Origin of the sequence: Oleiagrimonas sp. C23AA (assembly GCF_011759385.1) — a bacterium.
GTDB lineage: Bacteria > Pseudomonadota > Gammaproteobacteria > Xanthomonadales > Rhodanobacteraceae > Oleiagrimonas.
In genome coordinates this window covers 56,813-248,450 of record NZ_JAARLY010000007.1, presented here as the reverse complement: position 1 = coordinate 248,450, position 191,638 = coordinate 56,813, and the positions used below count along the sequence as shown (strand labels likewise).

The following is a 191,638-nucleotide window of genomic DNA, read 5'->3' as shown; positions in this document are numbered from 1 at the left end:
AAACTGAAAGGGCTGAGTCCTGTGCAGTACAGAACCCAGCCCTTGGTGGCTTAGCCGCTTCAACTGTCCAACTTTATGGGGTCAGTTCACGAAGGCCGCCTTTTTTCAGCACTTTGGCATGATCATCAGCGCGACGGGCATGCCATGACGTGATCGGCGTGCGTGCCAAGGCCCACGTGGGTCAGCGAAAGCACCAACCCCTTGGCGCCATGCATCGCGAACGGCACGGTGACATGCTTCATGTCCACGCCATGCTTGGCCAGGCACTTCAGCGGCACCGCCAGCGTGGTCCACTGCCCCGCCGGCAGGCTGGCCAACACATAGCTCACGTCGAGCGAGGCGCCGCACTGCTCACCGCAGCGCATCGCCAGTTGTGCCGAACCGGCATGATCGACGCGCAACGCCATCAGCAAGCGCTCCTCGCCATTGGCCTCGCGACTCATGTCCACTGGCGCGTCGGCGACGATCGACACAGTGCCGCGGCCATTCCAGGTGAAGCGACGGGCATCTTCCTGCGCAGCCTTGTCGACCGCCTGCATGGTGAGCGCACCATCCGCACTGGTCGCATGCGTGGCCTTGGTGGACACGGCCTTGCCATCGGTACCGGCAAGACGCAGCGTCATGCCGGCTTCGGCGTGCCCGCGGGTCAGGTATTCACCACTCTGGGCTTGCGCGCCATGCAGGCCGGAATCTTCCGACAGCGCTGGCAGCTGGCGATGGCTTTCATAGGTAAGGCCATAGCCATATTTGAACAGCGGATCGTAGTGCGCATCGCCTACGTTAACGTGCGTCTGAGTGGCGGTCCGTGGCCAGGAATAGCCCAACTTGCCGTGAAAATCGAACTGCGGCCTGCCGTCGGGCTTGGCCAGCAGCACATCGGCGATGCCCTCGCCTTCCGAGCCGGGCAACCAGGCGGCAACAAACGCATCGGAGGCATTGATCTCAGGATTCACCCACAACGGACGCCCGGAGAGGAACACCGACACCACCTTGATGCCTTGCGCGCGCAGGCGCTTGAGCAAGGCCAGATCCTGCTCGGCATTGGTGGTGAAATCCACGTTCGGTCGGTCACCGTGGAACTCGGCATAGGGATGCTCGCCATAGACCACGATGGCCACATCCGGCTTGTGCTTGAAGTGGCCATCCGGCGCCAGCTCGGCCGAGCCGCCGGCGGCCGTCACCTGCTGCTGAATGCCTTTCCAGATGGAGGTGGCGCCGGGGAAATTGGCATTGGTCGTGCCGCTGCCCTGCCAGGTCAGCGTCCAGCCACCGTTTTGCATCGGCAGGCTGTTGGCGCCCTCGCCAGCAACCAGAATATGCGCCTTGGGCGACACCGGCAGCACATGGCCATTGTTCTTGAGCAGCACCAGCGATTCACGCACGGCCTGGCGGGCGATGGCGCGATGCGCGGCGCTGCCGACCACGTTGAAATGCCCGCCCAGCGGCTGCTGCGACGGCGACCCTTCATGGAACAGACCCAGGCGCATCTTCGCCTTCAGGATGCGCGTCACCGCATCATCCAGGCGCGACATCGCAATGGTGCCGTCCTGCACTGCCTTGAGCGTGCTCTGGTAGAAACCTTTCCAGCTGTCGGGCGCCATCACCATGTCCATGCCGGCATTGATGACGGCCGGACAATCGGTATTGGTGCAGCCGGGCACCTGCCCCTGCGCGTTCCAGTCACCGACGATGAAGCCGCCAAAATGCATGCGCCCTTTCAGCACATCGGTGAGCAGACCCTTGTTGGCGCTCATCTTCTCGCCGTTCCAGCTGGAGAACGAGGCCATCACCGACTGCACGCCTTCGGCCACGGCACGCGGGTAACCCGGGCCGGCGATGGTGCGCAGCTGTGTTTCGCTGACCTCGGCGTCGCCCTGATCCTTGCCATCCTTGGTAAAGCCATCACCCAGGAAGTGCTTGGCGGTGGCGACCACATGCGAGCCATCCAGGAAGTGTTTGCTGCCCGGCTTTCCCTGCAGGCCTTCGACCATGGCGGCGGCATAGTCGGCAACGATTTTCGGATCTTCCGAATAGCCCTCGTAGGTGCGGCCCCAGCGATCATTACGCGGCACGGCAATGGTTGGCGCATAGGCCCAGTTGATGCCGGTGGCGCGCACTTCGGCGGCGGTAGCCGCGCCAATTTTGCGTATCAGCGCCGGATCGCGCATGGCACCCAGGGCGATGTTCTGCGGGAACAGCGTGGCGCCAACCACGTTGTTGTGACCGTGCACGGCATCGATGCCGATCAACAGCGGAATCGCCGGCCCATTGTCCGGGTGCATGGCGGCGCGGGCGTAGCTGTCGGCAAGCGTCAGCCAGGCCTTGGCATCGGCGAAATTCTTGCCGTTGGGCGCCGAATCGCCGCCGGCGAGAATGGCTCCCAGATGGTAGGTGCGCACATAGGCGGGCGTCACCGAGCCGATATCGGCGACGATCACCTGCCCGACCTTCTGGCGCAGGCTCATCTTGGCCAGCAGCGCTTTTACATGGGCATCAAGCCTGGCGTTGTCGGCCAGCGGCCAGGTCACCGATGGCCACTGCGATGGATGCACCTTGGTGGACAACGCCTGCGGTGCGGCCATGGCGCTGGCCGAAAGGCCGGCCACAAAACTGACGCACAGCATCGAAACGACACCCGCACGGGCTCTGGATACAGACATGGTTCCCTCCCTTGGATCGCACGGGGCACCGACCGCCCTCCCCGGCGATGGATAACCCAACGTTATGACTTGCATGCACTATCGGCAAGCATGACAGCGCTGTCAAGGCACCCAGATGCGAGTCCGACGACGCCAACACCCGCAAGCCCGGTTAGGCGTCGCGCTTGCAGCTGGCCGTCGAATCGCGCAACTGCAGCGTATAGGGGACCTGCACCAGCTCGCCGGGCTCACCGTGGCGGATACGCCGCAGCAGCTGCAGGGCGGCGATGCGGCCCATGTCACGGCTGGGTTGACGCACTGTGCTGACCGCCGGCCAGACCTGGCGTGAGATGGGGGTATCGTCGAAGCCGGCTACGGATAAATCCTGCGGCACACGCCAACCTGCATCGGCGGTGGCCCAGATCACGCCGGCGGCCATGTCGTCGTTGGCGGCAAAAATCGCGGTGGGCGGTGAGTCCAGCGCCATCAACTGGCGCGCAGCCGCCACGCCCGACGCAAACGAGAACGCGCCCGGCACCACCCACTCGCTGCGAACGTCGATACCGGCCTCGGCCATGGCCTTGCGGTAACCGGCCAGGCGCAGCTCGCTGCCGCCATGCGCCGGATGGCCAATGACATGCGCGATGCGCCGGTGGCCCAAACGCACCAGATGCGAGGTGATCTCGGCCGCGGCACGGGTTTCATCCATGGTCACGCCGATGCTGCCCTGGATGCGCGAGGACACCGTGGCATACGGCAAATCCAACTGGTCCAGATGCGCCAGCAGTTCGGGATGGTCGGTAATGGGCGGGGTAAGGATCAGCCCATCCGGGCGCTGCTGCCCGATCAGGCTTTGTACGGTGGCGACAAAATCCGGCGCCTGCGAATCCAGCGGCCGCACCATCATGCTGAACTGGTGCGCATCGCAGGCTTCCAGCACGCCACCCTGGATTTCCATCACGTAGTTGGGTGACGGATTGTCGTACAGCAACGCGATCAGGAACGAGCGGTTGGCGGCCAGGCTGCGCGCCGAAGGGTTGGGCCGATAGTCGAGCTTGCGGACCACTTCCAGCACGCGTTCGCGGGTCTGCTCGCGCACGTTCGGTTCGTGGTTGAGTACGCGCGAGACCGTCTTGGTCGATACGCCCGCCTGGCGTGCCACATCCTCGATTCGCGCCCGCATGCCCCCTCCCCTAGGTGTCCGCACGGTGGCGGCTTAGCAGGCACCGACTGGTCGCAAAACCCTTCATGGCGCCACTGAAAGCGATTTCAAAAAGCGGCGCCAACTATGCGTTGACACGGCGGCGATGGCAAGCGCCGCCGTGCCGGCCATGCATCAGCTGCGCTGATCGAGAATGGCGTTCCACTCGTCCAGGCGCTCGCTCATCTTCTCGAGCAGCGCATCGACATCGCCTTCCAGCGACACCGATTCGATCACATCGCCCTGGGTCACGGCGTTGACCACGTCCATGTCGGCATCATCGACCACAGCGCCGAATACGGCGTGCTTGCCGTCCAGCCACGGCGTGGCGGTGTGGGTGATGAAGAACTGGCTGCCATTGGTGCGCGGACCGGCATTGGCCATCGACAGCACGCCGCCACGATCATGACGCAGGCTCGGCTCGATCTCGTCTTCGAAACGGTAGCCCGGGCCACCGCGACCGCTGCCTTCCGGGCAACCGCCCTGGATCATGAAGTCGGGGATCACGCGATGAAAGCTGACGCCATCGTAGAAACCGCGGCGGGCCAGGTTGACGAAGTTGGCCACCGTCAGCGGCGTCTTGTCATCGGCAAGATCCAGACGGATCGGGCCGCGCTGGGTGTTGAGAGTGGCACGAATGCTCATGGGAATCCTTGTGGACGAATGCAGCTTGTGTGGGCGCCGGCACCAGGTCCGGCGGGACCGCTTAGGATACCCGTTTTGCGCCGCCGACACCTCATGGGGCAAGGTCCAGCATGGCCGCACGCAGCGCACCGGCACCGCGTGGCCTGGGCTGTGGCGTGGGCAGCCGCGCCAGCGTTGCCTTGCCCGTGAGCTCGTCCAGGGTGCGATCCAGCGCAGCATAACCGTAGGGCAGTAGCGGCACGTAGCGATCACCAAAACCCGGCAGTGCCAGGAACGCATCAAAGTGCTGCGCGTGCGGTACTTGCCAGTAGCGCGGCGTGCGCCCGGCCTCTTCCAGCCAGTGGATATAAGGCTGGGAGGTGAAGTCAGGCGGCAGCAGACCGTCTTCATCGCCGTGCAGCACCCAGATTGGCAGGTGCTCACGCGGCAGGCGCACGGCCAACGCCGTCACGCCCTCGTGCAAGGCGTGGGCCTGCGCATCGTCACCGGTCCACAACTGGCGCAAGCCGTGTTCGCCGGAAAAATTGGGATCAAACGAAAAATCGGTGCCGCCGATCAGGCTGACACCCTCGCCTGGCGGAATACCCGAGGCATCGGCCCACCAGGCGGCCGCCGTCGAGGCGTCCAGCGGCCCCGGCACGCCGGCCTGCATGGCCACATAGCGAAAGCCACAGGGCATGCGACCGACGGGTCGCCGCAAATACGCCGAGGCATAGCCGGCCCCGAGCGCGCGCCAGATGTCGAAAGCCGGGGTCGAGGCGGCCGTGGCGATCACCTCGCGGCGCCAACCGCTGGCATGCAGCTGCGCTGCCGCCGACTCTGCCTGCGCCGAAGTCGTCACGCCGTCCAGCAGCCCCGCGCCATGCAGGGAGCGGCCACGCTCCATCCAGGACGGCGGCGTCATGCCTCCGGCTCGCGCCAGCGGCACGCGGGCGAAGGCGGAAGCGGTAAGCGCACTGGGCATGTACAGCGCCGCTTCGGTGACGTAATCGAACAACGCCCGACCACGCCCTGGCATATGCACGTTGGGCTCCAGCGCCACCACCGCGTCCAGCAGCCCCGTGTCATCCAGGCCGGCAGCCTGCAGCACCGCGCCACCACCGTTGGACAGACCGGTCGCGATCACCCGCGTGTTCTGTGGTGTGAATGGCGCCTGCTCCGGAAACGCCCGATCGAGCATGGCCAGGCCAAAGTGCGCCGCCTGCAGCACGTGGCGCCCCCAGTCCGCTTCGGGCTGGTCGGTGGAATGGGCGTGTTTGACGGCCACGCCGGCGTCGCCCGGCACAGAGCCGGGGTCGAACTCCAGCGCCGCGCTGCCGGCCACGGCACGCGTGCCCTCCAGCGTGGTGCCAGTACGCGTGGCGGTGTCGAAATATCCAGTGCCAGCGCCCTTGTCGGTATAGGCCACCGCGCAGCCGTGGGTCAGGCCCCAGGCACCGGCTAGCGCAATGCCACCATAGATGCCGCGCGAGCCGGGAGAGGCGGTCACCACCAAACAGCGTGTGCGCGGATCGAATTCATCCGGCACCTGCGCCATCACGCGATGCGGCTGGCAGGCTCCGGGTATCTTGGCGAAGGCGTGAAATTCCTGTCCCGACACCGAAACCACCTGGCCGTAAATACGGCCAAATCCGCCCAGCAAGCCAAGATCGGCAATACCTTTCCATCCTGACTGGATGGCGCGGCGGCGCAATTCCGCAGGCGTGGGCTGCATCGGCTGGACAAAGGGCACCGGCACGCCACGCAGGCCGGCCAGGCCAAGGCCCGCGCTGAGCAAATCATCACCATGGCGATGCTCGGTATGGCGGATGTCACTGACAAGAAAATCCATGCGCGATTCGTGCCTCCTGTGGACAGAACGACGCTGACGCAACCAACGCGCCGCGCAAGGACAGGCCTCAAGGGCCAGTAAAACCACTTTCTGCGCAAATGCACGCGGATGATCCAGCGATTCATCCCGGCCATCGTACATGCCTGAAGACGAATCTCGGCGCTTGGGTTTAATCTTGGCGGGCACGCCTCGCAACACGCCCTCCTCAAGCCCATGCAGGTTCCACGATGACTACCATTCTCATCACCGGCGCCGGCAGTGGTATCGGCGCTGGTATCGCCGGTGCGCTGGCCAGCGCCGATCGCCATATCCTGGTAACCGATCTGAACGTGGAAGCGGCCGAAGCCGTGGCCGCCCAACTGCGCCAGGCCGGCGCACGCGCCGATGCCATGGCCCTGGACGTGGCCAGTGACGACAGCGTCGAAGCGCTGCGCAAGCAGCTTCCCGGCCATGTGGATGTGCTGATCAACAACGCCGGGCTGCAACACGTGGCGCGGCTGGAAGATTTTCCCATGCCCAAGTGGGAGCAGTTGATCGCGGTGATGCTGACCGGTGCGGCACGACTGACCCGCGCCCTGCTGCCGGGCATGCGCCAGCACGGCCACGGACGCATCATCAACATCGGCTCCATCCACTCACTGGTAGCCTCGCGCTACAAGAGTGCCTACGTCGCCGCCAAACATGGCCTGCTGGGCTTTTCCAAGGTGCTGGCGCTGGAAACGGCCGACACCGACATCACCATCAATACGGTGTGCCCGTCGTATGTAAAGACACCGCTGGTGGAAAACCAGATTTCTGCCCAGGCACGCGAGAACGGCATCAGCGAGCAACAGGTGGTCGATGACATCATGCTAAAGCCGATGCCCAAGGGCGTATTCATCAGCATCGAGGAGCTGGCCGGCATCATCGAATTTCTCATCTCGCCGGCAGCGCGCAACATCACCGGGCAAACCCTGACCGTGGACGGCGGCTGGACCGCGCAGTAAGCGCGCGCCTCAAAACCGGCCAAAAAAAGGCGCGCCAGCAAGGCGCGCCCTTTCAAGGTGCAGTGATCGCTTCGCGGCGATTACTGCATGGTGTGAGCCATGTGCTTGTCCATCGGCTTGATGGTGAACGAGCCAAAACCGACACCGATGTCCCAGCCGTTGCCGGTGCCACCGATCGACAGCGTGGTGTCGCCATTGGTCATCACCGCGCCGCGGGCCGACTTGGCCGCGCCGGCATGGGCATCGGCCATGCCATACGAGCCGTTGACGTCGGAAATCTTGTTGACGCCGGTGAACTGGCCGTGGCCGTCGTTGATCTTGTAGGTGCCGGCGGTCAGGCCGCCGCCCTTGGCGTTGATCTTGACGCGCTCGGTCTGGCCGTTGGAGCACTTGACGGTGCCCTTGCCGCTGGCGGTCTTGTAGATCGCCGACCAGCCCTGCAGCGTGAAGCTCATCTCGCAATCGAGCTGCTTGTGATTGGCCATGTTGGGATCGTGCTTGGCGCCGGCAGCCATCGCCGGCGCGGCGCTCAGCGCCGCCATGCCAACCGCAGAAGCCAGGGCCATAGAAAGAGTCTTGATACGCATGTCGGTGCCTCCTTGGTCTTTCCAAATGATGCCGGACCGCCGTGGGGGCGGCGCCGTCCGACCGTGGGGCGCACTCTGGGCGGCCTGCCGTGAACGATGCGTGGGCGTACCCGCGGCCCGATTCAGCCAGCCAAACACAGCCTGACAATGTCCTTGCCGGCCTTGACCGTGTCTTGACGCGAAGGATGTAAAGGCGCCGGAAGCGGTGTATCATTAGGGACTTGCCTTGACTCTTATAGGCGGCGCGGCCGACAGGCGGTGCCGATTTCGCATGTCCATCGAAAAGCTCCGCAATATCGCCATCGTCGCCCACGTCGACCATGGCAAAACCACTCTCGTCGATCAGCTGCTCAAGCAGTCCGGCACCTTGGCCGAGCGCACTGTGCTGGCTGAGCGTGTGATGGACTCGAACGACCAGGAAAAGGAACGTGGCATCACGATCCTGGCCAAGAACACGGCCATCACCTGGCAGGGCAACCGCATCAACATCGTCGACACCCCAGGCCATGCCGACTTCGGCGGCGAGGTCGAGCGCGTGTTGTCGATGGTCGACACCGTGCTGATCCTGGTCGACGCCATGGACGGTCCGATGCCGCAGACGCGCTTTGTGACCCAGAAGGCGTTCGCCATGGGCTTCAAGCCGATCGTGGTGATCAACAAGATCGACCGCCCGGGCTCGCGCCCGGAATGGGTGGTCGAGCAGGTGTGGGATCTGTTTGACCGTCTGGGTGCCACCGAGGAGCAGATGGACTTCCCCATCGTTTACGCCTCGGCCCTGAATGGCTACGCCTCGCTGGACGAAAGCGCCCGCGAAGGCGACATGACCCCGCTTTACGAAGCGATCATGCAGCATGCACCGAAGCCGGAAGTGGACCCGGAAGGCCCGTTCCAGATGCGCATCAGCCAGCTGGACTACAACAGCTTCGTCGGCGTCATCGGCATCGGCCGCATCCAGCGCGGCACGCTGAAGAAGAACATGCCGGTGGCGGTGATCGACCGCGAAGGCAAGAAGCGTCAGGGCAAGGTGCTGCAGGTACTGGGCTTCCTCGGCCTTGAGCGCATCGAGCAGGACGAGGCCGAAGCCGGCGACATCATCGCCATCTCCGGTATTCCGGACCTGACCATCTCCGACACGGTGACCGCCCTGGAAGCGCCCGAGGCGCTGCCGGCGCTGACCGTCGACGAGCCGACCATCAGCATGACCTTCCAGGTCAACAACTCGCCGTTCGTCGGCAACAAGGATCTTTCCGGCGGCAAGTTCCTGACCAGCCGCCAGATCCGCGAGCGCCTGGACCGCGAGAAGGTGCACAACGTGGCCCTGCGCGTCGAGGACGGCTCCGACGCCGACAAGTTCCTGGTCTCCGGCCGCGGCGAGCTGCACCTGTCGGTGCTGATCGAGAACATGCGCCGCGAAGGCTACGAGCTGGCCGTGTCGCGCCCGGAAGTGATCATCAAGGAAATCGACGGCCAGCTGATGGAGCCGTACGAGCAGCTGGTCATCGATGTCGAAGAACACCACCAGGGCCCGGTAATGGAGCGCCTGGGCACGCGCAAGGGCCAGCTCAAGAACATGGAGCCGGACGGCAAGGGTCGTGTGCGCCTGGAGTACCTGATCCCGGCGCGCGGCCTGATCGGCTTCCAGAACCAGTTCAAGACCCTGACCCAGGGTTCGGGCCTGCTGTTCCACGTGTTTGACCACTACGGTCCGAAGGAAGACGGCCAGATCGCCAAGCGCCAGAACGGCGTGCTGATCGCCAACGCGCCGGGCACCACGCCGGCCTACTCGCTGGGTCCGCTGCAGGAGCGCGGCAAGCTGTTCGCCGCCGAGGGCGACTCGGTGTACGAAGGCCAGCTGATCGGCATCCACGCCAAGGACAACGACCTGACCGTGAATGCGATCAAGCCCAAGCCGCTGACCAATATGCGCGCTTCGGGCAAGGATGACGCCATCCAGCTGACGCCGCCGATCAAGTTCTCGCTGGAGCAGGCACTGGACTTCATCGACGACGACGAGCTGGTCGAGGTGACGCCGAAGGAAATTCGTCTGCGCAAGAAGAACCTCACCGAGAACGAGCGCAAGCAGGCCGCCCGCCGCGCCGGCTGACCGCCCGTTACCCGCTGATGCTGACACGGCCGCCGCAAGGCGGCCGTGTCGTATCTGGACCCGGCCGCTTAAGCCATGCCGGCAGGGCCACGTACAATGGCCGCATGAGTCCATCCATTCCCACCCTGCTTTCCTGGAGCGGCGGCAAAGACTGCCTGATGGCGCTGGCGCGGCTGCGGGCCGACCCCCGCTTTGAGCTGGTCGGTCTGCTCAGCACCGTCACCGCCCGTTTCGACCGCGTGGCCATGCACGGCATCCGCCGCGATGTGCTCAAGGCCCAGGCCGAGGCGCTCGGGTTGCCACTGGTCACCGCCGAGCTGGACTGGCCCAGCGCCAACGACGCTTATGAAGCGGCCATCGCCGACGCCCTGGTCCGTGCCCGCACGCGCTGGTCGGCTCTTGCACACATCGCCTTTGGCGACCTGTTTCTTGAAGACGTGCGCGCCTATCGCGAACAGCAACTGACGCGCCTGGGTTGGCAGGGCGTGTTCCCGATCTGGGGCGAGGACACCGCGAATCTCGCCCGGCGCTTCGTGGAGGAAGGCCATCGCGCGGCGCTGGTCTGCGTCGATACTCAACAGCTGGCTGCCACGTTCTGCGGCCGTGAGTTTGATCACACCCTGCTCGATACACTGCCCGAGGGCGTTGATGCCTGCGGCGAAAACGGTGAATTTCACACGCTGAGCTGGGGTGGCCCGCTGTTTTCTCACGACATCGCCGTGCAGCGCGGAACATCGGTATTGCGCGATGAGCGCTTCCAATACACCGACTTTCTGCTGACGGACGGCGCGGCCGGATGAGCCGGCCGGGCATTCTTCCCGATGTACTGGCCCCCGGCCTTCGCGTGGTGTTCTGCGGCACCGCTGCCAGCGCGCGCTCGGCCGCCGAACGCGCTTACTACGCCCATCCCGGCAACCGCTTCTGGCCCACCCTGCACGCGATTGGCCTGCTGCCCGAGCCCTGGCCTGCGGCGCGTTATGAGGAAGTGCTGACCCTGGGCATCGGCCTGACCGATCTGGCCAAGCACCATTCGGGCAACGATGATCAGCTTCCCGCCGATGCCTTCGATCGCGTCGCCCTGGAGGCCCGCATCCGCGCCCACGCACCGGGCGTGTTGGCCTTCACCAGCAAGAATGCCGCGAAAGGCTTTATGGGGCGCCCGGTCGATTACGGCTGGCAACAAGACACCCTGGGCCCGACGCGCCTGTATGTGCTTTGCTCGCCGTCCGGCCAGGCCCGTCGCGCCTGGCGCATCGAGCTTTGGCAGCAGCTGGCCGAGGCCCTGCCGCCGCTCCCTTCTGACGGAAACGGGCAGGTGTAGATTCGCGGCGTAACGCCTGCCGCACATCCTTACCGCCAGGCTGACGCGCGTATTACGAGAGGAATGAGTCGGCCACGCTCACGCACAAAAAACGGCCCGGAAAACCGGGCCGTTTTTTATCACAACGCCGAGCCGCTTACGGGCCGTCGTTGGAGCGGTACTTGCGCACCGTCTGCGGCGATACCGGCGAGGCCTTGTTGCTCCAGGCCTGGCGGATATAGGTGACCACCGAGGCCACGTCCTTGTCCGACAGGTCCTGAGCAAACGGCGGCATCGAGAACGGACGCGGATAGGTCTGGGTAGTGACCTCGAAGCCGCCCAGCAACACGATGCGGATCGGGTTCACCGGATTCGGCGCCAGCACCGAGGCGTTGCCGTTCAACGGCGGATAGATGTGCTCCACACCGTTGCCGTTGCTCTGATGGCAGCGCGCGCACTTGTGCTCGTAGATGTCCTTGCCGTGATGGACCATCTCGTCGACCAGCGCCTCGGGCGGCTCGACCACGGCGCCACGCTCCTTGGTCGGCTGCGGCGGCAGCGACTTCAGGTACACGGCAATCGCCTTCAGGTCGGCATCGGTCATGTACTGCATGGAGTCCTGCACCACCTCGGCCATCGGGCCGTAGACCGTACCCTTGGACGAACGACCGGTCTTGAGCAGATCGACGATGTCCTTCTCGGTCCAGCCTTCCAGACCACCATGCGGCGCAGTGCTGAGGTTGGGCGCGTACCAGTTCTGGATCGGGATCATGCCGCCAGCCAGCGCCTCGTCCTTCTCGGTGCCGCCCAGCGCGTTGCGCTGCGTATGGCACTCGCCGCAGTGACCCAGGCCTTCGACCAGATACGCACCGCGGTTCCACTCCTTGGATTTCTTCGGGTTCGGCTTGAACTCGCCCTTGTCGAAGAACATCATGCGCCAGCCCAGCAGCGCTTCGCGCTGATTGAACGGGAAGGCCATGCCCAGCGGCGTGTTCTTGCGCTTGACCGGCTTCACCGAACGCAGGTAGGCGTAGATGTCCGAGACATCCTCTTTGCTCACCTTGGTGTACGAGGTGAACGGGAAGGCCGGGTACAGATACTCACCGTGACGGTTGATACCGTTGTGGATGGCATTCCACAGGTCCTTCTCGGTCCACTTGCCGATGCCGGTTTCATCATCCGGGGTGATGTTGGGCGTGTAGATGGTGCCGAACGGCGTCACCATCGGCAGGCCACCGGACAGCGGCTTGCCACCGGCCACCGAGTGACAGGCAATGCAGTCACCGGCGCGCATCAGGTATTCGCCGCGCTTGACCTTGGCCAGCTGCTTGGGATCGGTGATCTTGATCTGCTCGGGCTCGGCGCTGGGACCCAGACGGGTGGGTCGGTCCGGGCCCTGCGAGCTGCCGGCCGGCGCCGGCCACATCGGGCCATCGCCCAGGGCGGCCGGCGTCTTGGCCGCAGCAGCGCCGGTATCGGAAGCGGCGGTCACCGGGTGTTCGGCAGCAACCACCATCCAGGTCACGCCGGTTCCCACCAGCGCCACCGCCAGGCCCACCGCCAGGCGCGAGCCGTAACGTCGAAGGTTTGCGTACATGGCCATCCTCAGTTCTCCTGGCTGCCGCACGTCATGGGCGTATGCACCGAGCCTGCCGGCGCCGGGCGCGCGCTGGCATCCGCGGTTTGCGAAGCCAGCCAGCCGGACACCGCACTGATGTCGGCAGGGCTGAGCTTGGCGGCCACCTTGGCCATGCAATCGGGCTTGTTGGCGGCGCGGGTATCGGTCTGCCAGGCACCGATCTGCGCGCTGATGTATTCATACGGCAGGCCGACCAGACCCGGAATGCCCGGCTCCACTCCATGCAGCTGCTTGCCGTGGCAGGACGAGCAGGCCGGAATGCCCTTGGACGGGTCGCCCTCGCTGACCAGCTGCTTGCCGCGCGCCATGGCCTTGTCCGACAGCTTCGGCGGATGGGTGTCGGGGAAGTCCGGGTGCTTGTTGGCAAAGTACTCGGCAATCTCATGCAGGTACTTGTCCGACAGCGGACGCACCATGTACTCCATGGGCGCATATTCCCGACGGCCATCACGGAAGTTGAGCAACTGGTGATACAGATACTCGGCCGGCTTGCCACCGATGCGCGGGTAGAAGCCGTTGGCTCCGCCCTGGCCCTGCTCGCCGTGGCACATGGCGCAGGACTCGACACGCTGCTTGAGCGTATTGGTGACCGGGTGGGACAGATCGGCGGCATGAACCGGAAGCACGAACAGACAGGCAACCGGCAGCATCCGCCCGATTTGACGGGTTATCTGGCGCAACAAGGTGTTCACTTCTGTCTCCGAGAGACGGGCTGGTGTCTGGGCAGACTGCAACCTGTCCAGACGGGGCAAACCCCAATTGTAACCCGAACTGACGTTGGTAACATGGTGTCGAATTGTCGCGGATGCGCTTTTTTCGCTTCCCTGGGGAAATTTTTCATGTTAAGCACGCGTGCCTTGCTGGCTGCAGGCCTTATGGCTGCGGCGTTTTCTGCCGATGCGAAGACGCCAACACCGGCGCCGGCCCCTTCGTCGACGAGGCCTTATCTGGCCTCGATCGATACGCTCGAATCGAGCATGCGCTCGGGCAAGGTCAGCTCGCTGGAACTGACGCAGGACTTCATCGAGCGCATAGCCACGCTGGACCAGGCCGGTCCCGCCGTCAACTCCGTGATCGAATTGAACCCCGATGCCCTGGAGATTGCCCGCCGTCGCGACAGCGAGCGGGCGGCCGGCAAGTCCGCGCCATTGCTGGGCATTCCGGTGCTGATCAAGGACAACATCGATACCGCCGACCGCATGCAGACCACGGCAGGCTCGCTGGCCATGGTTGGCGCACCGGCGCCGGCCGATGCGACCATCGTCGCCAAGCTGCGCAAGGCCGGCGCGGTACTGCTGGGCAAGACCAACCTTTCTGAATGGGCCAACTTCCGCTCCACCCACTCGAGCAGCGGCTGGAGCGGGCGCGGCGGACAGACACACAACCCCTATGTGCTCAATCGCAATCCCTGCGGCTCGTCCTCGGGCTCCGGCGCCGCCGTGGCGGCCGGCTTTGCCACGGTAGCCATCGGCACCGAGACCGACGGCTCGGTGATCTGCCCGTCGGCGGCCAATGGCATTGTCGGTATCAAGCCGACGCTTGGCCTGGTCAGCCGCGCCGGCATCATCCCTATTTCGCACAGTCAGGACACGGCCGGTGCCATGGCGCGCAACGTCGCCGATGCTGCCGCGCTACTCAGCGTGATGGCCGGCAGCGATCCGCGCGACCCGGCCACCGCCGAGGCCGACCAGCACGCCACCGATTACACGCGCTTTCTGGACAAGCAGGCCCTGAAAGGCAAGCGCATCGGCGTGGTCCGCGCGCTGGCCGGCTACGACCCGAACGTCGACCGCATTCTGGAGCGCAGCATCGCCGCCCTGCGCCAGGCCGGCGCGATCATTGTCGATCCGGTGAAGCTGCCGCATCTGCACGACTTCGGTGCCGCGGAAAACACCGTGCTGCTGTATGAGTTCAAGCATGACCTGAACGCTTATCTGGCCACGCGCCGTGGCCTGCCGGTAAAAACCCTGGCTGACCTTATTGCCTACAACAAGGCGCACGCAGCAGAGGAAATGCCCTGGTTCGGCCAGGAGCTGTTCCTGCAAGCGCAAGCCAAGGGCCCACTCACCGACAAGGCCTACGCCGACGCGTTGGCCGAGGCCAAGCGTCTGTCCGGACCGGAAGGCATCGACGCCGCGCTGAAGGCGAACCAGCTTGATGCCCTGTTGGCGCCAACCCAGGGCCCGGCGTGGGTGACCGATCATGTCGATGGCGACCACGTCGCCGGTGCCGGTTACAGTGCGGCCGCCGTGGCCGGATACCCGTCCATCACGGTGCCGGCCGGATACGTGCACGGCCTGCCGGTCGGCATGCTGTTCTTCGCCGGCAAGTGGAGCGAGCCCAAGCTGATTGGCATGGCGTATGCGTTCGAGCAGGCCACGCACGTCTGGCACGCACCGCGCTTTCTGGCCACCGCTCCAGCGCAGGACACCCAGCCCACAGCCGGCGGCGGCGCACTGGACCATGCCGACGCCGACGATCCGGGTGATGAGGACACCCCGCCCGCCGACGGCAGCTCGCCTGACGACGATGCCGCTGCCGCCTCCGGTGCCTCCGAAGCTGCGAACGGCAACGGAACGCCGTCGAAGACTGCGCCACCGCGCTCCACCAGCTCCAGCTCCAGCTCCAGCTCCAGCTCCAGCTCCAGCTCCAGCTCCAGCAGTCACTGAAGCACGCGCCACGAACAAACACAAACGGCGCCGACACATTCATGCCGGCGCCGTTTGGCTTCTACTGTTAGAGCCCTCGTCGGCGGCCAGACACCGCCAGCTCAGACGCGGATGCGGCCACCGGACTTGCGCACAATCTGCATCGCCAGCTCCAGCGACTGCTCGTAGTTCAGGCGCGGATCGACGCTGGACTTGTAGGCGCGCTCCAGATCCGTCTCGGAAAGATCGCGTGCACCGCCCATGCACTCGGTCACATCCTCGCCGGTCAGCTCCAGATGCACGCCTCCCAGTCGCGTACCGGCAGCGGCGTGGATATCGAAGGCCTGATCCACCTCGCTGCTGATGTTGGCAAAGCGACGCGTCTTGTAGCCATTGGAAGTGGGCTCGGTGTTGCCATGCATCGGATCGGCAATCCACAGCACGCGACGGCCGGAGGCTTTCACCGCCTGCAACAACGGCGGCAACTTCTCGGCGATCTTGTCCGCGCCCATGCGATGGATCAGGGTCAACCGGCCAGGCTCGTCGTCCGGATTCAGCGCCTCGACCACGCGCATCAGCTGATCGGGCGTCACCGTCGGCCCCACCTTCAGCCCGATGGGGTTGCGGATACCGCGGCAATACTCCACGTGCGCGCCATCCAGGGCCGCGGTGCGCATGCCGATCCACGGAAAATGCGTGCCCAGGTTGAACCAGCCCCACTGTCGCGGCACGCGGCGCGTCTGCGCCTGCTCGTAGTGCAGCAGCAACGCCTCGTGCGAGGTGTAGAAATCCACGCGCTGGAAGCTTTCGATCGCGCCGCCGGCCAGCGTCTCCATGAAACGCAGCGACTGGCTGATGCCTTCGACCATGTCGCGGTACTCGCCGGCCAGCGGCGAATGCTCGACCCAGGCCAGATCCCAGTATTCGGGATGATGCAGGTCGGCGAAACCACCGTCGACCAGCGCCCGGGTAAAATTCATGGTCATCGCCGAATGCGCGTGCGCCTCGATCAGGCGGCGCGGGTCAGCGCGGCGCGCCTCGGCCTCGAATGCCGGCTGATTGACGATGTCGCCGCGATAACTGGGTAGCGTGACGCCATCACGGGTCTCGGTGTCGGCCGACCGCGGCTTGGCATATTGGCCGGCAAACCGGCCCACGCGCACCACAGGCAGCTTCATGCCGTGCACCAGCACCAGGCTCATCTGCAGCAGCACTTTCAGGCGGTTGGTGATGATCGCAGACTGGCAATCGGCAAAGCTTTCGGCGCAATCGCCCCCCTGAAGCAGGAAGCAGCGCCCCTCCTGGGCATCGGCCAGGCGCTGCTTGAGCGCCAGGATCTCCCAGGAAGTGACCAGCGGCGGCAGCCCGGAAAGCTGCGTCAGCGCACCTTGCAGTGCCTCGCCATCCTCGTAGCTTGGCTGCTGCACGGCGCGGTAGCGTTGCCAGGAGTCGGGCGCCCAGTTCTGCGGTTCACGCACACTCTTCAAGGCAGGTTCGGGACGCGACATGATCGTGGGGCACTCGGCAACAGAAAGGGAAACGTGGCCATGATACGCCCTGGCCGCCCCGACCCAAATGCCCAAGCGCCATGAGCGAGTCGCCCTATTCGCTCAGCGCCGCGCGCGAGCGGCCGCCCACAGCACCGCCACTCCCAGAATCACAAACCAGATCAGGGCCCACCACGGCATCGACAGGCCGAGAATGGGTTGCACCTTGGCGCACTCGCCGGAACCGGACAGCACCTTCACCAGCACACCGACAAAGCCGCCGTTGGCGCCGCGCGTCTCCAGCATGTAGCCCAGCGGCGCACCGCAGCTGGGCACCTGATCGGGCGGCAGCGACTGGATCCAGAGATGGCGCCAGGAGATGCCCACGCCAATGGCGGCCACCAGGGCAATCAGCCCCGCCCATACCCAGCGGCCCCAGGCGCGAGGACCGTGGGCGCCGGCGACCAAAAACAACAAACCCAGGCCGATGAACACGACACGCTGCAAGATACACAGTGGACATGGGTCCATGCCGAGCTGGTACTGCGCATATAGCGCGAACGCAATCAGCGCGGCGCAGATCACAAAACCGGCAAGGCAAATGGCGCGAAATGAAGTGAGCAGGCGGGTCATGGCAGAGGCGTGGCACCGAGCAAAATGGACACGCCACCATAGCCCGACCCGCGCCGCCTGTCAGCCATCACCGCGTGCGCCTGCACCTTACACACGTCAACGCATTATCGCCGCGCAAAAAAAAGCCCCGGCGCCTTAGGCAGCCGGGGCTCTTCAACACGTTTAACGTGTGTAGCGACGGAACGCTTAGTCCTCGTCGGCTTCAACCGCCTGCGGGCGGTCGACCAGCTCGACGTAGGCCATCGGCGCGTTGTCGCCGTCGCGGAAACCGCACTTGAGAACGCGCAGGTAACCACCCGGACGCTCCTTGTAACGCGGGCCCAGCGCGTTGAACAGGTTGCCCACCGCTTCCTTGTCGCGCAGGCGCGAGAAAGCCAGACGACGGTTGGCGACGCTGTCGGTCTTGGCCAGCGTGATCAGCGGCTCGGCGACGCGGCGCAGTTCCTTGGCCTTGGGCAGCGTGGTCTTGATCAGCTCGTGCTTGAACAGCGACGCGGCCATATTGCGGAACATCGCCTGGCGATGGCTGCTGGTGCGATTGAACTTACGGCCAGATTTCTGGTGACGCATGATGAAAACTCTCTAGTCTGTTGTTATGGGATGCCGGCAACACAAGGCGCGACATCCCGCGGGTTTCCCGCTATGGCCCATCCACTCGTGGTGGACGGTTCTATCAAGAGTGCGGCCGTCAACGACCGTCTATTTCAACGACATGGCGAGAGCATCGAAACGACACTCCCGCCACGTCCAGTGCTGCTTGCAACGGCAATCAAATTCGATCGCCAAGGCTTACAAGGATCAGCCCAGCTGCATGCCGTGCGCGAGGCCCGGCGGCGGCCAGTTCTCCAGCTTGGTACCCAGGGCCAGGCCACGGGAACCGAGCACATCCTTGATTTCGGTGAGCGACTTCTTGCCCAGATTCGGCGTCTTCAGCAGCTCGACCTCGGTCTTCTGCACCAGATCGCCGATGTAGTAGATGCTCTCGGCCTTCAGGCAGTTGGCCGAACGGACGGTGAGCTCCAGGTCGTCGATCGGACGCAGCAGCAGCGGATCGAAACCGGTCTTCTCGGTTTCCTGGGTGGTGGTCTCGCGACGGGTGAAGTCGCCAAACACCGACAGCTGGTCATTGAGGATCTCGGCGGCGGCGCGAACCGCCTCCTCGGCACCAACAGTACCGTTGGTGTCGATATCCAGGATCAGCTTGTCCAGGTTGGTACGCTGCTCGACACGCGCGGCATCGACTTCATAGGACACGCGACGGATCGGCGAGAACGACGCATCCAGCGGCAGACGGCCGATGGGACGCGCCTCGTCGTCCGGACGCTGGCGGGCACTGGCCGGCTCGTAGCCGACGCCGCGCACCACCTTCAGGCGCATGTTCAGCGCAATGTCCTTGGTCAGGTGACAAATCACATGCTCGGGATTGACGATCTCGACCGTGTGATCGACCGTGATGTCGCCGGCCGTGACCACGCCGGTGCCCTGTTTGGACAGGGTCAGCGTGACTTCGTCGCCGCTCAGCTGACGGATCGCGACGTCCTTGAGGTTCAGGAGAATCTCGATGACGTCTTCCTGCAGCCCCTCCAGCGTGGTGTACTCGTGGAGCACACCATCGATCTCGACCTCGACGATTGCCGAACCCGGGATGGAAGAGAGCAGAACGCGACGCAACGCGTTGCCAAGCGTGTGACCGAAACCGCGCTCCAGCGGCTCAACCACCACCTTGGCACGATTGGGCCCAAGCTGCTCGACGCTGAGGCCGCGAGGCCGCAGCACGCTAGTAGAGGAATCTGCCATGTACGGCTCCGGTGATTACTTCGAGTAAAGCTCGATGATCAGGTTCTCGTTGATGTCCGACGGCAGATCGCCGCGATCGGGCAGCGCCTTGAACACACCAGTGAGCTTCTTGCTGTCCACGTCGACCCACATCGGACGCAGATCCATCGAGTCGGCCAGCGTGGCCGCTTCCTGGACGCGCAGCTGGTTACGGGCGCGCTCGGTCAGCGTCACCTCGTCACCCGGCTTGACCTGGTAGGACGGAATGTTGACCTTGGTGCCGTTGACCATCACACCCTTGTGCGCCACCAGCTGGCGGGCCTGGGCACGGGTCACGGCAAAGCCCATACGGAACACAACGTTGTCCAGACGGCCTTCCAGCAGGCGCAGCAGGTTTTCACCCGTATTGCCCTTCTGGGTGGACGCCTTGGCGTAATAATTACGGAACTGACGTTCGAGCACGCCGTAGATGCGCTTGACCTTCTGCTTCTCACGCAACTGCACGGCATAATCGGACATGCGGATGCGCTTGTTCGCACCGTGCTGGCCGGGCTTGTTCTCCAGCTTGCACTTGGAGTCCAGCGCACGCGCCGGGCTCTTCAGACTCAGGTCGGCACCCTCACGGCGCGCCAGCTTACAGGTAGCTCCACGATAACGAGCCATGGTTCGCTCCTCTTAGACGCGACGCTTTTTAGGGGGACGGCAGCCGTTATGCGGAATCGGCGTGACGTCGATGATGTTCAGAACCTTGTAGCCCAGCGCGTTCAGCGAACGAACCGCCGACTCGCGGCCCGGACCGGGGCCCTTGATACGCACTTCCACGGTCTTCACGCCATAGTCCAGCGCAGCACGACCGGCGCGCTCGGCGGCGACCTGGGCGGCGAACGGCGTGGACTTGCGGCTACCACGGAAACCGGCACCGCCAGCGGTTGCCCACGACAAGGCGTTGCCCTGGCGGTCGCTGATGGTGACGATGGTGTTGTTGAAGGAGGCCTGCACGTGAGCAACCGCATCGGTAACGACGCGCTTGACCTTCTTCTTGGTCTTGACCGGCTTTGCCATAGCTAGGTAATCCGTTTACTTCTTGATCGGACGACGCGGACCCTTGCGGGTACGGGCGTTCGTTTTCGTGCGCTGGCCGCGCACCGGCAGGCCGCGACGGTGACGCAGGCCGCGGTAGCAGCCCAGATCCATCAGTCGCTTGATCGACATACCGACCTCACGACGGAGGTCGCCCTCGACCACGTACTTGGCAATCTCAGCGCGAAGCTTTTCCACTTCGCCTTCGCTGAGGGACTTGATAGGCGTGGTCGGCTCCACGCCTGCGTCTGCACAGACCTGATGGGAACGGGTACGCCCGATTCCATAGATGCTCTGCAGGCCGACCCATACATGTTTGTGGACCGGCAGGTTGACACCCGCGATGCGCGCCATGATGAACTATCTCCGATGCGTTACGTGCGCGGTAAACGCGCAATGATAACTTGAATCACTTCAAACAGAAAGCCCTTTGGCACCACCCCGGCACCGGGACCTCCCAACCGTGGAACTTGCACCGCGCTCAGCGGCGGCGCAGGTTCGCTTTCTTGAGCAAGCTTTCGTACTGATGACTGGTCAGATGCGCCTGCACCTGCGCCGTGAAGTCCATCACCACCACCACCACGATGAGCAACGAGGTGCCACCGAAGTAGAACGGCACGTTCCAGGCCTTTTGCAGGAACGTCGGGACCAGACAGACCGCAACCAGATAAAGCGCGCCGACACCGGTCAGGCGCGTCATCACGCCGTCGATGTACTGGCCCGTGGCACGACCCGGACGAATGCCCGGAATCAGTGCGCCGGAACGCTTGAGGTTATCGGCCGTCTCCTGCGAGTTGAACACGATCGCCGTGTAGAAGAAGGCGAAAATGATGATCAACGCCGCATACAGCACATCGTGCAACGCCTCACCGGGCGACAGCGCCTGGGTGATGGTCTGCAACCAGCGCGGCTGATGCGCACCACCACCGAACCAGGTCGCGGCCGTGGCCGGGAACATGATCAGACTGGAGGCGAAGATCGGCGGAATCACACCCGACATGTTGATCTTCAGCGGCAGGTGCGAGGTCTGGTTCTGATACGCGCGCTGCCCACCGGACTTGCGTGCGTAGTTCACCGTGATGCGACGCTGCGCCCGCTCCATGTAGACCACGAACGCGGTCACCACCAGTACCACCGCAATCACCATCAGCACCTTCAGCACCGACAGCTCGCCGTTGTTGGCCATGGTCAGCGTATGCACCACGGCACCTGGCAGACCCGCGACGATGCCGGCGAAGATCAGCAACGAGATGCCGTTGCCGACGCCGCGCTCGGTGATCTGCTCACCCAGCCACATCAGGAACATGGTACCGGCCGTCAGACCCACCACGGACGCCAGCACGAAGCCGGGACCGGGCATGTACACCACGGGCGCGCCGCCAGCCGCGACCTGCTTTTGCAGGGCCATGGCCACGCCGAAGGCCTGAAAGGCCGCCAACGCTACGGTGCCAAACCGTGTGTACATGGTCATCTTGCGCTGACCGGCCTGCCCTTCCTTTTTCATCTGCGCGAAGCTCGGCAACACCGAGCCCATCATCTGCACGACGATCGAGGCGGAGATGTACGGCACCACGCCAAGCGCGAATACCGAGAAACGCGAAAGGGCACCACCGGAGAACATGTTGAACATGTCCAGCAGGCCGCCCTGCGAGTTCAGGAAGTTGCTCATCGCGTCCGGGTTGACACCCGGAACCGGAATGAACGAACCCAGGCGGAACACCACCAGCGCACCAATCACGAAGAAGATGCGCTGACGAAGTTCAGTCAGCTTGCCGAGCGAACCAAGCATGTTGCCCTGTTGCGCGGCCACGCGATTACTCCACGCTTCCGCCGGCGGCCTCGATGGCAGCCTTGGCACCCGCGGTGGCGAGCACGCCGACCAGCTTCACCTTGCGCTCGATCTCGCCCTTGGCGACGATCTTGACCTTCTTGGCACGACCGTCAACCAGCCCGGCTTCCAGCAGCGCAGCCAGATCGATGGTATCGACCTTGACCTGCGCCAGCTGGTACAAGAACACCTGCTGGGTCTGATCCTTCTTCAGCGAGCGGAAGCCCACCTTCGGCAGACGACGCTGCAGCGGCATCTGACCGCCCTCGAAGCCCACCTTGTGGTAGCCACCCGAACGCGCATGCTGACCCTTGTGACCGCGACCTGCGGTTTTGCCCAGGCCCGAGCCGATACCGCGGCCCACTCGCACGCGGGACGGACGCGAGCCCGCTGCCGGCTTGATGTCATTCAAACGCATGATCGTTACTCCTCGACCCGAACCAGGTAGTTGACCTTGTTGATAAGGCCACGCACCTGCGGGCTATCCTTCAGTTCGCGCACATCATTGAGCTTGTTCAGGCCCAGCGCCTTCACGCTCAGGCGATGACGGCCCTGCACGCCGCGCAGGCCCTTCACCAGACGCACCTTCACGGTGCTGCTGTTGCTCTTAGCCATGACCGATCACCTCTTCCACGGTCTTGCCGCGCTTGGCAGCGATCTGCTCCGGCGAAGCCACCGCCTGCAGGCCCTTGATGGTTGCACGCACCAGATTGATCGGGTTACGCGAACCGACCGCCTTGGCCAGCACGTTCTTGACGCCGACCACTTCCAGCACGGCGCGCATGGCACCGCCGGCAATCACGCCGGTACCCTCGGAGGCCGGCTGCATGTAAACGCGAGCCGCGCCGTGGTTGGCCTTGATGGCGTACCACAGAGTGCCATTGTTCAGGTCGATCTTGACCATGTTGCGACGGGCGCGCTCCATGGCCTTGGAGATGGCTACCGGCACTTCACGGGCCTTGCCGTAACCGAAGCCGACACGGCCTTCGCCGTCACCGACCACGGTCAGAGCGGTAAAGGTCATCTGACGGCCACCCTTGACGGTCTTGGCCACGCGGTTGACGGCAATCAGCTTTTCGAGCAGGCCGTCCGAATTTTCGCGATCATTCGAAGACATGTTTATCCCATTTGCCCGGTCGTGCCGGGACGTCTACTTACGGCACCAAGGCCGCTTGGAGTTGTTTTGGGCGAAGCCTTAGAACTTCAGGCCAGCCTCGCGGGCGGCGTCGGCAATTGCCTTGACGCGGCCATGGAAACGGAAACCGGAGCGATCAAACGCCACCGATTCCACGCCCGCGGCCAGCGCGCGCTCGGCCACAGCCTTGCCTACCGCGGCAGCGGCGGCCAGGTTCTTGGTGCCCTTCAGGCCTTCGGCAACCGACTTCTGCACGGTGGCAGCGGAAGCGACGACCTTGCCTTCGGGCGAAAACACCTGCGCGTACAGGTGCTGACCGGTGCGATGCACGCTCAGACGCGCAACGCCCTGCTTGCGAATACGCGAACGCGTCGACTTGGCGCGGCGCAGACGGGCTTGATTCTTGTCCATCATTGTTTCTCCAGAAAGCGGATCGACCTATTAGGCCTTCTTGGCTTCCTTCATGGTGATCTGTTCGCCGGCGTAACGAACGCCCTTGCCCTTGTACGGCTCCGGCGGACGGAAACCGCGGATCTTGGCGGCCACCTGACCGACCACCTGCTTGTCGGCACCCTTGACCAGCACTTCGGTCGCCGACGGGGTCTCGATGTTGATGCCTTCCGGCGCATCGAAGACCACCGGGTGCGAGAAGCCCAGGCTCAGGTTCAGGCTCTTGCCCTGCATGGAGGCACGGTAACCCACGCCAACCAGCTCGAGCTTCTTCTCGTAGCCGTCGGTGACGCCCTTGACCATGTTGGCCAGCAGCGCGCGCATGGTGCCGCCAAAGGCGGTTTCACGCGGATCAGCCAGCTGCACGGCCAGCTTGCCGTCTTCCTGGGCCACGGTCACGCCGGGCAGATGATGGGTCGACAGGGTGCCCTTGGGGCCCTTGACGGTGATGGCTTCATCGCCGATGGACACTTCAACGCCCTTGGCAATGACTACGGGATGTTTGGCAACACGCGACATCGTCAGCCCCCTTACGCCACAGAGCCGATGACTTCGCCACCCAGACCCTGCTTGCGGGCCTGTGCGTCGGTCAACAGACCAGCGGAAGTCGAGATGATGGAGATACCGAGGCCACCCAGCACCTTCGGCAGCTCATCCTTGCCGCGATACACACGCAGGCCCGAACGGCTGACGCGCTGGATACGCTCGATGGCGGGACGGCCTTCGAAGTACTTCAGGCGGATGTTAAGCGACGACTTGTTGCTGTCGCCGGACTCGACGCCGAAGTCCAGGATGTAGCCTTCGTTCTTCAGAAGCTCGGCGAGGGACGCCTTGAGCTTGGAGGCCGGCATGTTCACGCTCGCTTTGCCCATCAGCTGGGCGTTGCGGATACGCGTGAACATATCGGCGATGGGATCAGTCATGCTCATACGAAAAACCTTTGAGAGTGCACCGATATCCGTTACCGGAAATCTAGCTAAGTTTTTTGGCAGCCATAGCGGCTGGTCTGCTTTACGCAGACCGCCGACTATAGCAGCTTGTCGCTGGCGATGCGAGCAGCGATTACCAGCTGGCCTTGCGCAGGCCCGGCACGTCACCACGCATGGTGGCTTCGCGCAGCTTGTTGCGGCCCAGGCCGAACTTGCGGTAGGTGCCACGCGGGCGACCGGAGAGCTCACAGCGCAGCGTCAGGCGGACCGGGCTGGAATCACGCGGCAGCTTCTGCAGCTTGGCCTGCGCGTCCATCTTCTCCTCGTAGGAGGTGTCCGGATTGACGATGATCTTCTTGAGCTCTTCGCGCTTGGCGGCGTACTTCTTGACGAGCTTGGCGCGCTTGAGGTCGCGCTGAACCATGGAGGTCTTGGCCATGCCTATACCTAATTAGTTGCGGAACGGGAAGCCGAAAGCTTCCAGCAGCGACTTGGACTCTTCGTCGGTCTTGGCGGTGGTGGCGATGGAGATATCCATGCCGCGCAGCGCGTCGATCTGATCGTAATCGATCTCCGGGAAGATGATCTGTTCCTTGACGCCCATGTTGTAGTTGCCGCGGCCGTCGAACGAGCGACCGTTGACACCACGGAAGTCGCGGGTACGCGGCAGCGAAACGTTGATCAGACGATCGAGGAATTCGAACATGCGAGCGCGACGCAGGGTCACCTTGCAACCGATCGGCCAGCCGTCACGAATCTTGAACGACGCGACCGAAACGCGAGCATTGGTGGTGATGGGCTTCTGACCGGCGATCTTCGCCATGTCAGCCACGGCGTTCTCGAGCACCTTCTTGTTGCCCACCGCTTCGCCCACGCCCATGTTCAGCGTGATCTTGGAAATGCGCGGCACTTCCATAGGGTTCTTGTAACCGAAGCGTTCAACCAGCTTCGGCACAACCTGTTCTTTGTAAATCTTCTCAAGGCGAGACATGGCACCCGTCCTTATGCGTCAACGACTTCGCCACTGGAAGCGTACACGCGGACCTTGCGCCCATCCTCGAGCGTCTTGAAGCCCACGCGTTCACCCTTGTTCGTAGCGGGGTTGAACAGCATGACATTGGAAATGTGGATCGACGCCTCACGCTCGACGATGCCGCCAGCCTGGTTGGCCTGCGGATTCGGCTTGGTGTGACGCTTGATCAGGTTGACGTTGGAGACGAACACACGCTCGCCGTCCACGCGCAGCACGTCGCCGCGCTGACCCTTGTTCTTGCCGGTGGTCACGACGACGTGATCACCCTTGCGGATACGATTCATTATATCAGCCTCCGCTCAGAGCACTTCGGGCGCCAGCGAGACGATCTTCATGAACTTCTCGCTGCGCAGCTCACGGGTAACCGGCCCAAAGATACGGGTGCCGATCGGCTCGAGCTTGTTGTTGAGGAGCACGGCCGCATTGCCGTCGAAACGGATCAGCGAACCATCGCCACGACGCACGCCCTTGGCGGTACGAACGACGACGGCATTGTACACCTCACCCTTCTTGACCTTGCCGCGCGGAATGGCGTCCTTGACGGTCACCTTGATGACGTCGCCGATGCCGGCGTAACGGCGATGAGAGCCGCCCAGCACCTTGATGCACATCAGGCGACGCGCACCGCTGTTGTCCGCTGCGGAAAGCGTGCTTTGCATCTGGATCATGTCTTAATCCTCGCCTTACTTCTGCGCACGCGTAACGATTTCGACCACGCGATGATGCTTGGTCTTGGACAGCGGACGGCACTCTTCGATGCGTACCCAGTCACCTTCGCGGGCGCCGGACTCGTCATGCGCGTGCAGCTTGGTCGAGCGGCGGATGATTTTGCCCAGCAGCGCGTGCTGGACCTGGCGCTCGATAAGCACGGTTACCGTATCGCTCATCTTGTCGCTGATGACGCGCCCCTCAAGGGTACGCGCCGTCTTCTGGTTCTCGCTCATGTCGGCGGTCCTTACTTCTTCTCGCCCAGCACCATCTTGGTGCGGGCGATGTCGCGCCGTACACGGCGCAGCTCATGCGGCTGATTCAGCTGACCGGAACCCTTCTGCATGCGCAGATTGAACTGCTCCTTACGCAGATCCAACAGGTGGGTCTTCAGCTCTTCGGCCGACTTTTCACGGATTTCTTTGATAGCCATCACATCACCGCCCGGGTCACGAACTGGGTCTGCACGGGGAGCTTGGCAGCGGCCAGGCGGAATGCCTCGCGTGCCGTGTCCTCGTTGACGCCTTCGATTTCATACACCATACGGCCCGGCTGAATCAGGGCGACCCAGAACTCGACGTTGCCCTTACCCGAACCCATACGCACTTCGATGGGCTTGCGGGTGATGGGCTTGTCCGGGAACACACGGATCCAGAGCTTGCCGCCACGCTTGACGTAACGGGTGATGCAACGACGGCCGGCCTCAATCTGGCGCGCAGTCAGCTGACCGTGCGAGGTGGCCTTGAGGCCGTACTCGCCGAAGCTGACCAGGTTCGAATTGTGGCTCAGACCGCTGTTACGGCCCTTGTGTACCTTGCGGTACTTGGTTCGCTTAGGTTGCAACATGGCGTCGCTCCTTACTTGCCAGAGCGGTCGCGACGGCCTTCACCGCCTTCGCGCCGACCCGCGGGCTTCTTGTTGTCTTCGGCGGCCTGCTCTTGAGCGGCGGCCAGATCGAAGATTTCGCCCTTGTAGATCCACACCTTGACGCCGATGACGCCGTAGGTGGTGTGCGCTTCCGCAAAACCGTAGTCGATATCCGCACGCAGGGTGTGCAGCGGCACGCGACCTTCACGGTTCCACTCCGAACGGGCAATCTCGGCACCGTTCAGACGACCGGCAACGTTGATCTTGATGCCCTGGGCACCCAGACGCATGGCGTTGCCGACGGCGCGCTTCATGGCGCGGCGGAACATGATGCGGCGCTCAAGCTGCTGGGCGATCGACTCGGCCACCAGCTGGGCATCGAGCTCGGGCTTGCGCACTTCGCTCACGTTGATGTGGGTGGGAACACCCATCATCTTGGTGACTTCCTTGCGCAGCTTCTCGATGTCCTCGCCCTTCTTGCCGATCACCACACCCGGACGTGCCGTGTAGATGGTGATACGGGCGGTCTTGGCGGGGCGCTCAATCTGGATGCGGGAGACACCGGCCTGAGCCAGCTTCTTCTTCAGCATCTGGCGGACCTTCAGGTCAGCCGTCAGATATTCGGCGTACTCGCCCTTGTTTGCGTACCACTTCGAGTTCCAGTCCTTGGCAATGCCGAGGCGGATACCGGTGGGATGAACTTTATGACCCATCGTCTTCGTCCCCGTATCAGTTGCCGACGACCACAGTGATGTGGCTGTTGCGACGCAGGATGCGCGTACCGCGGCCCTTGGCGCGAGCGTGCATGCGCTTCATGGTCGGACCTTCGTCGACGAAGATCTGCGACACCTTCAGCTCATCCACATCGGCGCCGAGATTGTTCTCGGCGTTGGCGACGGCGGACAGCAGGACCTTGCGGACCAGGTGGGCAGCCTTCTTGTTGGTGTATTCGAGCACGTTGGCGGCCTGGCCCACGGGCATGCCGCGGACAAGATCGGCCACCAGGCGCGCCTTCTGCGCCGAAATGCGGGCGCTACGCAGAATCGCTTTCGCTTCCATCGTGCTATCCATCACTTCGACTTCCGGTCGGCGGCGTGGCCCTTGAACGTACGGGTCACCGCGAACTCGCCGAGCTTGTGCCCGACCATGTTCTCGTTGACCAGCACCGGCACGTGCTGACGACCGTTATGAATGGCAATGGTCATACCGACCATTTCCGGCAGAATCATCGAACGACGCGACCAGGTCTTGATCGGGCGCCGATTGTTGGCCGCCGAAGCGACCTCGATCTTCTTGAGCAGGTGCAGGTCGACGAACGGACCTTTTTTCAAAGAACGCGGCATGATCGTCTCCCGTTACTTGCTGCGACGACGCACGATGAACTGCTGCGTGCGCTTGTTGTTGCGGGTCTTGTAGCCCTTGGTCGGCGTACCCCACGGACTGACCGGATGACGGCCACCGGAGGTGCGGCCTTCACCACCACCGTGCGGATGGTCGACCGGGTTCATGGCCACACCACGCACGGTCGGGCGAATGCCCTTCCAGCGCTTGGCGCCGGCCTTGCCGAGCTTGCGCAAGCTGTGCTCGCTGTTGCCGACTTCGCCGATCGTGGCCGAGCACTCGACCGGAACGCGACGCATCTCGCCGGAGCGAAGACGCAGCGTGGCGTAACCGGACTCGCGCGCCACCAGCTGGGCCGAAGCACCGGCACTGCGGGCGATCTGCGCACCCTTGCCGGGCTTGAGCTCGATGCAGTGCACGGTCGAACCGAGCGGGATGTTGCGCAGCGGCAGGTTGTTGCCCGCCTTGATCGGCGCATCACGACCGGCCACCAGACGGTCACCCACCTGCACGCCCTTGGGCGCGATGATGTAGCGACGCTCGCCATCGGCGTAGCACAGCAACGCGATGTGCGCGGTGCGGTTCGGATCGTACTCCAGGCGCTCGACGCGGGCGGCGATGCCAACCTTGTTGCGCTTGAAATCGATGATGCGATACAGCTGCTTGTGGCCACCGCCGCGATGACGCGTGGTGATGCGGCCGTAGTGATTGCGACCGCCCGTCTTGGACTGCGACTCGGTCAGCGCCGCGTACGGCGCGCCCTTGTGCAGACCCGGCGTGGACACGCTCACCGCGGAGCGGCGTCCCGGGGAGGTCGGCTTGTGGTTAATCAGTGCCATCGGAATTCAACTCCTAAGCTTTAGGCCGATGCCGACACGTCGATGCTCTGGCCTTCAGCGAGGCGAACATACGCCTTACGCTTGCCCTGACGCACGCCCTGGCGGAAACGGAACGACTTGGTCTTGCTCTTGCCGTTGACGATGTTCACGTTGATGACGGAGACATCGAACATGGCTTCCACCGCTGCCTTGACGTCGGCCTTGGTGGCCTCGGGGGCCACGACGAACACATATTGGTTGTGTTCGGCCAGCAGTGCCGACTTTTCGGAAATGTGCGGCGCACGCAGCGTGTTGAGGATACGTTCGTTGCTCATGCCAGCCACTCCTCGATCTTCTTCACCGACTCCACCGTCATGACGACGTGGTCGGCACCCACCAGGCTGACCGGGTTCAGCGCGGCAACGTCCACTACATGCACGTAGGGGATGTTACGCGTGGCCAGGAACAGCTCTTCGGTGCTGCTCTCGGAGACCAGCAGAGCGCGACCGGAGACTTCCAGCTCGGCCAGCTTGCCGACCATTGCCTTGGTCTTGGGCTGATCGACACCAAAGTCCTCGACCACCTTCAGACGACCCTGGCGGTTCAGCTCTGCCAGGATCGAGCGCAGCGCGCCGCGGTACATCTTGCGGTTCACCTTCTGCTCGAAGCTGCGCGGCTTGGCCGCGAAGGTCACGCCACCGCCGATGAAGATCGGCGCGGTCAGCGCGCCGTGACGGGCACCGCCGCCCTTCTGGCGCTTGGACTTCTTGGTGGTACCGTTGACTTCCGAACGGGTCTTCTGCGCCTTGGTACCGGCGCGGCCAGCGGCCTGGTAGGCCACCACGACCTGGTGGATCAGATCCTCGCGGAACTCACCACCGAAAATCGTCTCGGAAACCTCGACCGGCTTGGCGCCAATTACATTCAGTTCCATGCCGTCTCTCCTCAGCCCTTCGCCGTCGGGCGGACAATCACATTGCCGCCGGTAGCGCCGGGCACCGAACCCTTGATCGCGATCAGGTGACGCTCGGCGTCGACCTTCACCACTTCCAGGCCCTGCACAGTGCGGCGCACGGCACCCATATGGCCGGACATCTTCTTGCCAGGGAACACGCGACCCGGGGTCTGGTTCTGACCAATGGAACCCGGAACGCGGTGCGACAGCGAGTTGCCGTGCGTGTTGTCCTGGCCACGGAAGTTGTGGCGCTTGATGGTGCCTGCGAAGCCCTTACCCTTCGACACGCCCGCGACATCGACCTTCTGGCCGGCCTCGAACACGTCGTCGACCTTGATCTCCGCGCCGACCTCGTACTTGCCAGCGTCGTCGGCAGCCAGGCGGAACTCCCACAGGCCGCGACCCGGCTCAACCTTGGCCTTCGCGTAATGGCCCTTGACGGGCTTGGTCAGAAGGGACGCACGGCGAACGCCGGCGGTCACCTGGATGGCGGTGTAGCCATCGTTATCTTCGGTCTTCACCTGGGCCACGCGGTTCGGCGTCGCTTCAATCAGCGTCACCGGCACGGAGCGGCCGTCTTCGGTAAAGATCCGGCTCATGCCGCATTTGCGGCCAACCAGTCCGATACTCATCTTCGTATCCTGTCAGGCGCTGTGATTAACCGAGCTTGATCTGGACGTCCACGCCAGCGGCGAGGTCAAGCTTCATCAGCGCGTCCACGGTCTTGTCATTCGGGTCGACAATGTCCAGCACTCGCTTATGCGTACGGGTTTCGTACTGATCGCGAGCGTCTTTATCGACGTGCGGCGACACCAGGATGGTGTAGCGCTCGATCTTCGTCGGCAGAGGAATCGGACCCAGCACGGTGGCACCCGTGCGCTTGGCCGTCTCAACAATCTCGCTCGCCGAGCGATCGATCAGACGATGATCGAAGGCCTTGAGCCGAATGCGAATCTTCTGGTTCGCCATAACCGTGTCCTGTTATCGAAAGAACGTATGTTTCATCGTGCGTGGTCCGCTTCTCGCGGACCACCGTCGAAGGCAAGACGGGAAGTATACTTCCCGCCTGCCCTTTCCTGCAAAGAATCTTCTTACTCGAAGATCTTGGCGACCACGCCGGCGCCGACGGTGCGGCCACCTTCGCGGATCGCGAAGCGCAGGCCATCGTCCATGGCGATCGGGTGGATCAGCGTGACGACCATCTTAATGTTGTCGCCCGGCATCACCATCTCGACGCCTTCCGGCAGCTCGACCGCACCGGTCACGTCGGTGGTGCGGAAGTAGAACTGCGGACGGTAGCCCTTGAAGAACGGCGTGTGACGACCACCCTCGTCCTTCGACAGCACGTACACCTCGGCCTCGAACTTGGTGTGCGGGGTGATCGAACCGGGCTTGGCCAGCACCTGGCCGCGCTCGACGTCGTCACGCTTGGTGCCGCGCAGCAGCAGACCGACGTTGTCACCGGCCTGACCCTGATCCAGCAGCTTGCGGAACATTTCCACGCCGGTCACGGTGGTCTTGGTGGTCGGACGGATGCCGACGACTTCGACCTCCTCACCCACCTTGATGATGCCGCGCTCGACACGACCGGTCACCACGGTGCCGCGGCCGGAGATCGAGAACACGTCTTCGACCGGCATCAGGAACGCCTTGTCGATGTCACGCTCGGGCTCCGGAATGTAGCTGTCCAGCGCCTCGACCAGCTTGATGATCGACGGCACGCCGATATCGCTGGTGTCGCCTTCCAGCGCCTTCAGCGCCGAACCGGTGATGATCGGGGTGTCGTCGGACGGGAAGTCGTAGTTGGACAGCAGCTCGCGCACTTCCATCTCGACCAGCTCGAGCAGCTCGGCATCGTCGACCATGTCGGCCTTGTTCAGGTACACGACGATGTACGGCACGCCGACCTGACGCGACAGCAGGATGTGCTCGCGGGTCTGCGGCATCGGGCCGTCAGCGGCCGAGCACACCAAGATCGCGCCATCCATCTGGGCGGCACCGGTGATCATGTTCTTGACGTAGTCAGCATGGCCCGGGCAGTCGACGTGGGCGTAGTGACGGGTATCGGACTCATACTCGACGTGTGCGGTCGAGATGGTGATACCACGCGCCTTTTCTTCCGGCGCACCGTCGATCTGATCGTAAGCCTTGACGTCGCCGCCGAACTTCTCGGCGCCAACCTTCGTCAGCGCCGCCGTCAGCGTGGTCTTGCCGTGATCGACGTGACCAATGGTGCCGACGTTCACGTGCGGCTTTTTACGCTCGAACTTTTCCTTGGACATCTTAGAAACCTCGAAAGAACTGAAACTAGTTGGACCTGGAGGAAGAGCGCCTTATCAGGCGTTCTTCATGACCTGCTCGGCGATGTTGTTCGGCGCCTCAGCGTAGTGGTCGAACTCCATCGTGTAAGTGGCGCGACCCTGGGTCGACGAACGCAGCGAGGTGGCATAACCGAACATCTCGCCCAGCGGCACCATCGCGTTGATGACCTTGCCCGACGGGCCGTCATCGGAACCCTGCAGCACGCCGCGACGACGGCTCAGGTCACCCATGACGTCACCCATGTACTCTTCGGGGGTGACCACCTCGACCTTCATGACCGGCTCCAGCAGGGCCGGATTGGCCTTGCCGAAGGCTTCCTTGAACGCCATGGAACCGGCGATCTTGAACGCCATTTCGGACGAATCGACTTCGTGGTAGGACCCGTCGACCAGCTTGATCTTGATGTCCACCACCGGGTAACCGGCCATGATGCCGTTGGACATCGCTTCCTGGATACCCTTGTCGACCGCCGGGATGTATTCCTTCGGAATCACACCACCGACAATGGCGTTCTCGAAGACGTAGCCTTCGCCACGCTCCTGCGGCTCCATCTCGATGACGACGTGACCGAACTGGCCCTTACCACCGGACTGACGGACGAACTTGCCTTCCTGACGCACGCTCTGGCGGATGGACTCGCGGTAAGCCACCTGCGGCTTGCCGACATTGGCCTCGACATTGAACTCGCGACGCAGACGGTCGACGATGATGTCCAGGTGCAGCTCGCCCATGCCCGAGATGATGGTCTGGCCGGACTCTTCGTCGGTACGCACGCGGAAGGACGGATCCTCCTGCGCCAGGCGCGACAGGGCGATGCCCATCTTCTCCTGGTCCGACTTGGTCTTCGGCTCGACCGCCATGGAGATCACCGGATCCGGGAACACCATGCGCTCAAGCGTGATGATGCTGTCGCCGGCACACAGGGTGTCACCCGTGGTCACGTCCTTCAGGCCCACCGCCGAAGCGATGTCACCGGCGCGCACTTCCTTGAGCTCCTTACGCTCGTTGGAATGCATCTGCAGGATACGGCCCACACGCTCCTTCTTGCCCTTGACCGGGTTGAACACCTGATCGCCGGCAGCCAGCACGCCCGAGTAGACGCGGAAGAAGCTCAGCGAGCCGACATACGGGTCGGTCATGATCTTGAAGGCCAGCGCGGAGAACGGCGCATTGTCGTCGGCCGGGCGCGTCGCCTCCTGCTCGTTCTCGTCGATGCCCTGCACCGGCGGACGATCGGCCGGCGACGGCAGCAGCTGAACCACGGCGTCGAGCAGCGCCTGCACGCCCTTGTTCTTGAACGCGGTACCGCAGAACACCGGGATGATCTCGTTGTTCAGGGTCGCTTCGCGCAGCGCACCGACAATCTCGTCTTCGGTCAGCTCGCCTTCCTCGAGGTACTTGTTCATCAAGTCCTCGGAGGTCTCGGCAGCGGCCTCGACCAGGAAGTTGTGCGCCTCGGTCGCCTTGTCGACCAGATCGGCCGGGATATCACGGTAATCGAACGTCATACCGTGGTTTTCCATATCCCAGTAGATGGCCTTCATCTTGACCAGGTCGACCACGCCTTCGAAGTTGTCCTCGGCACCGATCGGCACCTGCATCGGCACCGGGTTGGCACCCAGACGGCTCTTCAGCTGACCGACCACCTTGTCGAAGTTGGCACCGGTACGGTCCATCTTGTTGACGAAGGCCAGACGCGGCACCGAGTACTTGTTGGCCTGACGCCACACCGTCTCGGACTGCGGCTGCACACCACCGACCGCGCACAGCACGAACACCGCGCCATCCAGCACGCGCAGCGAACGCTCCACCTCAATGGTGAAGTCGACGTGGCCCGGGGTGTCGATGATGTTGAAGCGGTGCTGCGGCAACGAGCGGTCCATACCCTGCCAGAAGCAGGTGGTGGCCGCCGACGTGATGGTGATGCCGCGCTCCTGCTCCTGCTCCATCCAGTCCATGACAGCAGCACCGTCATGCACCTCGCCAATCTTGTGCGAGACACCGGTGTAGAACAGGATGCGCTCCGTCGTCGTGGTCTTACCGGCATCGATGTGGGCCATGATGCCGAAGTTGCGGTAGCGCTCGATGGGAGTGGTGCGTGCCACGGTGATTCCTCGAATTGCGTTAAGTGATGCTTACCAGCGGTAATGCGAGAAGGCCTTGTTGGCCTCTGCCATACGGTGCGTCTCTTCGCGCTTCTTGACGGCGCCACCGCGGGACTCGGAAGCCTCCAGCAGCTCGGCAGCCAGCTTGCGCGGCATCGACGTTTCACCGCGCTTGCGCGCCGCATCGATGACCCAGCGCATGGCCAGCGCCATGCGACGACCCGGACGCACCTCGACCGGCACCTGGTAGGTGGCGCCGCCGACTCGACGGGACTTCACCTCGACCACCGGAGCGACATTGCTCAGAGCCTTTTCGACCAGAGCCACCGGCTCGGCGTGCTTTTCACCCAGGTGATCCAGGGCGCCGTAGACGATGCCTTCGGCGACCGACTTCTTGCCACTTTGCATCACCATGTTGATGAAGCGGGCGATCAGCTCGCTGCCGTGCTTGGGATCCGGCAGGATCACGCGAGCGGGATGTGAACCTTTACGCGACATGTTTTAAGTCCTTAACAATTAGCCTTTCGGGCGCTTGGCGCCGTACTTGGAGCGGGCCTGACGGCGCTTGGTGACACCAGCGCAGTCCAGGCTGCCGCGAACGGTGTGATAGCGCACACCCGGCAGGTCTTTCACACGACCACCGCGGATAAGCACCACGGAGTGTTCCTGCAGGTTGTGGCCTTCGCCACCGATATAGCTGATGACTTCATAGCCGTTGGTCAGGCGCACCTTCGCGACTTTGCGCAGCGCGGAGTTCGGCTTTTTCGGCGTAGTCGTGTACACGCGAGTGCAGACACCGCGACGCTGCGGGCTGCTCTGCAGGGCCGGCGAAGCGCTCTTGTAGCTCTTCGGGCGGCGGGACTTACGCACCAATTGATTGATGGTCGCCATGCGGAAGTGATCCTAAGAAACACAAAGGCAGACCGGTGCCCGGCCTGCCAAGAAGCGGAAATGTAACACGCACACTCACCCTCGGGCAAGCGAAGCGCATCCTGCCATCCCTGAGCTCGAACACGAGGCGCGTCCTTGCGCCTCATTTCGTATGTAAGCGAGAAGCCGGGGGTTAAGGGCTTACTCGCCTTGCTCGGCGCTGGAGGTTTCTGCAACCGCCTCCGAAGCACCTGCGGAACCAGACAATGCATCCAGCTCCATGTCAGTAAGGCCACCCTGTCGACGGCGCTGGGCGTGATACGCCAAGCCGGTGCCCGCCGGGATGAGCCGACCAACAATAACATTTTCCTTCAGGCCCCGCAAGGTATCACGGGTGCCGCGGACAGCCGCCTCGGTCAGCACGCGGGTAGTCTCCTGGAAGGAGGCCGCGGAGATGAACGATTCGGTGGCCAGCGACGCCTTGGTGATACCCAGCAGCACCGACTGGAACTCGGCCGGACGCTCGTCGCGCGCCGCCATGCGCTGATTTTCTTCCATCAGACGCTGACGCTCGACCTGCTCACCACGCAGATAGTTGCTCTCGCCGCCATCGGTGATCTCAACCTTGCGCAGCATCTGACGAATGATCGCCTCGATGTGCTTGTCGTTGATCTTCACGCCCTGCAGGCGATAGACGTCCTGGATCTCCTTGACCAGGTAGGCGGCCAGCGGCTCGACACCCAGCAGGCGCAGGATGTCATGCGGGTTGGGCTCGCCGTCGACGACCGTCTCGCCCTTCTCCACGTGCTCGCCTTCGAACACGATGATGTGACGCCACTTGGGAATCAGCTCCTCGTGCTCGTTGCCATCGGTATCCTTGATGATCAGACGCTGCTTGCCCTTGGTGTCCTTGCCGAAGCTGACCACACCCGAACGCTCGGCCAGGATCGCCGGCTCCTTCGGCTTGCGCGCTTCGAACAGATCGGCCACGCGCGGCAGACCACCGGTGATGTCGCGGGTCTTGGACGTTTCCTGCGGGATACGCGCGACCACGTCACCGACATCGACCTCGGCACCGTTCTGAATGGAGACGATGGCGCCGGCGGGCAGGAAGTACTGCGCCGGCACGTCGGTACCCGGCAGCTTCAGCTCCTCGCCGTTGGCATCTTCCAGACGCACCATCGGACGCAGATCCTTGGCCGCGGTACCGCGACGCTTCGGATCGGTGACCACGGCGCTTTCCAGGCCGGTCAACTCGTCGGTCTGGCTCTGCACGGTGACGCCATCGATGAAGTCGATGAAGCGCACCACGCCGGCCACTTCCGAGACGATCGGATGGGTATGCGGATCCCAGTTGGCCACGGTCTGGCCAGCCTTGACCTGCGCACCGTCCTTGACCGAAATGGTGGCGCCGTAAGGCACCTTGTAGCGCTCACGCTCGCGGCCGTTGGTGTCGAGCAGGCTGACTTCGCCCGAACGCGACACCGCCACGAAGTGGCCCTGGTTGTGCTGCACGGTCTTGATGTTGTTGAACTTCAAGGTACCGGTGGTCTTGACCGTGACGTTATCCACGGCGGCGGCACGCGAAGCGGCACCACCGATGTGGAAGGTACGCATGGTCAGCTGCGTGCCCGGCTCACCGATGGACTGGGCGGCGATGACGCCGACCGACTCACCGATGTTGACCAGGTGGCCACGGGCCAGATCGCGACCGTAGCACTGCGCGCACACACCGTGCTCGGCAGTACAGTTGATCGGCGAACGCACCTTCACCGTCTGCACAGAGGCGTCGTCCAGCTTGGCCACCAGCTGCTCGTCGAGCAGCGTGCCGGCCTCGACCAGCGGCGCGTCGTCGTCATGATCGCCCGGCGCGTAGACGTCCTCGGCCACCACGCGACCCAGCACGCGCTCGCGCAACGGCTCGACCACGTCACCGCCTTCCACGATGGCGGTCATGGTCAGACCTTCCTCGGTACCGCAGTCGTGCTCGGTGACGACCACGTCCTGCGCCACGTCGACCAGGCGACGGGTCAGGTAACCGGAGTTGGCGGTCTTCAACGCGGTATCGGCCAGGCCCTTACGAGCACCATGGGTCGAGTTGAAGTACTGCAGCACATTCAGGCCTTCGCGGAAGTTGGCCTTGATGGGCGTCTCGATGATCGAGCCGTCCGGACGTGCCATCAGACCACGCATACCGGCCAGCTGACGAATCTGCGCGGCCGAACCACGGGCGCCGGAGTCGGCCATGATGTACAGCGAGTTCATGGACTTCTGCGCCACGTCCTTGCCTTCGGCATCCTTCACGATATCCGTGCCGATGCCGTCCATCATCGCCTTGGCGACCAGTTCGTTGGTGCGCGACCAGATGTCGACCACCTTGTTGTAGCGCTCGCCGGCGGTGACCAGACCGGACTGGTACTGCTCCTGGATCTCGACGACCTCGACCTCGGCCTCTTCCAGGATGCCCTTCTTGGCGTCCGGAATCTTCATGTCGTCGATGCCGATGGAGATGCCCGCACGCGTGGCGAAGCGGAAACCCATGTACATCAGCTTGTCAGCGAAGATCACCGTGTCCTTCAGGCCCAGCTGACGGTAGCTGGCATTGATCAGACGCGAGATGGCCTTCTTGTTGAGCTCGGTGTTGGCGATCTCGAACGGCAGGCCTTCGGGCAGGATGTCGGCCAGCAGCGCGCGACCCACGGTGGTTTCCACCAGCGAGGTCGATTCACTGCGCTTGCCATCCTCGTCGAAGCTGACCTGCTTCAGGCGCACACGCACCTTGGCATGCAGCTCGGCGACGCCGGCGTCATAGGCACGGCGGGCCTCGGCGATGTTGGCAAAGACCATGCCTTCGCCCTTCACGCCGACCAGCTGACGGGTGATGTAGTAAAGACCCAGCACCACGTCCTGCGTCGGCACGATGATCGGATCACCATTGGCCGGCGACAGGATGTTGTTGGTCGACATCATCAGCGCACGCGCTTCCAGCTGCGCCTCGATGGACAGCGGCACGTGCACGGCCATCTGGTCACCGTCGAAGTCGGCGTTGAACGCCGAGCACACCAGCGGATGCAGCTGGATGGCCTTGCCTTCGATCAGCACCGGCTCGAACGCCTGGATGCCCAGACGATGCAGCGTCGGTGCGCGGTTGAGCATCACCGGATGCTCGCGAATGACCTCTTCCAGGATATCCCAGACTTCCGATTCTTCGCGCTCGACCAGCTTCTTGGCCGCCTTGATGGTGGAGGCCAGGCCGCGGTTCTGCAGCTTGGCGAAGATGAACGGCTTGAACAGCTCCAGCGCCATCTTCTTGGGCAGACCGCACTGGTGCAGGCGCAGGGTCGGACCGACCACGATCACCGAACGACCGGAGTAGTCCACGCGCTTGCCCAGCAGGTTCTGGCGGAAGCGACCCTGCTTGCCCTTGATCATGTCGGCCAGCGACTTGAGCGGGCGCTTGTTGGTGCCGGTGATGGCACGACCGCGACGGCCGTTGTCCAGCAGCGCGTCCACCGACTCCTGCAGCATGCGCTTTTCGTTGCGCACGATGATGTCCGGCGCGGACAGCTCGAGCAGGCGCTTGAGGCGGTTGTTGCGGTTGATGACGCGGCGGTACAGGTCGTTCAGATCGGAGGTCGCAAAGCGACCACCGTCCAGCGGCACCAGCGGACGCAGGTCCGGCGGCAGCACCGGCAGCACGGTCAGGATCATCCACTCGGGCTTGTTGCCCGATTCCAGAAACGCCTCGATCAGCTTGATGCGCTTGGTCAGGCGCTTGAGCTTGGTCTCGGAGTTAGTGGCGGCGATCTCTTCCTTCAGGCGGATGGACTCGCCGTTCAGATCGATATCCTTCAGCAGCTCGTAGACGGCCTCGGCACCCATGCGGGCGTCGAACTCGTCACCGTGCTCCTCGACCGCTTCCAGGTACTGATCCTCGGACAGCAGCTGGCCACGCTCGAGCGCAGTCAGGCCCGGATCGATGACCACGTAGGCCTCGAAGTACAGGATGCGCTCGATGTCGCGCAGGGTCATGTCCAGCATCAGGCCGATGCGCGACGGCAGCGACTTCAGGAACCAGATGTGCGCGGTCGGGCTGGCCAGCTCGATGTGGCCCATGCGCTCGCGACGCACCTTGGCCAAGGTGACCTCGGTGCCGCACTTCTCGCACACCACGCCACGGTGCTTCATGCGCTTGTACTTGCCGCACAGGCACTCGTAGTCCTTCACCGGACCGAAGATGGCGGCACAGAACAGGCCGTCACGCTCGGGCTTGAAGGTGCGGTAGTTGATGGTCTCCGGCTTCTTCACCTCGCCGTAGGACCACGAACGGATCAGCTCCGGTGATGCCAGCGCGATCTTGATCGCGTCGAAATCCTGCGGCTGACGCTGCTGATTGAACAGGTTGAGTAGGTCTTTCATTTCAGTCTCCCGCTCGCGCGTCGATTACTTGGTCTCATCCAGCTCGATGTCGATACCCAACGAGCGGATCTCCTTGACCAGCACGTTGAACGACTCGGGCATGCCGGCCACCATCTCGTGGTTGCCGTCGACGATGTTCTTGTACATCTGGTTGCGGCCCTGCACGTCGTCCGACTTCACCGTCAGCATTTCCTGCAGGGTGTAGGCGGCGCCATAGGCCTCCAGCGCCCAGACCTCCATCTCACCGAAGCGCTGACCACCGAACTGGGCCTTGCCGCCCAGCGGCTGCTGGGTGACCAGGGAGTACGGACCGGTCGAACGCGCGTGCATCTTGTCGTCGACCAGGTGGTTGAGCTTCAGCATGTGCATGTAGCCAACGGTGACCGGGCGATCGAACGCGTTGCCGGTACGGCCGTCGAACAGCGTGGTCTGACCCGATTCGGGCAGGTCGGCCAGCTTCAGCATGTGCTTGATCTCGGCTTCCTCGGCACCATCGAACACCGGGGTGGCCATCGGCACGCCCTTGGTCAGGTTCTTGGCCAGCTCCATGATCTCGGCGTCGCTGAACTCGTCCAGGTTGACCTTGTGCGTCGATTCCTTGTTGTGGTTGTAGACCTGATCAAGGAAGTCGCGCAGCTTGGCCACCGACTCCTGCGCCATCAGCATGTTCTCGATCTTGTGGCCCAGGCCCTTGGCGGCCCAGCCCAGATGCACCTCGAGAATCTGACCGATGTTCATACGCGAGGGCACGCCCAGCGGATTCAGGCAGATGTCGACCGGACGGCCATCGTCGGTGTACGGCATGTCCTCGACCGGAACGATCATCGAGACCACACCCTTGTTGCCGTGGCGGCCGGCCATCTTGTCACCCGGCTGGATGCGACGCTTCACGGCCATGAACACCTTGACCATCTTCAGCACGCCCGGGGCCAGATCATCACCCTGGGTCAGCTTGGCCTGCTTCTCCTTGAAGCGGTCTTCGAACTCGGCCTTGTGAGCCTTGACCTGCTCGGCGGCACGCTCCAGGAATTCGGCGGCGTCCTCGTCCTTGACGTTGATCTTGAACCAGTCGTCCTTCTTCAGGCCGTTCAGGTAGTCGTCGGTGATCTCGGCACCACGCTTCAGGCCGGACGGACCGCTGTTGACGGTCTTGCCGACCAGCTGCGTGCGCAGACGGGCGTAGATGGCGCCTTCCAGGATACGGAACTGATCGTCCAGATCCTTGCGGATGCGCTTGAGCTCCATCTCCTCGATCTGCTTGGCACGCTTGTCCTTCTCGACGCCGTCGCGGGTGAACACCTGCACGTCGATGACAGTGCCGTCCATGCCCGGCGGCACGCGCAGCGAGGAGTCCTTCACGTCGGAGGCCTTCTCACCGAAGATCGCGCGCAACAGCTTCTCTTCCGGCGTCAGCTGGCTTTCGCCCTTGGGCGTGACCTTGCCGACCAGGATGTCACCGGCCTTCACCTCGGCGCCGATGTAGACGATGCCCGACTCGTCCAGACGGGCCAGCGCCTGCTCACCCACGTTCGGGATGTCGGCACTGATCTCCTCGGGACCGAGCTTGGTGTCACGGGCGATGCAGTTGAGCTCCTCGATATGGATCGAGGTGTAGCGGTCTTCCTGCACCACGCGCTCGGAGATGAGGATGGAATCCTCGAAGTTGTAGCCGTTCCACGGCATGAACGCGACCAGCATGTTCTGGCCCAGCGCCAGCTCGCCCATGTCGGTGGAACTGCCGTCGGCGAGCGTATCGCCCTTGGCGACCACGTCACCCACGTTCACCAGCGGACGCTGGTTCAGGTTGGTGTTCTGGTTGGAACGGGTGTACTTGACCAGCGTGTAGATATCCACGCCGGCGTCGTTGGCACCGATCTCTTCCTCGTGCACACGCACCACGATACGCGCGGCATCGACCTGGTCGATGACGCCGCCGCGGCGGGCCGACACGATCACGCCCGAGTCACGCGCCACGGCGCGCTCGATGCCGGTACCGACGACAGGCTTCTCCGAACGCAGCGTCGGCACGGCCTGGCGCTGCATGTTGGCGCCCATCAGTGCACGGTTGGCGTCATCGTGCTCCAGGAACGGCACCAGCGCCGCAGCCACCGACACGGTCTGCATCGGCGAGACGTCCATGTAGCCCACTTCCGCGGCCGGACGCAGTTCCGATTCGCCACGGAAACGGCAGGACACGAAGTCCTCGACAAAGCTGCCGTCGCCATTGAGCGGCGAGTTGGCCTGCGCGATGACGTAGTCGCCTTCCTCGATCGCCGACAGGTAGTCCACCTGGTTGGTGACCTTGCCGTCCACGACCTTGCGGTACGGGGTTTCCAGGAAGCCGAACGCATTGGTGCGCGAGTACACGGCCAGCGAGTTGATCAGGCCGATGTTCGGGCCTTCCGGCGTCTCGATGGTGCAGACGCGGCCGTAATGGGTCGGATGCACGTCGCGCACTTCGAAGCCGGCGCGCTCACGCGTCAGACCGCCCGGGCCAAGTGCCGACACGCGGCGCTTGTGGGTCACTTCCGACAGCGGGTTGTTCTGATCCATGAACTGCGACAGCTGCGAGGAGCCGAAGAACTCCTTCACGGCCGCAGCCACCGGCTTGGCGTTGATCAGTTCCTGCGGGGTCAGACCCTCGGACTCGGCCAGCGACAGACGCTCGCGCACAGCGCGCTCGACACGCACCAGACCGATGCGGAACACGTTCTCGGCCATTTCGCCGACCGAACGCACGCGACGGTTCCCCAGGTGATCGATGTCATCGACCTGGCCCTTGCCGTCACGGATCTCGATCAGCACCTTCAGCACGTCGAGGATGTCCGAGGTTTCGCCCAGCTCCTTGACCAGCTTCTGTGCCTCTTCGCCCTTCTGGTCGCCGAAGTACTTGTGGTCGTACAGCACGCCCGGACCGGTTTCCTTCTCGCGGCCCACGCGGCGGTTGAACTTCATGCGACCGACCGAGGACAGGTCGTAGCGTTCGAAGGTGAAGAACAGGTTGAAGAACAGGTTCTGCGCCGCTTCCTTGGTCGGCGGCTCACCCGGACGCATCATGCGATAGATCTCGACCAGCGCCTCCAGCTGGGTCTTGGTCGAATCGATGCGCAGGGTGTTGGAGATGTACGGACCACGATCCAGGTCGTTCACGTACAGGGTCGGCAACGTGTTGATGCCGGCCTTGCGGAACTGCTCCAGATGCTCGGCGGTGATCTCCTCGTTGCAGCCGGCGATCAGCTCGCCGGTTTCGGCGTCCACCACGTCCTTGGCCAGGATGCGACCTTCGATGTACTCATCGGGCACTTCCAGCTCGCTGACGTCGGACTTGCCCAGCTGTCGCACGTGGCGCGCAGTGATGCGCTTGCCGGCCTCGACCAGCACCTTGCCGTCGGCCACCAGGTCGAAGTTCAGCGTTTCGCCACGCAGACGCTCGGCGACCATCTCCAGAGTGGCGCCGTCCTTCTGGTTCAGATGGAACACGTTGTGCTCGAAGAAGATCTCCAGGATCTCTTCGTCGTTGTAGCCCAGCGCACGCAGCAGCACCGTCACCGGCAACTTGCGGCGACGGTCGATACGGGTGAACAGCGCGTCCTTCGGATCGAACTCGAAGTCCAGCCAGGAGCCACGGTAAGGAATCACGCGGGCCGAGAACAGCAGCTTGCCCGAGCTGTGCGTCTTGCCGCGGTCGTGATCAAAGAACACGCCCGGCGAACGGTGCAGCTGCGAGACGATGACGCGCTCGGTACCGTTGATGATGAAAGTGCCGGTTTCGGTCATGAGCGGCATTTCGCCCATGTACACTTCCTGCTCCTTCACATACTTGACGGCCTTCTTCGAGGCCGGGCTGTCCTTGTCATAGATGACCAGACGCACGGTCACGCGCAGCGGCGCACCGAAGGTCATGCCGCGGTTGCGGCACTCGCGCTCGTCGAACGGCGGCTCGCCCAGGCGATAGTCCACGTACTCCAGCGCGGCGTTGCCCGAATAGCTGGAGATCGGGAACACCGACTTGAGCGCGGCATGCAGGCCCCTCTCGTCACGCTGCTTGGGCGCGACGTGCTCCTGCAGGAAGTTCCGATACGAATCGGTCTGGATCGTCAGCAGGTTGGGCACGTCCAGCACCGGCGGACGCTTGCCGAAATCCTTGCGGATGCGCTTCTTCTCGGTAAACGAGTAGGTCATGGTGGATACCGCCTCGGTTTGCAGTGATGCCGGCACGCACTCGCCGGCGAATTTTGAAATTTGCTTGTCTGACCCGACCGCCCTGCCCCGATGAAGGCGCGTGGCGGACGCTGCGTTGAAGGGGTCAAACCTCAAGCGTCATGGCAAGCATGGCACCTCACGTTTGACACCCTTACCCCACGAAGGGGTTGTGCAACAGGCAAAGCCCGGGGGCTTGCGCCCCCAGGCTTGCTTGACACTCTATCGAGCTGTTGGCGCGCGGGGCGCCAATTACTTCAGCTCGACCTTGGCGCCGGCTTCTTCCAGTTCCTTCTTGAACTTGTCGGCGTCTTCCTTGCTCACGCCTTCCTTCAGGACCTGCGGGGCGCCTTCGACCATGTCCTTGGCTTCCTTCAGGCCCAGGCCGGTGATGGCACGGACAGCCTTAATGGTGGAAACCTTGTTGGAGCCGGCGGCAGCCAGCACCACGTCGAACTCGGTCTTCTCTTCGGCAGCGGCGGCATCACCACCGGCAGCCGGACCTGCGGCCACGGCCACCGGAGCGGCGGCGGACACGCCGAACTTCTCTTCGAAGGCCTTGACCAGTTCCATCACTTCGACGAGCGACTTTTCGGCGATCGCGTCGAGGATCTGTTCGTTGCTGAGGGACATTTGATAACTCCTGGAAAAACGACTTTAACGGTTTAAATCGGTATGCCGATAGACGAAACGACTCAGGCCGCCTTCTGCTCGCCCACCTGACGAAGCACGCGCGCCGTGGAGGCGGCGGGCTCGGCCAGAACGCGGGCCAGCTGGGTGGCCGGCTGGGCCAGCAGGCTGGCAAACATCGCCAGTGCCTGTTCGCGGGTAGGCAGCGAGGCCAGCACTTCAACGTGCGTGCCCGGATACACCTGCCCGCCGATGGCCACGAGCTTGGCCTTCAGCTTGTCGTTGGCCTTGGCGAAATCCTTCACCAGTCGACCGGCGGCACCCGGATCTTCGACCGAAAAGGCAAACAGCAGCGGACCGACCAACTGGTCGGACGTACCTTCATAATCGGTACCTTCCACTGCACGGCGGACCAGCGTGTTCTTCGCAACGCGAAGGAACACACCGGCCTCGCGAGCCTTCTTGCGCAGCTCGGTGAGCTGCTCAACGGTCAGACCCCGGTACTCGGCGGCGACCAGCGAATGCGCCGTGGCGGCCACGTTCGCCAGTTCGGCAACGACCTCTTTCTTCTGCTCGAGATTGAGCGCCATTGCATTCTCCGAACCGGATGGACGCATCATCGTGATGCACCCTTCCATAGCGTTACAGGCTCCAGCTTCCTTGCGGAACCGATCTGGACACATCCGCAAATACGGATAGTCCCGTTGGTGGCCGTTCCAGGAAAAACCTGTTCGGGCGGCACCATCTGCGCAGGCCACACTGGGCAATTAAGATGGTTGATGGAGACCGCCGGGGCTAATGCCTTCGGCATGTCTTGGGACCACGCTCCATCGCCTGCGGTCTTTGACGGCTCATCCAGCTGCATTCACAACCGGACTCGCCCCCAAAAACTTGCCTGCACCGCCAAGGCGGCGCAGGACTTGATACTTACTTGCCGCTGGCGGACACGGTGGACAGGTCCACCGGCACGCCCAGGCCCATGGTGCTGGACACGGCAATCTTCTGCAGGTACTGACCCTTGGCCGTGGCCGGCTTGGCCTTCAGCAGGTCAGCGACCAGCGCATTGAGGTTGTCGGCCAGCTTGTCGGCCTCGAAGTCCACCTTGCCGATGCTGGCGTGGATGATGCCCGCCTTGTCGTTGCGGAACTTCACCTGACCGGCCTTGGCGTTCTTCACCGCGGTCTCGACGTCGGCGGTAACCGAGCCGTCCTTCGGGTTCGGCATCAGGCCACGCGGACCCAGCAGCTGACCCAGGCGGCCGACCACGCGCATGGCGTCCGGCGTGGCGATGACGCGACCGTAGCTCAGGTCGCCGCCCTGCATCTGCTCGGCAAGATCTTCCATGCCGACGGCATCGGCGCCAGCGGCCTTGGCGGCCTCGGCCTTCTCACCGGCCGGGCAGAACACGGCGACCTTGACGGTCTTGCCGGTGCCGTGCGGCAGCAGCGAGGAACCACGCACGCCCTGATCGGACTTGCGCGCATCGATGCCCAGACGCACAGCGACGTCCACGGACTCGACGAACTTCGCCTTGGCGTTGTCCTTGATGATCTTCAGCGCTTCTTCCAGCGCATAGGTCTTGCCCGGCTGAACCAGGTCCTGCATTGCCTTGAAACGCTTCGTGAGCTTAGCCATGTCTTAGTCCTCCACCACCAGGCCCATGGCACGCGCGCTACCAGCAATGGTGCGCACGGCCGCGTCAAGGTCAGCCGCCGTCAGGTCGGGTTCCTTGGTCTTGGCCACTTCTTCCAGCTGGGCACGGGTCACCTTGCCCACCTTGTCGGTATTCGGCTTGGCCGAACCCTTGGCAACGCCCGTGACCTTCTTCAGCAGAATGCTGGCCGGCGGGGTCTTGGTGATGAAGGTAAAGCTGCGATCGGAGTAGGCGGTGATGACCACCGGAATCGGCAGACCCGGCTCCATCTTCTGCGTGGCGGCATTGAACGCCTTGCAGAACTCCATGATATTCAGGCCACGCTGACCCAGCGCCGGACCGACCGGCGGCGACGGGTTGGCCTGACCGGCCTTGACCTGCAGCTTGATATAACCGACGACTTTCTTAGCCATATGTCATTTCCTCGCGAGTGCGATCGCCATGGCGGCTCCTCGCATGTCTCCATCCCTGGGCTTGTGGCAGCCTTCCATCCGGGAAAGCTCGAAACGCGGACACGCCGGGTCAACAAAGACTCCGGCGTGAACCGTGCAGTATAGATACAGCGCCTGGTTTTGGCAATGCCCGAAATCGGGTCAGGACTTCTCGACCTGGCCGAACTCCAGCTCCACCGGAGTGGAACGACCGAAGATCAGCACCGCCACACGCAGGCGACTCTTCTCGTAATTGACTTCCTCGACCACACCATTGAAGTCGTTGAACGGGCCGTCGATGACGCGAACCATCTCGCCGGGCTCGAACAAGACCTTCGGACGCGGCTTTTCGACACCTTCGCGCACGCGGCTGAGAATGGTCTCGGCCTCGCTGTCCTTGATCGGCATGGGGCGATCGGCGGTACCGCCGATGAAGCCCATCACCTTCGGCGTTTCCTTGACCAGATGCCAGCATTCGTCATCGATGCGCGGCGCCTTGCCGTCGGTATCGGTTTCGATCTGCACCAGCACGTAGCCGGGGAAGAACTTGCGCTCGCTGCGACGCTTCTGGCCGCCGCGCATCTCGATCACTTCCTCGGTGGGCACCAGCACCTCACCGAACTTGTCTTGCATTTCGGTGCGGCGGATGCGCTCTTCCAGGGAACGCTTGACCTGATGCTCGAAGCCCGAATAGGCGTGAACAACGTACCAGCGAGTGCTCATGCCTTACCTCACTTGCCCAGATGGAGTAGCCACTGCAGGACTACGGTCTTGAGAATCCAGTCGATGGCGCCCAGCAGCGCAGACAGGATGATCACCACCACAATGATGATCGCCGTGGTCTTGATGGTCTCATCGCGCGTGGGCCATACCACCTTGCGCAGCTCGAACTGCGACTCGGCGATGAAATGGCGCACGTTGCGACCCGTAGCCGTGAACGCAGCCACGGCGAAGGCGGCAACGATCGCAGCCACCAGACCGAGTACGCGTGCCACCTGCGGCGCATTGGCGAACCAGTAGAAACCAAAAAGGCCGGCCACCAGCAGAAGAACTGCCAGGACCAGCTTTGCGACGTCGGCAGCGCTGTTGCCGCCTGCTTGTTCTGCCTTTGAGTTCATCTGCTCTTCTAAGTGGCACGCCAGGAGGGACTCGAACCCCCAACCTGCGGTTTTGGAGACCGCTGCTCTGCCAATTGAGCTACTGGCGTACGTTTTGCACCTTCAGACGCGAGAACGAGCGGATGGTTCCGCTCGTCTCGACTTGCGCGATTCAGTCTCAGCGATTGAAGCGCGCCCCTTGTTGTCTTACTCGAAGATCTTGGCGACCACGCCGGCGCCGACGGTACGGCCACCTTCGCGGATCGCGAAGCGCAGGCCATCGTCCATGGCGATCGGGTGGATCAGCGTGACGACCATCTTAATGTTGTCGCCCGGCATCACCATCTCGACGCCTTCCGGCAGCTCGACCGCACCGGTCACGTCGGTGGTGCGGAAGTAGAACTGCGGACGGTAGCCCTTGAAGAACGGCGTGTGACGACCACCCTCGTCCTTCGACAGCACGTACACCTCGGCCTCGAACTTGGTGTGCGGGGTGATCGAACCGGGCTTGGCCAGCACCTGGCCGCGCTCGACGTCGTCACGCTTGGTACCGCGCAGCAGCAGACCGACGTTGTCACCGGCCTGACCCTGATCCAGCAGCTTGCGGAACATTTCCACGCCGGTCACGGTGGTCTTGGTGGTCGGACGGATGCCGACGATTTCGACTTCCTCACCCACCTTGATGATGCCGCGCTCGACACGACCGGTCACCACGGTGCCGCGGCCGGAGATCGAGAACACGTCTTCGACCGGCATCAGGAACGCCTTGTCGATGTCACGCTCCGGCTCCGGAATGTAGCTGTCCAGCGCCTCGACCAGCTTGATGATCGACGGCACGCCGATATCGCTGGTGTCGCCTTCCAGCGCCTTCAGCGCCGAACCGGTGATGATCGGGGTATCGTCGCCCGGGAAGTCGTAGTTGGACAGCAGCTCGCGCACTTCCATCTCGACCAGCTCGAGCAGCTCGGCATCGTCGACCATGTCGGCCTTGTTCAGGTACACGACGATGTACGGCACGCCGACCTGACGCGACAGCAGGATGTGCTCGCGGGTCTGCGGCATCGGGCCGTCAGCGGCCGAGCACACCAAGATCGCGCCATCCATCTGGGCGGCACCGGTGATCATGTTCTTGACGTAGTCAGCATGGCCCGGGCAGTCGACGTGGGCGTAGTGACGGGTATCGGACTCATACTCGACGTGTGCGGTCGAGATGGTGATACCACGCGCCTTTTCTTCCGGCGCACCGTCGATCTGATCATAAGCCTTGACGTCACCGCCGAACTTCTCGGCGCCAACCTTCGTCAGCGCGGCCGTCAGCGTGGTCTTGCCGTGATCGACGTGACCAATGGTGCCGACGTTCACGTGCGGCTTTTTACGCTCGAACTTTTCCTTGGACATGCTTACCAAACCCCGGTGGATTCAGATAGATGAGATAAGGCGATGCGCCCGCAATGAAATGGTGCTCATGACTGGAATCGAACCAGCGACCTCTTCCTTACCAAGGAAGTGCTCTACCGACTGAGCTACATGAGCACGGCCCGCATTTTCAAGGACCAGGAGTACAATGGAGCGGGAGACGGGAATCGAACCCGCACCATCAGCTTGGAAGGCTGAGGTTCTACCATTGAACTACTCCCGCCCTGCGGGGACCAACTGGTGGAGGGAGGTGGATTCGAACCACCGAAGGCGTAAGCCAGCAGATTTACAGTCTGCCCCCGTTGGCCGCTTGGGTATCCCTCCAACAAAGGAGAGCTATTGTCTCGGGCAAACGCTGGACTGTCAACACCTGAACGCACTCAAGGCGTGGCGGAAAAACAGTCTGGCATTCACGAACCGGTAGCCACCCGATCCCCACCGGGCAAACCCGATGTCCGTGAAGGGCGCGCATTGTTACCCAATCGCCGGCGCTTGCCAACACCTTTGTTCGCACTTTTTCGCAAGTGACTGAGACCAAGCGCAATTTAGTTTCGACAACGCCCGTGATTACCGCTTCGGCTCACGCAATGGCGGTCGCACATCAGCGACCTGCTGCTCCATTTCCTTGGACAGCGCCAGCAGGCGACGCGCGTATTCCTGCAGCTTGATCTCGTTCTCGTCACGCGGCACCCAGGCCTCGACCGGCGTTGGTTTGCCATCGGGCGCGTCCAGCGCCACGAACACAATCACGCAACTGGTCGCCAGGCGCGGATTGCCGCCCTTGAGGTCGGCGGCCAGCACGTCCACCGAAAAGTGCATGGATGACGATCCGGTATGGATCAGCTTGGCCTTCACCGTGACCAGGTCGCCAATCAGAATCGGTTGGACAAACTGGATGCCGCCCACCGCCACGGTGACGCAGTAGGCGCCGCTCCAGCCGACCGCCGCGGCATATCCGGCCTGATCGATCCATTTCATGACCATGCCGCCGTGCACCTTGCCGCCAAAGTTGACGTCGGTGGGCTGAGCCAGGAAACGGAAGGTGACTTCGCTTTGCTGTCCGGACATGGGGCCTGTCGTTCCTGCGTGTGATGGGGCCGGCCATTATGCGCGCCGCACGCAAGACGCGCACAGGCTCGTGATCGGAGCCTTGCACCCGGCGCGCTCAAAGCAGCGAGGCCATCGAGCGGCGTGAAACCTTGAGCGAATCGGTCACCGGACGATTTTTCCGCGCTCGTGGGGGACACTCGCCTTGCGCGACCACCGCCCGACCAGGCGCTCGGCGCGCAAGGCCGACATCGAGCCGATCAACACACCAAGCCAGGTTTCGTCAGCGCGGACACGCCCCCTTTCCACGTGGCCAGATACGAAAAGGCCGGCACAAGGCCGGCCTTCGTTGACCACGCAAGATCCGGCCTGGCCGGATACGCGCGATCAGACGTTGAAGCGAAAATGCAGGATATCGCCTTCCTTGACGATGTAATCCTTGCCCTCCAGGCGCAGGCGCCCGGCCTCCTTGGCACCGGCCTCGCCCTTGTACTGGATGAAGTCGTCGAAACCGACCGTTTCGGCGCGAATGAAGCCCTTCTCGAAATCGGTATGGATGACGCCGGCAGCCTGCGGCGCGGTGGCGCCCTTCTTCACCGTCCAGGCGCGCACTTCCTTCTCGCCGGCGGTGAAATAGGTCTGCAGACCCAGCAGCTGGTAGCCGGCGCGGATCACACGGTCCAGCCCCGGCTCTTCCAGACCCAGGTCGGCCAGGAATTCGTCACGATCGGCGTCATCGAGCTGCGAGAGCTCTTCCTCGATGGCCGCACACACCGGTACCACCTGGGCACCCTCGCCCTCGGCGCGCTGGCGCACAGCATCCAGGTGCGGATTGTTCTCAAAGCCATCCTCGCGCACGTTGGCGATGTACATCAGCGGCTTCATGGTCAGCAGGAACAGGTCACGCACCAGGGCGCGCTCGTCGTCGTCCAGCTCCACCGAACGCGCCGGACGGCCTTCGCCCAGTGCCTCGGACAGCTTCTGCAGCACCGGGCGGCGTGCCAGCGCATCCTTGTCGTTGGCCTTGGCGGCGCGCTCGGCACGGTTCAGCGCCTTGTCCACCGACTCCAGATCGGCCAGCGCCAGCTCGGTGTCGATGGTTTCGATATCGGCAATCGGGTCGACCTTGCCGGCCACGTGCACGATGTCGCCATCCTCGAAGCAGCGCACCACGTGCGTTACCGCATCAACTTCGCGAATGTGCGCCAGGAACTTGTTGCCCAGCCCCTCACCCTTGGAGGCGCCGGCCACCAGCCCGGCGATGTCGACGAACTCGATGGAGGTGGGGATGGTCTTCTGCGGCTTGACGATCTCGGCCAGCTGCTTGAGGCGCAGGTCCGGCACCGGCACCACGCCCACGTTCGGATCAATGGTGCAGAACGGGAAGTTGGCCGAAGCGATACCGGCCTTGGTCAGCGCATTGAACAGTGTCGACTTGCCGACGTTGGGCAGACCGACGATGCCGCATTTGATACCCATGATTGGAACATCCGGAACGGTAAAGGAAAAAAGGTAACACCGACGCGCGGGCGCGCCGCGTCAGGCCTGCGGCGCTTTCTTGTGGCCGTTGGGCGCCATCGCGCCGGGCGCGGTGTGCAACTGGCGCATGGCCTTGTCGAATTGCCCCTGGATCAAATCGGGCAGCACTCGCTCGGCGGCAACCACCGCATCGATGATGGCATCTTCGTCCTTGGCCGAGGGCTTGCCCAGCACCCAGGGCGTCACGCCATCGCGGTGACCGGGATGACCGATGCCGATGCGCAGCCGGTGAAAGCGCCCATGACCCAGGTGCGTCTTGATGTCGCGCAGCCCGTTCTGGCCGCCATGGCCGCCATCGAACTTCAACCGCGCGGTGCCAGGATCAAGGTCCAGGTCGTCATGCACGACCAGGCACTCATCCGGCTCGATCTTGTAATAGCGCAGCGCCGAAACCACGGCGATGCCGCTCTTGTTCATGAACGTGGTGGGCTTGAGCAGCCACACCGACTGGCCGGCCAGATCGACCTTGCAGGCCTCGCCGTGCAACTTGCCGTCGTGGCGAAACACGGCCCCCTGACTCTGCGCCAGGACGTCCACAAACCAGAACCCGGCGTTATGCCGGGTCTTGAGGTATTCGGCGCCGGGGTTGCCCAGGCCGACAATCAGCTTGATACCTGCCATGCGTTACCTGTCATCGGGTGAACGCACACGCCCCGCCGGCAAGGATGCCGACGGGGCGCGCGGAGCGATTACTCTTCCGAGGCGGCCTCGTCGCCCTCGGCCTGGTCGTCGCTGCTGACAGCGCCACGCATGGTCTGGGCGGTCACCACCGGCAGGTCGTGCTCGGGACCGTGCTTGAGCTGCTCGATCTCGACACCGGCCGGCATCTTCAGGTCAGACAGATGCACGATGTGACCCTCGTCCATATCGGACAGGTCCACTTCGATGTACTCGGGCAGATCCTTGGCCAGGCACACCACCTCGATCTCGGTGATGTTGTGCGAGACCACGATACCAGTGGCCTTGCCGGCCGGCGACTTGTCCTGGTTCAGGAAGTGCAGCGGCACGTTCGTGTGGATCTTGGCGTTCTCGTCGATGCGCATGAAGTCCATGTGCATCATCTGCTGCTTGTACGGATGCTTCTGCCAATCGCGCAGCAGCACCTTCTGGCTTTCACCCTCGATCTTCAGATCCAGCACCGAGGAGAAGAACCACTCGTGCTTGGCCAGCGCCAGCACGATGCGGTGCTCGATCTGGATGCTTTCGGGGGCCTTGTTGTTGCCGTAGACGATGGCCGGAACCATGCCCGAATGACGCAGGCGGCGGCTCGCACCCTTGCCCTGGTCTTCGCGGCGCTCGGCCACTACTTCGTGAACTTGAGTCATGACTATATTGCCTTTTCAAAGTGAAGGACCGCCGCGAACGGCGGTGCCAAAAACCCTCCCGCGACCAGGAGGGTCTTGCATCCGGGGCGGCGACGCGTACGCCGTCACCCCAAAACCGATGATCCGGATCAGTCGACGTAAAGCGAACTGACCGACTCGCCATACGCCATGCGGCGGATGGTTTCGGCCAGCAGCTCGGCCACCGTCAACTGACGGATCTTGCTGCAATGGGCCGCCCGCTCGGACAGTGGCAGCGTATCGGTCACCACCAGCTCGTCCAGCTGCGAACCCTCGATGTTGTCCAGCGCGGCCCCGGAGAGTACCGGATGCACGCAGTAGGCCACCACCTTGCGCGCGCCCTTGGCCTTCAGCGCCGCGGCCGCCGCGCAAAGCGTGCCGGCGGTATCGACAATGTCGTCGACCAGCACGCAGGTTTTATCCTCGACCTCGCCGATGATGTTCATCACCGTGGCCACGTTGGCACGCGGCCGGCGCTTGTCGATGATGGCCAGATCGGCATCGTCCAGGCGCTTGGCGATGGCGCGCGCGCGCACCACACCGCCCACGTCCGGACTGACCACGATCAGGTCATCCATGCTGTAGCTGCGCCAGATGTCGGCCAACAGCACCGGCGAGGCGTAGACATTGTCGACCGGAATGTCGAAAAAGCCCTGAATCTGGTCGGCATGCAGGTCCACCGTCAGCACGCGATCCACACCGGCGGTGCCGATCATGCGCGCGGCCAGCTTGGCGGTGATCGGCACGCGCGACGAACGCGGGCGACGATCCTGGCGCGCGTAGCCGAAGTACGGCATCACCGCCGTTACCGTGGCCGCCGAAGCGCGCTTGAGCGCATCGGCCAGCACCAGCAGCTCCATGAAGTTTTCCGCCGAAGGCGCGCCCGTGGGCTGCAGGATGAACACCTCCTGCCGGCGCACATTCTCCTCGATCTCGACCTGCACCTCGCCGTCACTGAAACGCCCCACCAACGCCTTGCCGGGCGGCACGCCCAGGCGGTGCGAGACATCCTCAGCCAGTTTGCGGTGCGCATTGCCGGTGAACAGCATCAAGCCTGCCGTATCCACGGAATTCCTCATTTTGTTTTCGAGCATCGGGTGAATGTCGCGGACCGCACATACGCAAAACGCCGCAAGCATCAAGCTGCGACGTTCATGCGCCATGCCGGCTCCGGGCCAAGCGCTTAACCACGCCGACCAGTAGCGGAGTTACCCGCCCTGCGCCGGGCCTTTCCTGATGGCCCGTCGGCGCGCGCTGCATTCCGGCTTGCAACGGCACATCCAAATGGCTGGGGCGGCAGGATTCGAACCTGCGAATGCCGGGATCAAAACCCGGTGCCTTACCGCTTGGCGACGCCCCAGCATCAAACCTTTTCGGCCGCCGCGAGCAGCGCCGATGCATTCACACCGCGCGCCACGTAGGCCGAGAACTGCTCGGGACAACGCGCCGCCGCAGCCTGGGCTTCGGCACGCGTTGTCAGCTCCACGAACACACAGGCGCCACTGCCCGAAAGCCGTGCCGTGCCGAAACACCCGAGCCAGTCCAGTGCTGCGGACACCACCGGAAAGCGGGCGCGCACCACCGGCTCGAAGGCGTTTTCGGCCATATGTCCGGAGAGGAAGTCAGAGATTGTCGCCTCAGGCGCATTTCGTGTCAATTCAGGCGCTTGGAAAAGCGGCGCTGTAGGCACTGCAACCCTAGGATCAACAATGACATACCAGCATTCGGGCAGCTCCAGCGGCGACAGGATTTCCCCCACGCCCTCGGCCCAGGCGGTGTGCCCGCGCACGAAAACCGGCACGTCGGCACCCAGCGTCACCCCCAGCTCGGCCAGCGCATCGGCTGAAAGACCCGTGCGCCACAGGCGGTTCAAACCGACCAGCACACTGGCGGCGTTGGAACTGCCGCCGCCCAGACCACCGCCCATGGGAATGCGCTTGTCCACGGCGATGTCGGCGCCAAGCGGGCAAGCGCTGTGCGCTTGCAACAGACGCGCGGCGCGCACGGTGAGGTCGTCCTCGACGGCCACGCCCTCGGCACCGGCCACGCGCTCGATACGAGCGTCATCGCGCGGACGCAGATGCACCTGGTCGCCCCAGTCGAGCAGGCGGAATACGGTCTGCAGGCGGTGATAGCCATCTTCGCGCCGGCCGATGATACGCAGGCACAGGTTCAGCTTGGCCGGCGCCGGCCAGGCCGTCCAGGAATGGGTCATCAATGAAACGTCCAGCTCTCGATGGAAAGGCGCACCTTGTACGGCGGCCGCGCCGCGAACACTTTCTTCGGCAGCGCCGGCTGACGATCGGTGAACCAGGCCGGATATTGTACCGTCCAGCCGCCCTGCACGATCTGCGAAGGCAAGCCATTGATGCCGAACGCCAACTTGGCCGGGCGCACCTGGCGGGCGCGCAGGCCCAGCACCCAGGCACGCAGTTGGGCCATCGGCACCTGCCAGCCCAGGGCGCGTGCCATCAGCTGTTGCGCATTGCGCCCATAGCGCGGCCCGCCATCGAGTCCGTCCAGCTCGGCGCCTTGCGGCCCGCCATGCAGACGGAAGCTGCGGCCGGTCACCGGCGCGCGCAGGGTGAAATCGTAGCGCTCGCCGTTCTGCGTCCAGGTCAGGCTGCCGCTACCGCCATGATGGCCATCGGATACGCCCAGGCGCCCCTCGATGGTCCAGTGATCACGCCCGGCCAGCGCCGCCACGCGAGCGCGCTGCGTGGCGCGGGTGTCGGCATTGCCGGCCAGCTTCTTCACCGGCACCGGCACCGGCGCACAGGCGGCCAGCACCAGGCAGGCGATGGCGGCGGTGACGCCCGTCGCACGCGTGACGGCCGTCCTCACGGTGTCATGGTCCGCTGCGCGGCCAGCAACGAAGCATTGTGGGGATCCAGCGCAGTCGCTTGCTTGAGCACCCGCCGGGCCTCGGTTTTTTTGCCGCGCGCCCACAACACCCGTGCCAGATGCGCGCCGACTTCGGCATCGCGTCGCGCGCTCCAGGCGCCGCGAAGTGCCTGCTCGGCCTTGTCCAGGTGACCCAGGCGGTACTGCAGCCAGCCCCAGGAATCGGCGATGGCCGGATCGTGCGGACGCGCCTGGCGCGCGCGATCGAGCAGGCGGGTCGCCTCGGCCAGATGCGTGTTGCTGTCGGCCAGCGTGTAGCCCAGCGCGTTGGCCGCATCGATGTCGTCGGGCTTGAGCTTGAGCACCTGGCGCAGATCCGCCACGGACCTGTCCATCTGCCCCAGCTCGGCGTAGGCCACGCCTCGCCCGTAGAGCACGCCGGTTTCTTTCGGCTTGGCACGCAGTGCCACGCTGTAGGCGGCGATGGCGCGCTTGTAGTCGTGCTCGCTCATGTACAGCTCGGCATCCAGCTGCGCGGCCTTGCTAACGTCGTCCGGTGAATCGGCGTAGTCGGCCTGCATGCGCTCGGCCAGGGCGTGCGCCTGGGCGTGCTCGCCCTGGCCGTACATCAACACTGCGCGCCGCAGATCGGCATCGAACGCATGCGGATCGTCGTCACCGACCTGCGCATACCAGTCCACGGCCTGGCGCGGCTTTTTCAGCAGCTCGGCCAGCTGGCCCATCAGGTAGTAGCTGGAGGCACGCACATCACCATCGGACTTGACCAGCTGTGCGTAGATGGCGCGCAAGCGCGGCAAGTCCTTGGCGTGAGCGGCGTAGGCGGTGCGAGCGGCGTAGGTCTCGGTCGTCTGCGGGCCGTTGGCCAACACAGCTTCGGCGCGCTTCATGCGCTTGTCGCGAGCGAGCATGGCGGCATAGGCCAGGCGCACATGGGCATCCTTGGGCGAGCGCTTGTAGGCCTGCTCGAAGAGCGCGCGCGCCGCCTTGATGTCGCCGGCGCGCAGCTTCAGCTGCGCTTGCCAGGCATAAGTGGCACCGGTGTGGAAGCGTTTGACCGCCGCCTCGGCCACCTCATCGGCGTAATCGTTGCGCCCGAAGCGCACGCCCATCTCGCTCATCGCCAGCCACGCGTCGACATCATCGGGAAGGCGCGCAGGCGTGGCTACCGTGGTCAGCAATTGCGCGGCCTGAGCGTTGTCACGTACATGCAGCAGCACCCGGCCGAAGCGACGCCAGGCGTCATCGTCGCCGCTGGCGGTCATCGCCAGCAATGCCTTTTCAGCCTGCTGCGTATTACCGGTGGAAAGCGCCAGTTGCGCGCGCGCCTGCTCCAGATCCTCCGGTGAGGCGCCCAGTGCCTTCCATCGCGCCAGGGACCGCTGCGCGGCGGCGGGATGATGGGTGGCAATGGCCAGGCCCACGGCACGCTCGGCCACCTTGGGGTCGGTCGACACCTGAGCCGCCTTGTCGTAGGCGTCGGCAGCGGTGGCCAGATCACCCTTGCCCAGCGCGAACTCGCCGCGCAGCAACTGCTCGACACTGTCGCGCTCGGGCGGCGGCGTGGCCACACTCATGCGCGCCAGTGGCTGCTCGGGCACGGATTTGGCCGGAGCATGCGCCGGCGGCGTCAGCGTGGCGCAACCGGCCACGACCATGGTCGCAGCCAGGGCTGCAAAATGCCGCACTTGCTTGAACTTAGCGTGCCCGGTCCGCACAATTCGTCTCCGTATTCTTCAAGATTGCCAGCGCACAGCCGCGTGTCGAGCGGGCGCCGGCCGTTGCCGACAGCATAAGTCTATCGTCGTCTTCGTCACGTCGTCGCCACGTTTCATAGTGCCTGCTCCAAACCATGCCGCTGATTGCCCTCGGGCTTAACCACCTCACCGCGCCGGTCGCCCTGCGAGAACAGGTCGCCTTCGACGCGGATGCCAACGCCGATGCCCTGCGCGAACTGGCGCAGCACCCGGGTGTGGACGAGGCCATGATCCTTTCCACCTGCAATCGCACCGAGCTTTACTGCAGCGTGGACGAAGGCGCCGAGCTGGCGCCGCATCAGTGGTTGCATCGCCACCATAGGCTGACCACCGGCAAGCTGGACGAGTTCCTGTACCGCTACGACGAGAACGACGCCGTGCGGCATATCTTCCGCGTCGCCACTGGCCTGGATTCGATGGTGCTGGGCGAGCCGCAGATCCTGGGGCAGGTGAAAGACGCCTATCAGCTGGCGCGCGACGCGCACAGCCTGCGCGCGCCAATGGACCGCCTGCTTCAGCACACCTTCGCCGTGGCCAAGCGCGTGCGTACCGACACCCAGATTGGTGCGCATACCGTCTCGGTGGCGTTCACCGCCGTGCGTCTGGCCGAGCAGGCCTTCGCCGACTTGAAGCAGGCCTGCGTGCTGCTGATCGGCGCCGGTGACACCATTGAGCTGGCCGCCCGCCACCTGGCCGACAAACAGGTGCGCCGGCTGATCGTGGCCAACCGCACGCTGGAGAACGCGCAAGAGCTGGCCTCGCGCCACGGCGGCTATGCCATCTCGCTGCATGATCTGAACCAGCACCTGGCCGAGGCCGATATCGTCATCGCCTCCACCGCCGCCCGCGAGCCGGTGGTCACCCGCGCCATGGCCGAAAAAGCCATTGCCGCGCGCCGGCGCCGCCCGATGTTCATGGTCGACATCGCGGTGCCGCGTGACATTGCCCCGGACGTGGGCGCGCTGCCGGATGTGTTTCTGTACGGCATTGATGACCTGAAACAGGTCATCGACGAAAACCTGCGCTCGCGCGAAGCCGCCGCGCAGGAAGCCAACGCCATCATCGACCTGCAGGTCGATCGCTACATGGCCTGGCGACGCACGCTGTCGCTGCGCAACCCGGTGATCGACCTGCGTGCGCAGGCCGAAACCCAGCGCGACGAAGTACTTGGCAAGGCCCAGGCCATGCTGGCCCGCGGCAAATCGCCGGAAGAAGCGCTGGCCTTTCTCGCCAACACCCTGACCAATAAGCTGCTGCACGCGCCCAGCGCCAGCCTGCGCGAGGCCACCCTGGCCGGCGACGCGGAGCTGCTCAATGCTGCCGAGCGCCTGTACCGCCTGCCGCCGAGCGAATCCCAAGCATGAGCCCATCCATCCGTCGCAAACTGGAGGCGCTGGCCGAGCGTCACCAGGAAGTGGGCCTGTTGCTGGCCCAGCCCGAAGTCATGGCCGACACCAACCAGTTTCGCGAACTGTCTCGCGAATACGCGCAACTGGAGCCGGTCACGCGCAGCTTGGCCGAGCACGACGCCGCCGAGCGCGAGCTGGCCGATGCCCGCAGCATGCTCGACGATCCGGAGCTTGCCGACATGGCCGCCGATGACATCGATCGCCTGCAGGCGCGGCTGATGGCGCTGGACGATGAGTTGCAGATTCTGCTGCTGCCACGCGACCCGCGCGATGAGGCCAGCCTGTTTCTGGAAGTACGCGCCGGCACCGGTGGCGACGAGGCGGCGCTGTTTGCTGGCGATTTGATGCGCATGTACCTGCGCTATGCCGAACAGCGCGGCTGGCGCACCGAAATCGAATCGGCCAACCCAGGCGAGCACGGCGGCTACAAGGAAGCGGTGGCGCGCATCGAGGGCAAGGGCGCCTACTCGCGCCTGAAATACGAATCGGGCACGCACCGCGTGCAGCGCGTGCCGGAAACCGAGTCGCAGGGCCGCATCCACACCTCGGCGGCCACGGTGGCCATCATTCCCGATGTGGAAGAAGTCGAGGACGTGCAGATCAATCCGGCCGACCTCAAGGTCGACACCTTCCGCTCCTCCGGCGCGGGCGGCCAGCACGTCAACAAGACCGAATCGGCCATCCGCATCACCCACCTGCCCTCCGGTGTGGTGGTCGAATGCCAGACCGAGCGCTCGCAGCATGCCAACCGCGACAAGGCCATGAAGCGCCTGAAGGCGCAGCTGCTGGACGCCGAGCGCGCCAAGCAGGCGGCCGCCGAAGCGGAGTCGCGGCGCATGCAGGTGGGCTCGGGCGACCGCAGCCAGCGCATCCGCACCTACAACTTCCCGCAGGGGCGCATCACCGACCATCGCGTCAACCTGACGCTGTATCGGCTGCCCGAGACCCTGGCCGGCGACTTGGACGAGCTGATCGATACGCTGACCCGCGAGGATCAGGCCGACCAGCTCAAATCGCTGACCGCCAACGCCTGACCGCGGTCAGCGGCGCGCGCCCGCTCACGCGGTAACAAAATCGTCCGGCGCCTCGCCATCGTGAGGGTGACGTGTGACCCGGTCCACGCGCGAGCGCGGCGAGCCTTGTTGCAGGCATTGTTCCAGTTCAGCCAGGGCGGCCGCATCGCCGTGGGCGATCACTTGGACCCGGCCGTCCTCCAGATTGCGTGCCATGCCGGTCAGGCCCAACCGGCACGCATGCTGGCGCGTGTGGGCTCGAAAGAACACGCCCTGCACGTGCCCTTCCACCATAAATCGTGCCGCCGCCATCAGTGACTCCCGATGGCGTGCTTCAAGTCAGCGATCTTGATCGGGCCGACGAACTTCTTGGCGATCGAGCCATCCGGTGCGATCACATAGGTGGTCGGCAACCCACGCGGCTCGGCAAAATCGGCCGGCGGATGTACGACATCGACCTGCGCGATCGGATAGCTGACGGGGTGTTTCTTGAGAAACGTCTTGATGTCCTCGACGCGGGCCGACTCGTAAGCCAGGCCAATGGCATCGACGTTCCTGTGCGTGGCCACAAAGTGCGAAATATCCGGCATTTCCTGGATGCACGGGTGGCACCAGGTGGCCCAGAAATTGACCACCACGTAATGGCCGCGGTGCTTGGCCAGATCAAACGCCTTGCCATCCAGTGTGGTGGTCCTGAGCTCGGGCTTGGCTGCATCGGTGCTGCCGGCAAACGCCGGCGCGCTGGCACCCACGGCCAGCAACAGGGCCAGAACGGCGGTGAAACGCTTCATGTCGATTCCTCGGGAACGTCGCAGTGTTCGGGTGGACCTTGGGGGTCGGTCACGGGCAAAAGTTCGTTCAGTGGTGCCGATAAGGTGCCGGTCAGATGATGGGACAGCGATTGCAGCAGTTCGCGCATCGGCCGAGGCAATGAGGTCAACAGCTCGCGGTGACCGGTGTGGTCCAGTGGCAGACGGTAGCGCCCGGCCTCGTAAAGATCGGCCAGGCGCGAGGTATCCAGGCTGCGCACCAGGAACCAGGCCTCGTCCTCGCTGCGCTGGACCAGCGTGGCTTCCTGCAAATCGTCCAGATACCGCTGCAAAAGGTCGTCGGTCAGGAAAGGCTCGCGCCGGCGCAGCTCGTCCTCATCCAGGCCCTCGCCGCAGCGTTGCGCACTGGCAAAGTGCTTGAGCACATGCAGCAGCCCCACGAACTCGGCGCCGGCCGGCAGCTCGCGCACTTGCGGGCGGTACTCGAAAGCCGACAACGAGGCGGCCACGGATGCGCCCAGCAACACGATCACCCAGGAGAAGAAGATCCACACCAGAAACAGCGGCACCGCGGCCAGCGTGCCGTAGATCTGCTCGTAGGAGGGCACCGCCTGCACATAGGCCCCAAAGGCACGCTTGGCCACCTCGAACAGCGTCGCACCCAGCAGTGCGCCCATGGCGGCATGCCGCCACGGCACGCGCCGGTTGGGAATCAGCCGATACATCGAAAACAGCGCTATCAGCGTGACGATGAAAGGCAAGGTGCCCAACAGGTAGCGCTTGAGCATGGCGCCCTGCGTGGCCGGTCCGAGAAACGGCAGCGCCATCAGGTACGAGGTGATGCCAAGGCCGGCGACCATGAGAATCGGCCCCAGCGTCAGCGCCGCCCAGTACATCAGAAAGCGCGACAGCGGCGAGCGGCGCGCCGACACGCGCCAGATGCGATTGAAGCGCTCCTCGATCGAGGAAATCAGCATCAGCGCACTGACGAACAGGATCAGGCCGCCGATGCCGGTGAGCTTGCTGGCATTGCCGGCGAACTCGAAGATGTAGTGCTGCACCGCCTCGCCGGTGGCCGGCACGAAGTTGCGGAACAGGAAGTCCGATACCTGCGTGGTCCACTGCGTGAACGAGGGCAACGAAGTCAGCATGCCGATGACCACCGCCGTCAGCGGCACCAGCGCGAACAGGGTGGTGTAGGACAGCGCACCGGCGGTCTCGAAGCACTTGTCGTCGACAAAGCGCTGCCATACGAAATGGCCGAAGGCACGGAGGCGCTCGCGATCGTAGCGGATGAACCTGCTCATGGTCTCCCGTGGGCGCTGGATACGCCGCTGTCGGCGTGTGGCGGAAACCGATGCGTGGCGCACCGGTGCTGATAGTGTAACGTTCAGGCATCGCTCCCACACACGCACTGAACGCCACGCATTGATGAGTAACGAGATTCTGGTGCTGTACTACAGCCGACACGGACACACCGCCCAGCTGGCGCGGCTGCTGGCGCGCGGCGTGGAGGAGGTGGACGGCATGCGCGCACGTCTGCGCCAGGTGCCGCCGGTGGCGGCGGTCACCGAAGTGGCGCAGCCGCCCGAGCCGGAAGACGGCGCACCCTACGTCGAGCGCGAGGACCTGGCCGAATGCGCGGGCTTGGCGCTGGGCAGCCCGACGCGCTTTGGCAACATGGCCGCGCCGCTGAAATTTTTCATCGACTCGACCAGCGCCGAATGGGCCTCCGGCACCCTGGCCGGAAAACCGGCTGCCGTATTTACCAGCACCGCGACCATGCACGGCGGCCAGGAAACCACGCTGACCTCGATGATGCTGCCGCTGCTGCATCACGGCATGCTGCTGGTGGGCCTGCCCTATACCGAGCCGGCCCTCAGCGCCACACAGACCGGCGGCTCGCCCTATGGCGCCAGCCACGTCGCCGGCGGCCAGGGCGAACACGCCATCAGCGAGCACGAGCGCGAGCTGACCCGCGCCCTGGGGCGGCGTCTGGCGCTGACCGCCAAACGGCTGTCCGCCGCGCCATGAGCGCCACGCCGCGCCAGCGACGCGCCTTGACCCTCGGCCTTATCGCCTGGGCCGCGCTGGCCGTGCTGCAACCACTTTGGCATGGCTGGCTGGCACCGCCGGACAAGGCCGTGTTCGGCATCGTGGTCTTGGCCACCGTGCCGCTGCTGCTGCCGGCGCTGGCCCTGCGCCAACCGCGCCGCGCGCTGCTGATCGCCGGCATGCTGGCCCTGTTCTATTTCTGCCATGGCATTGCCGATGCCTGGAGCGCGCCGCAAGTGCGCGCCCTGGCGCTGACCGAAGTGCTGCTGTGCCTGGGGCTGATATTCGCATTGGGCGCGGGCGTGCAACGGCGCTCACGCGGCTGAATACGGCCGGCATGCGTCACGGCGCGAGCCGGCTGCGGCACCTATAATCGAGCCCTACCCGACGCCGGAGTCATGCCATGGGTTTTGTACAGGACGCACCGCAACTGCCGCATCCGTACCGCAGTGACCGCCTGCTGCAGAACCTGATGGCGCGCGCTGTGCCGGCCGAGCGCCGCGCCGCGCTGGAAGCCGACCTCACGGCGCTTGGCGACTACGCCCAGGAGGCCTGGCAGCGGCGCCTGGACAGTACCCGTAGCGAGCCGGTGCTGACGCAGTGGGACGCCTGGGGCCAGCGCATCGACCGCATCGAACTGACCCCGGCCTGGCGGGAAGGCCCGCTGCTGACCTGCCGGCATCAGGTGCTGGCCGCCGGCCACGACGCGCGGGCCGGCGCCCACGGCCGACTGGAGCAGTTTCTGCGTGTGTACGTCTATCATGTGGCCAGCCAGTTCTACACCTGCCCGCTGGCGATGACCGACGGCGCCGCCACCGCCATCAAGGCCTCGGGCAACACCGCGCTGATCGAGCGTGCGCTGCCGCACTTTCTTGCCATCGATCCAGGCAGTTTCTGGCTTTCCGGCCAGTGGATGACCGAAACCGCCGGCGGCTCGGATGTCGGTCGCAGCGAAACCCAGGCGCGTCAGGATACCGACGGCCAATGGCGCCTGCATGGGCGCAAGTGGTTCACCTCGGCGGTGGTCGGCGAGGCGGCCCTGGCGCTGGCACGCCCGCAAGGCGCCGGCGATGGCGCCGGGGCGCTGGCGCTGTTCTATGTCGAAACCAAGCACGCAGACGGACGCTGGCGCGAACTGCGCATTGACCGGCTGAAGGACAAGCTGGGCACGCGCGAGCTGCCCACCGCGGAAATTCATCTGGACGGACTGCCGGCCATACCACTGGGCGAGCTGGCCCACGGCGTGCGCCAGGTGGCACCGATGCTCAACGTCACCCGCACCTGGAACGCGGTGTGCGCCTGCGCATCGATGGCAAGCGCCATCGCCCTGGCCAAGGACTACGCGCAGCGCCGCAAGGCCTTCGGCCACCCGCTCATCGAGCAACCGCTCCATGCGCACACCCTGGCCGGCATGCAGGCCGAGTTCGACGGCGCGTTCGCGCTCACCTTCGAAGTGGCCGCCCTGCTCGGCCAGGTCGAGCAAGGTGCCAGCGAGCAAGCGCCGCTGCTGCGCCTGCTGACGCCGCTGGCCAAGCTGTGGACCGGCAAGATGGCGGTTTCGGTGTGCTCCGAAGCGCTGGAGTGTTTTGGCGGCGCCGGCTACATCGAAACCACAGGCCTGCCACAGTTGCTGCGCGACGCTCAGGTGTATTGCATCTGGGAAGGCACCACCAACGTGCTGAGTCTGGATACACTACGCGCCCTGGCGGGCAGCGGTCTGGTGCCCTTGCGCGAAGCCTGCGAGCACTGGCTGGGTGACGTGCGCCACACGGCCACGCGCGAGGCGGTGCATGCGGCGCTGGATCAGGCCGATGCGTTTCTGGCCCATGGCGCCGACGATGCCCAGGGCAGCCAGGCGCTGGCACGCGAGCTGGCCTTTACCCTGGCGCGCACGGCGGCGGCCTGCCTGCTGGCCCGGCAGGCACACTGGATGCACCTGCACGGCACCGGCGAAGCCGCGGGCCGACGCGAACACGCCGCGCTGGAGCGTTTCCTGGCGCACGGCATCAACCGGCTGATGCCCGGCCGCGCCGATGACGCGCAGCTGCTGGCCAGCCCCTGACCCATTCACTTTTGCGGAACTTGTCCACGACCATGCAGCATCTGACCATCGTCACCACCGGCGGCACCATCGACAAAATCTACTTCGACGCCAAGTCCGACTATCAGATTGGCGCGCCGCAGATCGGCGACATCCTCTCGCAACTGGGCGTGGCGTTTCGTTTCGAGACCATCTCGATCCTGCGCAAGGACAGCCTGGACCTGACCGACGAGGACCGCCAGCTGATCCGCCGCACCATCGAGGCGCAGCCGCATCGCCACGTGCTGGTCACGCACGGTACCGACTCGATGGTGGAAACGGCCAAGGTGCTCGAAGGCATCCCCGGCAAGACCATCGTGCTGACCGGCGCGCTCAACCCTGCCCGTTTCCAGGGCTCGGATGCGGTCTTCAACGTTGGCTGCGCAGTCGGCGCGGTGCAGTCCCTGCCCGACGGCGTGTGGATCGCCATGAACGGCCGTGTGTGGGATCCCAAGCAGGTGCGCAAAAACCGCGACGCCAACCGTTTCGAGGCGTTGCCTGCCGACGTCTGAACGCACAAACGGCACGCTATCCCAAAAGAAGGCCCGGTCGCTGACGCGCCCGGGCCTTCTCCTTGCGTGTTCCCCCGCCAGGCGGAGGGAATCTGGCGCCTTAGAAGGTCAGGCTCCAGGAGTCCAGATAGCCGGTGTCACCGGCGTAGACATCGTCCACCTTGAGCTTCCAGGTGCCATTGGCGCTGACCGAGGAGGCATCCACCGTGTAGGTGGTATCCACGTCGCTGGCGCTGTCCGAACCGTCCGGACTCTTAAGCACTGCCGACGCTCCGCTGGGAGCGATCAGCGTGATACGCAGGTCGCCGCGATAGCTGTGCACGATATGCACATGCACCTGCAGGTCCGATGGCGCGTTGCCCGACTCGCCCGACACGGCGATGGAACTGGTGGTGCTGCCCTGGTCGGGAATGTTGAAGTTGGTGTTATTGGTGAACACATTGTTGTTCGAGCCACCGCCGGTACCGCCACCACCGGTGCTGCCGCCACCGCTGGTGTTGCCAATGGCCTGGTCCACCGCCGAGAGGTCGAAGCTGCCGAAACCGGTGGCGTAATCCCAGCCTGACGAGGCCGAGTAGCCACCGTTGGAGCCGCTGGTCACGTCGTGGTAGACCGATGATGGCAACTGATACAGATGCGGACCAGCAAAGCCCAGGCTGTCACCATGCGATGCCAGCAGGCGTGCCCAGGAACCGGAGAACAGCGGCGCCGCCAGGCTGGTGCCGCCAATCTGCTGGGTGGCGCCGTTGACGATGACCTGTGCGCCGCTGTTGGGATCGGCGTCGAAGGCGATGTCCGGCACGCCGCGCATGGAACCGGACACGGTGTCCTGCCAGCTGGGCTTGGACTCGAACGTGCTCGGGCTGCCGCCACCGCCGCTCCAGGTGCTCTCGCTGATGTAGCTGGAACCGGAGTGATTGAGCGTGGTGCCGCCGACGGCCACCACATACGGCGAGCTGGCCGGATAGCTGGGCGTGGTGCCCCCATCGCCGCACTCGTCGGCTCCCGAATCGCCGGAGGACACCGAGAACGTCTGACCCTGCGCGATGGCCTGCTGGAAGATCTGATCGTCTGCTGCCGCCGAGCCATCCTGCTGCGCATAGGTTTCGCATTCGCCCAGCGAGACATTGATGATCTTGGTCTGGTTGTCCGAGACCACGCGGTTGAAGGCGGCCGTCAGATTGGAGTTGGACAGCGTCGGGATGTTGTAGAAGATCAGCCCGCCGATCTGGCCACCGCTCATGCCGACGATGTCCTGACTGTCCAGGTTCCACTCGCCCACACCGCTGGTGTCCGACGAGGAGCCGTTGATGGTCACGGTGCTGGTGGAAACGCTGGGCAGGCCATTGTTGGAGGTGAAGGTGTTCAGATCCTGCTTGGTCTGGCTCAGGCTGCCCTGGGTGATGATGCCCACCTGCACGCCGGCCGCGGTGCTGACGCCGGTGCCACCGTAGATCGAGGAGAACTGGGTCGGGTTGACGCCGCTCACCGAGTTGGTGTGCAGGCCCTGCGAGGCAACCACATTCATGGTGTGTGCGTAATGCACGTTCTGCAAACCGATCACTGAAAGCACGTTGCCGGCGATCGAGGACGGCACATGGGCGGCGGCGCTGTTGGCATAACCGACGCGGCCCTTGGCGGTACGCACCTTCACGAACGAGGTCTGGAACGCCGACTGCGCCACATCGGCGGTGGCATCACCGGATACCAGCATGCGGTTGTCGGAAATATGCACGTTGGTGAAGCCCTGGGCCTTCAGGAACGCGGCCACCGCCTGCGCGCTGTCGAGTGTCGGCGCATACTGGGCGCGGAAACTGGCTGCGCTGATGCTGCGCTTGACCAGCGGCGACATCGGCGCCCGTGCGGTGGCAATGAAGCTGGACAGCGCCGAGCGATTGCGCAGCTTCAGCGCCACTTCCACGTGTACCGGCTGACTGAAGTCGACCTGGCCGACCACCTGGTCGCCGCGCTGCATTTTCATGGCATGCGAAACGGCCACCATCGACTGCGCCCCGGACGCGGCGCTGGCTGCCATCGCCGCCGGCGCGGCGGTGCCGGTCAGCGCCATGGCCAGTGCCACACACAAACCCTTGCTGCGGAAATTCTGCACGTTTTTCACCGATACCTCTCCTTTATCGGGGTGCGCGCGGCCTAGGGCGACCGCGCAGGACCCTTCCAGATAAGCCGACCAGCGGCCTGTGAGTTGGTTGGATATACCTTCCGCGCGTCCCCGACTCGCACGTTGCCCCCCTGTCCCTCCATGGAACAGACCCGCGCACAGGACGACCGAAAATCGAATGGTGTGCGGTGTCCCCGTGACACCGCTTGCGGAAGCTTCACCCGGCCTCCCCCGCCGGGCTTATGCATCTACCGTAGAACCCACCCTGGGGACAAACAAGGAACAGGTTCCGCTTTGCATTTGAACCGGATCACACTTGATGACATCAGGATGAAGCGGCGCGGAAGCGGTTCATACACATGAAAAAAAGCCCGGCCGAAGCGGCCGGGCTTGAACGTTGACCGAGCCGTGAAGGGCCCGCCCCCTGAGGGGTCGTGAAGCTCCACAATTAGAAGGTCAAGCTCCACTCGTCCAGGTAGCCGGTATCGCCCGTGTAGACATCATCCACCTTCAGTTTCCAGGTGCCATTGGCGGCCACCGAGGACGCATCGACGCTATAGGTGGTGTCGACGTTGGCCGCGCCGTCCGAGCCGCTCGGGCTCTTCAGCGTGGCGGTGGCACCGGACGGTGCGATCAGCGTAATGCGAAGGTCGCCGCGATAGCTGTGCACAATCTTCACGTGCACCTGCAGATCCGACGGCGCATTGCCGGACTGGCCGCTGACGGCAATCGAGCTGGTGGCGCTGCCACCGTCGGGAATCGACAAGTTGCTGGTGTTGGTGAACACCCCATTGCCACCACCGCCGCCGCCCCCGGAGGTGCTCCAGCTGGCCTGCAGGCTGACGCCGGAGAAGCTGGAATAACCACGCAGCATCACGTAGTAGGTACCCGCCTGCGGCGAAGCGAACGAGCAGCTTTCGTTGTTGCCGCTCTTGTACGGGCGACAGTCGTAGCTGGAGGTGGTCGGCTGCGAACCGAACTTCACGTACAAGTCGGCATCACCGCTGCCGCCCGACTCGGCAATCACCAGATTGCTGGCGCCAGCCGGTACCTGCACGGTGTAGTAAAGCTGCGTACCCGAGCTTCCCGACAAGCCCGTGGCCGGCACGCCATTTTCCAGCTGCGAGCTTCCACCGCCGCCACCGCCACCACCGCCGCTGCTCGGGCAGGTGACGCCGACCACCGAGAACGCCGCACTGACATCGCTGGAGGCATAGCCCAGATCGTCCGCCGCATCCTCGACACCGCAGGCACCGGAGTTGAAGGTGGCCGTCGAGGTCCAGTAAAGCGCGTTGGCACGCTCAAAAACCTCGAACGCCTTCTTGGTGGTCCAGCCGGACTTCTTGGCGAGCGTGCAGTAGGCCTTGTTGTAGACACCGCTGGAGTAATGCACGTCCAGGCCACTGGTGTAGTCGGCTGCATTGTCGATGGAACCGCCATCCTGGGTCGGGTTGCACATGTAGCGCAGCGCGGTGCCGTTCTTGATGATCTCGGCGCCGACCAGCCAGTCGTTGGAACCGCGGTCGTAGTACTCGGCCGCTTCGCCAGCCATGTCCGAGAAGGCCTCATTCATGCCGCCGGACTGGCCCGAGTACTGCAGGTTGGAATGCTGCTCGGTGAAGCCGTGGCTGATCTCGTGGCTGGTGACATCCAGCGATACCAGCGGATAGAACGTGCTGGCACCGTCGCCAAAGTTCATCGCCGTGCCGTCCCAGAACGCATTCTCGTAGGACGAGCCGTAATGCACGCGCATCAGCAGCACCTGGTTGAGCGGCGGCGCGCCAAACCAGCTGTTGTACATGTCGTGCACCACCTGCCCGAAGTGATGGGCATCGTTGACCGGACCGTAGGCGCCGTTGGTGGCATCGCCCGAGCTGTTGGCGCAGGTGAAGGTCCACAAGGTGCCACTGCCGGAGGTGGCGTGGTTCATGTTGTAGGTCTTCACGTCATTGTTGGACAGCGAGCAGGTGCTGCCCGACTGCGTGGCTACCAGTGCCGGCAGTCCGTTCTGACCCCAGGTGTACTGGCCAGTCTTCTGGTTGCCGCCGGGGCCGGTGGCATCGATGATGCCGGTGGTCAGGCCGTCCCACTGTTTGATGATCTGCCCGGTATTGGCATCGATAAGCGCGGTCGGACGCGCCGGCTGGCTGCCACCGATCACGTACGAGGTCAGATACACCAGCCGCGGTGCCCCAGCCTCGCTGGGATAGACAAACAGCTCGCTTTGCGGATGGCGGGTGGCCGCATTGACCAGCGCCGCACCGTTGTGCGATTTCAGCGTCTGCACCGCGTCATCGCCGCTGAGCTTGGGTGTGACCGACATAAGCGCCAGCGAGCTGTCACTTTGCAGCAGGTTGCCGGTGGCGCGCAGGGCGCGACCGGAGGTGTCCTGGTGCACGGCGATGGAACGCCCATACACCGGTACGCCGCGGAATGTCTGTTGCATGCGCACGGTGCGCGTGCCGTCGGCATTGGGTGCCGACTGGCGGGCGGCAAACCCCATGCCGCTACCCAAACCCAGCTGCGAACTCAGCTGCGCGGTGGAAGCAGCATTCACGCTGTGCGCGTGCAGGTGCTGGCTGGTGGCGGCACCAGCGGTGGACATGGCGGCGATCCCCATCGCAGCCACAAGAGCTTTCAATTGCAACGAGCCTGGCATCACACATCTCCTCGTAATCGATGACGAAGACAAACGCCCCCTGCGCAGCCGCGTCTGCGGCCGCCGTCGTCATGCAGATCCGTCCCCCAAGGACGGTGAAGGTTGTGCCTAGCGACTCCGTCCCGCCGTGGCATTCGCGACCCTGATCAACGCCAGGCCACAGACCGTGCGGAACATACGAACATGCATTCCCCCAAGAATGATGCGCCGGAGTCATCGCCGATTCCCCAATCGACGACGTTCCGAATCTAGGTTGGCCGTAAACTTGGTGCAATTGCATTTCACAGGTTTGGTGACGCAGTTCTCCCTGCGCCACACCGGCTCATCAAAACCTCTCTACCCGGTCACAAAAAAGCCGCCTTCGCTACAACGAAAGCGGCTTCAAGTTGTTTACTTCAAAGGTTTTTCTGGCATCGCCCTGTTTACAGCATGCCGGTTTCCAGCTTCGCTGCATCGGACATCATCGACTGGTTCCAGGGCGGATCGAACACCAGGTCGACATCGGCCTCGGCGATGGTCGGAATCAGCTCCAGCTTGTCGCGCACATCGTCGACCAGAATATCGCCCATGCCGCAGCCGGGCGCGGTCAGCGTCATCTTCACGTAGACCTTGCGGCTGTCGCTCTCGCCGTGCTCGATGCTCACATCGTAGACCAGACCCAGTTCCACCACGTTGATGGGGATTTCCGGGTCGAAGCAGGTACGCAACTGGTCCCAGACCACACGCTCGACGTCATCATCGCCAGCGTCGTCCGGCAACTCGATCGGCGCCGGTGGTTCCTTGCCCAGCGCATCGGCATCACGGCCGGCAATGCGGAACAGATTGCCTTCCACGTACACTGTGAAGCTGCCGCCCAGCGCCTGCGTGATGTAGCCAATCTGCCCGGCTGGCAGGCTTACCTGCTCGCCCACGGGCACCATGATGGCCTCGCAGTCGCGCTGCAGGGTGAAGGGCTCGCTGCTGAGACTGAAACCACTCATGCTCGTGTCACATCCGTGGGCCCGCACCGGGCCTGCCGTAAAACCACCATTATGCCAGCGCCGCCGCTTCGTCTGGGCAGCGCGTCTCTCTGCCCCGCGCACGCTGGCGCGATGCCTGTTTAGGTCAGGGCGCACGGCTGCGCTATCAAGCCCCAGGCCAAGACCGAAGTGCTGCCGCTATCATGGAGCGTTATTGCAAGCGCCCACATGACCGAGGAAACCGATGTCGCACTTTGCCCACTACCCCGTGAAAGGCCACCTTTCATGAGGGTGCTGCACGCCATTTCACAGGGCATCGGCCTGATCTTCGCCATCGTCAGCGCCGCCATGATCGGCCTGGCCGCCGGCGCCATATGGATGCTGCTGAGCGCCTACATGCAGCGCGGCCTACCCTGGCTGATCATATTGATCGGCCTGGTGGTGGGGCTGGTCACACGTGCGGCGATCAGTCGCTCACGCTGGCTCGGCCCGCTGCTGGCGGCACTGGGCACCGCCATGGCCTACGTATACCTGCTGGGCCTTAGCGGAGCCATGTTGCTGGCCGGCACTTTCGGCATGAGCTTTGGCCAGGCGTTGCGCCACGCCGGTTTTGCCATGTTGGCGGATATTGCCTGGTTCCGGCTTGGCGCGCCGCAACTGGTGTTGATGCTGATCGGCATGGCGATAGCCGCTTTCACAGCTCACCAGGTGATCGCCCGTGGCGAGAGCCCGCAGCGCTGAAGCTGCGCGTTCAGGTCAGCTTGTGTTGTCCGGGCTAGTGTCAACGCTTTGCCAGCCGGCGCGTTTAGCGGAGTGATCCTTGAGCACGGAGCACCGCGATGAGCACAATTCAGCCGCTTCCGGATCGGAGTCTGAATCGATGAGCAGCGTGTCGCTGACCATGGATCAAGCCGACACGCGCGCGCCAGCGCAGACGCTGGATGCGTTTCTTGCCGGCATTGAGCGCCGGGCCTGGCGCATGGCACAGATGGCCTTGGGCGACCGTGAGGAAGCTCTCGACGCGGTGCAAGATGCCATGCTTCGGCTGGTGCGCAGCTACCGGCACAAGCCGGCCGAGGAGTGGACGCCATTGTTCTGGGGCATCCTGCGCCGGCGTATCACCGATTTGCAACGCCGGCGCAAAGTGCGCTCGGTGGTGGTGGGCTGGCTGGGAGGCGGCACCGACAACAACGGTGACACGTTGCCGGTGTGGGAGCCGAAAGGTGATGAGCCTGATCCGCTGCACCGCCTGCAGGATGCGCAAAGCTACGCGGCCATGTCCGAGGCGGTGCGCGAGCTGCCGCGGCGCCAGCAGGAGGCGTTCATGCTACGCGTGCTCGAGGGTCTGGATGTCGCTGAGACAGCTTCCGCCATGGGCTGCTCGGATGGCAGTGTGAAAACGCATCTGTCGCGCGCCATGCATGCGCTACGCGACAAACTGGAGGAGTGGCGATGAACCACGCAGATCGCGATTTCCAAGCGCGCGCGCGCCGCCTCTACCGGCAGGCCGCCGCCGATGTCGATACCGCTACCGCGGCCCGGCTGCGCGCCGCTCGCCGCGAAGCACTGGTAGGCGAAAGTGCCACACGCCGCCACGGCTGGATGATGCCGGCCGGTGCGCTGGCGGTCACCGCGCTGGCACTGATCGTGGCCTGGCAGCCGCTGCACCGGGCCACCTCGCCCGGTTCACCCGCAGCCGCAGTGACCTCGGCGCCAGGCACTGCCGACAGTGACCTGCCGCCGGACCCGGATGATGCCGATCCGGCCATGTATCAGGACATGGGCTTTTACGCCTGGCTGGCCCATCAGCCGCCCACCACCACCCGCTGACTGCACGATTGCCCGGAGTCTTGTCGTGATAAGCCGTCTGCCCGCTCTCATTCTCCGCAGCCTGCTGATGCTGGGCGTGGTCAGCGGCGCGGTGTTCATTGCCCCCGCGCAGGCCCGACAGCAGACGCAGGATCAGATCACCTGGCAAAGCCTGAGCCCGGCCGAGCAGGATGTGCTGGCCCCGTTCCAGGGACGCTGGCAGCACCTGTCGCCGCGACACCGCCAGCACCTGCTCAAGCGCGCCCAGCACTGGGTCACTCTGCCGCCGGCCAAGCGCGAGAAGATCAAGCAGCGCATCCGCCACTGGCAGCAGATGACACCAGCCGAGCGAGCCGAGGCGCGTCGCAACCGGCACCGCTTTCGTCATCTCACGCCGCAACAGCGGCGCGACCTGCATGCCGCCTACGAGAGATTCCAGCAATTACCTGAATCGCGGCGCAAGGTCTTGCTGCAACGCTGGAAGGCGCTCTCACCGCAGCAGCGCCAGCGCTGGATCCGTGATGGCGCCACCGGTGACCTGCCCACACCGGACCACTCTGGCCCCAGTCACTGACGCACCGTTCCCTGCAAGCGCTCCTCGTTGTGGCTAAACTGGCCGACCCGCCAGGGTTCGAAGCCGGCCCGCGGGTGTTGATGCTCAAGACGAGGAGCCCCGATGGAAAAGGCTGACCTGGTGCAGCGCGCCCGCGCCGCCCGCGAACGGGCCTACGCGCCCTACTCCCGCTTCAAGGTGGGTGCTGCACTGCTCACGCACGATGGCCGCGTGTTCGATGGCTGCAATGTGGAAAATGCCGCCTATGGCCTTTGCAACTGTGCCGAGCGCACGGCGTTGTTCAGCGCCATCGCCGCCGGCTGCCAGCCCGGCGACTTCACCCACATCGCGGTGATTGCCGATACCGACGCCCCGGTCAGCCCTTGCGGCGCCTGCCGTCAGGTGCTGGCCGAACTGGGCGGCGCCGAACTGACGGTGACATTGGCCAACCTGCATGGCGATGAGCAATCCACCACCGCCGGCGCCCTGTTGCCGGGCGCCTTTGATGCGGCCAGCCTGGACACCGTGGAGTAACCGACCATGTCTCTTTCCCTGGATGCCCTCAACCTGCGCCGCTCGGTACCGTCCAAGCAACTGACCGCACCCGGACCCGATGCCGGCACGCTACGCCAGCTGCTGGAGATGGCCATCCGCGTGCCCGACCACGGCAAACTGACACCCTGGCGCATGCTGCTGCTGGAAGGTGAAGCCAAGCTCGCCTTTGGCGAGCGCCTCGCGCGCATCGCCGTGGCACGCAATCCTGACCTGCCCGACTCCAAACGCGAGAAGGAGCAACGTCGCTACACCTTCGCGCCGCTGGTGATCGCGGTGATCGCCTCGCCCAACGCCGACAGCAAGGTGCCGGCCATCGAGCAGCTGATGAGCGCCGGGGCGGTCTGTACCAACCTGCTCTACGGTGCGCAGGCGCTGGGGTTTGGCGCGCAATGGCTGACCGGTTGGGCCGCTTACGACGACGACGCACACGCATTGATGGGCATGGCGCCGCATGAAAAGCTGATCGGTTTCATCCATATCGGTACACCAAAAATCGACGTACCCGAGCGCGATCGTCCAAAGCTGAACGACCACATCCACACGTGGACGCCGTGAGCACGCCACGCGCCCACCTCGTCGACGGCAGTCTGTATGTGTTTCGCGCCTGGCACTCAATGCCGGACGAGTTCCACGACGTCGATGGCCACCCGACCAATGCCGTGCATGGATTCACCCGGTTCCTGTGCGAGCTACTCGAACGGGTGCGACCCACGTATCTGGCGGTGGCGTTCGACGCCGCGCTCACCACTTCGTTCCGCAACGGTATCTACCCGGCCTACAAGGCCAATCGCGAGCTGCCGCCGATGGAGCTGGAACGCCAGTTCGTGCGCTGCCGCGAAGTGGCCCAGGCGCTGGGCATCCACGTGCTGTCCGATCACACCTACGAGGCCGACGACCTGATCGGCTCCAGCCTGTGGATGCTGCGCGGGCACGGCGTGCCCAGCGTCATCGTCTCGGCGGACAAGGATTTTGGTCAGCTGATCGGACCCGATGACGAACAGTGGGACTATGCGCGCAACCAGCGCTGGGGGCCTGAAGGCGTGCATGCCAAGCTCGGCGTGCATCCGCATCAGGTGGCCGACTACCTGGCGCTGACCGGCGATGCCATCGACAATATCCCCGGTGTGCCGGGTATTGGCGCCAAGACCGCGGCAGCGCTGCTGGCGCATTTCGAAAGCCTGGACGCCTTGCTTGAACGCATCGAGGAAGTAGCTTTTTTGCGCCTGCGCGGCGCGGCGGCATGCGCCAAGCGCCTGCGCGAACATGCCGATACGGCGCGACTGTGCCGGCGCCTGACCCGCATCGCGCTGGATGCACCGGTGCCCGAAAACCCCGACGCCCTGCGCCCGCGACGCACCGATGCCGAACGGCTGGACGCGCTGTGCGAAACGCTGCGCTTTGGCCCGTTGACCCGCAATCGCTTGCACGCACTGGCAGGAGCCTGACCGATGAGCACGCACGATATCCCCGAAGATGCCAACGCCACGGTGGAAACGCTCTACCAGGGGCGCTGGCTGGCGCTGCGCCGCAAGGGCCGCTGGGAATACGCCGAGCGCACCAATCCGGGCGCTGTGATCATTGTCGCGCTGACGCCCGAGAACAAACTGTTGTTCGTCGAACAGTTCCGCGTACCGATCGGCCAGCGCACCATCGAGATGCCGGCCGGTCTGGTCGGCGATCTGGACGATGCCGACGAGAGCCCGCTGAAAGCCGCCGCGCGTGAGTTGGAAGAGGAAACCGGCTACCGCTGTGACAGCGTGCGCTTTCTGCATGAAGGTCCGTCATCGGCGGGCATGAGTACCGAGATGGTGCGCTTCGTGCACGCCATCGGACTGACCCGGGTGGGTGCCGGCGGTGGTGATGCCACCGAGGACATCACCGTGCATGAGGTACCGCTCGAGCAGGCCGGTGCCTGGCTGTTGGAAAAAACCCGCCAGGGCTATTCCATCGACCCGAAGCTGTTTGCCGGCCTGTGGTGTCTGGAACACGCCGACTTGTTCGAGCGCGCCGACCACTGACACCGCACCACGAATACCTTTATCCCAGACGCCGTCCACGGCGCACGATCGCCGCCGCCGCCGCCGCGCACAGCGCAACCACCATCAGCCAGAATGCGCCATAGCGCATCTGCACGCCCAGCCACAGCGCACCGGCGAGCGCTGAGAGCGCCGCACCACCAACAAAAAGTCCGCCCAGCATCGCCGGCCCTGGGCGCGCCCAGCGCAACAGCACCAGCGCACCTCCGACCCAAGCCAGCATCAACGCCAGCAATCGCCACAGCATCGGTGCCCGCGGCGCCGGTGGCAGGTCCGGCAGGATATCGCCCAGCTCGCGATTGCCAATCTGCACCTGATAGCCGACACCGTCATCGGCGCTGTCGGCAGCAACCAAGCTCCGGCCCTGCGTCCGCGCGACCACCGTGATGATCTGCGGCGGCACGCCTTCCCAACTGACGCGCAGGTCACCCAGTCGCGGTGACAGCGGATCGGAACTGGTCACCAAGGTGCCGTCCACCGGCTGGAAACTGGCCGCAAGATTGGGCGGGAGGTGGTCGAAATCCGGCTTCAGCGCGATATAACCACCCAGTGAGGCAACCATGGCCGGCGTCAGCGAGAACCCATTGAGAGTCACTTTCGGTGCAAGGTAGTGCTCGGCGCTGAAGGGGAAGTGCCCGGGGTTGCGATGGCCTTGTGGCTGCTTGAACTTGCTTGAGTCGACCGGATGGTCGACCCAGTCCAGCTCGTAGTGGGTTTGGCCGCCGACGGTCACCTGACGCCACTGGAACATCTCGACCTTGCGGTGCAGCGTGGTGACCTCGGCACTGACGTTGAACTGCGGATCACGCGGCGCCTGCACGATCTGCGGCATGCCGTCGACACGCACCATGCGGCCGTTGCCGGCATCCCCCGGATGTCCGGTGCTGCCAAGGTCATCGACTACCCCGCCGTGATGCGCTGCCGCATTCCGGTAACCCAGCACACGCTGTTCGTTCACCGCCAGCACCGCGCCGGCAATAAACAGCACAATCACGCCCAGCGCCGGCAACATCCATGGCTGCGTCCAGCGCCCATCCCTATCTTGCTTGCCCATACCGTTGGAAACTCTTCCCGCCTAGGCGGCGCCAGTCCTACAGCGCCTCTCCGCGCAGCTGACTGCGCTCGTTCGTGGTCGAAAACCGGCCGCGCTCATCACGCCGCACCCCTGCCGCCGAGCATCCATGATCGTGTGTGAAGAACAGCTGCACGCCCCGCTCAAGCTTATCTTCGAGAAATTCGTGCTTCTCGTCGATGAGTTTTTCCGGCCAGCGGTCGTACCCCATGGTCACCGGCAGGTGCACCCAGGGTCTGCCGGGAATCAGATCGGCGCAGAACACCATAGCACCTTGCTCACCACGGATTTCAGCCAGCATGAGCCCCGGCGTGTGACCGTCCGAATAGGAAAAATGTACCCGCTCACCCAGCGCTATCGAATACTCGCCGCTGACTATCTCCAGGCGTCCGCTGGCTTCCAGCAACGCCGGCAACTGCGGGATGAATGAGGCGCGGTCGCGTGGATGCGGCTGGCGGGCGCGCCGGAAATGGTCCTGGCCCACAATGAACGTGGCATTGGGAAACAGCAGCGTCGGCTCGGCGCCTTCGCGCCAGGCTTCGAGCAGGCCACCGGCGTGATCGAAGTGCAGGTGCGAGAGCACCACCACATCGATGTCTTCGTGCGAAAGACCGGCCGCGGCCAGCGAGTCGAGCAGCACGTGCTCGGATTCGATCACGCCGAAACGATCGCGCAGTTTAGGCTCGAAAAAGGTGCCGATGCCGGTTTCGAACAGCACGTTTCGCCCGTCCATGTCCTTGACCAGCAGGCAACGACAAGCCAACGGGATGCGATGCAGCTCGTCCGGCTCCACCCAGCGCGACCACAGCGCGCGCGGCACATTGCCGAACATCGCGCCCCCATCGAGTTTCTGGGAATTGCCGTTGATCGACCACAGTTGCATGCAAACCGCCTTGAAGCTTTGGCCGGGGGAGACCGGCAGGAAAAGATTTTCCAGCCATCCTAGGAGCGTGAGCGATGGAAGCCAAGCCGGCTGCAACAGCATGTACGCGGTGCATCTTTGCGCCGCCCTCTGGCTTGTTGCGCCCTCACGGCGACGACGATGGCGCAGCGGTGAAGCATCGAAAAGCCTGTCTCGCGCAGCCAGCTTTTCGCTGGTCTTTCTCTAAGGTTCACGCACCAGGCCGCAGTGCGGCGCGACCTCCACTCCAGGCTCGGCGTGAAGGAAATAGGCTTCAAGAGTTGCCCGTCAGCACCTGATATTTACGCCGCAGCAGTTCGCGCGTTTCCACGTGCTCGGGGTCGGTGATGATGCACTCGACCGGACACACTTCCACGCATTGCGGCTCGTCGTGGTGGCCCACGCACTCGGTGCAAAGGTCCGGATGGATGATGTAGTACTCCTCGCCCAGCGAGATGGCCTCGTTCGGGCATACCGGCTCGCAGACGTCGCAATTGACGCAGGTATCGAGGATTTTCAGGGACATGGGTAATTCACCAACAAGAAACGGGGCGCCAGCAGACGCCCCGTTAAGTGTGTGCTGACACGGGCCGGCTCAAGGCCGGCGCGGTATTACATCTGCACGAAGCGGAACTTGGCGCCGGTCGGGTTGATGACGTCGGCCACGCGCTGCTTGTCGGCCTGGTCGCCGATGAACAGCACGATCACGCCCTTGAAGGTGCCCTTACGCGCGCCCTTGAACGACTGCACGATGGCGTCGGCGGTCTTGGTCGAATCGGCGCCGGCAAAGGCAATCAGGTTGCCCGGCGTCACGCCGCGGGCGACCACGTCGCTGATCGAATCGAGCTGGCGCTGACGGGCGGCCTTGTCGGCGTCCGAATCGCCGGCCGGGATCATGTAGGCATACGGACGATCAGCCGTCATGCCCTGCATGTTGTTCTGCAGCAGCGAGCCCAGGTACTTGTTCCAGGCGGCGGTGTCGTTGGGATCGGTCGGCTTCTGCACGGCAGCCTGCTGCTGCGTCTGGGCTTGCTGCTGATCCTTGTCGTGACCGCCGCTGCAGGCGCTCAGGCCGATGGCGCCGGTCAGGGCAACGACTGCGAAGAGAGCCAGTTTACGCATGATGTTCACCTTGGAAGTTGTTCGATCGTGAAGAAGATAAGGATAGGCCGAAGGCCGTGTTGTCAGCTACCACCGCGATGACGGTATCGCTGGCGCAAGGCCTCCTGCACTTTGGGATGCACGAAGCCGGCGACGTCGCCACCAAGACGGGCAATTTCCCGTACCAGCGACGAGGAAATGAAGCTGTACTGCTCGGCCGGGGTCAGAAACAGCGTCTCGGCCTGGCGAATGAGGTGCCGGTTCATGCTGGCCAGCTGGAATTCGTACTCAAAGTCCGAGACCGCGCGCAGACCGCGCAAGATCACGCCGGCGCCAAGATCGGCCACGAACGAGGCCAGCAGCGTGTCGAAGCCGCGCACCTCGACATTGGGCAGATCACCCAGTGCGATACGTGCCAGTTCGATGCGTTCGTCCAGATCGAAGCTGGGACCCTTGCCGGTGCTTTTGGCCACTGCCACCACCACCCGATCAAACAGCGGCGCAGCACGCGCCACCAGATCGGCATGGCCGTTGGTGATGGGATCGAACGTGCCGGGGTAAACGGCTACGCGCGGATTCGACTGAGCGGCGTCGGTCATGGACAGGGCTGACTAAGGCACATTGAAACGGACCTAGCTTAACGGATCACTTGGGCTGCGGCGATAGAGCGCATATCGCACCTGCCCGGCCTCGCCCTGGCGCGCCAGCTGCCAATTGTCCGGCAGCATCGGCACCTCATCGCGCGGGCTCTCCACATAGATCCACGCATGTTCGCTCAACCAGCCGCCCGCCTCCAACTTGGCCGCCACCGGCGTCCAAAGGTCCAGCGCGAATGGCGGATCGAGAAACACTCCGCCAAATGGCTCGGCCGGCGGCGTCGCCAGCAGCGCGCCGGCGTCCACGCAGTGCACACGCGCGTTGGCCTGCTTGAGTCGATCCAGGTTGTCCTTGATGGCACGGGCAGCGCGCGCAGCGCGCTCGACCAGCCAGACCTCGCCCGCGCCACGCGACAACGACTCGATTCCCAGCGCGCCGCTGCCGGCGAATAGATCGAGTACGCGGGTGCCGGCGATATCGGCTTGCAGCCAGTTGAACAGCGTTTCGCGTATGCGCGACGGCGTGGGCCGAAGCCCGGGCAGATCGGGCACGTGCAGCTTCGATCCGCGCAGCTGGCCACCGCTTACGCGAACGTGACCGGGCGCCGGGGGGATGCGCCTTGGCATGCAGGCCTCCAGACAAAGATGGAACAGCTTAAGGTTCGCTCAGCGCCCGTCAGGATTGCGGGTGCTAGCATGTGCGCCCGGATTGTCCCCATTTGCAGCCCGCATGCTCAAGTTCTGGAAAAAGAAAAACGACAAGACGCCGCCGGACGAGGCGGTCGAGAAGCCGCTGGACGACAGCGCCGAGGTTCGCCCTGAGACCGCCAAAGCTGACGATATCGAGCGCGGCGAACGCGACGCCCTGGGCGAACTGGATGCCGCGGCCAGCCCGCTGATCGAGGCGCTGGCCGAAGACCCGAGCGAGGCGGCGACCACCGCCGACGAAACATCCGCTGAAACCGAGCCGGCCCAGGCGCCGAAGCCACGCAAGCGCAGCTGGCGCGAGCGCCTTTCCGGCTCGGGCTTCGCACGCGGACTGGCCGGCGTGTTCAGCCGCCACCCCAAGCTCGACGATGACCTGCTCGATGAGCTGGAAACCGTGCTGTTGACGGCCGATGTCGGCGTCACCGCCGCGATGGAGCTGGTCGAAGACCTGCGCCGGCGCATGAATAAGCGCGAGTTTTCCGATGCCCAGGCACTGCTCGAGGCGCTGCGTGCCGACCTGGTTCACATGCTCGAAGGCGTGGTCGCGCCGCTGGACGTGACTACGCACAAGCCGTTCGTGGTGCTGACCGTCGGCGTCAACGGTGTCGGCAAGACCACCACCATCGGCAAGCTGGCCTACCGCCAGCGGGACGAAGGTCGCCGTGTCATGCTGGCCGCCGGTGATACCTTCCGCGCCGCAGCCGTCGAACAGCTCAAGACCTGGGGCGAACGCAACGGCGTGCCGGTAATCTCCCAGGGCCAGGGCGCCGATTCGGCCAGCGTCATCTTCGATGCGGTACAGGGCGCCAAGGCACGCGGCGCCGACGTACTGATTGCCGATACCGCCGGTCGCCTGCACACGCAGGGCGGACTGATGGATGAGCTGGGCAAGATCGCCCGCGTGCTGCGCAAGATCGACGAAACCGCGCCGCACGAAGTGCTGATGGTGATCGATGGCACCACCGGCCAGAATGCCGTGAACCAAGTGCGCCAGTTTGGTCAGGCCGTGCCGATCACCGGCCTTGTGGTCACCAAGCTGGACGGCACCGCCAAGGGCGGCGTGGTATTTGCCCTGGCGCGCGAATTTGGTCTGCCGATCCGCTACGTCGGCCTGGGCGAACAAATCACCGACCTGCGTGCGTTCGACGCGCAGGCGTTCGTCGACGGACTGCTGCCCGCGCAGCTGGGCGAGTGAAGCGCGTGGTGCCGCGATGGACCACGCCGCACCGGAGCCTCCTGCGATGAGCCGGCGCATGCGCATCGGTCTGATCGTCGCTGGAGTTATTGCCGCCTTGCTGCTGGCGGCGGTGATCGCCCTGCACCTGCTGCTGCAACCGCAGCGTTTTACCAACATGCTGCGCGATGCCGCGGCCAACGCCGGCCTGGAGCTGGAGCTGACCCAGCCAGCGCAGCCGTCGCTGTTTCCGCGCCCGGGACTTGAATTGCATGGGCTGCAGCTGACACCGCGCGGCTCGTCCACGCCGCTGCTGATCGCCATGCGCGGGCGCCTTGTACTGCCCTGGCGCACCCTGCTGGGTGGCGCGCCGGCGATCTCACGCCTGACCCTGGACGCGCCACGTCTGGACCTTGGCGCACTGCAGACCACGTTGGCACAACTTCCCGCGTCTGGTCACGGCGCGCCCACGCTGCCGCGCATCGATGCCGGCGTCCAGATCCACAACGGCGCATTGGTCAGCCACAACCGGGTGATAGCCGACGATATCGAACTGAGTACGGGCAGGCTGGCACCGGGCCAGCCTTTCCAGCTCAAGTATCAAGCCAAGACCGCCAGCGGCGAGCCGTATCACTTCACCCTGACCGCCACGCCGGTCAGCGACGCCAAGGCCGTGGTTCTCAAGCCAATCCAGCTGCACGCCGGATTTGCCAAAACGGGCAGCGCCGAGCTGGAAGGCCAGGCGCGCTGGCTGGGCGGCGCCAACCTGAGCCTGTCACTCCAAGGCCACGTGAACACCACGCAGGACAAGCGCTACACCACCGCCTTGTCGATCACGCCGGCCCAGCCGACGCGGCCACTTGAGGTGAGCACCAAAGTGGACGGCGCCGGTACCCATATCGACCTTGCCCTGCCACCGGCCGCACTGGCGCAGTGGTGGCAGCGCGCCACTGGCGATCTGGATGGCGCACCGGCACCGCTGGGCGCGCCCCCGCTGCGCGGCCACATGAAGATGGATTCGCTCAACGCCGCTGGCGTGCAGGTGAAAGGCCTTACCCTGGATGCCGGACCCGATGTCCCTGCCAGCGCCGCCACCACAGCTCCCAGCCCATGAATGATTTTGCTTCCCGACTGCTCGCCTGGTTCGACCACGCGGGCCGCCACGACCTGCCCTGGCAGCACCCGCGTGACGCCTACCGCGTGTGGGTCTCGGAAATCATGCTGCAGCAGACCCAGGTCAGCACCGTCATCGACTACTTTCAGCGCTTCATGCAGGCGTTGCCGACGCTGCCCGACCTGGCGGCCGCCGATGAGGACACTGTGCTGGCGCTGTGGTCAGGCCTTGGCTACTACCGGCGCGCGCGCTTCCTGCATGCCGCCGCGCAACGCTGTGTGGCCGAATTTGGCGGCCAGTTGCCACGGGACATCGAGCAACTGTCGTCCCTGCCCGGCATCGGCCGCTCCACCGCCGGCGCCATCCTGGCCCAGGCGCATGGCCTCAAGCACCCGATTCTGGATGGCAACGTCAAGCGTGTGCTCACCCGCTTCCACGGTGTGCGCGGCCACCCGGGCAAAAGCGCAGTGGAAAAGCAGCTTTGGGCCTATGCCGACCAACACACGCCCGACACCCGCCTGGCCGACTACACCCAGGCCATCATGGACCTGGGTGCCACGCTGTGCACGCGCAGCCAGCCGCGCTGCGGTGACTGCCCGCTGCACAACGATTGCGTTGCCTTCCGGGACGGGTTGACTGCGCAGCTGCCCGAATCCAAGCCGGCCAAGGCCATTCCCACGCGTACCACACACATGCTGATTCTTCGCGATGGCGATGGTCGCATTCTGCTGCAAAAGCGCGATGAACGCGGTGTCTGGGCTGGTCTTTGGAGCCTGCCAGAAGCGGCCGACGAACACGCGCTGTTGGCACGCTCACAGGGTCTGGCCCATGGTGGAAAGCGCCATGCATTGGCATCGTTCACGCACGTTTTCAGCCATTACCGGCTGGCGGTGACGCCGTGGCTGCTCGACATGGTCACGCCGCAATCGATCATCGCCGATAATGGTCACTGGCGCTGGACCACACGCGACGACCTTGCCGCGCTTGGCCTGCCTGCGCCAGTCCGCCAATTGCTCAATTCGATCTGGGAGACGTCCACGTCATGACCCGTACCGTGCACTGCGCCAAACTCGACCGCGAGGCCGAAGGCCTGGAATTTGCGCCCTGGCCGGGCGAGCTGGGCCAGCGCATCTACGCGTCCATTTCCAAGGAAGCCTGGCAGCAATGGCTGGCCCACCAGACCATGCTGATCAACGAAAACCGCCTCAATCCGCTCGATCCCAAGACGCGCAGCTTCCTGTCAGAAGAAATGGAAAAATTCCTCTTCGCCGGCGATGCCGCTCCTCCGCCGGGCTACACCCCGCCCGAAGACTGAGCGCCGCGCCGAACGGTGGCGATAAAAAGCCCCGCGCCGAGCCATCGACGCGGGGTTTTGGGTTTTCGGCGCGCTGAACCCTGGGGCCAAGCGGATGATCGACGCCGGGTAAGCGCCCCATCAGCAGCCGCTTGAATGAACCGCCATGGCGGCTCCATTCAAGCAAGCTACGGCCGACGCATCAGGGCTTGTCGCCACGCTCGTGCTCATCGCCCGGCTTGCGCGCCGGATCGTTCTGATGCTCGTGCGGATGGCCTTCCTGCGGCCCCTTCGGATGCGGGCGATTGGGCTGTGGCTCATCCTGCGGATAGCCGGACTTGGCCTTGTCATCACTCATGGCAGCACCTCTTCTCAGTGATCTTCGACAACCGAGTGTGCAGCCCGACAGACAACGCCGGATGAAGGTCGGCGCATCGCCACGCGCAGCCATTCAGTGTGCCCGTGGCGCGCCCGCCGAGCAAGCCGTATTCCGCGCAAAGAAAAAGGGCCTGCACTGCTGCAAGCCCTTGAAATCTTTGGTGGCCGGAGACGGAATCGAACCGCCGACACGGGGATTTTCAATCCCTATAAATACGGTTTCATGCGGTTTCTCATGGTTCCGTGATATTTTGTAAGTACATGATTATTATTTGATTGATGTCTCATCTAGTCCCATAGAGTCTCGTCAAACCCCGATACAAACGGCAACCGAACGGCAACCAGAGTCTTCCATTCAGCCGTTGGTTGCCGTTAGGCTATTGGCAACCGAAGGGGATTCAGGACGACCGCAATATGCCCAACCTCACCCACCGAGGACTGAAGGCACTCAAGGCCGGCAAGTACGAGAGCGACGGAGGCGCACGGGGCGCAGGCACGCTGCAAGCGCGCCGCGCTGCTGGCGGGGCGGTGTGGTTCTACTACAGGTATACCCGTAGCAATGGAGAGCGAGACACGCTTCCCATTGGAGGCTGGAAAGACACAGGCGGAACACTCTCGCTAGACGACGCACGTAAGCGAGTACAAGAGCTGGCGAAGCAGCGGCACACCAGCGACCGCGACCTCCGCGAAGTATTGGAAGCAGAGGAGCGCGAGGCAGCGAGGCGGCGGGAAGAGGAACGCAAGGCAGCCGAAGCCGCCGAAGCACGCAAGAACGCCAGCCTTGCAGCCCTTCTCAATGCTTACGTGGAGCACATGCGACGCGAAGGAAAGAGCAGCGCTGACCACGTACAGAGATCGCTTAAACGACACGTTCTGAATGCGTGGCCCGTCCTCGCCGCAAAGCCCGCCGAAGACATTACAGCCGACGACCTTACCGAGGTTGTGGCGAAGGTCCATAACGAAGGGAAGCGCACCGAGGCCCGCAAGCTGCGCGCCTATCTTCAGGCTGCCTATAAAGCAGCGAGGAGCGCCCGCCACGACGCCGCCGCGTCCCCCGCACTACGGCAGCTATGCATCACAACGAACCCCGCAAGGGACACCGCCGCAATCTCCGGGGGAAGCAACGCGCGCCATCGAGCACTGAGCGTTGCGGAGCTGCGTGCTTACTGGAAGCGGATATGTGAGCTACCCGAACCGACAGGCGGCTTACTTCGCTTCCACCTCCTCACGGGCGGGCAGCGTATCGAGCAGCTAGGCCGAGCCACGGTCAACGACATTGACCAGGACATCCGGGCACTACGTCTACTGGACGGCAAAGGACGCCGGCAGAAGCCCCGCGTACACATGGTGCCGCTCACTCAGGCGGCCAGTGAGGCACTGCAAGCCATGCGAGGAGAGGCCGCAGGCCCGTATGTCTTCACCATCACGGCCGGAGTGTCGGGCGCCTCAGCGACCGTCATGCACCACCGCATCAAAGATGTTTCCACGGCCATGGAGGAGGCGGGCGAACTGGAGCAAGGGCCATTCACTCCGGGCGACATCCGCCGCACCGTCGAGACACGCCTAGCGGCCGAAGGTGTGAGTCTTGAGGCCCGAGCACAGCTTCAATCCCACGGCCTCGGGGGTGTCCAACACCGCCACTATGACCGACACGATTACTTAGACGAGAAACGCACAGCGCTAGAGACGCTGTATAGGCTGCTGACAGCCGACAGCGCCACTGTGACACCTATCCGGGGCAGGAAAGCAGAGCGCGCGTGAGCGCCCTTCTGTGCGGCCTGACCTGTTTTTTATTCACCCACCGAGCACAAGGAGAACACTAAGTGTTCCAAGCAGTACACGAGAGCCCCGCCGAATTCATCGACAGCGCACACGCAGCCGTCCACGACCTATTAGACGACGCAGTGAGCAGCGGGCAGGGCCTGACAGCGGCGCGCGCATGGGCGGTACAAACACTGCTCAAGGCAGCAGAAGAGGCGGAAACAGTGAGCGAGGCGACGCCTGCCGCCCCTGCACTGGCAGCCTAAGAGACACCCACGGAAGACACCGCAAGATTCATTAGGAGAAGCCCATGAACAACATGTTTTCTTTTGCCGCCGTGTTCCTGCTGGTCGGCGCCGGCTGGTATCTGCTGGAGACCATGAGGAGCCGCGCGAAAGCTAGCAGGAAAGAGCGCGCGCAGGAGAGCAACAGCGGTAGCAAGAACTAAACGAGTCGCCGCAAGCAACACGAAACCCTCGTCAGTGACCGGCGGGGGCTTTCGTGTCTAGGGATGAACCAATGCTACGTAGCCTGCCAATAAGTGAGACGCCCAAGCGCGTCGCGTCGGGTATGAACCGAGCTGATGACTTCGCGAGAGAAACGCTGAAATACGGATACAACTGCCTCAGTAGGCAGCAGCCAAAGCTCACTGTTCCGCTTGCGGTCGGTTGTGAAGATGTGGCCATGCAACCCCCCTTGAGAAGATTGAACTGGCATGATCCACCACACATGAATGATTTTATCAGCGAGTTGGTGAACATCGACCACGGACTCGACCCACTCGGCGGAATCAATGTCGTTTAACAAGTCATCACGCATGAAGTCAGAGACCTCTCGCGTTCGACGGAGTGAACTACGCTGGATCGTCACACTGCTTCTCACGCAGGCATCCGTGACTTTCTTGCATTCGATCAGCTTACGCACGAATAGGAATCCAACGAAGAGCATCCGCTCAGCCTTGAACAAACTATCGTCGCGCCACAGCTGTTTGCGCCGCCTCGCTTCAAAATCCCGAGCGTACTGGGATAGTTCGTTGCGATATGAAGAGGATTCTTGCATAACCAGCTCAGAGCGAATTCTGTTGCGCCTATCAATGGCCACAGCAGGGATAGAGTGCGCCGTTTAACCCAAGCTCCTGGCCATCTTTGGCACACCCAAAAAACGCCGCGACTCGTCTTCTATACGTGAGATTCCATGCCCCCGAAATTAGCGAGCGACAAGATCCGGCATTTACGGTGACCGGAAACCCTTGACCGCTTTGGCTAGTTTGGTTCCAACCGCGAACGATAACTCGCCCCCTTCGAACTCACACCGATACAACCCTTGAAGATTTGAAGGCACCTTTAGCCGCTTATCCCAAAGTAGAACAACCCGTTGATCGTAAAGCACGAACGCAGCACCGATCTCTATCAACACATTGTTATTGATAGTTCCCGCCTCAGCGGCAGCATCGTCATCCGCAGAGACGATCATCACCCCTGACCCACACCTGCGCATGGCGCTCAATACCTTCTGAGGAACGGGAATCGCAGGGCTTTCCTCCTCAACGGCAATCTCGTAATCGATTTCATAAAGCCCCAAGACATCCTTGACCTGATCTACGATCTTCTTGTTCCTGCCGTGCGTGATGAAGACCTTCTTCCTGGCCAACTCAGTGCGCGAGGGAACCGGATGACCTACCGACGCTGAAGCCTCCTGTCTGACGCTCGCGGGAGGATCATCAACGCTAGAAGCACCTTCATGGGTGTCAGTCAGACTATCCGCAGATTCCTTCTCCGCAGTCTCCCCTGTCACTGGAACAGGCTGTAGGTCATCTATCGAAACGAAAGGGCCGGTGGTTGTCTGGTGCACGAAACCCACATATGCCCCATCCTCCTTCAAGATCGCCAGAGCGTCGTCTAAGCGATCCACGGGGACCGACATATCCTGCTGCAAGACGTTTCTAGCAATCCGGTCAGCCGGAAACTTACTGCGGTTGTATTTGGTGAAGAACTGATGGGCCACACCGGGCTTCAAGGCTGCCTCTGCGCGAGCCTGCACATCATCTCCTTCAACCGTCGGCGCCGTGCAACGTCGCCCCAAGTCGGTGAGCGATATCTTCGCTGAGTTACCTCCTCCCTTCGTAAGTCCGTAGGCAATGGCGGCGCCTGTCAGCGAATGCCAACCCGATGAAGTGGGAGAAACGTTCAAAGCGATAGCAACCTGATGGGGAGGCGTCGCGTCACCGGCGAAGTTATCGGTAATGGCCTGAGCCACTGTGAGAGCCTCACGCAAGGCATGCTTAGGTAAATTTCCTTGGCTCACGTACGCCCGCTTCCCCGACAATGGCGCAGATGCCTTCTTTGGTGCTGCGGCCTTCTTACCAGGCGCCCTCTTAGATGCATTTGCCTTCTTTGATGCAACGGACTTTTTGACCACCTCCCACCTCCATATGTCTTCACCAAGCCAACTTCTCGCTATTGATAGAGAAGCATATTACAAGCACAGCACCAATGCGGCTGACCTCCACGCAAAACCTGCAACATTCCGACGCAATCAGACATACGCGCGCACAGAGCCCCCGCAGGGAGCACGAGGCAGCGCAGGCCCTTTCCACGCAACCGCCCTGAAACCGTTGGTACAGCCATATGGCTCCTCTTCCTGGGGGAAAGCCCCTCCTAACGAGGCCAGCAGTGTCCAGCCACGTCCCGCTCCGGGAATACGGGTGGCCGAAAGAGATGCGGATGGGCCTTCTACAGAACCCCTGAAACCGTCGGCACAGCCACATGGCGTCTTTCTGGGGAAAGAACGTCCTCCGAGAAGGGCCGCCAGTGTCCATACGCATCCGAGTATGGACGCCGATTGTGGTTCCTTTCGGGGGAAAGAACCCGGATAAGGCAACGCCACCCGACGCAGACTCTCAGGAACCGTTGCGGCGCAATGGCGGTTCCTTACACCAGGGGAAAAGCGCCCCGCCCCCTCACCCCCTCATCCAATCGACAGGAGACACGCCTTTGAGCAACAGCCACGACGAAACGGAGCACCTCAACGACACCGCAACGGTAGGTGCGCGGCCCCGAATCCGCACCATAGCCTTTGACGGAGAGACCTTCGACGGTCTGAAGACTGCACAGCGACGCCTAGAACAGCGACTGCGCCGCGATACCAACAACTCAGAAACGATCCGGTATCTGATCCACACACACCCGGCGGCCGATCCGGCAACCCTGTGGTGAGACCGGAAGACGCACTGAGGCATCTGCAAGATGCCGATGTGCAGCGAGTGCCCCTGTCTGACATCAACACCCACGACGTGTACCAGCCCCGAGTGCAACGCGTGGTGCCCTTTCGGGAACAGGGAAAGAGCGAGGCCCGAAGCGAACAGCACAGCGGCACGCTACGACTAGCACTGGAAGGCGCCCCCTCACTGGAGCTAGAGCCGATCCTACTAGCCGACATCAACGGCTCGCTTTACGTAGTGGACGGACATCATCGCCTCCGCGCCTATCGACTAGCGAGACGGGCCACAGTGCCTGCCCGCGTCACGGCCATGACTCAGCGGGAAGCAGTGATGGCATCAAAGCTCGCCAACTGCACAGACCGCGCATTAGAGATGCACCCACAGCAGAGGTTAGAGGCTGCGTGGCAGTACCTGGCAGACATCACAAAGGGAGGCACGCAAAGGCCACCCAAAGGCGTTTCGTGCCGAACGGTCGCGGGCCACTTCGGAATCGGCCACCAAACGGTGAGCCGGATGCTGAAGAAGCTCCCGGAGGTGAATCCGAAGGAATGGAGCGATGAGGCATGTGATCCCGGTACAGGCTTTCCGCGCTGGCGCTACGTGCGCGAGCACGGAACCGAATGGCAAAACATGAAGGAGCAGATGACAGCAGAACAGCTCACCCAGCATGAAGCCGAGAAGCTGGCCCGGAAGATTGGCGGCCTACTGGAGAAGGCAACACCCGACGCAGGACGCCTCGCCCTGAACATGCTCGCCACCGAGGAGAAGCTAGCCATAGACGATCCCGACACAAAGGCTTTCATGGCCGACATTGCCGACCCGGAAGCGATCTTCTAGCGGCCTTACTGTCCCAATGGGACACCTCTCTGTCTCATACCATGCTTCCTATTGAGACAAAACGCCCCCGCTGGACTGTCCTCATAAGGACACCCGACGCCCACCTTTGAGCGCCTCCAGCAGACGCCAGCGAGCCACGCTGAGCGCACATCTTTAGATCGCAGCGGACACAGCTACCGCTAACACGCGATCCCCAACGACCAACGCAAACCCCAACTCACTGCCTGCCACGCAGACGGTGACAGACGGCTGCGCCTAAAGGAGAACACTTCATGGAGTTTTCAAATAGCCCGGCAACCCGCTCACCTGAAATCACAGTGACCACCGACGAAGACGGTAACGAGATCGCCCAAGTTTTATGCACCTCATCAGACCACCCCGTAGTGCTCGAACTCGCTGTCCTGCGCCGACTTCAGAAGCAAGGGTGGACTGACCGCTGGGCATGCGCGTCCGACGGGCATGGAAACAGGTATGTAGTCACGTATTGCCGAGACATCGAAGGACGCACCAGCGTGACGACTGTCGCGCGCCTCGTTGTGGGTGCCGAGAAAGGCCAGCGAGTCCGCTATCGGGACGGAAACCGCCTGAACCTAAGGCGAGAAAACCTCTACGTCGAGAAAGGCCCGGCGCGGATGGCTGCCCACGCTCGCCCGCCCCGCGTCGGCGTCCTTCCGGTCAGCATGCAAGCAACCGCCTAACCAGACTCCAGCGACCGGGCGCCCCAAAGCGGGGCGTCCGCAGCACCCAAATATCACAGCGAAAATTTTTGAGAGGTCATCTAATAGTGCAGATGCAGCAGATTCCCCCCGTGCGCCCCGCCAATGCAGAGCCGCAGCGAACGAAACCCTCCCGCCTACTCCGGTTGCGTCAGGTGATGGAGCGGACAGGACTGAGCAAGACAACCATCTACCGATGGATAGCCGAGGGGAGGTTCCCTTCTCAGCATCGGATCGCCGCAAGCATCGCGGTCTGGAAGGAGACCGATGTTGACGACTGGATCAACGCGCAGTGCGCTGCGTAAGGACCGTACAAACGGCAACCGAACGGTAACCAGCTCAGAGAGCGCGCAAAGAAAAAGGGCCTGCATTGCTGCAAGCCCTTGAAATCTTTGGTGGCCGGAGACGGAATCGAACCGCCGACACGGGGATTTTCAATCCCCTGCTCTACCAACTGAGCTATCCGGCCACGGGTATTGCTTTTTGTTTTCTCTGGAACGTGCGGGACGCCCCGGAGAGCGGCGTATTAAACAGGGTCGTCATCGATCCGTCAAGCGTTGCAGGCGGTCGAATGTAAGGTCGCGGCCATCCTTGGCCACGCGGTTGCCTGTCGCGTGCCGCATCTGCGGGCCGCAGGTGATTGAAGCGACAGCTTATGTGCCCTGACTCGACAGCGGATGAGCCAGCGACTCCAGGCTGCGGCGCTCGGCATTGATGCACATCAGCCAGGCGAACACAGCGGCAATCAGCATCAGGCTGGCACCGAGCACGTAGCCGCCGGCGATGGAGCTGCGCTGGCCGGTACCAATGAGGATGCCGAACAGCCATGGACCGGCGACGCCGCCAAGGCCAGTACCCAATGCGTAGAACACGGCGATGGCCAGCGCGCGCACTTCCAGCGGGAAGCTCTCGCTCACCGTCAGATAGGCCGAGCTGGCCGCCGCCGAGGCGAAGAAGAACACCACGCTCCAGCACAAGGTCTGCGTGCGCGCATCCAGCCAGCCCTGGGTAAACATCCAGGCCGTGGCCAGCAACAGCAAGCCGGACATGGCGTAGGTGAAGGTGATCATCACCCGACGGCCCAGGGTGTCGAACAGGCGCCCCAACAGCAACGGCCCCAGCACGTTCCCTACCGCGAACGGCAGGATGTAGAGCCCTACCGAGGCGCTGGGCACGTGGAAGAACCGCTCCAGCACCATGGCGTAGGTGAAGAAGATGGAGTTGTAGAAGAACGCCTGTGCCAGCATCAGGATCAGGCCGAGCACGGCGCGTCTGGGGTACAAGCGGAACAGAGAGGTGGCCACATCCAGCAGCCGTGTGCGCCGGTCGGTGATGGTAATGCGCGGCAGGTCCGGCGGCGGTGCGCTGGCGCCGGCACGCGTCTCGATCTGCTGCATCACCACCTCGGCCTCGGCCATGCGCCCGTGCGTCATCAGCCAGCGCGGGCTTTCCGGAATGAAGCGGCGCAGCACCAGGATGATCACGCCAAGGACGGCGCCGATGCCGAAAGCCAGACGCCAGCCCAGGTCGACGGCAAACCAGTGCGGATTGAGCAGCACGATGATGCCCAGTGCGCCCAGCGCGGCGCCGACCCAGAACGTGCCGTTGATGGCCAGATCCGTGTGGCCGCGATAGCGCGCCGGAATCAGCTCCTGGATGGCCGAGTTGATGGCGGTGTATTCGCCACCGATGCCGGCGCCGGTGAAAAAGCGAAACACCGCAAACATCGCAAAGTTGGGACTGAAAGCGGTGAGCGCGGTGGCGATCAGGTACGTGGCCAAGGTCACCGTGAACAGCTTTTTGCGGCCCAGCTTGTCGGTCAGCCAGCCGAAGAACAGCGCACCGAGCACGGCGCCGGCCAGGTACACGCTGGCCGAAAGGCCCACCTGCGCTTCGCTCATGTGCAGGCTCGGGCTGGCCTGTAGCGCGCCGGCCACCGAGCCGGCCAACGTCACCTCCAGACCATCGAGAATCCAGGTGATGCCCAGTGCCACCACCACCAGTGTGTGGAAGCGGCTCCAGTTCAGGCGATCAAGACGCGCCGGAATCGTGGTGGCCGTGCCGGCAGCGGCCGCGGACGCATGTCCATCCCCCATGGCGAATACCCCGTGTTGTTATCGATATCATTTTTTCGACTGTAGCGCGCAGGGGCGAAAAATTCACTAACGGAATTTCACCTATGCCAACTTGCTACAGTGCGGCGCCTTCGCATGCCAAAAACACGCCGGGCGCACCATCGATACAACGCCAGGATCAGGCCGCGCCGGCCGCCTCGGCCTGCTGCAACACTTCCAGGAACGCCTCGCCGTAGTGCTCCAGCTTGCGCTCGCCGACGCCGCTGATCGCACCCAGCGCATCGAGCGTGGTGGGATGCTCGCGCAGCATCGCCAGCAAGGTGGCGTCGTGGAAGATGACGTAGGCCGGCACCCCCTGCTCCTTGGCCAGGCGCGCACGCGTGCTGCGCAACGCCTCCCACAGCGGTGACTCGGCACGATCGATATCCAGCGCCGCGCGATTGCCCGAGCCGGCGCGGCGGCGACTTTGCGCACGGGTGGCCTCACGGCGCAGCTGAAGCCTTTCTTCGCCTCGCAGTACCTCGCGCGCGCAAGACGTCAGGCGCAGCGTGCCGTAGCCATCCATATCCGGCTCCAGCAGGCCACGCGCCACCAGCTGGCGGAAGATGCCGCGCCACTGGTGATCGTCCAGATCCTGGCCGATGCCGTAGGTGCTCAGGTGATTGTGGCCGAGCTCTTCCATGCGTTTGCTCTGGCTGCCGCGCAGCACGTCGACCAGGTGTCCGACGCCAAAGCGCTGGCCGGTGCGGTACACGCACGACAGGGCTTTTTGCGCCGCCTCCGTGGCGTCCCAGGTTTCCGGCGGTTCCAGGCAGTTGTCGCAGTTGCCGCAGGCCTCGGCGAGCGATTCGCCAAAATAGGCCAGCAGGCGCTGGCGCCGGCAGACGGCGGTTTCGGCAAAGCCCAACAACGCATCCAGTTTGGCGCGCTCCAGGCGCTTGCGCTCCTCGCCGGCCTCGGAGCGGGCAATGAACTGGGCCAGCGTGACCACATCGCTGAGGCCATAGGCCATCCAGGCCTGCGCCGGCAGGCCATCACGCCCGGCGCGGCCGGTTTCCTGGTAATAGCCTTCCATGCTCTTGGGCAGGTCCAGATGCGCGACAAAGCGCACGTCCGGCTTGTCGATGCCCATGCCGAAGGCGATGGTGGCGACCATGACGATGCCGTCCTCGCGCAGAAAACGCTGCTGGTTGGCAGCGCGTTCGGCAGCATCCATGCCGGCGTGATAGGCCAGCGCGGCCATGCCCTGCCCGGCCAGCCACTCGGCAGTCGACTCCACCTTTTTGCGCGACATGCAGTAGACGATGCCCGACTCGCCGCGGTGCGCGGCCAGAAAATCGCGCAGCTGGCGCTTGGGATTGTCCTTGTGCACCACGCTGTAGCGGATATTGGGCCGGTCGAAACTGGAGACGAACTGCTCAGCCTCTTCCAGCGCCAGGCGCTCGACCATCTCGCGCCGCGTCGGCGCATCGGCGGTGGCCGTAAGCGCCACGCGCGGCACCTGCGGGAAACGCTCGTGCAGCACCGTGAGCTGGCGATACTCAGGGCGAAAATCATGGCCCCACTGCGATACGCAGTGCGCCTCGTCGATGGCGAACAGGGCCAGCTCCAGCTGCCCCAGCATCGCCAGCAGGCGCCCACCCATCAGCCGCTCGGGCGCCACGTACAGCAGCTTCAGCTCGCCGGCCATCAGACGGTGCTCGACCTCGGCCTGCTCGTCCGGCGCCTGGCTGGAATTGAGGAACGCCGCCTCCACACCCAGCTGACGCAAAGCCTCGACCTGATCCTGCATCAACGCGATCAGCGGCGAGACCACCACGGCGGTGCCGCGACGCATCAGGGCGGGAATCTGGTAACAGAGCGACTTGCCGCCCCCGGTGGGCATCAGCACCAGCGCATCGCCGCCAGAGGCGATGTGCTCGATGATGGCCTGCTGCTGGCCGCGAAATTCCGGGTAGCCGAAAACGTGACGAAGAATGTCGAGCGAGGATTGCATCACGCAGATGCTAGCAAACGCCGGTCTCGCCGGGGTTGCATCAAGCCGGCGGCGGGCCCCACAACGCGCGGTCCAGGTCGGCGTCCAGCCCAAACGCACTCATCGGCACGCGGCCACGGCTGACAACCACCCCTTCGGCCCGCAGGCGCTGGCTTTGCTCGCGCCAGCCCGCACTGCCCTCGGGAAAAGCGATGCGTCCATCCGAACGCAGCACGCGATGCCACGGCAACTCCATGTCATCAGGCGTATCGCGCAGCGCCCGAGCGACCATGCGGGCACGCCCGGGAAGTCCGGCGCGCATGGCAATCTGTCCGTAACCGGCGACGCGTCCGGCGGGAATATCGGCAATGGCCTGATAGATGCGGGTGTAGGGATCGGACATGGTGTTTTGGTGTGGTTCGCCGGCACGGTACCATCATGAACCGCCCTGTCGGAGATCGACCGCATGAAGCTCAATCATTTCGAAGCCATCCGTTCGCAGGTCAACGGCCGCTACACGCTGGGCCACAACGATCCGTACCTGATCAGCTTCGACCTGGAGCTGGGCGAAGAACGCCGCCAGGGCATCTATCTGGCCGAGATGGAGGACGAAGGCGGCCGCAAGTACCTGCGCCTGTCCACGCCCATTGCGCCGCTTACCGGCATCGACCCGCGTCGTTGCCTGCGTTTTAACTGGGAGCAACGCACCGGCTTTCTGGCCGTCAGCGATCTGGACGGCTCACCCTATCTGCACCTTTGCGAGAACCGCCCGTACGACCTGCTCACCGATGACGAACTCAAGCGTCTGATCGACGAGTTGGGCACGCTGGGCGATACGCTGGAGCAGGCACTGTCCGACGGCAGCGACGCTTTCTGATCACGCCTATGGCCGATGGCTCGTAACGGGCCGAACAACGCCGCGCGTGGAAAACCATGTCGTCGGCGGGTGTCACACCTTTTTGGAGATTTGCCTCGATGACGCAGAAAACCGCCATCGTCACCGGTGCCAGCGGCGCCATTGCCGCCCCCATCATTGACGCCTTTGCCAAGGCCGGCTGGAAGCTGGCACTGGTCGCGCGCTCGCAGACGGGCGTGGAACGGCTGAAAAACAGCCGTCCGGACCAACTGGTGTTGCAGGCCGACCTGGCCGACGATGCCCAGGCCAGACGCGCCGTATCCGAAGCACGCGAAGGGCTGGGCCATATCGATGCGCTGCTCAACATCGCCGGCGGCTTCGACATGAGCGCGGCCGCCGACACCTCGCCCGAACAGCTTGATGCGCAGATGGCCATCAACTTCCACACCGCCTTCAATGCCAGCCGTGCGGTGCTGGCCACGATGCTCGAACGCGGTGAGGGTTTCATTCTGGGCATTGGCGCGGCGGCAGCCTTCGACGGTGGCGGCCAGGTCGGTGCCTACGCCGCGTCCAAGGCAGCACTTACCGTGTGGATGAAATCCATGGCCGCCGAAGTGGCGCCACGCGGCCTTTGCGTATCCATGCTGCACCCGATGGGCGCGGTGGATACGCCGTCCAACCGTGAAGCGATGCCCGATTCGGACCCGCAAAGCTGGGTCGACCCGGCCGAGATTGCCGCCACCGCGCTGCACCTGGCTACACGCGGCCGGCGCGGACAGGTGCCCGAAGCCAAGGTCTACCCGCCGGCGGCTTGATCCAAAACGCCGGTTCAGCACAACGAAAAACGCCCGCAGCGATGCGGGCGTTTTTTATGCTCCATTGGCCGTCTTGTCAGCTGCCGAAAGCCTGCACCAGCCGCACCAGGCCATAGGCGATGGCCGCCGTGATCGGCAGGGTGAGAATCCAGGCCCACACCATGCGCTCAACCACCGTCCAGCGAATGGCGTTGAAGCGCTTGGCCGCGCCCACGCCCATGATCGAAGCCGACACGTTGTGCGTGGTCGAAACCGGAATGCCGAACATCGAGGCAACGATGATGACGATGGCCGAGCTGCCCTCGGCGGCAAAACCGTTGATCGGGTGCAGGCGCACCATGTGATGGCCCAGCGTGCGGATGATGCGCCAGCCACCGCCGGCGGTGCCCGCGGCCATCACCAGCGCGCAGACCACCTTCACCCACACCGGCACCGGAAAGTGACCGGCGGCGTCTTCCGGAATCTGCAGGAAGTGCAGCCAGTGCGGCAGCTGATCCATGGAACCGGCGGCCGTGGCGCCCGCCAGTGCCAGCGCGATGATGCCCATGGTCTTCTGCGCATCGTTCATGCCGTGCGACAGACCCATGGCCGCCGCTGATGCCATCTGCGCCTTGCCGAAGAAGGCGTTGACGAACGGCGTGCGCCCATAGCGGCGCAAACCACTCTTGCGGTTGGCGAACCAGGCCAGCAACGCGTACAGCAGGCCCATCAGCACAAAGCCCAGCACAAAGCCCATCAGCGGCGAGACCACCATCGGCACCACCACCTTGGGGATGACGCCATGGCCTTCCCACCAGTGCGCGCCGCCCTGGCTCCATACCACCGAGGAAAACTTGTCGCCAGAGGCGGCCAGCGCCGCGCCCACCAGGCCACCGACCAGGCCGTGGCTGGAACTGGATGGCAGCCCCAGCCACCAGGTCACCAGATTCCACACGCAGGCGCCGAGCAAGGCGCATATCAACAGCTCGGAGCCGACATGCACCACGCCCGAGTCGATCAGCCCCGAGGCGATGGTCTGCGCCACCGCGGTGCCCCACAAGGCACCCAGCAGATTGGTCACGGCCGCCAGGATCACCGCCTGACCCGGCGAAAGTACCTTGGTCGAGACCACCGTTGCGATGGAATTGGCGGTGTCGTGAAAGCCGTTGATGTAGGTAAAGGCCAGCGCGATCAGAACCACGGCGACCAGCATGCCAAGACTCACGGCGCCGACCTCAGGAGTTCTTCAGAACGATGGAATAGACGATGTTGCCGACATCGCGGCACTTGTCGATGGCCTTTTCCAGCAGCTCGTACAGATCCTTGGCCAGCATCGCGCGCAGCGGGTCGTCGGCGTTGGCGTACAGCGTGCGATACGGCTCCAGCAGCAGGCGATCGGCCTCCGATTCCAGCGCCTGCAGGCGATCCTGCTGCTTTTTCACCGCATCGATGCGAAGGCCTCGGCGCAGCTCGGCCACCATCTGCACCACCACCTCGGCGGCGCGGGTCAAAAGCTCGGTGCGCGTGGTGAAGTCGATGCCTTCCAGCCGGTCGGTGACGATGGCGTAGCGCTCGGCGAACTTCTCAATGGTCTTGGGAATCTTGTACAGCGCCGAATTGAGCGCCTCGATATCCTCGCGATCGAGCGCCGTCACAAACGTGTTGACCAGCTCTTCGCTGATCTGTGCGGCCAGCTCTTTCTCGCGGCGGCGGGCGCTGGAGAAGGCGGCAATATCGGCCGACTCGGCACGCGACTGGGCCAGCTTGTGCACGGCCTGGGCGCTGTCGCGCGCGGCCTGCGAGCTGGCTTCGAGCAAGCCGTAGAACTTGTCGCCCTTGCCGAACATGGTCTGAAGTGAAAACACGGTGCGGCCTCTCCTAAGCTGTCTGGTCGGCGCTTGTCACAAAACGGCCATGAATGACCGCACAAAGTGGCAATTATGTTACAGACACCGCGCCAGCGTCAGCCTTTGCCTACGCATGGGCGCATGCCGCGCGAGCAGGTACACTGCCGGACCATGCACGTTCCACCTTCGCACCGATGCTGACCAAACTTGGCCTGATCGTCGTCCTGGCGCTGATCAACGGCTTTTTCGCCCTCTCGGAAATGGCCATCATTGCCTCGCGCAAAAGCCGCCTGAAGCAGCTGGCGCGTGACCGCCGCGGCGCGCGCGTGGCGCTGCGCCTGGCCGAGTGGCCCGATCGTTTTCTTTCCACCGTGCAGGTGGGCATCACCGCGCTGATGCTGATTACCGGTGCGGTGACCGGCGCCTCGCTGGGCGAGCGTTTTGCTGCTCTGCTGGAGTCGGCAGGCCTGCCCTGGCTGGTACAGCACGCGGTACTGATTGGCTGGCTGGTGGGTTTTTTTGTCGCCACCTCGATCCAGATCGTGCTGGGCGAACTGGTGCCCAAGCGCATCGCGCTGCTGGCACCCGAGCGCCTGGCCAGCACCATTGCCATGCCGATGCTGGTGTTGGCCAAGCTGTGCTCGCCGTTTGTCTGGGTGCTGAATCTGGCCAGCAGCGGCGTGCTGCGCCTGCTTGGGCTCAACAAGATTCGCCGCGAAGCGGTCACCGAGGAGGAAATTCGCCTCTTGGTGGCCGAGGGCGCCGAACAGGGCGTGCTAGACGCCGACGAGCACAACATGGTCAACCGCGTACTGCGCTTGGGCGATCGCAGCGTGGACAGCCTGATGACGCCGCGCACGCGCATCACCTGGCTCGATGCCGGCGCCAGCCGCGAGGACAACCTGCACACTCTGCAGTCCACGCCCTACTCGCGCTATCCGGTGTACCGCGGCAACGAGTCGGAGATTCTCGGCATTGTCGAGGTCAAGCGCCTGTTCAACGCCCTGCAACGCCCCGGCGTGCCGCTGTTCCGGGTGCTGGCCAAACCCTTGTTCGTGCCCGAGACGGCACGTGCGCTCGACCTGCTGGAAGCCTTTCGCGATGCCGAGGCGCCGCTGGCGCTGGTGGTCGATGAATACGGCGACATCCAGGGCCTGGTCACCTTCAACGACGTGCTCGCCGCCGTGGTCGGCAAAACGCCATCGGGCGATGACAACCGTCCTGATGCACCGGTGGTGCGCCGCCCTGATGGCAGCTGGCTGATCGACGGCAGCGTGGGCGCCGAGGATCTGCGCGAGCTGCTCAAACTGTCCTCGTTGCCCCACGAGGACGAACACGACTTCCATACCGCCGGCGGCATGATGGTGGCCGCATTCGGACGCATTCCGCTGGCTGGCGAAACCTTCGCCTGGCAGGGTTATCGCTTCGAAGTGCTGGATCTGGACGGCGCGCGCGTGGACAAACTGCTGATTACCCCGCCGGACGACCCGGCGCAGCCGCTGCCCGACGCCAGCTGAACCAAGACCCGCCCCGACGAGGTGAAGCGCACACGCGAGCGTGGTTCAATCGCCCAAAGGCTTTCGCCACAGGGCTCGACCCATGGATGCGCATACCCACCGCCGCACCACCGATGTGCTTGCCGATGCGCTGGCCGCGCACCCGCATGAGTACATTGTGCTGGATGACCTGATTGCACCGCTGAATTCGCGTGCGTTCGGCTGCGTGCTGTTGCTGTTGGCGATCCCCAACTTCATCCCGGTACCCTTGGGCGTGGGCGGCGTGATGGGCGTGTTGACCATGCTGCTGGGCGTGCAGATGGCCGCAGGCATGCGCCAGCCATGGATTCCCGGCTGGCTGCGCCGGCGTCAGCTCAAGCGTGAGGCGGTGGCGCGCTTCCTGGCCCGCAGCGCGCCGATCATGCGCCGCCTGGAGCGCCTGTGCCGGCCCCGCCTGGAGGCGCTGACCGGACGCGGAGCATCGGTGTTCACCGGCGTATTGCTGTTTCTGATCGGCATTTTGCTGGCGCTGCCGATCCCGTTCACCAACTATCTGTTCGGCGGCATGCTGCTGGCCTACGCGCTGGCCCTGATCGAGCGCGATGGCGGCATGCTGATGCTGTTGTGGACAGGCTCGGTGGCCATGGTGCTGGCCTCGGCCACCTTCAGCGGCGCCTTGGTGCGCCTGATGCACGAAGTGGCGCACGATTTTTTCTAAAAGTTCAGGCTCAGTCCTGGTCAGCCTCGTCCACGCCCTTGAACGGGCGCGGCTCGATGCCGGCCATCTTCGCGGCGCGGCTGGCGTCGGCAAGAATGCCGTGCAGGATGCGCAGTTCGCGCTCGTCCGGACTGGCCCGCATGAACAGCTTGCGCAGGCGGCGCATGATGGTGCGCGGCGAACGGCCCTTGTGAAAATCGATGTCGTCCAGCGATCGGCCCAGGTGCTCGAAGAACTGCTCCATCTGCTCGGCATCGGCCGGCGCATCGCGCGGCTCCGGGGGCGCCACCTCCCCCTCGTCCAGACCAGCCAGACGCATTTCATAGGCCATCACCTGCACGGCCTGCGAAAGATTCAGCGAGCTGTAGTCCTCCACGCTGGGAATGCGCACCATGGCATGGCAGCGCGCCAGCTCCTCGTTGGCCAGGCCGCTTTGCTCGTTGCCGAACATCAGCGCCACCTCGCGGCCCTCACAAGCGGCCTGCCAGGCCTGTGCGGCCGCTTCGCGCGGCGTCAGCTCGGGCAAGGTCACGCCACGGCGACGCGCACTCATGCCCAGCACCAGGCTGGCACCGGCCAGGCCATCGACCAGCTGCTCGCGCACCGGCGCCTTCTCCAGCACCTGCGGCGCGCCGGCGGCCAGTGCGGTGGCTTCCGGATCGGGATAGCGGTACGGCGTGACCAATTCCAGGCGCTCGAACCCCATGGTGCGGATGGCGCGCGCGGCGCTGCCGATGTTGCCTGGATGGGACGTGCGTACCAGTACGAAGCGTACGCGCGCGGCGGTTTCTGTCATGGCCATGGATGCGTTGAAAAGAAGGCGGGACCGGAAAGCTTACAACGCCACCACCATTCGTCGCAGGACATGGGCCATTTGCATGCTTAGATGGTATAGTTCGCGGTTCCGCGGCAAGCTCCGCGGCCCTTCCCGTTCTTGCCCAGCCGAACCGCCATGCCAAGACCCGCCGTCAACGTTGCGGCCCGTGCCGCACGCGCCGCAGGCAATGTGATCCTGCGTTACATGAACCGCCTCGACAGCCTGAATGTGGTCGAGAAGCAGCGGATGGACTTCGCTTCCGAAGTCGACCGCATGGCCGAGGCCGAAATCATCCGCGAGCTCAAGCGCGCCTACCCGCGCCATGCCATCCTGGCCGAGGAGTCGGGCCAGATCGGCAAGGGCCCGCTGCAGTGGGTGATCGATCCGCTGGATGGCACGCACAATTACTTGCGTGGCATTCCGCATTTCAGCGTCTCCATTGCCATGCTCGACCATGGTGAGCCGATGTACGCGGTGGTCTACGATCCGTTGCGTGACGAACTTTTCACCGCCAGCAAGGGCGATGGCGCGTATCTGAACGATCGCCGCCTGCGCATCGCCAAGCGTGACAGCCTGGCCGGCGCCATGATCGCCACCGGCTTCCCGTTTCGTCAGCGCCAGCATCTGGACCCACAGCTGGCCATGACCCGCGCCCTGCTGGGCGAGGCCGAGGACATTCGTCGCTCCGGCTCGGCCGCGCTGGACCTGGCCTATGTGGCCGCCGGCCGCTATGACGCTTTCTTCGAGTTCGGCCTGAAGCCCTGGGACATCGCCGCCGGCTGCCTGCTGGTGCGCGAGGCCGGTGGTGTGTACACCGACTGCGCCGGTCGCGATGGCCTGCCCGAGCGCGGCAACCTGATCGCCGGCAACCACATGGTGGCGCAGGCCGTGGCCAAGGTCGCCGCCGAGCACCTGCCGCCGGAGCTGCTGCGCGCCTGAACCGGCCGCAGGCCAACTCAAGCCGTCGAAGGTAAAGCGCAAAAAAGCCGGCATCGCGATGATGCCGGCTTTTTTCATGCCGGCCGAACCCGCAAGCGGATCAGCCCTGACGCAGAAAATCGCGCAGGAACGGCACGGTGATGCGGCGCTTGGCCGCCAGCGAGGCGCGATCCAGGCGCTCGAGCAGGTCTTGCAGCGCACCCAGATCGCGTTCGTAGTGGCCAAACAGCCAGCTCATCACCGCATCATCAAGCTCGATGCCGCGCGCCGCGGCGTGCGTGCGCAGAATGTCGCGCCGCTCGGCCTCGTCCAGGGGCTTGAGCGCCTGCAGCTGGCAGGCACCCAGTCGCGAACGCAGATCCGGCAGTTTCAGTGCCAACTGCGAGGGGGCGGTATCGGTGGCAAACACCACGTTGACGCCCTCGGCCTTGCAGCGGTTGTAGACATCGAACAACGCATGCTCGACGGCGGCATCGCCGGCCACCACATGCACATCGTCCAGCGCCAGCAACTGCGCGCCCTCGCTGCTGCGGCGCACGGTATCGGCCACGGTGCCCAGCAACGCGCCCAACGGCAGGTATTGCACCCAGCGCCCGGCGTCAGCGGCAGCCTGACAGGCGGCCAGCAGCAAGTGTGTTTTGCCACTGCCGCGCGGACCGGTCAGCACCACCCACGGCGCGCCTTCGTCGGTAGCGGCGCACTGCATGGCGTCGACCGCCCCGGCGTTGGAGCCGGCGTGGAAATGCTCAAATCGCTGCCGACGCGGCCAGCGCAGCGCCAGCGGCAGCTGTTGGTTCATAAAATCCTCGTCACAAAAGGGCGTGTCGCCGTCGGCTCAGTCCGAGCCGGCGTTGTCGCCCGCAGGCGCCGACGCATCATGCGGCGGCGGTGTCTCGTCACGTGCGACCAGCGGCGGTCGGGTGGTCGCATAAAGCTCACTGCCACGATAGCGCTGGTAGCCGTAACGCAGCAGCACCATGATCACGGCCGCCGCCGGCAAGGCCAGCAGCACACCCAGAAAACCGAACAGATGGCCACCGGCAAGCACGGCGAACATCACCGCCACCGGATGCAGGCCGATCTTGCCGCCCACCAGGCGCGGCACCAGCACGTAGCCTTCCATCACCTGGCCGATGGCAAACACCACCAGCACCAGGCCGATGTGGGCCCAGTCGCCGTACTGCACAAGCGCCGCGATCAGGCTGGCACCCAGGCCGATCATGAAACCAAGGTACGGCACAAAGCTCAGCAGACCGGCGATCATACCGATCAACGGCCCCACCGACAGCCCAATGGCCCAAAGACCGATACCGTAGATCAGCCCCAGCGCCACCATCACCAGCAGCTGCCCGCGCACGAACGCACCCAGCACCTGATCCGAATCGCGCGCCAGGCGGGCCACCGTCGGTTGCACCGAGCGGGGCAGCATGCGGTCGATGCGCGCCACCAGCACGTCCCAGTCGCGCAAAAGATAAAAGGTCACCACCGGAATCAGCACCAGGTTGGCCATCCACGCCACCAAGCCCAGGCCCGAACGCGAGATTCGCGCCAGGGCCGCGGCCACCACACTGCCGACCGAGCCGATGTGCTCGCGAAGCGTGGCGGCCAGCCGGTCCGGATCGAACACATCGCGATCCAGATGCAGGTGCTGCTGCAACCAGGGCAGCGCGGTATCGCGCGCCCAGGCGATGTAGCTGGGAATATTATTGATCAGGTTGTTGATCTGATGCTGCACCAGCGGAATCAGCAGCAGCAACGCCCCCAAAAGCGCCAGAGTCATCGCCGTGAACACGATGCTGACCGCCAGCGTGCGGCTCATGTGCCAGCGCTCCAGGCGGTCGGCCAGCGGGTCGCCCATGTAGGCAAACATCGCGGCCAGCGCGAACGGCATCAGCACCGGCGCCAGCAGCCACACCAGCAGCGCCAGCGCCAGCACGATCAGCAGCCACTGCAGACGGCGCGAGATGTCAGAACTCATGCGTCATACCCTCCGCAGCCACGGCGCACGGCTCGGGATACCGGACCGTATCAGTGCAGCCAGTGCAGGGTGACATCGGCGCCGGCATGCGTATCGTGCGATGGCAGCAGGCGCCCCTTGGCCGCCAGCTCATCGGCCACCGAACTCATCGAGGCCCGCGCGCTGATCTGCAGCGCCACGCCCTGCCCCTGCGCCTGTATCGCGCGCACTGAGCGTACCAAGGCGTCATCGCGCACGCTGGCAATCAGCTGCGCGAAATCTTCGGCGCTGCCGACCCCCTCCACCCACAGCACGCCCTGGCTGGAAGCGCCCTGCGAGCCATCGCCAAAGCGCTGGGTCAGACGGCTGACCAGCGTCGAGCCGGTCGCCGACAACGCCGCATCCATGCCGCCCGGCGCGCTCTGCCACGATTGCGCCTGACCGGCGGCCACCAGCGTCCACTGTGCGCTACCGTGATCGACCGAACCCAGCAGCACCAGACCGGTGTGGTAACGCCGCGCCACCGCGGCCAAGGCGTGCTCGTCGGCCTGCGCCAACGCCGAGTTGTCCAGCTGCGCGCCCGGCGCCGGATAGACAAAGTTCACCCCGCGCGCTCCGGCCGCCTGGGTCAGCGGCGCCAGCGCGTCGGCGCCCATCAGCTGGCCACTGCCATTGCGCACCACCAGCAGCACCGGCGGACGCGAGCCGCCCCAGCTGGAGCCGCCGAAGCTGGCAATAACGCGGCGAATGGCACCAGGGTCAAAACTGACCTGAAGCATGAAACCGTTGCCGTCATCGGCGCGCTGATACTGGTACTGCTGCACGTAGTTGGCCGCCTTGCCCAGCGTGTCCTGGTAACCGGGCTTGGCGCTGAGGTCGGTGCCGGCCACGCGCCCCAGCACCTGCGTCAGTGCCACCGAGAAAGCATGGTCGCGCTGCGCCTCGGTGGTGTCCTGCACCGGCACGATGGCGGTGTACTGCGAGCCCTGCGCCAGCGCCGGGCGCGGCACCGCGCAGACCAGCGCAAGAACGAGGAAGCTGAGCAGCAGGTGGGAGAATCGCTTTGCCATCGGCATCGACCGTATGCTTGAAAAGGGGTCACCGCAAACGGCGACATGCCGGCAAAGTCTGCCCAATCGGCGCCCGAACGTCTATCATTGCACTCTTGCCCACACCGGAAGTTGCCCCGATGTCCGCCGACAACGACGCCCTCACCTACCGCGCCGCCGGCGTGGATATCGATGCCGGCAATGCGCTTGTCGAGCGCATCAAGCCCATGGTCAAGCGCACCATGCGCCCGGAAGTGATGGGCGGCCTGGGCGGTTTCGGCGCATTGTTCGACATGGCCGGACGCTACAAGGAGCCGGTGCTGGTATCGGGCACCGACGGCGTGGGTACCAAGCTGAAGCTGGCCCAGCAGCTGGGGCGCCACGACACCATCGGCATCGACCTGGTCGGCATGTGCGTGAACGACGTGCTGGTACAGGGCGCCGAGCCGCTGTTCTTCCTGGACTACTTCGCCACCGGCAAGCTGGACGTGGATACCGCCGCGGCGGTGGTCAGCGGCATTGCCAAGGGCTGCGAGCTGGCCGGCTGCGCGCTGATTGGCGGCGAGACGGCCGAAATGCCGGACATGTACCCGCCAGGCGAATACGACCTGGCCGGTTTCACCGTCGGTGCGGTGGAAAAGTCGCAGCTGCTCGATGGCAGCGCCATCAGCGCTGGTGACGTGATTGTCGGCGTCGATTCCAGTGGCCCGCATTCCAATGGCTACTCGCTGATCCGCCGCATTCTCGAGCGTGCCGGCTCGCCGCTGGACATGGATCTCAATGGCACGCGCCTGGCCGATGCGCTGATGGCGCCGACCACGCTCTACGTCAAGCCGATGCTGGCGCTGATGCAGGCTGTTGCCGTGCACGGCATGGCGCACATCACCGGCGGCGGCCTGTCGGAAAACATCATCCGCGTGGTGCCCGAGGGCCTGGGCGTGTCCATCGACGCGGACAGCTGGGAACTGCCGGCCGTGTTCGAATGGCTGAAGGCCGAAGGCAAGGTCGCGCGCGAGGAAATGTGGCGCACCTTCAACTGCGGCATCGGCTTCACGCTGATCCTGCCCGGCAACGACGCCGATCGCGCCATGGCGCTGCTGGCCGAGCACGGCCTGGGCGCACGCGTGATCGGGAAGATTGTCAGCGCCGAGGGCAACGCACGCGTGGCCATCAGCTGATTGGCGCCACGCATGAGTTTGACGCACGAACCGATGCCCATTGCCGTGCTCGCCTCCGGGCGCGGCAGCAACCTGAAAGCTCTGATTGCCGCCCGTGACGCCGGCACGCTGCCGGTGCGTTTCGCCCTGGTCGCCAGCGATCGCGCCACGGCGCCGGCGCTGCGCCTGGCCGAATCGCACGGCATCCCGACGCTGGCGCTGAACCCCAAAAGCTACGCCGACCGGCGCGCGTTCGACCTGGACCTGTTCCGGCGTCTGGCCGATTCGGGCGCCAAGGCGCTGGTGCTGGCCGGCTTCATGCGCATTATCGATGGCCAGGCGCTGGCACCCTGGCACGGACGCATGCTCAACGTGCACCCGTCGCTGCTGCCCAAGTACCGCGGCCTGCGCACACACCAACGCGCGCTGGACGCCGGTGACCGGGAACATGGCGCCAGCGTGCACTTTGTCACCGCCGAACTGGACGGTGGCCCGGTGATCGCACAGGCCCGTATTGCCGTGCATGAAGGCGACAGCGCCGATGACCTGGCCGCGCGCCTGTTGCCGCGAGAGCACCGACTGCTGCCGGCGGTAACCGCGCTGCTGGCCAGTGGGCGCCTGGGTCTGAACGAGGCCGGTGTCACCCTGGATGGCGTGCCCCTGGCCGCGCCGCTGCAACTGGACAACGGCGGCGAACTGATCGCCGCGTGAACATCCATTCAGGTGCGCACCCCCAGACTCTGCGCTCATGACTACCGCTCGCCTGCTTCCCCTTGTCGCTTCGCTAACGCTGGCGATGGCCGGCGCCGCTCACGCGGCCGCCGCACCGCATGCCTTTCGCGCCACCTACGAGGTGCAGCGCGATGGCTCGGTGATCGGCCAGAGCAAGCTCACGCTCAGCCAGGATGGCGACGGCACCTGGCAGTACCGCTCGTCGATGAAGGGCACCTCGGGTCTGGCCGCGCTGCTCGGCGCCAGCGTGAAGGAAACCTCTCATTTCCGCTGGCAGGACAACGCGCCAGAAGCGCTGAGCTACGACTACAGCATGGATGTGTCGGTCAAGAGCAAGGAGCGCCACCTGAAGGTGGACTGGGCCGGCAAGCAGGTCACTGTCACCACCAAGAAAGGCACCGAGCATTACGCCACCGCGCCGGGTCTGGTTGAGCGCCACACCGTACCGCTGGCCATCGCCATGGCGCTGGACGACGACAAGCGCAGCGTCAACCTGCCGGTGGCCGTGCGCGACCGCGTGCAGGTGCAGCGCTATCAGGTAAAGGGCAAGAGCGAGGTCTCCGTGCCCGCCGGCCAATTCCAGGCCGAGCGCGTGGACCGCACGGACGACGCCAAGAGCTTTTCCGCCTGGTACGTACCCGGCAAATTTCTGGTGCCGGTAAAGCTTTCGCAAAGCGACGGCGGCGACATCACCATGCTGCTGAAAAGCTATTCGGCGCGCTGAGTCAGCGTATCCGCCCTCGCTGCCAGCCAGCGCCTCACCGCACTACGCAAGGCCGGACGCACCACCCAGCGACGCCAGGCCAACACCACGCATAGCGGCAAGCTCATCAGCACCCAGCCGGGAAGCGAGCCAAAGCGGTGATCGTAGAACGCCATCGCCACGCGGTACGCGGCCACCATAAGCGCCAGGACTGGAAACGATCGAGCCCACACACGCATGGATAGATAGCGCATCAGCGCACGTCGGCACTGCGACGGCACCTTCGACAACTCAGGAATAAAGCCGACGCGGCTCCAGCTCATATGACCTTCCTTGTCGATGTTTCACCGGCTGACAGACTAACACCTGCCTTCGCAGGTCATGGGCGAACTTCGCCCATCACGCGTCGTTTTCAGACCGCTGTTTGCGCAGGTAACGGCGCAGGTGTGGCACAAACCACACCCCGTAAGCGACGGTGCTCAGCAGCATCAAGGGCGGCATTTGCGCCAGAAAGCGTAGCCAGATGGACTGATCCGGCAACAGCCGGCGCGTCAGATCACCCAGTAGCGCGATCACCAGCATCGAACCGATCAGCGTGCCCAGGCACAGTACGCGATCTTCGCCCATCGCCTCGATTATCCGCTCACGGCGCCGGGCACGATCAAGGCCGTCCAGTTCCGGCACGCGAAAGGCTCGCTGCAGGCGGGCGAACATGATGAAGTGCCCTGACTCAGTTGGGCAGGCGGCGGATGCGTGCGCCCAGGTAGCCGAGCTTTTCCTCGATGTTCTCGTAGCCGCGATCGATGTGATAGACCCGATCGACGGTGGTGTCGCCCTGCGCCACCAGGCCGGCCAGTACCAGACAGGCCGAGGCACGCAGGTCGGTCGCCATGATCGGTGCGCCGCTCATCTGCTCGACACCCTTGATGATGGCGGTGTTGCCTTCCAGGCGGATATCGGCACCCAGGCGCTGCAACTCGTGCACGTGCATGAAGCGGTTCTCGAACACCGTTTCGGTAATCACACCCACGCCCTCGGCCACGCAGTTGAGCGCGGTGAACTGGGCCTGCATGTCGGTTGGAAACGCCGGATACGGCGAGGTGGTCACATTGACCGATTTCGGCCGCCGACCCTGCATGTCCAGCTCGATCCAGTCATCGCCCATGGACAGGTGCGCGCCGGTTTCATCGAGCTTGGCCAGCACAGCATCGAGCGTATTCGGGCGCACGTTCTTGGTGCGCACCTTGCCGCCGGTGATGGCCGCGGCGATCAGGAAGGTGCCGGTTTCGATGCGGTCGGGCAGCACATCGTAATGACAGCCGTGCAGACGCTCGACGCCATGGATGGTCATGGTCGCGGTGCCAGCGCCCTCGATCTGCGCGCCCATCGCGTTCAGGCAGTTGGCCAGATCGACCACTTCCGGCTCCTGCGCGGCATTTTCGATGACGGTGGTGCCCTCGGCCAGCGTGGCCGCCATCATCACGTTCTCGGTGCCGGTCACGGTGACCATGTCCATGACCACGCGTGCGCCCTTGAGGCGCTTGGCACTGGCCTTGATGTAGCCATTTTCAACGACCACGTCGGCGCCCAGCGCCTGCAGGCCGCGAATGTGCTGATCGACCGGGCGCGAACCGATCTGGCAGCCACCGGGCAGCGACACTTCGGCCTTGCCAAAACGCGCCACCAGCGGCCCCAGCACCAGGATCGAGGCGCGCATGGTCTTGACCAGGTCATAAGGCGCGAAATAACGGTCGGCCGGACGCGGATCGACATGGATCTTCATGCGATCGTCGACCACCAGCTGCACACCCATCTGGCCCAACAGCTCCATGGTGGTGGTGACATCGTGCAAGTGCGGCACGTTGCCGATGGTCACCGGCTCGTCGGCCAGCAGACACGCCGTCATGATCGGCAGCACGGCGTTCTTGGCGCCGGAAATCCAGATCTCGCCCTGCATCGGCTCGCCGCCGGAAATCACGATCTTGGCCATTTCAAACCTCGGTCAATCTTTTATCGATGGGGCGATCGGGACAACGCCCGGCCTGCGGCCCAGTGGTGTCGCGCATCGCAGCGGCATACCCGCGCGGGCGCGCTTACATGGCTGGTAGAAGTCAGCCACCGTGCTCTTGCGGTGTCTGCGTGGTCAGGCTCAGCGCGTGGATCTCGCCACCCATCAGGTCACCCAGCGTGGCATAGACCATGCGGTGACGGGCCAGCGGCAACTTGCCGGCAAATGCGGGGCTGACCACCTCCGCCTCGAAATGCACGCCGTCGTCACCGCGCACGTCAACGCGAGCCTCGGGCAGGCCGTTTTCGATCAGGGCTTTGATGCGTGCTGCGTCCATAAAACCTTCTTTGCCTTTGCATAAAGCGCATCAGCGCCGGGCGCTGGCCGGCGACGCCGAAGCGGACCACGGATGCCGCAGCCACTTTATGACAGTAAAATGCGAATATGGAATGGTAATGGAAATCCTGCGGCACCGGAACGACAATCCGCGCGTGCCGCCGTTTCCTCAACCTTTCCGGCCTGTAAATCACCGCATTCCGCCGAACGACGCCCGAGGCGCCATGACTGCCGAAACCTCGTCCCTGCTTCCGCCCTCGGCCGCCGATGCCGATTCACTAGCGCGCAGCGCACGTACGGTGATCGCCACCGAGGCGGCGGCGATCCGCTCGCTGGAACCACGCATCGACGGCAACTTCAGCCGCGCCTGCCGGCACATCCTGGACTGCCCCGGGCGCGTGGTGGTCATCGGCATGGGCAAATCCGGGCACATCGCACGCAAGGTCGCGGCCACCTTCGCCTCCACCGGCACACCCAGCTTCTTTGTACACCCTGGCGAGGCCAGTCACGGCGATCTGGGCATGATCACGCCGCAGGACATCGTGCTGGCGCTGTCCAACTCCGGCGAGACAGACGAGATCCTGTTCATCCTGCCGGTGCTCAAGCGCCAGGGCATTCCGCTGATTGCCATGACCGGCAACGCCCAGTCCTCGCTGGCACAGCAGGCCGATGTGCACCTGGATGCCAGCGTGCCGGCCGAGGCCTGCCCGCTGGGTCTGGCGCCCACGGCCAGCACCACCGCGGCGCTGGTGATGGGCGACGCGCTGGCGGTGGCACTGCTGGAAGCGCGTGGGTTCACCTCCGAAGATTTTGCCCGCTCGCACCCGGCCGGCAGCCTGGGCCGGCGCCTGCTGCTGCATATTGCCGACATCATGCATTCGGGCGAAGGCATTCCGCGGGTCGGCCCCGAGGCCAGCCTGACCGAAGCGCTGATGGAGATGACACGCAAGCGCCTGGGCATGACGGCAGTGGTCGACGACCGCCTGCGCCTGCTCGGCGTGTTCACCGACGGCGACCTGCGTCGCGCGCTGGATGACGACGATGTCGACCTGCGCAACGCCTCGGTCGCCTCGCTGATGACGCGCGGGCCGAAAACCATCAGCGCCGACCGCCTGGCCATCGAGGCGGCGCAACTGATGGAAAAGCATCAGATCCACGCGCTGCTGGTCACTGATGAGAACGAGCGCGTGGTCGGCGCGTTGAATATTCATGATCTGCTGCGCGCCCGCGTGGTGTGATGGCTAACGCCCCGCGGTGCACTGACAGCCCGCGTGTGCATGCACTACGCTTGAACGCTTGACCCTCCCTGCCTTTCCCTCCAAGAACGCCGCCATGTCCCTGAACACCGAGCTTGCCCAACGTGCCGCCCGTATCCGCCTGGTGGCGTTCGATGTCGACGGCACCCTGACCGACGGCCGCCTGTGGCTGGGCGCCGACGGCAATGAGGTCAAGCAGTTCCATGTGCATGACGGCCTGGGACTGAAGCGCTTGATGGCCAATGGGATCGAGGTGGCGCTGATCACCGCAAGGGTGTCGCACCCGGTGGCCGTGCGCGCCGACGAGTTGGGCATCAACCACGTCTACCAGGGCCAGCATGACAAGCGCGCCTGCCTGCTCGACCTGATCGACGCGCTGCACCTTGAGCCGGCCCAGGCCGCGTTCGTCGGCGACGACCTGCCCGACCTGGCGCCGATGCGGGCGGCGGGGCTGGCCATCGCGGTGGCCAATGCGCACCCGTGGCTGCTCGAGCACACCCATCACCAGACCCGCCTGCGCGGCGGCGAGGGCGCGGCGCGCGAGGTCAGCGACCTGATCCTGGAAGCACAGGGCAAGCTCGCCGCGGAGCGCGAACTATGGCTGTAATGCCCAGGCGCATGCCGGGCACCATTGTCCTGCTGGCCCTGGCCGCGCTGGCGGTGTGGGCCGGCGTGTGGTGGATCCAGCCTGCGGCCAAGCCCGACACCTTTGTGGGACCGCCACGTTCGGGCTACACGCTGCGCGATTTCACCCTGTGGGCTTACGCCGACGACGGCACGCCCAGCTTCCGGCTCAAGGCGCCATACCTGCAGCGCCGCGAAGGCGACGACTCGCTGTATCTGAACGCACCGCACTTTTATCTGCCGCCCGCGCACAATGCCCCCGGCGAGCCCTGGACCGGCCAGTCCGACTATGGCTGGGTCAGCGCCGACGGCAATGTGCTCAAGCTGCAGGGCAAGGTGCACATGCACCGCAAGCCCTTCGGCAGCACGCCGTTTGGCGACATCCAGACCTCCGATGTCACCGCCTGGCCCAAGCAGAACAGGGTCGCCACCGACGCCCACGCCCTGATGAAGCAGGGAGCGGCTACACTTTCCGGCACCGGCCTTCGCGCCAACCTCGATTCCCAGCACCTGGAGCTGCTACATGACGTTCACGGCTTCTATCCGCCGAGCAAACACTGACCGGCTGCCCGCCGCCGGCCTGATGCTGCTGGCCGCGCTGCTGGCGCTGGCTCCAGCCGGCGCCATGGCCAAGCAGGGTGACCGCAACCAGCCGGTCAACGTCAATGCCAACCGCTTCGATGGCAAGAACCAGCCCAATACCACCACGCACCTGTTCACCAACGTGGTGATCACACAGGGCACGCTCAAAGTCACCGGCGACAAGGCCGACATTCACCTGGGCGCCGATACCAGCGTCGACCACGCCATCGTCACCGGCAGTCCGGCGCATCTTCAGCAGGAAGATGACAACGGCAACCTGATGACCGCGCACGCGACCAAGATCGACTACAACGTCAGCACCGGCATCGCCGTGCTGACCGGCAACGCCCATGTCGACCAGAAAGGCCGCGGCAAGGCTTCCGGCGATCGGCTGGTCTACAACACCAAGACCTCGGGCATGAGCGGCGAAAGCCGGGGCGACAACCGTGTGCACCTGGTCTTCCAGCCCAAGCACCCGGCTGCCAGCACGTCGGCCAAATCCAAATCCGACGCCAAGCAGGACGCCAAGCCAGCCAGCGCCGCCAGCGCCGGTGGAGCACAGTAAGCCGATGCTGTCTGCCCAGGGTCTGCAAAAGCGTTTCCGTTCACGCCAGGTGGTGAAAGACTTCGCCTTCTCGATCAAGGAAGGCGAAGTGGTCGGCCTGCTCGGCCCCAACGGCGCCGGCAAAACCACCTGCTTCTACATGGTGGTGGGCCTGATCGCCGCCGACGCCGGCGCCATCAAGCTGGACGAGCAGGAGATCACCGGCCTGCCCATGCACGCCCGCGCCCGCCTGGGTGTGGGCTATCTGCCGCAGGAGCCGTCGGTGTTCCGCCGCCTGACGGTGGCCGACAACATCATGGCGGTGCTGGAAATGCGCCAGGGCATGAGCGGCAAGGATCGCCGCGCCGAACAGGAAAGCCTGCTCGATGAGCTGAAGATTGCCCATATCGCCGACCAGAAAGGCGTCAGCCTGTCCGGCGGCGAGCGCCGTCGCGTCGAGATTGCCCGCGCGCTGGCCGCGCGGCCGCGCTACATGCTGCTGGATGAACCCTTCGCCGGCGTCGATCCCATCTCGGTGGGCGAAATCCAGCGCATCGTGCTGCACCTGAAAGAGCGCGGCATCGGGGTGCTGATTACCGACCACAACGTGCGCGAAACCCTGGGCATTTGTGATCGCGCCTACATCCTGAGCGAAGGCCAGGTGCTCTCGCGCGGCACACCGGCGCACATCCTGGCCGACGAGAAAGTGCGCGAGGTCTACCTGGGTCGCGAATTCCGTCTGTAAGCGCACCTCGCGCACCCGGCCCCTGACGTCAACGGCCAGAGTCGTGCCCCGGCGCACGAAGCCGGCATGAACTATCGGCGCCCAGTGCTGGCGGGAGCACCGGCTGCGGGGGTAGGATGAGCCTGCATTCATCGGGGCGGCAAGGGGTTTGCATGGACACAGACGGGAGTCAGTCGTACGCACCAGACGGTGTGTCCGACCGCCGTCCCGGGCGGTCCGGCAAGGCACGGTGCCCGCGGCTTTGCCAACGGCGCGCCGCTTCGTTTGCCGGAGTAAGATCGAGCAACGCATGAAGCCCGGACTGCAACTCAAGATCAACCAGCAACTGTCGCTGACGCCGCAGTTGCAGCAGGCCATCCGTCTGCTCCAGCTCTCGCAGTTGGAGCTGGAAACGGAATTGCGCGAACTGGTCGAGTCCAACCCCTTGCTCGAATTTTCCGACGAAGCCGAGCAGGCCGGCGATAGCCAGAGCAACGACCAGGGCGAACGTGACGGCAACGCCGAGACGCATGAACCCGAATCGGTCGAGTATGCCGCGCCCGCAGCCAGCGAGCAGGCCCCCAGTCAGGAGTCGGCACCCGACTGGGAGCCATCCGACCATGGCGTGGGTGGCGATTTCGACCTGCCCTCCGGCGGCACCAGCTACGGCGATGGCGAGGACGGCTTCGAACCGCAGCGAGCCGCGCCGGAGGGCCTGCGTGACCACCTCACCTGGCAAATGAACCTGTCGGCATTCGATGAGCGCGAGCAGTTGATCGCCGTGGCCATCATCGATGCACTCGATGACGATGGCTACCTGCGCGACGGCCTGGAGCCGGTCATCGAGGCCCTGCCCGCCTCGCTGAACATTTCCTGCGACCAGATAGAGCAGGTACGCCAGCGTATCCAGCAGTTCGACCCGCCCGGCGTGGCCAGTTTGGACCTGCGTGACTGCCTGTTGGCACAACTGACGCAGTTGGGGGACGCCGAACCGGCGCTGCGCGAACTGGCCCAGCGCATCGTCGAACACGAGCTGGCGCTGTTGGCACGCAACGATATCGACAAGCTGGCCAAGCGCCTGGATGCCGCCCCCGAGGACGTGGTCGCGGCGGCTGCGCTGATCCGCGCCCTGGACCCGCGGCCCGGCTATGCGCTGGACCCGACACCGGTCGAATACATTGCGCCCGATGCCTACGCACGCCGCGATGGTCACCAGTGGCGTGTCAGTCTGAGCCCGGACTGCCAGCCAAGGCTGGGTTTGAACCAGCATTACTGCAACCTGATCTCGCATGCTCGACGCGAGGACGCCAGCTACCTTCGCGGTCAGTTGCAGGAAGCGCGCTGGCTGCTCAAGAGCCTGCGCTCGCGTGCCGAAACGCTGCTCAAGGTGGCCGAGGTCATCGTGCGCCGACAAAGCGCCTTTCTCGACTACGGCCCGGAGGCGATGCGACCGATGGTGCTGCGCGAAGTGGCCGAAGAGGTGGACATGCACGAATCGACCATCTCGCGCGTGACCACCCGCAAGTACCTGCATACTCCGCGCGGCATCTTCGAATTCAAATACTTCTTCTCCTCCGGCGTGGCCACGGAAGATGGCGGCAGTGCCTCGGCAACCGCCATTCAGGCCATGCTGCGTAAGCTCGTCGGTGAAGAGAACCCGCGTCGTCCGCTGTCGGACCAGGCACTGGCCGAGGAACTGAACAGCCGCGGCATCCGTGTGGCACGGCGTACCGTAGCCAAGTACCGGGAGGTCTTGAGAATTCCGAGTTCCAGCGAACGCCAGCGCGGCGCGTAAGCAGCCTGAAGCCGGGAACTAACTTCCCGCCGCCGGCGTCCGTTCCTACAAGAGGGACGCACCACCACTTTCCATCATGCGTCCCTCATGGTGAGCTGCCATCGCCGGCAGCCCATGACCCACAGAAGGAGGCGACCATGCAACTACAAGTCAGCGGCCACCAGATCGACGTCACCCCGGCATTGCGCGATCACGTGCAATCCAAGCTCGATCGCCTCACGCGACACTTTGACAACATCACCTCGCTCACCGTGGTGCTGTCGGTGGACAAGCTCAAGCACTGCGCGGAAGGCACCATGGCCGTCGCCGGCTCCACCCTTCATGCCGAAGCGGCGGGAGCGGACATGTACGCATCCATCGACGCCATGATCGCCAAGCTTGATGCGCAATTGCGCAAGCACAAGGAAAAGATCACCGATCATCACCGTAGCGAGGCACGCGAGGCCCGTCTCGGCTGATCGCCCAATTCAGCTTGCCGTTCAATCATACCGGCGCGTCCCTGCCTTGCAGGGGCGCGCTTTTTCATGACTGCTGGCGCGACACCCTGCCGGACAAGCTGGCACAATGGTGGGCGAGAGGTGGCCTGAGGCCATCGTGGAATGTTCAGGGAGCCTCGTGGACCGACTCACCAGCCGACAACTGTTCGACAACGTACAGGAGCGCATGGCCTTGCGCTGGGTCGCCGGCATGCGTGGCGAGACACGCGTCCTGGAGCCCGGTGTAACACAGTCGCGCCGCCCGTCGCTGGTCGGCTACCTGAACGTGATCTACCCGAACAAGCTGCAGATCATCGGCACCGAGGAACTGCGCTATCTGGACGCGCTCGATTCCCGCCAGCGCTGGGAAACAGTGCAGAAAATCATGTCCCATCAACCCACGGCGCTGGTCATCACCAAGGATCAGACCGTGCCGGCGGATCTGCGGGAAGCGGCCGAGGAAACCGACACGCCACTGTGGGTCAGTGCCAAGCGCGGCCACGAGCTGTTGACGTGGTTGCAATACTATCTGGCACGCAGCCTGGCCCGTCGCGTGACCCTGCACGGCGTGTTCCTGGAGGTGTATTCCATCGGCGTGTTGATCACCGGCGAGTCCGGCTCGGGCAAAAGTGAGCTGGCGCTGGAACTGGTCAGTCGCGGTCATCGCCTGGTGGCCGACGATGCCACCGAGTTCACCCTGATCGCCCCGGACGTGATCGACGGCACTTGCCCGGATCTGCTGCGCGACCTGCTGGAAGTACGCGGCCTTGGCGTGCTCAACGTGCGCGAGATGTTCGGCCACACCGCCGTGAAACCGTCCAAGTACCTGCGCCTGATCGTGCATCTCAAACCCTTGCGCGATGGTGAACAGACCGATGCCATGACGCGCCTGACTGGTGACACGGGGCACCGCGACGTGCTGGACGTGCCCATTCCGCTGATCACCATCCCCGTGGCGCCGGGTCGCAACCTGGCCGTGTTGGCCGAGGCGGCCGTGCGCAGCCACATGCTCAAGTCCACCGGCATTGATCCGGCCCAGACCTTCATTGATCGCCAGGCGCATCAGCTACAGCGCCTGCCGCCTTGGTAGCATGACACCGGCATGAGCGAACAAACCGACAACCCGACCCACGTCATCGTCCTTACCGGCATGTCCGGTGGTGGCAAGACCATTGCCCTGCGTGCGCTGGAGGACCTGGATTTCTACTGCGTCGACAACCTGCCGGCGGCGCTGCTGCCGGAGCTGGTGGAGACGGTCGATACTAGCCGCGGCGACGAGCGCACCCGCATCGCTGTTGGCATCGACGTGCGCAGCGAGGACCTGGAGCGCATTCCCGGCATGCTTTCGCAGCTGGAAAGCCATGGCGTCACCGCGCACCTGATCTTCGTCGATAGCCGTGACGAGGTCCTGATCAAGCGCTACTCGGAAACACGCCGCCGTCACCCGCTGGCGCAGCCCAAGCGCTCGCTGGCCGATGCCATTGCCGAGGAGCGCCAACTGCTGCGACCGCTGATCGGTATCGCCGAACACATCATCGATACCAGCGAACTGAACGTGCATCAGCTGCGACGGCTGATCGCCACCGAATTTGCCGCGCGCAGTGAAGGCATGACGGTGATGTTCGAGTCGTTCGCCTTCAAGAAGGGACTGCCGCTGGATGCCGATTTCGTGTTCGATGCGCGCTGCCTGCCCAATCCGCACTGGGATCGCGCCCTGCGCCCGCTGTCGGGCAAGGATGCGCCGGTGCGCGAATACCTGGACGCCCAGCCCGAAGCGGTCGAATACTTCAACGACATCATGCGCTTTCTGGAAAGCTGGCTGCCACGCTTTGAAAAGGCCGATCGCAGCTACCTGACCGTGTCGGTGGGCTGCACCGGCGGACGGCACCGCTCGGTGTATCTGGTCGAGCGCCTGACCGACGCATTGCGCGAGCACCATCACGAAGTAATCTCGTTCCACCGGGAACTGGACTGACCATGACGCTCGCCTGTGAATCCAACGACGGCAATGTGCCCCACGCCATCGGAGTGATCCTGATGACGCATGAGGGGGTCGGCAAGGCACTGATCACCGCTGCCCGGCACGTCATGCCCCAGCTGCCTCTGAAAGTGACTGCCGTCGAGGTGCCGGCCGACGCCGACATCTCGCAGATCGTGGCCGCCACCGAGCACCATGTGCACGAGCTCGATACCGGCGGTGGCGTGCTGGTGCTGTCCGATCTTTACGGCGCCACGCCCTGCAACATCGGTCTGTCTCTGGGCGATCGCGGAAACCATGTGCGCTGCGTATCCGGGTTGAACCTGCCGATGCTGCTGCGCGTGTTCAATTACGCGGACAAACCGCTGGACGAGATCGCCGAGATCGCCGCCAGCGGCGGCCGCGGGGGAATCTTCATCGATCATGCGTGAAACCGAAATCACCGTCAGCAACCAGCTCGGCCTGCACGCGCGCGCCTCGGCCAAGCTGGTGCAACTGGTTCAGAACTTCGACGCCACCGTATGGCTGGTCCATAGCGGCCGCGAGGTCAACGCCAAGAGCATCATGGGCGTGATGATGCTGGCCGCTGGCGTTGGCGCCACGCTCACCGTGCGTGCCGAAGGCCCGCAGGAAGATCCCGCGGTGGAGGCGGTGGTCGACCTGTTCGAACGCAAGTTCGACGAGGGCGCATGAGCGGCAAGCGCGCGCCAGGGAGGCTTGCATGAGGCGAGTACTGACAGGTACCAGTGCCGCGCGAGGCATGGCTCTGGGCCGCGCCCGACTGGTACAACCGAGCCAGATCTCCATCGACCATCGTCCGTTGCCCGACGGTGAGGTGGAAGTGGAAGTCGAGCGCCTGCATAGCGCCATGCAAGCGGCTCGCGACGAGCTTCGCGAGTTGCGGGGCAAATTGCAGGACACGCTGCCGCGTGAAGTGGGTGAGTTCATCGATGCGCACGCCCTGCTGCTCAACGATGAGGAGCTGCAACACGGCCTGGACCGGCTGATCCGTGAGCGCAACCTGCGCGCCAGCGCTGCCCTCAAGGCCGAGGGTGACCGCCTGGGCGAGGTGTTCGAAGCCATGGACGACCCCTATCTGCGCTCTCGGCGCGAAGACGTCGATCAGGTCATTTCCCGCGTGCTGGCCGCGCTGCACCGTCAGACCAGCCGTGAGGAACGCAAGATCGCCTCCCGCTCGGGTCAGATCTTGGTCGCCGACACCATCGCGCCGGCGGACATGGCGCACTATTCCGGCCATGGCCTGCTTGGTGTCATCGGCGTGGCCGGCAGCACCTATTCGCACAGCGCCATCCTGGCGCGCAGCCTGAACCTGCCGATGCTGGTGGGCACTACCGAAGCGCTGTCTTCGATCAGCGACGAGGACCTGGTCCTGCTTGATGGCGAAAACGGCGAGGTGGTGGTGCACCCCACCGCCCAGGATCTGGCCCGCTATCGCGCCTGGCAGAAGGAAGCGGCGCGCGAGGGACGGCGGCTGGCGGCGCTGGCCACCGCCCCCACGCGCACCGTCGACGAGGTGGACATCCGCCTGTTCGCCAATGCCGAACTTCCCGCCGATGTCGCGCAGGCCCGCGCCCTGGGTGCCAGCGGCGTCGGGCTTTATCGCACCGAATTCCTGTTCCTGAGGCGCAAGACACTACCCGACGAAGACGAACAGTTCGCCGCCTATCGTGACCTGGTGCTGGGCATGGGTGGCCTGCCGGTGACCATCCGCACGCTGGACCTGGGCGCGGACAAGGCCGACTCGGCGGGACTCAGCCTGCGTGGCGAGGACAACCCCGCACTGGGCGTACGCGGTGTACGACTGTCGCTGCGCTACCCGGCGGTGTTCGCCACGCAGATGCGTGCCATCCTGCGCGCGGCCGCCTACGGCCCGGTACGCATCCTGGTGCCGATGATCACCCAGGCCGAGGAAATGCAGGCGGTGCGCACGCTGATGGAGCTGTGCGCACGCGAACTGGCCCATGACGGCCACGAAACCGTCGATGGGCTGGAGCTGGGTGCCATGATCGAGGTGCCGGCCGCGGCCATTTCCGTGCACGCCATTCTGGAGGCCGCCGATTTCCTGGCGATCGGTACCAACGACCTGGCGCAGTACGTGCTGGCCGCTGACCGCAACAACGATGCGCTGGGCACGCTGTATGACCCGCTGCAACCGGCGCTGCTGCGTCTGATCGGACACGTGATCCACGCCAGCCACCGCGCTGGCAAGCCGGTCAGCCTCTGCGGCGAGATTGCTGGCGACGAGGCGTTCACCGCGCTGCTGATGGCGCTGGGACTGACTGACTTCAGCATGCACCCAGGCCAGCTGCTGCGCGTGCGTGACCGCATCAGCGGACTGGACCGCAAACGTCTGCTGAGCCTGCGCTCCTCGCTGATGCGCGCGCATACCCGTGAGCAGGTCGAAGCCTTGCTGGACGGTCTGGCCGAACCGAAACGACTGGCCGAGCCCTGCCCCGACACGCTGGACTGACGCGCTGTCGCACGCCCCTGATCGGCAGCGGCGTGATGTTGCGCCAGCTATCTCGCCGCCACATGCCGTGCGCGGACATGCCAGAAGCCTTGGCTCGCCTGCCAGACGCTAGTGCGCAGCGGACACGGCCTTGGCTCGCACATCAAGCCTTTTAGCCCTCGGGCGTCGGCATCGTGGCCAGAAAGGCCTCAAGCAGGGCGCTGCGATAATGCTGACGATGCAGGATCAGTGACAAGCGGCGGCGCAGGTCCAGAAACGGCGTAGGCAACACCACCAGGCGCCCGGCAGCGACGGCGTCGGTCACCGCCACCTCGGGCAGGCACGCCAGCCCCAGTCCGGCGATCACCGCCTGCTTGATCGCTTCTACCTGGCCCAGCTCCAGCACCGTGGTACCGGCCGGCAACTGCTCCAGCGCGCGCTCGGTCAAGGCCCGCGTGGCTGAACCGCGTTCGCGCAGGATCCAGCGCTCGGCGGCGAAGTCCGCCGGCTCCAGGCCTGCACGTGAGGCCAGCGGATGCTCGGGGCGGGCGCAGACCACCAGGCTGTCCTCGCGCCATGGCCGCACCTCCAATGCAGCGTGATGCACCGGTCCCTCCACACAGGCCAGATCCAACCGGTGCTCCAGCAACGCGGTCACCATGGCATCGGTGTTGCCTACCTGAAGCTCAAGGCCGACCTGCGGGTGACGCTGCACGAAATCACCCAGCCATTCGCCGACACGATAGTTGCCCACCGTATTGCTGGCGCCCAGATGCAGTTGCCCGCTCAGGGTTTCGGCCTGCGAGCCGGCGCGGCGCCCGAATTCATCCAGACGTTCGAGCAGCTCGCGCGCCATGGGTAGCAACTCCTGCCCGCGGGCATTCAGGCGCAGGCGCCCGCGATGGCGATCGAACAGCGGCGCCTCCAGGTGCCGTTCCAGCTCGGCCAGCGCCATGCTTACCGCCGGCTGGGTCAGATGCAGCCACTCGGCGGCGCCACGCACCGTACCGGCGGCGGCAATCTGCACGAACACCTGGAGCTGGCGTGGGCTGATCTGAATCATCATAAAAACTTATTACTAGTTTAAATATTAATCAATTTTATTTTTTATCTTGGCTGCCTAGCATGTCGCTCAGTTGATGATGCGAGCTTGCCAAGATGTCCACTGTCTCTATTCCCAAACCCGGCTTCGGCTCACGCCTGCCCGGACTTGCCCTGGCCATCGGCCTGGCCCTGTTGGCGCTGGGACTGGGTCACTGGTTGCCACTGATCGGAGGCCCAGTATTCGGCATCGTGCTGGGCATCCTCATGCGCAGCCTGTTCAACCCCAGCGAGCACATGAAGCCGGGCATCACCTTCGCATCCAAGCAGATACTGCAGTGGTCGATCGTGGCGCTGGGACTGGGACTTTCGCTGACCCAGGTAGCGCGCACCGGCCTGCAGTCGCTGTCGGTGACTGCAGTCACCATGACCACCGCCTTCGTCGCCGCGGCGCTGCTCGGGCGGTGGCTAGGGGTGCACGACAAGCTGAAAACGCTGATCGGTGTCGGCACGGCCATTTGTGGCGGCTCGGCCATCGCTGCCACGGTGCCGATCATCAAGCCGGACGATCACGACACCGCCTATGCCATTTCCACCATCTTCCTGTTCAATGTGGTGGCGGTGCTGCTGTTCCCGTTCCTGGGCCACCTGCTGCACCTTTCGGATTTGGGCTTTGGCATGTGGGCCGGCACCGCCATCAACGACACCTCCTCGGTGGTCGCCGCCGGCTACAGCTACAGCAGGACCGCTGGTGACTTCGCGACCATCGTCAAGCTGACGCGGGCCACGCTGATCATTCCCGTATGCCTGGGCCTGGCCATTTTCGAGGCCGCCAAACACAAGCAGCGCGGCGCTGGCGATTTCAAGCTGTCGCGCATCTTCCCGTGGTTCATCCTTTGGTTCCTGGTGGCCTCGGGTCTGCGCACGGTCGGCGTGATTCCAGCTGCCTGGCAGGGCGCCATCCACGCCGGTGCCGAGTTCCTGATCATCGTCGCGCTGACCGGTGTGGGTCTGTCGTCGGATCTTCGCCGCATGGCTTCGACCGGCCCGCGCCCCATCCTGCTGGGTTTAGGGGTTTGGGCCTCGGTCGCATTGAGCAGCCTGGCCGTGCAGTACCTGATCGGCCATTGGTAAGCGCGTCACGCCATCCGATCAATAAAAAGGCCGGGCATGGACCCGGCCTTTTGTTGCCTCATTCAAAACCGCGTCAGCCTTTGCCTTGCCTGGCCGCTCGCGCCGCGCGCTGCTCGTCGATGGTCAGCGCCACTTTGTTGCGCAGGTACACCGGCAGCGCCTGCTCGGGCGCGCCCGGCTCGCCCGCCATCAGCCGCGGCATGGCCAGACGCGCGACATGACGAGCCTGTGGAAAGCATTCAGGTTCTGCCCATGCCGGCGGCGCGGGCAACTGCGCACCGATGGTGTCGGCATAGGTGCCCCAGCCACTGCCAACCACCGCCCAGGAATCGGCCGGCGCCAAATCCAACGCGTCCGGCGCGCAAACGCGTTCTTCATCCACACCACGCAGCGCGCCACCGTCACCGACACGATAACTGGCCGTGTATACCTCGCCCATGCGCGCATCGATCACCGCCAGAATGGACGCTCCGGGCGTCATCGGCGCCTCCATGGCCAACGCCTGCAACGACGACACGGCATACACCGGACAACCCAGCGCAAAACCCAGCCCCTGCGCCATTGACACGCCCAGACGCACGCCGGTGAAGGCGCCGGGACCGGCACCTACTGCGATGGCGTGAATGCCGGCGCGCGCGACACCCGCCTCGGCCAGCACGGCGTCGGCCATCGGCAACGCCAGCTGGGCGTGTCGACGCGGCGCCACTTCACTGCGCTCGAACAAGGTGTCGTCGCACAACAGGGCCACCGAGCACGATTCGGTGGAGGTTTCGATGGCAAGCAGGTTCATATGCATCATTTTCGCACAAGCACGACACCCGGCGCGCCACCGGCGGCTCCTCACCAAGTACCGCTCCCATGGCTATCGACCCGCGGCCGAGCGCGCCAGTGATGCTCACCCTACCGGAGGCGAACACGGACAGGTAGGCTTGTCATCCCGCTTCACCATCAACCACCCCGCGCATGAGCCTGACCGAAAACCGCGCCGCACAGCGTCTGTCCTGGACCCGCGAGGTTATGCACGATCCGGACGTCACGCTGGAGGTCGCCTCAGCCGATGCCAGTTTCCGCAGTTATTGGCGGACGCGCCATGGCCAGACCGCACGCATCATCATGGACGCACCGCCCGAACACGAGGACATTCGTCCCTGGTTGAACATTGGGCAACGCCTGGCCGAAGCGGGTCTGCACACACCTCACGTGTATGCCAGCGACGTCCAGGCGGGCTTCGCGCTGCTCGAGGACCTGGGCTCCACGCACTACCTGGACGCATTGGACGCATCACGCGCCGATACGCTCTATGGCGATGCACTGGACACCTTGCTGCGCATGCAGCGCCATGTCGTTGGCAGCGATCTGCCGCCTTATGACGAGGCCTTTCTGACTACCGAGATGGAGCTATTGCCGACATGGCTTCTGGAACATCACCTGGGCCTGACGCTCACCTGCGGTCAATGGGATGTGCTGGAACTGGCTTTCCGACACATCCTCGACACCATTGCGGCCCAGCCGAAAGTGTTCGTGCACCGGGACTTCCACAGCCGCAACCTCCTACTGGCCAAATGCAACAATCCGGCGATCATTGATTTCCAGGGAGCGCTGTATGGCCCCCTGACCTACGATGTCGCCTCGCTGCTGCGCGACTGCTACATCGTCTGGCCAGAAGAACGAGTGGCTGGCTGGCTGGAATCATACCGACAGCGCCTGCTGGCCGCGGAACTGATCGACACCTCAGTTAACCCCGATCGCTTCACCCGGTGGTTCGATCTGACCGGACTGCAACGCCACATCAAGGTGCTGGGCCTGTTCTGCCGCCTTTATTACCGCGACGGCAAGGCGAGCTACCTGAACGATCTGCCGACTGTGCTGGCGTATGTGCTGGATGTCGCCTCGCGCCATGAGGCACTGGGCGCTTTCGTCGCATTGCTGCGCGAGGCCACGCGCGGCCGCGACCTGACCCGGCCACGCACCCCGTGAAGGCACTGATCTTCGCGGCCGGCTACGGTCAGCGCATGCGGCCGCTGACCGAACACACGCCCAAGCCTTTATTGAACGTGGGCGGCAAGCGACTGATCGAGTGGCATTTGGAGCGGCTCGCGGCCGCTGGCATAACCGATGTGGTCATCAATATCGCGCATCTGGCCAGTCAATTTGCACCCGCGCTGGGTGATGGAGCACGCTACGGGCTGCACATCCACTACAGCGATGAAGGCGAGCGGCCGCTGGAAACCGGCGGCGGCATGCTGCGCGCGCTCCCCTTGCTCGGACCGGACCCGTTCATTGCCATCAATGGCGATATCTGGTGCGACCTGGATCTTGGTTCGCTACCGAGCGAGCCGGCAGGCGAAGCGCATCTGGTACTTGTCGATAACCCGCCACACCATCCTCTGGGCGACTTTCAACTGCGTCCGGACGGGCATATCGATGACCGAGAGGCGGATACTCCCGCGCTCACTTTCGCCGGAATCGGCGTGTACGCCGGTCGCCAGTTGCTGGATGCACGGATTCGACAACAAGGTGCAGCCAAGCCTGCCACACCACGCTTCGCGCTGGCCCCTGTCCTGCGCGAAGCCATGCACCGTGGAGCGGTGTTCGGGCAGCATTTCACCGGCCATTGGGCGGACATTGGCACGCCGCAACGCCTGGCCGAGCTGGACGCCCATTTGCGCAGATAGCACCCTGCGCGCAAGCGTCGACGGGCACCGACACCAGGCAAGCCTAGTGCGAGGCGCCGCGTGCGGTCTCTTCGGCCTTCGCCTTTTCCAGCGCCTGCTGCACGGCCTTGGCAGCAGCCACCGGATCAGAGTGGTCGACGGGTGAGGGCGCCGGCTTGAGCGGCTTGGATGCATTACCGGGCGGCACGTTCTGAATGGCGACATGAGCCGTCTTGTTGGCAGCAGACACCCCCAGCGGCGCCTGCTCGTCAGCATTGTCCGCACGCGCATGGCTGACGTGCACATCTGCCGGCAACCTCTTGTCAGGCGCCTTGTCCTGTAGGGCCTGTTCCGGCGTCCGCGCCGCCTGGGCCGCTTCCTTGGTCATCACCAGGATGGAAATGCGGCGATTGATCGGGGCCCGCGGGTCGTTCCTGTCGAAAGGTACGGAAGCGGCCAGTCCGACAATGCGCGCCACCTTGTCATCGTTCATGCCGCCAGCCACCAGTGCACGACGGGCAGCATTGGCACGATCGGCGGACAGCTCCCAGTTGCTGTAGCCCTTGTTGGAACCGTACTTGGCGTCGTCGGTATGACCGGTGATGGAGATTGCGTTGGGTACCGCGTTGATGAAGCCAGCCAGCTCGTGGAGAATCTCCACGGTATAGGACTTGAGCTTGTCCGAGCCCAGGTCGAACATGGGGCGGTTCTTCTTGTCGACGATCTGGATGCGCAGGCCTTCTGGCGTGATATCCAGCAGCAGCTGATCCTTGAACGGCTCCAGCGCCTGGCTCTTTTGTATGGCTGCATGCAACTTGGCCATCAGGTCCTCCAGGCGCTGTTTTTCCAGCGCCTTGGCGCGCGCCTCGGCATCGCTGGCGGTAGGCTTTTTCGGCATGCCAGCCACATCCTGGCCCGGACCATGGGGAAGATCCATGGCCCCGCCCAGTTGAATCATGGAATTGCTGGCACCGCCCGGACCCATCGCACCACTCGGATTGGATACCGACGTGCCCTGCGTCATGGACGGATTCTTGAAATAGTCGGACACGGCGGCGCGCTGCTGGGCGGTGCCCACACCCAGCAGCCACATCACCAGAAAGAACGCCATCATCGCCGTCACAAAGTCGGCATAGGCCACCTTCCAGGCGCCACCATGATGTCCGCCGCCGCCTTTCTTGACGCGCTTGACGATGATGACAGGTGCTTTTTCGTCAGCCACGACGGCGCACCCTTACTTCGAACCCTTGAGGTGCTCTTCCAGATCCTGGAAGCTCGGCCGCACCTTGGACGGCAGCGACTTGCGCGCAAATTCCACCGCCACCTTCGGGTTGTAGCCACGCAGATTGGCCAGCAGTGCCGTCTTCACGCACTCGAAGGCCCGACCATCCTCGCTGGCCTGATTTTCCATCGCTGTCGCCATGGGGCCGACGAAGCCATAGCACAACAGAATGCCCAGAAAGGTACCCACCAGGGCCGCGGCGATGTGCTCACCAATGGAGGCCGTGCCACCACTGAGGCTGGCCATGGTCACCACGATACCCAGCACCGCCGCCACGATGCCGAAGCCCGGCAGGGCATCGGCCATCTTCATCACCGCGTGCGAGGGCGCCAGTTGCTCGTGGTGGTGGGTTTCCAGCTCTACCTCCAGCAATGCTTCCAGCTCGTGCGGATCCATGTTGCCGCCAACCATCAGGCGCAGGCAGTCGGTCAGGAACTCGATCAGGTGATGCTCCTTGATCAGGCGCGGATAGTTGTTGAAGAGCTTGGAGTTATCGGGATTTTCGATGTCCTCTTCCAGGCCCATCATGCCTTCCTTGCGCACCTTGTTGAAAAGGTCGTGCAGCAGCGAAAGCAGGTCGACAAAATCCTGCTTCTTGTACTTGGCGCCCTTCAGCAGACCGATCATGTCGCGAAACGAGGCCTTGACGATATCGCCCGAATTGGCGGTCAGGAAGGCGCCGAAGGCGCCGCCGAAGATGATCAGAAGCTCGTAGGGCTGCCACAACGCGGCAATCTGGCCGTGCGAGAGCACGTACCCGCCAAGCACGCAGGCGATGACAACGATGGTTCCAACAATAACGAGCATAAGGCAGCGCCTGTCCTGATGAGTCGATCGATCCCTAGCCTGTCTGTTATCGGCAGACCGACACCCATATTGAGGGTTCGTTCAGTATTGTAGAGCCTTGCGTACGATGTTCCAGTTGGCCATTTGTCACATGTCGACCGCGACGCCCTTGCCATTGAGCGCATCGCACGCAGCGATGGGTACACAAGCACAAAAAAGGGCGGCCCCCCTTCAGGGCCGCCCTTGGTCGCGTCCGGATTTGCAGACCCCTTATGGGCGACGTGCCAACTCCGGATTTTCCTTCGAGACCGGCATCAGGTCCTTCTTGGTGACGCCCAGCCACAGCAGAATCGGGCTGGCCACGAAGATGGACGAGAGCGTACCGACCACAATGCCGATCAGCATGGTCACGGCAAAACCGTGCACGGCCGGACCACCAAGGATGGCCAAAGCGCCCATGGTGATGGCGGTAAACAGCGAGGTGATGATGGTACGCGACAGCGTGTTGTTGATGGCGCGGTTGAGCACTTCCTGCGGTTCGGCCTTGCGCGCCAGGCGGAACAACTCGCGCACGCGGTCGAATACCACCACCTTGTCGTTCACCGAGTAACCGACCACCGCCAGCACCGAGGCCAGCACGGTCAGGTCGAACTCGCGGTGGGTCAGCGCCAGGATGCCCACGGTGACCAGCGCATCGTGGATCTCGGTCAGCACCGCCGCCACGGCGAAACGCTTCTCAAAGCGCATCCACAGATAGGCCATGATGAAGATGATCACGAAGATCACCGCGTAGACACCGTCGGTGCGCAGCTCCTGGCCCACCTGCGGGCCGACGAAGTCGTGCCGCTTGATGGTCACATCCGGGCGGCTGGCCGACAGCGCGGCGCGCACGTCGGTGGCCACCTTGTCGGCGCGGTCGGCGTTGGTCTTGGCCTTCAGCGCCGCCGGGTCATCCTTGGGCTGCATGCGGATCGAGAACTCGCGCGTGCCGCCCAGGCCCTGCACCACGGCGTTGTCGAAACCGGCCTTGGTGAGGTCGGCACGCACATCGGCGATGTTCACCGGCTTGGCGTAATCGACCTCGACCAGCACACCACCGGTGAAGTCCAGGCTGTAGTTCAGGCCCTTGGTGAAGATCAGGCCCAACGAGGCGACGATCAGGAACACCGCAATCGCGATGCTGACCTTGCGCATGCCGAGGAAGTTGATATTGGCGTCGTGCTTGAAAATTTCCATAGCTTCCCCGCCTCCTTAAACCGAGAGGCTCTTGAGCTTGCGACGACCATGGATCGCCGCGGTGATGGCATGGGTCACCGTCACCGAGGTGAACATCGAGGTCAGGATGCCGATGAACAGCGTGACACCGAAGCCCTTGATCGGACCGGAGCCCACCGTCATCAGACCCAGCGCCGCCAGCAAGTGGGTGACGTTGGCATCGAGAATGGTGGCCCAGGCTTTCTCGTAACCGGCGCGAATCGAGGCATGCGGTGTGGAGCCGTTGCGCAGTTCCTCGCGCACGCGCTCACAGATCAGCACGTTGGCATCGATGGCCATGCCCAGGGTGAGCACGATACCGGCAATGCCCGGCATGGTCAGCGTGACGCCGATCATCGACATCACCGCCAGTAGCAGCACCAGGTTGAAGAACAGCGCGATGTCGGCGACCAGGCCAAACAGCTTGTAGTAGATCAGCGCGGCAATCAGCACCAGGCCCAGACCCAACAGCACCGCCCGCACACCCTTGTGGATGTTGTCGTTACCCAGGCTGGGACCGATCACACGCTCTTCGACGATGGTCACCGGCGCGGCCAGCGAGCCGGACTTGAGCAGCAGCGCCAGCTGCGATGCAGCCTTCGGACTGTCCAGACCGGTAGTCTGGAACTTCTTGGAGAAGGCGCCCTGCACGGTAGCATAGGAAATCACCTTCTCGCGGGTCTTGAAGGTACGCACCTTCTTGCCGTCGACCTCGGTGACCTGCGGGATCTTCTCGATGTAGACCACCGCCATCGGCTTGCCGACGTTGGCGTTGGTGAAGTCGCCCATGCGCTTGGCGCCGGCCGAATTGAGCGTCACCGACACTTCCGGCGTACCCGACTGCTGATCGAAACCGGAGGTGGCGTCGACCAGCTGATCGCCGGTGACAATGACCTTCTTGTAGACCAGACACGGTCCACGCGGGCAGTCCTTGTACAGGCGCGCCTCGGGCGGCACATCCCCTTTAAGCGCTTCCTTGACGCGCGGATCGGGCCAGGCCGCGTAGCCCTTGTGGTATTCCAGCGTGGCGATGGCGCCGAGGATGCGCTTGGCATCGGCGGTGTCCTGCACGCCCGGCAGCTCGACCACGATACGGTCCGAGCCCTGCTGCTGGATCAGCGGCTCGGACACGCCGAGCTGGTTGATACGATTGCGCAGGGTCTGCACGTTCTGCTGGATGGTCTTCTGCGCCAGCTTCTGCACTTCGTCCTGCTTGAGCTTGGCGGTCAGCGCATAGCTGCCGTCACCGCCGACGCCGTTCACCGTCTGCAGGTTCGGATAGTTCTGGTAGACCAGATTGGCGACCTTGTCGCGGTCGGCGCTGGAATGCAGCACTACCTCGACGCCGACGCCGTTGTTGGCGTGGCCCAGCGAGATGTAGCGAATCTTGTTCTGGTGCAGCAGCGAACGCAGGTCATCGGTGTAACGCTGCTCCTGCTGCTGGCGCACAGCGTCCTGGTCCACTTCCATCAGGAAATGCACGCCGCCTTGCAGATCCAGACCCAGCGGCATGGCGTTGGCGTGGATCGAGCGCAGCCACGAAGGCACGGTCGAGGCCAGGTTCAGCGCGACGTTGTAGTCATCACCCAGCGCGCCCTTGATCACGTCGTAGGCCTCCAGCTGGGTGGAGGTATCGGAAAAGCGCGCCATCATCGTGCCGGCCTTGGCATCGATGCTGACCTTGTTGGCCTTCAGATGCTGCTTGGCCAGCGCGGCCTCGACCTTCTGCTCAAGCGTCTGGTCGACTTGATGGCCGGAATTGGCCGATACCTGCACCGCCGGCGAGGGGCGGAACACATTGGGCAGCGCGTAGAGAATGCCGAACAACAGCACCACCACGACCACTGCATATTTCCAGCGAGGAAAATCACTCATGCCTTGCATCCATTGAAACCGCGCCAGCCAAGGCGCGGCTCTGTTCCTCAGGCTTCGCCGCAAGGCGAAGCCGCCCCCTCTTACGCGGACTTCAGCGTGCCCTTGGGAAGCACCTGCGAGATGGCGCCCTTCTGCACCTTGATCTGCACGTTCGGCGCGATTTCCACGGTGATGAACGACTCGCCCAGCTCGATCACGCGACCGGCCATGCCGCCGTTGGTGGTGACCTCATCGCCCTTGGCCAGCGCCGAGAGCATGTTGCGGTGTTCTTTCTGACGCTTCATCTGCGGGCGGATCATCATGAAGTACATCAGTCCAAACAGGACCACCATCATGATGATGAACGACATGCCGCCACCGGCCGCACCGTGCGTGGCAGTTCCCTGAGCGTGAGCGTCGGAGATGAAAAAGTTCATGGACTAATCTCGCAAGTTGCGGCGACACCTTGAAAAATAGGCGCCACCCGGTAAAAGGCCTCGGATTATGCCATGAGGCTGCGTCCACTGCATGACGACCGTCTCATGGCACCGCGGTGCCTGTGTGGACAGCATCTTCACGCAACGGTTCAGCCCCGGCTCAGTGAGCGGCATCCACACCACGCGCCCGGCGGGCGTAGAACTGGGCCGTAAAGTCCTCCAGCTTGCCCGCGGCAATGGCTGCACGCAAACCGGCCATCAGGCGCTGGTAGTGACGCAGATTGTGGATGGTGGCCAGCTGCGCACCAAGAATTTCGTTGCACTTGTCCAGGTGGCGCAGATAGGCACGCGAGAAACCCGAGCGGCAGGTGTAGCAATCACAACCTTCCTCGATAACGCGCGTATCTTTCTCGAACTTCGCGTTGCGTATGCGTAACGTGCCGCCATCGGTAAACAGGAAGCCGTTGCGCGCGTTGCGCGTGGGCATTACGCAATCGAACATGTCGATGCCGCGACGCACCGCCTCGACGATATCCTCCGGCCGGCCCACGCCCATCAGGTAGCGCGGCTTGTCGGCGGGAAGCTCCGGCACGGTCACTTCCAGCGTGTGATTGCGCTCTTCCTCCGGTTCGCCGACGGCCAGGCCGCCCACGGCGTAGCCGTCGAAACCGATATCGACCAGCCCGCGGGCCGAGCGCTGGCGCAGGTTTTCGTACAGTCCGCCCTGCACGATGCCGAACAGATTGTTGGGGTTGGCCTGGTCGTTGAAGGCGCGGCGCGAACGCTCGGCCCAGCGCAACGACAACTCCATCGAGTCGGACGCCTGACGCTCGGTGGCCGGCTTGCCCTTGATGAGATACGGCGTGCACTCATCGAAAATCATGGCAATGTCCGAGTCCAGCGCGGTCTGGATGCGCATGGACTCTTCCGGCGACAGGAACACTTTCGAGCCATCCACCGGCGAGGCGAAGGTCACGCCCTCCTCGGTGATCTTGCGCTTGTGCGCCAGCGAGAACACCTGAAAACCACCCGAGTCGGTAAGGATCGGCCGATCCCAGCCGATCATCCGGTGCAGGCCGCCAAACTGCCCGACCACATCCAGTCCCGGACGCAGAAACAGGTGGAAGGTGTTGCCAAGGATGATCTCGGCGCCAATCTCATCGATGTCGCGCGGCGTCATCGCCTTGACCGTGCCGTAAGTGCCCACCGGCATGAACGCCGGCGTCTGCACCGTGCCGCGCGGAAAGCTCAGCTGCCCGCGCCGCGCCGCGCCATCGGTGGCGGAAATATCAAAGCTAAGGGAAGTCATCACGCCATTATCGCAGGGGCCGCGGCGGCCGTCACCGCGCCAGCACCGTGGACCTTGCCTTAACCCAGCAAGGCGTCGGCCAGACCACTGAAGCGGCGCGTGCTGCGTTCGATGGCGCGGCGCAACGAGCTGTCGGTGGCGATCAATCGCACCCGCTCGCGGGCGCGGGTGACGGCGGTGTAGAGCAGCTCGCGGCCCAGCACACGGGCCTCGTCGGTGGGCAGCACGATCACCGCCTCATCAAATTCCGAGCCCTGGCTCTTGTGGATGGTCATGGCGTACGCGCTTTCATGCGCCGGTAGCGCTTGCAGCGGCAGGCTGCGCACGCCGCCGGCATCATCCGGGAACCAGGCCAGCAGGTGTCCGCCATCATCCGGCAGCACGATGCCGATATCGCCGTTGAAAAGCTCCGTGCCGTAGTCATTTTCCGTGACCAGCAGCAAGCGACCGGCATACCAGGGCTCGCTCGCCGCCACACCCGCCTCACGGCGCAGCGCATGCTCGAAGGCGGCATTGAGCGTGCTGGCACCGGAAGGCCCGCCACGCAAGGCCGTCAGCACACGCAGCTGCAAGGCCTGCTGCAAGGCCTGAGCCGGATCGTGCATGCGACCCAGCGCGGCGAAAAACGCCGTGTGGTCGCGCACCAGCGCCTGTGCCGGATGCATGGCAGCAGCGCGGTCCACCGCCACACCAGCCAGCGGCTCGTGTGCAAGCGCGTGCAGACAGGCATCGGCGTCACCGGCGCGGATCATCGCTGCCAGCCGTCCCAGCCCGCCTTCGGCATTGAAGCGGTGCGAGTGGCGAAGTTCGACCACAGCATCGGCAAAGGCTGAGGCGTTCGTGTCGGCCGTCACCGTCGCGCCCGTGACCTCGCGCAGCAGCGCAGCGCGCGCGGGTGACACACCGCCCTCACCCGCCGCTGCGCAAATCGCCGCCAATACGTTGCCCGCCTCCACCGAGGCCAACTGATCGCGATCGCCCAGCAGCACCAGCCGCGCGCCATCGGGCAGGGCATCGAGCAGCTTGGCCATCAGCGGCAGGTCAACCATGGACACCTCGTCGACCACCACCACGTCGACATCCAGCGGGTAACCGGCGTGATGGCGAAACCGTGTGCTGCCGCGACGCACGCCAAGCAGGCGATGCAAGGTGCTGGCGCTGACCGGCAAGGCCTCGCGCACCGCAGGATCAAGCGTCAAACCGGCAACGCGCGCGCGCAACGACTCGCTCAGCCGCGCCGCGGCCTTGCCGGTGGGCGCGGCCAGACGAATGCGTGGCAAGAGTTGCCCCTGCGCCCGGGCGTCGGCTAGCAGCGCCGCCAGCATCCACAGCACGGTGGTGGTTTTGCCGGTACCGGGGCCGCCGGTAATCACTGTAAGAGGCGAGGCCAAGCCGGTGAGCGCGGCGATCGCCTGCCAGTCCGGCTGCTCGCCGCCCAAGGTAAAAAACGCCGCCAAGGCCTGACGCCACGCCTTGGCCTGCGGTGGCAGGCCGGCGCTGCCGAACAGCTCATGCTGCGTGCCCGCCTCGACCGGTGCCGATGATGTCAGGCGTTGACGCAGTGCCTGGGCGACCTGGCGCTCGTAGTGAAAGTAGCGCCCCAGATACAAGCGCCCCTGCGCATCGAGCACCAAAGGCGCGGCGTGATCGGCCGCCGCCTCGCCCGTGCTTTGGCTGACCCAGGGACAGCCGCTCAAGACCTGGCGCCAGGTTGCCGCGTCCGGCAGTGCGGGCAGGCTGGCATGGGCCGACAGCGATTCGGCAAGCACCGCTTCCACCTGATCGAGCGGCAGGCAGCTATGACCTTGCGACACCGCCAGCGAGGCTGCGGCGGTGGCCAGCGCCATCAGCGCGGCATGGTCGCCGCCCATCTCGGCCATGCAATAGCCCAGCTCCACATCCAGCGGCCGCAACACCCCCAGCGCGGCCACCTCTTCAAATACGTTACGCGACGCTTTCATGTTCATGCGCTTGCCACCTGCGGCAGGCCCGGTGCGACCAACAAGGCGTCCATGGCCTCGACCAAAGCCTGCGGCGGACGATCGGCAAACACGCCGCGACCGGTCTCGTCCATGCCACGCACGAACAGATAGCGCACGCCGCCGAAATCACGGGTGTAGTCATACGCCGTACCGCGCACCTGCTTCAGCCAGCGATGCAAAGCCAAGGTGTAGATGAGGTACTGCAAATCATAATCGTGATGGGCCAGCGCCGCCGGCAGGCGTTCCGGCGCGTAGTCCTCGCGGCGCGCGCCCAGGTGATTGGTCTTGTAATCGACCACCCACCATTGGCCATCGTGCACAAAGACAAGGTCGATAAAGCCCGTCATCAGGCCGCGCAGCGCGCTGCCCAGGCGCACAAAATCGCGCCGATGCTGCTGATAGCCGTATTGCTGCATGAGCGCCAGCCAGGCCGCTGGATCGGCGCGATCCATGCCGAAGTGGAACTCCATTTCGGCCAGCCGCGCGTCCGGGGCGACATCGGCCAGGCAAACCGATGCCAATACCGGCGCGCGCAGGGCCGCGGCGACCATACGCGCGGTGGCATCGGCGGCGCGATCCAGTTCATCACCCGCGTAGCCCTGGTCGGCCAGCGCCTGACGAATCACTTGCACCTCGCCATGCGGCCAGGGCGCCCTCAGCGGCCCATGCCAGGCGGCGAAATCGACCTGTTCCAGCGCGTTGTGCACGGCGTTGCCGAAGCGCGGCCCACGCGGCCACGCCGGCACCTCGACCACCTCGGCCTCACCGGCCGGAAGTTCCGGCGCCAGCGCCTCGTCGGCCGCCAGGCCGGCGCCTTCCTCGTGACCACCTTCGGCCAACCGGGAGAAGCTGTGCACACGCCAGTCGCGATCCAGCCCGCGATGGAAAACACGTGCCGCACCCTGCGCCGGTGCCGCCAGCGCCGGCACGCGATGGACGTGCGCCTCGGGCAAGGCCAATAGGCGAATATCGGCACTGTGTTGGCCCGCCAACGCCTGCACCTGCGCGCCATCGCCAAGCACATGCCACAGCACGCGGGCCTCCGGCTTGGAGCGCCCCTTGCCGGCGGCCGTGTTGACGCTGAGCCAGCAGGCATGGCGTGCGCGGGTGATACCGACATACAGCAACCGCACCGCCTCGGCCAGCGCTTCGCGTTCGGCCGCGGCCATGGCCTGCGCGTCGGCCTCGGCCAGCCGATCGAGGCCGCCCTTGCGATCGGCGCTGTCGGTCAGAATCAGCCGCTGCACCAGATCCGAGCCCTCATGGAAGCGCGCAAAGCCGCCCTTTTCGGCCGCCTTCACCTCGTGCGTGGCGGCAAACGGCATGAACACCAGATCGTACTCCAGGCCCTTGGCACGATGCAGGGTGACAATCTGCACGCGCTCGGCGTCGGACTCCAGGCGCAGCTGCTCTTCCTCGTTGTTGGCATCGGCCTCGGCGATGCGCGCCGCCAGCCAATCGCACTGCGCGCGCTCACCAGCCAGCTGACGGGCTTTTTCCTGCAGGGCTTCGCCCAGCTGCATCAGGTTGGTCATGCGCCGCTCACCCTGCGGCAGGGCCAGCAAGCGCGCCGCATGGCGCTGACCGAAACGTTCCAGCATGGCCAGCACACCACGCTCGAACCAGCAGGCGCGCAGTTGCTCCAATTCGCCCAGCGCCTGACGCCACGCGGTTTCGTCGTCACGCATTTGGGCCAGGTCACCCAGGCTCCGCCCCAGCAACGTGGTAGCGAGTGCGCCGCGTGCGCGCATCAGGTTCTGCGGCACCAGCAGGGCTTCCAGCAGCGCACGCAGCTCCAGCGCTTCCAGCGAGGCATAAACGCTTTCACGGCGCACGCAGGCCGAGGCCACGCCGCGCCGACTCAAGGCATCCTGCATGCGGCTGGCCTGATCGTTGCTGTTGACCAGAATCGCCACCTGCCCCGGCGTCAGCGGCGCGCCGTCGATCTGGGTGGCGCCGGGCATCAACAGGCGCGCCACTTCATCGGCGCAGGCCTGCATGCACTGATCCTGCAATGACGCCTTGTTGAGTGGCTCGGGCGGCGCCTGCCACAGCGTCAACGCCGGCAGCGACTGGCCCTCGAACTGCACGGCGCGATCCAGGCAGCGGCCGCCCCAGTCGACCGGTTCAAAGGCAATGCCCGGCTCGATGAATACCTCGGGTTTGGCGGTGAATACCGCTTCGGTGGCGCGCAGCATGCCGGGTGCCGAACGGTAGTTTCGGCTCAGCCGATGCATGCCTGCGGCGATGGCGCCCACGCGCAGATAGGCCTGGATGTCACCACCGCGAAAACCGTAGATGGCCTGCTTGGGATCGCCGATGCAAAACAGCGTGCCCTGCGCGGCATAGATGGCCTCGAGGATGTCGAACTGGCGCGCGTCGGTATCCTGAAACTCATCGACCAGCGCCACCGGATACTGGCGATGCAGCGCTTCGGCCAACCGCTCGCCGGCACCGTCACGCTGCAAGGCCTCGCGCACGCGGCTGACCTGGTCATCGTAGGAAAGCCGCGCCAGCACGCGCTTGCGCTCGGTGAGATGGGCGCGCGCCTGCGCCACCAACGCACCCAGTTCGTGCGCCGCACCCTGGCGCAAGCGCTGCGTGCGGGCCTCGCAAAAAGCCAGCCAGCGATCAATGGCGAGAAAGGCCGCCTGCTCGGGAAAATCAGGACTGCCTTTGGTCGTCGCACCCGCCAGCTTGGCCTGGCCAAAACGGCGCAGCTCATCGGGGGACGGCAACACACCATCGCGCAGATTGGCCGCGACCGCCGCCAACTGCTCGATACAGCCTTCCTTGAGGATATTGCGCTTGAAGTAGCCCTGCTCAAACCACTCGGCCAGCGCCGACTGGGCGATCTGGCCATGCTCGATCCACGTGCGGCAGAGCGCGGCCTGCGCCTCGGCCAGGGAAGCATCACTTTGTTCGTTTGATGGCACCTGCGGCTCGATTCGTCCGCCGAAGCCAACCAGCTTTTGCAGCGATTGTGCCAGCGCCTGCGGTGAATCACCGAGCAGGCGCAGCACCGCGCGGGCATCGTCATCCTCGCTGGCCCCCAAACGCAGCCAGGCATCGCTGGCAAAACTTTCCAGCAGGTCCAGATCGCTGGGCACCAGCTCCACGCCCACCGTGCTGTCGCTCAGGAAAGCTGCCTGCTCGGTCAGCACGCGCTGGCAAAACCCGTGGATGGTGAAGATGGCCGCCTCGTCCATGCCCATCGCCGCCAATCGCAGGCGTTGCGCCAAGGTCTCTGGCTGCTCGCCACTGTCGTGCAAATGACGGCGCAGCAGCGCCAATGCCCAGGCGCGCTCGCCTTGCTCGCCCTCGTCGCTTTCCGGCAACGCGGCGGCCATGTGTGCGCATAGCGCAAGGCGTTCGCGAAGCCGGCGGCGCAATTCCTCGGTGGCCGGCTTGGTGAAGGTCATCACCAGAATCTCGCGTACCGGCAAGGCGCGCTCGACCACCAGTCGCACGTACAGGCCGGCGATGGTGAAGGTTTTACCGGTGCCGGCGCTGGCCTCGATCTGCTGCACCTTTTGCAGCGGCAGCTTGAGCGCCAGATCATCCTGCATCATCCGCTTGACGGCGTTCATAGCAGCTGGCCTCGCTGAAGCGCCTGGACCAATGGGCCATAAGCCTGCTGCGCGGCCTCGGTCAGTGTCATCGGCGCCAGATCGTCTGCGAACAAGTCGCGGCCGCGCATGGCCAATTGCCAGGCGGCATCATCGGCTTCGCCCTGGATCGACATGAAGCTGTTGCCCTGCCACGCATCCCGCGCGGCCTTGTCCGAGGCCTCTCCCTCACCACGGTTTTCCCAGGCCCAGGCAAATGCGGTGCGTGCCGGCAACGGCAGCACACCGCATTGTCCCTGGCGATAAAGTGCCAGCAGGGTGGACAGATGAGTGCGCGCGTCGGCCGATGTCAGCGCATCCACTCGCAGTGGCAGAAACAGCTTGAGCTTGTCCTTGCCACGCCCGAAGGCGACGCACTCTCGTGGCCCATGCAGCGCCACAGCCACCAGCGCGCCAATCCACCAGCGCATCCAGTTGCCGCCATGGGCCACGCTGCCCACCCAGGCGGCATAACCGCCTTCATGCAGCCCTTCCAGCATGCCGCCAAGCGTGACGTCGCCGACGTTCAGAAACACACGCTCGACCGGCAGTGACGCGTGGTCCTGCTGCCAGGCATACCAGGCGCGGACCTGCGGCGACAGCTCGCCCGCGCGCTGGGCAAAGGCCTCTTCGCCCCATGCCAGTGGCGGTAACAGTGCGCGCGCCGACAGCGTCGCCTGCATGCCTTGCGTCTCACCTGTGACACGGCCGTGCGCCACCAGCGCCCGGTCGATGCGCGAGCCCGTCAGCGCATCCAGAATCAACGGCTCGCGATCGGCCAGCGTCACGCTGTCGCCCGGCAAGGCCAGGCGCGCCTGCTGGCGCAGAAAGGCTTCGGCCGGATGGCGGAAAAAGCGCGCCAGCTCGGCGGTATCGACCAGGCCTTCATCGGCGACCTCGTCCGACGGCGACCAAGGCTGGTCCACGAAGGCAGGCTCAGCCTCGCCACGCCGATGCACCTGCGCGGCGGCCTGCCATTCGTGGCGGAACGTGAACTGGCGCGTGCTATCGGCCTCGGCAGGAAACAGCCGCGGCGAGAACGGCTGCATGGGATGGCTCTGCACCAGCGCCTTGCGCGCGCCCGCGGCATCGGCGAAATAACCTTCGCAGACCACATCCAGCAATTCGGCCAGCACCACCGAGGGTTCGCGCTCGCTGCCGTCACGCGGCTCGATGCCGCTGTAGCTCAAGTACAGCACCTTGCGCGCGGCCATCAGCGTCTGCAGAAAAAGATAGCGGTCATCGTCGCGCAGGGAACGGTCACCAGGACGACGCTGACCCGCCAGCAGACGGTTGAGCGCATCGGCCGGATCACGACGCGGAAACGATTCGGCATCCAGACCGAGCACGCAGATCACCTTGAACGGCACGTTGCGCAGCGGCACCAGACCGCACACGCTGACACCGCCGGCCAGGAAGCGCTGCGGCGGGTTCATCGACTCCAGCCGCTCGCGCAGGAAGGCGCGCACGGTCATCCAGTCCAGCGGCGTCTGTAACTGGGCCAGACGCGTGTGTTCGGCCAGCGCGGCCAGTGCCTCGCGCACCGCTTCCAACGCGCGTTCTTCATCGCGCCCTTCCGGCTCGGGCAGCAGCTCTTCCAGCGCGTGATTGAGCAAGGCCTGCCAGTGGTCGGCAGCCTGGGAGCGACGCTGCTCGGCGCGCAGTTGCCGCAGCAGACGCTGCACGCGCAGCAACTGGCCCAGCGCGCTGGCACGACCGCCTTCGATGTCGGTCAGCGGCGCGCTGCCGTCGATCAGTTGCTCATCGGCGCCGGCGCCGGCCATGTAACCGAGCAGCAGGCGTCGGCGCCCGAAGCGCCAGCTGTAGGCCTCGAACGGTGGCAGTCCCTGCGCCTGGCGTTCGGCCGCATCCTCGCCCCAGCGCACGCCCGATTCAGCCACGAAGACGCGCAGTTGCTCCAGATCGGCATCGTCGATACCCGCCCCACGCATCACCGCGGGCACGGCCAGCACCTCCAGCACCTCGCTGGCGGTCAGGCGCGAGGCCGGCAGGCTGAGCAACCGCTCGAAAAGTGCCACCAGCGCATGCGCATCCGAAGCAGGACGATCGGCGATGGTCCACGGGATATAACGCGGATCGCTGCCATCGAGCGCGCCGAACACTGCCTCGATACACGGCGCATAGGCCGACATCTTCGGCACCATCACCGCCACATCGCGCGGTTCGAGATCCTCGTGGCGCTGAAACAGATCCAGCAAGCGATCGTGCAACACCTGCACCTCGCGCAGCGGCGAATGGCACACGTGCACCTGCAACGAATCGTCACTGTCGACCGGAAGCGCCGGTGCCTCGGTCGGATCAGGCGCCGACAGGGTGATGATGTCGGCCTGCACACGCTTGAGCAGGGTATCGCGCGACGGCTCGACCTCCAGCGGATCGGACTCGAAATCCGGCTGCACCTCGTCGTAGGCAAACAGCTGCGCGACGAAATCGCGACCCACGCCGCCCAATGACACCAGCAGCGGATGCGCCGGCTCATCAAACGCGCTGCCGCCAAATTCGCCCAACTGGGCGCGAAAGTCGCGCCGATCCGGCAGATCGCCCCAATATTCGCGGCACGGCGTGGGCAGATAAAAATGCAGCGGCACATGCCGCCCGACCAGGCCCAGCACGCGCAACACGTCCGGCGATACGTTGATGCAGCCAAAGGCGAACACGCGCCACGGCAATCCGGCAGGTGCAGGCGCACCAGCGCTGGCGTGGCGACGCAGCAAGTTGGCCATCAGGGCTGCGCGCGAGGCCTCGTGCGAATCGGCCACCAGATCACGCCACAACTGCGCCTGCACGTCGTCGGCTTCCTCGCCGCGCTCCCACGCTTCGAGCATGTCGCGCCGATAGGCCTGGTAGCGATCGAACAGGCCAGCCATGTGCGTGGCCAGCTCGTAGCGGCGCAGCTCGCGCGGCGCGCCATCGAACAAGGCGCTCAGACCCGTCGGCGCCCGCCCCTGCTGCACGCGCTCCAGAATGCGCCAGGCCAGCACCTCGCGATCAAACGCCGATTGCTCGGGCAGGTTGTCATCGGCGGCACGCAGCAACCGCCACACCAGCTGCGCCGGCGCCAGAAACTCCAGGTTGGCGGCAATGCCGTAGCACTCGGCCAGGCGCTGCACCAGCCAGCGCTGCAGGCCCGGCTGCGGCACCAGCACCACATCGGGGGTCAGCAGCGGCCCGCCTTCGCGGTGCGCCAGTTCGGCCGCCAGATGGTCGGCCAGCCGGTCCAGATCGGTGTCGTAGTGAAGATGGAACATGCGCCACTCGCTGCCTGCATCGGGCAAGCCTAAGACTTAATGCTGCCGCTGCGAAGTCGCACGTGTTGCGACATGCCGACGCCGCATAACCGCATGCGCAGGCATCCTTTCAATTGCAGATGGGCTGCGGCCTAGCATCGACGATCATCGATGCCGCCACGTGCCTTACATGTCCGCTGCCCGTTCCGCCCTGCTCCCCGATACCGCACTAAGCGACACGCGCGCCCTCGCTGAACAGTTGAGTGCGCAGCTTTCGCCCTCGGCGCTGCAATGGCTGTCGGGCTATCTGGCCGGTGCCGCCGCGCACAAGCGGCCACTCGATGCCGACTCATCGGCATCAGACTCGCTGCCCGTAACGAGCACGGCCACCGTGCTCTACGGCAGCCAGACCGGCAACGCCAAGCGTGCCGCCGAGCAGCTGGCGCAGCGTCTGGGTGCAGAAGGCGTGGCGGTCAATCTGCATCGCACCGATGCCTATCCGGTGCGCCAGCTCAAGCAGGAAACGCAGCTGTACGTGGTAATCAGCACGCAGGGCGAAGGTGAGCCGCCGGACGATGCCCGCGCGTTCATGGATTTCCTGATGAGCCGCCGCGCGCCGAAGCTGCCCGAGCTTCGTTACGCCGTGCTGGCGCTGGGCGACTCCAGCTACCCCGATTTCTGCGTGATCGGCCGGCGCATCGACGCGCGCCTGTCCGAGCTGGGTGCTACCGCCATGCATCCGCGCGGCGAGGCCGACGTGGATATCGAAACCGTCGCCGAGCCGTGGCTGGACGCGGTATTGGCGCAAGCACGGCAACAAACTGGCGCCGCGCAGACGACGCCGCTGGCCAGCGTTACACCACTGCGCACCGCCACGCCATCGCGCCATTCGCGCGAACGCCCCTTCGCTGCCGAGGTGCTGGGCAACCAGCGCATCAGCGGGCGCGACAGCCTTTCCGAAGTACGCCACATCGAGCTGTCATTGGAAGGCAGCGGACTTGCTTACGCACCGGGCGACGCCATTGGCGTGTGGCCGAGGCAGTCGCCTGCGCTGGTCGAGGCGGTGTTGCAGGGCACCGGGTTGGACGGCGACACGCAGGTTGAGCACAAGGGCGAGCGCCTGGCGCTGGCCGACTGGCTGGGTCAGCGCCGCGAACTGACCCGGCTGACGCGCCCGCTGCTGGCCGCGCAGGCCGAGCGTGGCGATCACGCCGCGCTGAAACAAATGCTCGGGCCCGATCAGCGCGATGCCCTGGCGCGCACGCTTGATGAGTGGCAACTGCTGGATCTGTTGCAGCACCACCCGGCCGAGTGGGACGCGCCCGCGCTGGTAGCCGCACTGCGTCCGCTGGCGCCGCGCATGTATTCGATCGCTTCCAGCCCGTTGATGCACGAGGACGAGGCGCATCTGACCGTGGCCCACCTGCAACGCGGCCACGGTGCCGCGGCGCGCTGGGGCGTGGCCTCGCGCTTCCTGAGCCAGGTCGAGGAAGGCGCGCAGGTGCCGGTGTTCATCGAATCCAACGAGCGTTTCCGCCTGCCCGCCGATGATGGCCGCGACATCATCATGATCGGCCCCGGTACCGGTGTGGCGCCGTTCCGTGCCTTCGTGCAGCAACGCCAGCTCACCGCTGCCCGCGGTCGGCAATGGCTGTTTTTCGGCCATCGCCACCGCCGCGACGATTTTCTGTATCAGAACGAATGGCTGGCCGCGCACCAGGCCGGCGCCCTCAAGCTGGACGTGGCCTTCTCGCGCGATCAGACCGACAAGCTCTACGTGCAGCAGCGCATGAGCGAACACGGCGCTGCGCTCTACGACTGGATCGAAAACGGCGCCCACGTGTACGTGTGCGGCGATGCCCTGCGCATGGCTCGCGACGTGCACGCCACGCTGCTGGCCATCGCCCAGCGCCATGGCAGCAAGAGCACCGAGGACGCACACGCCTGGCTGGACGCGCTGGCCGCCGACGGTCGCTACGCGCGCGACGTCTACTGAACCCCTTTCCCTGTGGGCGGCCCCGCGCCGCCCGTCTTTTTTTGAATTTCCGGACATCGCCCCATGAGCACACCCGCTTCGGACATGGAACGCGTCAAGCTCGAAAGCCGCCACCTGCGCGGCACGATTGCCCAGAGCCTGGCCAACCCGCTGACCGGCGCCATCAGCGAGGACGACAACAAGCTGCTGAAGTTTCACGGCAGTTATCAGCAGGACGACCGTGACCTGCGCGAGGAACGTCGCCTGCAGAAGCTGGAACCGGACTACCAGTTCATGATCCGAGCGCGCCTGCCCGGCGGCGTGCTGACACCGACGCAGTGGCTGGCCTTCGACACCATTGCCGACACCTACGCCAACGGCACGCTGCGCATCACCACGCGCCAGACCTTCCAGTTGCATGGCGTGATCAAGCAGCAACTGAAAGCGACCATGACGGCGATCAACGCCAGCCTGATCGACACCCTGGCTGCCTGCGGTGACGTCAATCGCAACGTGGTGGCCTCGGCCAACCCGGTGCAATCGCAGGCTCACGCCGAGGCGGTGGACTGGGCCACGAAACTCTCCGAGCACCTGATGCCACGCACTGGCGCTTACCACGAGCTGTGGCTGGACGGCGAAAAGCTGGCCGATACCGCGACCGAACACGAGCCGCTGTATGGCGATGCCTACCTACCACGCAAGTTCAAGATCGGCCTGGCCATTCCGCCGGACAACGACATCGACGTGTTCAGCCAGGATCTGGGCCTGATAGCCATCATCGAGGACAGACAACTTACCGGCTTCAATGTTGCCGTGGGCGGCGGCATGGGTGCCACCCACAACGACCCGGCCACCTATCCACAGCTGGCCGATGTAATTGGCTTTGTGCCCCCGGAACAGTTGCTGGAGACGGCCTGGCATATCGTCGCCGTGCAGCGAGATTTTGGTGACCGCGCCAACCGCAAGCACGCGCGCTTGAAGTACACCATCGACGATCGCGGCCTTGACTGGTTCAAGACCGAACTTCAATCACGGCTTGGTTTCACGCTGGCACCAGCGCGCGATGCCCGCTTCACGCACAACGGTGATCGCTACGGCTGGATGCAGGGCGAAAACGGCACCTGGCATCTGACCCTGCATATTCCCGCCGGGCGCGTGGCCGATGTCGGCAAGCGACGTCTGAAAAGCGGCCTTCGCGCCATCGCCGAAGTGCATGCCGGCGATCTGCGCATGACCTGCAACCAGAACGTGATCATCGCCGGCGTAGCGCCTGCCGACCGCGACGCCATCGACGCACTGGTAGCCGAATACGGCCTGGACAGCTACGCCACGGCCACGCCGCTGCGCCGTCATGCCGTGGCCTGCGTGGCGCTACCCACCTGCGGCATGGCCATGGCCGAAGCCGAGCGCTATCTGCCGGCGCTACTCGATCAGGCCGAGGCCTTGCTGGGCAAACACGGCCTTGCCGATGCGCCGATCCTGCTGCGCATTTCCGGCTGCCCGAACGGCTGCCCGCGCCCCTATCTGGGCGAAATCGCCTTGGTCGGGCGCGCGCTTGGGCGCTATGACCTGCGTCTGGGCGCCGACTTCAGCGGCCAACGCCTGAACGCGGTGTATCGCGAAAATATCGACGAGGCCACCATCGTCGCCGAGCTGGATACGCTGTTTGCTCGTTATGCCGCCGAACGGCAAGCCAACGAAGGTTTTGGGGATTTCAGCGTACGCGCCCAGTTGGTGACACCGCCGGCGCGGCGCGCCGTCTTGGAGACCACCTCATGAGCGCGCGCGAGGTGCCGGCACATGATGCCGCCACGCTGGCACGGCTCAACCAGATGCTGGCATCGTTGAGCGCTGCCGAGCGCGTGGGCTGGGCCTTGCGGCACCTGCCGGGCACGCACGTGCTTTCCTCCAGCTTCGGTGCCCAGGCCGCCGCATCGCTGCACCTTTTAACCCGCCAGCGTGCCGATATTCCGGTGATCCTGATCGACACCGGCTACCTGTTTGCCGAGACTTATCGCTTTGTCGACACCTTGCGGCAGCGCCTGGATCTGAACCTGCACATCGGCCGCCCGCATCTTTCCCCCGGCTGGCTGGAAGCACGCCACGGCGCGCTTTGGGAAAAGGGCGAGGCCGGCCTGGACCGCTACAACCGTCTGGCCAAGGTCGAGCCGATGCAGGCCATGCTGGAGCAACTTCACGCCGGCACGTGGTTTGCCGGCCTGCGTCGCCACCAGTCCGCCAGCCGCGCCGAAACGCCCTTTGTCACCTGGCGCAATGGCCGCTTCAAGATGCACCCCATTGCCGACTGGACCGATCGCGACATCGGCCGATATCTGGCCGCGCACGACCTGCCTTATCACCCGCTGTGGGATCAGGGTTACGTGTCCATCGGCGACACCCACACCACACGCCCCCTGAGCGCCGACATGAGCGCGGAAGACACGCGCTTTTTCGGACTGAAGCGCGAATGCGGGCTTCATGTGGATGTGTGAGCCGCAGGCGGCGAGATGTCACTAGAGGCCAAGCGACTTCATGCGCTGTCTTACCTCGCGAGGGCTGGTCGTCCCTGCCGAAGCTACGGTGCGTCTAATCGTCATCAAAAGGCACTGGATCCCGGCGTTCGCCGGGATGACGAGCAGGTGAGCCGGGCGCTTGCCGATGCTTGAAGTGCTCTTCAAAGCCATGGGTGTACAGCCCGCATGCGTTCGGGCCAGCTGAGACTACGACGGGATACACGCGCTTTGCTCGGGCATCCAGCGTGTGTCATCCAGGAACCCCGGCTATCCGTCATGCCAGCGCACGCTGGCATCCAGCGCCTAACTACTAAGCGTCCAAGTAAAACACCCACGCCGCCGGCAGCACCCGCCACAAGTTGTGGCTGGCGCAAAAATCACAACGCCCGCGACAGGCGCGGGCGTTGTGAGGTGCAGCTTAGGTGGCAGAACCTAGGACTCAGGCCACCATCGATGGCGTGGTGAACTGGCTCTTGAGCTCATTCCAGTTCGGCGGCGTCGGCCACTCCGGCGTGGCGTCACCGGCCAAAGCGGCCTGGATGTCGCGACGGTCCAGATGCGGCGCCAGTTGCTCGGCCAGGCTCAACGTGTAGCTGCGCAACACGCGGTCGCGGCGCAGCACCAGCCAGGTGGTGCACGGCGGCAGCAGATGACTGGCATCGAGCACCTTGAGGTCACGCGTGTCTTCGGGCAACACGGCCATTTCGGCCAGGATGCCCACGCCCAGACCGGCGCGCACGTAGGTCTTGATCAGGTCGGCGTCCGACGAGGTGCAGGCAAAGCGCGGCGTCATGCCGGCATTGACGAAGGCCTGACGCAGCGAGGACTCCGGGCGCAGCGAGGAGTCGTAGCTGACCAGCGGCTGCCCGGCCAGATCGCCCAGGCGCAGCGGACGGCCCAGCGTGGCCAGCGGATGACTGCGCGGTACCACTACCGCGCGCGACCAGCTGTAAAGCGGCACGGAAAGGCCGCCCAGCGGCGCCGGTCCGCTGCTGCTGATAATGGCCAGATCCGCCTGACCACCGGCGAACAGGCTCATGACCTGGGCATCGCCGTGCGGACGCAGATGGAATCCCACCATCGGATAACGTTGCTTGAAAGCACCCACCGCCGGCGGCAGCACGAAGCGCGCCTGGGTGTGGGTGGTGAGAATGGTCAGTTCGCCGCGATCATCACCGCGCAGATTGGCCGCCAGGGCGCGAATGCTGCGGGCTTCTTCGAGGATCGCGCGGGCGCGGGCGATAACCTGCTGACCGGCGGGGGTGACCGCGTGCAGGCTTTTGCCCTTGCGGGTGAACAGCTGAAAGCCGAGTTCACCTTCAAGCTGCTTGAGCTGCTTGCTCACGCCCGGTTGGGTGGCGTGGATGCGCTCGGCAGCCAGAGTGATGTTCAGACCGGAGTCGGCAATGGAAACGATGTAACGTAACTGGGTGAGTGTCATGAGCTTCGTTCTCCGGGTGATTGTTGCAGCGAAGAGGCGGTGGCAAGGCTTACGTAGGAGCGCCAGCAGCAATTAATGAGATTGGCTTTGAGGTTGCGTTTCATAGGGTCTTCTCCGAGGTAACTCCGGCCCAGCGCCGGGTTTTATGCCATTCATATATATCAGCAAGCCGGCAACCCGTCTACTTGGACTTTCGGACGTCTATCCATCCAAAAAATGTTTCATTTGAAACGATCCAAGTACAGACATGCATCGCGGACATATGGGAACCACGCATGCTCATTTCCGCCGCCCCGGCAGCGGCGTTAGCGTGATGGCCTTTCCTCCAGGCACACGCCCCGCATGCATCTGTACCCGCTGTTTGCCAACCTGCGTGATCGCGACGTGCTGGTCGTCGGCGGCGGCAGCGTGGCGGCGCGCAAGGCGAGCATGCTGCTCAAGGCCGGCGCGCGCGTGCAGCTGGTGGCCCGTGAACTGGATCCGGAACTGACTGCGAAGGTGCGGGATGGCGAGCTGACTTGGTCGGACAAGAAATTCCGTCCTGAACAGCTGGATGCGGTCTGGCTGGCCATCGCCGCAACGGACGATCGCACGCTCAACCGGCAGGTGGCCGATGCCGGCCAGGCACGCCGGGTCTGGGTCAATGTGGTCGATGATCCGGCGCTGTCCAGCTTTCAGGTGCCCGCAGTGATCGACCGCTCACCGCTGGTGGTCGCCGTGTCCACGGCAGGCGCCGCGCCAATGCTGGCGCGCCGGCTTCGCGAGCGCATCGAGCAACTACTCGATCACAGCACTGGCGCGCTGGTCGCGCTGGCGCACCGCCAGCGCGAACGTATTCGCGCCCACCGGCCGCAACTGGATGCGCGACGGCGCTTCTATGACTGGTTGCACGATGGCCCCGTGGCGGCGTGGCTGCGCCGCGAGCAGCCGCAGCAAGCCGAGCAGACCTTGCTCGATGCGCTGGAATCAGAAATCAGCCCATCGGCCGGTCGCGTGATTCTGGTCGGCGCCGGCCCCGGCGACCCAGGCCTGCTCACGCTCAATGCCCTGCGCGCGCTCAACCGTGCCGATGTGATTGCCTACGACCGCCTGGTCGATGCCTCCATCCTTGCGCTGGCACGACGCGATGCCGAGTGCATTGCCGTGGGCAAGCTGCCCGGCGAGGACCATCACGCCACCCAAGCGCGTATCCATGCGCTGCTGATCGAGCATGCCAGGGCCGGCCGTTGCGTGGTGCGGCTGAAAGGCGGCGACCCGTTCGTGTTCGGCCGCGGCGGCGAGGAGTTGCAGTGCCTGCGTGCGCACCATATTCCCTATGAGGTGGTGCCTGGCATCACCGCGGCCAGCGCCTGTGCCGCCTATGCCGGCATCCCTCTGACCCATCGTGCACTGGCGCAATCGGTGCGGCTGGTGACGGCGCATTGCGCCAATTCACTGGACACGCTGGACTGGGCCGCGCTGGCCGCCGAGCGTCAGACTCTGGCGGTGTATATGGGGGTGGCCCAGCTCGATCGCCTGACCGCGCTGCTACTGCAACACGGCCGCGCACCCAGCACACCGTTCGCCTTGATCGAAAACGGCAGCCGCGCCAACCAGCGCGTCATTACCGGCACACTGTCTCACCTGCCCGCCCTGGCGCGCCGTCACCAGGTGCGCGCACCGGCCATGCTGATTCTGGGCGAAGTCGCCGCCCTGGCCGGGTCGCTGGCCTGGTTCGGCGCCACGCCGCTGTCGGTCAGCCCCGACATGGCCAGTGCCGCATGAACGGTGCGCTTCATCCCTCACTCATGGCAGTGGTGCGCCAATAGGCCGCTGAACGCCATCCTTTTCCGCGACGGAGTTCTCTCATGATCTACGACAGCATCTTGGACACCATCGGCCGCACGCCCATCGTGCGCCTTTCCCACATTGGACCGGAAGGCGTGAACCTGTTCGCCAAGGTCGAGGCCTTCAATCCCGGCGGCTCGGTGAAGGACCGCCTGGCGCTGGCCATCATTCTGGATGCCGAGCGACGTGGCGCCCTCAAGCCCGGCCAGACCGTGATCGAAGCGACCAGCGGCAACACCGGCGTGGCTTTGGCCATGGTCTGCGCCGCGCGCGGCTATCCGTTCGTGGCAGTGATGACCGAAACCTTCTCGGTGGAGCGGCGCAAGCTGATCCGCGCCTATGGCGGCAAGGTGATCCTCACGCCAGCTTCCGCCAAGGGTACCGGCATGGTGCAAAAGGCCGCCGAACTGGCCGAAAAGCACGGCTGGTTCCTGGCCAGCCAGTTCAAGAACCCGGCCAACCCGGCCTACCACCGCAATACCACCGGCGCCGAAATCCTGCGCGATTTCGCCAATCAGCGTCTGGATGCCTTCGTTTCCGGCTGGGGCACCGGCGGCACGCTCACCGGCGTGGGCGAAGCGCTGAAGCTGGCGCGCCCGGAAACGCGCATCGTCGCCACCGAGCCGGAAGCGGCAGCCATGCTTTCGGGCAAGGCCTGGGCCTCGCACAAGATCCAGGGCTGGACGCCCGACTTCGTGCCCGAGGTGCTCAACCGCAGCGTCGCCGACGAGATTGTGCCGGTGACCGATGCCGAGGCCATCGACACCGCACAGCGCCTGGCGCGTGAGGAAGGCATCTTCGTCGGCATCTCCGCCGGCGGCACGCTGGCCGCCGCGCTCAAGGTGGCGGCCAAGGCCGAAGCCGGCGCCAACATCCTGGCCATGCTGCCTGATACCGGCGAGCGCTATTTGAGCACGGTGCTGTTCGAAGGCGTCAACGACGGCTCCGATGACGACTGGCTGCAAGCGCAAAGCTGAACGCTGGTCATCGCTGCTCGATCTGAACCGGCTCGCCCGCACAACTGAACGCGGGCGAGCATTTGCGCGCCAAATCCCGCACACTTGGTCGCTTTGGTGCTTGTAAAGCGCCAAGCGGACCGCAACGGATTCAAGCGTGATCGAGCATCTCATCCACTTCATGACGGCCCACGCGTTCTGGGCCGGACCGCTGCTGGCACTGGTGGCCTTTGCCGAGGGTTTGGCCGTGGTCGGCTCGTTCGTGCCCGGCTCGATCATCCTTTTCACCATCGGCACCAGCGCCGGTGCCGCGCATCTGAACGTGACCAGCATGGTGGTATGGGCCACCGCGGGCGCATGGATTGGCGATACGCTTTCGTATTGGCTGGGCAAGCGCCATGGTTCGCGCATGCTGGCCATGCGCCCATTTGCCTACAAGCCACAGTGGACCGAGCGCGCGCGTTCGCTGCTGGAGCGTCGCGGCGACATCGCGGTGATCGTCGGGCGTTGGGTGCCACCCCTGCGCGCGCTGATTCCGCTGCTGGCCGGCATGTCGCGTCTGGGACTGGTGCGCTTTGTGCTGGCCGATTTCTTCGCCTGCGCGGTGTGGGCGGCCGCACACCTGGTCAGTGGCGCCCTGCTCGGCCATTCGATGACCAATGGCGGTGTGCTGCAAACACTGTGGGATCACCTGACCCACTAAAACGGCGGCCACCTAATCGCACTCATAACAAAGGCCCGTCGCAGGGCATCTGCGGCGGGCCTTGGTGTTCGCCTTGAACGGCGTTTCGAATGGGGCGGTAATTACGGACGCAGGGTCAGGCTGTCCTGCCAGTCATCCTCGGGATCCCAGCCAAAGGTGTCGGCCGGCGTGCTGCCATGCTCGATATCGCTCATGCCCGGGCGCACCCACGAACCCTGTTGGATGTGCGCCGGCTCGGCGTCCCAATGCAGCCAGCGCGCCTCGCCACGCTCGTCGATGGCCCAGGCCTTGGCCTCGGCCGGCGCCTTGCTCCAGTCCACGCGATGATGTCCAGCCATGTTCATACCTCATCTTTGGGGATTACCCGCATGATTAGGTGATGACGGGGCCTCGCTTCAAGACACGAAAGCAGTGGCGTTGCTGGCGATTCACCGGCGTGACGCTGTCGTCAAGGCATCGCCGCTTCCGGCTGGGCCGGCAAGGCGCTCATATAACCGGCGATGCCGGCCAGGCTGACGATATCCTGCGCGTTGTGCTCGCCGACGCGGCGCAGATTGTGTGCCGATCCGCCGCGCAGGTAGCCCAGCCATGCCGCCGGTGCTTCGGAGCCGGGAAGGTCATCCTCGCGCACCACGTTGAGCAGGCGCTGCTCGGCCGTGGCCAGCCGGCAGTTGGGCCACACCTTGCGCCAGTGCCGGCGCACCGGATGCAGCAGGTCCACATGGGTGCGACCGGCCAGCGGGTTGTCCATGCGCGCCAAGCGGTAACGCGTGGCCAGCAGAGGCGCGTCATAGCACTTGCCGTTGTAGCTGACCAACGCGGTGTGCGCATCGAACCAGCATGCAAATTCGGCCAGCATGGCGCGCTCGGCACCCAGCGTGGTGATCAACAGCTGGCGCAGGCGCAGACGCCCCTCGCACCAGTCCCCGGCGCCAATCATGAAAGCACGCGTACCGGTGCCCCCGGCCAGGCCGGTGGTTTCGGTGTCGAAATACAACAGCCGCGCCGTTTCGATCGGCTCCAGCCGTGCAAAGCCGGCATCCAGCCAGGGCTGATGTTCGGGCCAGTCGTAATGCTTTTCATGCAGATACAAACCCGGTGCGATTTGGCGACCGGCAACCTCGCGATCCAGCACACTGGCGCCCGGTCGCGAGGGCCGGCGCAGGCGATGCAACTGCGCCAGCGCCGACGAGGGTTCCGGCGCAACGGCCTGGCGCGAGGGCGATGCGGCTGCGGTGCCGGCCTGTCGACGCAGGCCGCGCAGTTTGTCGGCCAGCGCGCTCATGCCGCGCTCAACAGATCGAGCACACGCGCGGCCAGCACGCGCGGCGGCGTCGCCTCGCCTTCATCGGCGGCCAGTACCGGACCGACGCAGGCCGGACAGCCGCTGGCGCAATCGCAGCGCGCGACCAGGCTCACCGCCTTGGCCAGAATCTCGTCACGGCGCTGGTAGAGCGGATCGGACAGGCCCATGCCGCCGGGGAAGGCATCGTACAGATACACCGTGGGCACGAACGGCGCCGCTTCCGGCACCTCCTCCATGCGCCCGCCCTCGCCGCGCAGCTGGCCGCGACCGTTGCCGTCGGCGCTGACGAACCAGGCGCCATCGCCGCTGCCGACGGCCTTTTGCAGATCCTGCGCCTCGGCCATCACGGCCATGGTGGCGACTATGTGCAACGCGTAGGCGGCGCCCAGAAAGCCGTCCAGCGCCTCGTGGCGGCTGGCAAACGCCGCCTCCAGCACGCGCTGCGGCAACTGCCACCACACGGCGGTGGTGTGCAGCTCCTGGTCGGGCAAATTGACCGGGCCGTAGCCGATATTCTCGTGGCTGTAGTAGCGGATTTTCTTGTAGCCGGAGACCCGCCGCACCACGTGCACCTCGCCCTGATGCGCATCGCCCCGACCGGCCGGCGCCGATTCAAAATGCTCCAGCACCTTGAGCTTGGTGTAGTCGATGGCATCAGTGTAGTAATCGACATGCGTGCGCGTGACGTAAGCCTTGCGCCCGTCCCAGTCCAGTCGCTCGACCTGATAAGGCACCGACTGGATCATGTGGATGGCGCCTTCGTACAGCGTCAGCGGCGCCGCGCTGAAATCGACCTCGGCGATGATGGTCTGGCGCCCGCCAGTGCGATCGACCACCACAAAATTGCCGTCGGCCACCGCGCGCAGACTGACCGCGTTGGCCGGGTAGCTGTCGGCAATCCACTCGAAGCGGCCGTTTTCCGGATGCAAAACGCCGTCTTCGGCCAGCACCTGCAGCCACGGCTCGGCGGCTTCCTCGCCAAAGCGGTCACCGGCCCGGAATGGCAGCTCGAACGCCGCACAGCGAATGTGGTCAAGCAAAATCAACGCCTGGTCGGCGTGGATGCGGGCGTGCTCCGGCGGCGCGCCTTCGAAGAACTCCGGATGGCGGACCAGGTATTGATCGAGCGGATCGGAACTGGCCACCAGCACGCCCAGCGCCGCCTGCTGGCGACGTCCGGCACGACCGAAGCGCTGCCATGTACCGGCCACCGAGCCGGGATAGCCATTGAGCACCACCACGTCCAGGCTGCCGATGTCCACGCCCAGCTCCAGCGCCGAGGTGCTGACGATGCCATCGACCTCTCCCGCGCGCATGGCGCGCTCGGCGGCGCGGCGCTCGGTGGGCAGATAACCGCCGCGATAGGCGCGGATGCGCGCCGGCTTGCGCGGGTCGTGGTCGAACACATCCTTCAGGTACTTGGTCAGCACCTCGACCATCAGCCGCGAGCGGGCGAAGATCAGCGTCTTGAGTCCCGCCTTGATGGCCAGCCGCGCGATACGGTTGGACTGCGAACGCGCCGACGCACGGATGCCCAGATCCGGATTGACCACCGGCGGATTCCACAGCAACACCTTCTTCTCGCCGCTGGGCGCACCGCTCTCGGTAATCGCCGTCACCGGCTGACCGATCAGCGCCTCCGCGTGTTCACCGGGGTTGCCGATGGTCGCCGAGCACAGGATGAACTGCGGTTTCACGCCGTAGAAATCGCAGATGCGCAGCAGCCGTCGCAGCACATTGGCCACGTGCGAGCCGAACACGCCGCGGTAAGTGTGAATCTCGTCGATGACGATGTAGCGCAGGTTCTCGAAGAACTGCGCCCACTTGGTGTGATGCGGCAGGATGGCCTGGTGCAGCATGTCCGGATTGGACACCACCACGTCGCCATGCAGGCGAATGGCCTGGCGCGCATCACCGGGCGTGTCGCCATCGAAGGTGAAGGCTTTCACGCCCAGTTCGCCGGCGCGGTTGAGCTCGATCAGCTCGGCCACCTGATCCTGCGCCAGCGCCTTGGTTGGAAACAGGTACAACGCCTTGGCGCGCGAGGTCATGGTCGCGGCCAGTACCGGCAGCATGTAGCACAGCGACTTGCCCGAGGCGGTGGGCGTCACCACCGCCACATGCTCACCGCGCTGCACCGCGTCCCAGGCCTGCGCCTGGTGGCTGTAGAGCTGGGTCACGCCACGCCCGCGCAACGCCCCGGCAAGGGCTTCGGGCAAGGCCGCCGGCAGCGGCGCAAAGCGCCCTTCGCGGCCCGGCACCGAGATCACCCCGGTAATGCGCTTGCCGTAGCGCTTGCCCAGCCGCGCGGCCAGCGTCGAACCATCGGTATGCTGTGGCAGCGTGCCGTTTTCCAGTGGGGCCAGTCGTGCGTGCATGGGTTTGTCCGGGTGCGCCAGGAAATCAGGCGCCCATGGAAGGACAGAGCTGTCTCACAGGCTGAGATGAGGGCGCCTCAGGGCTGGGACTGGCCTTCCAGCGGTTGCACCAAGGTGTAGAGCACCCGCAGATCCTGCGCATCCAGGGTTTCGCCCTGCATGGCGCGGAAATGATGATGGAAGGCGCGCACCGCGGCACTGCGGTCGGACAGGTCATAGCCGAGCGCGGCCATGGCCAGCCACGGATCGAAGCCGGCCGGTGGATTCAGCAACGGCGCTTGCGGCCAACGGCCAAAACCGGCCGCTGCCAGTTGCGCCCAGGGAAAATAGGGCCCGGGGTCATCGCGGCGGGTCGGCGCCAAATCCTCGTGACCAATGATCTGCGTGCATGGAATGCCCCAGCGCGTGGTGAGGTCCGTCAGCAGCCGCAGCAGGCTGTCGATCTGCGCGCGCGGAAACGGCTCGTGCCCGTCATTGTCCAGCTCGATGCCGAGCGATGCCGAATTGACATCGGTGATGCCGCTCCAGCGCCCCGCTCCCGCATGCCAGGCACGCTTGGTATCGGCGACCAGCTGATAGACGTGCCCCTGCCGGCCGATCAGGTAATGCGCACTGACCCGGCCCTCACCATTGTGCGTGCGCAGCGTATGCAGCGCTTGCGCCACCGACGCCTCGTCGGTGAAATGCAGCACGATGAGCTGCGGCTGGCGTTCATTGAAGTTGGGCGAAGGCACCCATGTCGCCAGGCGGTTATGCGGCGGTATGCCCGCGCATGCTTCCAGCATCAGCGCGAAAGTGAACAACACAATGAAGCGAAGCGGTGATAAGCGCACGAGAGGCCTCGACATGACAGGGGCGCGCCATGCATCGACGCGCCCCTGTCAGGTTACCGTGACGTGATGAGCGTGGGCTTGTTCAGGCCGAGCGGAATACCAGCGTGCCGTTGGTGCCACCAAAGCCGAACGAATTGGACACGGCGGCGCGTACCTTCATCTCGCGCGCGGTGTGCGGCACGAAATCCAGGTCGCAGCCTTCGTCCGGCTCGTCCAGGTTGGCCGTCGGCGGCACCACGCCGTGATGCAGGGCCAGCACGCTGAACAAGGCCTCGATGGCACCGGCGGCGCCCAACATGTGGCCGGTGATCGACTTGGTGGAACTCACCGCCAGCTTGTAGGCATGCTCGCCGAACACGCGCTTGATCGCGTTGACCTCGGCGCGGTCGCCCAGCGGCGTGGAGGTGGCGTGCGCGTTGAGGTAGTCGATGCCATCGGCGGCCAGACCGGCGTCAGCCAGCGCATGCGCCATGGCGCGCGCGGCGCCGTCGCCATCTTCCGGCGGCGCGGTGATGTGATGGGCATCGCCACTCATGCCGAAGCCGGACAGCTCGGCATAAATTTTCGCGCCACGGGCCAGCGCATGCTCGCGCTCTTCCAGCACCAGTACCGCCGAACCATCGGCCAGCACGAAACCGTCGCGGCCCTTGTCCCAGGGCCGGCTGGCGCGGGTCGGGTCATCGTTGCGCGTGGACATGGCGCGCGCCGAGGAAAAGCCCGCCATCGCCGTCGGCGTGCAGGCATGCTCGGCGCCACCGGCCAGGATCACGTCGGCATCGCCGTACTGGATGGCACGCAGCGCCAGGCCTATGGCATGGGTGGAGGTGGTACATGCCGTGGCGGTGGCCAGATTCAGGCCGCGCAACCCGAGCTGGATCGACAGATAGCCGGACACCATGTTGATCATCAGGCCCGGAATGAAGAACGGCGAGACCTTGCGCGCGCCCTTCTCGTTCATGGCCACGCTGGTAGTTTCGATGGTGCGCAGGCCGCCGATACCCGAGCCGACCAACAGGCCGATGCGGTCAGCGTTCTGCTTGGTGGTATCCAGGCCCGAGTCGGCCCAGGCCTGCATGCCGGCGGCGACGCCGTAATGCACCACGGTGTCCATGCGCCGCGCGTCACGCTGCGGCATCCACGGCTCGACATCGAAGCCCCGCACTTCACCCGCGATGCGCGTGCCATGCGCGCTGGCATCGAAATGGGTGACCTCGCCAATGCCACTTTTGGCCGCACAGGCGTTTTGCCAGGTGCTGGCCACATCGTTGCCGACCGGCGTCACCGCGCCCAGACCGGTGACCACTACGCGACGCTTGTTTGAATCGCTCATCTGCTCGAAATACTCCTAGACCTCACCGTCTCACGCGCACTCGAACCTGAGGTCGGTGCGGCAGGTGCCGCGAAGCCTACAGGGCTGGCGCCGGGATCGGTACCTACGCGAAGGTATGGAAACTACGGTGTAGTCGGCCTCTTGGATGCGCCGTTGCCTCACGGCGGTCATGTTTGCGCGCAACATCCCATCGCCGAGTGGCAGATACCCGCGCCATCGGCGCGCGCGGGCCTTCGACAACGTGCCGCTGTGCTACGGTCGAGCGATCGCGATAGCGTTGAAAAGGGGCGGCCATGGCATCGACAAAACAGCGTTACTACAGCGCTGCACTGGCGCTGTGGGCCGTGGTACCGGTTTCACTGCACCTGGTGACAGGCACCCAACCTGTGCAGCATTGGGCCGGTCTGGCGATGCTGCTGGGGGTAGCGACGGCCACTTCGGGTACGGCATCGCCTTGCTGCGTCAGGGCCGCCCATCGCGCATCGGCTCATGCGCACAAAAGAAAAGGCGCTGACTAAAAGCCAGCGCCTTTTCTATAATTGGTGGGCGGTACAAGGATCGAACTTGTGACCCCTACCATGTCAAGGTAGTGCTCTACCGCTGAGCTAACCGCCCGAAGAGCCGCGCATTCTACCGGGGTCGTCCCTGACCGGCAAGCCTTTTCTTGCCACTTTCTGCGCCGCCCTGATGCTACGGCGTTACATCAGGGCCTGTTCCTTGAGCTTGTTGATTTCATCGCGCATCTTGGCCGCCTCCTCAAACTCCAGATCCTGCGCGTGTTTGTACATGCGCGTTTCCAGTTTTTTGAGCGTAGCGGCGGCCTTGGCCGGGTCCATGCCAGTGTAGTCGCCGGCGGTGTCGGCCACCTTGCGCAGCCCCTTGGCGCTGCGGCCGCGCCGGCCCGGGGCATCCTCGCCACGTGCGCCTTCCATGATGTCGGCGATGCGGCGCTTGACCGTCTGCGGGGTGATGCCGTGCTCGGCGTTATAGGTCAGCTGCTTCTCGCGACGGCGGTCGGTCTCGTCGATGGCCGCCTGCATCGAGCGGGTGATCTCGTCGGCGTAAAGAATGGCATGACCACGCACGTTGCGCGCCGCGCGGCCGATGGTCTGGATCAGCGACCCGGTGGAACGCAGGAAGCCTTCCTTGTCGGCGTCCAGAATCGCCACCAGCGATACCTCGGGCATGTCCAGCCCCTCGCGCAGCAGGTTGATGCCGACCAATACATCAAACTCGCCCAGACGCAGATCGCGAATGATCTCCACGCGCTCGACGGTGTCGATGTCCGAATGCAGGTAACGCACGCGGATATCATGCTCGGCCAGGTATTCGGTCAGGTTCTCGGCCATGCGCTTGGTCAGCGTGGTGACCAGCACGCGATCGCCCTGGGCAATGCGCTTGCGGGCCTCGCCCAGCAGGTCGTCGACCTGGGTGCGCACCGGGCGGATTTCCACTTGCGGATCAATCAGTCCCGTGGGGCGCACGACCAGTTCGACCACGTTGTCCTCGCTCTTGGCCGTCTCGTACTTGCCCGGTGTGGCCGACACGTAGATGGCACGCGGCGCACGTTGCTCCCATTCCTCGAACCGCAGCGGCCGGTTGTCCATCGCCGACGGCAGTCGGAAGCCGAATTCGACCAGGGTTTCCTTGCGCGAACGGTCGCCCTTGTACATGGCGCCCAATTGCGGAATGGTCACGTGCGACTCATCCACCACCATCAGCGCATCCGGCGGCAGATAGTCGAACAGCGTCGGCGGCGGCGCGCCCGGGCCGCGCCGGGTCAGATGGCGCGAGTAGTTCTCGATGCCCTGACAGTATCCGACCTCGGCCATCATCTCCAGATCAAAGCGGGTGCGCTGCTCCAGGCGCTGCGCCTCGACCAGCTTGTTGGCCTTGTACAGCTGCTCCAGTCGCTCGGCCAGCTCCACCTTGATGGTCTCGATGGCATTGAGCACGCTCTCGCGCGTGCTGGCGTAATGGGTTTTCGGATACACCGTGTAGCGCGGCACGCGGCGGATCACTTCACCGGTAAGGGGGTCGAATAAGGCCAGGTTTTCCACCTCGCCATCAAACAGCTCGATGCGCAGGGCCTCGGCATCGGACTCGGCCGGAAACACGTCGATGACCTCGCCGCGCACGCGGTAGGTGCCGCGATGCAGCTCCATCTCGTTGCGCGTGTACTGCAGCTCGGTGAGCTGGCGGATCAGCTTGCGCTGGTCGATGTGCTCGCCCACGGCAAGGATCAACCGCAGCGAGAGGTAATCTTCCGGATCACCCAGACCATAAATGGCCGACACCGTGGCCACGATCAGCGAATCGGGGCGTGACAGCAGTGCCTTGGTGGCGGCCAGCCGCATCTGCTCGATGTGATCGTTGATCGAGGCATCCTTGTCGATGAAGGTGTCCGATGCGGGAATATAGGCCTCGGGCTGGTAGTAGTCGTAGTAGCTGACGAAGTACTCCACCGCGTTGTTCGGAAAGAACTCGCGGAATTCGCCATACAACTGCGCGGCCAGCGTCTTGTTGGGCGCCAGTACAAGGGTCGGCTTTTGCACCTTCTCGATCACGTTGGCGATAGTGAAGGTCTTGCCCGAGCCGGTGACGCCCAGCAGCGTCTGGCTGGCCAGGCCGGCCTCGAAGTTGGCCGTCAGCTGCTCAATAGCCTGCGGTTGTTCGCCCGACGGTTTGTAGGGCGATACCAGTTCGAATCGTTCGCTCATGGACGCTACATGGGGTCTGACCTGCATCGATTATAGGTGCCGACCCACAGCGCACGCTGTATGACTCCGACACCCGTCACGGCCTTACCCTGCTGCAGGCCTGGCTGGCGTCACCCTAGGCTAGTGGCACACTGGCCAGGGAAGGCAAGCCATGCGTGCATCGCAAGGTGGTTTCACGCTGATCGAGATGGTCACGGCGCTGGCGGTGCTGGCGATCCTTTGCACGCTGGCCCTGCCATCCATGGAGCGCTTCAGTGCACGCTCGACCCGTGTCACGCGCCAGGACGATCTGGTGATGGCCCTGCATGCGGCCCGCTCAGCGGCCATCACTCAAGGCGGCGACACCATGATCTGCCCGTCCCGCGACGGTGAGCACTGCGCCGACGGCGAGCACTGGGAAATGGGCTGGCTGGCCGGTTTCGACCGCGACCATGATGGCGCCCCGGACGATATGCCATTCCTCACCGGTCAGGGCGATCCGCAGGATGACGTGGTGATTCTGGGCGCGACCAGCCGGCCACGCGTGCGCTTTCATGCCGATGGCTCGGCACCTGGCTCCAACCTGCGCCTGACCGTATGCACACATCAGCCCGGCAGCACTGGCGGCGCCATCGTGGTAGCCAACTCCGGACGCATCCGCCTTGCGCGGGCACGCCGCGAGCGTCTTGATCGCTGCCGCAGCGAATGAGAGCGCCCCGCATCCAAAAAAAACCGGCGCCCTCGCGGACGCCGGTTTTCGGTGTTGCCTGTAAAGGCCGTGAAGGCCTGAGATACGCGCCTTAGAACGTGTACTTCAGGGTCAGCATGGCCGACCAGCGCGAGACCGTACGGGTCGGATTGCCACCGGCGTCGTAGGTAGTCAGCTGCTGCGGCTGGTAGTTGCCGTTCTTATCGGTCGGCAGATAGTAGACGTACTGACCCTGGTCGTTCACTCCGTCATAGCCTGCAAGGGTACGGGTGTTATACGAGCCGGTATCGCGTACATCGCCCCACTTCTTGTTCAGCATGTTCAGGAAGTTGTAGACATCCAGGCGAATGATGCCCTTGTTGCCCTTGAACAGGCCCGGGATTTCCTGCTGAACCGACAGATCCAATTGGTTCACCCACGGGCTGTGCGCCTTGTTGGCACCGGCAATCTGCCCGCGATGATCCTTCAGGTAATCCTGATGGCTGATGTAGTTCTGGAACTGATCGATCACGCTCTGCGGCGTGCCGGCAGAATAGGTCACCAGCGGATCGTTCATGGTCGGGATGTAAACCGGATCCTCATAGGTAATGCGGTCGCCATTGGCGTCCCCGGAGAAAATCCAGCTGTACGGACGACCGGAATGGCCAATGTACAGCGCCGACACCTGCGTGTAGTAGTTGCCGAAGAAGGCATGGCGCCAGCTCAAGGATGCCTTCAGGCTCTTGGCGATGTTACGCGCGGCCTCGGTAGCCACCACGTCGTTCGGGTTGGTACGCACAATGTACTTGTACCCCGAGGAAGCCTGCGAGCTGGCGCCCGGATTGACCTCGGTCGCATGATTGAAGGTCGCGGAGATGGAGCCCGCCCAACCATGTGCAAATGGCTTCTTCAACGCCAGCGTGAAGCTATCCGTCTTGCCCTTGTTGGTATTGGCCAGGATGGTCGAATCGTAGGTGAAGTTGGGATTGTTGCCGTTGTTCTGACCGCTGGTGTGACTGGTGCCGCCCGGCACCGTCCAGTACTGGTAACGCCCGTCCGGCAGGGTACCACTCGGCGTGCCGATGTTCGGCGCCAGGTACAGGATGGCGTCACGAGCATGCGTGTGCTGGTATTCGGCCGAAGCCACCAGACCCCACCATGGCAACTCGCGATCCAATGCCAGGCTGGCCTTCCAAACGGTCGGCAGGCGGAAGTTCTTGGCAATGGTGTCCACATCCATCTGCGGCGGGTTGCCGCCACCGGCAGGGATCGGCTGGTTATGCGGATCGGCGCTGAACGGTGCCTTGGAAGGATCGGTCACGTAGTACGTGGTCACGGTCATGCCGTTGTTCTGGTACGGATTGGTCATCCATACCGTCGGCGGCGTGGTCTGGAACAGGCCGACACCACCACGCAGCTGCATCATGCGCTCGGTGTCGAAGCTGTAGTTGAAGGACAGGCGCGGCTCAATCACGCGGTTCTTCGAACCCAGCGTGTAGTTGTTGGGGAAACCGAAGGCCTGTTCGAAGGCCGGGTTTTTGATCGGCGCCTTGTCAGAATGCGGGATGTTCACGCGCACGCCGTACTGGATCGACAGCTGGTCGTTGAACTGCCACGTATCCTGGATGAACGGGCTGAACTGGCTGTAGGTCCACTGCGCGGCGACATCATTGATGGAGTAGCCATCGGCCGGCTGATACAGGTTGTAACTGTGGTAGTTGCCGTTGGCAAAATCGTCCATGCTGTAGAAGGTGTAGGCGCCGAATTCGGTGCGACCGAACAAGTTGTAGATCTTGTTGCGCTCGTAGTAGACACCCGCCTTGATGGTGTGCTCGTCACCGTAGTAGGTGCCGGCGAAGAAGCCGGTCCACTTCTTGGTATCGACCGCGTTGTAGTGACGATACTGTTCTTCGCCCAAGTACACCGACGGACCGTTGCTGCCATTGACGTACACCTGCACCTGAGGCGCCTGCGTCGGCACATTGGTGTTCTGGGTGTAGTGCTGCCAGCCGACCTTGGTCTCGGTGGAGAAGCGATCCGTCCAGTCGTCGTACAGCTCAAGCGACACGTTGGTCGTCTTGATGTCCTTGGTGTACATGTAATTGCTGGTGCCCACCGTATTCGACGAGTTGCCCAGGATCTGCGGCAGCGTCTCGTGGGTCTTGTTGAAGCTCAGGCTGGCACGGTGATTGTTGCTGATGTTCCAGTCAATCTTGCCCAGGTAGCGCTTGTCTTGCAGCGACACACCATTGTTGTGGCCACCAAAGCCACCCGGGTCCAGACCCTTGTCCTTGGCAATATTGATGATATTGGCTAGATCACTCGGCGACACCTTGTTAGAAGTGGAACCGCCCGTCAGGCTGGAGTCCAGTCCGTTGGCCGAATCGGCACCAATACCCGTCACCTTCTGCTTCTCGGCGGAAACGAAGAAGAACAGCTTGTCCTTGACGATCGGACCACCAAAGGTGAAGCCGCGATTGGTGTTCAGATCAAAGCCGTTGTACTTGTAGCCCGGATCATCGGACGGCAACCAGCCAGCCTTGCCCACCATGCGACCGGCGCTGGTGTAGTTGTAGTACACCGAGCCGTGGAACTCGTTGGTGCCGGACTTGGTTACCGCATTGATGTCGGCACCAACCGTATCGGAGGTGACGTCGTAATTGGCGGTGGAGATGTTGTACTCGGCGATGGTGTCCGACGAGATCGGGCTGCTCTGGTACGGCAGGCCATTGGCGTTCAGGCCGAATGGGTCGCCCACGGAGACACCATCCACCTGGATGCTGTTGTAGCGGTTGGGCAGGCCCATGGCCGAGATGGAGCCATCGCCCTGGTCGGTGACCGTGATGCGCGGATCCAGGCGCGCGATGTCATCAATGGAACGATTGCCCTGCGGCGTGGCTTCCAGCTCGCGCTGCGAGACGTTGGTGGACAGGCCCTTGTTGTCCGGCGAGAAGGTCTGCGCCAGGGCGCTGGCCGACACCGTCACGGTGCTCATGGTCTGCGCGTTGGCGGCCTCGGCGCCCATCTTCAGGTTGATCGAGGAAACCTGGCCCAGCTGCAGGTAGACGTTGTCCTGCTCGGCCTGGGTCATGCCCGACTTCGAGGCGGTGACGTCGAACGGACCACCCACGCGCAGACCCTGCGCGGAGTAGCGGCCTTCCGGACCGGTGGTGACCACCTTGGTGGTGCCCGACGGCACGTGCACGATCTGCACCGTGGCATTGGCCACCGGCTTGCCGCTGGCGTCCAGCACCTGGCCGGACATCGACGAGGAGGTGACGTTCTGCGCCATCACCGGCGCCGCGGCGAGCAGCGACGCGATGGCGAACGGAAGCATCCGACGACGGATATGATTGCTCATTTCAATTGCCCCAAAGTACGCAAGGTTGTCGAAAAACCGCGAAACGAACGCGAGCGGATCGCCGCTCAGGACAAAGGCCCTTGCGTGTTCCTTCCGCTCGATTCATGCGGCGGCCTGATCTCCCAGGGACCGGCGCCGCGTTAATGGTAGTTTAACAGTGAAATGATGACAGTTACATAACAACTGTGCTGCGCTCCGCATTCGCCGTGCGGCGCCCCTGCTCCGGAACCGCGATGTTCCGACGACGGCCAGCCCGAAGCCCCGTGGCGTCTGCCTGGCCGACCTTAGCGCGGCCGTTGCTGCAACGCAAAAAAGGGCGGCCCGCTGACGGGCCGCCCTTTTTCATCACCCCGTTAGGGGCCACCCCATGTCGAGCGCACTTAGAAGAACGAAGCACCCACGGTGACCATGAAGGTGCGCTCTTCCAGCAACGAGTAGGAAATGGCCGAGCTGTACAGCTTATGGCCGTTTTCGTCGTACTGCGTGCCAGCACTGGAGGCCAGGAACGCACCGCTGGCCCAGGTCAGTGCCTTGCGATTGGTCAGGTTGAACGCATTGACCTTGATGTACGGCTTGCGCAGCCAAGAGGCGTCGCTGTGAAAATGATAGCCAGCGCTCAGGTTGAACGTGGTGTAGCCGCCTACCCGCTCGGTGTTGGACCAATCGCCCCAGATCGGGCCCTGGTACTTGGCACTGACATTGGCCCACAGGCCGGCCTGGTGGTAGCTCAGACGAGCATAGCCGGAGCTGCGCGGGGTGTTGGTCAGCGTCTTGCCAGCCGTGTTGTAGATGCCATCGCTGCCGGTATCGATGTTGTCCTGCATGCGCGCCACCGTGTAGGTGTACGAGCCGTACAACGAAAACTGGTGGTTGAGCTTGACGCTGGCCTCACCGGCGATACCGCGCATGTGCACGTTCTTGAGCTGGGTGTAGACGGTCTGACCACTGTCGTAGTCGTAACCGCTGACCTGCTTGTTGTGGAAGTTGGCGGCATAGGCGTCCACGCTGGCCGAAAAGCCCTGCGTGTAGAAACGCCAGCCCAGGTCGGCACTGGTCGCCGTTTCCGGCCTGTTGGTCGCCAGGAACGAGCTGTCGCTGCCAGTGGCTTGGGCATAATGGGCGGCGGCGCCGTTCTGCATCACCGCGCCATTGACCGGGGTGCGGAAGGTCTTGCCGGCACCGAAGTAGACCTGCTGGTTATTGTCGATCTGGTACTTCACACCCGCCGTCGGCGACCACTTGTGGTAGGTCATCGAGTCGTTGCCACCGAACTGGGTCTTGTAGCTCGGACCGTAGTCGGCGCCGGCGTACTCGTAGTCAAAACCGTCGCGCTTGGCCCAGATATAGGCCAGACCGGTGGTCACCGTCCATTTGTCGGTCGGCGTCCAGGTGTTGGTCGCGAAAGCCTTCTCGGTGGTGGTAATGGTGTACTCGTCGTACAGCTTCTGGATCTTGCCGCTCGGATAGCGGATCAGGTCGTACTTGCCCCAGATATCCGAAGGCGTGCCGGTCTTCGGATCAATCGGCGTGAACACTTCGTCCTGCTGCTCGCGCGGACGCTCCCACCACACACCGTAGACCAGCGTGTCGTTGACGCCGAAATCCTGGCTCAGCTTGGCGATGATGCCCGGACGGTAGGTGAAGTTCTGGTTCAGGTGATAGACCAGACCCGAGTCGCCATTGGCGACCACGCCATTGCCATTGAGGTCCAGACCGACATCACCGTACTGGTTGTCGCCGTAGGTGCTCTCGTAGAACTTGGTGGCGCCGCTGCCGCCGCCGCTGCCGTACTGGAAGTACGGCACCACCGACAGGTGCAGGTTGTCACTCAGCGTGAACTCGCCATCGGCGCTGGCCATCCAGCTCTTGTACGGATTGATGTGCAGCTTGTAGTAGCAAACGTTGTAGGTGGCATTCGGGCCGCAGTCGTCGGTGTAGGTCGACTTCAGGTTTTCCGGGAAGGTCCAGGAGTCCGAATAACCCTGCTTGTATTGCTCGGCCGCCTGCGCCTTGGTCAGGTGCAGGTAGCTGTTCTTGACCTCGCGGTTGTACTGCAGCGAGAACGAGATCGAGTTCTGGTCGTTGATCGTCCACAGCGACTTGCCGTCGATCTTGGTGACCTTCATCTTGCCCGGACCGTTCCAGATGTCGGCCTCGTTGTTGGAGTACGACAACCACGAACGCACCGGACCGGTGTCGCCGGTGTTGAAGCGCAGGAAGGTGCGGTGATAGCTGTTGCCGCCAAGGGTCTGGCTGACGTCCAGGCCGGCCTTGTGTGACGGGTCGATGGTCACCCAGCCGATGGAACCACCGGCGGCGCCGGCGATCGGCGTATCCACCGTCGGCCAGCCCTGCTGCACGGTGATGTCGCCCATGTTCTCGCGATCGCCATACTCGGTGGCGTAGACGCGGTAGCTGCCGCTGTCGTTGATCGGCGCGCCGTTGACGGTGGTGCCCACCTCGTCGCTGGTGAAGCCGCGGATCGAGTAATCACCATCGTTGAGGCCGGTGACATCGTCGGTCGAGGTGAAGGCACCCGGGATGCTCTCGATGGCCTGCACGAAGGTGCCGCCCGGCGAGCCTTCCTGCAGTGCGGCGCGGGTCACGGTCGACACCGCCTGCGGCGCATCCTGCTCGGACATCAGGCCGCCACCCAGCGACGGCAGCGTCGCGGTCACGGTCACGTTGTTGAGCTGACGCGCACGCTTGGTGTTGTCGGCAGTCACCTTGGAGGTGGAAGACACACTGGCCTGGCCACCGTGGGTGGTCTGCGCGGTACGCTGATCGCTGCTGCCGGCGTGGGTGTTCTGCGCGAACGTGGCGCTGCTCGCACCGCACAGCGTGATAAGGATCATCGCCGGCAGATACCTGCGCTTGATGTTGTTCATGTTGATAGCAACCCTAGTCGGAAAGAAAACATCTGAGAGCGACACCCAAACGGGTGCCGGCGACCGTGCGCCGCCACAGGCAAAACCTGCCACGCGCCCCGGCCTCATGAGGTGGGCTTTCACTAACCATCGTTTCGCGAGCACGGGGCCTGCCTGCGCCGCGCAGACGTCCTGTCGATCGATGCCCCAGACGTAAAAATCTAACGTTTACTTCGCAAAAAGTCCACTTCTTGTTTACATCGTAGACGGATCAGATTGCAGTTTTTTTGCAAACGCAAAGGCCCCGGACGCCGCAACGCCCGGGGCCTTTTTGACAGATGCGCCAGCGCCGCCGATGGACGCAGTCACTTGCGTGCCGCTTAACGCTTGCCCAAGTAGCGGGCGCGCTTGGCTGGCTTGAGACGGTCCAGGTCGAGCATGACCAGGCCATCCACGCAGCCGGAAAAACCCGGGTCCTCGCCGAAGTCGAGGAACTGCACGCCTTCCGGCTCGACCAGATCGACGTACTGGCGGTACAGCACCGGCAGGGTCACGCCCAGTGCATCAAGCTGGTTTTTCAGACGCCCCAGTCCATCGGATGGGGCCAAGCCGGCCAGCGCCGCCTTGGCTGCCTCCATCACCAGCGGCGACACCTGGAACGGCTGGCGGGCGCTGGCAAGACCTGGCGTGCCGAAGTAATGCTGATGCGCGGCCACAATCCATTCGCGCGCCTCGCGCGGCAGGTTCACCGACATGCTCACCGGGCCGAACAGGAAACGGATATCCGGGTGCTTTTGCAGGTAAAGGCCAATGCCCTGCCAGAGCTGATCGAGTGCGCGCGAACGCCAGTAAGCCGGGGTGATGAAGCTGCGCCCCAGCTCCAGGCCTTGCGCCAGGCGCGCCTCGATGGCCGGGGTGTAATTGAACAGGCTGGCACTGTACAGGCCCTTCATGCCCTTGCTCGAGAGGATGCGGCCACCGTGACCGAATCGATAGGCACCCACGATGCGCATCGCCTTCGGATCCCACAGCACCAGGTGCTCGTAGTGGGTGTCGTACTCCTCGATGTCGCGGCGCATGCCGGTGCCTTCGCCCACCTTGCGGAAGGTCAGCTCGCGCAGGCGCCCCAGTTCGCGCATCACCGGGCTGTCGGAAACGCCCTGGAAAAGGTAGGCCTGCTTGCCATCCTTGAGGTCGGCCAGCAGCTCCGATGCCTCCAGTTCGGCACGCACCTGGTCGACCGGCTCGGGATGGGCCAGTGGCGCCTGCCCGCCGAAGATCAGGCCGCGATGCCGGGCCAGGCGGTAAACGTGACGACGCATCAGCTTGGCCGCATTCTCGGCCGAATCCGAACTGCGCTGCTTGAGCTCATCGGCGTCGATCAACTGACCGACGCTGAAACCGATGCGCACCGGCCGCTTGGCCGTGGCCTCGCGCGGCAGCATGGCCGTGGCCAACGGCTTGGCCAGCATCGACATGCCGTAAAATGCGGCCGAATTGCGCGCCGCCACATGCACTGGCAACACCGGCGTGCCAGTACGCATGGCTATGCGGGCAAAGCCGTCCGACCATTGGCCATCGCGCACGCCCGCCGCGCTCATCCGCGACACCTCACCGGCCGGGAACACGATCAGCGCCTGGCCTTCCTCGAGCGCACGGTAGATGCTGCGCATGCGCGAAGCCGCGCCCTTGCCGAACACGTCCACCGGCATCACCAGCCGGCTGATCTGCGGCAGTGCGGTCAGTACATCGTTGCCAAGAATTTTCACATCGCGCCGCACCGAACCGATCAGGTGCAGCAGCGCCAGCGCATCGCGCATGCCCAGCGGATGATTGGCCACCACCAGCAACGGGCCATCCACCGGAATGTGCTCCAGCTCGCGCTGGGTCACCCGATAAGTCACGCCCTGATGATCAAGCGCGGTTTCGACAAAGTCGAAGCCCTCCACCTGCCCCATGCGCAGCAGCGCCTGATTGAAGGCCGACTCGTTGGCCAGGCGCCCCAAAAGACCAGCCAATGGCCGGCAGATACGCGGGTGTTGCGCCAGCCACGGCAGGCGCTCGGTGAGGGTTCGTTCGACGCTGAGCATGACCGTCTCCCCGGGATCGTCCGATATTCGTTCAGTTTGGCACGTCGTTTTCGCGCCATGCCGTGCAGCTCACCCATGACTGTTAGCGGGCGGCCTTGTTACCGGCACGCGGCGCTATAGGCCATGCTGGCCGTCTAATGTTACAGCGCGTTGATGATCTTGCCTGAATGGCAAGACACCTTTCCATACGCCCACGCATGGATCAATGCCCCGAAGGTCGGGCAGCGCCTGGGTTCAGAAGCCGCTGCCGTGCAGATAAGTGGCCACGCCACCCAGGAACATCTGCACCGACAGCGCGATCAGCAGCATGCCCATCAGGCGCTCCAGCGCGGTCAGCACGCTCTCACCCAGCCACTTGAACAGATACGTGGCGCTGAGCAGGATCACCGCCGTGGCCAACCACGCCAGGATCAGCGCGATGCCCCACTCGGCGGTGCGACCGGGCTGCGAATTGGTCAGCAGCAGCAAGGCCGCCATGGCCGAGGGTCCGGCGACGCCTGGAATTGCCATCGGCACGATGAACGGCTCGCCCTCGCCGGGTTTGCCGAAGATGCCGCCATCCACCGGCGGAAACACCATGCGGATGCCGATCAGGAACAACACAATACCGCCACCGATGGATACCGATTCCTGCTTCAACTGCAGCATGTGCAGGATGTACTGGCCGCCCAGCAGGAAGCCCAGCAGCACACCCAGCGCAATCAGCAGCTCGCGCATCACCACCCAGCGCCGGCGCTGCGGCGGCACGTCCTTCAGCAGGCTCAGGAAGAACGGGATGTTGCCCAGCGGATCCATGATCAAAAACAGCAGGATGCCGGCGGACAAGGTGTTCATCTGCGCTTCCATCGCGCTCCCCAGAAAAAGTGTGTAGCGAAAGTGTGTGGCGCCCGGCGCCAGCCGGGCATCATCGAAACATGTCAGCGAAGATCGAGCATGGCGCCGCGCGCCGCCGTGGCCTGCGCGCTCAGCAGGTAGACCGCCGCCTGCGCGGTGGCCTCGGGCGTGGGCTGGGCCATGGTGTCCTCGCCAAACCAGGCCATGCGGCGCAGCTCGGTGCGCATCGGTGCCGGCAGCAGCGCATGCACGCGCACCGGCGTGCTCTCGGTTTCCTGATGCAGGATCGCCACCATCGACTCGAGCCCGGCCTTGGCCACGCCATAGGCGCCCCAGTGCGCCTGGCGCATGCGCTCAGGGTCATCCAGCACAAAGACCACCGCAGCATCCTCGCGCTGCGCCAGCAAAGGCTGCATGGCCTGGGTCAGCGCAAACGGCGCGGAAAGGTTTACCTGCAGGGTGCGCAACCACTGATCCGGGCGATGCTGGCTGATCGGCGTCAGGCCGTCAAAGTGAGCGGCGGCATGCAGCAGACCATCCAGATGGCCGAACTCGGCCTCGATCATGCCGGCCAGTTCGGCATATTGCGCCGGCGTGGCGCTTTCCAGGTTAAGCGGCACCACCGCCGGTTTGGCATGGCCGGCCTCCAGCAGCGCGTCATAAAGCTTCTCCAGCTCGCGCACGCGGCGCCCGACCAGCACCACACTGGCGCCGGCACGCGCGCAGGCCAAGGCGGTTTCCCGCCCCAGACCGCCAGTGGCACCGGTGATCATCACCACGCGCCCATTCAGGGTATCGGCCGCGGGCACCCAGCCTTCGGGCAATCGCACGCCGGACAGCGCCATGCTCAGGCTTCCTCGCGAGCGATGTCGGCCACCATCCGTGGCAATTCGCCGGAACGGGCCAGATCCTCGACGATGTCGCAGCCGCCAATCAGCTCACCATGGATAAACAACTGCGGAAACGTGGGCCAGTTGGCCACTCGCGGCAGGCTGGAGCGCACCTCAGGATCGGCCAGCACATTGACCACGCGCGCCTTGGCCCCAGCGTCGCTCAGCGCCTGCGCCGCGCGCGCCGAAAACCCGCACATGGGAAACTGCGGCGTGCCTTTCATGAACAGCACGATAGGATGTGTGGCCAGTTCGGCCTTGATGCGATCGAGAACGTCCATAGCTTTCCGATCTAGAATGTACGAAGGCGTCACGACGCCGAAGCGATCATTGTATCGTGGCGAACTGCCGCATGCCCGCCCGGGCGCGTCCGGACGGGTCATCTTTCCCCAGCCACACGCTAAGGAGAATGCATTATGGCTTTCGAGCTACCTCCGCTCCCGTACGACCGCACCGCTCTTGAACCGCATATCTCGGCCGAGACGCTGGACTATCACCACGGCAAGCATCACCAGAAGTACGTCAACACCCTCAACGACATGATCGAGGGTACCGAGTTTGCCGACGCCAAACTGGAAGACATCGTCAAGAAGTCCTCCGGCGGCATGTTCAACAATGCGGCCCAGGTGTGGAACCACACCTTCTACTGGAACTGCATGAGCCCCGACGGCGGCGGCAAGCCCAGCGGCAAGCTGGCCGATGCCATCGACAAGGCGTTCGGCTCGTTCGACAAGTTCAAGGAAGAGTTCACCAAGTCGGCCGGTGGCAACTTCGGGTCCGGCTGGACCTGGCTGGTGCAGCGCCCGGATGGCGCGCTGGCCATCGTCAACACCTCCAACGCGGCCACGCCGATCACCGGCAGCGACAAGCCGCTGCTGACCTGCGATGTGTGGGAACACGCCTACTACATCGATTACCGCAACGCCCGTCCGAAGTACCTGGAAGCGTTCTGGAACGTGGTGAACTGGGCATTTGTCGCCAGCAACCTGAGCTGATCGACGGTTCAGCCATCCCACTAAGGGAAGGCTGCCCAGAAAGAAAAAGGCCGCCCTCGGGCGGCCTTTTTCATGCGCGAAGCACTAACGGCTGATCACGCACCATGCAGCTTGTGTATCAGTCCTCGCCATCCAGCACGTCCAGCGCCGGCGCCACCTGATCCAGGCGATCCAGCGCCTTGGCAATGCGCGCCATGCGCGCGGCCAGCGTGGCCTGATCGGGCGCGCATACGGTGGCGTGGCCCACCTTGCGACCCGGACGTGCACTCTTGCCGTAGTCGTGCCAATGCGCGTCGGTCTCGGTGAGCACCGGTGCAGCCTCGGGCATCTGCCCGATCCAGTTGAACATCACACTGTGACCGCGCACGCCGGTGTCACCCAGCGGCATGCCGAGCACGGCGCGCACGTGGTTCTCGAACTGGCTGGTGTAGGCGCCATCGATGGTCCAGTGCCCGGAGTTGTGCACGCGCGGCGCCATCTCGTTGCCCAGCAGCTGACCATCCTTGACGAACAGCTCCAGCGCGAACACACCCACATAATCCAGCCGCTCGGCCAGGGTCTTGGCGTGGGCAGTGGCCTTGGGCAGCAGTGCCTCGCTTTGCGGCGCCGGCGCCAGACTCAGCGAGAGAATGCCGTCGCGATGCCAGTTCTGCGTCAACGGCCAGACGCGGAACTCGCCGTCGCGGCCACGCACCGCCACCACCGACACCTCGCGATCGAACGGCACGAAGGCTTCCAGGATCAGCCCATATTTGGCCGCCGGTTCGCCCAGCGCCTGCCACGCCGCCTCGATATCGGCGTCGCTGCGCAGGCGGAACTGGCCCTTGCCGTCGTAACCCATGCGCCGGGTTTTCAGGATCGACGGCACACCGATGCGTGCCACCGCCGCCTCAAGTTCCTGGCGAGTATCGACGGTGGCGAATTTGGCCGTCGGCAGGCCGATCTCGTTGAACAGGGTCTTTTCGGCGAGACGATCCTGCGCTACGGCCAGCGCCTTGGCACCCGGCGCCACATTGGTGTGCGCGCTCAGCCAGTCGGCTGTGGCCGCCGGCACATTCTCGAAATCGAAGGTGGCTGCATCGATGCGTTCGGCGAACGGCGCCAGCGCTTCGGTGTCATCCCAGCCGGCCTTGAACAGCGGCGCCACGTCACCGGCGCAGGCCGACTCGGATGGATCGACGACCAGAAACTTGGCACCCAGCGGCACGCCGGCCAACGCCAGCATGCGCGCCAGCTGACCGCCGCCCATGACGCCCAGGGTGGGAAGATGTTTGCTCATGCCTGCCTCGGATCGGGTTTGTCCAGAACGGTGCGGGTCTGGCGGGCGCGAAAGGCATCCAGCGCGCTCGCCACCTCGGCGTCGGTCAGCGCCAGCACTGCCGCTGCCAGCAGCGCCGCGTTGACCGCCCCGGCACGACCGATGGCCAGTGTGCCCACCGGCACGCCGGCCGGCATCTGCGCGATCGACAGCAGCGAGTCCATGCCATTGAGCGCGCGTGACTGCACCGGCACACCAAACACCGGCACGCGGGTCTTGGCCGCCAGCATGCCAGGCAGGTGCGCGGCACCACCGGCGCCGGCGATAATGGCCGAAAGACCGCGCTCGACGGCCTCGTCGGCGTACTGGAAAAGCAGGTCCGGTGTGCGATGTGCCGAGACCACGCGCACCTCATGCGCCACGCCCAGATCCTCCAGCGTGCGCGAGGCGTGCTCCATGGTTTCCCAGTCCGAACGTGAGCCCATCACCACGCCAACGCGAGGCTTGGGCGATGCCGTCAAATTCATGGTCTGCCCGCTCAAAAACCGCTATTGTAAAGCCATGGACAAACGCTTGCTCGATATCCTCTGCTGCCCGGTCAGCAAGACCCCGGTTCGGCCCCTGCGCGCCGATGAATTAAAGCGCTTAAACCAGGCCATTGCCGATGGCCACATCGAAACAGTGGCCGGGGAACGCGTGCTAACCCCAGTGGATGAAGCGCTGATCACCACCGACGAGAAAGTCGTCTATCGCATTGAGGATGGCATCCCCGTCATGTTGCCTGAAGAGGGTATCGGGACAACCCAGTTGACTGCCTGATTTACGGTTGCGCCAGGCGCACTGCTTTGTGACGCCGGTCACGTTAGGCTCATCCTGCGACCTTGAAAATGGCGCCGCAGGCTGTGGCCTGCCGCCCGGTAGCCGCCGTTAGCCATACATGAACAACGCCAAGGATCCCAGCAACATCGTCGACCTGTCCCGACGTACCGATCCGCGCAATGAGCGTATCGGCGCGTTGCAGGTGCGCGTGCGCGATCTGGCTCGCCAGAAGCTGCAGGGCTTGTGTGCGACCATGTTCGAAAATGCCGATGATGCGCTCTTCGATCTGGCCGAAAAAGCCGAGAACAACGCCGCACAAACCCAGTATTTCGACGGCATGCGCGAAGTGCGCAAGAAGCGCTCGCTGATCGAGCGCGTATTCGTCGACGGCGTCGCACGCAACCTTTCCGAATTTGCCGCAGGTCGTCAGATACGACGCGAGGAGACTGGCGCCGCCGAGGACGCGGGCAGCGGCGAACTGTCACTGGTTGACGATACCGAACTGGAAGAGTCGCTGGCCATCACCAGCATGGTCGGCAAGACCGAGTCTCGCCTGCAGCGGCCCCTGTATGCACTCAACCAGCGTCTGTCGGTGATCTGCGGTGGCGCCAGCGTGGACGACGCCGGCAACCCGCTGGCGCCATCGCTGCTCGGCCAGGCCTTCCGAGCATCGATGCGCGAACTCAGTGTGGAAATGCGTGTCAAGCTGATCATCTATAAGCTGTTTGACCGCTATGTCATGAGCGGTCTGGACGGTCTGTACGAGACGCTCAACGATGAGCTGGTCAAGGCCGGCGTGCTGCCACAGCTGCGCCACGGTGGGGCGCCCCGCAGCAGCACCGGCCCCGCCACCCCGGCCATGCGTGGTGATGAATCCCGGAGCGAGGCGGATGCTGCGCCTGTTCAGCACGCGGAAGACCCGCAGCGCGTGGCCGTGCGCGACGAAGTGATGCGCACACTGCACGAGCTGCTCGCCTCACGCCGCCAGCCGGAGGGCGCCGCCGGCCCGGGCTCGGCTGCGGAACGTACCGGCCGGGATCATGCCGCCGCCAGTGCACCTTCACTGAGTCCGGCCGAACTGCTTGGCGCACTCTCGCTGCTGCAGTCGCAGGCAGCCGAACAGTTCCAGGCTCCCCTGCCCCACGGCAAGGAAGCAAGTGTCAGCGAAGCTGATACCGCCGAACTGAAGCGTCAGTTGCAAAGCCAGATTCGCCGCTTGCGCGGCGAAGCGCACACGCGGATGTCCGGCGCCGACGAGGACACCATCGACCTGGTCGGCATGTTGTTTGAATTCATACTGCAGGATCACAACCTGCCAGTGGACATGCAGGTGCTGCTGGCACGCCTGCAAATTCCCTATTTGAAGGCTGCCATTCTCGATCGACGCCTGTTCGCTCACGCCCAGCACCCGGCGCGTCGCCTGCTCGATGCGCTGGCGGAAGCGGCCAAGAGTTGGTCGCCTGGAGCCGACCGCGATCGCGACCTGTACAACAAGGTGCGCGAGATCGTGGAGACGCTGATGCAGGATTTCGACGATGACCTGGGCATCTTCGAGCGTCTGCAGGCCGATCTGCAGCAGTTTCTGGACATCCACCGGCGCCGTGCCGAGCTCTCCGAGCAGCGCGTTGCCGAGGCCACCCAAGGTCGCGAGAAGCTGGCACGTGCGCGCCGTCGGGCCGCGCAGGAAATCCGTCAGCGTACCGAGCACACGCGCCTGCCGGAAATGGCACAGGGCATCCTGACGCGAGCCTGGGCCAACTACCTGGTACTCACGCAACTGCGCCAGGGTGAAGATTCCGGCGAATTTTCCGAGGCCTTGCGCTTCATCGACGACTTCACCTGGTCGATGACGCCACCAGCCAGTCCCGAGCAGCGCCAGCGACTGCGCCAATTGTTACCCAGTCTGGAAAAATCGCTGCGCCACGGCCTTTCCACCGTCGCGTTCCAGGATAGCGACATTGACAAGCTGATCGGCCAGCTGCACGGATTCTATCGCCAGGCATTACGCGAGGATCCGGCTGCATCAGTGCCGCCGCCCGGCCTGGAGCGTGCGCCGCCCATGCCGGCGTCGGTGCCCGCCATCAGCGAAACCTCCGCCGAAGATGTCGCCGACGAAAGCGCACTTGAAGCGCAGCAGCCCCCCCCGGATGACGAGGCCATGGCACGCGTGCGCCAGCTCAAGCCCGGCACCTGGGTGGAGTTCGTCGGTGCCGGCGCGGAGGGTGCCAACGAGCGTGCCAAGCTGTCGTGGATCAGTCCGATCAGCGGCCGCTACCTGTTCGTCAACCGCCGCGGACTGAAGGTCGGTGATCGCACCGCCGATGAACTGGCCGTTGAACTGGCCGATGGCCGCACCATCGTGCTGGAAGAGCTACCCTTGTTTGATCGCGCCCTCGATGCCATCGTTGAGCGACTGCGCAAGACGCCCACGGGCGCGCCGCCCGAGCCCGAAAGCGCCTGACGCTTCTCGACCGACCACAAGGCTTTCCCATGCACCACCGGTTTGATCCTGTGGCGGACTCGCCGTCCGCCGATGACGTTCGTCGTGACGTCGAGCGCGCCCTGGCCGAAGACTTGGGTAGTGGCGATCTGACCGCCCAGCTGCTGCCCGCCGGCCGCCCCGCCACGGCCCACGTGCTGTGTCGTGATCAGGCCGTCATCGCGGGACGCCCCTGGTTCGATGCCTGCTATCTGATATTGGATGCAGGCATCGTCATCGAGTGGCTGGTCGAGGAAGGTCAACAGGTAGCGCCGGATACCATACTGTGTCGGCTGCAAGGGCCGGCCCGGGCACTGGTCAGCGCCGAGCGCACCTCGCTGAACTTCCTGCAGACGCTGTCGGGCACCGCCACCGAGACCGCGCGCTATGCCGCCGCACTGGAAGGCACGGACACGCGCGTTTTGGATACACGCAAGACACTGCCCGGCCTGCGCATGGCGCAAAAATACGCGGTGCGCGCCGGCGGGGGGCACAATCATCGCATCGGCCTGTTCGACGCCATCCTGATCAAGGAAAACCATATCGCCGCCGCCGGCGGCATCGCGCCGGCGGTGGCCGCCGCTCGCGCACTGCATGCCAACGTGATGGTCGAGGTGGAAGTCGAATCCATGGACGAGCTGGCCCAGGCCATCGAGGCGGGTGCCGATCGCATCATGCTCGATGAGTTCGATACCGATGCGCTCATCGAGGCGGTGCGCTTTACCGCCGGCCATGTGCCGCTGGAAGTCTCCGGCAGCGTCGACCTTGCACGCATGAAAACCCTGGCCAGGATCGGCGTGGACTTCATTTCGGTGGGTGCGCTGACCAAGCATGTGCACGCGGTCGATCTGTCGATGCGCCTGTCCATCGACACGTGAGCACACGCATCATCGCGTCACGCTTGTAAGCGGTGCGCGGCGTACCCACACTGGTGCCATGATGACCGGTGAATGGACGTTTCTGCTGATCGTGGTCGTGCTGGGCCTGACCTGGCTCGAGCACATGCGCGTGCGCGATGTGGCGCTGGCCGAGGCGCGACGCCTTTGCCAGTCGCAGCAGGTGCAGCTGCTGGACGAGACCATCGGCCTGAGTGCACTGCGCCTGCGCCGGCATGACGGACGCCTGCGCGTGGAAAAGCGTTACGGCTTCGATGTCAGCCTGGATGGCCAGGACCGGCGCCACGGGCACCTGTGGCTGGCCGGGCGCCGCGTGATCGGCATCAGCACGCCGTGGCATGGTGATGGCGCTACCGTCATCGATTTCCCCGGCACCGCCATGGCACCACGCCAACCGCGCCCGGAAATCGTGATCGAGCCAGGCCAGACACGTCCGCCAGCCCCTGCGGAACCGGCGGACAATTCATCTTCGCCGCGTCGGCCTACTTGACCACCCGCAGGTGGGGTGCGCCACGCTTGGGCTTGTCGCCATCATCGTCACCAGCGGCGGCATCGCCTTCGCCGCCGACATCCTGCAGCGGCGTTTCCTGTGCATCGCTGGACGGCGGTACCTCTTCCTCGGGAAACATCATGCCCTGCCCGTTTTCCTGGGCGTAAATGGCCTGGATGGCCGGCAGCGGCAGTGACACCTGCCGGCTGGCTCCGGAAAAGCGCGCTGAAAAGGCGACACGGTCGTCGCCGAGATCCAGATTGGCTACCGCGCGCATGGCAATGTTCAGCACCACCTGCCCATCTCGGATGGTCTGCGGCGGCACCTGCACGCCGGGCTGCTCGGCATCGACCAGGATATACGGCGTCAGGCCATTATCGGTGATCCAGTCGTAGATGGCCCGCAGCAGGTACGGGCGGTTGGAGGTCATCCCAGGAGGTGTCTGATTGCTCACTACTTACTCACGCATGGCTTTCTCTTCATCCGTCAGGCTACGCGCAAAGGCCGGGCTGTGGAAGATACGTTCGCCATAGTCGTTGATCGGTTTGCCCTCGCGACCCAGTTCCACACCCAGCATCGGCAAGCGCCAGATCACCGCGGCGGCCAGGCAATCGGCCAGGCTCATCTCGGTGTTGAGAAGGTAGCGTGATGCCTTGAACAACGGCAGCGACAGCAGCAACTGCTCACGCAACTGCTTGCGCGCCGTGTCGGCGCCACGACCACCTTCGGCGATGGCATCCATCTGCACCAGCCAATCCAGCTCCATGTGCACCATTGCCAGGCGCAGGCGCGCACGCGACAACGGATCGATCGGCATCAAAGGCGGATGCGGATAACGCTCGTCCAGGTACTCGCAGACCACGGTGGTGTCATAAAGCACCAGATCGCGATCGACCAGGGTCGGCGTATCGGCATAGGGGTTCAGATCAATCAGGTCTTCCGGCGGATCGGCCGGGTTCACCATGACCCGGTCATAAGCGACACCCTTGGCGGCCAGCACCAGCCGCGTGCGATGGCACTGCACCGCATCGGGAGTCGTATAAAGCGTCAATACGGTGCGTGAACGCGCACTTTGGCCCATGGCCATTTCCCCTCACCCTTGGTGGCGACGTGCTGCCGCCATAAAACCGGCCCGCCACACCCGGCGGGCACCGAACACGACGCTAATGGCGGCAGGCGTCCCCTATACCCCTGTCGCCGCGTCCCCACTGGCGGCGCCACCGGGCGCCGCCAATTCACACTGTATCAGTGCACGTCCTTCCAGTATTCACGCTTGAGCATGAACGCAAGGAAGGTAAAAAGCGCCAGGTACAGGATCACCCACACTCCCAGACTGTGACGCTTCAGCGCCGCCGGCTCGGACACGTAGGTGAGGAAGGCGGTCAGATCCCGTGTCGCCGCGTGGTACTGCGCCGGTGACATTTGCCCGGCCTTGTCCATGCGCAGGCGCTCGACCACCGGTTTGTCTTCGCCCTTCTCGTGTCCAAGCACCGGCACCTGTATGCCCTGCAGCTCCCACAGCACATTGGGCATGGAGGCATTTGGGAACACGGTGTTGTTCCAGCCCACTGGACGCGACGGGTCCAGGTAGAAGCTGTTGAGGTAGCTGTAGACCCAGTCTTCCCCCTTGGCCCGTACCTCCAGGCTCAGGTCCGGTGGTGCCTTGCCGAACCATTTTTGCGCATCGGCTGACGGCATCGATGACTGCACTGTGTCGCCAAACTTGGCGCCAGTGAAGTTCAGGTTGTCCATCACCTGCTTTTCGGTCAGGCCAAGGTCCTTGCCGATACGCGCATAGCGCATGTAATGCAGGGAGTGACAGCCCACACAGTAGTTGAAGAACAGCCGCGCACCGCGCTGCACCGAGGCGGTGTCGCGCACGTTCACCTGGGCAGTCATCAGGCCACCGCCCTCCGACGCCCACGCGGCCAGCGGGGCGCCCAGCAGAGCCAGCGCCAACGTGATCGAAATCAGCATTCGCTTAGTCATGCATGGTCACCCGTTCCGGAACCGGCTTGGTCTTCTCAAAGCCGAAGTAGGTGTATACCCACAGAAAAATGAAGAACCCGAAATAGGCCAGCGTCATGATGCGGCCAAACAGGTTTTCCCATAGCGTGACATCGGCGCTTGGCCCCAGCAGTGCGGGGATCAGCTCGGTGGTGACACCAGCACCGACCAGCCCCAGCGACAGGAAGGCGATCACCAGCACCACCAGCGCGGCCTTGAAGCCGGTGCCGCGATAACGCACCGAGCGCACCTGGCCGCGATCGATCCATGGCGTCAGGAACAGCACCACGATGGCGGCGAACATGGTCAGCACACCGGGCAGCTTGGCCGGAATCATGCGCAAGATCGCGTAGAACGGAGTGAAGTACCACACCGGCTTGATGTGCTCGGGCGTGACCAGGTTATTGGCCGGAATGAAGTTGTCGTGCTCCAGGAACCAGCCGCCCATGGTTGGCTGATAGAAGATGATGAAGGCACAGATGATCAGAAACATGCCCACGCCGAACAGGTCCTTCACCGTGTAGTACGGATGGAAGGGAATGCCATCGACCGGCTTGCCCTCGACGTTCTTGACCTTCTTGATGTCCACGCCGTCGGGGTTGTTCGAACCCACTTCGTGCAGCGCCGCCAGATGCAGCACCACCAGCAGCAGCAATACCAGCGGCAACGCGATGACATGCAGCGAGAAGAAGCGGTTGAGAGTGGCTCCAGAGGGCAGGTAATCGCCCATGATCCACTGCACCAGTGTGTCACCCACGTAGGGAATGGCACCGAACAGCGAGATGATCACCTTGGCGCCCCAGAACGACATGTTGCCCCACGGCAGCACGTAGCCCATGAAGGCCTCGGCCATCAGCGCCAGGAAGATCAGCATCCCCAACAGCCACACCAGTTCGCGCGGCTTCTTGTACGAGCCGTACATCAGGCCGCGGAACATGTGCAGGTACACCACCACGAAGAACATCGAGGCGCCAGTGGTGTGCATGTAGCGGATCAACCAGCCCCAGTCGACATCGCGCATGATGTACTCGACCGAGGCGAAGGCTTCGGACACGCCCGGATACACGGCCTCTGCGCTGGGCTTGTAGAACATCGCCAGGAAGATGCCGGTGAGAATCTGGTTGACCAGCACCAGCATCGCCAGTGAACCGAAGAAGTACATGAAGTTGAAGTTCTTCGGCGCGTAGTACTCGCTCATGTGCTTGCGGTACATGGGCGCCATGCCCGGGGCACGCTCGGTGATCCAGCCGCCCAGTCCACTCCATCGCTTGCCCATCACGCAGCCCCCTTCGGATCGACGCCGACCTGGATATGGGTGTCATCGATAAAATGGTACGGTGGCACGGCCAGGTTGGCCGGCGCCGGCACGCCGTCGAACACGCGTCCGGACAGGTCGTAGCGCGACTTGTGGCAGGGACAGAAGAAACCACCCTTCCAGTTAGGGTCGAACGGTTCGGGCTTGATGTCGGGCACGAACTCCGGCACGCAGCCCAAGTGCGTGCAGATACCGATCACCACCAGCCACTCGGGCTTGATCGAGCGGTGCTCGTTCTTGGCGTAGGGTGGCTGCTGATCGGTGTTGGAGCTTTTGGGGTCTTTCAGCCGTGGATCGAGCGACGGCAGCGCCGCCAGCTGCGCCTTGGTGCGATTGACCACGAAAACGGGCAAACCGCGCCAGGAATATTTCACCATCTGGCCTGATTCGATCTTGCCGATATCGGCGACAACCGGAGCGCCGGCCGCCTTGGCCTTTGCGCTCGGTTCCCAAGACTTAATAAACGGTACTGCGGCCGCTATGACTCCTACTCCACCGACCGCTGCTGTAGTTACAGTCAAAAATCGGCGGCGACCGTGATCGACGACTTCATTCGCCATCAGGCTCTCCGGAATTTATGCCATTGGGATCGATTTTCAGGCAGGCCCGAAAATCGGGTTAGTGTAACGTCAGGGTACAGGGCGTACAATCTGAACCGCACGCGTGCCGCGACCGGCTGCGCCCCGTCACCACGGGCGCCTTGCAAGGCGCTCCTGGCGCCGGCCACGCGACCGATCCAGCCCTTTCCGCATCCTTGTGTTTCATGAAAAAAGCTGCACGCACGCTCGCATTCATCGTTCAATTTGCTGCCGTCGGCCTTGCACTGGCCTTCGTCATCGGGCTGGTGTGGCCCGATACCGGTCGCGTGTTGCGTTCGCGTCTGGGCTTGCCCTCCCCGGCCCCCAAATCTGCCTCTATCCATAACGCAGCTTCGCCGACAACGCAAAATCAGGGTCCATTTTCCTACGCTGACGCAGTGCACCATGCGGCACCGTCGGTGGTAAATATCTACGCCAATAAAGTTGTTACCGAACAACCGATGCGGATTTATTCCGATCCGGTTTTGCAGCGTTTTATTTTCGGCGGCCCGGCCGGACCTGCCTATAAACGGCGCGAACAAAGCCTGGGTTCGGGCGTGATCATTGGCTCGAAAGGTTATGTGCTGACCAATAATCACGTGATTGCCGATGCGCAAAACATCCAGGTGCTGCTTTACGACGGCCGCGTGGCCGAGGCCAAAGTGATTGGCTCGGATCCGGATACGGACCTTGCTGTACTGAAGATCGACGCCAACAACCTGCCCGGCATCAGCATTGCCAGCACGCCGCCGCAGGTGGGCGATGTGGTGCTGGCCATCGGCAATCCGTTCGGCATCGGCCAGACCGTGACCATGGGTATCGTCTCGGCCCTGCAGCGCCAGCTCAATTCCAATCCGGAAGACTTCATCCAGACCGATGCCGCCATCAACTTCGGCAATTCCGGCGGCGCGCTGGTCAATGCACGCGGCGAACTGGTCGGCATCAATACCGCGCTGCTGGGCAATACCGTATCCGGCATGGGCCGTGGCAACGGCGCGGAGGGCATCAGCTTCGCCATCCCGGTGGCCACCGCGAAAATGGTCATGAACCAGATCATCGAACATGGCCACGTGGTGCGAGGCTGGCTGGGGCTCGATTACACCAACGTGCCAGTGGCCTCCAACTCGGGGCTGCCGGCGGCCGCGCGCGGCGTGATGATCAGTGACGTTTATCCGGGCGGCCCGGCCGCGCGTGCCGGACTGCAGCAGGGCGACATTTTGCTGCGCCTGGGCAAGCAGGACATCACCGATGCTTCGGACCTTCGCCACCGCGAGGCCAACCTGAAACCCGGTACCACGCTGACGGTATCCGGCCTGCGCTCGGGCTCGCCATTCCACGCCAAGCTGACACTGACCCAGCGCCCGCCGCTCAAGCAGTTGATGCAGCTGAGTCGCAGCGGTTCGTGAGCAAAGGCGCCGGCGCGGCCGGCTTGGCAAGGCGAAACCGTGGCGGCTGCCCGGCACCGGCTCAGCCCGCCGATCCGCTGCTGACGGCCAGCGCCGTGGCGCCCTGCGCCGCGGCATAGCGTTTGCGCAGAATATCCACGCGGTCGACATACACCTGGGTCTGGTCGTACGGCGGCACGCCACCGTATTTCTGCACCGCCGCCGGACCGGCATTGTAGGCAGCGGCCGCCAGGCGCACGTTGCCGTTGAAGGTTTTCAACAGACTGGCCAGATAGCGCGCTCCGCCGCGGATGTTCTGTGCGGCGTTGAAAGCATCGTTCACACCCATGTCCGAGGCCGTGCCCGGCATCAGCTGCATCAGGCCCTGCGCACCCTTGTTCGACACCGCGCGCGGATTGAAGGCGCTTTCGGCATGGATCACCGCGCGCAGCAGCGCCGCACTGACGCCGTATTCGCTGGCAGCCGCCTGCACGTCGTGAGCATAGGCGGTCATGTGCAACGGCACGGTGCGCCAGTTGATCGGCGAATGCACCTCGCAGGCCGGACAGGTGGCGATGTAGGTGAACAGTGTTTTCACGCGCTGACCGCGCGCGCCGTGCGGACGCACATTGGTGTATTCAACCGAGCCGTCGGCATGCACCACGCGATACACCGCACCACGCAGCACGCGCTTGCCGGCACGCTCCAACTGCGCGGCCTTGGCGGCACTGGTCAGCTGCGCGCCTTCGGCCATGGTCAGATGTGAACGATGGTCTGTTTTTGGCGCGGGCGTGCTGGCGGCAGAAGCCTGCCTGGGCGCCGGCGCTTTCACTGCCGAGGGCCGCGCGCCAAGGCGGCCATTGATGGGCGCCTGCTCATCCAGATGCACGCGCTTGCAGCCGCGGTAACCGGCCGGTGCACTGGTGAACACGGTTTCCCCGCGCGCGCCCTGGCACTTAAATAGTCCATGCCCGGCGTGCGCGGCGCGCGGCCAGGCCAGCGCCGTCAGCACGAGCGCCAGCACCAGCCCACCGAGCAGGACCGGAAGGTTTGGGAAAGACTGGATGGTGAGGCCTCCGCTTTCCCCATGGCGGACGGCAACAGACATGGACCAAGTGTGCGCCAGCGCCCCGGCCTTGCCAAGCGCCTGCGGCATGGCGCCGCGGCGACGTGCGCTGGCGCACACAAGCGGCACCGACACTGGCGGCCGCCAACAAGGGCGCGTAGACTATCGGGTTCGCTTGAATGCTAGTGTAAGCCCATGACCGGCAAGCTTTTCATTAAAACGCACGGCTGTCAGATGAACGAGTACGACTCGGCCAAGATGATCGACGTGCTCAAGGCCTCCCACGGCCTGGAACTGACCGACAACGCCGACGAGGCCGACGTCATCCTGATCAACACCTGCTCGATCCGCGAGAAGGCGCAGGAAAAGGTGTTCAGCCAGCTGGGGCGCTGGAAGCAGCTCAAAGCCAAGAACGACAAGGTCGTCATCGGTGTCGGCGGTTGCGTGGCCAGCCAGGAGGGCGATGCCATCGTCAAGCGCGCGCCGTTCGTGGACATGGTGTTCGGCCCGCAGACCCTGCACCGCCTGCCGGACATGGTCGAAGCCAGCCGTCGCGACAAACGCCCGCAGGTGGACATCAGCTTCCCGGAAATCGAGAAGTTCGACGCCATGCCGGCGCCGCGCGCCGAAGGCCCGACGGCCTTCGTGTCGATCATGGAAGGCTGCTCCAAGTACTGCAGCTACTGCGTGGTGCCCTACACCCGCGGTGAGGAAATCAGCCGCCCGTTCGACGATGTGATCGGCGAAGTGGCGCTGCTGGCCGAACAGGGCGTGCGCGAGGTCAACCTGCTGGGCCAGAACGTCAACGCCTATCGCGGCCCCATGCACGATGGCGGCATCGCCGATCTGGCGCTCTTGATCCACGCCATCGCCGAGATCGACGGCATCGGCCGTATTCGCTTCACCACCTCGCACCCGGTCGAGTTCTCCGACTCGCTGATCGAGGCCTACGCCAACGTGCCCAAGCTGGCCAACTACCTGCATCTTCCGGTACAAGCCGGATCCGACCGCATTCTGGCGGCCATGAAGCGTGGCTACACGGCGCTGGAATACAAGCAGCGCATCCGCAAGCTGCGTGCCGCGCGCCCGGATATCTCCATCAGCTCGGATTTCATCGTCGGCTTCCCCGGCGAGAGCGATCACGATTTCGAGCAGACCATGAAGCTGATCGAGGCCATTGGCTTTGACCAGAGCTTCTCGTTCATCTACTCGCGTCGCCCCGGTACGCCGGCCTCCAACCTGCCTGACGATACCGACGATGCCACCAAGCACGCGCGCCTGATGCGCCTGCAGGCGGCCATCAACAAGAACGCCAAGAAAATCAGCGAGGCCATGGTCGGCACCGTGCAAAGCGTGCTGGTGGAAGGCCCCAGCAAGAAGAGCGCGAACGAGATGACCGGCCGCACCGAGAACATGCGCTTCGTCAATTTCCCGGGCGATCCGCGCATGAAGGGCCAGTTCGTCGACGTGGTGATCACCGAGGCCATGGCCAATTCCCTGCGCGGCCGCGTGGTCACCAGCGACGACCAGAAGGTCGCCTGAGGCCTGCGTGTCTGTGCGCCTCAAGGGCGCAGGTGTGGACAGTCTTCGGCGCTGAGCCCGGATCTACGCCCTCCCAGCCTCCCCCTGCAAGCAGGGGGAGGAGTCAAACGCCGCGCTGATTCAACGTTCCACGGCAACGAAGGCAGCACCCCAGATGAGACCTCCTGCCCTGCATGCAGGGGAGGATTGAGGAGGGATTGAAACACCTGGCATACCCCAGCAAAAACCCTTGAAGCCTATGGGCATCATGGACGCCGGGTGGAATCCATCCGGTGGTGAGGCCGGATCTACCCCCCTCCCACCCTCCCCCTGCAAGCAGGGGGAGGAGCCGAACGCCGCGCTGATTCAACGCTTCACGGGAAACGAAGGCAGCACCCCAGATGAGACCTCCTCCCCTGCCTGCAGGGGAGGATTGAGGAGGGGTTGGAACGCCTGCCATACGCCAGGAAAAACCCTTGAAGCCTATGTGCCTCAATGGACGAGGGGGTGGAATCCATCCGGTAGGGAGGCCGGATCTACCCCCTCCCAACCTCCCCCTGCACGCAGGGGGAGGGGCCGAACGCTGCGCTGATTCAACGTTCCACGGCAAACGAAGGCAGCACCTCAGATGAGACCTCCTCCCCTGCCTGCAGGGGAGGATTGAGGAGGGGTTGAAACGCCTGCACATCCCAGCAGGCACGCCCTCCCCTCAATCCAGGCGTTTGCGAAAGCGCGTGATGGCCAGCGTCATCATCACCAGCGCAAAGGCCAGCAGCGCCAGCACGTCCGGCCACATGGCCCATAGCCCGGCGCCACGCAGCATCACGCCTCGGATCAGGCGCAGAAAGTGCGTCAGCGGCAGCACTTCGGCCAGCCACTGCGCGGCGCGTGGCATGCCGGCGAACGGGAACATGAAGCCGGATAGCAGAATCGACGGCAGGAACACGAAAAACGTCATCTGCATGGCCTGGAACTGCGACTTGGCGCGTGTGGAGATCAACAAGCCCATGGCCAGATTGGCCACAATCAGCAATGCGGCTGCGGCGTAGACCTCCCACAACGAACCTCGCACCGGCACACGAAACACACCCACGCCCAGGGCCAGGATCAGGGTGGTCTGCAACAGGCCGATCACCACGTAGGGCAAGACCTTGCCGACCATCAGCTCGCTGCGACTGAGCGGCGTGGCGATCAGCAGCTCCATGTTGCCGCGTTCACGCTCACGCACCACCGCCACCGCGGTGAACAGCACCATGGTCATGGTCAGGATCACCCCGACCAGGCCCGGCACGATATTCACCGCCGAGCGCCGCTCGGGGTTGTACAGACTCAATAGCCGGATGCGCCCCTCCACCGGCGTGCTGCGCGGCGGCGCACGGGTGTCGGAAGCGGCGCTGTCGATAGGCACCTGCAGCAGTTGCAAGGCCGCAGCGCGCACCGTCGAATCGCTGCCATCGACCACCACCTGGGCCACCGCCCGGCCGTCGATGCGGCGACGCTCGAAGTCCGGTGGAATCACGATCGCCACGCTGATGCGACCGCGCTTCAAGGCCGTCATCAGTGGCGCGGGTGTCGGCGCCTGCATGCCCGGCTCGATCACCCCGGTGGCCAGCATGTCCATCACCAGCGCGCGCGATCCGGCGGTCTGCGCCTGGTCGGCAATACCGGCGTGCAGGCCGCGCAGGTTCAGATTGATGGCGTAGCCGAACAGCGCCAGCAACAGCACGGGGATGCCCACGATCATGGCCAGGGTAATGCGATCGCGCGCCAACTGGCGCAACTCCTTCATCACGATGGCCCACAGCCGCCGCATGTTCATGACGACGTCGCCTCGACCGCGCCGGGCTCACGTGTGGCCGCCACGAAGACATCTTCCAGGCTGGGCGTTACGGCGCTCACGCTGACCTTGGCATCGCTGGAACGCAGCGCATCGCGCATGCGTGTGCAGATATCCTCGGCAGCGTCAGCGTCGGCGGCCATCAACACACGCAAGCTCGCACCGATCTGCGCCACGCTGAGCACGCCCGGCCATTGCGCCAGCGTCGGCTGCAACGCTCGCGGATGCTGCGTGTTGACCTGAAACGTTCGCCCGGCCAACGCACCGGCCAGCGCGGCCGGTGTGTCATCGGCCACCAACCGGCCGCGATCGAGAATGGCCAGACGGTGGCAGCGTTCGGCCTCGTCCATGTAATGCGTGGATACCAGCAGCGTGGTGCCGGCATCGGCCAGAGTGAACAGCGCCTCCCAGAAGTCGCGCCGCGATTGCGGATCGACCGCACTGGTCGGCTCGTCCAGGAACAGAAGTTTCGGCTCGTGCACCACCGCCGCGGCCAATGCCAGGCGCTGGCGCTGGCCACCGCTCAAGGTACCGGCGAGCTGACGCTGCATGTCGGCCAGATGGTATTGCTCGAGCAACGCATCGATGCGCGAGCGGGTCTGGCGCTGGGGCACGCCCTGCACCGCGGCCATGAAGGCCAGGTTTTCGCGCACGCTAAGATCGGTGAACAACGAAAAGGTCTGGGTCATGTAACCGATCTGACGCCGCAGGGCCTCGGCCTGCGCAGGAATACGCAGCCCCAATACCTCGATCTCGCCCTCGCTGGGCATCAGCAGTCCGCAAAGCATGCGGATGGTGGTGGACTTGCCCGAGCCATTGGGACCGAGAAAGCCGTAGACCTGACGCGCGGGCACCTCAAGATCGACATGATCGACGGCCACCAGCTCACCAAAGCGACGCGTCAGCCCGCGCACGCGGATCGCCGGTGTGGCGCTTTCGTTCACGGGTGCGTTGCCGCCAAGGTAACCGACACCGGCAAACCGGCCGGAAGATCGCGCGCATCGTTGCCCAGCTGGACTTGTGCCAGCCAGCTCAGGCGCGTGGCGTCCTCGCCGGAAAGCGCGTAGTACGGGGTGAACACCGGCTCCCGGCGGATCATGCGCACATGCCCGGCGTAGGCTTGCGCGCGCCCCCGCACATGCACCTGGACCGCATCACCATCGTGCAGCTGGGCACGCATGGCTTCTGGCAGGTAGACCCGCGCGTACGGCGTGTGGCCGACCAGCATGATCACCAGCGGCTGGCCCACGGGCGCCTGGTCACCACGCCGGTACGGCAGGCTGTCAATCAGGCCATCGCGCGGCGCCACCACGTGCAGCTTGTCCAGCAGCACCTGCTGCGCCTTGGCCTGCTGCTGTGCATCGGCCAGCGCCGCGCGCGCCTGGGCCACGTCCTCGGCGCGGGTGCCATGCAGCAGCAGATCCAGCGCTGCTCGCGCCGCCGCCACATCGCCATCGGCAGCGCTGGCCGCGGCGCGGGCGCGATCCAGGTCTGACGCCGAGACGTAGCTTTGCCCCTGCAGCGGCTTCAGTCGTGCGTAATAGGCGCGGGCGTCTTTGGCCTGGGCGTTGGCGCTGGCCAGACGTGCACGCGCCTGGTCGATATCTTCCTTGCGCGGCCCGTTGTCGGCTTTTTCCAACGCCGCCTGCTGCTGCGCCGCGCGGGCACGGCTGGCAGCAAGGTCGGCCCGGGTCTGGCTGGCATCGAGCTGCACCAGGAATTGCCCCTTCTTGACGCGCTGGCCTTCCTTCACACCGATCGAGACCACGCGCTCGGCGGCCACCGCCGGCAGCGTGATGCGATCGTACTCCAGCGTGCCCAACGCCTTTGGCGGCGCCGGATGACAGCCACTGAGCAGCAACGCCGCCATCGAGCCCAACACGCCTGCACGCATCACTGACGCGTTCATCGCTCATCTCCACTGACACCCCGGATGCCCTGGCCGAGAAGGCTGAGCACATGCCGGACCAGACCATCCACGCTCATCGCACCGGTATCGAATACCTGTCGCCAGATCGGCTCGCCGGCGGCCGGAAACATGGTCAGCCCGACCAGCGACACCACCAGCAGCTGGGGATCGATGCCCGGCGCCAGTTGCCCCGCATTCTGCGCACGCCGGAAGTGCTCCGCCATGATCTGGGGCAACTGCGGCACCACCCGCTCGAACACCGCCGGGCGCAAGGCGCCGCCTTCGCAAACCACCTCGCGTACCCAAAGCGCCGGCAGCCATGCGTGCGAACCGATCACCTCGGCCATGCCGCGCACGAAAGCCTCGATCAGGGCCGGCGGCGTGGTTTCGGTCGACGCCAGCCGCGTGTGCAACGGCTGCACGGCCGGTTTCAGCCGTTCGTCGATCAAGGCGTCGACCAGCGCCGCCTTGCCGCCAAAGTAGTAATGCAGCATCGCCGGCGTCACCTCGGCGGCATCGGCGATGGCGCGCAACGAGGTGCCCGCGATGCCGTTGCGCGCAAATAAGCTGGCCGCCGTATCCAGCAACTGATTGCGCAGATCGGCGTCGTCGCCGGCCGGACGACCGGCGCGACGACCACGTGCCTGGGTGGTGGGTGTGTTGCTCATGGCATTTAATTAATTCATCAATTAATTAAACACAAGTGCCGCGTGAATCGCGCCTATCCCGAAACGCGGCCGAACACGCCCGATGCTGGCCCACCCCGCCCCCGCGCGGTACGCTTTTGGGTATGGCAGAACTGACTACGCGCGACTTCGCGCTCGAACCCGATGACAACGCCCGTCTGGCCAACCTGGCCGGCCCCTTTGACGAGCATCTGCGCCAGATCGAATTGCGTCTGGGCGTGGAGATCAACCACCGTGGCAACCTGTTCCAGGTGATTGGCGACGCGCCGGTCACCGAGGCCACCGAAAAAGTGCTGCACGCGCTGTATGAAGTGACCGAAAACGAGTCGCTGAACGGCCCGCGCATCAACCTGATGCTGTCCGAATCGGGCGTCGACGCGCTCTCCGAACAGGCCGCCGAACAGGCCCAGGAAGTGCTGATCAAGGTCAAACGCGGCCTGATCAAGGGCCGTGGCCCGAACCAGGCCCGCTACCTGCACGCCATCGCCACCAATGACATCAACTTCGGCATCGGCCCGGCCGGCACCGGCAAGACCTACCTGGCCGTGGCCAGCGCGGTCGAGGCGCTGGAAACCAATCGCGTGCAGCGCGTGCTGCTGGTGCGCCCCGCCGTGGAAGCCGGTGAGAAACTGGGCTTCTTGCCCGGCGACCTCAGCCAGAAGGTCGACCCGTACCTGCGCCCGCTGTACGACGCGCTGTACGAAATGCTCGGTTTCGAGCGCGTGGCCAAGCTGATTGAGCGCAACATCATCGAGATTGCCCCGCTGGCCTACATGCGCGGTCGCACGCTGAATGATTCGTTCGTCATTCTGGATGAGGCGCAGAACACCACCGTCGAGCAGATGAAGATGTTCCTGACGCGCATCGGTTTTGGCTCGGTGGCGGTGATCACCGGCGACGTGACCCAGGTGGATCTGCCGCGCGGCGCGCGCTCGGGGCTGCGTCATGCCATCGAGGTGCTGCGCGGCGTGGACGGCATTAGCTTCACCTTCTTCACCTCGCGCGATGTGGTGCGTCATCCGCTGGTCGCACGCATCGTGCGCGCCTACGAGGCCGCCGAACGCATGAACGAGTCGCCGCGCGGATGAGTCAGGCATCTGCGCTGACCCTGCACTTAGGTTACGGCTTGCCGCGCAAGGGACTGCCGGCCGCGGCCAGCTTTCGGCGCTGGGTCGGCGCGGCGCTGGCCGGCGCCGGTCACGAGGGCGAGGCCGAGCTCTCGATCCGCCTGGTCGATGCCGACGAGGGCCGCGAACTCAACGCCACCTATCGCGGCAAGGATTACGCCACCAACGTGCTGTCGTTTCCGGCCGAACTGCCGCCGGGCGTGGAGTTGCCACTGCTCGGCGATCTGGCCATCTGTGCCCCGGTGATGCAGCGCGAGGCGCGTGAACAGCACAAGGCCGATCGCGCGCACTGGGCGCACCTGACGGTGCACGGCACGCTGCACCTGTTGGGTTACGACCACATCGAAGAAGCCGAGGCCGAACAAATGG

Annotated in this window: 189 protein-coding genes and 7 tRNA genes (1 of these 196 only partly in view); 68 read left to right on the top strand and 128 right to left on the bottom strand. The window is 64.4% G+C overall.

Annotated elements, in window-relative coordinates; translation table 11 throughout:
- Positions 1-125: 125 nt before the first annotated feature.
- The 4 genes from HBF24_RS13315 to HBF24_RS13300 form a co-directional block, all read right to left on the bottom strand.
- On the bottom strand, positions 126-2,660 hold the full coding sequence (locus tag HBF24_RS13315) for an exo 1,3/1,4-beta-D-glucan glucohydrolase (RefSeq protein ID WP_167173677.1): 2,535 nt from the start codon (positions 2,658-2,660) through the stop codon (positions 126-128).
- A 151-nt stretch (positions 2,661-2,811) separates the two neighbouring features.
- The gene (locus HBF24_RS13310) at positions 2,812-3,822 is read right to left on the bottom strand and encodes a LacI family DNA-binding transcriptional regulator (protein ID WP_167173675.1); all 1,011 of its coding nucleotides are present in this window, start codon (positions 3,820-3,822) and stop codon (positions 2,812-2,814) included.
- 153 nt (positions 3,823-3,975) lie between these two features.
- Positions 3,976-4,485, bottom strand: coding sequence for a peptidylprolyl isomerase (locus HBF24_RS13305; RefSeq protein WP_167173673.1), 510 nt, complete (start codon positions 4,483-4,485; stop codon positions 3,976-3,978).
- 91 nt (positions 4,486-4,576) lie between these two features.
- Positions 4,577-6,316, bottom strand: a complete 1,740-nt coding sequence (locus tag HBF24_RS13300) for a 3-hydroxybutyrate oligomer hydrolase family protein (RefSeq protein WP_167173671.1) — start codon at positions 6,314-6,316, stop codon at positions 4,577-4,579.
- A 227-nt stretch (positions 6,317-6,543) separates the two neighbouring features.
- Between HBF24_RS13300 and HBF24_RS13295 the strand changes: the two genes are divergently transcribed.
- On the top strand, positions 6,544-7,302 hold the full coding sequence (locus HBF24_RS13295) for a 3-hydroxybutyrate dehydrogenase (RefSeq protein ID WP_167173669.1): 759 nt from the start codon (positions 6,544-6,546) through the stop codon (positions 7,300-7,302).
- An 80-nt stretch (positions 7,303-7,382) separates the two neighbouring features.
- Here the strand turns inward: HBF24_RS13295 and HBF24_RS13290 are convergent, their stop codons facing one another.
- Positions 7,383-7,889 carry a hypothetical protein gene (locus HBF24_RS13290; protein WP_167173668.1) on the bottom strand — a complete coding sequence of 169 codons (507 nt, stop codon included), beginning with the start codon at positions 7,887-7,889 and terminating at the stop codon, positions 7,383-7,385.
- Positions 7,890-8,160: 271 nt separating this feature from the next.
- Here HBF24_RS13290 and typA point away from each other — a divergent pair, with 271 nt between their 5' ends.
- The 3 genes from typA to HBF24_RS13275 all read left to right on the top strand — a co-directional run bounded on the left by typA (position 8,161) and on the right by HBF24_RS13275 (position 11,314).
- The gene (gene typA / locus HBF24_RS13285; RefSeq protein WP_167173666.1) at positions 8,161-9,993 is read left to right on the top strand and encodes a translational GTPase TypA; all 1,833 of its coding nucleotides are present in this window, start codon (positions 8,161-8,163) and stop codon (positions 9,991-9,993) included.
- A gap of 104 nt (positions 9,994-10,097) precedes the next feature.
- On the top strand, positions 10,098-10,793 hold the full coding sequence (locus tag HBF24_RS13280; RefSeq protein WP_167173664.1) for an adenine nucleotide alpha hydrolase: 696 nt from the start codon (positions 10,098-10,100) through the stop codon (positions 10,791-10,793).
- Complete coding sequence (locus HBF24_RS13275; RefSeq protein WP_167173662.1) at positions 10,790-11,314, top strand: mismatch-specific DNA-glycosylase; 525 nt, start codon at positions 10,790-10,792, stop codon at positions 11,312-11,314. The genes HBF24_RS13280 and HBF24_RS13275 overlap by 4 nt, the downstream gene beginning before the upstream one ends.
- Positions 11,315-11,450: 136 nt before the next feature.
- Here HBF24_RS13275 and HBF24_RS13270 read toward each other — a convergent pair whose 3' ends face one another.
- Positions 11,451-12,896 (bottom strand): cytochrome c, encoded by a 1,446-nt coding sequence (locus HBF24_RS13270; RefSeq protein ID WP_167173660.1) that lies wholly within the window; start codon positions 12,894-12,896, stop codon positions 11,451-11,453.
- Between the two features lie 2 nt (positions 12,897-12,898).
- Positions 12,899-13,624, bottom strand: a complete 726-nt coding sequence (locus HBF24_RS13265; RefSeq protein ID WP_206064330.1) for a c-type cytochrome — start codon at positions 13,622-13,624, stop codon at positions 12,899-12,901.
- Positions 13,625-13,771: 147 nt separating this feature from the next.
- On the opposite strand from HBF24_RS13265, the gene HBF24_RS13260 reads away from it, so the two are divergent.
- Positions 13,772-15,601 (top strand): amidase, encoded by a 1,830-nt coding sequence (locus tag HBF24_RS13260; protein WP_240922551.1) that lies wholly within the window; start codon positions 13,772-13,774, stop codon positions 15,599-15,601.
- Between the two features lie 101 nt (positions 15,602-15,702).
- On the opposite strand, the gene HBF24_RS13255 is transcribed toward HBF24_RS13260, so the two are convergent.
- The 55 genes from HBF24_RS13255 to HBF24_RS12985 form a co-directional block, all read right to left on the bottom strand.
- Positions 15,703-17,088: a 3-deoxy-7-phosphoheptulonate synthase class II gene (locus tag HBF24_RS13255; RefSeq protein WP_167173658.1), complete on the bottom strand. Its 1,386-nt coding sequence runs from the start codon at positions 17,086-17,088 to the stop codon at positions 15,703-15,705.
- A 102-nt stretch (positions 17,089-17,190) separates the two neighbouring features.
- Positions 17,191-17,700: a disulfide bond formation protein B gene (locus HBF24_RS13250; protein ID WP_167173656.1), complete on the bottom strand. Its 510-nt coding sequence runs from the start codon at positions 17,698-17,700 to the stop codon at positions 17,191-17,193.
- Between the two features lie 186 nt (positions 17,701-17,886).
- Positions 17,887-18,270 (bottom strand): 50S ribosomal protein L17, encoded by a 384-nt coding sequence (rplQ, locus tag HBF24_RS13245; RefSeq protein ID WP_167173654.1) that lies wholly within the window; start codon positions 18,268-18,270, stop codon positions 17,887-17,889.
- Positions 18,271-18,498: 228 nt separating this feature from the next.
- Positions 18,499-19,497 carry a DNA-directed RNA polymerase subunit alpha gene (gene rpoA, locus HBF24_RS13240; protein WP_167173652.1) on the bottom strand — a complete coding sequence of 333 codons (999 nt, stop codon included), beginning with the start codon at positions 19,495-19,497 and terminating at the stop codon, positions 18,499-18,501.
- Positions 19,498-19,512: 15 nt separating this feature from the next.
- The gene (gene rpsD / locus HBF24_RS13235) at positions 19,513-20,139 is read right to left on the bottom strand and encodes a 30S ribosomal protein S4 (protein ID WP_167173650.1); all 627 of its coding nucleotides are present in this window, start codon (positions 20,137-20,139) and stop codon (positions 19,513-19,515) included.
- Between the two features lie 12 nt (positions 20,140-20,151).
- Positions 20,152-20,538 (bottom strand): 30S ribosomal protein S11, encoded by a 387-nt coding sequence (gene rpsK / locus HBF24_RS13230; protein WP_167173649.1) that lies wholly within the window; start codon positions 20,536-20,538, stop codon positions 20,152-20,154.
- Positions 20,539-20,553: 15 nt separating this feature from the next.
- The gene (rpsM, locus tag HBF24_RS13225) at positions 20,554-20,910 is read right to left on the bottom strand and encodes a 30S ribosomal protein S13 (protein ID WP_167173647.1); all 357 of its coding nucleotides are present in this window, start codon (positions 20,908-20,910) and stop codon (positions 20,554-20,556) included.
- 127 nt (positions 20,911-21,037) lie between these two features.
- On the bottom strand, positions 21,038-22,366 hold the full coding sequence (secY, locus tag HBF24_RS13220) for a preprotein translocase subunit SecY (RefSeq protein ID WP_167173645.1): 1,329 nt from the start codon (positions 22,364-22,366) through the stop codon (positions 21,038-21,040).
- Positions 22,367-22,370: 4 nt separating this feature from the next.
- A complete protein-coding gene (rplO, locus tag HBF24_RS13215; protein ID WP_167173643.1) occupies positions 22,371-22,802 on the bottom strand; it encodes a 50S ribosomal protein L15 in 432 nt (143 codons plus the stop codon).
- A 5-nt stretch (positions 22,803-22,807) separates the two neighbouring features.
- A complete protein-coding gene (gene rpmD / locus HBF24_RS13210; protein ID WP_167173641.1) occupies positions 22,808-22,999 on the bottom strand; it encodes a 50S ribosomal protein L30 in 192 nt (63 codons plus the stop codon).
- Positions 22,992-23,501, bottom strand: a complete 510-nt coding sequence (gene rpsE, locus HBF24_RS13205; RefSeq protein WP_167173639.1) for a 30S ribosomal protein S5 — start codon at positions 23,499-23,501, stop codon at positions 22,992-22,994. Before rpsE ends, rpmD begins: the two co-directional genes overlap by 8 nt.
- Before the next feature lie 78 nt (positions 23,502-23,579).
- Entirely contained in the window at positions 23,580-23,930 is a 351-nt protein-coding gene (gene rplR, locus HBF24_RS13200; protein ID WP_167173637.1) for a 50S ribosomal protein L18, read from the bottom strand.
- A 30-nt stretch (positions 23,931-23,960) separates the two neighbouring features.
- A complete protein-coding gene (rplF, locus tag HBF24_RS13195) occupies positions 23,961-24,488 on the bottom strand; it encodes a 50S ribosomal protein L6 (RefSeq protein ID WP_167173635.1) in 528 nt (175 codons plus the stop codon).
- A gap of 11 nt (positions 24,489-24,499) precedes the next feature.
- Positions 24,500-24,898, bottom strand: coding sequence for a 30S ribosomal protein S8 (rpsH, locus tag HBF24_RS13190; RefSeq protein ID WP_167173633.1), 399 nt, complete (start codon positions 24,896-24,898; stop codon positions 24,500-24,502).
- Between the two features lie 133 nt (positions 24,899-25,031).
- Positions 25,032-25,337, bottom strand: a complete 306-nt coding sequence (gene rpsN, locus HBF24_RS13185; RefSeq protein WP_167173631.1) for a 30S ribosomal protein S14 — start codon at positions 25,335-25,337, stop codon at positions 25,032-25,034.
- Between the two features lie 12 nt (positions 25,338-25,349).
- Positions 25,350-25,889: a 50S ribosomal protein L5 gene (rplE, locus tag HBF24_RS13180; RefSeq protein WP_167173629.1), complete on the bottom strand. Its 540-nt coding sequence runs from the start codon at positions 25,887-25,889 to the stop codon at positions 25,350-25,352.
- 11 nt (positions 25,890-25,900) lie between these two features.
- A complete protein-coding gene (gene rplX, locus HBF24_RS13175; RefSeq protein ID WP_343162767.1) occupies positions 25,901-26,218 on the bottom strand; it encodes a 50S ribosomal protein L24 in 318 nt (105 codons plus the stop codon).
- Between the two features lie 12 nt (positions 26,219-26,230).
- Positions 26,231-26,599 carry a 50S ribosomal protein L14 gene (gene rplN / locus HBF24_RS13170; RefSeq protein ID WP_167173625.1) on the bottom strand — a complete coding sequence of 123 codons (369 nt, stop codon included), beginning with the start codon at positions 26,597-26,599 and terminating at the stop codon, positions 26,231-26,233.
- A 15-nt stretch (positions 26,600-26,614) separates the two neighbouring features.
- On the bottom strand, positions 26,615-26,875 hold the full coding sequence (rpsQ, locus tag HBF24_RS13165) for a 30S ribosomal protein S17 (RefSeq protein WP_167173623.1): 261 nt from the start codon (positions 26,873-26,875) through the stop codon (positions 26,615-26,617).
- Positions 26,876-26,886: 11 nt separating this feature from the next.
- A complete protein-coding gene (gene rpmC, locus HBF24_RS13160) occupies positions 26,887-27,072 on the bottom strand; it encodes a 50S ribosomal protein L29 (protein WP_167173621.1) in 186 nt (61 codons plus the stop codon).
- Positions 27,072-27,485, bottom strand: a complete 414-nt coding sequence (gene rplP / locus HBF24_RS13155) for a 50S ribosomal protein L16 (RefSeq protein WP_167173619.1) — start codon at positions 27,483-27,485, stop codon at positions 27,072-27,074. The genes rpmC and rplP overlap by 1 nt, the downstream gene beginning before the upstream one ends.
- Before the next feature lie 11 nt (positions 27,486-27,496).
- Complete coding sequence (rpsC, locus tag HBF24_RS13150) at positions 27,497-28,219, bottom strand: 30S ribosomal protein S3 (RefSeq protein WP_167173617.1); 723 nt, start codon at positions 28,217-28,219, stop codon at positions 27,497-27,499.
- Between the two features lie 16 nt (positions 28,220-28,235).
- Positions 28,236-28,565: a 50S ribosomal protein L22 gene (gene rplV / locus HBF24_RS13145; protein ID WP_167173615.1), complete on the bottom strand. Its 330-nt coding sequence runs from the start codon at positions 28,563-28,565 to the stop codon at positions 28,236-28,238.
- An 11-nt stretch (positions 28,566-28,576) separates the two neighbouring features.
- Entirely contained in the window at positions 28,577-28,849 is a 273-nt protein-coding gene (rpsS, locus tag HBF24_RS13140) for a 30S ribosomal protein S19 (protein ID WP_167173613.1), read from the bottom strand.
- A gap of 12 nt (positions 28,850-28,861) precedes the next feature.
- Positions 28,862-29,686, bottom strand: coding sequence for a 50S ribosomal protein L2 (gene rplB / locus HBF24_RS13135; RefSeq protein WP_167173612.1), 825 nt, complete (start codon positions 29,684-29,686; stop codon positions 28,862-28,864).
- A 20-nt stretch (positions 29,687-29,706) separates the two neighbouring features.
- The gene (gene rplW / locus HBF24_RS13130) at positions 29,707-30,000 is read right to left on the bottom strand and encodes a 50S ribosomal protein L23 (protein WP_167173610.1); all 294 of its coding nucleotides are present in this window, start codon (positions 29,998-30,000) and stop codon (positions 29,707-29,709) included.
- Complete coding sequence (rplD, locus tag HBF24_RS13125; RefSeq protein ID WP_167173608.1) at positions 29,997-30,599, bottom strand: 50S ribosomal protein L4; 603 nt, start codon at positions 30,597-30,599, stop codon at positions 29,997-29,999. Before rplD ends, rplW begins: the two co-directional genes overlap by 4 nt.
- Before the next feature lie 11 nt (positions 30,600-30,610).
- Complete coding sequence (gene rplC / locus HBF24_RS13120; protein ID WP_167173606.1) at positions 30,611-31,252, bottom strand: 50S ribosomal protein L3; 642 nt, start codon at positions 31,250-31,252, stop codon at positions 30,611-30,613.
- A 25-nt stretch (positions 31,253-31,277) separates the two neighbouring features.
- Complete coding sequence (rpsJ, locus tag HBF24_RS13115) at positions 31,278-31,589, bottom strand: 30S ribosomal protein S10 (RefSeq protein ID WP_014402136.1); 312 nt, start codon at positions 31,587-31,589, stop codon at positions 31,278-31,280.
- Between the two features lie 122 nt (positions 31,590-31,711).
- On the bottom strand, positions 31,712-32,902 hold the full coding sequence (tuf, locus tag HBF24_RS13110) for an elongation factor Tu (RefSeq protein ID WP_167173604.1): 1,191 nt from the start codon (positions 32,900-32,902) through the stop codon (positions 31,712-31,714).
- Positions 32,903-32,956: 54 nt separating this feature from the next.
- Entirely contained in the window at positions 32,957-35,047 is a 2,091-nt protein-coding gene (gene fusA, locus HBF24_RS13105) for an elongation factor G (protein WP_167173602.1), read from the bottom strand.
- Positions 35,048-35,077: 30 nt separating this feature from the next.
- A complete protein-coding gene (gene rpsG / locus HBF24_RS13100; protein WP_167173600.1) occupies positions 35,078-35,545 on the bottom strand; it encodes a 30S ribosomal protein S7 in 468 nt (155 codons plus the stop codon).
- A gap of 18 nt (positions 35,546-35,563) precedes the next feature.
- A complete protein-coding gene (rpsL, locus tag HBF24_RS13095; RefSeq protein WP_167173597.1) occupies positions 35,564-35,938 on the bottom strand; it encodes a 30S ribosomal protein S12 in 375 nt (124 codons plus the stop codon).
- 180 nt (positions 35,939-36,118) lie between these two features.
- Complete coding sequence (gene rpoC / locus HBF24_RS13090; RefSeq protein WP_167173595.1) at positions 36,119-40,336, bottom strand: DNA-directed RNA polymerase subunit beta'; 4,218 nt, start codon at positions 40,334-40,336, stop codon at positions 36,119-36,121.
- 24 nt (positions 40,337-40,360) lie between these two features.
- Positions 40,361-44,518, bottom strand: coding sequence for a DNA-directed RNA polymerase subunit beta (rpoB, locus tag HBF24_RS13085; protein ID WP_167173593.1), 4,158 nt, complete (start codon positions 44,516-44,518; stop codon positions 40,361-40,363).
- A 270-nt stretch (positions 44,519-44,788) separates the two neighbouring features.
- Positions 44,789-45,169: a 50S ribosomal protein L7/L12 gene (gene rplL, locus HBF24_RS13080; RefSeq protein WP_167173591.1), complete on the bottom strand. Its 381-nt coding sequence runs from the start codon at positions 45,167-45,169 to the stop codon at positions 44,789-44,791.
- A gap of 62 nt (positions 45,170-45,231) precedes the next feature.
- Entirely contained in the window at positions 45,232-45,756 is a 525-nt protein-coding gene (rplJ, locus tag HBF24_RS13075) for a 50S ribosomal protein L10 (RefSeq protein WP_167173718.1), read from the bottom strand.
- Positions 45,757-46,093: 337 nt separating this feature from the next.
- Entirely contained in the window at positions 46,094-46,801 is a 708-nt protein-coding gene (gene rplA / locus HBF24_RS13070) for a 50S ribosomal protein L1 (protein WP_167173589.1), read from the bottom strand.
- A gap of 3 nt (positions 46,802-46,804) precedes the next feature.
- The gene (gene rplK, locus HBF24_RS13065) at positions 46,805-47,233 is read right to left on the bottom strand and encodes a 50S ribosomal protein L11 (RefSeq protein ID WP_167173587.1); all 429 of its coding nucleotides are present in this window, start codon (positions 47,231-47,233) and stop codon (positions 46,805-46,807) included.
- A gap of 180 nt (positions 47,234-47,413) precedes the next feature.
- Positions 47,414-47,974: a transcription termination/antitermination protein NusG gene (nusG, locus tag HBF24_RS13060; RefSeq protein ID WP_167173586.1), complete on the bottom strand. Its 561-nt coding sequence runs from the start codon at positions 47,972-47,974 to the stop codon at positions 47,414-47,416.
- A gap of 8 nt (positions 47,975-47,982) precedes the next feature.
- Positions 47,983-48,369, bottom strand: a complete 387-nt coding sequence (secE, locus tag HBF24_RS13055) for a preprotein translocase subunit SecE (RefSeq protein WP_167173584.1) — start codon at positions 48,367-48,369, stop codon at positions 47,983-47,985.
- A gap of 13 nt (positions 48,370-48,382) precedes the next feature.
- Positions 48,383-48,458, bottom strand: a tRNA-Trp gene (locus tag HBF24_RS13050).
- A gap of 97 nt (positions 48,459-48,555) precedes the next feature.
- Positions 48,556-49,746 carry an elongation factor Tu gene (gene tuf / locus HBF24_RS13045; protein WP_167173582.1) on the bottom strand — a complete coding sequence of 397 codons (1,191 nt, stop codon included), beginning with the start codon at positions 49,744-49,746 and terminating at the stop codon, positions 48,556-48,558.
- Positions 49,747-49,805: 59 nt separating this feature from the next.
- A tRNA-Thr gene (locus HBF24_RS13040) sits at positions 49,806-49,881 on the bottom strand.
- 32 nt (positions 49,882-49,913) lie between these two features.
- Positions 49,914-49,987: transfer RNA gene (locus HBF24_RS13035), tRNA-Gly, on the bottom strand.
- A 15-nt stretch (positions 49,988-50,002) separates the two neighbouring features.
- A tRNA-Tyr gene (locus tag HBF24_RS13030) sits at positions 50,003-50,088 on the bottom strand.
- Positions 50,089-50,331: 243 nt separating this feature from the next.
- Complete coding sequence (locus HBF24_RS13025) at positions 50,332-50,832, bottom strand: acyl-CoA thioesterase (protein WP_167173580.1); 501 nt, start codon at positions 50,830-50,832, stop codon at positions 50,332-50,334.
- Positions 50,833-51,198: 366 nt separating this feature from the next.
- Positions 51,199-52,290: a redox-regulated ATPase YchF gene (gene ychF, locus HBF24_RS13020; protein WP_167173578.1), complete on the bottom strand. Its 1,092-nt coding sequence runs from the start codon at positions 52,288-52,290 to the stop codon at positions 51,199-51,201.
- Positions 52,291-52,350: 60 nt separating this feature from the next.
- The gene (pth, locus tag HBF24_RS13015) at positions 52,351-52,971 is read right to left on the bottom strand and encodes an aminoacyl-tRNA hydrolase (RefSeq protein WP_167173576.1); all 621 of its coding nucleotides are present in this window, start codon (positions 52,969-52,971) and stop codon (positions 52,351-52,353) included.
- A 68-nt stretch (positions 52,972-53,039) separates the two neighbouring features.
- On the bottom strand, positions 53,040-53,675 hold the full coding sequence (locus HBF24_RS13010) for a 50S ribosomal protein L25/general stress protein Ctc (RefSeq protein ID WP_167173574.1): 636 nt from the start codon (positions 53,673-53,675) through the stop codon (positions 53,040-53,042).
- Positions 53,676-53,803: 128 nt separating this feature from the next.
- A complete protein-coding gene (locus HBF24_RS13005; RefSeq protein ID WP_206064329.1) occupies positions 53,804-54,772 on the bottom strand; it encodes a ribose-phosphate diphosphokinase in 969 nt (322 codons plus the stop codon).
- Between the two features lie 206 nt (positions 54,773-54,978).
- A tRNA-Gln gene (locus HBF24_RS13000) sits at positions 54,979-55,053 on the bottom strand.
- A gap of 3 nt (positions 55,054-55,056) precedes the next feature.
- Positions 55,057-55,908: a 4-(cytidine 5'-diphospho)-2-C-methyl-D-erythritol kinase gene (gene ispE / locus HBF24_RS12995; protein WP_167173572.1), complete on the bottom strand. Its 852-nt coding sequence runs from the start codon at positions 55,906-55,908 to the stop codon at positions 55,057-55,059.
- Positions 55,908-56,537, bottom strand: coding sequence for a lipoprotein insertase outer membrane protein LolB (gene lolB / locus HBF24_RS12990; RefSeq protein WP_343162766.1), 630 nt, complete (start codon positions 56,535-56,537; stop codon positions 55,908-55,910). The genes ispE and lolB overlap by 1 nt, the downstream gene beginning before the upstream one ends.
- A complete protein-coding gene (locus HBF24_RS12985) occupies positions 56,534-58,213 on the bottom strand; it encodes a tetratricopeptide repeat protein (RefSeq protein WP_167173570.1) in 1,680 nt (559 codons plus the stop codon). The genes lolB and HBF24_RS12985 overlap by 4 nt, the downstream gene beginning before the upstream one ends.
- A 194-nt stretch (positions 58,214-58,407) precedes the next feature.
- Between HBF24_RS12985 and hemA the strand changes: the two genes are divergently transcribed.
- Together hemA and prfA are read left to right on the top strand one after the other, a co-directional pair.
- Entirely contained in the window at positions 58,408-59,676 is a 1,269-nt protein-coding gene (hemA, locus tag HBF24_RS12980) for a glutamyl-tRNA reductase (RefSeq protein WP_167173568.1), read from the top strand.
- On the top strand, positions 59,673-60,755 hold the full coding sequence (prfA, locus tag HBF24_RS12975) for a peptide chain release factor 1 (RefSeq protein WP_167173566.1): 1,083 nt from the start codon (positions 59,673-59,675) through the stop codon (positions 60,753-60,755). Before hemA ends, prfA begins: the two co-directional genes overlap by 4 nt.
- A gap of 24 nt (positions 60,756-60,779) precedes the next feature.
- Here prfA and HBF24_RS12970 read toward each other — a convergent pair whose 3' ends face one another.
- Genes HBF24_RS12970 through HBF24_RS12960 form a run of 3 tightly spaced genes read right to left on the bottom strand, consistent with a single transcriptional unit; the run spans position 60,780 to position 62,811 of the window.
- Positions 60,780-61,046: an acylphosphatase gene (locus HBF24_RS12970; protein WP_167173564.1), complete on the bottom strand. Its 267-nt coding sequence runs from the start codon at positions 61,044-61,046 to the stop codon at positions 60,780-60,782.
- Positions 61,046-61,525: a TlpA disulfide reductase family protein gene (locus HBF24_RS12965; RefSeq protein WP_167173562.1), complete on the bottom strand. Its 480-nt coding sequence runs from the start codon at positions 61,523-61,525 to the stop codon at positions 61,046-61,048. The genes HBF24_RS12970 and HBF24_RS12965 overlap by 1 nt, the downstream gene beginning before the upstream one ends.
- Positions 61,522-62,811, bottom strand: coding sequence for a YihY family inner membrane protein (locus HBF24_RS12960; RefSeq protein WP_167173560.1), 1,290 nt, complete (start codon positions 62,809-62,811; stop codon positions 61,522-61,524). The genes HBF24_RS12965 and HBF24_RS12960 overlap by 4 nt, the downstream gene beginning before the upstream one ends.
- 124 nt (positions 62,812-62,935) lie before the next feature.
- Between HBF24_RS12960 and wrbA the strand changes: the two genes are divergently transcribed.
- The 4 genes from wrbA (at position 62,936) to HBF24_RS12940 (ending at position 66,151) form a co-directional block, all read left to right on the top strand.
- Entirely contained in the window at positions 62,936-63,538 is a 603-nt protein-coding gene (wrbA, locus tag HBF24_RS12955) for an NAD(P)H:quinone oxidoreductase (RefSeq protein WP_167173558.1), read from the top strand.
- Positions 63,535-63,885 carry a DUF2069 domain-containing protein gene (locus tag HBF24_RS12950; protein WP_167173556.1) on the top strand — a complete coding sequence of 117 codons (351 nt, stop codon included), beginning with the start codon at positions 63,535-63,537 and terminating at the stop codon, positions 63,883-63,885. The genes wrbA and HBF24_RS12950 overlap by 4 nt, the downstream gene beginning before the upstream one ends.
- 77 nt (positions 63,886-63,962) lie before the next feature.
- Entirely contained in the window at positions 63,963-65,621 is a 1,659-nt protein-coding gene (locus tag HBF24_RS12945; RefSeq protein WP_167173555.1) for an acyl-CoA dehydrogenase family protein, read from the top strand.
- 32 nt (positions 65,622-65,653) lie between these two features.
- Positions 65,654-66,151, top strand: coding sequence for an asparaginase domain-containing protein (locus HBF24_RS12940; RefSeq protein ID WP_167173553.1), 498 nt, complete (start codon positions 65,654-65,656; stop codon positions 66,149-66,151).
- A 100-nt stretch (positions 66,152-66,251) separates the two neighbouring features.
- On the opposite strand, the gene HBF24_RS12935 is transcribed toward HBF24_RS12940, so the two are convergent.
- The 3 genes from HBF24_RS12935 to sufT all read right to left on the bottom strand — a co-directional run bounded on the left by HBF24_RS12935 (position 66,252) and on the right by sufT (position 71,909).
- Positions 66,252-68,270, bottom strand: a complete 2,019-nt coding sequence (locus HBF24_RS12935; RefSeq protein ID WP_167173551.1) for a protease pro-enzyme activation domain-containing protein — start codon at positions 68,268-68,270, stop codon at positions 66,252-66,254.
- A gap of 448 nt (positions 68,271-68,718) precedes the next feature.
- Complete coding sequence (locus HBF24_RS12930; protein WP_167173550.1) at positions 68,719-70,929, bottom strand: M4 family metallopeptidase; 2,211 nt, start codon at positions 70,927-70,929, stop codon at positions 68,719-68,721.
- A 422-nt stretch (positions 70,930-71,351) separates the two neighbouring features.
- Positions 71,352-71,909, bottom strand: coding sequence for a putative Fe-S cluster assembly protein SufT (sufT, locus tag HBF24_RS12925; RefSeq protein WP_167173547.1), 558 nt, complete (start codon positions 71,907-71,909; stop codon positions 71,352-71,354).
- A gap of 264 nt (positions 71,910-72,173) precedes the next feature.
- Here sufT and HBF24_RS12920 point away from each other — a divergent pair, with 264 nt between their 5' ends.
- The 8 genes from HBF24_RS12920 to HBF24_RS12885 all read left to right on the top strand — a co-directional run bounded on the left by HBF24_RS12920 (position 72,174) and on the right by HBF24_RS12885 (position 76,823).
- On the top strand, positions 72,174-72,629 hold the full coding sequence (locus HBF24_RS12920; protein WP_167173545.1) for a hypothetical protein: 456 nt from the start codon (positions 72,174-72,176) through the stop codon (positions 72,627-72,629).
- Between the two features lie 139 nt (positions 72,630-72,768).
- Positions 72,769-73,344, top strand: coding sequence for an RNA polymerase sigma factor (locus tag HBF24_RS12915; protein WP_167173543.1), 576 nt, complete (start codon positions 72,769-72,771; stop codon positions 73,342-73,344).
- A complete protein-coding gene (locus HBF24_RS12910; RefSeq protein ID WP_167173541.1) occupies positions 73,341-73,718 on the top strand; it encodes a hypothetical protein in 378 nt (125 codons plus the stop codon). Before HBF24_RS12915 ends, HBF24_RS12910 begins: the two co-directional genes overlap by 4 nt.
- A 25-nt stretch (positions 73,719-73,743) precedes the next feature.
- The gene (locus HBF24_RS12905) at positions 73,744-74,271 is read left to right on the top strand and encodes a DUF3106 domain-containing protein (RefSeq protein WP_167173539.1); all 528 of its coding nucleotides are present in this window, start codon (positions 73,744-73,746) and stop codon (positions 74,269-74,271) included.
- A 102-nt stretch (positions 74,272-74,373) separates the two neighbouring features.
- Positions 74,374-74,784 (top strand): cytidine deaminase, encoded by a 411-nt coding sequence (locus tag HBF24_RS12900; RefSeq protein ID WP_167173537.1) that lies wholly within the window; start codon positions 74,374-74,376, stop codon positions 74,782-74,784.
- Between the two features lie 6 nt (positions 74,785-74,790).
- Positions 74,791-75,360: a nitroreductase gene (locus HBF24_RS12895; RefSeq protein ID WP_167173535.1), complete on the top strand. Its 570-nt coding sequence runs from the start codon at positions 74,791-74,793 to the stop codon at positions 75,358-75,360.
- Complete coding sequence (locus HBF24_RS12890; protein ID WP_167173533.1) at positions 75,348-76,250, top strand: 5'-3' exonuclease H3TH domain-containing protein; 903 nt, start codon at positions 75,348-75,350, stop codon at positions 76,248-76,250. Before HBF24_RS12895 ends, HBF24_RS12890 begins: the two co-directional genes overlap by 13 nt.
- A gap of 3 nt (positions 76,251-76,253) precedes the next feature.
- The gene (locus HBF24_RS12885; protein ID WP_167173531.1) at positions 76,254-76,823 is read left to right on the top strand and encodes an NUDIX hydrolase; all 570 of its coding nucleotides are present in this window, start codon (positions 76,254-76,256) and stop codon (positions 76,821-76,823) included.
- Positions 76,824-76,842: 19 nt separating this feature from the next.
- Here HBF24_RS12885 and HBF24_RS12880 read toward each other — a convergent pair whose 3' ends face one another.
- The 6 genes from HBF24_RS12880 to rsmD form a co-directional block, all read right to left on the bottom strand.
- Positions 76,843-77,895, bottom strand: coding sequence for a TMEM43 family protein (locus HBF24_RS12880; RefSeq protein ID WP_167173529.1), 1,053 nt, complete (start codon positions 77,893-77,895; stop codon positions 76,843-76,845).
- Positions 77,896-77,932: 37 nt separating this feature from the next.
- A complete protein-coding gene (locus HBF24_RS12875; RefSeq protein WP_167173527.1) occupies positions 77,933-78,796 on the bottom strand; it encodes an MBL fold metallo-hydrolase in 864 nt (287 codons plus the stop codon).
- 292 nt (positions 78,797-79,088) lie between these two features.
- Complete coding sequence (locus HBF24_RS12870) at positions 79,089-79,340, bottom strand: YfhL family 4Fe-4S dicluster ferredoxin (RefSeq protein ID WP_167173525.1); 252 nt, start codon at positions 79,338-79,340, stop codon at positions 79,089-79,091.
- Between the two features lie 86 nt (positions 79,341-79,426).
- Entirely contained in the window at positions 79,427-79,936 is a 510-nt protein-coding gene (locus HBF24_RS12865) for a hypothetical protein (protein WP_167173523.1), read from the bottom strand.
- A 62-nt stretch (positions 79,937-79,998) separates the two neighbouring features.
- Complete coding sequence (gene coaD / locus HBF24_RS12860; RefSeq protein WP_167173522.1) at positions 79,999-80,514, bottom strand: pantetheine-phosphate adenylyltransferase; 516 nt, start codon at positions 80,512-80,514, stop codon at positions 79,999-80,001.
- Between the two features lie 33 nt (positions 80,515-80,547).
- Positions 80,548-81,138, bottom strand: a complete 591-nt coding sequence (gene rsmD / locus HBF24_RS12855) for a 16S rRNA (guanine(966)-N(2))-methyltransferase RsmD (protein ID WP_167173520.1) — start codon at positions 81,136-81,138, stop codon at positions 80,548-80,550.
- 103 nt (positions 81,139-81,241) lie between these two features.
- Here rsmD and ftsY point away from each other — a divergent pair, with 103 nt between their 5' ends.
- From ftsY to HBF24_RS12835, 4 genes are read left to right on the top strand one after another with little or no spacing between them, the layout of a single operon-like run.
- Positions 81,242-82,414 carry a signal recognition particle-docking protein FtsY gene (gene ftsY / locus HBF24_RS12850; protein WP_167173518.1) on the top strand — a complete coding sequence of 391 codons (1,173 nt, stop codon included), beginning with the start codon at positions 81,242-81,244 and terminating at the stop codon, positions 82,412-82,414.
- Between the two features lie 46 nt (positions 82,415-82,460).
- Positions 82,461-83,507 (top strand): AsmA family protein, encoded by a 1,047-nt coding sequence (locus HBF24_RS12845; RefSeq protein WP_167173516.1) that lies wholly within the window; start codon positions 82,461-82,463, stop codon positions 83,505-83,507.
- The gene (mutY, locus tag HBF24_RS12840; RefSeq protein ID WP_167173514.1) at positions 83,504-84,553 is read left to right on the top strand and encodes an A/G-specific adenine glycosylase; all 1,050 of its coding nucleotides are present in this window, start codon (positions 83,504-83,506) and stop codon (positions 84,551-84,553) included. Before HBF24_RS12845 ends, mutY begins: the two co-directional genes overlap by 4 nt.
- A complete protein-coding gene (locus HBF24_RS12835; RefSeq protein WP_167173512.1) occupies positions 84,550-84,822 on the top strand; it encodes an oxidative damage protection protein in 273 nt (90 codons plus the stop codon). Before mutY ends, HBF24_RS12835 begins: the two co-directional genes overlap by 4 nt.
- 181 nt (positions 84,823-85,003) lie before the next feature.
- Here the strand turns inward: HBF24_RS12835 and HBF24_RS12830 are convergent, their stop codons facing one another.
- A complete protein-coding gene (locus HBF24_RS12830) occupies positions 85,004-85,159 on the bottom strand; it encodes a hypothetical protein (RefSeq protein WP_167173510.1) in 156 nt (51 codons plus the stop codon).
- Between the two features lie 434 nt (positions 85,160-85,593).
- On the opposite strand from HBF24_RS12830, the gene HBF24_RS12825 reads away from it, so the two are divergent.
- Together HBF24_RS12825 and HBF24_RS12820 are read left to right on the top strand one after the other, a co-directional pair.
- Entirely contained in the window at positions 85,594-86,940 is a 1,347-nt protein-coding gene (locus HBF24_RS12825; protein WP_167173508.1) for a tyrosine-type recombinase/integrase, read from the top strand.
- A 310-nt stretch (positions 86,941-87,250) separates the two neighbouring features.
- Complete coding sequence (locus HBF24_RS12820) at positions 87,251-87,388, top strand: hypothetical protein (protein ID WP_167173506.1); 138 nt, start codon at positions 87,251-87,253, stop codon at positions 87,386-87,388.
- A gap of 74 nt (positions 87,389-87,462) precedes the next feature.
- On the opposite strand, the gene HBF24_RS12815 is transcribed toward HBF24_RS12820, so the two are convergent.
- Both HBF24_RS12815 and HBF24_RS17490 read right to left on the bottom strand, forming a co-directional pair.
- Positions 87,463-87,999, bottom strand: a complete 537-nt coding sequence (locus tag HBF24_RS12815) for a hypothetical protein (protein WP_167173504.1) — start codon at positions 87,997-87,999, stop codon at positions 87,463-87,465.
- Positions 88,000-88,170: 171 nt separating this feature from the next.
- Positions 88,171-89,244 carry a TIR domain-containing protein gene (locus HBF24_RS17490; protein ID WP_167173502.1) on the bottom strand — a complete coding sequence of 358 codons (1,074 nt, stop codon included), beginning with the start codon at positions 89,242-89,244 and terminating at the stop codon, positions 88,171-88,173.
- Between the two features lie 689 nt (positions 89,245-89,933).
- Between HBF24_RS17490 and HBF24_RS12805 the strand changes: the two genes are divergently transcribed.
- From HBF24_RS12805 to HBF24_RS17485, 4 genes are all read left to right on the top strand, one after another.
- Positions 89,934-90,155 (top strand): hypothetical protein, encoded by a 222-nt coding sequence (locus HBF24_RS12805; RefSeq protein ID WP_167173500.1) that lies wholly within the window; start codon positions 89,934-89,936, stop codon positions 90,153-90,155.
- Between the two features lie 518 nt (positions 90,156-90,673).
- Positions 90,674-90,997, top strand: a complete 324-nt coding sequence (locus tag HBF24_RS17355) for a hypothetical protein (protein WP_240922549.1) — start codon at positions 90,674-90,676, stop codon at positions 90,995-90,997.
- 272 nt (positions 90,998-91,269) lie between these two features.
- On the top strand, positions 91,270-91,695 hold the full coding sequence (locus HBF24_RS12795) for a hypothetical protein (RefSeq protein ID WP_167173496.1): 426 nt from the start codon (positions 91,270-91,272) through the stop codon (positions 91,693-91,695).
- A gap of 92 nt (positions 91,696-91,787) precedes the next feature.
- Complete coding sequence (locus HBF24_RS17485; RefSeq protein ID WP_167173494.1) at positions 91,788-92,018, top strand: AlpA family phage regulatory protein; 231 nt, start codon at positions 91,788-91,790, stop codon at positions 92,016-92,018.
- Positions 92,019-92,106: 88 nt separating this feature from the next.
- Here the strand turns inward: HBF24_RS17485 and HBF24_RS12785 are convergent.
- The 4 genes from HBF24_RS12785 to HBF24_RS12770 all read right to left on the bottom strand — a co-directional run bounded on the left by HBF24_RS12785 (position 92,107) and on the right by HBF24_RS12770 (position 96,166).
- Positions 92,107-92,182, bottom strand: a tRNA-Phe gene (locus HBF24_RS12785).
- A gap of 184 nt (positions 92,183-92,366) precedes the next feature.
- Positions 92,367-93,809, bottom strand: coding sequence for an MFS transporter (locus HBF24_RS12780; RefSeq protein ID WP_167173492.1), 1,443 nt, complete (start codon positions 93,807-93,809; stop codon positions 92,367-92,369).
- A gap of 157 nt (positions 93,810-93,966) precedes the next feature.
- Positions 93,967-95,784, bottom strand: a complete 1,818-nt coding sequence (gene recQ / locus HBF24_RS12775) for a DNA helicase RecQ (RefSeq protein ID WP_167173490.1) — start codon at positions 95,782-95,784, stop codon at positions 93,967-93,969.
- A 40-nt stretch (positions 95,785-95,824) separates the two neighbouring features.
- Positions 95,825-96,166: an MGMT family protein gene (locus HBF24_RS12770; protein WP_167173488.1), complete on the bottom strand. Its 342-nt coding sequence runs from the start codon at positions 96,164-96,166 to the stop codon at positions 95,825-95,827.
- 63 nt (positions 96,167-96,229) lie between these two features.
- Between HBF24_RS12770 and HBF24_RS12765 the strand changes: the two genes are divergently transcribed.
- Both HBF24_RS12765 and HBF24_RS12760 read left to right on the top strand, forming a co-directional pair.
- Positions 96,230-96,640, top strand: a complete 411-nt coding sequence (locus HBF24_RS12765) for a YbjN domain-containing protein (RefSeq protein WP_167173486.1) — start codon at positions 96,230-96,232, stop codon at positions 96,638-96,640.
- Positions 96,641-96,738: 98 nt separating this feature from the next.
- Positions 96,739-97,434, top strand: coding sequence for an SDR family oxidoreductase (locus HBF24_RS12760; protein ID WP_167173484.1), 696 nt, complete (start codon positions 96,739-96,741; stop codon positions 97,432-97,434).
- 76 nt (positions 97,435-97,510) lie between these two features.
- Here the strand turns inward: HBF24_RS12760 and HBF24_RS12755 are convergent, their stop codons facing one another.
- Positions 97,511-98,626, bottom strand: a complete 1,116-nt coding sequence (locus HBF24_RS12755; RefSeq protein WP_167173712.1) for an inorganic phosphate transporter — start codon at positions 98,624-98,626, stop codon at positions 97,511-97,513.
- 22 nt (positions 98,627-98,648) lie between these two features.
- Positions 98,649-99,278 carry a pit accessory protein gene (locus HBF24_RS12750; RefSeq protein WP_167173483.1) on the bottom strand — a complete coding sequence of 210 codons (630 nt, stop codon included), beginning with the start codon at positions 99,276-99,278 and terminating at the stop codon, positions 98,649-98,651.
- A gap of 176 nt (positions 99,279-99,454) precedes the next feature.
- Here HBF24_RS12750 and HBF24_RS12745 point away from each other — a divergent pair, with 176 nt between their 5' ends.
- Together HBF24_RS12745 and HBF24_RS12740 are read left to right on the top strand one after the other, a co-directional pair.
- Positions 99,455-100,777: a hemolysin family protein gene (locus HBF24_RS12745; RefSeq protein ID WP_167173480.1), complete on the top strand. Its 1,323-nt coding sequence runs from the start codon at positions 99,455-99,457 to the stop codon at positions 100,775-100,777.
- An 82-nt stretch (positions 100,778-100,859) separates the two neighbouring features.
- Positions 100,860-101,474: an exopolysaccharide biosynthesis protein gene (locus tag HBF24_RS12740; protein WP_167173479.1), complete on the top strand. Its 615-nt coding sequence runs from the start codon at positions 100,860-100,862 to the stop codon at positions 101,472-101,474.
- 10 nt (positions 101,475-101,484) lie between these two features.
- On the opposite strand, the gene HBF24_RS12735 is transcribed toward HBF24_RS12740, so the two are convergent.
- Entirely contained in the window at positions 101,485-102,270 is a 786-nt protein-coding gene (locus HBF24_RS12735) for an RNA methyltransferase (protein ID WP_206064328.1), read from the bottom strand.
- A gap of 156 nt (positions 102,271-102,426) precedes the next feature.
- Here HBF24_RS12735 and HBF24_RS12730 point away from each other — a divergent pair, with 156 nt between their 5' ends.
- On the top strand, positions 102,427-103,230 hold the full coding sequence (locus HBF24_RS12730; protein WP_167173475.1) for an inositol monophosphatase family protein: 804 nt from the start codon (positions 102,427-102,429) through the stop codon (positions 103,228-103,230).
- 100 nt (positions 103,231-103,330) lie between these two features.
- On the opposite strand, the gene hda is transcribed toward HBF24_RS12730, so the two are convergent.
- The 3 genes from hda to HBF24_RS12715 are packed head-to-tail and all read right to left on the bottom strand — an operon-like array spanning position 103,331 to position 106,263.
- Positions 103,331-104,029 carry a DnaA regulatory inactivator Hda gene (gene hda / locus HBF24_RS12725; RefSeq protein ID WP_167173473.1) on the bottom strand — a complete coding sequence of 233 codons (699 nt, stop codon included), beginning with the start codon at positions 104,027-104,029 and terminating at the stop codon, positions 103,331-103,333.
- Positions 104,030-104,065: 36 nt separating this feature from the next.
- Entirely contained in the window at positions 104,066-105,208 is a 1,143-nt protein-coding gene (locus HBF24_RS12720) for an AI-2E family transporter (RefSeq protein WP_167173471.1), read from the bottom strand.
- A 50-nt stretch (positions 105,209-105,258) separates the two neighbouring features.
- On the bottom strand, positions 105,259-106,263 hold the full coding sequence (locus HBF24_RS12715) for a DUF2066 domain-containing protein (RefSeq protein WP_206064327.1): 1,005 nt from the start codon (positions 106,261-106,263) through the stop codon (positions 105,259-105,261).
- A gap of 113 nt (positions 106,264-106,376) precedes the next feature.
- Here HBF24_RS12715 and purM point away from each other — a divergent pair, with 113 nt between their 5' ends.
- From purM to HBF24_RS12700, 3 genes are read left to right on the top strand one after another with little or no spacing between them, the layout of a single operon-like run.
- Positions 106,377-107,414: a phosphoribosylformylglycinamidine cyclo-ligase gene (gene purM / locus HBF24_RS12710; protein WP_167173468.1), complete on the top strand. Its 1,038-nt coding sequence runs from the start codon at positions 106,377-106,379 to the stop codon at positions 107,412-107,414.
- A gap of 12 nt (positions 107,415-107,426) precedes the next feature.
- Positions 107,427-108,104 carry a phosphoribosylglycinamide formyltransferase gene (gene purN, locus HBF24_RS12705; RefSeq protein ID WP_167173466.1) on the top strand — a complete coding sequence of 226 codons (678 nt, stop codon included), beginning with the start codon at positions 107,427-107,429 and terminating at the stop codon, positions 108,102-108,104.
- Positions 108,105-108,141: 37 nt separating this feature from the next.
- Positions 108,142-108,849: a DUF6134 family protein gene (locus HBF24_RS12700; RefSeq protein WP_167173464.1), complete on the top strand. Its 708-nt coding sequence runs from the start codon at positions 108,142-108,144 to the stop codon at positions 108,847-108,849.
- Here HBF24_RS12700 and HBF24_RS12695 read toward each other — a convergent pair.
- The 4 genes from HBF24_RS12695 to HBF24_RS12680 form a co-directional block, all read right to left on the bottom strand.
- Entirely contained in the window at positions 108,834-109,151 is a 318-nt protein-coding gene (locus HBF24_RS12695) for a hypothetical protein (RefSeq protein ID WP_167173462.1), read from the bottom strand. The two genes, HBF24_RS12700 and HBF24_RS12695, sit on opposite strands and share 16 nt — an antisense overlap.
- 76 nt (positions 109,152-109,227) lie before the next feature.
- Positions 109,228-109,542: a hypothetical protein gene (locus HBF24_RS12690; protein ID WP_167173461.1), complete on the bottom strand. Its 315-nt coding sequence runs from the start codon at positions 109,540-109,542 to the stop codon at positions 109,228-109,230.
- 16 nt (positions 109,543-109,558) lie between these two features.
- Entirely contained in the window at positions 109,559-110,818 is a 1,260-nt protein-coding gene (gene murA, locus HBF24_RS12685) for a UDP-N-acetylglucosamine 1-carboxyvinyltransferase (protein ID WP_167173459.1), read from the bottom strand.
- 121 nt (positions 110,819-110,939) lie between these two features.
- A complete protein-coding gene (locus HBF24_RS12680; RefSeq protein WP_167173457.1) occupies positions 110,940-111,173 on the bottom strand; it encodes a BolA/IbaG family iron-sulfur metabolism protein in 234 nt (77 codons plus the stop codon).
- Positions 111,174-111,396: 223 nt separating this feature from the next.
- On the opposite strand from HBF24_RS12680, the gene HBF24_RS12675 reads away from it, so the two are divergent.
- From HBF24_RS12675 to ptsP, 12 genes are all read left to right on the top strand, one after another.
- Positions 111,397-112,410 carry a KpsF/GutQ family sugar-phosphate isomerase gene (locus tag HBF24_RS12675; protein WP_167173455.1) on the top strand — a complete coding sequence of 338 codons (1,014 nt, stop codon included), beginning with the start codon at positions 111,397-111,399 and terminating at the stop codon, positions 112,408-112,410.
- Between the two features lie 94 nt (positions 112,411-112,504).
- On the top strand, positions 112,505-113,035 hold the full coding sequence (locus tag HBF24_RS12670) for an HAD family hydrolase (RefSeq protein WP_167173453.1): 531 nt from the start codon (positions 112,505-112,507) through the stop codon (positions 113,033-113,035).
- Positions 113,026-113,613 (top strand): LPS export ABC transporter periplasmic protein LptC, encoded by a 588-nt coding sequence (lptC, locus tag HBF24_RS12665; protein WP_167173451.1) that lies wholly within the window; start codon positions 113,026-113,028, stop codon positions 113,611-113,613. The genes HBF24_RS12670 and lptC overlap by 10 nt, the downstream gene beginning before the upstream one ends.
- Positions 113,576-114,199 carry a lipopolysaccharide transport periplasmic protein LptA gene (lptA, locus tag HBF24_RS12660; RefSeq protein WP_167173449.1) on the top strand — a complete coding sequence of 208 codons (624 nt, stop codon included), beginning with the start codon at positions 113,576-113,578 and terminating at the stop codon, positions 114,197-114,199. The genes lptC and lptA overlap by 38 nt, the downstream gene beginning before the upstream one ends.
- Before the next feature lie 4 nt (positions 114,200-114,203).
- Positions 114,204-114,923, top strand: a complete 720-nt coding sequence (gene lptB / locus HBF24_RS12655) for an LPS export ABC transporter ATP-binding protein (RefSeq protein ID WP_167173447.1) — start codon at positions 114,204-114,206, stop codon at positions 114,921-114,923.
- Positions 114,924-115,212: 289 nt separating this feature from the next.
- On the top strand, positions 115,213-116,697 hold the full coding sequence (locus HBF24_RS12650) for an RNA polymerase factor sigma-54 (RefSeq protein ID WP_167173445.1): 1,485 nt from the start codon (positions 115,213-115,215) through the stop codon (positions 116,695-116,697).
- 137 nt (positions 116,698-116,834) lie between these two features.
- Positions 116,835-117,155, top strand: coding sequence for a ribosome-associated translation inhibitor RaiA (raiA, locus tag HBF24_RS12645; protein ID WP_167173443.1), 321 nt, complete (start codon positions 116,835-116,837; stop codon positions 117,153-117,155).
- Between the two features lie 157 nt (positions 117,156-117,312).
- Positions 117,313-118,263 carry an HPr(Ser) kinase/phosphatase gene (hprK, locus tag HBF24_RS12640; RefSeq protein WP_167173441.1) on the top strand — a complete coding sequence of 317 codons (951 nt, stop codon included), beginning with the start codon at positions 117,313-117,315 and terminating at the stop codon, positions 118,261-118,263.
- Between the two features lie 12 nt (positions 118,264-118,275).
- Positions 118,276-119,148, top strand: coding sequence for an RNase adapter RapZ (gene rapZ / locus HBF24_RS12635; protein ID WP_167173439.1), 873 nt, complete (start codon positions 118,276-118,278; stop codon positions 119,146-119,148).
- Positions 119,149-119,150: 2 nt separating this feature from the next.
- Entirely contained in the window at positions 119,151-119,582 is a 432-nt protein-coding gene (locus HBF24_RS12630; protein ID WP_167173437.1) for a PTS fructose IIA subunit family protein, read from the top strand.
- Positions 119,575-119,844 (top strand): HPr family phosphocarrier protein, encoded by a 270-nt coding sequence (locus HBF24_RS12625; RefSeq protein WP_167173436.1) that lies wholly within the window; start codon positions 119,575-119,577, stop codon positions 119,842-119,844. The genes HBF24_RS12630 and HBF24_RS12625 overlap by 8 nt, the downstream gene beginning before the upstream one ends.
- Positions 119,845-119,872: 28 nt before the next feature.
- Positions 119,873-121,642: a phosphoenolpyruvate--protein phosphotransferase gene (gene ptsP / locus HBF24_RS12620; RefSeq protein ID WP_167173434.1), complete on the top strand. Its 1,770-nt coding sequence runs from the start codon at positions 119,873-119,875 to the stop codon at positions 121,640-121,642.
- Positions 121,643-121,793: 151 nt separating this feature from the next.
- On the opposite strand, the gene HBF24_RS12615 is transcribed toward ptsP, so the two are convergent.
- Positions 121,794-122,684: a LysR family transcriptional regulator gene (locus HBF24_RS12615; protein ID WP_167173710.1), complete on the bottom strand. Its 891-nt coding sequence runs from the start codon at positions 122,682-122,684 to the stop codon at positions 121,794-121,796.
- A 95-nt stretch (positions 122,685-122,779) separates the two neighbouring features.
- Between HBF24_RS12615 and HBF24_RS12610 the strand changes: the two genes are divergently transcribed.
- Positions 122,780-123,796, top strand: a complete 1,017-nt coding sequence (locus HBF24_RS12610; protein ID WP_167173432.1) for a YeiH family protein — start codon at positions 122,780-122,782, stop codon at positions 123,794-123,796.
- Between the two features lie 73 nt (positions 123,797-123,869).
- Here HBF24_RS12610 and tsaB read toward each other — a convergent pair whose 3' ends face one another.
- Positions 123,870-124,586 (bottom strand): tRNA (adenosine(37)-N6)-threonylcarbamoyltransferase complex dimerization subunit type 1 TsaB, encoded by a 717-nt coding sequence (gene tsaB / locus HBF24_RS12605; RefSeq protein WP_167173430.1) that lies wholly within the window; start codon positions 124,584-124,586, stop codon positions 123,870-123,872.
- 173 nt (positions 124,587-124,759) lie between these two features.
- Between tsaB and HBF24_RS12600 the strand changes: the two genes are divergently transcribed.
- Together HBF24_RS12600 and murU are read left to right on the top strand one after the other, a co-directional pair.
- On the top strand, positions 124,760-125,773 hold the full coding sequence (locus HBF24_RS12600; protein WP_167173428.1) for a phosphotransferase: 1,014 nt from the start codon (positions 124,760-124,762) through the stop codon (positions 125,771-125,773).
- Positions 125,770-126,471, top strand: a complete 702-nt coding sequence (murU, locus tag HBF24_RS12595) for an N-acetylmuramate alpha-1-phosphate uridylyltransferase MurU (protein ID WP_167173426.1) — start codon at positions 125,770-125,772, stop codon at positions 126,469-126,471. The genes HBF24_RS12600 and murU overlap by 4 nt, the downstream gene beginning before the upstream one ends.
- Positions 126,472-126,514: 43 nt before the next feature.
- On the opposite strand, the gene motB is transcribed toward murU, so the two are convergent.
- From motB to recC, 9 genes are all read right to left on the bottom strand, one after another.
- Entirely contained in the window at positions 126,515-127,672 is a 1,158-nt protein-coding gene (gene motB / locus HBF24_RS12590) for a flagellar motor protein MotB (RefSeq protein ID WP_167173424.1), read from the bottom strand.
- Positions 127,673-127,684: 12 nt separating this feature from the next.
- Complete coding sequence (gene motA, locus HBF24_RS12585; protein ID WP_167173422.1) at positions 127,685-128,539, bottom strand: flagellar motor stator protein MotA; 855 nt, start codon at positions 128,537-128,539, stop codon at positions 127,685-127,687.
- Positions 128,540-128,788: 249 nt separating this feature from the next.
- Positions 128,789-129,754, bottom strand: coding sequence for a protein translocase subunit SecF (secF, locus tag HBF24_RS12580; RefSeq protein ID WP_167173421.1), 966 nt, complete (start codon positions 129,752-129,754; stop codon positions 128,789-128,791).
- Positions 129,755-129,769: 15 nt separating this feature from the next.
- Positions 129,770-131,647, bottom strand: coding sequence for a protein translocase subunit SecD (secD, locus tag HBF24_RS12575; protein WP_167173419.1), 1,878 nt, complete (start codon positions 131,645-131,647; stop codon positions 129,770-129,772).
- 80 nt (positions 131,648-131,727) lie between these two features.
- The gene (yajC, locus tag HBF24_RS12570) at positions 131,728-132,063 is read right to left on the bottom strand and encodes a preprotein translocase subunit YajC (RefSeq protein WP_167173417.1); all 336 of its coding nucleotides are present in this window, start codon (positions 132,061-132,063) and stop codon (positions 131,728-131,730) included.
- Positions 132,064-132,223: 160 nt separating this feature from the next.
- On the bottom strand, positions 132,224-133,372 hold the full coding sequence (gene tgt, locus HBF24_RS12565) for a tRNA guanosine(34) transglycosylase Tgt (RefSeq protein ID WP_167173709.1): 1,149 nt from the start codon (positions 133,370-133,372) through the stop codon (positions 132,224-132,226).
- A gap of 59 nt (positions 133,373-133,431) precedes the next feature.
- Positions 133,432-135,339, bottom strand: coding sequence for an exodeoxyribonuclease V subunit alpha (gene recD, locus HBF24_RS12560; protein WP_167173415.1), 1,908 nt, complete (start codon positions 135,337-135,339; stop codon positions 133,432-133,434).
- Positions 135,336-138,944 (bottom strand): exodeoxyribonuclease V subunit beta, encoded by a 3,609-nt coding sequence (gene recB / locus HBF24_RS12555; RefSeq protein ID WP_167173413.1) that lies wholly within the window; start codon positions 138,942-138,944, stop codon positions 135,336-135,338. Before recB ends, recD begins: the two co-directional genes overlap by 4 nt.
- Positions 138,941-142,231 carry an exodeoxyribonuclease V subunit gamma gene (gene recC, locus HBF24_RS12550; protein WP_167173411.1) on the bottom strand — a complete coding sequence of 1,097 codons (3,291 nt, stop codon included), beginning with the start codon at positions 142,229-142,231 and terminating at the stop codon, positions 138,941-138,943. Before recC ends, recB begins: the two co-directional genes overlap by 4 nt.
- 169 nt (positions 142,232-142,400) lie before the next feature.
- Between recC and HBF24_RS12545 the strand changes: the two genes are divergently transcribed.
- The 3 genes from HBF24_RS12545 (at position 142,401) to HBF24_RS12535 (ending at position 146,677) form a co-directional block, all read left to right on the top strand.
- A complete protein-coding gene (locus HBF24_RS12545) occupies positions 142,401-144,206 on the top strand; it encodes an assimilatory sulfite reductase (NADPH) flavoprotein subunit (protein WP_167173408.1) in 1,806 nt (601 codons plus the stop codon).
- Positions 144,207-144,269: 63 nt separating this feature from the next.
- Positions 144,270-145,964, top strand: a complete 1,695-nt coding sequence (gene cysI / locus HBF24_RS12540) for an assimilatory sulfite reductase (NADPH) hemoprotein subunit (protein WP_167173407.1) — start codon at positions 144,270-144,272, stop codon at positions 145,962-145,964.
- Complete coding sequence (locus tag HBF24_RS12535; protein ID WP_167173405.1) at positions 145,961-146,677, top strand: phosphoadenylyl-sulfate reductase; 717 nt, start codon at positions 145,961-145,963, stop codon at positions 146,675-146,677. The genes cysI and HBF24_RS12535 overlap by 4 nt, the downstream gene beginning before the upstream one ends.
- A gap of 460 nt (positions 146,678-147,137) precedes the next feature.
- On the opposite strand, the gene HBF24_RS12530 is transcribed toward HBF24_RS12535, so the two are convergent.
- Complete coding sequence (locus tag HBF24_RS12530) at positions 147,138-148,139, bottom strand: LysR substrate-binding domain-containing protein (protein WP_167173403.1); 1,002 nt, start codon at positions 148,137-148,139, stop codon at positions 147,138-147,140.
- 342 nt (positions 148,140-148,481) lie between these two features.
- Between HBF24_RS12530 and cysG the strand changes: the two genes are divergently transcribed.
- The 3 genes from cysG (at position 148,482) to HBF24_RS12515 (ending at position 151,625) form a co-directional block, all read left to right on the top strand.
- Positions 148,482-149,903, top strand: coding sequence for a siroheme synthase CysG (cysG, locus tag HBF24_RS12525; protein WP_167173401.1), 1,422 nt, complete (start codon positions 148,482-148,484; stop codon positions 149,901-149,903).
- An 83-nt stretch (positions 149,904-149,986) separates the two neighbouring features.
- Positions 149,987-150,943, top strand: a complete 957-nt coding sequence (cysK, locus tag HBF24_RS12520; RefSeq protein ID WP_167173400.1) for a cysteine synthase A — start codon at positions 149,987-149,989, stop codon at positions 150,941-150,943.
- Positions 150,944-151,079: 136 nt separating this feature from the next.
- Positions 151,080-151,625, top strand: coding sequence for a DedA family protein (locus HBF24_RS12515; protein WP_167173398.1), 546 nt, complete (start codon positions 151,080-151,082; stop codon positions 151,623-151,625).
- 101 nt (positions 151,626-151,726) lie between these two features.
- Here HBF24_RS12515 and HBF24_RS12510 read toward each other — a convergent pair whose 3' ends face one another.
- The 7 genes from HBF24_RS12510 to uvrB all read right to left on the bottom strand — a co-directional run bounded on the left by HBF24_RS12510 (position 151,727) and on the right by uvrB (position 160,192).
- Positions 151,727-151,963: a hypothetical protein gene (locus HBF24_RS12510; protein WP_206064324.1), complete on the bottom strand. Its 237-nt coding sequence runs from the start codon at positions 151,961-151,963 to the stop codon at positions 151,727-151,729.
- Positions 151,964-152,073: 110 nt separating this feature from the next.
- Entirely contained in the window at positions 152,074-152,910 is an 837-nt protein-coding gene (locus tag HBF24_RS12505; protein ID WP_167173394.1) for a ribonuclease H-like domain-containing protein, read from the bottom strand.
- Complete coding sequence (locus tag HBF24_RS12500; protein WP_167173392.1) at positions 152,907-155,309, bottom strand: DEAD/DEAH box helicase; 2,403 nt, start codon at positions 155,307-155,309, stop codon at positions 152,907-152,909. Before HBF24_RS12500 ends, HBF24_RS12505 begins: the two co-directional genes overlap by 4 nt.
- A 77-nt stretch (positions 155,310-155,386) precedes the next feature.
- Entirely contained in the window at positions 155,387-156,094 is a 708-nt protein-coding gene (locus HBF24_RS12495; RefSeq protein WP_240922560.1) for an N-acetylmuramoyl-L-alanine amidase, read from the bottom strand.
- 130 nt (positions 156,095-156,224) lie between these two features.
- Complete coding sequence (fabF, locus tag HBF24_RS12490) at positions 156,225-157,472, bottom strand: beta-ketoacyl-ACP synthase II (RefSeq protein WP_167173389.1); 1,248 nt, start codon at positions 157,470-157,472, stop codon at positions 156,225-156,227.
- 540 nt (positions 157,473-158,012) lie between these two features.
- Positions 158,013-158,087, bottom strand: a tRNA-Val gene (locus tag HBF24_RS12485).
- 83 nt (positions 158,088-158,170) lie between these two features.
- Positions 158,171-160,192, bottom strand: a complete 2,022-nt coding sequence (gene uvrB, locus HBF24_RS12480; protein ID WP_167173387.1) for an excinuclease ABC subunit UvrB — start codon at positions 160,190-160,192, stop codon at positions 158,171-158,173.
- Between the two features lie 151 nt (positions 160,193-160,343).
- Between uvrB and HBF24_RS12475 the strand changes: the two genes are divergently transcribed.
- On the top strand, positions 160,344-160,880 hold the full coding sequence (locus HBF24_RS12475) for a GspH/FimT family pseudopilin (protein WP_167173707.1): 537 nt from the start codon (positions 160,344-160,346) through the stop codon (positions 160,878-160,880).
- Positions 160,881-160,971: 91 nt separating this feature from the next.
- Here HBF24_RS12475 and HBF24_RS12470 read toward each other — a convergent pair whose 3' ends face one another.
- From HBF24_RS12470 to grxD, 6 genes are all read right to left on the bottom strand, one after another.
- Positions 160,972-164,220: a TonB-dependent receptor gene (locus HBF24_RS12470; RefSeq protein WP_167173385.1), complete on the bottom strand. Its 3,249-nt coding sequence runs from the start codon at positions 164,218-164,220 to the stop codon at positions 160,972-160,974.
- A 380-nt stretch (positions 164,221-164,600) separates the two neighbouring features.
- A complete protein-coding gene (locus tag HBF24_RS12465) occupies positions 164,601-167,108 on the bottom strand; it encodes a TonB-dependent receptor (protein ID WP_240922548.1) in 2,508 nt (835 codons plus the stop codon).
- 359 nt (positions 167,109-167,467) lie between these two features.
- Positions 167,468-169,177, bottom strand: a complete 1,710-nt coding sequence (locus HBF24_RS12460; RefSeq protein WP_167173383.1) for a lysophospholipid acyltransferase family protein — start codon at positions 169,175-169,177, stop codon at positions 167,468-167,470.
- A gap of 234 nt (positions 169,178-169,411) precedes the next feature.
- Positions 169,412-170,011, bottom strand: a complete 600-nt coding sequence (locus tag HBF24_RS12455) for a YhgN family NAAT transporter (protein WP_167173381.1) — start codon at positions 170,009-170,011, stop codon at positions 169,412-169,414.
- 83 nt (positions 170,012-170,094) lie between these two features.
- Positions 170,095-170,856 (bottom strand): SDR family NAD(P)-dependent oxidoreductase, encoded by a 762-nt coding sequence (locus HBF24_RS12450; RefSeq protein WP_167173379.1) that lies wholly within the window; start codon positions 170,854-170,856, stop codon positions 170,095-170,097.
- A gap of 2 nt (positions 170,857-170,858) precedes the next feature.
- Positions 170,859-171,182, bottom strand: coding sequence for a Grx4 family monothiol glutaredoxin (gene grxD, locus HBF24_RS12445; protein WP_167173377.1), 324 nt, complete (start codon positions 171,180-171,182; stop codon positions 170,859-170,861).
- A 135-nt stretch (positions 171,183-171,317) separates the two neighbouring features.
- Between grxD and HBF24_RS12440 the strand changes: the two genes are divergently transcribed.
- Complete coding sequence (locus HBF24_RS12440; RefSeq protein ID WP_167173375.1) at positions 171,318-171,896, top strand: Fe-Mn family superoxide dismutase; 579 nt, start codon at positions 171,318-171,320, stop codon at positions 171,894-171,896.
- A 118-nt stretch (positions 171,897-172,014) separates the two neighbouring features.
- Here HBF24_RS12440 and HBF24_RS12435 read toward each other — a convergent pair whose 3' ends face one another.
- On the bottom strand, positions 172,015-173,175 hold the full coding sequence (locus HBF24_RS12435) for a 5-(carboxyamino)imidazole ribonucleotide synthase (RefSeq protein ID WP_167173374.1): 1,161 nt from the start codon (positions 173,173-173,175) through the stop codon (positions 172,015-172,017).
- Positions 173,172-173,681 (bottom strand): 5-(carboxyamino)imidazole ribonucleotide mutase, encoded by a 510-nt coding sequence (gene purE / locus HBF24_RS12430; RefSeq protein WP_206064323.1) that lies wholly within the window; start codon positions 173,679-173,681, stop codon positions 173,172-173,174. Before purE ends, HBF24_RS12435 begins: the two co-directional genes overlap by 4 nt.
- Before the next feature lie 34 nt (positions 173,682-173,715).
- Between purE and HBF24_RS12425 the strand changes: the two genes are divergently transcribed.
- The 4 genes from HBF24_RS12425 to HBF24_RS12410 all read left to right on the top strand — a co-directional run bounded on the left by HBF24_RS12425 (position 173,716) and on the right by HBF24_RS12410 (position 177,838).
- A complete protein-coding gene (locus HBF24_RS12425; protein WP_167173372.1) occupies positions 173,716-173,973 on the top strand; it encodes a Trm112 family protein in 258 nt (85 codons plus the stop codon).
- A gap of 118 nt (positions 173,974-174,091) precedes the next feature.
- Positions 174,092-176,434 carry a DUF1631 domain-containing protein gene (locus tag HBF24_RS12420; RefSeq protein ID WP_167173370.1) on the top strand — a complete coding sequence of 781 codons (2,343 nt, stop codon included), beginning with the start codon at positions 174,092-174,094 and terminating at the stop codon, positions 176,432-176,434.
- A gap of 29 nt (positions 176,435-176,463) precedes the next feature.
- Positions 176,464-177,330, top strand: coding sequence for a carboxylating nicotinate-nucleotide diphosphorylase (gene nadC / locus HBF24_RS12415; RefSeq protein ID WP_167173368.1), 867 nt, complete (start codon positions 176,464-176,466; stop codon positions 177,328-177,330).
- A 61-nt stretch (positions 177,331-177,391) separates the two neighbouring features.
- Complete coding sequence (locus HBF24_RS12410; RefSeq protein WP_167173366.1) at positions 177,392-177,838, top strand: DUF3301 domain-containing protein; 447 nt, start codon at positions 177,392-177,394, stop codon at positions 177,836-177,838.
- Here the strand turns inward: HBF24_RS12410 and HBF24_RS12405 are convergent.
- The 5 genes from HBF24_RS12405 to petA form a co-directional block, all read right to left on the bottom strand.
- Positions 177,831-178,268, bottom strand: a complete 438-nt coding sequence (locus tag HBF24_RS12405) for a ClpXP protease specificity-enhancing factor (RefSeq protein WP_167173364.1) — start codon at positions 178,266-178,268, stop codon at positions 177,831-177,833. The genes HBF24_RS12410 and HBF24_RS12405 overlap by 8 nt on opposite strands.
- Positions 178,269-178,295: 27 nt before the next feature.
- Complete coding sequence (locus tag HBF24_RS12400) at positions 178,296-178,919, bottom strand: glutathione S-transferase N-terminal domain-containing protein (protein ID WP_167173363.1); 624 nt, start codon at positions 178,917-178,919, stop codon at positions 178,296-178,298.
- Between the two features lie 164 nt (positions 178,920-179,083).
- The gene (locus HBF24_RS12395; protein ID WP_167173361.1) at positions 179,084-179,827 is read right to left on the bottom strand and encodes a cytochrome c1; all 744 of its coding nucleotides are present in this window, start codon (positions 179,825-179,827) and stop codon (positions 179,084-179,086) included.
- Positions 179,820-181,121 (bottom strand): cytochrome bc complex cytochrome b subunit, encoded by a 1,302-nt coding sequence (locus HBF24_RS12390; protein ID WP_167173359.1) that lies wholly within the window; start codon positions 181,119-181,121, stop codon positions 179,820-179,822. Before HBF24_RS12390 ends, HBF24_RS12395 begins: the two co-directional genes overlap by 8 nt.
- The gene (gene petA, locus HBF24_RS12385) at positions 181,121-181,720 is read right to left on the bottom strand and encodes a ubiquinol-cytochrome c reductase iron-sulfur subunit (protein WP_167173357.1); all 600 of its coding nucleotides are present in this window, start codon (positions 181,718-181,720) and stop codon (positions 181,121-181,123) included. Before petA ends, HBF24_RS12390 begins: the two co-directional genes overlap by 1 nt.
- A gap of 479 nt (positions 181,721-182,199) precedes the next feature.
- On the opposite strand from petA, the gene HBF24_RS12380 reads away from it, so the two are divergent.
- Positions 182,200-183,144: a trypsin-like peptidase domain-containing protein gene (locus HBF24_RS12380; protein ID WP_343162765.1), complete on the top strand. Its 945-nt coding sequence runs from the start codon at positions 182,200-182,202 to the stop codon at positions 183,142-183,144.
- Between the two features lie 61 nt (positions 183,145-183,205).
- Here HBF24_RS12380 and HBF24_RS12375 read toward each other — a convergent pair whose 3' ends face one another.
- Complete coding sequence (locus tag HBF24_RS12375; RefSeq protein WP_343162764.1) at positions 183,206-184,147, bottom strand: lytic transglycosylase domain-containing protein; 942 nt, start codon at positions 184,145-184,147, stop codon at positions 183,206-183,208.
- 237 nt (positions 184,148-184,384) lie between these two features.
- Here HBF24_RS12375 and miaB point away from each other — a divergent pair, with 237 nt between their 5' ends.
- Positions 184,385-185,731 (top strand): tRNA (N6-isopentenyl adenosine(37)-C2)-methylthiotransferase MiaB, encoded by a 1,347-nt coding sequence (gene miaB, locus HBF24_RS12370; RefSeq protein WP_167173351.1) that lies wholly within the window; start codon positions 184,385-184,387, stop codon positions 185,729-185,731.
- Positions 185,732-186,419: 688 nt separating this feature from the next.
- Here the strand turns inward: miaB and HBF24_RS12365 are convergent.
- Genes HBF24_RS12365 through HBF24_RS12350 form a run of 4 tightly spaced genes read right to left on the bottom strand, consistent with a single transcriptional unit; the run spans position 186,420 to position 190,124 of the window.
- Positions 186,420-187,529: an ABC transporter permease gene (locus HBF24_RS12365; RefSeq protein WP_167173350.1), complete on the bottom strand. Its 1,110-nt coding sequence runs from the start codon at positions 187,527-187,529 to the stop codon at positions 186,420-186,422.
- On the bottom strand, positions 187,526-188,467 hold the full coding sequence (locus tag HBF24_RS12360; RefSeq protein WP_167173701.1) for an ABC transporter ATP-binding protein: 942 nt from the start codon (positions 188,465-188,467) through the stop codon (positions 187,526-187,528). The genes HBF24_RS12365 and HBF24_RS12360 overlap by 4 nt, the downstream gene beginning before the upstream one ends.
- A gap of 20 nt (positions 188,468-188,487) precedes the next feature.
- Positions 188,488-189,456, bottom strand: a complete 969-nt coding sequence (locus HBF24_RS12355; RefSeq protein ID WP_167173348.1) for an HlyD family efflux transporter periplasmic adaptor subunit — start codon at positions 189,454-189,456, stop codon at positions 188,488-188,490.
- Positions 189,453-190,124 carry a TetR family transcriptional regulator gene (locus HBF24_RS12350; RefSeq protein ID WP_167173346.1) on the bottom strand — a complete coding sequence of 224 codons (672 nt, stop codon included), beginning with the start codon at positions 190,122-190,124 and terminating at the stop codon, positions 189,453-189,455. The genes HBF24_RS12355 and HBF24_RS12350 overlap by 4 nt, the downstream gene beginning before the upstream one ends.
- Positions 190,125-190,246: 122 nt before the next feature.
- Here HBF24_RS12350 and HBF24_RS12345 point away from each other — a divergent pair, with 122 nt between their 5' ends.
- Complete coding sequence (locus HBF24_RS12345; protein WP_167173344.1) at positions 190,247-191,230, top strand: PhoH family protein; 984 nt, start codon at positions 190,247-190,249, stop codon at positions 191,228-191,230.
- Positions 191,227-191,638: the 5' portion of an rRNA maturation RNase YbeY gene (gene ybeY / locus HBF24_RS12340; protein ID WP_167173342.1), read on the top strand. It continues 62 nt past the right edge of the window; 412 of the gene's 474 nt are visible here — the first part of the coding sequence; its start codon is at positions 191,227-191,229; its stop codon lies off the right edge, out of view. Before HBF24_RS12345 ends, ybeY begins: the two co-directional genes overlap by 4 nt.

What these genes read in the sequence shown, in the direction of transcription:
- HBF24_RS13315 (WP_167173677.1), bottom strand. Translation starts at nt 2,660, where the DNA reads ATGTCTGTATCCAGAGCCCGTGCGGGTGTCGTTTCGATGCTGTGCGTC.
- HBF24_RS13310 (WP_167173675.1), bottom strand. Translation starts at nt 3,822, where the DNA reads ATGCGGGCGCGAATCGAGGATGTGGCACGCCAGGCGGGCGTATCGACC.
- HBF24_RS13305 (WP_167173673.1), bottom strand. Translation starts at nt 4,485, where the DNA reads ATGAGCATTCGTGCCACTCTCAACACCCAGCGCGGCCCGATCCGTCTG.
- HBF24_RS13300 (WP_167173671.1), bottom strand. Translation starts at nt 6,316, where the DNA reads ATGGATTTTCTTGTCAGTGACATCCGCCATACCGAGCATCGCCATGGT.
- HBF24_RS13295 (WP_167173669.1), top strand. Translation starts at nt 6,544, where the DNA reads ATGACTACCATTCTCATCACCGGCGCCGGCAGTGGTATCGGCGCTGGT.
- HBF24_RS13290 (WP_167173668.1), bottom strand. Translation starts at nt 7,889, where the DNA reads ATGCGTATCAAGACTCTTTCTATGGCCCTGGCTTCTGCGGTTGGCATG.
- typA (WP_167173666.1), top strand. Translation starts at nt 8,161, where the DNA reads ATGTCCATCGAAAAGCTCCGCAATATCGCCATCGTCGCCCACGTCGAC.
- HBF24_RS13280 (WP_167173664.1), top strand. Translation starts at nt 10,098, where the DNA reads ATGAGTCCATCCATTCCCACCCTGCTTTCCTGGAGCGGCGGCAAAGAC.
- HBF24_RS13275 (WP_167173662.1), top strand. Translation starts at nt 10,790, where the DNA reads ATGAGCCGGCCGGGCATTCTTCCCGATGTACTGGCCCCCGGCCTTCGC.
- HBF24_RS13270 (WP_167173660.1), bottom strand. Translation starts at nt 12,896, where the DNA reads ATGGCCATGTACGCAAACCTTCGACGTTACGGCTCGCGCCTGGCGGTG.
- HBF24_RS13260 (WP_240922551.1), top strand. Translation starts at nt 13,772, where the DNA reads ATGTTAAGCACGCGTGCCTTGCTGGCTGCAGGCCTTATGGCTGCGGCG.
- HBF24_RS13255 (WP_167173658.1), bottom strand. Translation starts at nt 17,088, where the DNA reads ATGTCGCGTCCCGAACCTGCCTTGAAGAGTGTGCGTGAACCGCAGAAC.
- HBF24_RS13250 (WP_167173656.1), bottom strand. Translation starts at nt 17,700, where the DNA reads ATGACCCGCCTGCTCACTTCATTTCGCGCCATTTGCCTTGCCGGTTTT.
- rplQ (WP_167173654.1), bottom strand. Translation starts at nt 18,270, where the DNA reads ATGCGTCACCAGAAATCTGGCCGTAAGTTCAATCGCACCAGCAGCCAT.
- rpoA (WP_167173652.1), bottom strand. Translation starts at nt 19,497, where the DNA reads ATGGCAGATTCCTCTACTAGCGTGCTGCGGCCTCGCGGCCTCAGCGTC.
- rpsD (WP_167173650.1), bottom strand. Translation starts at nt 20,139, where the DNA reads ATGGCTCGTTATCGTGGAGCTACCTGTAAGCTGGCGCGCCGTGAGGGT.
- rpsK (WP_167173649.1), bottom strand. Translation starts at nt 20,538, where the DNA reads ATGGCAAAGCCGGTCAAGACCAAGAAGAAGGTCAAGCGCGTCGTTACC.
- rpsM (WP_167173647.1), bottom strand. Translation starts at nt 20,910, where the DNA reads ATGGCGCGCATCGCGGGTGTCAACCTGCCGGTCCACAAACATGTATGG.
- rplO (WP_167173643.1), bottom strand. Translation starts at nt 22,802, where the DNA reads ATGCGTTTGAATGACATCAAGCCGGCAGCGGGCTCGCGTCCGTCCCGC.
- rpmD (WP_167173641.1), bottom strand. Translation starts at nt 22,999, where the DNA reads ATGGCTAAGAGCAACAGCAGCACCGTGAAGGTGCGTCTGGTGAAGGGC.
- rpsE (WP_167173639.1), bottom strand. Translation starts at nt 23,501, where the DNA reads ATGTCTTCGAATGATCGCGAAAATTCGGACGGCCTGCTCGAAAAGCTG.
- rplR (WP_167173637.1), bottom strand. Translation starts at nt 23,930, where the DNA reads ATGGACAAGAATCAAGCCCGTCTGCGCCGCGCCAAGTCGACGCGTTCG.
- rplF (WP_167173635.1), bottom strand. Translation starts at nt 24,488, where the DNA reads ATGTCGCGTGTTGCCAAACATCCCGTAGTCATTGCCAAGGGCGTTGAA.
- rpsH (WP_167173633.1), bottom strand. Translation starts at nt 24,898, where the DNA reads ATGAGCATGACTGATCCCATCGCCGATATGTTCACGCGTATCCGCAAC.
- rpsN (WP_167173631.1), bottom strand. Translation starts at nt 25,337, where the DNA reads ATGGCCAAGACCTCCATGGTTCAGCGCGACCTCAAGCGCGCCAAGCTC.
- rplE (WP_167173629.1), bottom strand. Translation starts at nt 25,889, where the DNA reads ATGTCTCGCCTTGAGAAGATTTACAAAGAACAGGTTGTGCCGAAGCTG.
- rplN (WP_167173625.1), bottom strand. Translation starts at nt 26,599, where the DNA reads ATGATCCAGATGCAAAGCACGCTTTCCGCAGCGGACAACAGCGGTGCG.
- rpsQ (WP_167173623.1), bottom strand. Translation starts at nt 26,875, where the DNA reads ATGAGCGAGAACCAGAAGACGGCGCGTACCCTTGAGGGGCGCGTCATC.
- rpmC (WP_167173621.1), bottom strand. Translation starts at nt 27,072, where the DNA reads ATGGCTATCAAAGAAATCCGTGAAAAGTCGGCCGAAGAGCTGAAGACC.
- rplP (WP_167173619.1), bottom strand. Translation starts at nt 27,485, where the DNA reads ATGTTGCAACCTAAGCGAACCAAGTACCGCAAGGTACACAAGGGCCGT.
- rpsC (WP_167173617.1), bottom strand. Translation starts at nt 28,219, where the DNA reads ATGGGTCATAAAGTTCATCCCACCGGTATCCGCCTCGGCATTGCCAAG.
- rplV (WP_167173615.1), bottom strand. Translation starts at nt 28,565, where the DNA reads ATGGAAGCGAAAGCGATTCTGCGTAGCGCCCGCATTTCGGCGCAGAAG.
- rpsS (WP_167173613.1), bottom strand. Translation starts at nt 28,849, where the DNA reads ATGCCGCGTTCTTTGAAAAAAGGTCCGTTCGTCGACCTGCACCTGCTC.
- rplB (WP_167173612.1), bottom strand. Translation starts at nt 29,686, where the DNA reads ATGGCACTGATTAACCACAAGCCGACCTCCCCGGGACGCCGCTCCGCG.
- rplW (WP_167173610.1), bottom strand. Translation starts at nt 30,000, where the DNA reads ATGAGCAACGAACGTATCCTCAACACGCTGCGTGCGCCGCACATTTCC.
- rplD (WP_167173608.1), bottom strand. Translation starts at nt 30,599, where the DNA reads ATGGAACTGAATGTAATTGGCGCCAAGCCGGTCGAGGTTTCCGAGACG.
- rplC (WP_167173606.1), bottom strand. Translation starts at nt 31,252, where the DNA reads ATGAGTATCGGACTGGTTGGCCGCAAATGCGGCATGAGCCGGATCTTT.
- rpsJ (WP_014402136.1), bottom strand. Translation starts at nt 31,589, where the DNA reads ATGGCGAACCAGAAGATTCGCATTCGGCTCAAGGCCTTCGATCATCGT.
- tuf (WP_167173604.1), bottom strand. Translation starts at nt 32,902, where the DNA reads ATGTCCAAGGAAAAGTTCGAGCGTAAAAAGCCGCACGTGAACGTCGGC.
- rpsG (WP_167173600.1), bottom strand. Translation starts at nt 35,545, where the DNA reads ATGTCGCGTAAAGGTTCACATCCCGCTCGCGTGATCCTGCCGGATCCC.
- rpsL (WP_167173597.1), bottom strand. Translation starts at nt 35,938, where the DNA reads ATGGCGACCATCAATCAATTGGTGCGTAAGTCCCGCCGCCCGAAGAGC.
- rpoC (WP_167173595.1), bottom strand. Translation starts at nt 40,336, where the DNA reads ATGAAAGACCTACTCAACCTGTTCAATCAGCAGCGTCAGCCGCAGGAT.
- rpoB (WP_167173593.1), bottom strand. Translation starts at nt 44,518, where the DNA reads ATGACCTACTCGTTTACCGAGAAGAAGCGCATCCGCAAGGATTTCGGC.
- rplL (WP_167173591.1), bottom strand. Translation starts at nt 45,169, where the DNA reads ATGTCCCTCAGCAACGAACAGATCCTCGACGCGATCGCCGAAAAGTCG.
- rplJ (WP_167173718.1), bottom strand. Translation starts at nt 45,756, where the DNA reads ATGGCGCTCAATCTCGAGCAGAAGAAAGAGGTCGTTGCCGAACTGGCG.
- rplA (WP_167173589.1), bottom strand. Translation starts at nt 46,801, where the DNA reads ATGGCTAAGCTCACGAAGCGTTTCAAGGCAATGCAGGACCTGGTTCAG.
- rplK (WP_167173587.1), bottom strand. Translation starts at nt 47,233, where the DNA reads ATGGCTAAGAAAGTCGTCGGTTATATCAAGCTGCAGGTCAAGGCCGGT.
- nusG (WP_167173586.1), bottom strand. Translation starts at nt 47,974, where the DNA reads ATGAGCACTCGCTGGTACGTTGTTCACGCCTATTCGGGCTTCGAGCAT.
- secE (WP_167173584.1), bottom strand. Translation starts at nt 48,369, where the DNA reads ATGAACTCAAAGGCAGAACAAGCAGGCGGCAACAGCGCTGCCGACGTC.
- tuf (WP_167173582.1), bottom strand. Translation starts at nt 49,746, where the DNA reads ATGTCCAAGGAAAAGTTCGAGCGTAAAAAGCCGCACGTGAACGTCGGC.
- HBF24_RS13025 (WP_167173580.1), bottom strand. Translation starts at nt 50,832, where the DNA reads ATGTCCGGACAGCAAAGCGAAGTCACCTTCCGTTTCCTGGCTCAGCCC.
- ychF (WP_167173578.1), bottom strand. Translation starts at nt 52,290, where the DNA reads ATGGGTATCAAATGCGGCATCGTCGGTCTGCCCAACGTCGGCAAGTCG.
- pth (WP_167173576.1), bottom strand. Translation starts at nt 52,971, where the DNA reads ATGGCAGGTATCAAGCTGATTGTCGGCCTGGGCAACCCCGGCGCCGAA.
- HBF24_RS13010 (WP_167173574.1), bottom strand. Translation starts at nt 53,675, where the DNA reads ATGACTCAAGTTCACGAAGTAGTGGCCGAGCGCCGCGAAGACCAGGGC.
- HBF24_RS13005 (WP_206064329.1), bottom strand. Translation starts at nt 54,772, where the DNA reads ATGAGGAATTCCGTGGATACGGCAGGCTTGATGCTGTTCACCGGCAAT.
- ispE (WP_167173572.1), bottom strand. Translation starts at nt 55,908, where the DNA reads ATGACCCATTCCTGGACGGCCTGGCCGGCGCCGGCCAAGCTGAACCTG.
- HBF24_RS12985 (WP_167173570.1), bottom strand. Translation starts at nt 58,213, where the DNA reads ATGGTCGTGGCCGGTTGCGCCACGCTGACGCCGCCGGCGCATGCTCCG.
- hemA (WP_167173568.1), top strand. Translation starts at nt 58,408, where the DNA reads ATGCCGCTGATTGCCCTCGGGCTTAACCACCTCACCGCGCCGGTCGCC.
- prfA (WP_167173566.1), top strand. Translation starts at nt 59,673, where the DNA reads ATGAGCCCATCCATCCGTCGCAAACTGGAGGCGCTGGCCGAGCGTCAC.
- HBF24_RS12970 (WP_167173564.1), bottom strand. Translation starts at nt 61,046, where the DNA reads ATGGCGGCGGCACGATTTATGGTGGAAGGGCACGTGCAGGGCGTGTTC.
- HBF24_RS12965 (WP_167173562.1), bottom strand. Translation starts at nt 61,525, where the DNA reads ATGAAGCGTTTCACCGCCGTTCTGGCCCTGTTGCTGGCCGTGGGTGCC.
- HBF24_RS12960 (WP_167173560.1), bottom strand. Translation starts at nt 62,811, where the DNA reads ATGAGCAGGTTCATCCGCTACGATCGCGAGCGCCTCCGTGCCTTCGGC.
- wrbA (WP_167173558.1), top strand. Translation starts at nt 62,936, where the DNA reads ATGAGTAACGAGATTCTGGTGCTGTACTACAGCCGACACGGACACACC.
- HBF24_RS12950 (WP_167173556.1), top strand. Translation starts at nt 63,535, where the DNA reads ATGAGCGCCACGCCGCGCCAGCGACGCGCCTTGACCCTCGGCCTTATC.
- HBF24_RS12945 (WP_167173555.1), top strand. Translation starts at nt 63,963, where the DNA reads ATGGGTTTTGTACAGGACGCACCGCAACTGCCGCATCCGTACCGCAGT.
- HBF24_RS12940 (WP_167173553.1), top strand. Translation starts at nt 65,654, where the DNA reads ATGCAGCATCTGACCATCGTCACCACCGGCGGCACCATCGACAAAATC.
- HBF24_RS12930 (WP_167173550.1), bottom strand. Translation starts at nt 70,929, where the DNA reads ATGCCAGGCTCGTTGCAATTGAAAGCTCTTGTGGCTGCGATGGGGATC.
- sufT (WP_167173547.1), bottom strand. Translation starts at nt 71,909, where the DNA reads ATGAGTGGTTTCAGTCTCAGCAGCGAGCCCTTCACCCTGCAGCGCGAC.
- HBF24_RS12920 (WP_167173545.1), top strand. Translation starts at nt 72,174, where the DNA reads ATGAGGGTGCTGCACGCCATTTCACAGGGCATCGGCCTGATCTTCGCC.
- HBF24_RS12915 (WP_167173543.1), top strand. Translation starts at nt 72,769, where the DNA reads ATGAGCAGCGTGTCGCTGACCATGGATCAAGCCGACACGCGCGCGCCA.
- HBF24_RS12910 (WP_167173541.1), top strand. Translation starts at nt 73,341, where the DNA reads ATGAACCACGCAGATCGCGATTTCCAAGCGCGCGCGCGCCGCCTCTAC.
- HBF24_RS12900 (WP_167173537.1), top strand. Translation starts at nt 74,374, where the DNA reads ATGGAAAAGGCTGACCTGGTGCAGCGCGCCCGCGCCGCCCGCGAACGG.
- HBF24_RS12895 (WP_167173535.1), top strand. Translation starts at nt 74,791, where the DNA reads ATGTCTCTTTCCCTGGATGCCCTCAACCTGCGCCGCTCGGTACCGTCC.
- HBF24_RS12885 (WP_167173531.1), top strand. Translation starts at nt 76,254, where the DNA reads ATGAGCACGCACGATATCCCCGAAGATGCCAACGCCACGGTGGAAACG.
- HBF24_RS12880 (WP_167173529.1), bottom strand. Translation starts at nt 77,895, where the DNA reads ATGGGCAAGCAAGATAGGGATGGGCGCTGGACGCAGCCATGGATGTTG.
- HBF24_RS12875 (WP_167173527.1), bottom strand. Translation starts at nt 78,796, where the DNA reads ATGCAACTGTGGTCGATCAACGGCAATTCCCAGAAACTCGATGGGGGC.
- HBF24_RS12870 (WP_167173525.1), bottom strand. Translation starts at nt 79,340, where the DNA reads ATGTCCCTGAAAATCCTCGATACCTGCGTCAATTGCGACGTCTGCGAG.
- HBF24_RS12865 (WP_167173523.1), bottom strand. Translation starts at nt 79,936, where the DNA reads ATGCGTAAACTGGCTCTCTTCGCAGTCGTTGCCCTGACCGGCGCCATC.
- coaD (WP_167173522.1), bottom strand. Translation starts at nt 80,514, where the DNA reads ATGACCGACGCCGCTCAGTCGAATCCGCGCGTAGCCGTTTACCCCGGC.
- rsmD (WP_167173520.1), bottom strand. Translation starts at nt 81,138, where the DNA reads ATGCCAAGGCGCATCCCCCCGGCGCCCGGTCACGTTCGCGTAAGCGGT.
- ftsY (WP_167173518.1), top strand. Translation starts at nt 81,242, where the DNA reads ATGCTCAAGTTCTGGAAAAAGAAAAACGACAAGACGCCGCCGGACGAG.
- HBF24_RS12845 (WP_167173516.1), top strand. Translation starts at nt 82,461, where the DNA reads ATGAGCCGGCGCATGCGCATCGGTCTGATCGTCGCTGGAGTTATTGCC.
- mutY (WP_167173514.1), top strand. Translation starts at nt 83,504, where the DNA reads ATGAATGATTTTGCTTCCCGACTGCTCGCCTGGTTCGACCACGCGGGC.
- HBF24_RS12835 (WP_167173512.1), top strand. Translation starts at nt 84,550, where the DNA reads ATGACCCGTACCGTGCACTGCGCCAAACTCGACCGCGAGGCCGAAGGC.
- HBF24_RS12830 (WP_167173510.1), bottom strand. Translation starts at nt 85,159, where the DNA reads ATGAGTGATGACAAGGCCAAGTCCGGCTATCCGCAGGATGAGCCACAG.
- HBF24_RS12825 (WP_167173508.1), top strand. Translation starts at nt 85,594, where the DNA reads ATGCCCAACCTCACCCACCGAGGACTGAAGGCACTCAAGGCCGGCAAG.
- HBF24_RS12820 (WP_167173506.1), top strand. Translation starts at nt 87,251, where the DNA reads ATGAACAACATGTTTTCTTTTGCCGCCGTGTTCCTGCTGGTCGGCGCC.
- HBF24_RS12815 (WP_167173504.1), bottom strand. Translation starts at nt 87,999, where the DNA reads ATGCAAGAATCCTCTTCATATCGCAACGAACTATCCCAGTACGCTCGG.
- HBF24_RS17355 (WP_240922549.1), top strand. Translation starts at nt 90,674, where the DNA reads ATGCTGAAGAAGCTCCCGGAGGTGAATCCGAAGGAATGGAGCGATGAG.
- HBF24_RS12795 (WP_167173496.1), top strand. Translation starts at nt 91,270, where the DNA reads ATGGAGTTTTCAAATAGCCCGGCAACCCGCTCACCTGAAATCACAGTG.
- HBF24_RS17485 (WP_167173494.1), top strand. Translation starts at nt 91,788, where the DNA reads ATGCAGCAGATTCCCCCCGTGCGCCCCGCCAATGCAGAGCCGCAGCGA.
- HBF24_RS12780 (WP_167173492.1), bottom strand. Translation starts at nt 93,809, where the DNA reads ATGGGGGATGGACATGCGTCCGCGGCCGCTGCCGGCACGGCCACCACG.
- recQ (WP_167173490.1), bottom strand. Translation starts at nt 95,784, where the DNA reads ATGCAATCCTCGCTCGACATTCTTCGTCACGTTTTCGGCTACCCGGAA.
- HBF24_RS12770 (WP_167173488.1), bottom strand. Translation starts at nt 96,166, where the DNA reads ATGTCCGATCCCTACACCCGCATCTATCAGGCCATTGCCGATATTCCC.
- HBF24_RS12765 (WP_167173486.1), top strand. Translation starts at nt 96,230, where the DNA reads ATGAAGCTCAATCATTTCGAAGCCATCCGTTCGCAGGTCAACGGCCGC.
- HBF24_RS12760 (WP_167173484.1), top strand. Translation starts at nt 96,739, where the DNA reads ATGACGCAGAAAACCGCCATCGTCACCGGTGCCAGCGGCGCCATTGCC.
- HBF24_RS12755 (WP_167173712.1), bottom strand. Translation starts at nt 98,626, where the DNA reads ATGCTGGTCGCCGTGGTTCTGATCGCGCTGGCCTTTACCTACATCAAC.
- HBF24_RS12745 (WP_167173480.1), top strand. Translation starts at nt 99,455, where the DNA reads ATGCTGACCAAACTTGGCCTGATCGTCGTCCTGGCGCTGATCAACGGC.
- HBF24_RS12740 (WP_167173479.1), top strand. Translation starts at nt 100,860, where the DNA reads ATGGATGCGCATACCCACCGCCGCACCACCGATGTGCTTGCCGATGCG.
- HBF24_RS12735 (WP_206064328.1), bottom strand. Translation starts at nt 102,270, where the DNA reads ATGACAGAAACCGCCGCGCGCGTACGCTTCGTACTGGTACGCACGTCC.
- HBF24_RS12730 (WP_167173475.1), top strand. Translation starts at nt 102,427, where the DNA reads ATGCCAAGACCCGCCGTCAACGTTGCGGCCCGTGCCGCACGCGCCGCA.
- hda (WP_167173473.1), bottom strand. Translation starts at nt 104,029, where the DNA reads ATGAACCAACAGCTGCCGCTGGCGCTGCGCTGGCCGCGTCGGCAGCGA.
- HBF24_RS12720 (WP_167173471.1), bottom strand. Translation starts at nt 105,208, where the DNA reads ATGAGTTCTGACATCTCGCGCCGTCTGCAGTGGCTGCTGATCGTGCTG.
- HBF24_RS12715 (WP_206064327.1), bottom strand. Translation starts at nt 106,263, where the DNA reads ATGCCGATGGCAAAGCGATTCTCCCACCTGCTGCTCAGCTTCCTCGTT.
- purM (WP_167173468.1), top strand. Translation starts at nt 106,377, where the DNA reads ATGTCCGCCGACAACGACGCCCTCACCTACCGCGCCGCCGGCGTGGAT.
- purN (WP_167173466.1), top strand. Translation starts at nt 107,427, where the DNA reads ATGAGTTTGACGCACGAACCGATGCCCATTGCCGTGCTCGCCTCCGGG.
- HBF24_RS12700 (WP_167173464.1), top strand. Translation starts at nt 108,142, where the DNA reads ATGACTACCGCTCGCCTGCTTCCCCTTGTCGCTTCGCTAACGCTGGCG.
- HBF24_RS12695 (WP_167173462.1), bottom strand. Translation starts at nt 109,151, where the DNA reads ATGAGCTGGAGCCGCGTCGGCTTTATTCCTGAGTTGTCGAAGGTGCCG.
- HBF24_RS12690 (WP_167173461.1), bottom strand. Translation starts at nt 109,542, where the DNA reads ATGTTCGCCCGCCTGCAGCGAGCCTTTCGCGTGCCGGAACTGGACGGC.
- murA (WP_167173459.1), bottom strand. Translation starts at nt 110,818, where the DNA reads ATGGCCAAGATCGTGATTTCCGGCGGCGAGCCGATGCAGGGCGAGATC.
- HBF24_RS12680 (WP_167173457.1), bottom strand. Translation starts at nt 111,173, where the DNA reads ATGGACGCAGCACGCATCAAAGCCCTGATCGAAAACGGCCTGCCCGAG.
- HBF24_RS12675 (WP_167173455.1), top strand. Translation starts at nt 111,397, where the DNA reads ATGACTGCCGAAACCTCGTCCCTGCTTCCGCCCTCGGCCGCCGATGCC.
- HBF24_RS12670 (WP_167173453.1), top strand. Translation starts at nt 112,505, where the DNA reads ATGTCCCTGAACACCGAGCTTGCCCAACGTGCCGCCCGTATCCGCCTG.
- lptC (WP_167173451.1), top strand. Translation starts at nt 113,026, where the DNA reads ATGGCTGTAATGCCCAGGCGCATGCCGGGCACCATTGTCCTGCTGGCC.
- lptA (WP_167173449.1), top strand. Translation starts at nt 113,576, where the DNA reads ATGACGTTCACGGCTTCTATCCGCCGAGCAAACACTGACCGGCTGCCC.
- lptB (WP_167173447.1), top strand. Translation starts at nt 114,204, where the DNA reads ATGCTGTCTGCCCAGGGTCTGCAAAAGCGTTTCCGTTCACGCCAGGTG.
- HBF24_RS12650 (WP_167173445.1), top strand. Translation starts at nt 115,213, where the DNA reads ATGAAGCCCGGACTGCAACTCAAGATCAACCAGCAACTGTCGCTGACG.
- raiA (WP_167173443.1), top strand. Translation starts at nt 116,835, where the DNA reads ATGCAACTACAAGTCAGCGGCCACCAGATCGACGTCACCCCGGCATTG.
- rapZ (WP_167173439.1), top strand. Translation starts at nt 118,276, where the DNA reads ATGAGCGAACAAACCGACAACCCGACCCACGTCATCGTCCTTACCGGC.
- HBF24_RS12630 (WP_167173437.1), top strand. Translation starts at nt 119,151, where the DNA reads ATGACGCTCGCCTGTGAATCCAACGACGGCAATGTGCCCCACGCCATC.
- HBF24_RS12625 (WP_167173436.1), top strand. Translation starts at nt 119,575, where the DNA reads ATGCGTGAAACCGAAATCACCGTCAGCAACCAGCTCGGCCTGCACGCG.
- ptsP (WP_167173434.1), top strand. Translation starts at nt 119,873, where the DNA reads ATGAGGCGAGTACTGACAGGTACCAGTGCCGCGCGAGGCATGGCTCTG.
- HBF24_RS12615 (WP_167173710.1), bottom strand. Translation starts at nt 122,684, where the DNA reads ATGATTCAGATCAGCCCACGCCAGCTCCAGGTGTTCGTGCAGATTGCC.
- HBF24_RS12610 (WP_167173432.1), top strand. Translation starts at nt 122,780, where the DNA reads ATGTCCACTGTCTCTATTCCCAAACCCGGCTTCGGCTCACGCCTGCCC.
- tsaB (WP_167173430.1), bottom strand. Translation starts at nt 124,586, where the DNA reads ATGAACCTGCTTGCCATCGAAACCTCCACCGAATCGTGCTCGGTGGCC.
- HBF24_RS12600 (WP_167173428.1), top strand. Translation starts at nt 124,760, where the DNA reads ATGAGCCTGACCGAAAACCGCGCCGCACAGCGTCTGTCCTGGACCCGC.
- motA (WP_167173422.1), bottom strand. Translation starts at nt 128,539, where the DNA reads ATGCTCGTTATTGTTGGAACCATCGTTGTCATCGCCTGCGTGCTTGGC.
- secF (WP_167173421.1), bottom strand. Translation starts at nt 129,754, where the DNA reads ATGGAAATTTTCAAGCACGACGCCAATATCAACTTCCTCGGCATGCGC.
- secD (WP_167173419.1), bottom strand. Translation starts at nt 131,647, where the DNA reads ATGAGTGATTTTCCTCGCTGGAAATATGCAGTGGTCGTGGTGGTGCTG.
- yajC (WP_167173417.1), bottom strand. Translation starts at nt 132,063, where the DNA reads ATGAACTTTTTCATCTCCGACGCTCACGCTCAGGGAACTGCCACGCAC.
- tgt (WP_167173709.1), bottom strand. Translation starts at nt 133,372, where the DNA reads ATGACTTCCCTTAGCTTTGATATTTCCGCCACCGATGGCGCGGCGCGG.
- recD (WP_167173415.1), bottom strand. Translation starts at nt 135,339, where the DNA reads ATGAACATGAAAGCGTCGCGTAACGTATTTGAAGAGGTGGCCGCGCTG.
- recB (WP_167173413.1), bottom strand. Translation starts at nt 138,944, where the DNA reads ATGAACGCCGTCAAGCGGATGATGCAGGATGATCTGGCGCTCAAGCTG.
- recC (WP_167173411.1), bottom strand. Translation starts at nt 142,231, where the DNA reads ATGTTCCATCTTCACTACGACACCGATCTGGACCGGCTGGCCGACCAT.
- HBF24_RS12545 (WP_167173408.1), top strand. Translation starts at nt 142,401, where the DNA reads ATGTCCGCTGCCCGTTCCGCCCTGCTCCCCGATACCGCACTAAGCGAC.
- cysI (WP_167173407.1), top strand. Translation starts at nt 144,270, where the DNA reads ATGAGCACACCCGCTTCGGACATGGAACGCGTCAAGCTCGAAAGCCGC.
- HBF24_RS12535 (WP_167173405.1), top strand. Translation starts at nt 145,961, where the DNA reads ATGAGCGCGCGCGAGGTGCCGGCACATGATGCCGCCACGCTGGCACGG.
- HBF24_RS12530 (WP_167173403.1), bottom strand. Translation starts at nt 148,139, where the DNA reads ATGACACTCACCCAGTTACGTTACATCGTTTCCATTGCCGACTCCGGT.
- cysG (WP_167173401.1), top strand. Translation starts at nt 148,482, where the DNA reads ATGCATCTGTACCCGCTGTTTGCCAACCTGCGTGATCGCGACGTGCTG.
- cysK (WP_167173400.1), top strand. Translation starts at nt 149,987, where the DNA reads ATGATCTACGACAGCATCTTGGACACCATCGGCCGCACGCCCATCGTG.
- HBF24_RS12510 (WP_206064324.1), bottom strand. Translation starts at nt 151,963, where the DNA reads ATGGCTGGACATCATCGCGTGGACTGGAGCAAGGCGCCGGCCGAGGCC.
- HBF24_RS12505 (WP_167173394.1), bottom strand. Translation starts at nt 152,910, where the DNA reads ATGAGCGCGCTGGCCGACAAACTGCGCGGCCTGCGTCGACAGGCCGGC.
- HBF24_RS12500 (WP_167173392.1), bottom strand. Translation starts at nt 155,309, where the DNA reads ATGCACGCACGACTGGCCCCACTGGAAAACGGCACGCTGCCACAGCAT.
- HBF24_RS12495 (WP_240922560.1), bottom strand. Translation starts at nt 156,094, where the DNA reads ATGCTGGAAGCATGCGCGGGCATACCGCCGCATAACCGCCTGGCGACA.
- fabF (WP_167173389.1), bottom strand. Translation starts at nt 157,472, where the DNA reads ATGAGCGATTCAAACAAGCGTCGCGTAGTGGTCACCGGTCTGGGCGCG.
- uvrB (WP_167173387.1), bottom strand. Translation starts at nt 160,192, where the DNA reads ATGAGCGAACGATTCGAACTGGTATCGCCCTACAAACCGTCGGGCGAA.
- HBF24_RS12475 (WP_167173707.1), top strand. Translation starts at nt 160,344, where the DNA reads ATGCGTGCATCGCAAGGTGGTTTCACGCTGATCGAGATGGTCACGGCG.
- HBF24_RS12470 (WP_167173385.1), bottom strand. Translation starts at nt 164,220, where the DNA reads ATGAGCAATCATATCCGTCGTCGGATGCTTCCGTTCGCCATCGCGTCG.
- HBF24_RS12465 (WP_240922548.1), bottom strand. Translation starts at nt 167,108, where the DNA reads ATGAACAACATCAAGCGCAGGTATCTGCCGGCGATGATCCTTATCACG.
- HBF24_RS12460 (WP_167173383.1), bottom strand. Translation starts at nt 169,177, where the DNA reads ATGCTCAGCGTCGAACGAACCCTCACCGAGCGCCTGCCGTGGCTGGCG.
- HBF24_RS12455 (WP_167173381.1), bottom strand. Translation starts at nt 170,011, where the DNA reads ATGAACACCTTGTCCGCCGGCATCCTGCTGTTTTTGATCATGGATCCG.
- HBF24_RS12450 (WP_167173379.1), bottom strand. Translation starts at nt 170,856, where the DNA reads ATGGCGCTGTCCGGCGTGCGATTGCCCGAAGGCTGGGTGCCCGCGGCC.
- grxD (WP_167173377.1), bottom strand. Translation starts at nt 171,182, where the DNA reads ATGGACGTTCTCGATCGCATCAAGGCCGAACTGGCCACACATCCTATC.
- HBF24_RS12440 (WP_167173375.1), top strand. Translation starts at nt 171,318, where the DNA reads ATGGCTTTCGAGCTACCTCCGCTCCCGTACGACCGCACCGCTCTTGAA.
- HBF24_RS12435 (WP_167173374.1), bottom strand. Translation starts at nt 173,175, where the DNA reads ATGAGCAAACATCTTCCCACCCTGGGCGTCATGGGCGGCGGTCAGCTG.
- purE (WP_206064323.1), bottom strand. Translation starts at nt 173,681, where the DNA reads ATGAATTTGACGGCATCGCCCAAGCCTCGCGTTGGCGTGGTGATGGGC.
- HBF24_RS12425 (WP_167173372.1), top strand. Translation starts at nt 173,716, where the DNA reads ATGGACAAACGCTTGCTCGATATCCTCTGCTGCCCGGTCAGCAAGACC.
- HBF24_RS12420 (WP_167173370.1), top strand. Translation starts at nt 174,092, where the DNA reads ATGAACAACGCCAAGGATCCCAGCAACATCGTCGACCTGTCCCGACGT.
- nadC (WP_167173368.1), top strand. Translation starts at nt 176,464, where the DNA reads ATGCACCACCGGTTTGATCCTGTGGCGGACTCGCCGTCCGCCGATGAC.
- HBF24_RS12410 (WP_167173366.1), top strand. Translation starts at nt 177,392, where the DNA reads ATGACCGGTGAATGGACGTTTCTGCTGATCGTGGTCGTGCTGGGCCTG.
- HBF24_RS12405 (WP_167173364.1), bottom strand. Translation starts at nt 178,268, where the DNA reads ATGACCTCCAACCGCCCGTACCTGCTGCGGGCCATCTACGACTGGATC.
- HBF24_RS12400 (WP_167173363.1), bottom strand. Translation starts at nt 178,919, where the DNA reads ATGGGCCAAAGTGCGCGTTCACGCACCGTATTGACGCTTTATACGACT.
- HBF24_RS12395 (WP_167173361.1), bottom strand. Translation starts at nt 179,827, where the DNA reads ATGACTAAGCGAATGCTGATTTCGATCACGTTGGCGCTGGCTCTGCTG.
- HBF24_RS12390 (WP_167173359.1), bottom strand. Translation starts at nt 181,121, where the DNA reads ATGGGCAAGCGATGGAGTGGACTGGGCGGCTGGATCACCGAGCGTGCC.
- petA (WP_167173357.1), bottom strand. Translation starts at nt 181,720, where the DNA reads ATGGCGAATGAAGTCGTCGATCACGGTCGCCGCCGATTTTTGACTGTA.
- HBF24_RS12380 (WP_343162765.1), top strand. Translation starts at nt 182,200, where the DNA reads ATGCGGATTTATTCCGATCCGGTTTTGCAGCGTTTTATTTTCGGCGGC.
- miaB (WP_167173351.1), top strand. Translation starts at nt 184,385, where the DNA reads ATGACCGGCAAGCTTTTCATTAAAACGCACGGCTGTCAGATGAACGAG.
- HBF24_RS12365 (WP_167173350.1), bottom strand. Translation starts at nt 187,529, where the DNA reads ATGAACATGCGGCGGCTGTGGGCCATCGTGATGAAGGAGTTGCGCCAG.
- HBF24_RS12355 (WP_167173348.1), bottom strand. Translation starts at nt 189,456, where the DNA reads ATGAACGCGTCAGTGATGCGTGCAGGCGTGTTGGGCTCGATGGCGGCG.
- HBF24_RS12350 (WP_167173346.1), bottom strand. Translation starts at nt 190,124, where the DNA reads ATGAGCAACACACCCACCACCCAGGCACGTGGTCGTCGCGCCGGTCGT.
- HBF24_RS12345 (WP_167173344.1), top strand. Translation starts at nt 190,247, where the DNA reads ATGGCAGAACTGACTACGCGCGACTTCGCGCTCGAACCCGATGACAAC.